This window comes from Caulobacter segnis ATCC 21756 (assembly GCF_000092285.1).
GTDB classification, from domain to species: Bacteria; Pseudomonadota; Alphaproteobacteria; order Caulobacterales; family Caulobacteraceae; genus Caulobacter; species Caulobacter segnis.
Map to the genome: position 1 here is coordinate 278,589 of NC_014100.1, position 222,284 is coordinate 500,872.

General features: G+C 67.4%; 218 protein-coding genes, 2 tRNA genes, 8 pseudogenes and 1 riboswitch (2 of these 229 cut by a window edge). Of the genes and pseudogenes, 143 read left to right on the forward strand and 85 right to left on the reverse strand.

The genetic code is table 11. The features are described from left to right. The 5 genes from CSEG_RS01330 to CSEG_RS01350 all read right to left on the reverse strand — a co-directional run. Positions 1-323: the 5' portion of a zinc/iron-chelating domain-containing protein gene (locus tag CSEG_RS01330; RefSeq protein ID WP_013077451.1), read on the reverse strand. Its footprint begins 184 nt before the window's first position; only the first 323 of its 507 coding nucleotides appear in the window; the start codon lies at positions 321-323; the stop codon falls past the left edge of the window. Positions 324-401: 78 nt separating this feature from the next. Next, on the reverse strand, positions 402-947 hold the full coding sequence (locus CSEG_RS01335; RefSeq protein ID WP_013077452.1) for a hypothetical protein: 546 nt from the start codon (positions 945-947) through the stop codon (positions 402-404). A 55-nt stretch (positions 948-1,002) separates the two neighbouring features. Next, on the reverse strand, positions 1,003-1,356 hold the full coding sequence (locus CSEG_RS01340) for a VOC family protein (protein WP_013077453.1): 354 nt from the start codon (positions 1,354-1,356) through the stop codon (positions 1,003-1,005). Between the two features lie 45 nt (positions 1,357-1,401). Then, positions 1,402-2,061 (reverse strand): class I SAM-dependent methyltransferase, encoded by a 660-nt coding sequence (locus CSEG_RS01345; RefSeq protein WP_013077454.1) that lies wholly within the window; start codon positions 2,059-2,061, stop codon positions 1,402-1,404. 25 nt (positions 2,062-2,086) lie between these two features. After that, entirely contained in the window at positions 2,087-3,031 is a 945-nt protein-coding gene (locus CSEG_RS01350) for a fatty acid desaturase family protein (RefSeq protein ID WP_013077455.1), read from the reverse strand. 70 nt (positions 3,032-3,101) lie between these two features. Between CSEG_RS01350 and CSEG_RS01355 the strand changes: the two genes are divergently transcribed. After that, entirely contained in the window at positions 3,102-3,443 is a 342-nt protein-coding gene (locus tag CSEG_RS01355; protein WP_013077456.1) for a lysozyme inhibitor LprI family protein, read from the forward strand. Here the strand turns inward: CSEG_RS01355 and ubiA are convergent. Continuing rightward, the gene (gene ubiA, locus CSEG_RS01360) at positions 3,440-4,375 is read right to left on the reverse strand and encodes a 4-hydroxybenzoate octaprenyltransferase (protein WP_013077457.1); all 936 of its coding nucleotides are present in this window, start codon (positions 4,373-4,375) and stop codon (positions 3,440-3,442) included. The genes CSEG_RS01355 and ubiA overlap by 4 nt on opposite strands. A gap of 47 nt (positions 4,376-4,422) precedes the next feature. Between ubiA and CSEG_RS22390 the strand changes: the two genes are divergently transcribed. From CSEG_RS22390 to CSEG_RS01370, 3 genes are read left to right on the forward strand one after another with little or no spacing between them, the layout of a single operon-like run. Then, complete coding sequence (locus CSEG_RS22390; RefSeq protein WP_157038958.1) at positions 4,423-4,566, forward strand: hypothetical protein; 144 nt, start codon at positions 4,423-4,425, stop codon at positions 4,564-4,566. Further along, the gene (locus CSEG_RS01365) at positions 4,563-6,023 is read left to right on the forward strand and encodes a catalase (protein WP_013077458.1); all 1,461 of its coding nucleotides are present in this window, start codon (positions 4,563-4,565) and stop codon (positions 6,021-6,023) included. The genes CSEG_RS22390 and CSEG_RS01365 overlap by 4 nt, the downstream gene beginning before the upstream one ends. Before the next feature lie 10 nt (positions 6,024-6,033). After that, on the forward strand, positions 6,034-6,279 hold the full coding sequence (locus tag CSEG_RS01370) for a hypothetical protein (protein WP_013077459.1): 246 nt from the start codon (positions 6,034-6,036) through the stop codon (positions 6,277-6,279). 43 nt (positions 6,280-6,322) lie between these two features. On the opposite strand, the gene CSEG_RS01375 is transcribed toward CSEG_RS01370, so the two are convergent. After that, on the reverse strand, positions 6,323-6,952 hold the full coding sequence (locus tag CSEG_RS01375; protein WP_227878873.1) for a cysteine hydrolase family protein: 630 nt from the start codon (positions 6,950-6,952) through the stop codon (positions 6,323-6,325). Positions 6,953-7,020: 68 nt separating this feature from the next. Here CSEG_RS01375 and CSEG_RS01380 point away from each other — a divergent pair, with 68 nt between their 5' ends. Both CSEG_RS01380 and CSEG_RS01385 read left to right on the forward strand, forming a co-directional pair. Continuing rightward, positions 7,021-7,305 carry a DUF454 family protein gene (locus tag CSEG_RS01380; protein ID WP_013077461.1) on the forward strand — a complete coding sequence of 95 codons (285 nt, stop codon included), beginning with the start codon at positions 7,021-7,023 and terminating at the stop codon, positions 7,303-7,305. A gap of 42 nt (positions 7,306-7,347) precedes the next feature. Further along, positions 7,348-9,141, forward strand: a complete 1,794-nt coding sequence (locus CSEG_RS01385; RefSeq protein WP_013077462.1) for an ABC transporter ATP-binding protein — start codon at positions 7,348-7,350, stop codon at positions 9,139-9,141. On the opposite strand, the gene CSEG_RS01390 is transcribed toward CSEG_RS01385, so the two are convergent. Next, positions 9,138-10,874 carry a DUF4153 domain-containing protein gene (locus tag CSEG_RS01390; RefSeq protein ID WP_041538140.1) on the reverse strand — a complete coding sequence of 579 codons (1,737 nt, stop codon included), beginning with the start codon at positions 10,872-10,874 and terminating at the stop codon, positions 9,138-9,140. The genes CSEG_RS01385 and CSEG_RS01390 overlap by 4 nt on opposite strands. A 141-nt stretch (positions 10,875-11,015) precedes the next feature. Here CSEG_RS01390 and CSEG_RS01395 point away from each other — a divergent pair, with 141 nt between their 5' ends. Both CSEG_RS01395 and CSEG_RS01400 read left to right on the forward strand, forming a co-directional pair. Next, a complete protein-coding gene (locus CSEG_RS01395; protein WP_013077464.1) occupies positions 11,016-12,527 on the forward strand; it encodes a S10 family peptidase in 1,512 nt (503 codons plus the stop codon). Between the two features lie 65 nt (positions 12,528-12,592). Beyond that, positions 12,593-12,976 (forward strand): iron chaperone, encoded by a 384-nt coding sequence (locus tag CSEG_RS01400; protein WP_013077465.1) that lies wholly within the window; start codon positions 12,593-12,595, stop codon positions 12,974-12,976. On the opposite strand, the pseudogene CSEG_RS23665 reads toward CSEG_RS01400, so the two are convergent. Both CSEG_RS23665 and ppk2 read right to left on the reverse strand, forming a co-directional pair. Continuing rightward, positions 12,973-13,114 (reverse strand): annotated as a pseudogene (locus CSEG_RS23665) (hypothetical protein); the annotation flags it as partial. The gene CSEG_RS01400 and the pseudogene CSEG_RS23665 overlap by 4 nt on opposite strands. Beyond that, a complete protein-coding gene (gene ppk2, locus CSEG_RS01405; protein WP_013077466.1) occupies positions 13,114-13,875 on the reverse strand; it encodes a polyphosphate kinase 2 in 762 nt (253 codons plus the stop codon). The gene ppk2 and the pseudogene CSEG_RS23665, both read right to left, overlap by 1 nt. Before the next feature lie 46 nt (positions 13,876-13,921). On the opposite strand from ppk2, the gene CSEG_RS01410 reads away from it, so the two are divergent. Both CSEG_RS01410 and CSEG_RS01415 read left to right on the forward strand, forming a co-directional pair. After that, positions 13,922-14,638 (forward strand): 16S rRNA (uracil(1498)-N(3))-methyltransferase, encoded by a 717-nt coding sequence (locus tag CSEG_RS01410; RefSeq protein WP_013077467.1) that lies wholly within the window; start codon positions 13,922-13,924, stop codon positions 14,636-14,638. Between the two features lie 137 nt (positions 14,639-14,775). After that, entirely contained in the window at positions 14,776-16,137 is a 1,362-nt protein-coding gene (locus CSEG_RS01415) for a glutamate--cysteine ligase (protein ID WP_013077468.1), read from the forward strand. 3 nt (positions 16,138-16,140) lie between these two features. Here CSEG_RS01415 and CSEG_RS22790 read toward each other — a convergent pair whose 3' ends face one another. Continuing rightward, complete coding sequence (locus CSEG_RS22790; protein WP_013077469.1) at positions 16,141-16,284, reverse strand: hypothetical protein; 144 nt, start codon at positions 16,282-16,284, stop codon at positions 16,141-16,143. Between the two features lie 88 nt (positions 16,285-16,372). Further along, the gene (locus tag CSEG_RS01425; protein ID WP_013077470.1) at positions 16,373-16,900 is read right to left on the reverse strand and encodes a DUF427 domain-containing protein; all 528 of its coding nucleotides are present in this window, start codon (positions 16,898-16,900) and stop codon (positions 16,373-16,375) included. A 91-nt stretch (positions 16,901-16,991) separates the two neighbouring features. Here CSEG_RS01425 and CSEG_RS23045 point away from each other — a divergent pair. From CSEG_RS23045 to CSEG_RS01435, 3 genes and pseudogenes are all read left to right on the forward strand, one after another. Continuing rightward, a pseudogene (locus CSEG_RS23045) lies at positions 16,992-17,086 on the forward strand (hypothetical protein); the annotation flags it as partial. A 42-nt stretch (positions 17,087-17,128) separates the two neighbouring features. Then, positions 17,129-18,997 (forward strand): peptide MFS transporter, encoded by a 1,869-nt coding sequence (locus CSEG_RS01430; RefSeq protein ID WP_013077471.1) that lies wholly within the window; start codon positions 17,129-17,131, stop codon positions 18,995-18,997. A 350-nt stretch (positions 18,998-19,347) separates the two neighbouring features. Continuing rightward, on the forward strand, positions 19,348-19,845 hold the full coding sequence (locus tag CSEG_RS01435) for a GNAT family N-acetyltransferase (RefSeq protein WP_041538141.1): 498 nt from the start codon (positions 19,348-19,350) through the stop codon (positions 19,843-19,845). Here the strand turns inward: CSEG_RS01435 and tldD are convergent. Genes tldD through CSEG_RS01455 form a run of 4 tightly spaced genes read right to left on the reverse strand, consistent with a single transcriptional unit; the run spans position 19,842 to position 23,055 of the window. Next, a complete protein-coding gene (tldD, locus tag CSEG_RS01440) occupies positions 19,842-21,278 on the reverse strand; it encodes a metalloprotease TldD (RefSeq protein WP_013077473.1) in 1,437 nt (478 codons plus the stop codon). The two genes, CSEG_RS01435 and tldD, sit on opposite strands and share 4 nt — an antisense overlap. Before the next feature lie 56 nt (positions 21,279-21,334). Further along, the gene (locus tag CSEG_RS01445; RefSeq protein ID WP_013077474.1) at positions 21,335-22,150 is read right to left on the reverse strand and encodes a GIN domain-containing protein; all 816 of its coding nucleotides are present in this window, start codon (positions 22,148-22,150) and stop codon (positions 21,335-21,337) included. A gap of 18 nt (positions 22,151-22,168) precedes the next feature. Beyond that, a complete protein-coding gene (locus CSEG_RS01450) occupies positions 22,169-22,732 on the reverse strand; it encodes a DUF1700 domain-containing protein (RefSeq protein ID WP_013077475.1) in 564 nt (187 codons plus the stop codon). Beyond that, positions 22,729-23,055 (reverse strand): PadR family transcriptional regulator, encoded by a 327-nt coding sequence (locus CSEG_RS01455; protein ID WP_013077476.1) that lies wholly within the window; start codon positions 23,053-23,055, stop codon positions 22,729-22,731. Before CSEG_RS01455 ends, CSEG_RS01450 begins: the two co-directional genes overlap by 4 nt. Positions 23,056-23,420: 365 nt before the next feature. Between CSEG_RS01455 and coxB the strand changes: the two genes are divergently transcribed. The 12 genes and pseudogenes from coxB to CSEG_RS01515 all read left to right on the forward strand — a co-directional run bounded on the left by coxB (position 23,421) and on the right by CSEG_RS01515 (position 35,187). Further along, positions 23,421-24,338 (forward strand): cytochrome c oxidase subunit II, encoded by a 918-nt coding sequence (gene coxB / locus CSEG_RS01460; protein ID WP_013077477.1) that lies wholly within the window; start codon positions 23,421-23,423, stop codon positions 24,336-24,338. 22 nt (positions 24,339-24,360) lie between these two features. Further along, entirely contained in the window at positions 24,361-26,022 is a 1,662-nt protein-coding gene (ctaD, locus tag CSEG_RS01465) for a cytochrome c oxidase subunit I (protein WP_013077478.1), read from the forward strand. A gap of 109 nt (positions 26,023-26,131) precedes the next feature. Next, the gene (locus tag CSEG_RS01470; RefSeq protein ID WP_013077479.1) at positions 26,132-27,145 is read left to right on the forward strand and encodes a heme o synthase; all 1,014 of its coding nucleotides are present in this window, start codon (positions 26,132-26,134) and stop codon (positions 27,143-27,145) included. Next, the gene (locus tag CSEG_RS22795; protein ID WP_013077480.1) at positions 27,142-27,300 is read left to right on the forward strand and encodes a hypothetical protein; all 159 of its coding nucleotides are present in this window, start codon (positions 27,142-27,144) and stop codon (positions 27,298-27,300) included. The genes CSEG_RS01470 and CSEG_RS22795 overlap by 4 nt, the downstream gene beginning before the upstream one ends. Then, on the forward strand, positions 27,281-27,955 hold the full coding sequence (locus tag CSEG_RS01480) for a cytochrome c oxidase assembly protein (RefSeq protein ID WP_013077481.1): 675 nt from the start codon (positions 27,281-27,283) through the stop codon (positions 27,953-27,955). Before CSEG_RS22795 ends, CSEG_RS01480 begins: the two co-directional genes overlap by 20 nt. Positions 27,956-28,024: 69 nt before the next feature. Continuing rightward, positions 28,025-28,897: a cytochrome c oxidase subunit 3 gene (locus CSEG_RS01485; RefSeq protein ID WP_013077482.1), complete on the forward strand. Its 873-nt coding sequence runs from the start codon at positions 28,025-28,027 to the stop codon at positions 28,895-28,897. 70 nt (positions 28,898-28,967) lie between these two features. Then, complete coding sequence (locus tag CSEG_RS01490) at positions 28,968-29,330, forward strand: DUF983 domain-containing protein (RefSeq protein ID WP_013077483.1); 363 nt, start codon at positions 28,968-28,970, stop codon at positions 29,328-29,330. Then, complete coding sequence (locus CSEG_RS01495) at positions 29,323-30,012, forward strand: SURF1 family protein (RefSeq protein WP_013077484.1); 690 nt, start codon at positions 29,323-29,325, stop codon at positions 30,010-30,012. The genes CSEG_RS01490 and CSEG_RS01495 overlap by 8 nt, the downstream gene beginning before the upstream one ends. After that, positions 30,012-31,410: pseudogene (thrC, locus tag CSEG_RS01500) on the forward strand (threonine synthase). The gene CSEG_RS01495 and the pseudogene thrC overlap by 1 nt, the downstream one beginning before the upstream one ends. A 184-nt stretch (positions 31,411-31,594) precedes the next feature. After that, positions 31,595-32,866 carry a M16 family metallopeptidase gene (locus tag CSEG_RS01505; protein WP_013077485.1) on the forward strand — a complete coding sequence of 424 codons (1,272 nt, stop codon included), beginning with the start codon at positions 31,595-31,597 and terminating at the stop codon, positions 32,864-32,866. 46 nt (positions 32,867-32,912) lie between these two features. After that, on the forward strand, positions 32,913-33,485 hold the full coding sequence (locus CSEG_RS01510; protein ID WP_013077486.1) for a GNAT family N-acetyltransferase: 573 nt from the start codon (positions 32,913-32,915) through the stop codon (positions 33,483-33,485). A gap of 34 nt (positions 33,486-33,519) precedes the next feature. Continuing rightward, the gene (locus CSEG_RS01515; RefSeq protein WP_013077487.1) at positions 33,520-35,187 is read left to right on the forward strand and encodes a putative bifunctional diguanylate cyclase/phosphodiesterase; all 1,668 of its coding nucleotides are present in this window, start codon (positions 33,520-33,522) and stop codon (positions 35,185-35,187) included. Positions 35,188-35,320: 133 nt separating this feature from the next. On the opposite strand, the gene CSEG_RS01520 is transcribed toward CSEG_RS01515, so the two are convergent. After that, complete coding sequence (locus tag CSEG_RS01520; RefSeq protein ID WP_013077488.1) at positions 35,321-35,911, reverse strand: YqgE/AlgH family protein; 591 nt, start codon at positions 35,909-35,911, stop codon at positions 35,321-35,323. 147 nt (positions 35,912-36,058) lie between these two features. Between CSEG_RS01520 and CSEG_RS01525 the strand changes: the two genes are divergently transcribed. Then, positions 36,059-36,541, forward strand: coding sequence for a peroxiredoxin (locus tag CSEG_RS01525; protein ID WP_013077489.1), 483 nt, complete (start codon positions 36,059-36,061; stop codon positions 36,539-36,541). A 50-nt stretch (positions 36,542-36,591) separates the two neighbouring features. Here the strand turns inward: CSEG_RS01525 and CSEG_RS01530 are convergent, their stop codons facing one another. Further along, a complete protein-coding gene (locus tag CSEG_RS01530; RefSeq protein WP_013077490.1) occupies positions 36,592-37,014 on the reverse strand; it encodes a MarR family winged helix-turn-helix transcriptional regulator in 423 nt (140 codons plus the stop codon). Between the two features lie 144 nt (positions 37,015-37,158). On the opposite strand from CSEG_RS01530, the gene CSEG_RS01535 reads away from it, so the two are divergent. After that, complete coding sequence (locus CSEG_RS01535) at positions 37,159-38,130, forward strand: alpha/beta fold hydrolase (RefSeq protein WP_013077491.1); 972 nt, start codon at positions 37,159-37,161, stop codon at positions 38,128-38,130. Positions 38,131-38,280: 150 nt separating this feature from the next. Here CSEG_RS01535 and CSEG_RS01540 read toward each other — a convergent pair whose 3' ends face one another. Further along, on the reverse strand, positions 38,281-40,038 hold the full coding sequence (locus CSEG_RS01540; protein ID WP_013077492.1) for an acyl-CoA dehydrogenase: 1,758 nt from the start codon (positions 40,036-40,038) through the stop codon (positions 38,281-38,283). A 183-nt stretch (positions 40,039-40,221) separates the two neighbouring features. On the opposite strand from CSEG_RS01540, the gene CSEG_RS01545 reads away from it, so the two are divergent. The 4 genes and pseudogenes from CSEG_RS01545 (at position 40,222) to CSEG_RS01560 (ending at position 44,586) form a co-directional block, all read left to right on the forward strand. Further along, complete coding sequence (locus tag CSEG_RS01545) at positions 40,222-40,854, forward strand: YceI family protein (RefSeq protein WP_013077493.1); 633 nt, start codon at positions 40,222-40,224, stop codon at positions 40,852-40,854. 83 nt (positions 40,855-40,937) lie between these two features. Further along, positions 40,938-42,242 (forward strand): YceI family protein, encoded by a 1,305-nt coding sequence (locus tag CSEG_RS01550; protein ID WP_013077494.1) that lies wholly within the window; start codon positions 40,938-40,940, stop codon positions 42,240-42,242. After that, on the forward strand, positions 42,173-43,150 hold the full coding sequence (locus CSEG_RS01555; protein ID WP_013077495.1) for an L-threonylcarbamoyladenylate synthase: 978 nt from the start codon (positions 42,173-42,175) through the stop codon (positions 43,148-43,150). Before CSEG_RS01550 ends, CSEG_RS01555 begins: the two co-directional genes overlap by 70 nt. A gap of 24 nt (positions 43,151-43,174) precedes the next feature. Then, positions 43,175-44,586 (forward strand): annotated as a pseudogene (locus tag CSEG_RS01560) (FAD-binding oxidoreductase). Here CSEG_RS01560 and CSEG_RS01565 read toward each other — a convergent pair. Genes CSEG_RS01565 through CSEG_RS01575 form a run of 3 tightly spaced genes read right to left on the reverse strand, consistent with a single transcriptional unit; the run spans position 44,561 to position 45,663 of the window. Next, positions 44,561-44,875, reverse strand: a complete 315-nt coding sequence (locus tag CSEG_RS01565) for a hypothetical protein (protein ID WP_013077496.1) — start codon at positions 44,873-44,875, stop codon at positions 44,561-44,563. The pseudogene CSEG_RS01560 and the gene CSEG_RS01565 sit on opposite strands and share 26 nt — an antisense overlap. Positions 44,876-44,917: 42 nt before the next feature. Beyond that, complete coding sequence (locus CSEG_RS01570) at positions 44,918-45,214, reverse strand: transcriptional regulator (protein WP_013077497.1); 297 nt, start codon at positions 45,212-45,214, stop codon at positions 44,918-44,920. After that, on the reverse strand, positions 45,211-45,663 hold the full coding sequence (locus tag CSEG_RS01575; protein WP_013077498.1) for a hypothetical protein: 453 nt from the start codon (positions 45,661-45,663) through the stop codon (positions 45,211-45,213). Before CSEG_RS01575 ends, CSEG_RS01570 begins: the two co-directional genes overlap by 4 nt. A gap of 132 nt (positions 45,664-45,795) precedes the next feature. Here CSEG_RS01575 and CSEG_RS01580 point away from each other — a divergent pair, with 132 nt between their 5' ends. The 5 genes from CSEG_RS01580 (at position 45,796) to CSEG_RS01600 (ending at position 49,414) form a co-directional block, all read left to right on the forward strand. Further along, a complete protein-coding gene (locus CSEG_RS01580) occupies positions 45,796-46,194 on the forward strand; it encodes a DUF1801 domain-containing protein (protein WP_041538143.1) in 399 nt (132 codons plus the stop codon). A gap of 50 nt (positions 46,195-46,244) precedes the next feature. Further along, entirely contained in the window at positions 46,245-47,012 is a 768-nt protein-coding gene (yaaA, locus tag CSEG_RS01585) for a peroxide stress protein YaaA (protein WP_013077500.1), read from the forward strand. 96 nt (positions 47,013-47,108) lie between these two features. Then, positions 47,109-47,906 carry a 3-hydroxybutyrate dehydrogenase gene (locus CSEG_RS01590; RefSeq protein ID WP_013077501.1) on the forward strand — a complete coding sequence of 266 codons (798 nt, stop codon included), beginning with the start codon at positions 47,109-47,111 and terminating at the stop codon, positions 47,904-47,906. 9 nt (positions 47,907-47,915) lie between these two features. Continuing rightward, positions 47,916-48,977: a patatin-like phospholipase family protein gene (locus tag CSEG_RS01595; RefSeq protein ID WP_013077502.1), complete on the forward strand. Its 1,062-nt coding sequence runs from the start codon at positions 47,916-47,918 to the stop codon at positions 48,975-48,977. Further along, on the forward strand, positions 48,974-49,414 hold the full coding sequence (locus tag CSEG_RS01600; RefSeq protein ID WP_013077503.1) for an NUDIX hydrolase: 441 nt from the start codon (positions 48,974-48,976) through the stop codon (positions 49,412-49,414). The genes CSEG_RS01595 and CSEG_RS01600 overlap by 4 nt, the downstream gene beginning before the upstream one ends. A gap of 16 nt (positions 49,415-49,430) precedes the next feature. Here the strand turns inward: CSEG_RS01600 and CSEG_RS01605 are convergent, their stop codons facing one another. Next, complete coding sequence (locus tag CSEG_RS01605; RefSeq protein WP_013077504.1) at positions 49,431-50,123, reverse strand: LamG domain-containing protein; 693 nt, start codon at positions 50,121-50,123, stop codon at positions 49,431-49,433. A 166-nt stretch (positions 50,124-50,289) separates the two neighbouring features. On the opposite strand from CSEG_RS01605, the gene CSEG_RS01610 reads away from it, so the two are divergent. The 3 genes and pseudogenes from CSEG_RS01610 (at position 50,290) to CSEG_RS22395 (ending at position 52,172) form a co-directional block, all read left to right on the forward strand. Beyond that, positions 50,290-51,051 carry a site-2 protease family protein gene (locus CSEG_RS01610; RefSeq protein WP_013077505.1) on the forward strand — a complete coding sequence of 254 codons (762 nt, stop codon included), beginning with the start codon at positions 50,290-50,292 and terminating at the stop codon, positions 51,049-51,051. Between the two features lie 62 nt (positions 51,052-51,113). Further along, positions 51,114-51,896 carry an SDR family NAD(P)-dependent oxidoreductase gene (locus CSEG_RS01615; protein WP_013077506.1) on the forward strand — a complete coding sequence of 261 codons (783 nt, stop codon included), beginning with the start codon at positions 51,114-51,116 and terminating at the stop codon, positions 51,894-51,896. 88 nt (positions 51,897-51,984) lie between these two features. Then, a pseudogene (locus tag CSEG_RS22395) lies at positions 51,985-52,172 on the forward strand (hypothetical protein). Here the strand turns inward: CSEG_RS22395 and CSEG_RS01620 are convergent. Continuing rightward, a complete protein-coding gene (locus CSEG_RS01620; protein WP_013077508.1) occupies positions 52,169-52,657 on the reverse strand; it encodes a winged helix-turn-helix transcriptional regulator in 489 nt (162 codons plus the stop codon). The pseudogene CSEG_RS22395 and the gene CSEG_RS01620 sit on opposite strands and share 4 nt — an antisense overlap. An 85-nt stretch (positions 52,658-52,742) precedes the next feature. On the opposite strand from CSEG_RS01620, the gene CSEG_RS01625 reads away from it, so the two are divergent. Further along, positions 52,743-53,396 (forward strand): glutathione S-transferase family protein, encoded by a 654-nt coding sequence (locus CSEG_RS01625; RefSeq protein ID WP_013077509.1) that lies wholly within the window; start codon positions 52,743-52,745, stop codon positions 53,394-53,396. Between the two features lie 66 nt (positions 53,397-53,462). Beyond that, on the forward strand, positions 53,463-54,428 hold the full coding sequence (locus CSEG_RS01630) for an NAD(P)H-dependent flavin oxidoreductase (RefSeq protein WP_013077510.1): 966 nt from the start codon (positions 53,463-53,465) through the stop codon (positions 54,426-54,428). Between the two features lie 115 nt (positions 54,429-54,543). On the opposite strand, the gene CSEG_RS01635 is transcribed toward CSEG_RS01630, so the two are convergent. Continuing rightward, a complete protein-coding gene (locus CSEG_RS01635; RefSeq protein ID WP_013077511.1) occupies positions 54,544-55,305 on the reverse strand; it encodes a Crp/Fnr family transcriptional regulator in 762 nt (253 codons plus the stop codon). 68 nt (positions 55,306-55,373) lie between these two features. Beyond that, a complete protein-coding gene (locus tag CSEG_RS01640) occupies positions 55,374-55,583 on the reverse strand; it encodes a hypothetical protein (protein WP_013077512.1) in 210 nt (69 codons plus the stop codon). A 178-nt stretch (positions 55,584-55,761) separates the two neighbouring features. Between CSEG_RS01640 and CSEG_RS01645 the strand changes: the two genes are divergently transcribed. From CSEG_RS01645 to CSEG_RS01665, 5 genes are all read left to right on the forward strand, one after another. Continuing rightward, positions 55,762-56,193: a TIGR02301 family protein gene (locus CSEG_RS01645; RefSeq protein WP_013077513.1), complete on the forward strand. Its 432-nt coding sequence runs from the start codon at positions 55,762-55,764 to the stop codon at positions 56,191-56,193. A gap of 31 nt (positions 56,194-56,224) precedes the next feature. Continuing rightward, positions 56,225-57,211: an SPFH domain-containing protein gene (locus CSEG_RS01650; RefSeq protein ID WP_013077514.1), complete on the forward strand. Its 987-nt coding sequence runs from the start codon at positions 56,225-56,227 to the stop codon at positions 57,209-57,211. 3 nt (positions 57,212-57,214) lie between these two features. Beyond that, on the forward strand, positions 57,215-57,676 hold the full coding sequence (locus CSEG_RS01655) for an NfeD family protein (protein ID WP_013077515.1): 462 nt from the start codon (positions 57,215-57,217) through the stop codon (positions 57,674-57,676). Positions 57,677-57,749: 73 nt separating this feature from the next. Then, a complete protein-coding gene (locus CSEG_RS01660; protein WP_053463794.1) occupies positions 57,750-58,718 on the forward strand; it encodes an ABC transporter ATP-binding protein in 969 nt (322 codons plus the stop codon). Beyond that, on the forward strand, positions 58,715-59,476 hold the full coding sequence (locus tag CSEG_RS01665; protein ID WP_013077517.1) for an ABC transporter permease: 762 nt from the start codon (positions 58,715-58,717) through the stop codon (positions 59,474-59,476). The genes CSEG_RS01660 and CSEG_RS01665 overlap by 4 nt, the downstream gene beginning before the upstream one ends. On the opposite strand, the gene CSEG_RS01670 is transcribed toward CSEG_RS01665, so the two are convergent. Continuing rightward, positions 59,473-59,952, reverse strand: a complete 480-nt coding sequence (locus tag CSEG_RS01670; RefSeq protein WP_013077518.1) for a recombinase family protein — start codon at positions 59,950-59,952, stop codon at positions 59,473-59,475. The two genes, CSEG_RS01665 and CSEG_RS01670, sit on opposite strands and share 4 nt — an antisense overlap. Before the next feature lie 86 nt (positions 59,953-60,038). After that, positions 60,039-60,893 carry an SDR family oxidoreductase gene (locus CSEG_RS01675; protein WP_013077519.1) on the reverse strand — a complete coding sequence of 285 codons (855 nt, stop codon included), beginning with the start codon at positions 60,891-60,893 and terminating at the stop codon, positions 60,039-60,041. Between the two features lie 78 nt (positions 60,894-60,971). Here CSEG_RS01675 and CSEG_RS01680 point away from each other — a divergent pair, with 78 nt between their 5' ends. After that, positions 60,972-61,418 carry a winged helix-turn-helix transcriptional regulator gene (locus CSEG_RS01680; protein WP_013077520.1) on the forward strand — a complete coding sequence of 149 codons (447 nt, stop codon included), beginning with the start codon at positions 60,972-60,974 and terminating at the stop codon, positions 61,416-61,418. A gap of 21 nt (positions 61,419-61,439) precedes the next feature. On the opposite strand, the gene rnhA is transcribed toward CSEG_RS01680, so the two are convergent. The 3 genes from rnhA to ispH are packed head-to-tail and all read right to left on the reverse strand — an operon-like array spanning position 61,440 to position 63,841. Continuing rightward, positions 61,440-61,889: a ribonuclease HI gene (rnhA, locus tag CSEG_RS01685; RefSeq protein WP_013077521.1), complete on the reverse strand. Its 450-nt coding sequence runs from the start codon at positions 61,887-61,889 to the stop codon at positions 61,440-61,442. After that, entirely contained in the window at positions 61,889-62,839 is a 951-nt protein-coding gene (thrB, locus tag CSEG_RS01690; RefSeq protein WP_013077522.1) for a homoserine kinase, read from the reverse strand. The genes rnhA and thrB overlap by 1 nt, the downstream gene beginning before the upstream one ends. A 42-nt stretch (positions 62,840-62,881) precedes the next feature. Next, the gene (gene ispH, locus CSEG_RS01695; protein WP_013077523.1) at positions 62,882-63,841 is read right to left on the reverse strand and encodes a 4-hydroxy-3-methylbut-2-enyl diphosphate reductase; all 960 of its coding nucleotides are present in this window, start codon (positions 63,839-63,841) and stop codon (positions 62,882-62,884) included. A gap of 143 nt (positions 63,842-63,984) precedes the next feature. Here ispH and CSEG_RS21780 point away from each other — a divergent pair, with 143 nt between their 5' ends. Together CSEG_RS21780 and argS are read left to right on the forward strand one after the other, a co-directional pair. Beyond that, positions 63,985-64,668, forward strand: coding sequence for a hypothetical protein (locus CSEG_RS21780; RefSeq protein ID WP_013077524.1), 684 nt, complete (start codon positions 63,985-63,987; stop codon positions 64,666-64,668). Then, entirely contained in the window at positions 64,665-66,467 is a 1,803-nt protein-coding gene (gene argS / locus CSEG_RS01705) for an arginine--tRNA ligase (protein WP_013077525.1), read from the forward strand. Before CSEG_RS21780 ends, argS begins: the two co-directional genes overlap by 4 nt. A 6-nt stretch (positions 66,468-66,473) precedes the next feature. Here the strand turns inward: argS and CSEG_RS01710 are convergent, their stop codons facing one another. Continuing rightward, a complete protein-coding gene (locus tag CSEG_RS01710) occupies positions 66,474-68,309 on the reverse strand; it encodes a methyl-accepting chemotaxis protein (RefSeq protein ID WP_013077526.1) in 1,836 nt (611 codons plus the stop codon). A 170-nt stretch (positions 68,310-68,479) separates the two neighbouring features. Next, positions 68,480-68,570: riboswitch (glycine riboswitch) on the forward strand. A gap of 150 nt (positions 68,571-68,720) precedes the next feature. Between CSEG_RS01710 and gcvT the strand changes: the two genes are divergently transcribed. The 7 genes from gcvT (at position 68,721) to CSEG_RS21405 (ending at position 74,902) form a co-directional block, all read left to right on the forward strand. Continuing rightward, positions 68,721-69,830 carry a glycine cleavage system aminomethyltransferase GcvT gene (gene gcvT, locus CSEG_RS01715; RefSeq protein WP_013077527.1) on the forward strand — a complete coding sequence of 370 codons (1,110 nt, stop codon included), beginning with the start codon at positions 68,721-68,723 and terminating at the stop codon, positions 69,828-69,830. A gap of 17 nt (positions 69,831-69,847) precedes the next feature. Beyond that, on the forward strand, positions 69,848-70,213 hold the full coding sequence (gene gcvH, locus CSEG_RS01720; RefSeq protein WP_013077528.1) for a glycine cleavage system protein GcvH: 366 nt from the start codon (positions 69,848-69,850) through the stop codon (positions 70,211-70,213). 112 nt (positions 70,214-70,325) lie between these two features. After that, positions 70,326-71,672 carry an aminomethyl-transferring glycine dehydrogenase subunit GcvPA gene (gene gcvPA / locus CSEG_RS01725; RefSeq protein WP_013077529.1) on the forward strand — a complete coding sequence of 449 codons (1,347 nt, stop codon included), beginning with the start codon at positions 70,326-70,328 and terminating at the stop codon, positions 71,670-71,672. Beyond that, complete coding sequence (gene gcvPB, locus CSEG_RS01730; protein WP_013077530.1) at positions 71,669-73,246, forward strand: aminomethyl-transferring glycine dehydrogenase subunit GcvPB; 1,578 nt, start codon at positions 71,669-71,671, stop codon at positions 73,244-73,246. Before gcvPA ends, gcvPB begins: the two co-directional genes overlap by 4 nt. Positions 73,247-73,376: 130 nt before the next feature. Then, complete coding sequence (locus CSEG_RS01735) at positions 73,377-73,796, forward strand: hypothetical protein (RefSeq protein WP_013077531.1); 420 nt, start codon at positions 73,377-73,379, stop codon at positions 73,794-73,796. After that, the gene (locus CSEG_RS01740) at positions 73,793-74,236 is read left to right on the forward strand and encodes a hypothetical protein (protein ID WP_013077532.1); all 444 of its coding nucleotides are present in this window, start codon (positions 73,793-73,795) and stop codon (positions 74,234-74,236) included. The genes CSEG_RS01735 and CSEG_RS01740 overlap by 4 nt, the downstream gene beginning before the upstream one ends. Before the next feature lie 45 nt (positions 74,237-74,281). Further along, complete coding sequence (locus CSEG_RS21405; protein ID WP_013077533.1) at positions 74,282-74,902, forward strand: glutathione S-transferase family protein; 621 nt, start codon at positions 74,282-74,284, stop codon at positions 74,900-74,902. A gap of 66 nt (positions 74,903-74,968) precedes the next feature. Here the strand turns inward: CSEG_RS21405 and CSEG_RS01750 are convergent, their stop codons facing one another. From CSEG_RS01750 to CSEG_RS01770, 5 genes are all read right to left on the reverse strand, one after another. Then, positions 74,969-75,478, reverse strand: a complete 510-nt coding sequence (locus CSEG_RS01750) for a F0F1 ATP synthase subunit B (RefSeq protein WP_013077534.1) — start codon at positions 75,476-75,478, stop codon at positions 74,969-74,971. 10 nt (positions 75,479-75,488) lie between these two features. Beyond that, positions 75,489-76,028 (reverse strand): F0F1 ATP synthase subunit B family protein, encoded by a 540-nt coding sequence (locus CSEG_RS01755; RefSeq protein WP_013077535.1) that lies wholly within the window; start codon positions 76,026-76,028, stop codon positions 75,489-75,491. Positions 76,029-76,163: 135 nt separating this feature from the next. Further along, positions 76,164-76,388, reverse strand: coding sequence for a F0F1 ATP synthase subunit C (locus CSEG_RS01760; protein WP_004615714.1), 225 nt, complete (start codon positions 76,386-76,388; stop codon positions 76,164-76,166). Positions 76,389-76,435: 47 nt separating this feature from the next. Next, positions 76,436-77,197, reverse strand: a complete 762-nt coding sequence (locus tag CSEG_RS01765) for a F0F1 ATP synthase subunit A (protein WP_013077536.1) — start codon at positions 77,195-77,197, stop codon at positions 76,436-76,438. Between the two features lie 5 nt (positions 77,198-77,202). Further along, a complete protein-coding gene (locus CSEG_RS01770) occupies positions 77,203-77,586 on the reverse strand; it encodes an AtpZ/AtpI family protein (protein ID WP_013077537.1) in 384 nt (127 codons plus the stop codon). A 359-nt stretch (positions 77,587-77,945) separates the two neighbouring features. Here CSEG_RS01770 and CSEG_RS01775 point away from each other — a divergent pair, with 359 nt between their 5' ends. Next, a complete protein-coding gene (locus CSEG_RS01775; protein WP_013077538.1) occupies positions 77,946-78,335 on the forward strand; it encodes a DUF6481 family protein in 390 nt (129 codons plus the stop codon). Positions 78,336-78,402: 67 nt separating this feature from the next. Then, on the forward strand, positions 78,403-79,182 hold the full coding sequence (locus tag CSEG_RS01780; RefSeq protein WP_013077539.1) for a TSUP family transporter: 780 nt from the start codon (positions 78,403-78,405) through the stop codon (positions 79,180-79,182). A gap of 140 nt (positions 79,183-79,322) precedes the next feature. On the opposite strand, the gene smc is transcribed toward CSEG_RS01780, so the two are convergent. The 4 genes from smc to CSEG_RS01800 all read right to left on the reverse strand — a co-directional run bounded on the left by smc (position 79,323) and on the right by CSEG_RS01800 (position 84,700). Then, positions 79,323-82,766 (reverse strand): chromosome segregation protein SMC, encoded by a 3,444-nt coding sequence (smc, locus tag CSEG_RS01785; protein ID WP_013077540.1) that lies wholly within the window; start codon positions 82,764-82,766, stop codon positions 79,323-79,325. A 17-nt stretch (positions 82,767-82,783) separates the two neighbouring features. After that, on the reverse strand, positions 82,784-83,404 hold the full coding sequence (locus CSEG_RS01790) for a thioredoxin domain-containing protein (RefSeq protein WP_013077541.1): 621 nt from the start codon (positions 83,402-83,404) through the stop codon (positions 82,784-82,786). Beyond that, positions 83,404-84,021: a DsbA family protein gene (locus tag CSEG_RS01795; protein ID WP_013077542.1), complete on the reverse strand. Its 618-nt coding sequence runs from the start codon at positions 84,019-84,021 to the stop codon at positions 83,404-83,406. The genes CSEG_RS01790 and CSEG_RS01795 overlap by 1 nt, the downstream gene beginning before the upstream one ends. A gap of 136 nt (positions 84,022-84,157) precedes the next feature. Beyond that, positions 84,158-84,700, reverse strand: a complete 543-nt coding sequence (locus CSEG_RS01800; RefSeq protein ID WP_013077543.1) for a DUF721 domain-containing protein — start codon at positions 84,698-84,700, stop codon at positions 84,158-84,160. A gap of 48 nt (positions 84,701-84,748) precedes the next feature. Here CSEG_RS01800 and mutY point away from each other — a divergent pair, with 48 nt between their 5' ends. Continuing rightward, entirely contained in the window at positions 84,749-85,828 is a 1,080-nt protein-coding gene (mutY, locus tag CSEG_RS01805) for an A/G-specific adenine glycosylase (protein WP_013077544.1), read from the forward strand. 161 nt (positions 85,829-85,989) lie between these two features. On the opposite strand, the gene CSEG_RS01810 is transcribed toward mutY, so the two are convergent. Together CSEG_RS01810 and CSEG_RS01815 are read right to left on the reverse strand one after the other, a co-directional pair. After that, positions 85,990-87,066: a site-specific DNA-methyltransferase gene (locus CSEG_RS01810; RefSeq protein ID WP_013077545.1), complete on the reverse strand. Its 1,077-nt coding sequence runs from the start codon at positions 87,064-87,066 to the stop codon at positions 85,990-85,992. 87 nt (positions 87,067-87,153) lie between these two features. After that, a complete protein-coding gene (locus tag CSEG_RS01815) occupies positions 87,154-87,801 on the reverse strand; it encodes a ribonuclease HII (RefSeq protein WP_041538144.1) in 648 nt (215 codons plus the stop codon). A gap of 65 nt (positions 87,802-87,866) precedes the next feature. Here CSEG_RS01815 and CSEG_RS01820 point away from each other — a divergent pair, with 65 nt between their 5' ends. From CSEG_RS01820 to CSEG_RS01840, 5 genes are all read left to right on the forward strand, one after another. Beyond that, positions 87,867-88,772 (forward strand): glycoside hydrolase family 16 protein, encoded by a 906-nt coding sequence (locus CSEG_RS01820; protein WP_013077547.1) that lies wholly within the window; start codon positions 87,867-87,869, stop codon positions 88,770-88,772. A gap of 94 nt (positions 88,773-88,866) precedes the next feature. Then, positions 88,867-89,409 carry a hypothetical protein gene (locus CSEG_RS01825; RefSeq protein WP_013077548.1) on the forward strand — a complete coding sequence of 181 codons (543 nt, stop codon included), beginning with the start codon at positions 88,867-88,869 and terminating at the stop codon, positions 89,407-89,409. 98 nt (positions 89,410-89,507) lie between these two features. After that, entirely contained in the window at positions 89,508-90,137 is a 630-nt protein-coding gene (locus tag CSEG_RS01830) for a cytochrome b/b6 domain-containing protein (protein WP_013077549.1), read from the forward strand. Between the two features lie 10 nt (positions 90,138-90,147). Next, positions 90,148-90,645 (forward strand): helix-turn-helix transcriptional regulator, encoded by a 498-nt coding sequence (locus CSEG_RS01835; protein ID WP_041538145.1) that lies wholly within the window; start codon positions 90,148-90,150, stop codon positions 90,643-90,645. Positions 90,646-90,806: 161 nt separating this feature from the next. Then, positions 90,807-92,069: an MFS transporter gene (locus tag CSEG_RS01840; RefSeq protein WP_227878911.1), complete on the forward strand. Its 1,263-nt coding sequence runs from the start codon at positions 90,807-90,809 to the stop codon at positions 92,067-92,069. A gap of 220 nt (positions 92,070-92,289) precedes the next feature. Here CSEG_RS01840 and CSEG_RS01845 read toward each other — a convergent pair whose 3' ends face one another. Then, positions 92,290-92,790 (reverse strand): cupin domain-containing protein, encoded by a 501-nt coding sequence (locus CSEG_RS01845; protein ID WP_041538146.1) that lies wholly within the window; start codon positions 92,788-92,790, stop codon positions 92,290-92,292. Positions 92,791-92,889: 99 nt separating this feature from the next. After that, a complete protein-coding gene (locus CSEG_RS01850) occupies positions 92,890-93,483 on the reverse strand; it encodes a DNA-3-methyladenine glycosylase I (RefSeq protein WP_013077553.1) in 594 nt (197 codons plus the stop codon). A 127-nt stretch (positions 93,484-93,610) separates the two neighbouring features. On the opposite strand from CSEG_RS01850, the gene CSEG_RS01855 reads away from it, so the two are divergent. After that, positions 93,611-94,033, forward strand: a complete 423-nt coding sequence (locus CSEG_RS01855; protein ID WP_013077554.1) for a hypothetical protein — start codon at positions 93,611-93,613, stop codon at positions 94,031-94,033. Here the strand turns inward: CSEG_RS01855 and ygfZ are convergent. Beyond that, complete coding sequence (gene ygfZ / locus CSEG_RS01860; RefSeq protein ID WP_013077555.1) at positions 94,030-94,824, reverse strand: CAF17-like 4Fe-4S cluster assembly/insertion protein YgfZ; 795 nt, start codon at positions 94,822-94,824, stop codon at positions 94,030-94,032. The genes CSEG_RS01855 and ygfZ overlap by 4 nt on opposite strands. A 109-nt stretch (positions 94,825-94,933) precedes the next feature. Here ygfZ and CSEG_RS01865 point away from each other — a divergent pair, with 109 nt between their 5' ends. Further along, positions 94,934-96,088 carry a glycosyltransferase family 9 protein gene (locus CSEG_RS01865; RefSeq protein ID WP_013077556.1) on the forward strand — a complete coding sequence of 385 codons (1,155 nt, stop codon included), beginning with the start codon at positions 94,934-94,936 and terminating at the stop codon, positions 96,086-96,088. A 64-nt stretch (positions 96,089-96,152) separates the two neighbouring features. Next, positions 96,153-97,487: a dihydroorotase gene (locus CSEG_RS01870; protein WP_013077557.1), complete on the forward strand. Its 1,335-nt coding sequence runs from the start codon at positions 96,153-96,155 to the stop codon at positions 97,485-97,487. Positions 97,488-97,623: 136 nt separating this feature from the next. On the opposite strand, the gene CSEG_RS01875 is transcribed toward CSEG_RS01870, so the two are convergent. Then, the gene (locus CSEG_RS01875; RefSeq protein WP_013077558.1) at positions 97,624-98,850 is read right to left on the reverse strand and encodes an RNA polymerase sigma factor; all 1,227 of its coding nucleotides are present in this window, start codon (positions 98,848-98,850) and stop codon (positions 97,624-97,626) included. 2 nt (positions 98,851-98,852) lie between these two features. Then, positions 98,853-99,203, reverse strand: a complete 351-nt coding sequence (locus CSEG_RS01880) for a YciI family protein (protein WP_013077559.1) — start codon at positions 99,201-99,203, stop codon at positions 98,853-98,855. A gap of 781 nt (positions 99,204-99,984) precedes the next feature. Here CSEG_RS01880 and CSEG_RS01885 point away from each other — a divergent pair. After that, positions 99,985-101,814, forward strand: coding sequence for a feruloyl-CoA synthase (locus CSEG_RS01885; RefSeq protein WP_013077560.1), 1,830 nt, complete (start codon positions 99,985-99,987; stop codon positions 101,812-101,814). Here the strand turns inward: CSEG_RS01885 and CSEG_RS01890 are convergent. Then, complete coding sequence (locus tag CSEG_RS01890; RefSeq protein ID WP_013077561.1) at positions 101,801-102,451, reverse strand: lysoplasmalogenase family protein; 651 nt, start codon at positions 102,449-102,451, stop codon at positions 101,801-101,803. The two genes, CSEG_RS01885 and CSEG_RS01890, sit on opposite strands and share 14 nt — an antisense overlap. Before the next feature lie 140 nt (positions 102,452-102,591). Between CSEG_RS01890 and CSEG_RS01895 the strand changes: the two genes are divergently transcribed. After that, entirely contained in the window at positions 102,592-104,133 is a 1,542-nt protein-coding gene (locus CSEG_RS01895; protein WP_013077562.1) for an acetolactate synthase large subunit, read from the forward strand. A 68-nt stretch (positions 104,134-104,201) separates the two neighbouring features. Here CSEG_RS01895 and CSEG_RS01900 read toward each other — a convergent pair whose 3' ends face one another. Continuing rightward, complete coding sequence (locus tag CSEG_RS01900) at positions 104,202-105,554, reverse strand: hypothetical protein (protein WP_083778340.1); 1,353 nt, start codon at positions 105,552-105,554, stop codon at positions 104,202-104,204. A 143-nt stretch (positions 105,555-105,697) separates the two neighbouring features. Between CSEG_RS01900 and CSEG_RS01905 the strand changes: the two genes are divergently transcribed. From CSEG_RS01905 to CSEG_RS01925, 5 genes are read left to right on the forward strand one after another with little or no spacing between them, the layout of a single operon-like run. Further along, positions 105,698-106,795 (forward strand): MBL fold metallo-hydrolase, encoded by a 1,098-nt coding sequence (locus CSEG_RS01905; RefSeq protein ID WP_013077564.1) that lies wholly within the window; start codon positions 105,698-105,700, stop codon positions 106,793-106,795. Between the two features lie 45 nt (positions 106,796-106,840). After that, on the forward strand, positions 106,841-107,284 hold the full coding sequence (locus CSEG_RS01910) for a MarR family winged helix-turn-helix transcriptional regulator (protein ID WP_013077565.1): 444 nt from the start codon (positions 106,841-106,843) through the stop codon (positions 107,282-107,284). Further along, on the forward strand, positions 107,281-108,066 hold the full coding sequence (locus CSEG_RS01915) for an enoyl-CoA hydratase-related protein (protein WP_013077566.1): 786 nt from the start codon (positions 107,281-107,283) through the stop codon (positions 108,064-108,066). Before CSEG_RS01910 ends, CSEG_RS01915 begins: the two co-directional genes overlap by 4 nt. Before the next feature lie 33 nt (positions 108,067-108,099). After that, positions 108,100-109,071, forward strand: a complete 972-nt coding sequence (locus tag CSEG_RS01920) for an SDR family NAD(P)-dependent oxidoreductase (RefSeq protein WP_013077567.1) — start codon at positions 108,100-108,102, stop codon at positions 109,069-109,071. Positions 109,072-109,085: 14 nt separating this feature from the next. Beyond that, positions 109,086-109,943, forward strand: a complete 858-nt coding sequence (locus CSEG_RS01925; protein WP_013077568.1) for an SDR family oxidoreductase — start codon at positions 109,086-109,088, stop codon at positions 109,941-109,943. On the opposite strand, the gene CSEG_RS01930 is transcribed toward CSEG_RS01925, so the two are convergent. Next, positions 109,940-110,287: a TfoX/Sxy family protein gene (locus CSEG_RS01930; RefSeq protein WP_407642818.1), complete on the reverse strand. Its 348-nt coding sequence runs from the start codon at positions 110,285-110,287 to the stop codon at positions 109,940-109,942. The genes CSEG_RS01925 and CSEG_RS01930 overlap by 4 nt on opposite strands. Here CSEG_RS01930 and CSEG_RS01935 point away from each other — a divergent pair. Continuing rightward, entirely contained in the window at positions 110,277-110,756 is a 480-nt protein-coding gene (locus CSEG_RS01935) for a GNAT family N-acetyltransferase (protein ID WP_013077570.1), read from the forward strand. The genes CSEG_RS01930 and CSEG_RS01935 overlap by 11 nt on opposite strands. Positions 110,757-110,817: 61 nt before the next feature. On the opposite strand, the gene CSEG_RS01940 is transcribed toward CSEG_RS01935, so the two are convergent. Next, positions 110,818-112,077, reverse strand: coding sequence for an MFS transporter (locus tag CSEG_RS01940; RefSeq protein ID WP_013077571.1), 1,260 nt, complete (start codon positions 112,075-112,077; stop codon positions 110,818-110,820). A gap of 242 nt (positions 112,078-112,319) precedes the next feature. Between CSEG_RS01940 and CSEG_RS01950 the strand changes: the two genes are divergently transcribed. The 5 genes from CSEG_RS01950 to CSEG_RS01970 are packed head-to-tail and all read left to right on the forward strand — an operon-like array spanning position 112,320 to position 116,095. Beyond that, the gene (locus CSEG_RS01950; RefSeq protein ID WP_013077572.1) at positions 112,320-112,865 is read left to right on the forward strand and encodes a GNAT family N-acetyltransferase; all 546 of its coding nucleotides are present in this window, start codon (positions 112,320-112,322) and stop codon (positions 112,863-112,865) included. Between the two features lie 39 nt (positions 112,866-112,904). Beyond that, a complete protein-coding gene (locus CSEG_RS01955) occupies positions 112,905-113,477 on the forward strand; it encodes a DUF1285 domain-containing protein (RefSeq protein ID WP_013077573.1) in 573 nt (190 codons plus the stop codon). Continuing rightward, positions 113,474-114,121 (forward strand): CoA pyrophosphatase, encoded by a 648-nt coding sequence (locus CSEG_RS01960; protein ID WP_013077574.1) that lies wholly within the window; start codon positions 113,474-113,476, stop codon positions 114,119-114,121. Before CSEG_RS01955 ends, CSEG_RS01960 begins: the two co-directional genes overlap by 4 nt. Positions 114,122-114,167: 46 nt before the next feature. After that, on the forward strand, positions 114,168-115,385 hold the full coding sequence (locus CSEG_RS01965) for a CCA tRNA nucleotidyltransferase (protein ID WP_041538424.1): 1,218 nt from the start codon (positions 114,168-114,170) through the stop codon (positions 115,383-115,385). A 5-nt stretch (positions 115,386-115,390) separates the two neighbouring features. Beyond that, entirely contained in the window at positions 115,391-116,095 is a 705-nt protein-coding gene (locus CSEG_RS01970) for a glutamine amidotransferase-related protein (protein ID WP_041538425.1), read from the forward strand. On the opposite strand, the gene CSEG_RS01975 is transcribed toward CSEG_RS01970, so the two are convergent. Continuing rightward, positions 116,061-116,753 (reverse strand): TetR family transcriptional regulator, encoded by a 693-nt coding sequence (locus CSEG_RS01975; protein ID WP_013077577.1) that lies wholly within the window; start codon positions 116,751-116,753, stop codon positions 116,061-116,063. The two genes, CSEG_RS01970 and CSEG_RS01975, sit on opposite strands and share 35 nt — an antisense overlap. A gap of 84 nt (positions 116,754-116,837) precedes the next feature. Between CSEG_RS01975 and CSEG_RS01980 the strand changes: the two genes are divergently transcribed. Next, complete coding sequence (locus CSEG_RS01980) at positions 116,838-117,482, forward strand: O-methyltransferase (protein WP_013077578.1); 645 nt, start codon at positions 116,838-116,840, stop codon at positions 117,480-117,482. A 4-nt stretch (positions 117,483-117,486) separates the two neighbouring features. On the opposite strand, the gene hemF is transcribed toward CSEG_RS01980, so the two are convergent. Beyond that, positions 117,487-118,359: an oxygen-dependent coproporphyrinogen oxidase gene (gene hemF / locus CSEG_RS01985; protein WP_013077579.1), complete on the reverse strand. Its 873-nt coding sequence runs from the start codon at positions 118,357-118,359 to the stop codon at positions 117,487-117,489. A gap of 136 nt (positions 118,360-118,495) precedes the next feature. Between hemF and CSEG_RS01990 the strand changes: the two genes are divergently transcribed. Next, positions 118,496-119,785, forward strand: coding sequence for an acetyl-CoA C-acyltransferase (locus CSEG_RS01990; RefSeq protein ID WP_013077580.1), 1,290 nt, complete (start codon positions 118,496-118,498; stop codon positions 119,783-119,785). Between the two features lie 31 nt (positions 119,786-119,816). On the opposite strand, the gene CSEG_RS22405 is transcribed toward CSEG_RS01990, so the two are convergent. From CSEG_RS22405 to phaR, 3 genes are all read right to left on the reverse strand, one after another. Beyond that, positions 119,817-119,882 (reverse strand): hypothetical protein, encoded by a 66-nt coding sequence (locus CSEG_RS22405; protein WP_106907273.1) that lies wholly within the window; start codon positions 119,880-119,882, stop codon positions 119,817-119,819. 89 nt (positions 119,883-119,971) lie between these two features. After that, on the reverse strand, positions 119,972-120,298 hold the full coding sequence (locus CSEG_RS01995) for a hypothetical protein (RefSeq protein ID WP_041538147.1): 327 nt from the start codon (positions 120,296-120,298) through the stop codon (positions 119,972-119,974). A 49-nt stretch (positions 120,299-120,347) separates the two neighbouring features. Beyond that, on the reverse strand, positions 120,348-120,998 hold the full coding sequence (phaR, locus tag CSEG_RS02000) for a polyhydroxyalkanoate synthesis repressor PhaR (protein WP_013077582.1): 651 nt from the start codon (positions 120,996-120,998) through the stop codon (positions 120,348-120,350). Between the two features lie 220 nt (positions 120,999-121,218). Between phaR and CSEG_RS02005 the strand changes: the two genes are divergently transcribed. The 5 genes and pseudogenes from CSEG_RS02005 to CSEG_RS02020 all read left to right on the forward strand — a co-directional run bounded on the left by CSEG_RS02005 (position 121,219) and on the right by CSEG_RS02020 (position 125,326). After that, positions 121,219-122,394 carry an acetyl-CoA C-acetyltransferase gene (locus CSEG_RS02005; protein WP_013077583.1) on the forward strand — a complete coding sequence of 392 codons (1,176 nt, stop codon included), beginning with the start codon at positions 121,219-121,221 and terminating at the stop codon, positions 122,392-122,394. 88 nt (positions 122,395-122,482) lie between these two features. Next, on the forward strand, positions 122,483-123,205 hold the full coding sequence (gene phbB, locus CSEG_RS02010; RefSeq protein WP_013077584.1) for a beta-ketoacyl-ACP reductase: 723 nt from the start codon (positions 122,483-122,485) through the stop codon (positions 123,203-123,205). A gap of 149 nt (positions 123,206-123,354) precedes the next feature. Next, positions 123,355-124,137 carry a DUF4908 domain-containing protein gene (locus CSEG_RS02015; protein ID WP_013077585.1) on the forward strand — a complete coding sequence of 261 codons (783 nt, stop codon included), beginning with the start codon at positions 123,355-123,357 and terminating at the stop codon, positions 124,135-124,137. A gap of 175 nt (positions 124,138-124,312) precedes the next feature. Next, positions 124,313-124,462, forward strand: a pseudogene (locus tag CSEG_RS23055) (LacI family DNA-binding transcriptional regulator); the annotation flags it as partial. Positions 124,463-124,495: 33 nt separating this feature from the next. After that, positions 124,496-125,326: a substrate-binding domain-containing protein gene (locus CSEG_RS02020; RefSeq protein ID WP_227878912.1), complete on the forward strand. Its 831-nt coding sequence runs from the start codon at positions 124,496-124,498 to the stop codon at positions 125,324-125,326. An 8-nt stretch (positions 125,327-125,334) separates the two neighbouring features. Here CSEG_RS02020 and CSEG_RS02025 read toward each other — a convergent pair whose 3' ends face one another. From CSEG_RS02025 to gloB, 3 genes are all read right to left on the reverse strand, one after another. Further along, complete coding sequence (locus CSEG_RS02025; RefSeq protein WP_013077587.1) at positions 125,335-125,775, reverse strand: helix-turn-helix domain-containing protein; 441 nt, start codon at positions 125,773-125,775, stop codon at positions 125,335-125,337. Positions 125,776-125,921: 146 nt separating this feature from the next. Continuing rightward, positions 125,922-126,404, reverse strand: coding sequence for a cupin domain-containing protein (locus tag CSEG_RS02030; protein WP_013077588.1), 483 nt, complete (start codon positions 126,402-126,404; stop codon positions 125,922-125,924). Further along, complete coding sequence (gene gloB, locus CSEG_RS02035) at positions 126,401-127,150, reverse strand: hydroxyacylglutathione hydrolase (protein WP_013077589.1); 750 nt, start codon at positions 127,148-127,150, stop codon at positions 126,401-126,403. Before gloB ends, CSEG_RS02030 begins: the two co-directional genes overlap by 4 nt. Before the next feature lie 66 nt (positions 127,151-127,216). Here gloB and CSEG_RS02040 point away from each other — a divergent pair, with 66 nt between their 5' ends. The 3 genes from CSEG_RS02040 to CSEG_RS02050 all read left to right on the forward strand — a co-directional run bounded on the left by CSEG_RS02040 (position 127,217) and on the right by CSEG_RS02050 (position 130,028). After that, on the forward strand, positions 127,217-127,996 hold the full coding sequence (locus tag CSEG_RS02040) for a class I SAM-dependent methyltransferase (RefSeq protein WP_013077590.1): 780 nt from the start codon (positions 127,217-127,219) through the stop codon (positions 127,994-127,996). Between the two features lie 85 nt (positions 127,997-128,081). Then, the gene (locus CSEG_RS02045; RefSeq protein WP_010918409.1) at positions 128,082-128,426 is read left to right on the forward strand and encodes a P-II family nitrogen regulator; all 345 of its coding nucleotides are present in this window, start codon (positions 128,082-128,084) and stop codon (positions 128,424-128,426) included. A 90-nt stretch (positions 128,427-128,516) separates the two neighbouring features. Further along, positions 128,517-130,028, forward strand: a complete 1,512-nt coding sequence (locus CSEG_RS02050) for a phospholipase D-like domain-containing protein (RefSeq protein WP_013077591.1) — start codon at positions 128,517-128,519, stop codon at positions 130,026-130,028. Here CSEG_RS02050 and CSEG_RS02055 read toward each other — a convergent pair. Genes CSEG_RS02055 through metX form a run of 3 tightly spaced genes read right to left on the reverse strand, consistent with a single transcriptional unit; the run spans position 129,985 to position 132,568 of the window. Further along, positions 129,985-130,764, reverse strand: a complete 780-nt coding sequence (locus tag CSEG_RS02055) for an endonuclease/exonuclease/phosphatase family protein (RefSeq protein WP_013077592.1) — start codon at positions 130,762-130,764, stop codon at positions 129,985-129,987. The two genes, CSEG_RS02050 and CSEG_RS02055, sit on opposite strands and share 44 nt — an antisense overlap. After that, entirely contained in the window at positions 130,761-131,423 is a 663-nt protein-coding gene (gene metW, locus CSEG_RS02060) for a methionine biosynthesis protein MetW (protein ID WP_013077593.1), read from the reverse strand. The genes CSEG_RS02055 and metW overlap by 4 nt, the downstream gene beginning before the upstream one ends. Then, positions 131,420-132,568 (reverse strand): homoserine O-acetyltransferase MetX, encoded by a 1,149-nt coding sequence (metX, locus tag CSEG_RS02065; protein WP_013077594.1) that lies wholly within the window; start codon positions 132,566-132,568, stop codon positions 131,420-131,422. The genes metW and metX overlap by 4 nt, the downstream gene beginning before the upstream one ends. Positions 132,569-132,646: 78 nt before the next feature. On the opposite strand from metX, the gene CSEG_RS02070 reads away from it, so the two are divergent. From CSEG_RS02070 to CSEG_RS02095, 6 genes are read left to right on the forward strand one after another with little or no spacing between them, the layout of a single operon-like run. Beyond that, positions 132,647-133,162: a SixA phosphatase family protein gene (locus CSEG_RS02070; protein WP_013077595.1), complete on the forward strand. Its 516-nt coding sequence runs from the start codon at positions 132,647-132,649 to the stop codon at positions 133,160-133,162. Further along, on the forward strand, positions 133,159-133,503 hold the full coding sequence (locus CSEG_RS02075) for a DUF952 domain-containing protein (RefSeq protein WP_013077596.1): 345 nt from the start codon (positions 133,159-133,161) through the stop codon (positions 133,501-133,503). Before CSEG_RS02070 ends, CSEG_RS02075 begins: the two co-directional genes overlap by 4 nt. Beyond that, entirely contained in the window at positions 133,500-134,558 is a 1,059-nt protein-coding gene (locus tag CSEG_RS02080) for a quinone-dependent dihydroorotate dehydrogenase (RefSeq protein WP_013077597.1), read from the forward strand. Before CSEG_RS02075 ends, CSEG_RS02080 begins: the two co-directional genes overlap by 4 nt. Then, positions 134,555-135,292: a TVP38/TMEM64 family protein gene (locus CSEG_RS02085; RefSeq protein WP_013077598.1), complete on the forward strand. Its 738-nt coding sequence runs from the start codon at positions 134,555-134,557 to the stop codon at positions 135,290-135,292. Before CSEG_RS02080 ends, CSEG_RS02085 begins: the two co-directional genes overlap by 4 nt. 9 nt (positions 135,293-135,301) lie before the next feature. After that, complete coding sequence (locus CSEG_RS02090) at positions 135,302-136,795, forward strand: sensor histidine kinase (protein ID WP_013077599.1); 1,494 nt, start codon at positions 135,302-135,304, stop codon at positions 136,793-136,795. A gap of 11 nt (positions 136,796-136,806) precedes the next feature. Continuing rightward, positions 136,807-137,037, forward strand: a complete 231-nt coding sequence (locus CSEG_RS02095; RefSeq protein WP_013077600.1) for a hypothetical protein — start codon at positions 136,807-136,809, stop codon at positions 137,035-137,037. A 10-nt stretch (positions 137,038-137,047) separates the two neighbouring features. Here CSEG_RS02095 and ggt read toward each other — a convergent pair whose 3' ends face one another. Beyond that, positions 137,048-138,790, reverse strand: a complete 1,743-nt coding sequence (gene ggt, locus CSEG_RS02100; RefSeq protein ID WP_013077601.1) for a gamma-glutamyltransferase — start codon at positions 138,788-138,790, stop codon at positions 137,048-137,050. Between the two features lie 252 nt (positions 138,791-139,042). Between ggt and CSEG_RS02105 the strand changes: the two genes are divergently transcribed. The 3 genes from CSEG_RS02105 (at position 139,043) to CSEG_RS02115 (ending at position 142,007) form a co-directional block, all read left to right on the forward strand. Continuing rightward, positions 139,043-139,119 (forward strand) — tRNA-Arg (locus CSEG_RS02105). 141 nt (positions 139,120-139,260) lie between these two features. Continuing rightward, the gene (locus CSEG_RS02110) at positions 139,261-139,986 is read left to right on the forward strand and encodes a response regulator (protein WP_013077602.1); all 726 of its coding nucleotides are present in this window, start codon (positions 139,261-139,263) and stop codon (positions 139,984-139,986) included. Further along, a complete protein-coding gene (locus CSEG_RS02115) occupies positions 139,983-142,007 on the forward strand; it encodes a sensor histidine kinase (protein ID WP_013077603.1) in 2,025 nt (674 codons plus the stop codon). The genes CSEG_RS02110 and CSEG_RS02115 overlap by 4 nt, the downstream gene beginning before the upstream one ends. A gap of 15 nt (positions 142,008-142,022) precedes the next feature. Here CSEG_RS02115 and CSEG_RS02120 read toward each other — a convergent pair whose 3' ends face one another. The 7 genes from CSEG_RS02120 to CSEG_RS02145 form a co-directional block, all read right to left on the reverse strand. Further along, a complete protein-coding gene (locus CSEG_RS02120) occupies positions 142,023-142,751 on the reverse strand; it encodes a response regulator (protein WP_013077604.1) in 729 nt (242 codons plus the stop codon). A 121-nt stretch (positions 142,752-142,872) separates the two neighbouring features. Continuing rightward, the gene (locus CSEG_RS02125) at positions 142,873-146,112 is read right to left on the reverse strand and encodes an autotransporter outer membrane beta-barrel domain-containing protein (protein ID WP_013077605.1); all 3,240 of its coding nucleotides are present in this window, start codon (positions 146,110-146,112) and stop codon (positions 142,873-142,875) included. Positions 146,113-146,235: 123 nt separating this feature from the next. Continuing rightward, positions 146,236-146,466: a hypothetical protein gene (locus CSEG_RS02130; protein WP_157038961.1), complete on the reverse strand. Its 231-nt coding sequence runs from the start codon at positions 146,464-146,466 to the stop codon at positions 146,236-146,238. Then, complete coding sequence (locus tag CSEG_RS02135) at positions 146,411-147,061, reverse strand: RNA polymerase sigma factor (RefSeq protein WP_013077607.1); 651 nt, start codon at positions 147,059-147,061, stop codon at positions 146,411-146,413. Before CSEG_RS02135 ends, CSEG_RS02130 begins: the two co-directional genes overlap by 56 nt. Positions 147,062-147,175: 114 nt before the next feature. Beyond that, complete coding sequence (locus CSEG_RS21795; RefSeq protein ID WP_083778341.1) at positions 147,176-147,544, reverse strand: flagellar protein FliS; 369 nt, start codon at positions 147,542-147,544, stop codon at positions 147,176-147,178. Beyond that, a complete protein-coding gene (gene fliD / locus CSEG_RS02140; RefSeq protein ID WP_013077608.1) occupies positions 147,537-149,228 on the reverse strand; it encodes a flagellar filament capping protein FliD in 1,692 nt (563 codons plus the stop codon). Before fliD ends, CSEG_RS21795 begins: the two co-directional genes overlap by 8 nt. Before the next feature lie 59 nt (positions 149,229-149,287). Continuing rightward, complete coding sequence (locus CSEG_RS02145; RefSeq protein ID WP_013077609.1) at positions 149,288-150,112, reverse strand: flagellin; 825 nt, start codon at positions 150,110-150,112, stop codon at positions 149,288-149,290. Positions 150,113-150,349: 237 nt separating this feature from the next. On the opposite strand from CSEG_RS02145, the gene CSEG_RS02150 reads away from it, so the two are divergent. From CSEG_RS02150 to CSEG_RS02220, 15 genes are all read left to right on the forward strand, one after another. After that, positions 150,350-150,634: a flagellar hook assembly protein FlgD gene (locus CSEG_RS02150; protein WP_013077610.1), complete on the forward strand. Its 285-nt coding sequence runs from the start codon at positions 150,350-150,352 to the stop codon at positions 150,632-150,634. A 3-nt stretch (positions 150,635-150,637) separates the two neighbouring features. After that, on the forward strand, positions 150,638-151,915 hold the full coding sequence (flgE, locus tag CSEG_RS02155) for a flagellar hook protein FlgE (protein WP_013077611.1): 1,278 nt from the start codon (positions 150,638-150,640) through the stop codon (positions 151,913-151,915). Positions 151,916-151,917: 2 nt separating this feature from the next. Continuing rightward, positions 151,918-152,229: a hypothetical protein gene (locus tag CSEG_RS02160; RefSeq protein WP_013077612.1), complete on the forward strand. Its 312-nt coding sequence runs from the start codon at positions 151,918-151,920 to the stop codon at positions 152,227-152,229. Positions 152,230-152,234: 5 nt separating this feature from the next. After that, positions 152,235-153,950, forward strand: coding sequence for a flagellar hook-associated protein FlgK (gene flgK, locus CSEG_RS02165; protein ID WP_013077613.1), 1,716 nt, complete (start codon positions 152,235-152,237; stop codon positions 153,948-153,950). 9 nt (positions 153,951-153,959) lie between these two features. Further along, positions 153,960-154,859, forward strand: a complete 900-nt coding sequence (locus CSEG_RS02170; RefSeq protein ID WP_013077614.1) for a flagellin — start codon at positions 153,960-153,962, stop codon at positions 154,857-154,859. A gap of 264 nt (positions 154,860-155,123) precedes the next feature. Then, positions 155,124-155,483 carry an STAS domain-containing protein gene (locus CSEG_RS02175; protein ID WP_083778342.1) on the forward strand — a complete coding sequence of 120 codons (360 nt, stop codon included), beginning with the start codon at positions 155,124-155,126 and terminating at the stop codon, positions 155,481-155,483. Then, complete coding sequence (locus tag CSEG_RS02180; protein ID WP_013077616.1) at positions 155,480-155,845, forward strand: response regulator; 366 nt, start codon at positions 155,480-155,482, stop codon at positions 155,843-155,845. The genes CSEG_RS02175 and CSEG_RS02180 overlap by 4 nt, the downstream gene beginning before the upstream one ends. Beyond that, on the forward strand, positions 155,842-157,809 hold the full coding sequence (locus CSEG_RS02185; protein WP_013077617.1) for a chemotaxis protein CheA: 1,968 nt from the start codon (positions 155,842-155,844) through the stop codon (positions 157,807-157,809). The genes CSEG_RS02180 and CSEG_RS02185 overlap by 4 nt, the downstream gene beginning before the upstream one ends. 12 nt (positions 157,810-157,821) lie before the next feature. Further along, positions 157,822-158,310, forward strand: a complete 489-nt coding sequence (locus CSEG_RS02190; protein WP_013077618.1) for a chemotaxis protein CheW — start codon at positions 157,822-157,824, stop codon at positions 158,308-158,310. A 17-nt stretch (positions 158,311-158,327) separates the two neighbouring features. Beyond that, positions 158,328-159,995: a methyl-accepting chemotaxis protein gene (locus tag CSEG_RS02195; RefSeq protein ID WP_013077619.1), complete on the forward strand. Its 1,668-nt coding sequence runs from the start codon at positions 158,328-158,330 to the stop codon at positions 159,993-159,995. Between the two features lie 51 nt (positions 159,996-160,046). Next, positions 160,047-162,080 carry a HAMP domain-containing methyl-accepting chemotaxis protein gene (locus CSEG_RS02200; protein WP_013077620.1) on the forward strand — a complete coding sequence of 678 codons (2,034 nt, stop codon included), beginning with the start codon at positions 160,047-160,049 and terminating at the stop codon, positions 162,078-162,080. Between the two features lie 58 nt (positions 162,081-162,138). Then, positions 162,139-163,938: a methyl-accepting chemotaxis protein gene (locus CSEG_RS02205; protein ID WP_013077621.1), complete on the forward strand. Its 1,800-nt coding sequence runs from the start codon at positions 162,139-162,141 to the stop codon at positions 163,936-163,938. After that, a complete protein-coding gene (locus tag CSEG_RS02210) occupies positions 163,935-164,411 on the forward strand; it encodes a chemotaxis protein CheW (RefSeq protein WP_013077622.1) in 477 nt (158 codons plus the stop codon). Before CSEG_RS02205 ends, CSEG_RS02210 begins: the two co-directional genes overlap by 4 nt. 55 nt (positions 164,412-164,466) lie before the next feature. Further along, positions 164,467-165,327 carry a CheR family methyltransferase gene (locus CSEG_RS02215; RefSeq protein ID WP_013077623.1) on the forward strand — a complete coding sequence of 287 codons (861 nt, stop codon included), beginning with the start codon at positions 164,467-164,469 and terminating at the stop codon, positions 165,325-165,327. A 2-nt stretch (positions 165,328-165,329) separates the two neighbouring features. Next, positions 165,330-166,442 (forward strand): protein-glutamate methylesterase/protein-glutamine glutaminase, encoded by a 1,113-nt coding sequence (locus CSEG_RS02220; protein WP_013077624.1) that lies wholly within the window; start codon positions 165,330-165,332, stop codon positions 166,440-166,442. Between the two features lie 38 nt (positions 166,443-166,480). Here CSEG_RS02220 and CSEG_RS02225 read toward each other — a convergent pair whose 3' ends face one another. Further along, positions 166,481-168,232: a hypothetical protein gene (locus tag CSEG_RS02225; protein WP_013077625.1), complete on the reverse strand. Its 1,752-nt coding sequence runs from the start codon at positions 168,230-168,232 to the stop codon at positions 166,481-166,483. A 253-nt stretch (positions 168,233-168,485) separates the two neighbouring features. On the opposite strand from CSEG_RS02225, the gene CSEG_RS02230 reads away from it, so the two are divergent. The 9 genes and pseudogenes from CSEG_RS02230 to CSEG_RS23060 form a co-directional block, all read left to right on the forward strand. Further along, positions 168,486-169,277: an ABC transporter permease gene (locus tag CSEG_RS02230; RefSeq protein ID WP_013077626.1), complete on the forward strand. Its 792-nt coding sequence runs from the start codon at positions 168,486-168,488 to the stop codon at positions 169,275-169,277. Between the two features lie 9 nt (positions 169,278-169,286). Continuing rightward, a complete protein-coding gene (locus tag CSEG_RS02235) occupies positions 169,287-170,039 on the forward strand; it encodes an ABC transporter ATP-binding protein (RefSeq protein WP_013077627.1) in 753 nt (250 codons plus the stop codon). Further along, positions 170,036-170,956, forward strand: coding sequence for a class I SAM-dependent methyltransferase (locus CSEG_RS02240; protein WP_013077628.1), 921 nt, complete (start codon positions 170,036-170,038; stop codon positions 170,954-170,956). The genes CSEG_RS02235 and CSEG_RS02240 overlap by 4 nt, the downstream gene beginning before the upstream one ends. Continuing rightward, entirely contained in the window at positions 170,953-173,409 is a 2,457-nt protein-coding gene (locus CSEG_RS02245) for a glycoside hydrolase family 99-like domain-containing protein (RefSeq protein ID WP_013077629.1), read from the forward strand. The genes CSEG_RS02240 and CSEG_RS02245 overlap by 4 nt, the downstream gene beginning before the upstream one ends. An 8-nt stretch (positions 173,410-173,417) precedes the next feature. Further along, a complete protein-coding gene (locus tag CSEG_RS02250; RefSeq protein ID WP_157952253.1) occupies positions 173,418-174,662 on the forward strand; it encodes a glycosyltransferase family 61 protein in 1,245 nt (414 codons plus the stop codon). A gap of 2 nt (positions 174,663-174,664) precedes the next feature. After that, a complete protein-coding gene (locus CSEG_RS02255; protein ID WP_013077631.1) occupies positions 174,665-175,840 on the forward strand; it encodes a glycosyltransferase family 61 protein in 1,176 nt (391 codons plus the stop codon). Beyond that, on the forward strand, positions 175,837-176,928 hold the full coding sequence (locus CSEG_RS02260) for an esterase-like activity of phytase family protein (protein WP_013077632.1): 1,092 nt from the start codon (positions 175,837-175,839) through the stop codon (positions 176,926-176,928). Before CSEG_RS02255 ends, CSEG_RS02260 begins: the two co-directional genes overlap by 4 nt. Positions 176,929-177,006: 78 nt before the next feature. Next, a tRNA-Arg gene (locus tag CSEG_RS02265) sits at positions 177,007-177,083 on the forward strand. 1,477 nt (positions 177,084-178,560) lie between these two features. Then, positions 178,561-179,013: pseudogene (locus tag CSEG_RS23060) on the forward strand (hypothetical protein); the annotation flags it as partial. A 321-nt stretch (positions 179,014-179,334) separates the two neighbouring features. Here the strand turns inward: CSEG_RS23060 and CSEG_RS23065 are convergent. The 6 genes from CSEG_RS23065 to CSEG_RS02280 form a co-directional block, all read right to left on the reverse strand. Beyond that, positions 179,335-180,390, reverse strand: a complete 1,056-nt coding sequence (locus CSEG_RS23065; protein WP_227878875.1) for a hypothetical protein — start codon at positions 180,388-180,390, stop codon at positions 179,335-179,337. A gap of 857 nt (positions 180,391-181,247) precedes the next feature. Further along, a complete protein-coding gene (locus CSEG_RS21805) occupies positions 181,248-182,195 on the reverse strand; it encodes an O-methyltransferase (RefSeq protein ID WP_013077633.1) in 948 nt (315 codons plus the stop codon). Next, positions 182,196-183,542: an ATP-binding protein gene (locus tag CSEG_RS21810; RefSeq protein ID WP_013077634.1), complete on the reverse strand. Its 1,347-nt coding sequence runs from the start codon at positions 183,540-183,542 to the stop codon at positions 182,196-182,198. A gap of 108 nt (positions 183,543-183,650) precedes the next feature. Beyond that, positions 183,651-184,568, reverse strand: a complete 918-nt coding sequence (locus CSEG_RS21415; protein ID WP_013077635.1) for an HNH endonuclease — start codon at positions 184,566-184,568, stop codon at positions 183,651-183,653. A gap of 9 nt (positions 184,569-184,577) precedes the next feature. Next, a complete protein-coding gene (locus CSEG_RS21420) occupies positions 184,578-185,006 on the reverse strand; it encodes a very short patch repair endonuclease (RefSeq protein ID WP_013077636.1) in 429 nt (142 codons plus the stop codon). A 5-nt stretch (positions 185,007-185,011) separates the two neighbouring features. After that, on the reverse strand, positions 185,012-186,223 hold the full coding sequence (locus tag CSEG_RS02280) for a DNA cytosine methyltransferase (RefSeq protein ID WP_208854794.1): 1,212 nt from the start codon (positions 186,221-186,223) through the stop codon (positions 185,012-185,014). Positions 186,224-186,490: 267 nt separating this feature from the next. Between CSEG_RS02280 and CSEG_RS22410 the strand changes: the two genes are divergently transcribed. The 6 genes from CSEG_RS22410 to CSEG_RS02300 all read left to right on the forward strand — a co-directional run bounded on the left by CSEG_RS22410 (position 186,491) and on the right by CSEG_RS02300 (position 192,726). Next, on the forward strand, positions 186,491-187,477 hold the full coding sequence (locus CSEG_RS22410; RefSeq protein ID WP_157038963.1) for a hypothetical protein: 987 nt from the start codon (positions 186,491-186,493) through the stop codon (positions 187,475-187,477). Positions 187,478-188,505: 1,028 nt separating this feature from the next. Next, on the forward strand, positions 188,506-189,027 hold the full coding sequence (locus CSEG_RS02285) for a hypothetical protein (RefSeq protein ID WP_013077640.1): 522 nt from the start codon (positions 188,506-188,508) through the stop codon (positions 189,025-189,027). A gap of 102 nt (positions 189,028-189,129) precedes the next feature. Continuing rightward, positions 189,130-189,594, forward strand: coding sequence for a helix-turn-helix domain-containing protein (locus CSEG_RS02290; RefSeq protein ID WP_041538149.1), 465 nt, complete (start codon positions 189,130-189,132; stop codon positions 189,592-189,594). A 9-nt stretch (positions 189,595-189,603) separates the two neighbouring features. Continuing rightward, positions 189,604-190,764, forward strand: a complete 1,161-nt coding sequence (locus CSEG_RS02295) for a tyrosine-type recombinase/integrase (RefSeq protein WP_013077642.1) — start codon at positions 189,604-189,606, stop codon at positions 190,762-190,764. Between the two features lie 330 nt (positions 190,765-191,094). Beyond that, positions 191,095-191,667, forward strand: coding sequence for a helix-turn-helix domain-containing protein (locus CSEG_RS21815; RefSeq protein ID WP_106907032.1), 573 nt, complete (start codon positions 191,095-191,097; stop codon positions 191,665-191,667). A 90-nt stretch (positions 191,668-191,757) separates the two neighbouring features. Next, positions 191,758-192,726 carry a proline iminopeptidase-family hydrolase gene (locus CSEG_RS02300; RefSeq protein ID WP_013077644.1) on the forward strand — a complete coding sequence of 323 codons (969 nt, stop codon included), beginning with the start codon at positions 191,758-191,760 and terminating at the stop codon, positions 192,724-192,726. A gap of 204 nt (positions 192,727-192,930) precedes the next feature. On the opposite strand, the gene CSEG_RS02305 is transcribed toward CSEG_RS02300, so the two are convergent. Further along, the gene (locus tag CSEG_RS02305; RefSeq protein ID WP_013077645.1) at positions 192,931-193,905 is read right to left on the reverse strand and encodes an alpha/beta fold hydrolase; all 975 of its coding nucleotides are present in this window, start codon (positions 193,903-193,905) and stop codon (positions 192,931-192,933) included. Positions 193,906-194,004: 99 nt separating this feature from the next. After that, entirely contained in the window at positions 194,005-194,175 is a 171-nt protein-coding gene (locus CSEG_RS22415; RefSeq protein ID WP_013077646.1) for a hypothetical protein, read from the reverse strand. A gap of 311 nt (positions 194,176-194,486) precedes the next feature. Here CSEG_RS22415 and CSEG_RS02310 point away from each other — a divergent pair, with 311 nt between their 5' ends. Continuing rightward, positions 194,487-195,167, forward strand: a complete 681-nt coding sequence (locus CSEG_RS02310; RefSeq protein ID WP_013077647.1) for an isochorismatase family protein — start codon at positions 194,487-194,489, stop codon at positions 195,165-195,167. A gap of 62 nt (positions 195,168-195,229) precedes the next feature. Beyond that, a complete protein-coding gene (locus tag CSEG_RS02315; RefSeq protein WP_013077648.1) occupies positions 195,230-196,102 on the forward strand; it encodes an alpha/beta fold hydrolase in 873 nt (290 codons plus the stop codon). Between the two features lie 18 nt (positions 196,103-196,120). On the opposite strand, the gene CSEG_RS02320 is transcribed toward CSEG_RS02315, so the two are convergent. After that, entirely contained in the window at positions 196,121-198,979 is a 2,859-nt protein-coding gene (locus CSEG_RS02320; RefSeq protein WP_013077649.1) for an ATP-binding protein, read from the reverse strand. 515 nt (positions 198,980-199,494) lie between these two features. Here CSEG_RS02320 and CSEG_RS02325 point away from each other — a divergent pair. After that, positions 199,495-201,861, forward strand: a complete 2,367-nt coding sequence (locus CSEG_RS02325; protein ID WP_013077650.1) for a TonB-dependent receptor — start codon at positions 199,495-199,497, stop codon at positions 201,859-201,861. A 138-nt stretch (positions 201,862-201,999) separates the two neighbouring features. Here the strand turns inward: CSEG_RS02325 and CSEG_RS02330 are convergent. Further along, a pseudogene (locus CSEG_RS02330) lies at positions 202,000-202,146 on the reverse strand (IS6 family transposase); the annotation flags it as partial. A gap of 386 nt (positions 202,147-202,532) precedes the next feature. Here CSEG_RS02330 and CSEG_RS02335 point away from each other — a divergent pair. The 7 genes from CSEG_RS02335 (at position 202,533) to CSEG_RS02365 (ending at position 212,394) form a co-directional block, all read left to right on the forward strand. Further along, entirely contained in the window at positions 202,533-203,687 is a 1,155-nt protein-coding gene (locus CSEG_RS02335; protein WP_013077652.1) for a glycoside hydrolase family 68 protein, read from the forward strand. A gap of 91 nt (positions 203,688-203,778) precedes the next feature. Continuing rightward, positions 203,779-205,128, forward strand: coding sequence for a neutral/alkaline non-lysosomal ceramidase N-terminal domain-containing protein (locus CSEG_RS02340; RefSeq protein ID WP_013077653.1), 1,350 nt, complete (start codon positions 203,779-203,781; stop codon positions 205,126-205,128). Between the two features lie 91 nt (positions 205,129-205,219). After that, positions 205,220-206,269: a LacI family DNA-binding transcriptional regulator gene (locus CSEG_RS02345; RefSeq protein ID WP_013077654.1), complete on the forward strand. Its 1,050-nt coding sequence runs from the start codon at positions 205,220-205,222 to the stop codon at positions 206,267-206,269. Between the two features lie 402 nt (positions 206,270-206,671). Beyond that, entirely contained in the window at positions 206,672-208,759 is a 2,088-nt protein-coding gene (locus tag CSEG_RS02350; protein ID WP_244264918.1) for a TonB-dependent receptor, read from the forward strand. A gap of 183 nt (positions 208,760-208,942) precedes the next feature. Continuing rightward, on the forward strand, positions 208,943-209,938 hold the full coding sequence (locus tag CSEG_RS02355; protein WP_013077656.1) for an alpha/beta hydrolase: 996 nt from the start codon (positions 208,943-208,945) through the stop codon (positions 209,936-209,938). Positions 209,939-209,972: 34 nt separating this feature from the next. Further along, a complete protein-coding gene (locus CSEG_RS02360) occupies positions 209,973-210,974 on the forward strand; it encodes an alpha/beta hydrolase (RefSeq protein WP_013077657.1) in 1,002 nt (333 codons plus the stop codon). 79 nt (positions 210,975-211,053) lie between these two features. Beyond that, entirely contained in the window at positions 211,054-212,394 is a 1,341-nt protein-coding gene (locus CSEG_RS02365; protein ID WP_013077658.1) for an MFS transporter, read from the forward strand. Here the strand turns inward: CSEG_RS02365 and CSEG_RS02370 are convergent. Both CSEG_RS02370 and CSEG_RS02375 read right to left on the reverse strand, forming a co-directional pair. After that, the gene (locus tag CSEG_RS02370; protein WP_013077659.1) at positions 212,391-213,314 is read right to left on the reverse strand and encodes an alpha/beta hydrolase; all 924 of its coding nucleotides are present in this window, start codon (positions 213,312-213,314) and stop codon (positions 212,391-212,393) included. The two genes, CSEG_RS02365 and CSEG_RS02370, sit on opposite strands and share 4 nt — an antisense overlap. A gap of 27 nt (positions 213,315-213,341) precedes the next feature. Continuing rightward, a complete protein-coding gene (locus tag CSEG_RS02375) occupies positions 213,342-214,451 on the reverse strand; it encodes an alpha/beta hydrolase fold domain-containing protein (protein WP_013077660.1) in 1,110 nt (369 codons plus the stop codon). 192 nt (positions 214,452-214,643) lie between these two features. Here CSEG_RS02375 and CSEG_RS02380 point away from each other — a divergent pair, with 192 nt between their 5' ends. From CSEG_RS02380 to CSEG_RS02395, 4 genes are all read left to right on the forward strand, one after another. Beyond that, positions 214,644-215,690 (forward strand): alpha/beta hydrolase, encoded by a 1,047-nt coding sequence (locus CSEG_RS02380; RefSeq protein WP_013077661.1) that lies wholly within the window; start codon positions 214,644-214,646, stop codon positions 215,688-215,690. A gap of 103 nt (positions 215,691-215,793) precedes the next feature. Then, entirely contained in the window at positions 215,794-217,962 is a 2,169-nt protein-coding gene (locus tag CSEG_RS02385; protein WP_013077662.1) for a TonB-dependent receptor, read from the forward strand. Positions 217,963-218,167: 205 nt separating this feature from the next. Further along, complete coding sequence (locus CSEG_RS02390) at positions 218,168-219,859, forward strand: carboxylesterase/lipase family protein (protein WP_106907276.1); 1,692 nt, start codon at positions 218,168-218,170, stop codon at positions 219,857-219,859. Positions 219,860-219,890: 31 nt separating this feature from the next. After that, on the forward strand, positions 219,891-220,781 hold the full coding sequence (locus CSEG_RS02395) for an ROK family protein (protein ID WP_013077664.1): 891 nt from the start codon (positions 219,891-219,893) through the stop codon (positions 220,779-220,781). Between the two features lie 147 nt (positions 220,782-220,928). Here the strand turns inward: CSEG_RS02395 and CSEG_RS02400 are convergent, their stop codons facing one another. Further along, positions 220,929-222,284: the 3' portion of a CIA30 family protein gene (locus CSEG_RS02400; RefSeq protein WP_013077665.1), read on the reverse strand. It continues 447 nt past the right edge of the window; the window shows 1,356 of its 1,803 coding nt (coding positions 448-1,803); its start codon lies off the right edge, out of view; it ends in the stop codon at positions 220,929-220,931.

Below are 222,284 nucleotides of genomic sequence, written 5' to 3' on the forward strand. Positions count from 1 at the left end.
ATCGCCTTGATGTACGAATAGTAGGGCTCGCGTCGCCAGGCGGCCGGCTTGCCCGGGTCGACCACGACGTTCAGTCGCTTGCCGTCGCGGTCGGAATACATGACGAAGCCGGCCTTGTCGGGCCGCCATTCATCGCCCAGCCGGGTCGACGTCAGCCACAGACACTCGAAGGCCCGGCAGGCCGGCGGGCGGTGCTCGTAGAAGCCGCAGCCGCCGCCTTTCCGGAAGTGGCCGCACCAGACGCCGTCGGGCTTTTCCAGCGCCTCGATCGCCAGGACCTTGCAGCACAGGCCACAGGATCCGCAGCTCTTGTCCGCCGTCATCGCCACGCCCCTGTCGGTCCCCAATCGTCAGGAGGCGGACAGTAGCGAGGCTCTGTGACGGTTTGATGCGGGCGGCGCCTAGCCCAGCTTGGCCGGGCAGGCCGCGCGGATCAGGGCGTAGGCGGCGAACGGCGCGTCCTTGCCGCCCGACTGGGCGACGATGGTCCAGGACAGCTTGCCGCCGTCCAGCCGCCAGCGGTTGACGAAGGCGGCGTCGGGATAGGGGTAGGTGACGTCGAAGCCGCCCGGGACCGCCTCGCCCTTGCCGACGGCGGTGAAGTCGCCGCCGAAGCTGTCGGCCCAGAACCCGGAGACGCCCGTCGCCGGCCCGTCCTTGGGCGCGGGACCGCGACCGGCCAGCACAAGGTGGGCGGCGTAGCGGTCGGCCGGATCGGCCTTGGCGCGGCTGTCGGCGTCGACGGTGATCAAGGTTCCGAGCCCGGCGGGCCGGACGGTCAGAACCATCTCGACCGGCTTGCCCATGACCTCGCCGGTTCCCCGCCAGCAGCCTTCCAGGGCCTTCACCGACGCGGGGATCGGCGCCGGCGGCGGATCCTCGGCGCGCGCGACGCCGCTCGTCCCGATCGAAGCCGCCCCGATCAGCGCCAAAGCCCATGCCCGCATGTCATCCCCCTCGGAAAGCAGAGGCGGCGAACCGATCGCGATTCGCCGCGCTCGCCTATTCGACGCCCGTGGCGCTCCAGACGCCCAGTTCGTTGCCGGACGGATCGGTGAAGTGGAAGCGGCGTCCGCCGGGGAACTCGAAGATCGGGGCGGTGATCGTCCCGCCGGCCTTCACGACCTTGTCCAGCATGGCCTCGAGATCGTGGGCGTACAGGACGACCAGCGGCCGGTCGCTGGAGCCCTCCTGCGGCTTGGCGAAGCCGCCGTCCGCGCCTTCGCCCTCGAAGGCGGCGTAGTCAGGGCCGTAGTCGACGAACCGCCAGCCGAACGCCTCGGAATAGAAGCTCTTGGTCGCGGGCAGGTCGCCGGCGGGCCACTCGATATAGTCGATCTTGCCGTCTTCGCGCATGGCGCACTCCGATAGTGATGTTCTGCAAATGTTCTTATCGGCCGCTCAGGGCAGAGTCCAGACGCTGGTGCGCTTGACCGCCAGGTCTTCGAGTTCGCGGGTCGTGGGAACCTGGTACTCGGCCAGCTTCTCGAGGCCGTCCTTGGGGAAGTAGGTCCGGCCGGGATCGCCGATCAGCACGCTGGCGCCCGCCTCGCGCCCCCGTTCCAGCCAGGCCATCACCGCCTCCGCCATCGGCCGCTCGTAGCAGATGTCGCCGGCCAGCAGCACGTCCGCTGGGGGCGGCGGAGCGTCCAGCAGGTTCTGGTCGGTGAAGGCGATCTCGACGTCGTTGGCGTCGGCGTTCAGGCCCACGGCCGCCTCGCAGAAGATGTCGATGTCGGCCGCAAGCACGCTTTGGGCGCCCGCCCTCATCGCGGCGACCGCGACGATGCCCGAACCGGTGGCGAAGTCGATCACCCGCTTGCCGGCGACGATCTCGGGATGGTCGAGGATGTAGCGCGCCAGGGCCTGGCCGCCCGCCCAGGCGAAGGCCCAGAACGGCGGCGGCAGGCCGATCTCTTCGAGAGCCTCCTCGGTCAGCTTCCAGATCGGCGTGATCTCGTCGGCGAGGTGCAGCCGCAGTTCGGGCGTATGCGGCGGCGCCTGGAGGCGCGTGTTCTCGCGGATGAAAGCGCGGCGGCCTTCCAGGGTCTGGACGATCATGGACGGCGTTAGAGCACGCCCAACCTCAGGCCGCGACCGCTTTGCTCGACGCGGCCTTCAACACCGACAGATAGCCTGGCGCGGTCAGCATGCGCTCGGTCATACCCTTCTGCTCCAGCAGCCGGTGCGCCAGGGGCAGGTTCCAGCACGGGGTGTGCATGAACATGTGGTGCTCGGCGTGGAAGTTGACGTGGTAAGGCGCGATCAGGGCGCGCTCGACCCAGTTGGCGCGGGTGGTGCGGGCGTGGCGGAACGGGTCCGGCTCGTCCCTGGCCACCAGGGCGTGCTCGGCGATGTTGCGCAGGCGAGTGACCAGCGGAAACCAGGTGGCCATCGGCACGATCCACAGCGCCAGCCACGCCCACCACAACCCGAGCGCCGAGAGCACGACCAGCAGCCCGAGGTTCCACAGCAGGAACGGCGCCTGCCGCGCGACTTCGCCGGCCACGATCGCGCCCCTCGGCGTATCGCCCTTGGCCTTGCCCAGCAGCGGCCCGAAGCGCTGCTTGAAGAAGGTCTGGCCGGTCAGGTCGCGGACCATCTTTCGGCGGAGCGAGACCCGGGTCGTGGGGAAGGGGGCCGACAGCACGAGGTCCGGATCCTCGGCCTGCTGGGCGTACTTGTGGTGGGTCAGGTGATAGGGGCGATATCGCTCGAGCGAAGCGCCGATCGGGGCGGCGCACAGCCACTCGCCCAGCCAATCATTGACCTTCAGATTGGGGTGCAGCCCGCCGTGGGCGGCCTCGTGCATCAGGATCGCCAGCCCTAGCTGCCGCGCGCCGATCAGCATCACGGCGAGGACGTAGGTCAGCGGGTTGGGGAACAGCACGAACAGCGCCCCGGCCGCGACGATCACCGCCCAGGCGTGGGCCACCAGGGCGATCCCGCGCCAGGACGAGCGCGCGGAGATCCGCGTCCATTCCTCGGGCGTGAACAGGTCCTGCGGTTTGACGCGGGTCGCGACGGCCATGGAACCGATCATCGCACATTCAGCTTAGGCCCGACAGGATGACCCTGCGTCATGAGTTCTGGAGGTTTCGATGCGTCGCCTGCTCACCGCCCTCGTCCTGGCGGCCGCCGCCGCGACGCCCGCCGCCGCCGCCAGCTTCGACTGCGGCAAGGCGCGGGCCGCCGACGAGCGGGCCATCTGCGCCAACCGCTCGCTGAACGACCAGGATGTCCGCGTCGATCAGCTGTACGGCATCACCCGCCACCTCGTGCCGATGGGCGGGCGCGACGCGATCATCGGCGACCAGCGCGCCTGGCTGAAGAGCCGCCACGCCTGCGGCGCGAACCGGGCCTGCCTGGCGAGAAGCTATGATCGGCGGCTGGTCGAGCTGAACCAGGTGATGGACCGGGTCTACCGCCAGGGGCCGTTCTAGAAGCTCACGCCCGGCTTCCAGAGCCCCGCCACCAGGCCCACCACCACCAGCAATCCCGCCACGGCGTTCGACTTGAACAGCTTCAGGGCGCCGGCGCCATCGTCCAGCCGCACGGCGGCGGCCTGGCGCGACAGGTGCAGGGCGAAGGCGCCGGCGAAGGGTAGGAACAGCGGACCCAGGCCGCCGACCCAGGCCGCCGCGATCACGAGGACCGTCGACACGACGTAGAAGCCGGCGACGCCCAGCTTCACGTGCCGGCCCAGGCGCCGGGTCGAGGACTTGATGCCGGCCAGGGCGTCGTCCTCGATGTCCTGGATCGCGTAGATCGTGTCGTAGCCCAGGGTCCAGAAGATCCCCGCGCCGTAGAGCAGGGCGGCCGACCAGGACAGGTGCCCGACCGCGGCGGCGTAGCCCAGCAAGGCGCCCCAATTGAAGGTCAGGCCTAGCCAAGCCTGCGGCCACCAGGTGATCCGCTTCATGAACGGATAGGCCGCGACCAGGCCCAGGGACAGCACGCCGAGCAGGATCGCGGTCCAGCCCAGGCAGACCAGGATCAGGAAGCTGACCAGGCTACAGCCGATCAGGAAACCCCAGGCCTGCTTGACGCTGATCAGTCCGGCCGGGATCGGGCGCATCGCGGTGCGGGCCACCTGGGCGTCGAAGTCGCGGTCGACGATGTCGTTGAAGGCGCAACCCGCCGCCCGCATCAGCGCCGCGCCGACGAAGACGGCCAGCAGCAGCAGCGGGTTAGGCCAACGACCCTGCTCGGCGGCGGCGAGGGCGACGCCCTGCCAGCCCGGCAGCATCAGCAGCCAGATTCCGGCCGGCCGGTCGAAGCGTCCGAGCTTCAGCCACGGCCGCAACCGTTCGGGCGCGTAGCGGTCGACCCAGTTCGTCGCCGCGGCGTCGGGCAGGATGGCGTGCGTGTTCATGCCGGCAGGCTTACCCGCGCCCGCGTAAGCGGAAAAGAGCGGCCATAATGTTCAAGCTTGGCGGCGGCCAATCGACCATGCTTGCTGATGCGGACATAGATAAATCCAATCCTGCCGAGAAAAACGATCAATTGGATTTATCTCGGCCCGGCGGCCAAGGTTCGCTCATGAAACGGCGGAGGCAGCCATGACCAAGACGACCATGACGACGACGGCCGGCGCGCCGATCGCGGACAACCAGAATTCGATCAGCGCCGGTCCGCGCGGTCCGCTGCTGATGCAGGACTACCAACTGCTGGAAAAGCTGGCCCACCAGAACCGCGAGCGCGTCCCCGAGCGCGTCGTCCACGCCAAGGGCTCGGCGGCCTACGGCACGCTGAAGATCACCCAGGACATCAGCCGCTGGACCAAGGCCAAGGCCTTGCAGCCGGGCGCCGAGAGCGAGGTCCTGCTGCGCTTCTCGACCGTGGCCGGCGAACGCGGCGCGGCCGACGCCGAGCGCGACGTGCGCGGCTTCGCCCTGAAGGTCTACACCGAGGAGGGCAACTGGGACCTGGTGGGCAACAACACGCCGGTGTTCTTCATCCGCGACCCGCTGAAGTTCCCCGACTTCATCCGCACCCAGAAGCGCCATCCGGTGACCAACCTGCGCTCGCCGACGGCGATGTGGGATTTCTGGAGCCTGAGCCCAGAGAGTCTGCACCAGGTCACGACCCTGTTCAGCGATCGCGGCCTGCCGCAGAGCTACCGGTTCATGCACGGCTTCGGCAGCCACACCTACAGCTTCATCAACGCCGCCAACGAGCGCGTCTGGGTCAAGTTCCACTTCAAGTCCCAGCAGGGGATCAAGAACTGGACCAACGCCGAGGGCAATGCGGTCATCGCCAATGACCGCGAGAGCGCCCAGCGCGACCTCTTCGAAGCCATTGAGCGTGGCGACCATCCGCGCTGGACCTTCTCGGTCCAGATCATGACGGAGGAGCAGGCCGAGCGGACGTCGTACAACCCGTTCGACCTGACCAAGGTCTGGCCGCACGGCGAGTTCCCGCTGATAGAGGTCGGCGTGCTGGAGCTGAACCGCAACCCGGACAACTACTTCGCCGAGGTCGAGCAGAGCTCGTTCTCGCCGTCGAACATCGTCCCGGGGATCGGCTTCTCGCCGGACAAGGTGCTGCAGGCGCGGATCTTCGCCTATGCCGACGCCCACCGGTACCGGATCGGCACGCACTACGAGGCCCTGCCGGTGAACCGCCCGCGCTGCCCGGTGCATCACTACCACGCCGACGGCGCGATGCGCTTCGACAGCCCGCCGCGCACCGACGCCTGGTACGAGCCCAACAGCTTCGGCGGGCCGGTCGAGGATCCGTCCGTGGCCGAGCCGCCGCTGCCGCTGCACGGCGACGCCGACCGCTTCAACCACCGGGACGGCAATGACGACTACAGCCAGCCCGGCGCCCTGTTCCGCCTGATGAGCCCCGAGCAGCAGACCCAGCTGTTCGACAACATCGCCGCGGCCATGCAGGGCGTGCCCGAGGCGATCATCAAGCGCCAGCTGGTCCACTTCCACCGGGCCGACCCGGCCTACGCCGCGGGCGTCGCCCAACGCGTGGGCGTCTCGATCGCCGACATCGCCATCGCCGCTGAATAGGAGAGTCGACATGACCACCGCCGCCATCCGCCTGTCCGGCTGGAGCCTGCTGCTCGCGGGCGTCGGGGCCGGGATCGTGCTCCCACACCCGGTCACCACCCGGCTGTGGACCATCGCCGGCAAGCTTTTCGCGCTGGCGGGCGACCACGGCATGGTCGCCCGACTAACCTCGGCGACGAAGTTCGGGCCGAGGGTGCGCCGAGGAATGAGCCGCCGCCCGCCCCGTCGCGTGGGCGGGGTCGCGGAAGCGTTCTAGCGCCCCTCGGCCCGCGTCTCCCGGCGGACTCGCCGGGAGACGGCTAGGACAGCCCTTCCAGCGCTTCGACCACCTCGGCGCTGGTCACGATCGCATGGGCGTAGGTAGGGCCATTGATGTCGTGGGCGGCGTGCATGGCTTCGTCGCTGAAGGCGGCGGTGGCGTCGCGCACCAGGGTGACGTGATAACCCAACTCCGAGGCCGAGCGGCCCGTCCCCTCGACGCAGGTGTTGGCCGCGAGGCCGATCAGGATCAGGTGGGTGGCGCCGCGCTGCTTCAGGCGCATGTCGAGATCGGTGCCGGAGAACCCGCTGGACCAGTGCTCTCCGACGATCACGTCGCCCGGCAGCGGGGCGAAGTCGGGATGCCACTCGCCGCCCCAGCCGCCCTTCTCGAACACCAGCCCCCGGGCGCTGGCCTGGATGTAGGGGTTGGGATGCTCCCAGGTGTCCAGATCACCCGGCGCGTAGCGATGGTGCGGCACGACGAACACCGTGACCCCGGCCGCGCGGGCGGCGGCGATCACCGCCTTCATGTGGCCGTGCAAACCGTCGGCGGCCTGGGTTTCGGCCACGCGACGCCAGAGCTTGCCCTCGTCCGCCAGGAAATCGTTGTAAGGATCGATCAGCAGCAGGGCGGTGCGCCCCTTGGGCAGGACAAGTTGGGCCATCATGACGCCTCCGGGGTTTGACCGATGCTCCGCCCGCGCTAGCGTTGGGTCTTGAACAACGTGACCTTCGCATGACCGCCACACCCGTCCGAAAACCGCGCCGTGACCTTACCCGCACGGAGCGCCGTCTTCTGGATGGTCTTGGCGGGTTGCTGTTCGCCACCGGCGGCGTGGGGCTTGTCGTGCCCTATATGCCGACCACCGTGTTCTGGATCGGCGCGGTCCTTTGCTTCCTCAAGACCCGCCCCCACGCTGTGCGTCCGATGCTGCGCGTCCCGATCGTGGGGCCGGCGATCATCTGGTTCCTGCGCTGGCGGCCGTTCGGGGGCGGGCGAAAGCGCAAGCGGCGCGGCTGACGGGTCGCGCGGCGCGGCGAAAGCCCCTATCTACCCGACACCATGACCGACCTATTCGAGGACGAAGACGAAATCGGCGCCAAGAAGCGCGCGCTGTCCAACCGCCAGGTGCTGGCCTTCATCGCCCGCTTCTGGAAGCGGCGGCCGCTGCTGTTCGGCCTGGGCGTCGGCCTGACGCTGGTGGCGGTCGGCTTCGATCTGGCGCTGCCCTACGCCTCGGGACACCTCGTCGACACCGTCGCCACCAAGCCGCGCGGCGACGCCGGGGCCTGGTCGGCGCTGGCGATGTTCGTCGGCGTCTATTTTGCCTTCGCGGTGGTGCGGAACATCGCCCACCGGTTCTGGATCCCGCTGGCGGCCCGGAACATGGAGGAGATGACCAACGAGAGCTTCGCCAAGGTGCAGGCCTTCTCGTCGGACTGGCACGCCGACAGCTTCGCCGGCGCGACGGTGCGCAAGCTGACCCGCGCCATGTGGGGCTATGACAGCGTCACCGACGCGGTGACGATCTGGCTGGGACCGGGCGTCATCGTGCTGGTCGGCCTGTCGATCGCCATGCTGATCCGCCAGCCGCTGGCCGGCGGGATCTCGCTGGTCGTGGTGATCGCCTACCTGTCGGTGAACCTGTGGGTCACCGAGCGCTACGTGCGGCCCAGCAACCTGAGGTCCAACGCTTTCGACTCCCAGATCGGCGGCGCCCTGGCGGACGCCGTGACCTCCAACCCCACCGTCAAGAGCTTCGGCGCCGAGCAGCGCGAGGCCCAGCGCCTCGCCGAGGTCACCGCCGCCTGGCGCGAGGCGGTGATGGTCACCTGGAACCGTTTCACCGATGTGTGGCTGGGTCAGAACCTGCTGCTCGTCGTGCTGCAGGCGGGCCTGACGGGCGCGATGGTCTGGGGCTGGACGCAGGGCACGGCCACGCCCGGCGACGTGGCCTTCGCCATCACCGCCTTCATGCTGATGAGCGGCTATCTGCGGAACCTGGGCGAGAACATCCGCATGCTGCAGAAGGGTCTCGACGACACCGAGGACGTCGCGGCCTGGACGCGTCTTGAGCCCCAGATCGCCGACGCGCCCGGTGCGCCCGACTTCAAGCCGGGCCCCGGCGCGATCGCGTTCCAGAACGTGACCTTCCGCTACAAGGCCGCGGGCGCGCCGCTGTACGACCACTTCTCCCTGAAGATCGCGCCCGGCGAGCGGGTGGCGTTGGTCGGGCCGACGGGCTCGGGCAAGTCGACGTTCGTCAAGTTGATCCAACGCCTGCACGATCTGCAGGACGGGGCGATCTTCATCGACGGCCAAGACGTGTCGCAGGTCACCCAGACCTCCCTGCGCCGCGCCATCGCGGTGGTGCCGCAGGACCCCGCCCTGTTCCACCGCTCGCTGTACGAGAACATCGCCTACGCCAAGCCCGGCGCGACCCGCGAGGAGGTCGAGGCGGCCGCCAAGAAGGCCCGCGCCCACGACTTCATCCTGAAGCTGCCCCAGGGCTATGACACCCTGGTCGGCGAGCGCGGCGTCAAGCTGTCGGGCGGCGAGCGCCAGCGCGTGGCCATCGCCCGCGCCTTCCTGGCGGACGCGCCGATCCTCGTTCTGGACGAGGCGACCTCGTCGCTGGACGTCGAGACCGAGGGCCTGGTGCAGGCCGCCGCCGAGGCGCTGATGGAGGGTCGCACGACGATCGTCATCGCCCACCGCCTGTCGACGGTGCGCGGCGCCGACCGGATCCTCGTGTTCCAAAAGGGCCGCGTCGTCGAGGAAGGCCGCCACGACCAGCTGAAGGCCAAGGGCGGCGTCTATGCGCGGCTCAACGCGATCAGTGAGGGCGTGGTTTAGGGCAGCTTGACCAAGCCGTCGCGAAGCGGGGGCGGGGGCGCCCTGCAGCCTTCGCCCGCCGGGACCACCGATAGGCGTTGGCCGCCGACGAGGATGTCGCGACGCGCCGTAGGCTCCGACATGGTCACCTGACCGGCCTCCAGAGCCGCGTCGATGTCGGCGCCGGGGCAGACGCCGCTCGCCTGGGCGACCCGGCGCCAGCCATCAGCGCTGAGCTTGAAGACGTCGAAGGTCGCGCCGCTGGCCAGAAGCACCTCGTCGGTCCCGTCGCCATCGATGTCGATCACCAGGGCCGAGCAGCGCATGCGCGTGTAGGTGCAGGTGGAATCTGCGCCGTGGAGGCTCCAGTCTTGCTGGCGGAAACTCGCCGGCAGGGTCTTACCGGCCGGGTAGACGGCCATATGCGCGAAGTCCGGGCCAGTGTTGGCCGGCGTCGCGGCCTTTTCGTTAGCCGCGTCGGCCTTGGCCGCCAAGCGCGCGATCTCTGGATCCCGGCTGACCCTCAGCCGCTCTAGAGCCAATCGTCCATATCGCCCGCTGTCGAAGCGCAGGAACTGGAAGTCGAACTTCTCGGCCGAGACCTTGCCAGACTCCAGCCGCTTGACCTGGCTGGCCACCGACAGCCGCGCCGGGTCGGCGATCGGGGTGAAGAGCGCGATCAGCAGGAGAACCGAGACGGCGGCCATGACCAGGTTGGTCCGCTCCAGCGGCTTCATCCAGGTCGCCGAGCGCAGGGCCGCCAGGGTGTAGCCGACGGTGAACCCGGTCGCGACGATCAGGTAGGTCGTGGCCATCACCCGGTCGGGCGTCAGGCCGTATTGGTGGATCCGCAGCCACAGGGCGTAGGCGGTCAGGATGACGATGGGGATCAGCAGCAGGCTCGCGGCCCGCGCGGCCCAGCGCAGGATCGCGTTGGGCGGCTCGAGGCCGTCCTGATAGGCGGCGTTGATCAGGACGATCAGGGCGGCGGCGGCCGACAGCAGCAGGGACGCGGCGGCCTTGGTGCTCCACAGCGGGGCCAGGCCCGTGAAGGGCAGGGTGGCCAGGAAGCCGCCGGCGATCGTCACCATCAGCGGCAGCAGCCAGGCCAGGAGGACGAGGCCGACCGTTCGCACGCCGCGCACCAGGCCCGCCCGCGCCTCGGTCAGCTGCACGGCCATGTGGACGGCGGCGGCGAACATCAGGCCGGTGGCGGGGAAGGCGAAGGCGGTCTCGCCGATCAGCTTCTGGATCGCCTCGACGCCGATCAGCTTGAAGAGCGCGCCGGCCAGGAACAGCAGCAGCCAGAAGGCGCCGGTGAAGGCCAGCGAGAGAAAGAGGCGGACGGCGTTGGTCCCGACGAGGTCGAAATAGTCGGCGTATGGCGCGACGGGCTTGCCCGCCGCCTCGGCCGGCTGGATCAGGTGATGGGCGATGAACAGCAGGGCGGCCACGGCGATGAACAGCGGCGGCGACAGCGGTCCGGCGCCCAGGCGGTCGGGCGTCGCGCCGACCCAGGCGGCGTGGATCGCCAGGATCGCGACCAGGGCGGCGGCCACGGCGCTCCAGCCGAGCAGGGCGGTCCGGCGCATGGCCGAGAGCGCCGACAGGGGAATCAGCGGGACGGTCAGGGCGCAGACCAGCAGCGGCGCGTAGAGCATCGGGGCCGTCGCCGGCCAGGCCTTGGACTCGTCGGCCTTCTGCAGCAGGAAAAGCGCGATCCCCTGCGCCAGCCCGATCGCCAGGCGCGTCAAGGGCGGCGATTCGTGTCGCCTTGGCGCTGATCGCATCCATACTCGGCGTCTCCCTCTTTTCCGCAAGCCACCACGCTTTGGCGCGGTTGTGAAGATTCGCCGCTTGTCCTAGCAATTTCGTCCTCAGTTGAGGGGACGAACATGAAACAGATTTTCGGCGCGGGTGTCGCGGCCGTGATGGCGTCGTTGGTGTTGACGGGCGCGGGGCTGGCCGGTCCGGCCTGGGCCCAGGAGAAGGGCGGCGACAAGCCCGCCGCCGAGAAGTCGGGTCTCGACCTGCCGGCCTTCCCGGCGGACAAGTCGGTCAAGCAGACCACCGTGATCGCCGGCAAGACCATCGCCTACACCGCCACCGTCGGCGTGCTGCCGGTGCGCGACGAGAAGGGCAAGAAGGTCGCCGAGGTGGTCTACACCTCGTACGTGCTGGATGGTCCGCGCGATCCGAACCGGCCGATCACGGTGGCCTTCAACGGCGGCCCCGGCGCGGCCAGCGTCTATCTGAACTTCGCCCTGGGCCCCAAGCGCGTGCAGTTCGGCGCAGAGGGCGACAGTCCTTCGGCCTTCACCAAGCTGGAAGACAATCCCGCCAGCTGGCTGGACTTCACCGATCTGGTGTTCATCGATCCGGTCGGCACCGGCTTCTCGCGCTCGCTCGTTGGCGAGGAGGAGACCAAGAAGCGCTTCTACGGCGTCAAGCAGGACATCGAGTACCTGTCCCGGATCGTCTTCGACTATCTGGTCAAGACCGAGCGTCTGACCTCGCCCAAGTACCTGGTGGGCGAGAGCTATGGCGGCTTCCGCGGCCCGCGACTGGCCTATGAACTGCAGACCGATCTGGGCGTCGCGGTGAAGGGCGTCGTGCTGGTCTCGCCGCTGCTGACCAGCGCCGGCCGGAGCTCACAGGAGATCTCGCCCCTGCCTTCCATGTGGACCCTGCCCTCGATCGCGGCGGCCAAGCTGGAACGGGACGGCAAGCTCACCCCCGAGACCATCAAGGCCGTCGAGGACTATACGCGCGGCGAATACATGGTCGACCTGATGAAGGGCTCGGACCCCGCCGCCCTGGACCGCCTGACCGCCAAGGTCTCGGCGATGACCGGTCTGGATCCGGCCTATGTCCGCCGCGCCGGCGGTCGTCTGGAGACCCAGTCGTTCCTGCGCGAGGTGTTCCGTGACAAGGGGCGCCTGGGCAGCCGCTACGACAGCAACGTCACCTCGCTGGATCCCTTCCCGTTCGCGCCCGAGCAGGAGGTCAACGACCCGATCCTCGACGCGATCATCGCGCCGACCACCAGCGCGATCGTCGACTTCACCACCCGGATCGTCGGCTGGAAGCCGGACGCGCGCTACGAGGCGCTGTCGGGAACCGTCAACCGTCTGTGGGATCGTGGACGCGGCCCCGACACCGAGTCGGTCACCGACCTGCGCAAGGCCGTCTCGGTCGATCCCAAGCTGAAGGTGCTGATCGTCCACGGCTACAACGACCTGTCGTGCCCGTTCTTCGCCTCGCGCCTGGTGGTCGACGCCATGCCGGCCGCCGCCAATGGCCGCGTGACCCTGTCCAACTATCCGGGCGGTCACATGTTCTACAGCCGTCCCGACAGCGGCGCGGCGTTCCGCAAGGACGTCATGGCGCTGTACGGCGCGAAATAATCGAAGGCGCTGTCGGCGGGGAGCTTCGCCAAACGTCCTAGGCCCGTTCCAGGGAGAAGCGACCGATGATGAAGCCCCCCGCCGCGTCCGTCGACGACTACCTCGCCAAGCTGCCGGCCGAGCAGCGTGGGGCGTTGGAGACCCTCCGCGCCCAGATCCGCGCGGTCGCGCCCGAGGCGGTCGAGGCCATCAGCTATGGCCTGCCGACCTTCAAGCTGAACGGCAATCTCGTGCACTTCGGCGCGGCCGCGAAGCACTGCGCCTTCTATCCGGGCGCTGTGGTCACCGCGTTCGCCGATCGCCTGAAGGGCTTCGAGACGGCCAAGGGCACGATCCGCTTCCAGCCGGACGCGCCCCTGCCGCCGGACCTGATCGCCGACATCGTCCGTCACCGCATCGCCCAGAACGCGGCCCTGGCGGCGGAACGCGCGTCGCGGAAGAAGCGCTAGGAACGCCCCCTCCGTCTCGGCGCTGCGCGCCGATCCACCTCCCCCGCAAGCGGGGCAGGAGGGAGGCGGCTTCCTCCTCACCCGCGCAACGGGGGAGGTGGCGCGGAGCGGATACGCGACGTGACGTAGGGGGCGCTCTACCGCGCCAGCCGCCCGTCCTCGAGCGCGCTGGGCTCGAACGCGAAGATCACTTCGGGATCTGGCTTGGCCACGCCCTTGACGATCTTCTTGTCGCCGGCGGCGTGCAGCAGCCAGCGGATGACGTTGAGCCGCGCGGCCTTCTTGTGGTCGGCGCGGACGCAGATCCACGGCGCGACGTCGCTGTGGGTGCGCATCAGCATCTCGTCGCGTGCGGCCGTGTAGTCGCCCCACTTCTCCTCGGCGACCTTGTCGAGGTCGCTGGTCTTGAAGGCCTTCAGCGGGTCCTCGCGGCGAGCCTTCAGGCGCTTGGCCTGTTCGTCGCGGCTGATGTCGAGCCAGAACTTCACGTAGCGAGTGTCGTTCTCGACCAGCATCCGTTCGAAGGCGGGGACATCGCGCAGGAACTGCTCCTGCTGCTTGGGCGTCGAGAAGGCCATCACGCGCTCGACCCCGGCGCGGTTGTACCAGGAGCGGTTGAACAGCACCGCCTCGCCGCAGGCAGGCAGATATTCGACATAGCGCTGGAAGTACCACTCGCTGGCTTCGCGATCGGTGGGCTTGGGCAGGGCCACGACCGTGGTGGCGCGCTTGGACAGGTGCTCGACGATGCGGGCGATCGTGCCGTCCTTGCCGGCGGCGTCGCGGCCCTCGAAGACGGCCAGGATCTTCCAGCCCTCCTTGATGGCCTTCTTCTGCATCTCGATCAGGGCCAGCTGCAGCTGGACGAGCTCGTTGTCGTAGTCGTCGGACTTGCTCATCGGGCGAGCCTACCCCTGGAAAGCTGAGTTAGGCTAGAAGGACGCCATGATCCGTCTATTCGTTCCCAACGATCTGTCGGCCGGGGCCGGCGTCGTTCCCACCGTCGACCAGTCCCGCTACCTGACCTCGGTCATGCGTCTGTCGGTCGGCGACGAGGTTTTGCTGTTCAACGGTCGCGACGGCGAGTGGCGCGCCAGCATTGTCGAGGCGACCAAGCGCGGCTGCCTCTTGAAGGCCGACGTCCAGACCCGGCCCATGGACACGGGCCCGGACCTTGATTTGATCGTCGCCATGGTCAAGCGCGGGCGCGTCGAGACCATCGTCGAGAAGGCCGCCGAGCTGGGCGCGCGGCGCGTGCGCCTGACGATCACGCGCCGCACCAATGTCGACTTCGTCAAGCTGGGGCGTCTGGACGCCATCGCCATGGAAGCGGCCGAGCAGACCGGGCGGCTCGACGTGCCCGAGATCGTCGATCCCGAGAAGCTGGACAAGATTCTCGACGGCTGGGATCCCACGCGACGTCTGGTCTTCTGCGACGAGGGCGGCGACGCCAGGCCGGCCATCGAGGCGCTCGCCGGAACCGGCGCGCCGGCCGCGATCCTGATCGGACCGGAGGGCGGTTTCGCGCCCGAGGAGCGCGAACGGCTGCGCGGGCTTTCCTTCGTCACGCCGGTGTCGCTGGGGCCTCGCATCCTGCGCGCCGACACCGCCGCGATCTCGGCCATGACGCTTTGGCAGGCGAGCGCCGGAGATTGGCGCTAAACGATTATGCTCGAGGCGCCCCTTGAGGTTCGCAAAGAAAACGCCCAACTGGGCGTGACCGAGTAGTATCGCCGTCGGCGGAGAGCATGGGCCCTCTCCTCCCTCTGCATCGCAACCCCTGGGGAGGGACGGCTTGCATGGCCGACACCGCTAGCGTCCAGGAGCGTCCGCTGACGCTCTCCGATCTGACCGAATACTTCGCCCGGGGCAGCAAGCCCAAGGAGGCGTTCCGCGTGGGCGCCGAGCACGAGAAGTTCGGCTTCTACCTGGGCTCGCACGCGCCGGTCCCCTACGAGGGCGACAAGGGCGTGCACGCCCTGTTGACCGGCCTGCAGCGCTTCGGCTGGACCCCGGTCATGGAAGGCCCGACGATCATCGGCTTGGAGCGCAACGGCGCCAATGTCAGCCTGGAGCCGGGCGGCCAGTTCGAGCTGTCGGGCGCGCCGCTGGCGACCATGCACGACATCTGCGACGAGACCGGCAAGCACCTGGACGAGGTCAAGACCGTCGCCGACGAGCTGGGTCTTGGCTTCATGGGTCTGGGCTTCTCGCCACTGTGGAAGCGCGAGGAGGTGCCGGTGATGCCCAAGGGCCGGTACGTGATCATGCGCAACTACATGCCCAAGGTCGGCAACCTCGGCCTCGACATGATGCTGCGCACCTGCACGGTGCAGGCCAATCTCGACTTCTCCAGCGAAGCCGACATGGTCGCCAAGTTCCGCATGAGCCTGGCCCTGCAGCCGATCGCCACGGCGCTGTTCGCCAATTCGCCGTTCACGGAAGGCAAGCCCAACGGCTTCCTGTCGGCGCGCGCCAACGTCTGGACCGACACCGATCCGAACCGCACGGGCCTGCTCGACTTCGTGTTCGAGGACGGGTTCGATTTCGAGCGCTACGCCCGCTATGCGCTGGACGTGCCGATGTACTTCGTCAAGCGCGGCGACAAGTACATCGACGTGGCCGGCCGATCCTTCCGCGACTTCATCGAGGGCAAGCTGCCCGAGCTGCCGGGCGAGATCGCCACGATGAAGGACTGGGCCGACCACACGACGACGGCCTTCCCCGAGGTACGCCTGAAGACCTATCTGGAGATGCGCGGCGCCGACGCCGGGCCCTGGAGCCGCCTCTGCGCTCTGCCGGCGCTGTGGACCGGCGTGTTCTACGACGACGCGGCCCTGGCGGCGGCCTGGGACCTCTGCAAGGACTGGACGATCGAAGACCGCGAGGGCCTGCGCCGCGACGTGCCGAAGCTGGGCCTGAAGGCCAAGGTCGCCGGCCGCACCGCCCAGGACGTGGCCAAGGACTTTGTCGCCATCGCCAAGTCGGGCCTGAAGAACCGCGCCCATGTGAACGGCGGCTTCCTGGATGAGACGATCTATCTGGGCGACCTGGAAGAGATCGCCGACAGCGGGATCACCCCCGCCGAGCGTCTGTTGTCGCTCTATGAGGGCGCGTGGAAGGGCGACATCAGCCGGGTGTTCACCGACTGCGCCTACTAGGACTTAGAGGATCGCTCTGACGCCGGCGATGATCGCGGCCCATGAGCCCAGCGCGAACGCCAGGGCGAACAGGCGCCCCCAGACGAGGCGAGGGCGGTCGGTCGTTGCGTGAACGGCGGCTGCCCGATCGTACGAGACAATGGCCATGGTTTCCTCCGCGCCCCTCTGACGGGAGCTAGACCTTAGGGTCACGCTCCCAGCGGTTAACGCGGGCTTAAGTCCGTTCGAGCTGCGACTAAATGGCGCCGACGCCCTTGTAGGGCGGGTCAGGATCACGCTCGTCATCGTCTAGGTCGGGCGTTTCGACATTGGCGGGCCAGCGCTCGGCCTGGCTGTTTCCCGAGCCGCTGTCGGTGTGTCGCACGACGGCGTCCACATCCAGCGCCTCGGCCTCGGCGGGAGCGTGTTCGTCCAGCTGGAACTCGACATGCTCGGGATAGAAGGCCACGCGGTTCGCGATGGACCCTACGGCGGCGTAGGGATCCTCGTACGACCACGCTCCATCCTCGATGATCTGGCCGTCGCGATAGATCGTGAAGTAGGCCGCGTCGCCCTTGTAGGGGCAATGGGTCACCGTCTGGGTGCGTCTCAGGAAGGCCATTTCGACGCCCTCGCGCGGGAAGTAGTAGACCGGAGGATAGTTGGTTTCCCTTAGAACCAGCACGTCGTCGCTGCCGGCGATGTCGTGCCCTTCGAACAGCGCGCGCACGGTTCCGGAGAAGCGGTCGATCGTAATCGGATGACTTTCGTCGGGGATCTTCATCTTCGGCTCCGGAAACGGAAAAGGTCGCCTGATCAACGCGCGAAAGCGTGGCCAAGCTCCCGCACAGGCTTTTGCCGGGGCGTTTGATCGGCAAGCCGTTGCTTGTGAAACGACCGCCCGCGTGATCTTCTCCCCGCCAATTGGGGTCGGCGAGGGCGATTTGACCCGGGTCGCGTCGGGGGGCGCGCCGGGTCGGTCCGCGCGGCTCGTCATGTTCAAGGCTTGGGTATGAACATTGTTATCGCCGCGGGCGTCCTGATCACGCTCGTGACCGGGATTCCCGTCCTCATCCAGCTTCTGCGAGGCCATCCGCGCGGCCTGATCATCTGCTTCCTGGCCGAGATGTGGGAGCGGTTCTCCTACTACGGCATGCGCGCGATCCTGATCTTCTATCTGACGCAGCACTTCCTCTTCGATCCCAAGACTGCCTCGGGCCACTACGGCTCGTACACGTCGCTGGTCTATCTGCTGCCGCTGCTGGGCGGGATGCTGGCCGACAAGTGGCTGGGCACGCGCAAGGCCGTGGCGTTCGGCGCCCTGCTGCTGGTCGCGGGCCACCTGGCGATGGCGGTCGAGGGCAAGCCGGCGGTCCAGACCCTGACCTATGGCGGCGCGACCTACGAATTCCAGTCGGAAGGCCGCGGTCAGGACCGGGTGTCGCGCCTGATCGTCGCCGACAAGCCCTACGAGGTCGCCGCCACCAAGAACGGCGAGTTCGAGATCAAGGGTTTGCCCGCGGGCGCCCCGCTGCCGGCCGTGCTGCCCAAGGCAGACTACAAGCTGGACGTGGCCGAGCGTGACCCGTTCTATCTGAACGTCTTCTGGTTCGCCCTGTCGCTGATCATCCTGGGCGTCGGCTTCCTGAAACCCAATATCTCGACGATCGTCGGGCAGCTTTACCCGCAAGGCGATCCGCGCCGCGATCCGGGCTTCACCCTGTACTACTACGGCATCAACCTGGGCTCGTTCTGGGCGTCGATCCTGTGCGGCCTGCTGGGCGTCAGCGTCGGCTGGTGGGCCGGTTTCGGCCTGGCGGGCCTGGGCATGCTGGCCGGCTTCATCGTCTTCGTGCTGGGCAGGCCCTGGCTGGAGAACAAGGCCGAGCCGCCCAACCCCGAGGTCCTCAAGAAGAAGGTGCTGGGCCCGCTCAGCCTGGAGACGACGATCTACGGCGGCTCGCTGCTGGGTCTCGTGGCGATCTTCTTCCTGGTCCAATACAACGCCGTCGTGGGCATGGCCCTGAACGTCGGCATCATCGCCTCGCTGGGCTATATCGGCTGGTTCATGATGACCAAGTGCGCGAAGGCCGAGCGCGAGCGGCTGGCGCTGGCGGTGTTCCTGATCTTCGGCGCGGTGGTGTTCTGGACCCTGTTCGAGCAGGCCGGCTCCTCGCTCAGCCTGTTCGCCGCGACCAATGTCCAGCTGGACCTGGTGCGCGAGCCGGTGCGCCTGCTGGGCGGGGCGATCACCCTGGCCACCAGCGACCAGCTGAAGGCCGCGGGCATCGATGCGGCGTCCACCTTCTGGGTCAACACCAGCTTCAACGCGCCGCAGACCCAGATGCTGAACGCAGGCTGGATCCTGATCTTCGCCCCCGTCTTCGCCGCGCTCTGGACCTTCCTGGGCGCGCGCGGGCGTGACCCCAACCCGGTGATCAAGTTCGGCCTGGCGCTGATCCAGGTCGGCGCGGGCTTCCTGCTGCTGCGGTGGGGCGCGACCTTCGCCGACGGCGCGTTCCGCCTGCCGCTGATCTTCCTGGTGCTGATGTACATGCTGCACACCACCGGCGAGATGTGCATGTCGCCGGTCGGTCTGTCTCAGATGACCAAGCTGTCGCCGCTGTCGATGGTCTCGTTCATGATGGCCGTCTGGTTCCTGGCGCTCGCCATCGCCCAGTGGGTCGGCGGCAAGATCGCGGGCCTGGCGGCGACCGAGACCGTCGGCGGACAGGTGCTGGATCCGGCCCTGGCCTTGGCCTCGTCCCTGAAGGTGTTCAACGTGATCGGGTTGGTCGCCGTCGTGATCGGCGTCGGCTTCCTGGCGCTGTCGCCGGTCCTGAAGAAGTGGTCGCACGGCGCCGACGACGTCACGGCGTGACCTGAAGACCGAAGGGCCCCGGCGACGATACCGGGGCCCTTCTCGGGACGTGGAGGGGCCACGTCCCTACCTCAGGTGGGAACGGCCCGGCGATGGCTCAAATCGCCGGACCGCTTTCCGCTCCTACCCGAAGCCCTGAGCGCGGCGTCGAGCCGCGCGATTCCTAAAACCCTGAGCGCGGCGTGGAGCCGCGCGATTCGAAAGTCCGAGGGGCGACCTAGCCGAGATCTTTGCGACTATTGTGACGCTTGCCGGACTTGAGGTGAGCGTGCCGTCGCGGGCCGCTTCGGGAAAGTTACAAGCCGGAAAGCTGGATTAAACCTTCGACAGAAAGGCTGGCCGAGATGGCCATGGACGACATGACGGCGGCGCTGAAGCGTGAAGACCTGGCGGGACCGGCCGGCGAGGCGCTGCTGGCCCTCAACAACGCCCACGCGCTGGAGCTCTCGTGGCTGGAGCCGGAGCGGTTGGCCAAGCTGGTGGGCGAGGCCTTCGTCGCGCGCCGCGTGGGCGTCGCCGACGCCCTGCTGCTGGCCTTTGATCAGGACGCTGACTACGACAGCGTCAACTTCCTGTGGTTCCGCGAGCGCTTTGACCGGTTCGTCTATGTCGACCGGGTCGTGGTGGCCGACGCCGCCCGCGGGCGGGGCCTGGCGCGGCGGCTCTACGACGACCTCTTCGCCGCCGCCCGCGCGGCTGGCCACGCGCGCATCGTCTGCGAGGTCAATTCGGACCCGCCCAATCCGGCCTCGGACGCCTTCCACGCCGCCCTGGGGTTCGTCCCGGTCGGAACGGCCCAGATCCACGGCGGCCAGAAGACGGTGACCTATCTGGAGCGGCGGCTCTAGACCGCCGTGCCGCCGACGGTCAGGCCGGTGATCTTCAGCGACGGCTGGCCGACGCCCACCGGCACGCCCTGGCCGGACTTGCCGCAGACGCCGATGCCCGGGTCGAAATCGAAGTCGTTGCCGATCATCGTCACCTTGGTCAGGGCGCTGGGGCCGTCGCCGATCAGGGTCGCGCCCTTCACGGGGGCGGTGATCTTGCCGTCCTCGACGAGGTAGGCCTCGGTGCACTGGAAGACGAACTTGCCGTTGGTGATGTCGACCTGGCCGCCGCCGAAATTGGCGCAGTAGAGACCGCGCTTCATCGAGGCGATCATCTCCTGGGGATCGTCCTTGCCGGCCAGCATGCCGGTGTTGGTCATGCGCGGCATCGGCATGTGGGCGTAGGACTGGCGGCGACCGTTGCCGGTGGCCTTCATGCCCATCAGGCGGGCGCTCATCCGGTCGTGCATGTAGCCCACGAGGATCCCGTCCTCGATCAGGATGGTGCGTTCGGTCGGCGTGCCCTCGTCGTCGACGGTCAGCGAGCCGCGGCGGCCCGCGATCGAGCCGTCGTCGAACACGGTGACGCCCGGCGCGGCGACGCGCTCGCCGATGCGGCCGGAGAAGGCGCTGATGCCCTTGCGGTTGAAGTCGCCTTCCAGCCCGTGGCCGACGGCCTCGTGCAGCAGCACGCCGTTCCAGCCGGGGCCGAGCACGACGTCCATCTCGCCGGCCGGGCAGGCGACGGCGTCCAGATTGACCAGGGCGCGGCGCAGGGATTCCTCGACCTGCTCCTGCCACTTGTCGGGGCTGATCCAGGCGGCGAAGCCGGCGCGGCCGCCGGCGCCGGAGCTGCCGGTCTCGCGGCGGCCGTCCTTCTCGACGGTGACCTGGACATTGACCCGCACCAGCGGACGCACGTCGCGGATCAGGCGGCCGTCGGCGCGCAGGATCTCGACGACCCGGCGCTCGCCGGCCATCGAGGCCATGATCTGCACGACGCGCGGGTCGCGGGCGCGGGCGAAGGCGTCGATCTCCTGCAGCAGGGCGACCTTGTCGGAGAAGTCGGGCGAGTCGACCGGATTGTCCTCGCCATAGAGCTTTTCGTTGGTGGCGCGCGGCCCTTCGGCGGCGACCCCCGCGTGGCCGCGCTTGGCCAGGCTCGCCGAATCGGCGGCGCGGCGGATGGCGGCTTCGGAAATCTCGGCGGCGTGGGCGTAGCCGGCCGTCTCGCCGGCCACCACGCGAAGACCAAAGCCTTCGCCGCTGTCGTAGGAGGCGCTCTTCAGCCGTCCGTCGTCGAACACGAAGGACTCGCTCTCGGAGCGTTCGAGGAAGAGCTCGCCGTCATCGGCGCCGGCGAGGGCCTCGCCGAGAACCTGGCGGGCGCGCTCGGGATCGACGCCGGCCGCGTCGAGCAGGGACAGGGAAGCGGCGGGGAAGGGAGCGTTCATGGTCCTACAGGTAGGCCTTCGAAGCGCATCCGTCACCCCGCCCCTTTTGTCGCGGATCAGTACTCGCGGCGGATTTCGCCCGAACCGGTGACCTCGCTGCTGACGGCCTTCGGCTCGGTGCGGAGCTCGACGTCGCCGCTGCCGGAGATGGCGATCTTGGCCTTGGCGGTGGCGAAGATCGCGCCGCCGCCGCTGCCCGAGACGTCGACCACGGCTTCCTTGGCCTTCAGGTCGCCGAGATCGACATGGCCCGAGCCGGAGTTGTCGATCGAGGCCATCTCCACGCGCCCCGCCGCCTCGACGTCGCCGCTGCCGCTGACGGTGACCCTGAAAGTCGGGTGGTCATAGCGGCGAATGTCGAGGTCGCCCGAGCCGCGCACGTCGAACTGGGTGACGTCCGGAGCGATGACCGTGATCTTCACCCGCTCGGAGTCGCTCTCGACCCGCAGGCCCATGGCGTCGATGGTCAGGCGGTCGTGATCGACGTCGTCGTTCCCTTCGAGGGTGAGACGGCCGCCATCGACGCGCAGGCGCTCGATATAGTCCTTGGGTCCGGACGCGACGATCTTGGCCTCGGGACCTTGGATGAACACCACATCGACCGGGAGGTCGATGATCAGGTCGTTCTTTCCCGTCCACGCGAATGCCCGGTCGATCATCGGCGCAGGTCGTTCGCCATACACTCGGTTGGCGCCGGTGTGGATGACCTTGCCGTTGTGCCGGACGACGATGGTTTCGTCGTAGCGGCTGAAGGGCAGCGTCCAGCCGTTTTTCATGATCTCGGGTCCGGCGATGGCCGCCACCCCGGCGAAGCAGCCGATGGCGAGCGCGAAGCTGGCCCCGGCGACGATGAGCGTGTTGCGGATCAACATAGTCCCCTCCTCTTGCGCTCAGGCTTGTTCGATGGCCGGCTTGAGCAGCCGGTAGTGAAGGCGGGCGTACCAGACGACCGCGTTGAAGACGCCGACGGTGACCAGGGTCAGCAGGGCGCCGAGGCAGGTGGCCAGGCCCATCAGGCCCAGGCCGGCCAGGAAGGCCGTGATCGGTCCGCCGGGCGGCGCCGTCAGGGGCCCCGCCGCGAAGACGAAGCCGCCCGAGACGAAGATCGCCACGACCGCGACCAGCACACCGAATAGCGCGCCCAGCACGCCCATCAGCAGCGGAAGCAGGACGATCACGTCGATCGCTCCGAGGCCAAGGAGGGCGATGACCGCCGCCATGGCGTTGGAGGGGTTCTTGCGCTCTTCCCACTGCTTGAGACCGGCCTCGGCGCGCAGTTCGCGGGCCAGACGGTCCGGATCGCCCAGGGCGGCCGCGACCTCGGCTTCGCTGCGGCCGGCGGCCACGGCGTCGGCGAAGTGGGCCTCGTGATCGGCGACGATGTCGGCGATCGTGGTGACCGGCAGGCCGGCCAGGCCTCGGCGCAGGCGGGTCATGAACTCGGCGCGGGTCATGCGGCGGCTCCCACGATGGCGTTGACGGCCTGCGAGAAGGCGACCCACTCGGTCTTCTGCTGTTCCAGGCTGCGACGGCCCTCGGCCGTCAGGCGGTAGTATTTGCGCGGCGGACCGCTCTGGCTTTCGACCAGATAGGTCTCGACCAGCCCATCCGACTGCATGCGGCGCATCAGCGGATAGATCGTCCCTTCCCCCATATCGATGTCCCTCGTGAGCCTGCTGGCGATCTCGTAGGCGTAGCTGTCGGCGTGCGAGAGCAGGGCCAGCACGCACAGCGCCAGCACGCCTTTCTTCAATTGGATTTCAATGGCTTCGGGCACGTCGTCCTCGCCTCCTTGGATGCTCCCTAGTACCGCATGGTACTGAGTATCACAAGGTACCTACTGATGAACGATACGTAATGATGCGGAAATGGCGGTGGGCGGGGCGACGGTGCTGACTTTGAGCGGGAGGAAAGGCGCGCGCGCTAAAGCCGCGCCCAGAGTGTGGTCTCTGGCGCTTGGCAACGGCTAGCGATGCGCGTATGCAGCCTCGGAACGGCCTTTTTCGGGGCGGGCTGCGTGTGACTTTGCGTCTTATTGGACGCCGTCGCTTGCACGACCGCATCGGGGGGCTGTCATAAGCAAGTCGGCGCGGCGTGACATTGATCATCGTCAAATCGCCGCCGAAACGGGCCGTGAGGGATATGAAGGCGCAATTTTCGGGGATTCGGCGGGTCTTGACGGGCGCCAGCGCGCTCGCCGCCAGTGTCGTTTTCGCGGGGCACGCCCTCGCCGAGGATCTGATGGGGCAGCCGACGCCGGGGGCGATCGATCTGCAACCCGCCGCGTCGGAGCTGAAGCACCACGCGATCTGGTTCCACAATGTGATCCTGTTGCCGATCATCACGGCCATCACCCTGCTGGTGCTGGGCCTGCTGATCTGGATCATCGTCCGCTACAACAAGAAGGCGAACCCGGTTCCGGCCAAGTTCAGCCACAACACCACCGTCGAGGTCATCTGGACCCTGGTGCCGGTGCTGATCCTGATGGTCATCGCCATCTTCTCGTTCCGGCTGCTGTTCCACTACAACGACATGCCCAAGCCCTACATGACCGTGAAGGCCACGGGCTATCAGTGGTACTGGGGCTACGAATATCCCGACCAGAAGATCAGCGAGATCGTGTCGCTGCCGCTCACCAAGGAGCAGGCCGACGCCAAGAAGGTCCCGTATCTGCTGGCCGCCGACAACGCGATGGTCGTGCCGGTGGGCAAGGTCGTCCGCGTGCAGGTCACCGGCGCCGACGTCATCCACGCCTTCGCCCTGCCGGCGTTCGGCCTGAAGACGGACGCGATTCCCGGCCGCCTGAACGAAACCTGGTTCAAGGCCGAGAAGACCGGCGTGTTCTACGGTCAGTGCTCGGAGCTGTGCGGCGTCGACCACGCCAACATGCCGATCGAGATCCAGGTGGTGACGCAGGCTCAGTTCGACGCCTGGGTGAAGTCGAAGACGGCGCCGCCGGCTCCGGCCGCCGCCCCGGCTGAAGCCGCTCCCGCCGCCGCGACCCCGGCCGCCGCTCCCGCTTCCGCTCCGGCCGCGGCGCCCGCCGCGCCGGCGGCTTAAGATACTCGCAGGATAAAGTCCGATGGCTCACGCCGCTGACATCGACCACCACGACGGCCACGACGCCGATCACAAGCCGCCCTTCTTCGCCCGCTGGTTCTTCTCGACGAACCACAAGGACATCGGCACGCTGTACATCCTGTTCGCCATCATGGCGGGCATCGTCGGCGGCGCCCTGTCGGGCCTGATTCGCTGGGAGCTGATGGAGCCGGGCATCCAGGTGTTCTCCGACACCGGTCTGCTGGCCCAGCTGGGCGTCTTCAAAGGCAAGCACGGCTACAACGCCGTGGTCACCGCCCACGCCCTGATCATGATCTTCTTCATGGTCATGCCCGCCATGATCGGCGGCTTCGGCAACTGGTTCGTGCCGATCATGATCGGCGCGCCGGACATGGCCTTCCCGCGGATGAACAACATCTCGTTCTGGCTGCTGGTCGCCGCCTGGATCCTGCTCTGCGTGTCGATGTTCGTCGACGGCGGCCCGGGCCACGGCTTCGGCGGCGGCTGGACGATCTATCCGCCGCTGTCGACGATCGGCCACAAGGGTCCGGCCATGGACCTGGCGATCCTGTCGCTCCACCTGGCCGGCGCTTCGTCGATCCTGGGCGCGATCAACTTCATCACCACGATCTTCAACATGCGCGCGCCGGGCATGACCCTGCACCGCATGCCGCTGTTCGCCTGGTCGGTGCTGATCACCGCCTTCCTGCTGTTGCTGTCGCTGCCCGTGCTGGCCGGCGCCATCACCATGCTGCTGACCGACCGTAACTTCGGCACCCACTTCTTCGACCCGGCCGCCGGCGGCGACCCCGTCATGTTCCAGCACCTGTTCTGGTTCTTCGGCCACCCGGAAGTGTACATCCTGATCCTGCCGGGCTTCGGCATCATCAGCCACATCGTCTCGACCTTCTCCAAGAAGCCGGTCTTCGGCTACCTGGCGATGGCCTACGCGATGGTCGCCATCGGCTTCGTCGGCTTCGTCGTGTGGGCGCACCACATGTACACCGTCGGCATGAGCATCAACCTGCGCGCCTACTTCGTGGCCGCGACGATGATCATCGCCGTCCCGACCGGCGTGAAGATCTTCAGCTGGATCGCCACGATGTGGGGCGGCTCGCTGGACTTCAAGACGCCGATGCTCTGGGCGATCGGCTTCATCTTCCTGTTCACGGTCGGCGGCGTCACCGGCGTCGTCCTGTCGAACGCCGGCATCGACTACAGCCTGCACGACACCTACTACGTGGTGGCGCACTTCCACTACGTGCTGTCACTGGGCGCGGTCTTCGCCATCTTCGCGGGCTTCTACTACTGGTTCGAGAAGATGTGGGGCGTGAAGTACAACGAGTTCCTCGGCGCGGCCCACTTCTGGGTGATGTTCGTCGGCGTGAACCTGGTGTTCTTCCCGCAGCACTTCCTGGGCCTGCAGGGCATGCCGCGTCGCTACATCGACTATCCGGAAGCCTTCGCGAAGTGGAACTACGTCTCGTCGGTGGGCTACATGATCACCGTCGTCGGCGTGGGCATCTTCATGCTGGTGCTGATCGAGGCGGCGATCCGTCGCCGCAAGGCCGAGGCCAACCCGTGGGGCGAAGGCGCCACCACGCTGGAATGGACCCTGTCCTCGCCGCCGCCGTTCCACCAGTTCAGCGAACCGCCGGTGATCAAGGCGGACGACCACCACTAAGGGGGACGTCCGGACTGGACCAAGCGGGGGCGCGGTCGGGATCCGAACAGGATCCGGGCCGCGCCCTTCGCCCATCGAGCGAGACAGACAAGCTCCGTACAGAACACCAATGAAGACCGCCGCCATGACCCCGGAAACCGCCTCGACCCCGACGGCGGACACCTCGCAAGCCGCGCGCTGGCAGGATTATTTCCAGCTGATGAAGCCGCGCGTCATGTCGCTGGTGGTGTTCACCGGTCTTACGGGGCTGCTGGCGGCTCGCGCGCCGATCCATCCGATCCTCGGCGCGGTGGCGGTGCTGTGCATCGCGATCGGGGCCGGCGCCTCGGGCGCCCTGAACATGTGGTACGACGCCGACATCGACCAGCAGATGCGCCGGACGCGCGGCCGCCCGGTTCCCGCCGGCAAGGTCAAGGGCGAGGAGGCCGCCTCGCTGGGCGTTGTCCTCAGCCTCCTGTCGGTGATGTTCCTGGGTTTCGCGATCAACTGGTTCGCGGCGGGCCTGCTGGCCTTCACCATTGTCTTCTACGCCGTCGTCTACACGATGTGGCTCAAGCGCTGGACGGCGCAGAACATCGTGATCGGCGGCCTGGCCGGCGCCCTGCCGCCCGCGATCGGGTGGGCCGCGGCCACGGGCCATGCGCCGCTGAACGCCTGGCTGATGGTCGCCATCATCTTCTTCTGGACGCCGCCGCACTTCTGGGCGCTGTCGCTGTACGTCACCACCGACTACGCCAAGGCTGGCGTGCCGATGCTGCCGGTGGTCAAAGGCGCGCGCGAGACCCGCAAGCAGATCCTGCTCTATAGCCTGGTCTTTGTCCCGATCTGCCTCGCCCCGGTCCTGACGGGCCTGGGCGGGCCGTTCTACCTGGCCGTGGCGGCCTTGGGCGGGGCGGTGTTCCTGCTCCTGGCCGCGCGGGTCTTCGCCAGCAAGGCCGGCGACGCGGCCGATCCGCGCGTGGCCGACCGGGCGCTCTACGAGGTCACCGAGGACGAGCGCGCCGCCGGGGCGAAAGCCGCCCGCAACCTGTTCGCCTTCTCGATTCTTTACCTGTTCGCCTTGTTCGCCGCCCTGCTGGGCGAGGCCGTGATGGGCGTGCGGGCGCTGGAGCTTCTGAAGTGAACAAGTCGATCGACACGAACGCGGAAAAGCAGGCCGCCAAGAAGGCGCGCGATGGTCGCAACATCGCCATCGGCCTGGGCCTGGCGGCGTTCGTCGTCCTGGTGTTCGTGGTCACCCTGGTGAGGCTGAGCGGCAATGTCCATCCGCACCCCTAAGGCGCCCCCAAAAGCCCCCAAGGGGCCGCTGACCCCTCAGGAGGCCATGGCCCGCCGCAACGGCCGCGTGGCGCTGATCTGCGCGGCGACCTTCTTCGGCATGGTCGGCGCCGCCTACGCGGCCGTGCCGCTCTACAAGCTATTCTGCCAGGTCACCGGTTTCGACGGCACGGTCCGCAAGGCCGAGGTCGCGCCGACCCGGATCCTCGACCGCAAGGTGACCATCCGCTTCGACGCCAACATCCGTGAGCTGCCCTGGAAGTTCCAGACCATGCAGGCCAGCCAGGACGTTCGCATCGGCGATACGGGTCTGGCCTTCTTCAAGGTCACCAATCCCACCGACAAGCCGATCACCGGCCGCGCCCTGTACAATGTGGTGCCGGAGTCGGCGGGCCCGTATTTCCAGAAGCTGGAGTGCTTCTGCTTCACCAGCCAGACGATCCAGCCCCACCAGACGGTGGAGTTCCCGGTCGTCTATTTCGTGGATCCCCAATTCGCGGACGATCCCGAGACCAAGGGCAAGAACGAGATCACGCTCAGCTACACATTCTTCCCGGCCGTCGATGACGGCAAAGGCAAGACGGGCCAAGTCGCGGCCGCGACAACGCCCCGCATCGTCGAACCCCTTGGCGGCGCGCCGTCGAGAGGGCTATAGGATTCAACGAGATCGCGGCGCGGGGGGACCAGCGACCGTGTTCAGAGGGATATAAGGGTTAGCAGCAACATGGCCGGCGCCGTCAAACACGACTACCACATCCTTCCGCCCAGCCCCTGGCCGTTCGTCGGCTCGATGGCGGCTACGGTCATGGCCATCGGCCTGATCGGCTGGATCAAGGGCGGCGTCCTGGGCATCGACAAGGGCAACTGGGCGATCTTCGCCGCGGGTCTGGCCGGCGTGCTCTACACGATGTTCGGCTGGTGGGCCGACGTGGCCAAGGAAGCCAAGGCCGGCGACCACACCCCGGTCGTCTCGATCGGCCTGCGCTACGGCATGATCCTGTTCATCGCTTCGGAAGTGATGTTCTTCGTGGCGTGGTTCTGGATGTTCTTCGAGATGGCGCTGTTCCACGAGCACCGCACGCTCTCGTCGATCGAGGAAGTCCGCACCGCATGGGCCACCTGGCCGCCCGCCGGCGTCGAGACCGTCTCGGCCTGGCACCTGCCGCTGGTCAACACCCTGACCCTGCTGCTGTCCGGCACGACCGTGACCTGGGCGCACCACGCCCTGCAGGTCGGCGACCGCAAGGGCGCCAAGTGGGGCCTGATCCTGACCATCCTGCTCGGCGCGCTGTTCACGACCATCCAGGTCTATGAATACGCCCATATCAACCACGAGCAGCTCTTCTACTCCGAAGCCGCCGCCAATTCGGGCCTCTATGGCTCGACCTTCTTCCTGGCCACGGGCTTCCACGGCTTCCACGTGTTCGTCGGCACGATCTTCCTGATCGTCTGCCTGATCCGCCTGATGAACGGCGCCTTCACGCCCAAGCAGCACTTCGGCTTCGAAGCAGCGGCCTGGTACTGGCACTTCGTGGACGTCGTCTGGCTGTTCCTGTTCGCCTTCATCTACGTGATCTTCGGGGCCTCGGCCCACTAAGGTCATAAGATCTCAAGGGGCCCGGAACGCCGACCAGCGTTCCGGGCCCTTTTCGTTTCGGGAGGTCCTCGTGACCAAGACCAACCCCTACGCCGCCGGCGCGCGCGGCCTCTGCCCCCACTGCGGCGAGGGTTATCTGTTCGACGGCTTCCTGAAGGTGGCCCCGACTTGCGAGGCCTGCGGTTTCGAACTGGGCAAGTACGAGACCGGCGACGGCGCGGCGACCTTCGTGATCCTGATCGCCGGGACGGTCTGCGCCTTCGGGGCGCTGTTCTCGATGTTCGCCTGGAACTGGCCGGTCTGGCTGCTGCTGGTCGTCTGGCTGCCGGCGGTGCTGGTCATCACGCTCGGCCTGATGCGACCGGCCAAGGGCCTGATGGTCGCCGCCCAAGTCGCTCAGAAGGCCTCCGAGGCGGGGCGTGGCGATGTCTGATGTCCGGCCCAAGAAGAAGGATGGCTTTCCCGTCGGCCTGACGATCGCCACGGCGGTCTCGTTCGCCATCCTTTGCGGCCTGGGCGCCTGGCAGCTCCAGCGCCTGCATTGGAAGGAGGGCGTTCTCGCCCGGATCGAGGCGCTGAAGACGGCGCCGGCCATGCCGCTGGTCCAGGTGCTGACCGAAAAGGCGCATCCCGAAGACCTGGCCTGGACCCGGGTCAGCGTCGATTGCGGCGACGTCGCTGGCGAGCCTCTCCCGCTGGTCTATGGCGTCCGCGACGGAGACGTCGTCTGGCGCGCCCAGGCCCCCTGCGCGGTGCTGGCGGGCCCCTACAACATGATCCTGGTGGACCGAGGGCTCGTCCCGGCCCTCAGCGGCCAGGTCGCGCCGCCCCCAAGATCCTTCGCGCCGCCGCGTCGGGTGGTCGGGGTGCTGACCCCCATCGGCCAATTGGGCGGCGATCGCGCCAACGTCTTCGCGCGTTTCCCCGGCCGCAAGCCCGCGCCCCTCGTGCTGATGGCCGAGGCCGAGACCCCCGCGCCCACCGGAATCACGCCCGCGCCGCTTCCGGCAGAAATTTCCAATCGGCACCTCGAATACGCCCTGACGTGGTTTGGTCTTGCCGTAACCCTGCTGTTTATCTATGCCGCCATGCTCTGGCGAAGAGTGAGACCCTGATGCGTTACGTGTCGACCCGCGGGCAGTCCGCGCCCATCGGCTTCCTGGATGCGGTGCTGGCCGGCCTGGCCCCCGACGGCGGCCTGTACGTGCCGTCCGAATGGCCGAGCTTCCGGTCGTCGGAAATCGCGGCCTTCGCCGGCAAGTCCTACGCCGAGGTCGCGACCGCCGTGGTCGGCAAGTTCGTCGGCGACGACATCCCCAAGGAAGACCTGGCCCAGATGTGCGAGGAGGCCTACGCCACCTTCGCCCACACCGCCGTCGTTCCCTTGAAGCAGCTGGGCCCCAACCGCTTCCTGCTGGAGCTGTTCCACGGCCCGACCCTGGCCTTCAAAGATGTCGCGATGCAGCTGCTGGGCCGCCTCTACGACTACGTGCTCGAGCGCCAGTCGCGGAAGATGACCATCATCTGCGCGACCTCGGGGCGACACCGGCGGCGCGGCCGTCGAAGCGTTCCGCGGCCGCAAGAACGCCCGCATCGTCGCGCTCTTCCCGGAAGGCCGGATCAGCGCCGTGCAGCGCCGGTTCATGACGACGGCGACCGACGCCAACGTCGCCTGCGTCTCGATCCTGGGCTCGTTCGACGACTGCCAGGCGATTGTCAAGCAGGCCTTCCAGGACGACCAGTTCCGCCACGGCGTCGACCTGTCGGGCGTCAACTCGATCAACTGGGCCCGGATCGCCGCCCAGAGCGTCTACTACTTCACCGCCGCCGTCGCTCTCGGCGCGCCCGCGCGCGAAGTGGCGTTCGTGGTGCCCACGGGGAATTTCGGCGACGCCTACGCGGCCTATGTCGCCAAGAAGCTGGGCCTGCCGATCCACTCGATCACGGCGGCGACCAACTCCAACGACATCCTGGCCCGCGCCTTCGAGACGGGCCGCTACGCGCGCGGCGCGGTGGCCGCGACCCAGAGCCCGGCCATGGACATCCAGGTCGCCAGCAATTTCGAGCGCCTCTATTTCGAAGCCGTGCGCCGCGACGCGGTCGAGACCGAGCGCGCCTTCCGCGCCTTCGCCGACACGGGCCTCCTGGACATCCCGCCGGCCGCCCACGCCTGGATGCGCGAGTTGTTCCGCGGCGCGTCGGTGAGCGAGGCCGACACCGCCAAGACCATGCTCTCGACGCTGAACGAGACCGGCGAGATCGTCGATCCGCACACCGCCGTCGGCCTGGCGGCCGCCCGCGGCGTCGACGCCAAGCCGTCGGTTCCAGTCGTGGTGCTGTCGACCGCCCATCCGGCCAAGTTCCCCGAAGCGGTCGAGGCCGCCATCGGCGTCCCGCCAGTCACGCCGCGCGCCACGCCCGACCTCTCCAAGAAGCCGGAGAAGTTCGAGCGCCTGCCCGCCGACGGTGCGGCCGTGAAGGCCTTCGTGCGCACCTTCGCGGCGACGACCTGACTTTTCTACTCTCTCGCGAAGCGGGGGAGGGGGACCGGCCCCCGGGTCGCGCTATGCGCGCCCGAGGACCGGCTCCGCTGGTGGAGGGGGCGCTTTCGGCCTATATGAACGCCCCCTCCGTCTCGCTGCGTATCCGCAGCGATCCACCTCCCCCGTTTCACGGGTGAGGAAAACAATGAGCTGAATGACCGCCACCCTCCGCACCCTGAAGAACGGCGTCCGCGTCGTCTGTGATCCGATGCCGGGCCTCGAGACCCTGGCGCTCAGCGTGGTGGCCGGCCGCGGCGCGGCCTATGAGGATCCGGGCCGGTCGGGCTGGTCGCATCTTCTCGAGCACATGGTGTTCAAGGGCGCGGGCCAGCGCTCGGCGCGCGACATCGTCGAGGTGATCGAAAGCGCCGGCGGCTCGATCAACGCCGCCACGGGTTATGAGCGCACCAGCTTCCAGGTGCGGGCGCTGAAGGGCGGCCTGGATCTGGGCATGGACGTGATCGCCGATCTCCTTCGGCGTCCGACTCTGGACCCCGCCGACCTCGCGCGTGAGAAGCAGGTCGTGGCCCAGGAGATCGCCGAAGCGGCCGACGCCCCCGACGACTACGTCTTCGACCTGATCCAGCGCGCCAGCTGGGGCGACCACCCCGTGGGGCGGCCGATCCTGGGCAGCGACGCGACGGTCGAGGCCGCGACGGTCGAGGCCCTGTCCGATTGGCGCGCGGCGCTCTACGCCGCCGACCGGCTCGTCGTCAGCGCCACCGGCGCGGTCGAGGAGGCCGAGCTGATGGCGGCCGCCGAGCGGGCCTTCGGCGACTTGCCGGCGACGCCGGGCGAGGCCGTTCCCGCGGCGGCCGCGTTCGTCGGTGGACCGCAGGCCGAGGCGCGCAAGCTGGAGCAGTCTCACCTGGTCTTCATGCTGCCGGCGTGCGGCTCGCGCGATCAGGACTATTTCGCCCTGCGCATCTTCGCCGAGGTGCTGGGCGGGGGCATGTCCTCGCGCCTGTTCCAGGAAGCGCGCGAGAAGCGGGGCCTGGCCTACAATATCGACGCCTACGCCGACACCTACGCCGACCACGGCGCGCTGGGGATCTACGCTGGCTGCGCGGCGTCAGACGCGGTCGAGACCGCCAAGGTCTGCGCCGGCGAGGTCGAGAAGCTGGTCGCCCACATCGACGACGCCGAGCTGGCCCGCGCCAAGGCGCAGTTGAAGGCTCACATGTTCATGGCCCGCGAGCAGCCGCTGTCGCGGGCGGAGCAGGGGGCGGGGCAGGTGCTGCTGTTCGATCGCCTCTACGCGCCGCGCGAGCTGGCCGCCGAGGTCGACGCGGTGACCGCCCAGGACGTCGCGCGCCTGGGCCGGCGGTTGCTGGCGGATGGTCACGCCGCGACCGCGGTGCTGGGCGCCAAGACCTCGCTGAAGGCGGGCGAGGCGTTCGACAAGACGTTGTTCTCGGCCGCCTGACGGTGGAAGGTGCGGCCGTGATCGATCCCAAGCCTCCGTCGCGCCCGTGCTCCCGTCTTTCCTGAAGCCCCGTCCAACGTCGCGCCTGCAGGGGCGGACGGTCTATCTGCGACCGCCCAAGCTGAGCGACCATCGCGCTTGGGCGAGCTTGCGGGGGCGTTCGCGATCCTTCCTCGAGCCCTGGGAGCCGATCTGGCCCGAGCACGACCTCACCCGCGCCGCCTTTCGCTCGCGCCTGGCCGCCTACGCCCGTGAGATAGAGCTGGACGAGGCCTATCCGTTCTTCATCTTCCGCCGCGCCGATGACGCCCTGGTCGGCGGCGTGAGGCTTTTCCACGTGCGACGTGGCGTCGCCCAGACCGGGACCATCGGCTACTGGATCGGCGAGCCGTTCGCGCGCCAGGGCCACGCGCGCGACGCCGTCGAGACGGTGATCCGCTTCGCCTTCAAGGGCTTAGGTCTTCATCGCCTCGAAGCCGCCTGCATGCCGGAGAACACGCCCTCGGCCGCGCTCCTGCTGAAATGTGGCTTTTCCGAGGAAGGATATGCGCGGGCTTATTTGAAAATTAACGGCGATTGGCGAGACCATCGTCTGTTCGGCCTGGTGGCGCCCGAGTGAGTTGGGGCGTCGCGGCTGACACGGCGGGACGGGAATGTCTTTTCGGACAGGCGAGCGACGAATCTGGGACACGACCGCGACGCTCGAAGCGTTGGGCGGCGCCGACGTCGCTTTGTGGATCTGGGAGCCGGAATCCGACCGCCTCCGCCTGAACGGCGCGGCCCGCGCCCTGGGCCTTGGCCCGCTCGCCCCCGAATGCTCCTCCGCCGCCTTCCGCGCCCTGGCCCTGCCGCAGGACCGCGCCCAGGCCGAGGAAGTCCTCAAAGTCCGTGAACCCGGTCAGCCGGTCGTCGCCCGCTTCCGCGTGCGGGGCGGCGAGGTCTGCCTTTGGCGCGGCGTCTGGCTGGAGGAGGGCGTTCGCGCCGCCGGCGTGGTCGCCGCCGAAACCAAGTTCTCCGCGTCCGAGCGCTGCGACCTCACGGGTCTGCTGGACCGCCGTGGCTTCATCGCCCGCGCCCGCGAGCGCCTGGCCGAGCCGGGTCCCCACGAGCTGGTCGTGGCCGACCTGGACCGCCTGCGTCGCCTGAACGAGGCCCTGGGCCACGATCGCGCCGACCTCGTCCTGGCCGCCCTGGGCTCGCGCCTCGTCGCCGCCTTCCCTTCCGACGCCGTTCTGGGTCGCATCGGCGAGGACGAGTTCGCCGTGCTGTGCAAGCCCGACGGCTACGCGCCCGCCGAGATGCTGCGCGAGGCGCTGGAGCAGCCGCTGCGCATCGCCGGCTTCGACATCCATCCCACCCTGTCCGTCGGCGCCGTTTCGGCCGAGGGCGGGCTGGAGACCCCCGATCCGACCGAGCTGCTGCGCCGCGCCGAGCTGGCCGTCGAGGCCGCCGCCGCCGCCGGTCGTGGCGGCGCGGCCGCCTATGGCCGCTCGATGGAAACCGATGGCCTATCGCGCCTGGCGCTGGAGGCCGACCTGCGCGGCGCCATCGGCCGCGGCGAGATCATCCCGTACTTCCAGCCCGTCGTGCGCCTGTCGACCGGCGCGCTGTCGGGCTTCGAGGCCCTGGCCCGCTGGATCCACCCGCGCCGAGGCATGTTGCCGCCGGACGAGTTCCTGCCGCTGATCGAAGAGATGGGGCTGATGAGCGAGCTGGGCGCGCACATGATGCACGCCGCCGCCCGCCAGCTGTCGATCTGGCGCGCCTGCCACCCGGCGATGAGCGCCATGACCGTCAGCGTCAACCTGTCGACCGGCGAGATCGATCGCGCCGGCCTCGTGGACGACGTCGCCCAGACCCTGCGTGACAACAACCTGCCGCGCGGCGCCCTGAAGCTGGAAGTCACCGAAAGCGACATCATGCGCGATCCCGAGCGCGCGGCCACGGTCCTGAAGACCCTGCGCGAGGCGGGCGCGGGCTTGGCGCTCGACGATTTCGGCACAGGCTTCTCGTCGCTGTCGTACCTGACGCGGCTGCCGTTCGACACGCTGAAGATCGACCGCTACTTCGTGCGCACCATGGGCGCCAACGCCGGCTCGGCCAAGATCGTCCGCTCGGTCGTCAAGCTGGGCCAGGACCTCGATCTCGAGGTCGTGGCCGAGGGGGTCGAGAACGCCGAGATGGCCCGCGCCCTCCAGGGCCTGGGCTGCGACTACGGCCAGGGTTTCGGCTATGCGCCGGCCCTCTCGCCGCAGGAGGCCGAGGTCTATCTGAACGAGGCCTATGTCGACGGCGCCGCGCCGGTGAAGGCGCGGGGTTAAGCCGCCAGCGCAGCAGGCCCCCACCTGACCTGCTTCGCAGGTCGTCCGCCCCCAAGGGTGGCAGAAGGGGATTCTCGGACCTTCTTCCCCCTCCGGGGGAGGAGCGCGAAGCGCGGAGGGGGCGAGTGATCGTCTACGCCCGCCCCGCCTGCGCCGACAGGTGGTCGGCGCTGATCCCGAGCTTGGCCAGCGCCCGCGTCCACTTGTGCTCGTGGTCTTCGTCGAACAGCAGGCCTTCGTCGGCGTCGCAGATCAGCCAGATGTTGTCGCGCAACTCCTGCTCCAGCTGTCCGGGCCCCCACCCCGCGTAGCCCAGCGCCAGGATCGCCTTGCGCGGCCGCCGCATCGGGCTGGCCATGGCGTCGAGCACGTCGCGCGTGGCGGTCAGGCTGAGGCCCTCGGCGATCGGCAGAGACGAGTCCGGCGAGTGGAAGTCGTCGGTGTGGAGCACGAAGCCACGCTCGCGCTCGATCGGCCCGCCCAGCAGAACCAGGTCGCTCGGCGCCTGTATGTCGGACGTCACGCCCAGCCGCTCCAGCAGTTCGTAGACGGTCAGGCCCTCCACGGGACGGTTGACCGCCAGGCCCATGGCCTGCTCCTCGTCGTGAGCGCAGAGATAGAGCACGGCCCGCTCAAAGCGCGGGTCCTCGATGCCGGGCATCGCCACCAGAAGGCGTCCGGTCAGGAACTCGCCCTCGTCCTCGTCGTCGATCACGCTCGCCATGAAGAGAGCATTGGCCGTCCGTGTGACGCTTTCAAGTCGCGGCGCTCAGAATCCGCGCCGCGGGTTTCCTAAAACAGCGCCTTGGCGGCGAGGCGGCGCGGGGATATCTCCAAGCCTCCAGAACGCAACACCAGAGGAACACGGCCCATGGCGATCAAGGTTGGCGACACGCTGCCGGCGGCGACTTTCATGACCAGCACGGCCGAAGGGCCCGCGCCGATCAGCACCGACGACATCTTCAAGGGCAAGACCGTGGCGCTGTTCGCCGTCCCGGGCGCCTTCACCCCGACCTGCTCGGCCAAGCACCTGCCTGGCTTCAAAGATCACGCGGCCGACCTGAAGGCCAAGGGCGTCGACACGATCGCGTGCGTCTCGGTCAACGACGTCTTCGTCATGAAGGCCTGGGGCAAGGACCAGGGCATCGACGGCGAAGTGCTGCTGCTGGCCGACGGCAATGGCGACTTCACCCGCGCCATCGGCCTCGATTTCGACGGCAGCAAGTTCGGCATGGGCGCGCGCTCGCAGCGCTACTCGCTGATCGCCAAGGACAGCGTCGTCACCCAGCTGAACGTCGAGGAAGCCGGCCAGTTCAAGGTCTCGTCGGCCGAGTACCTGCTGGAGCAGCTGTAAGCTCTGTCTGACTTTCCTCCCTCGCCGCGCGAGGGAGGAGATCTTCCGGCCTAGTCGGCCGTCACGGCGTCGCGCAGGGCCTGCACCTGCTTGTTGAGGGCCTCCAGCGCCGCGCCCTCCATGCCCGAGCGTTCCATCAGCAGGTCGCCGAGGCACATCGAGCGTTCCAGCAGGTCGCGGCCGGCTTTCGTCATGTTCACCTCCACGCGCCGCTCGTCCTCGGCGCTGCGTCGCCGCTCGACCAGGCCCGCGGCCTCCAGCCGCTTGACCAGCGGCGTGATCGTGCTCGATTCCAGGTCCAGCCGCGCGGCGACGCCGCCGATGGTGGAGCCGTCGGCCTCGCCCAGCGCGTTCAGCACCAGATACTGCGGATAGGTCAGGCCAAGCGCGTCCAGCAACGGCTTGTAGGCCCGGGTGATGGCCATGCTGGTGGCGTAGAGGGTGAAGCAGATCTGCTGATCCAGCGGGCGCATCGGCGGCGTCTCCTTTTTGACAAACCCTCCTTACCACAAAAAATGATATCGCGATAAAGAAACTTCTGGGCAAGCTCTCGGATCGGGCTTAGCAATCTCATTGTCGCGATAACGATTATCGCAAACAGGAAATGAGGGATCATCATGAGCCAGTCGAACCAAGCTTCTCGCCGCGGTCTGATGACCGCTGGTCTGGGCCTTGCCGCTGCGGCCGCCGCCGCGCCGCTGGCCGTCCAGGCCGCTTCGCCCAAGGCCGCCGCCACGGCCGCCAAGCCTCGCGCCCAGAGCGGCTACGTCACCACCCAGGACGGCGTGCAAATCTTCTACAAGGACTGGGGTCCCAAGGCCGCGCAGCCGATCGTGTTCCACCACGGCTGGCCCTTGTCGTCGGACGACTGGGACGCCCAGATGATGTTCTTCCTGCTGAAGGGCTATCGGGTCGTCGCCCATGACCGTCGCGGTCACGGTCGCTCGACCCAGACCGACGCCGGCAACGAGATGGACACCTACGCCGCCGACGTCATCGCTCTGACGGATCACCTGGACCTGAAGAACGCCATCCACGTCGGCCACTCGACCGGTGGCGGCGAGGCCATCCACTACGCCGCCCGCGCCAAGCCGGGCCGCGTGGCCAAGGTCGTGCTGATCGGCGCGGTGCCGCCGATCATGCTGAAGACCGCCGCCAATCCGGGCGGTTTGCCGATCGAGGTCTTCGACGGCTTCCGCTCGGCCCTGCTGGCCAACCGCGCCCAGTTCTTCCGCGACGTGCCGGAAGGCCCGTTCTACGGTTTCAACCGTCCGGGCGCGAAGGTCAGCCAAGGCCTGATCGACAACTGGTGGCGCCAGGGCATGACGGGCGGGGCCAAGGCCCACTACGACTGCATCAAGGCCTTCTCGGAGACGGACTTCACGCCGGACCTGAAGAAGGTCGACGTCCCGGTCCTGATCATGCACGGGGAGGACGACCAGATCGTCCCGATCGCCGACAGCGCCCACCTGGCCATCAAGCTGGTCAAGAAGGGCACGCTGAAGACCTATCCGGGCCTGCCCCACGGCATGGCGTCCACCCACCCGGATATCATCAACGCCGACCTGCTGGCCTTCTTCAAGGCGTAGGGGGCGAGCCCGATCCACCGTCATCCCGCGCTTCATGCGCGGGACCCATGGTTCAGCTTCCACGTGCGAGCTTGAGCTTTCGCCGCACTTGCGGCGGACAAATGGGTCCCGCGAACAAGTCGCGGGATGACGGCTATCGTTCGGGTGAGGTTACGCCCCCAGAACCTCGGGCGTCATCGCCTCGAAATCCGCCGCCCCCAGCATCACCCCCGCCGCCGCGCCCGGGACTTGCGCCAGGACGCTCTCGGCGAACACGCGAGCCAGGGCGCGCTTGCTTTCAGCCCAGGCCGTGTCGGCCTCGCCGGCCGCCGCCAGGGCGCCCTTGGCCAGCATCCAGCCGCCGACCACGTCGCCCAGCAGCTTCAGATAGGCCGTGGCGCCGGACAGGGCGTCGGGCATGGCCTTGGCGCGGCGTTCGACCAGCCAGGCGGTGGCGCCGGCGGCGGCGTCCAGGGCGGCCTCCAGGCGCAGGCCGACGGCCTTCAGGTCGGAGCTCTTCAGGTCTTCGATGGTGTCGCGGATGTCGTCCATCAGGTCGGCGACCGCCTGGCCCTCGCCCAGCGACAGCTTGCGGCCGACCAGGTCGATGGCCTGGATGCCGTTGGTGCCCTCGTAGATCGGGGCGATGCGGGCGTCGCGATAGTGCTGGGCCGCGCCGGTCTCCTCGATGAAGCCCATGCCGCCGTGGATCTGCACGCCTTGCGAGGCCACCCAGACGCCGACGTCGGTCGACCAGGCCTTGGCGATGGGCGTGAGCAGCTCCTCGCGCAGCTTGGCGCTGGTCCGGGTCGTTTCGTCGGCCGCGGCGCGAGCCAGGTCGGCGGCGACGGCGGTCGACAGACAGATGCCGCGGGCGGCCTCGATGTGAGCCTTCATCAGCACCAGCGACCGGCGCACGTCCGGATGGTCGAACAGGCGCGAGGGATAGGCGCCGGTCCAGGCCGAGCGGCCCTGGGCGCGCTCCTGGCTGAAGGCCAGCGCCTGCTGGTAGGCGCGCTCGGCGATGGCGGTCCCCTGCGTCCCGACCTGCAGGCGCGCGGCGTTCATCATCGTGAACATGTTGGGCAGGCCCTGGCCCAGGCCCCCGACCAGCTCGGCCTTGGCGCCCTCGAACAGCATCACGCAGGTGGGCGAGCCGTGGATGCCGAGCTTGTGCTCCAGCCCGCCGACCCGCAGGCCGTTGGCTTCGCCAAGCTTGCCGTCGTCGCCGACCAGCACCTTGGGCGCCAGGAACAGCGAGACGCCCTTCACGCCGGGAGGGGCGTCGGGCGTGCGGGCCAGGACAAGGTGGACGATGTTGTCGGCCGCGTCGTGGTCGCCCCAGGTGATGTAGATCTTCTGGCCGGTGATCCGCCAGCCGCCCTCGCCGTCGGGCGTCGCCATCGTCGTCAGGGCCGCCAGGTCCGAGCCCGCCTGCGGCTCGGTCAGGTTCATCGTGCCTGTCCACTCGCCCGAGACCAGCTTGGGCAGGTACAGCGCCTTCTGGCGGTCCGAGCCGTGGTGATCCAGCGCTTCGATGGCGCCCAGGCTCAGCATCGGGCAGAGGCCAAAGGCCATGTTGGCGGCCTGGATCATTTCCAGCACCGCGACTTCCAGCGTCTTGGGCAGGCCTTGGCCGCCATGCTCGGGCGCGGCCGCGAGGCCCGCCCAGCCGCCTTCGGCGAACTGCTTGTAGGCGTCGGCGAAGCCCGGAGCGCAGCGGACGACGCCGTTCTCCAGCTTGGCGCCGACCATGTCGCCTTGACGGTTCAGCGGGGCCAGCACGTCGGCCGCGAAAGCGCCGGCCGCTTCCAGCACGGCCGCCACGGTGTCGGCGTCCGCCTCGGGGAAGGCGTCGGCCAGTCGGTCGAAGCCCGCCGCATGGCGCAGCGAGAAGGCGAGGTCACGAACGGGGGCGCGGAAGGTCATGGCCGACGAAGCTCCAGGTTATCGGCGTTTCTTTAGGCGCGTGGGCTCGCCGCGCAAAGCCGGCCACAGATTTGTTCGTCAGGTAACGATCTCGTGATCCGGGAGGCCTTCAAAGCTATGCTGGAGTGACTAAGTCGGGGGAACCGTAACTAGTTCTGTTCTAGTTCGAAGGAGATACTTCCGATGTTCCGTCCTTACGCCTATGCCGCCCTCGCGGCGACCCTGTTCGCCGCCCCGGCCGCCCTGGCCGCGCCGGGCGTCAGCTCCACCAAGCCCGCCGACCTCCCGGCCGGCCACTACGTGCTCGACAAGACCCACGCTTCGGTCGTGGCCAAGATCAAGCACATGGGGTTCTCGAACTATCAGTTCCGCTTCACCAAGGTCGACGCCAGCTTCGACTATGATCCCAAGGCTCCGCAGGACGCCAAGATCAAGGTGACCATCGATCCGGGCTCGATCGACACCTCGACCGGCGCCGACGAGTTCGGCCTGAAGTTCAACAAGGAACTGGCCGGCGACGGCTGGCTGGAAGCCAACAAGTTCCCGACCGCCACCTTCGTCTCGACCAAGGTCGAGCCGGGCGCGGGCCAGACCGGCAAGGTCTATGGCGACTTCACCCTGCACGGCGTGACCAAGCCGATCGTGCTGGACGTCACCTTCAACGGCGTCGGCTCGGGCTTCGCGCCCGGCAGCGTCAAGACCGGCTTCTCGGCCTCGACCACCATCAAGCGTTCGGAATTCGGCGTCAGCAAGTACGTGCCGCTGGTCGGCGACGACGTCGCGCTGAACATCGAAGTCGAGTTCGACAAGAAGTAAGCTTTGGGCGCATCGCGCGGTCCCCCGGATCGCGCGATGCGCTTTTCCCTTCTCTGTCTGGCTTTGTCTGTCTGGAGTAACCGATGGCCGCGACCCGCACGCGCTACACGACGGTGGCGATTGTCCTTCACTGGCTGATCGCCGCGACCATCATCTTCCAGATCATAGTCGGCTGGCGCATGGGCGACGGGCCGAAGGGCTCGCCGACGACCTTCGCGCTGTTCCAGCTGCACAAGTCCATCGGCTTCACGATCCTGCTGCTCAGCCTGGCGCGCCTGGCCTGGCGGATCTTCAACCGCACGCCGGCGCCGCCCGTCCATCAGCCGCGCTGGGAGCAGATCGCCTCCAAGATCGTGCACGTCGGTTTCTACGTGATCATGATCGGCCTGCCGCTGACCGGCTGGATCCTGGTCTCGACCAGCCGCGTGGTCGTGCCGACTCTGTGGTGGGGCGTGATCCCGTGGCCGCACCTGCCGGGCTTGCCCGAGCTGGCCGCCGGTCCCAAGCACGTCTGGCACGAGATCGGCGAGATCGGTCACGGTGTGCTGGTCAAGCTGATCTATCTGCTGCTGGCCCTGCACCTGGGCGCGGTGGCCAAGCACCAGATCCTCGACAAGGACGAGGTGTTCCAGAACATGGTCCCGGGCGCCAAGCCCGGCCTGAAGGAGCCCCGCGCCTGGCTCGTCGCGGCGGTCGTCGCGGCCGTGGTCGCCGCCGGCTACCTGTTCACCCCGACGCTCAAGACCGCCAAGCCGATCACGACTCCGCCCCCGGCCGCCGAAGCCGCGGCGCCGGCCGAGCCCGCCGCGCCGGCGCCGACCGAGCAGGTCGCCCCGGCCGCCGCCGCCCAGCCTGAGGCCGTCGCCGCCGAACCCGAGTCCGCCTTGAATGACCCCGTCGCCTGGGCCGTCCAGAAGGGCGCGAGCCTGACCTTCTCGGCCGTTTGGTCGGGCAGCCCGATCGAGGGCCGCTTCAACCGCTGGACCGCCGACATCCTGTTTTCGCCCGAGGCGCTGGACCGCTCGAAGCTGAGCGTCAGCGTCGACATGGCCTCGGCCGTCACCGGCGACGATCAGCGCGACCAGAGCCTGCCCAGCGGCGACTTCTTCGACACCGCCGCCCATCCCAAGGCGACCTTCACGGCCAGCAAGTTCCGCAAGACGGGCGAGGGCCAGTACGTCGCCGACGGAACCCTGGACCTGCGCGGCGTGAAAAAGCCGCTCAGCCTGCCGTTTTCCTTGAAGATCGTCGGCGACACGGCGACCGCGCGCGGTGTAACCACCCTCGACCGGACCACGTTCGGGGTTGGACAGGGCGAATGGGCGTCAACGGATCAGATCGCGGCCAAGGTGAAGGTCAGCTTCTCGCTGACCGCCAAGCGGAAATAGAGGCCGCGGCCAGCGCCCTGCGCGCCGGCGGTCTCGTCATCCTGCCGACCGAGACCGTCTATGGCCTGGGCGCCGACGCGGCCAATCCGACGGCGGTGGCGGCGATCTTCGAGGCCAAGGGCCGGCCGCGCTTCAACCCGCTGATCGCCCATGTCGCCGACCTCGAGACCGCCGAGCGGATCGCCGACTTCGATCACCGCGCCCGCGACCTAGCCCGCGAATTCTGGCCAGGACCGCTGACCATCGTCGCCCCGATCAAGGACGCCTCGGTCGTGTGCGATTTAGCCCGCGCGGGGCTCGACACCGTGGCCATCCGCGTGCCGGGCCATCCCGTCTCCCGCGCCGTGCTGGCCGCGTTCGGTGGCGCGGTCGTCGCGCCTTCGGCCAATCGTTCCGGGCGGCCCAGCCCCACCACCTACGCCGACGCCATGGCCGAGACCGGCGACAAGGCCGCGGCCGCCCTCGACGGCGGTCCCTGCGCCGTGGGGCTGGAATCGACGGTCGTCTCGGTGCTCGACGGCCAGGCCCGGCTGCTACGGCCCGGCGCGGTGACCCGTGTCCAGCTGCAACAGATCGTCGGCCCCCTGGCCGAGGCCGACGATGACGCCAAGCGCTCGCCCGGACGCCTCGCCCTCCACTACGCTCCCGACGCGCCGGTGCGGATCAACGCCAAGGCGCCCAAGCCGGGCGAGGCCTTCCTGGCCTTCGGCGGCGGCGCCAGCGGGGAGGGGGTGTTCAACCTCAGCCCCACCGGCGATCTCGCCGAGGCGGCGTCGAACCTGTTTTCCTATCTCCGCGCCGCCGACCGCACCCATCCCTCCGCCATCGCCGTCGCCCCGATCCCCGAAGAGGGGTTGGGCGAGGCGATCAACGACCGGCTGCGCCGCGCGGCCGGCTTCATCGGCTGACCATTCCAGCGTAGGATCAGGACCATGACCAAGCCCGTTCCCGCCGATATCGTCTCCCGCCTCAAGGCCGTGCTCGGCGAGGGCGGCTGGAGCCAGGATCCGGACGTGATCGGGCCGATGCTGGTCGAATGGCGCGGTCGCTGGAAGGGCGAGACGCCGCTGCTGGTCACCCCGCGCACGACCGCCGAGGTCGCGGCCGTGATCGGCATCTGCGCGGCCGAGGGCGTGGCGATCACGCCCCAGGGCGGCAACACCGGCCTCGTCGCCGGCCAGATCCCGCATGGGGAGATCCTGCTGTCGACCCGCAAGCTGACCGCCGTCCGCGACGTCGATCCGATCGATGACGTCATGGTGCTGGAGGCGGGGGTCACGCTCTACGAAGCCCACCAGCAGGCCGCCAAGGTCGGCCGGCGCTTCACGGTTGGCGTCGCGTCCGAAGGCTCGTGCACGATCGGCGGGCTGATCTCGACCAACGCCGGCGGCACGGCCGTCCTACGCTACGGCATGATGCGCGAGCAGGTGCTGGGGATCGAGGCGGTGCTGCCCACAACGGCGAGATCTGGAATGGTCTGAAGCGCCTGCGCAAGGACAACACAGGTTACGACCTCAAGCAGCTCCTGATCGGCGCCGAGGGCACGCTGGGCGTGGTCACCGCCGCCAGCCTGAAAATTCAAGCGCCGCTGGCCTCGCGGGCCGTGGCGATCGTGGGGTTGGGCTCGCCCGCCGACGCCATTCAGCTCCTAGCGCGCGCCAAGGAGGAGACGGGCGGCTCGATCGAGGCGTTCGAGCTGATGGGCCTGCTGGGTTTCGCCCTGACCATCCGCAACGTGCCCGGCCTGCGCGATCCGCTGCCGACCGAGCATCCCTGGTATGTCCTGATCGAGATCGCCAGCGGCGAGCCCGGCGCGGCCGAGGCGGCGCTGGAGCGGCTGCTGACCGGCGCCCTGGAGAGCGGCCTGATCGCCGACGCCGCGGTCGCCCAGACCGAGACGCAAGAGAAGGCCTTCTGGCACATCCGCGAAGGCCACTCCGCCGGCCAGAAGCCGGAAGGCGCGGTGTGGAAGCATGACGTTTCGGTGCCGGTCTCGAAGATCCCCGACTTCATCGCCCGCGCCGACGCGGCGATCGAGCAGGCCTTTCCGGGCACGCGGATCATCGCCTTCGGCCATGTCGGCGACGGCAATGTCCACTACGACGTGCTCAAGCCCGTCGGCGCCGATGACGACGCTCACGACGTCCAGCGGGAGACCGGCGCCAAGATCGTCCACGACATCGCCGCCAGCTTCTCCGGTTCGATCAGCGCCGAGCACGGCCTGGGCGCGATGAAGACGGCCGAGGCGCTGACCTACAAGGACCCGATCGAGGTCGCGGCCCTGCGGGCGATCCGCCTGGCGCTGGACCCCAAGCGGATCATGAACCCGCGGGTGCTGTTCTAGCCGCGCGCTTCCTCGCCCGCAGGAACAGCACGAGCATCACCGCGAAGGCGCCCGCGGGGACCGTGGCCCTGTAGAAGCCCGGCTGCGAGCCCGGCAGCAGGTTGATCGCCCACGGGATGAAGCCCCAGCGGCCGGTCGTCTGCTCCATCCAGAACGCCCCGACCCCGACAAAGCACATCACCGCCCAAACGGGACGGAACTTCAGGCCTCGGTCGCGCAGCACGAAGAACAGCGCGACGAACATCGGGATCGGCCAGGCGAGGGCGGCGGCGAGGCCAAGGGTTTGCATGCCTGGCTGGTTAGCCTCGCCGCGCTTCCAGGTCGAGGTGTTTCACGCCTCCGGCACCCCCGCCATCATCGCCTTGAGGGCCGCGAGATGGCCTTTCAGGGCTTCGCGCCCGGGCTTCGACAGCGATAGCCAGGTGCGTTGGCGGCCCTCGGAAGCGGCCTTCCTGACCTTGACGTAGCCGGCCTCCTCCAAGGTTTTGACGTGCTTGGAGAGGACCGACTCCGAGACGTCCAGCGCCTCGCGCACCGTGGCGAAGTCGATGGTGTCCACGGCCGCCAGCATGCAGCACATCTGCAGGCGGTTGGGGGCGTGGATCACCGGATCGAGCTCGCCGCTCACAGCGGACGCCCGTCGCGCAGGTCGGCGCGGAACGCCGCTTCCCAGACGAAGCCGCCGATGGTGACTATCACGGCGATCAGCCCGGCGAACACGAAGGGCGCGAGGGCTTCCTTGCGCATGTGGAACAGCCAGGCCGACAGCAGCATCAGGCCGGTCGAGATCGTCGCCAGGCCCACGGAAATCCAGCGGGTTCTCCCGGCGCGATAGCCGCTGACCCAAAGCCCCGTCCGCTTGATGTAGGCGCGGACCAGCAGGACCAGGCCGGCGATGAACACGCCGTAGTAGACAAGCATGTACGGCACGGGCGCGGCCTGGACCGCGCAAAGCCCGCCCATCAGCAGGCCCAGCGCCGGGTGATACCAAACCGGCGCCTTGGCGCGCTGGGCCAAGTCGGCGTTGGCGGCGTCAACCTCGGCCAACATCCGCAGGGCGTCTTCATCTCGGGTCATGGCGACCTCCTCACTTTCCAATGTGGAAAGCTATAACGCCTTACTTTCCGAGCTGGCAAGTGAAAACTTTCCACCATGGAAAGTGACGGGCTTCGGACTCGACAGCCGATCCCGCCGGATCAATCTGTCCGCATGAGCCGGCTCTTCAGGTTCTCCAGCGCGATGTCACGCCACCCCGACGTCGAGGCCTGGCTCGGCGGGCCCGACCCGCTGCGCGCCGTCGTGCGGCCGTGGTTCGAAGCCATCCGCGCGTTGGGCCCCGATATTCGCGAACTGCCGCACGACGGCCATCCGACGGCCTGCGTCGAGGACGCGGCCTTCGCCTATGTCGACGCCTTCAGCGCCCACGCCAGCATTGGATTCTACGAAGGCGCGTCTCTGCCGGATCCGGCCGGTCTGCTCGAGGGCGGCGGCAAGCGGATGCGGCACGTGAAGCTGCGCTGGGGGGCGCCTGCGAACGAGGCGGCGCTGCGGGATTTGATCGGCGCGGCCTACGCCGACATGCGCGCGCGGGTCGACGCGGGGGAATAGTCGCGTGGCCTAGCTAGCGAAGCCCGGTCGAAGCCTTTATCTCCCGGGCCATGTTGATGGTCATTTCCCCCGCCAAGTCGCTGGACTTCACCGCGCCCGCCCAGGCGCTGCCCATGACGACGCCTGAGCTGAAGGCCCAGATCGGCGAGCTGGCCAAGGTCACGCGCAAGCTGACCGCCGCCGACCTCAAGCGCCTGATGCATATCTCCGACGCCCTGGCCAAGCTGAACCGCGAGCGGTTCCAGGCCTTCGACGCCGAGCTGGAAGATGGCCTGCAGGCGATCATCGCCTTCAACGGCGACGTCTATGCGGGTCTGGCCGCGCGCGAGCTGGATCGGCCGGCCCTGGAGTGGGCGCACGACCACCTGCGGATCCTGTCGGGCCTCTACGGCGTGCTGCGCCCGTTCGACGCCCTGCAGCCCTATCGCCTGGAGATGGGCACGCGGCTGAAGACCAAACGCGGCCATAACCTCTACGACTACTGGGGCGAGACGATCTCGAAGACGCTGAACGCCGCGGCCGACGGCCACGCCGATCCGACCCTGGTGAACCTAGCCAGCCAGGAATATTTCGGCGCCGTCGACGCCAAGGCCCTGAAGCTTCCGGTGGTCACCTGCCACTTCAAGGAAGAGAAGCACGGCGAGCTGCGCGTTCTGGGCTTCTTCGCCAAGAAGGCGCGCGGGCGCATGGCGCGCTACGTCATCGACAACCGTATCGACCGCGCCGAGGGCCTGAAAGGCTTCGACCTGGACGGTTACCGCTTCCAGCCGTCGCTCTCGACCGAGGCCGACTGGGTTTTCGCTCGCCCGCAGCCGTAAATTCATCTATCGATGAATTTATAAGCGCTCGCCCTTCGCGGGAGCGAGCGATATGTTGCGCCGCAACATCGTTGGGCGTCATCCAGGAGCGCGTGAATGGCCGTCGATTTCGGTTTGCAGGGGCAGGTCGCCATCGTCACCGGCTCGACCAGCGGCATCGGGCACGCCCTGGCCGCCGCGCTCGCCGCCCAGGGCTGCAACATCGTCATGAACGGCCTGGGCGAAATGAACGCCATCGAGCGGGCCCGTTCGGAGATGGCCGAGAAGCACGGCGTCGAGGTGCTGTATCACGGCGCCGACATGACCAAGCCGATCGAGATCGCCGACATGGTCAAGGCCGCCAAGGCCGAGTTCGGCGAGCTGGACATCCTGGTCAACAATGCCGGCGTCCAGCACGTGGCGCCGATCGAGGACTTTCCGGACGACAAGTGGGACCTGATCATCGCGATCAACCTGTCCTCGGCCTTCCACGCCACCAAGGCGGCGGTGCCGATCATGAAGGAGCAGGGGCGCGGGCGGATCGTCAACATCGCCTCGGCCCACGCGCTGGTCGCCTCGCCGTTCAAGTCGGCCTATGTCGCGGCCAAGCACGGGATCATGGGCCTGACCAAGACGGTCGCCCTCGAGGTCGCCACCCACGGCATCACCTGCAACGCCATCTGCCCGGGCTTTGTGAAGACCCCGCTGGTCGAGGCCCAGATCACCGACCAGGCCAAGGCCCGCGGCATTTCCGAGGATGCGGTGATGAAGGACGTGATCCTGGCCGCCCAGCCGACCAAGCAGTTCGTCACCTTCGAGCAACTGGCCGGCATGCTGCTGTACCTGGTGTCGGACGCCGGGGCCTCGGCCAACGGCGCGGCTTTCCAGGTCGACGGCGGCTGGGTGGCGCAATAGGGTCGGCGGGTGCCCATCCCGCCCTTCACCCGCAAGAAGCCGACCGGCCGCGCGCTGAGCCTGGCGCTGCAGGGCGGCGGCGCGCATGGGGCCTTCGAGTGGGGCGTGCTGGATCGCCTGCTCGAGGAAGAGGATCTCGAGATCCGGGCCGTCACCGCCGCGTCGGCCGGCGCCATGAACGCGGTCTGTCTGGCCCAGGGCATGATCGACGACGGCAAGGCCGGGGCCAAGGCGCGGCTCGACTCCTTCTGGCGCCAGGTCAACCGCTCGGGCGGCCGCAACGTCTTCGGCGACACCTCGATCTGGACCAGCGCCTTTTCCGGCGGCGTCGATTGGTGGAAGAACACGCCGGGCTGGCGGATGGCCGAGACCCTGGCCCTGTCGTTCAGCCCCTACGAGTTCAACCCCTTCAATCTCAATCCCCTGCACGACCTGCTGGAGGCCGAGGTCCAGTTCGATCAGCTGCGCGAGCGCTCGCCGATCAAGCTCTACATCTCGGCCACGGCGATCCGCACCAGCAAGTCCAAGATCTTCCGCGAGACTGAGCTGACCTCGCGCCACATCATGGCCAGCGCCTGTCTGCCCCAGCTGTTCCAGGCGGTGGAGATCGACGGCGAGCCCTACTGGGATGGCGGCTTCCTGGCCAATCCGCCGCTGTGGCCGCTGTTCTACGACGACACGCCCGACGACATCCTGATCATCACGCTCAACCCTTTCGTCCGGGACGAGACGCCCAAGTCGCCGGGCGAGATCATGGACCGACTGAACGAGATCACCTTCAACGCCTCGCTGGCCTCGGAGCTGCGGGCCATCGGGTTTGTCCAGAAGCTGCTGGACGAGGGCCTTCTCAAGGACACCGCCCGAGGCCGCTACCGGCGGATGCTGGTTCACGCCATCACCGCCGACAAGCCGCTGGCGGATCTCTCGCTCTCGACCAAGTTCAATACCGAATGGAGCTTTCTGTCCGACCTGAAGGAACGCGGGCGGGCCGCCGCGGACGCCTGGCTGACCGACTGCGGGACCTGCATCGGCGTGAAGTCCAGCATCGACCTGAAGGTTGGCTTCCCGTGACCCCCCATCCGGTGCCCACGGTCGGGGTTGTCTGTCTGCGCGGCGACGAGGTGCTGTTGATCAAGCGCGGCACGCCGCCGCGTCTGAACCAGTGGAGTCTGCCGGGCGGGCGGCTGGAGTGGGGCGAGACCACGGCCGTCGCGGCCCTGCGTGAACTGAAGGAGGAGACCGGTGTCGAGGCCGAACTCCTCGGACTGGTCGACGTGATCGACGGGGTGTTCCCCGCGCGCCCCTCTGTCGATGGAAAAGGGGGCGGCGAGATCACCCGCCACTACGTCCTGATCGACTACGCCGCCCGTTGGAGCGCCGGCGAGCCCTTGGCCGGCGACGACGCGGCCGATGCGCGCTTCGTGTCTCGCGACGAAGCCATGGCCTTGGTGGAGTGGGATGAGACGCGGCGGGTGATCACCGAGGCTTACGAGCGTTTCGGGGTCTAGCGCCTCTCCGCCCCGTCTAGGACGTGACCCGCGCGCCGCTGAAATGGGCCAGCGTGCCGGGGCCGATCCAGAGCGCCACGGCGCCCTTGGCGTCGGCGCCGTGCTTGAGGTCGCCGACGATCAGGGTCGGCTGCTCGGCGCCGTCGACATGGAGTTGGGCCTTGGAGCCCTTGACCACGATCCGCACGTGCGTCCATCGGCCAGGCACGAGATCGACATAGGTCTCGTACTTGGCCGGCGCCTCGGCGCGCAGCCGCTCCCAGGTATGGTCGGGGTGAGAGATATATTGGACGGCGTGGTTGCGGCGTAGCTGGTCGTCGGCGCGGCCGTTGGTCGGGCGTAGATAGATGGCCTCCAACCTGTCCTCGTCTCGCACCCGGAAGGCCACGCCCACGAAGCCCCGCGCCGTGGCGCTGGCCGTGGCGCTCGGGGCTCCGCTGATCCACGCTTCGATGACGCCATCGCCGAAGGCGGGCGTGTCCAGAACCACCAGTCGGTCGAGCCCGGGGGCGTTCTCCAGCGCCAGGGCGCGCAGGGCGGGACGGCCCTCGTACGCCGTCCGCGCCGTCTCGACGCCAATGGCCCGGATCGCTTCGGCCTCCAGTCCCGTCCCAACGGCGCTCCGCGGCGCGGCCAGGGCGCTGGCCGAGACCATCGTCAACGCGGCGCCGCCCATCACGGATCGACGAGTTTGAGCATTGTCGGACATTGGAGACCCTTCATGGCGGAAGGGCATCAACTTCACAGTGGCATGGCCGGATCAAGGCCGAGCTTCGCCGGTTCTGGATGCCCCAGACACATGGTCTTCGAGGTGGAATCGCGCCGGGTTCGTCGCGGCGCTTGCGCTGGCGCTTCAATCCCCCGACATCTCTTCCATGACCCTGATCGAAGCCCCGGCGCCCCGATTCTCCATCAGCCCCAACGCGCTGATCCTGCTGGCCGCCTGTGTCGGCCTCGGCTGGGCCGTCGCCGCCGCGATACCGCCCGTGGGCGTCATCACCTTCGCCTTCGTCGCGGCCGCCTGGGTGTTCAGCGTCGGCGTCCATGAGTTCGGCCACGCGCTGACGGCCTACAAGGCCGGCGACACGACGATCATCGAGAAGGGCTACCTGACCCTCGATCCGCTGAAATATTCCGACCTCGCGACAACCGTCGTCATCCCGCTGATCGCGTTGGCGCTGGGCGGAATCGGTTTTCCGGGCGGGGCGGTCTATCTGCGCGAGGACCTGATGCGCTCGCGGGGCTGGCGCTCGCTGGCGTCGCTGGCTGGGCCGCTGGGGACGCTGGTCGTCCTGGTCGTGCTGGCCCTGGCCCTGCCGATCGTGACGTCGCCGCCGCTGCGCCACGCGCTGGCTCTGCTGGCCTTCCTGCAGGCCACGGCCTTCGTGCTGAACCTGCTGCCGGTCCCGGGGCTCGACGGCTACGGCGTGATCCGGCCGTTCCTGCCCGACGGCGTCCGCGCGAAGATGATCAAGGTCGAGCGGGTCGGGTTCCTGGTGCTGTTCGCCCTGATCTTCTTCGTGCCCGGCGTCAGCGACCTGATCTTCAAGGCCGCCCTGACGATCACCGACCTGTTGGGCGTGCCGAGGACGGCGATTGGCGACGGCTGGCGCACCTTCCACTTTTGGGGGTCTTGACCTTCGGCGCCTGATCGCCTCCCCTTCAAACAAGCGTTCAAGATAACAAGGGGAGGGCCGCCATGGCCTACGCGCCGTTCAACCTGTCGGGCAAGGTCGCCCTCGTCACCGGCGGCAATCGCGGCATCGGCCTCGGCATGGCCAAGGCGATGGCGCAGGCCGGCGCGGACATCGTCATCTGGGGCTCCAATCCCGAGCGCAACCTCGCCGCCGAGCAGCAGCTGACCTCGCTGGGCGTGCGCGTGAAGGCCCAGACCGTCGACGTCTCCGACGAGGTCCAGGTCGCCGAGGGCATGGAAGAGGCCGTGGCCGCCATGGGCCGGGTCGACTCCGTCTTCGCCAACGCCGGCATCGGCTACGGTTCGCCCTCGTTCGTCGAGATGAAGACCGAGGTCTATCGCAAGGTGCTGTCGGTCAATCTGGACGGCGTCTTCTTCACCCTGCGCGAGGCCTGCCGCCATATGGTCGAGCGGGCCAAGGCCGGGGATCCGGGCGGCTCGCTGGTCGGCATCGCCTCGCTGGCCGCCATCGAGGGCGCGGCTCGCAACGAGGCCTACGCCGCCACCAAGGGCGCGGTGATCTCGATGATCAAGTCGGTGGCCGTCGAGCACGCCCGCTACGGCGTCCGCGCCAACGCCATCCTGCCGGGCTGGATCGCCACCGACATGACGGCGGGCGCCCAGGGCAACTCGGCCTTCGCCGAGAAGGTCATCCCGCGCGTGCCGGCCCGTCGCTGGGGCGAGCCAGAGGACTTCGGCGGCATGGCCGTTTACCTGGCCTCGGACGCGTCGAGCTATCACTCGGGCACGACCATCGTCATCGACGGCGGATACTCGATCTTCTAAGGTCTCGTTTCTTGGACTCTTGAGTCCAATAAAACCCTATTGAAAACAGGGCCTTGCGGAACGCGCGCGACGGTGGGAAGCTTCGCGCGTGGCAGCCCGGACATCAGATCTGGGCGCCGACGAGGAAACGAGAGAACGATGACGCCCCAAGACGTTGTCAGCCTGGCGCCGCCGCGCGGCTTCTTGATGATGTTGGCCCTGGCCTTCACGGGCATGATGGCCTGCTTCTGGACGCATCACGCGGACGTCGAGACCGAGCTGGCTCGCCGCGACTAAGCCTTGGCCAAGGCCTTCTCGAAAGCCGCCTGAAGTTCGGCGCTCACCGCGCGCGCGGGCTGAGGCGCGCCAAGATGGATGGCGCGCAGCTCGTCCATGAAGGCTTCCCACATCACGGGACCCCCGGCCTCCAGAAGTTCCGCGCGGATCGCCAGCTCCGGCGTGGTCGGCGTATGGCGTCGGCCCCAGGCGCCCATCTGGGCCAGCAGGGGCACCAGCTGGATCGAAGGCTCGGTCAGGCTGTAGACGCCCTTCTGCTTGTGGCTGGGGTCGTCGACGCGCGACAGCAGGCCGTTGGCCAGCAGCCGCTTCAGCCGATCGGCCAGCACGTTCGAGGCGATGCCTTCCTCCGACTGGTTCAGCAGCTCGCGGTAGTGCCGGCGCCCGCCGAACATCACATCGCGCAGGACGATCAGGCTCCAGCGATCGCCCAGCAGTTCGAGCGTCAGATTGATCGGGCAGCCGGATCTGTGGGGGTGGGACATCGTCGCTCCGACAAACTGGTTGCGATGTAGGAGCAGTGTGGCTAATCATCAACCACTTGCAAACTGCAACCAGATTGAGGCGACCGTGGCCCTGATCCTCTACGCGCATCCCTTCTCGTCCTACTGCCAGAAGGTGCAGATCGCGTTCTATGAGAACGCCGTACCCTTCACCTACCGGCTGCTCGGTCCGGAAGACCCCGCCGCGATGGAGGAGCGCCAGGCCCTGTGGCCGCTGGGGCGCTTTCCGGTCGTCGTGGATGACGGCGTCACGGTGGTGGAGTCGAGCATCATCATCGAGCACCTGCAGCTGTTTCACCCCGGGCCGGTGAAGCTGCTGCCGGAGGATCCCAGGGCGGCGCTGAAGGTGCGCTTCCTGGATCGCTTCTTCGACAACTACGTGATGACGCCCATGCAGGTCCCGGTGTTCGAGTCCCTCCGACCCGACGGCGGGCGTCCGGAGGCGATGGCCGAGGCGGCTGTCGCCCTCGACACCGCCTACCAGTGGCTGGAAGACCATCTGACCGGCCCGTGGGCGGCGGGCGATGATTTCACCCTGGCCGACTGCGCCGCCGCAGCGTCGCTGTTCTACGCCGACTGGGTGCGGCCGATCGGCGAGGCCTTCCCGAAGGTCCGGGCCTACCGCGCCCGTCTGCTGGCCAGGCCCTCGATCAGCCGCTGCGTGGAGGAGGGGAGACCCTATCGGCATTTCTTCCCCCTGGGCGCGCCCGACCGCGACTGACCTCGCGGCACGCTTGCGGCGGGTTCGACGCCCTCCGATCCTGCCGCGAACACGGGAGGACGGGTCATGGGTCTGCGCACGCCGCTCTGCGATCTTCTGCATATCGAGCATCCGATCCTGCTGGCCGGCATGGGCGGGGTGTCCTACGCGCCGCTGGCGGCCGCCGTGTCCAGCGCAGGCGGCTATGGCGTGCTGGGCATGGCCGGAACCTCGCCGGACTTCATCCGCGACCAGATGCGCCAAGTCAAAAGCCTGACCGACAAGCCGTTCGGCGTCGACCTGTTGGCCGCCACGCCCGACGCCCTGACCGCCAGCGTCGAGGTGATCATCGAGGAAGGCGCCAGTTCCTTCGTCGCGGGCCTGGGCGTCCCGACCCCGATCATCGAGAAGCTCAAGGCCGCCGGCCTGAAGGTCATGGTCGTCTGCGGGGCCGTGAAGCACGCCGTGAAGGCCGAGGGCGCCGGTTGCGACGCCGTGATCTGCCAGGGCGGGGAGGGCGGTGGTCACACGGGCCTGGTCGGCACGCTGCCCTTGGTCGCCCAGGCCGTCGAGGCGGTGAAGATCCCGGTCGTCGCGGCCGGCGGGCTGCATGACGGGCGGGGTCTGGCGGCGGCGCTGGCCCTGGGCGCCCAGGGCGTTTGGATGGGCACGCGGTTCATCGCCTCGGCCGAGGCCCACGCCGGCGACCTCTATCGCCAGGCCGTGATCGCGGCGACCGACGAGGACACGGTCCGCACTCGCTGCTATTCCGGCAAGCCGATGCGGGTGAAGAAGAACGCTTACGTCGATGACTGGGAGGCGCGGCCGGCCGACATCCAGCCGTTCCCGCAGCAGGCCATGGTCTCGATCCGCGAGGGCGCGATGGGCGGCATCGGCGGCCAGATCGAGGGGCTGGACCTCGACAAGTCCTGCTTCGCCATGGGCCAGAGCGCGGGCGGGATCCACGATGCGCCGCCGGCGGGCGAGATCGTCGCGCGGCTGATGACCGAGGCCGAGGCGGCGCTGGCGCGGGCCAACGCCTTCCGGACCTGAAATCCTCCCCTATGGGGGAGGCGGCCGAAGGCCGGAGAGGGGGAGTCATGCTCACCTTGCCGCTTCCCCCTCCGCCGTCTCTTCGAGCCGACACCTCCCCGCTCGGGGAGGATTTCTAGTCGATATCCACCTTCGGCAGCACCTTCCTGAAGTGCCCCTCGATGGCGTCGTGGCACTCGCAGGCGCGCTTCTCGAGGGCGGAACGGTCGAGGATCTCGATGCGGCCCCGGCCGATATGGATCACGCCCGCGTCCTGCAGCGTTCTGGCCACCGCGCTGATCGTCGTCCGCTGCACGCCCAGCATGTGGGCCAGGGTCTCCTGGGTCAGGCGGATCGGCGCGTCGCCCGCGCGGTCATGGGCGGCCAGAAGCCAGCGACAGACTCGCTGCTCGATCGGATGCACGGCGTTGCAGGCGACGGTCTGCATCATTTGAGCGATCAGGACGTCGGCATAGCGTGAGAAGAGGTCGGCCACCGCCGGAACGCGCGCCTTGATCTCCTCCAGGCGCTGCACCGGCAGGGTGAAGGCGCGGCCCGCCGTACGGACCACCGTCCGGCCATAGGCGGGCTTGAAGCCGGCGCTGACCACGCCGCCGATCGCGCCTTCGCGGCCGACGTTGGCGGCCTCGATCTCCTGGCCGTCGGCGGTGACGACCAGCAGCGAGCACAGGGTCGTGTCGCACGGCAGGTAGGTGTGTTCGACGTCCTCACCGGCGTCGAGCAGCACGGCGTCCTGCGGGAGGTCGACCAGCATCAGATAGGGCGAAAGCTCCGCCAAGGCCTCCGGCCTCAGGGCGGCCAGCAGACGATTGGAAGAGAACGGCGGAGCGTCGTCGCTCGCGCCGCCCCCGTGAGAAAGACGGGCGGCAGCTGACATGGAAACCTCCGTGACGATGCTTAAGCGCACAGCTAACGGCTTAGTTTCCGAAGAGGCTTGATAACGCTCTAGCTAAGCACCGTCGGACGCCGAAGCATCCAGTCGTCTTCCTGCTCGTGCATGACGACGGGCAAGCCCAATCCCGCGGGATGCTCGGCCAGGCGAAGCGCGGCGGCGCGGGCCGCGTCGCGCGTCTCGTAAGCGCCAAAGCGCAGGTTGTCGCCGATGATCGACCAGCGATCGCCGACGCGAACAACGCCGTAATGCACCTCAGTCATGGCTAGACCTCCTTGCAATATCCACAGGGAACGCCTGATTAACGGCGACCGCAAGTCCTTTATCGCTCAAGGTTTTCTGACACCGGTGGACTCTTTATCCCCAGGGTGGCGAAGTTTTGTCCGCGTGCGGGCGAGGGGCGGGTGACAAGTCGGCCGTTTGTTGGCCATAACCTTCGCCATGTTCCGCTTGTTCATTTACGGGATCATCGCCGCCGCCGCCCTGGCCGGAGGCCCCGCCTCGGCGCAGGATCGCCCGGCCGACCAGCGCCAGCGCCTGCTGGAGCTGGCCTACGCCTTGGGCGAGAGCCACGCCCTGCGCCAGGCCTGCGAAGGCGAGGGCGACCAGTACTGGCGCGCGCGGATGATGCGCCTTGTCCAGGTCGAGCGGCCTGGCCCGACCCTGGAGACCCAGCTGCGCGAGCGGTTCAACGCCGGCTTCGTCGCCCTGCGCGGCCAGTATCCCGCTTGCGACGAGGCCAGCCGCAAGGCCGAGGCGCAGGCCGCCCGCCACGGCCAGGCGCTGGCGTTGAAGCTCTCGCAATCGACGATCCAGGTCCGTCGGGAGGCCCCGGCGCCGGATTCCGTGGCGGAGGGCGAAGCGGCGCGCTAACCTCAACCAGAAGGTTGTGGAGGAGAGCGTCTTGGGCGTCTCGATAGTTGTTCTGATCCTGCTGGTCCTGGCGTTCGTCCTGGTGGCCAGCGTGATCAAGATCGTGCCCCAGGGGCGCGAATTCACCGTGGAGCGGTTCGGCCGCTACACCCGGACCCTGAAGCCCGGCATCAGCATCCTCACCCCCTTCGTCGAGACGATCGGGCGCAAGGTCAACATGATGGAGCAGGTGCTCGACGTCCCGCAGCAGGAGGTCATCACCAAGGACAACGTGTCGGTGAAGGTCGACGCGATCGTCTTCATCCAGGTCATGGACGCCGCCGCGGCCGCCTATCGCGTCGACAACCTGATCTACGCCATCACCCAGCTGGCCCAGACCAACCTGCGCACGGTCGTCGGCTCGATGGAGCTGGACGAGGTGCTGTCGCAGCGCGACGCGATCAACACCCGCCTGCTGTCGACCATCGACCACGCCACGGGCCCGTGGGGCGTCAAGGTCGCGCGGATCGAGATCAAGGACCTGACCCCGCCGCCGGACATCACCAACGCCATGGCCCGCCAGATGAAGGCCGAGCGCGAGAAGCGCGCGGTGATCACCGAGGCGGAAGGCGAAAAGCAGTCCCAGATCGCCCGCGCCGAGGGTCAGAAGCAATCGGCCATCCTGCAGGCCGAGGGCCGCCGCGAGGCCGCCTTCCGCGACGCCGAGGCTCGCGAGCGCGAGGCCGAGGCCGAGGCCAAGGCGACGGCCTTCGTGTCCGAGGCGATTTCGAAGGGCGACGTCAACGCGATCAACTACTTCATCGCCCAGAAGTACGTCGAAGCCTTCGGCGAGCTGGCGCGCAGCCCGCAGCAGAAGACGGTGATCGTGCCCGCGGACTTCGCGGGCCTGACCGGGACCGTCGCGGGGGTGAGCGAGCTGATCAAGAGCCTGGGCGCCGACGCGCCGCGGCCCGGCCCGGCGCCGCGCCCGACGCCGGGCGCCACCAGCACGCCGACCGGCGGCAAACGGGGAGCCTGAGCCATGGTCGCCTTGCAAGGCCTCTATGCGACGCATCCCTTCTGGCCCTGGCTGGCCCTGGCGGCGCTGTTCCTGGCGATCGAGGTGGCGACCGGCACGGGCTGGCTGCTGTGGCCCGCCGCCAGCGCCTTCGTCGTCGGCCTCCTGGCCGAGGCGCTGCATCCGGGCCTCGCACTCGAGCTCGGCTTGTTCGCCGTGCTGACCATAGCCTCGACCTATCTGGCGCGGCGCTTCCTGCGTCCGGTGCTGGAGTCGACCAGTCCGGACCTGAACGACCCGCTCCAGCGCCTTGTCGGCCAGCACGGCCAGGTGATGGCGGCGTTCGAACAGGGGCGGGGCCGGGTCTTCGTCGACGGCAAGGACTGGGCGGCTGAAACCGACGATCCCGCGCCGCTCGTCGACCAGACCGTGGTCGTCACCGGCGTTGATGGCGCGGTTCTCAAGGTGCGCGCCTTGCCCGCCTGACACGGGCCGCTGACAAAAGGGCGGCGGTCCCCCTGTTATTGACGAAAGATCGCACCATTTGAGGCCGCGCGAGCTGCGCCTTGAAGGCGCGGATCATCACGCAGAGGGAGACGGCGTGACCTCCATCATTTCGGTAAAGGGTCTGAACAAGACCTATGCGTCTGGCCACCAGGCGCTGAAGACGATCGATCTCGACATTCGTAGAGGCGAGATTTTCGCGCTGCTGGGGCCCAACGGCGCGGGCAAGACCACGCTGATCAGCATCATCTGCGGCATCGTCAATCCCAGCCAGGGGACGGTGACCGCCGACGGCCACGACGTGGTGCGCGACTACCGCGCCGCGCGGACCAAGATCGGCCTGGTGCCCCAGGAGCTGCACACCGACGCCTTCGAGAGCGTCTGGGCCACGGTCAGCTTCTCGCGCGGCCTGTTCGGCAAGCCGCGCAACGACGCCCTGATCGAGAAGATCCTTCGCGAGCTCTCATTGTGGGACAAGAAGGACAGCAAGATCATGGCGCTGTCGGGCGGCATGAAGCGCCGGGTGATGATCGCCAAGGCGCTGAGCCACGAGCCGACCATCCTGTTCCTGGACGAGCCCACCGCCGGCGTCGATGTCGAGCTGCGCCGCGACATGTGGGAGATGGTCCGCAAGCTTCGCGAGAGCGGCGTCACCATCATTCTGACCACCCACTACATCGAGGAGGCCGAGGAGATGGCCGACCGGATCGGGGTGATCAACAAGGGCGAGATCATCCTGGTCGAGGACAAGACCGTCCTGATGCGCAAGCTGGGCAAGAAGCAGCTGACCGTCCACCTGAAGGAGCCGCTGACGGCGCTGCCCGCGGGCCTGGTCGATCCACACCTGACCCTGGCCAACGACGGCGGGGACCTCGTCTACACCTTCGACGCCCAGGCCGAGGACACCGGCATCGCCGAGCTGCTGGGGCGCCTGTCCCAGCACGGGATCGAGTTCAAGGATCTGAAGACCGACCAGAGCTCGCTGGAAGACATCTTCGTCAGCCTGGTGAGGGCCCCGCAATGAACCTCTTCGCGATCAAGGCCATCTACCGCTTCGAGATGGCGCGGTGGTTCCGCACCCTGGCCCAGAGCGTCATCTCGCCGGTCCTGTCGACCAGCCTCTATTTTGTGGTGTTCGGCTCGGCGATCGGTTCGCGCATGCAGGCCATCGACGGGATCAGCTACGGCGCCTTCATCGTGCCGGGCCTGATCATGCTGTCGCTGCTCAGCGAGAGCATCTCCAACGCCTCGTTCGGCATCTACATGCCCAAGTGGGCGGGCACGATCTATGAGCTGCTGTCGGCGCCCGTCGCCTGGTACGAGGCCGTGGCCGGCTATGTCGGGGCGGCGGCGACCAAGTCGATCTGCCTGGGCCTGCTGATCCTGGCGACGGCGCGGATCTTCGTGCCGTTCGAGATCGCCCACCCGTTCGTGATGCTGCTGTTCCTGGTCCTGACCTCGGTGACCTTCAGCCTGTTCGGCTTCATCATCGGGGTCTGGGCCGACGACTTCCAGAAGCTGCAGATCGTGCCGCTGCTGATCGTGACGCCGCTGACCTTCCTGGGCGGCAGCTTCTACTCGATCAAGATGCTGCCGGAGATCTGGCAGAAGATCACCCTGTTCAACCCGGTGGTCTATCTGATCAGCGGCTTCCGCTGGGCCTTCTACGGCCAGTCGGACGTGGGCGTGGGGGTCAGCCTGGGGATGACCGCCGTGTTCCTGGTCGTGTGCCTGACGGCGGTCGCCTGGATCTTCAAGACCGGCTACCGGCTGAAGGTCTAGTCTTCGTCTTCGTCTTCGGCGTCCTCCGCCTCGGTCGGGACCGCCGCCTTCAGTCCCTTCAGCCCGCCCGCCTTGGCGCCCTTGGCGACCAGGGCGGTCTCGGCCCGGCGGACCATGGCGCGCTCGCCGTTGAAGGCGGCCAGCGCGGCGCAGGCCTCGAAGAAGCCCGCGTTCTCGCGGGTGTCGATTTCGGGCTGCTGGATGATCAGATGCAGGTCGCGGGCGCGCAGCTTCAGCACGACGTCCATCACCGCGACGAGATCGCCGCCCAGGGCGTGCAGACTGGGCGCGGCCAGGACGCCGCCGGGCTCGAGGGCTTCCACGGCGCGCTCCAGACCCGGCCGCACGACGCCCGAGGCCAGGCAGCGGTCGCTGAACACCTGCTCGCAGCCCACCAGCAGCAGGCGCTCCTCCTGGGCGGGACTGAAGAACACCCCCGGCGCGGGCGGGACGCGGTAATAGCCGACGAATTTCATGGTCCGCCCATCGCAAACCCGTAGCGCCCTGGCGAGGGGAAAACCGCGACCGCCCACAGACTTCGTCAGCGGCCGCGAGACGAATGCTAGAGCGACTTCAGCACACCGGCCACGAAGGCCGCCAATGGCGTGGTCGGATGCCCGATCAGGCTCGAAAGCTGGCGGCCTTCTTCCAACAATCCGCCCTTCGAGACGCCGACATCGGACTGCGCCAGCATCGCGGCCACCGGCGCGGGAAGCCCAATGCTTTCCAGGACCTTGGCGTAGTCGGCTTCCGGAAGATCGTTGTAGGGCAGCGAGCGGCCGGTCTGGCGGGAGACCTCGGCGGCCAGATCGGCCATCGAGAAGCTCTCGTCGCCGCCCAGCTCGTAGATCTTGCCCGCGTGGTCCTCGCTGGTCAGCACGACGGCGGCGGCTTCGGCGTATTCGGCCCGAAGCGCCGCGGAAATCCGCCCCTCGCCAGCGCTGCCGGCGAAGGCTCCGGCGTGAAGCGCGCCCGCGATCGCGCCGGCGTAGTTCTCGAGGTACCAGCCGTTGCGCAGCAGGGTGTAGTCGAGGCCCGACTCCTGGATCAGGGCTTCGGTGGCTCGGTGCTCGACGCCCAGGCCGATCGGCGTGTCATCGGCGCGCAGGATGCTGGTGTAGGCGATCCGCTTCACGCTGGCGGCCTTGGCGGCTTCGATCACGTTGTGATGCTGGGACACGCGCTGGCCGATCGCGTCGCTGGAGATCAGCAGCAGCACGTCGACCCCCGCGAGGGCGGCGGCCAGGGTCTCGGGCTTGTCGTAGTCGGCGGCGCGGGCCTCGACACCGAGGTCGGCGGCCTTGGCCGGATCGCGGACCAGGGCGACGAGGGACTCGGCCGGCGCGCGGGCCTTTAGCTTCTCGATGACCAGACGGCCTAGTTGGCCGGTGGCGCCGGTGACGGCGATGATCGTCATGTTCCTGCTCCTGTTTAGCGGACGATCGTCATCTAGGACCCTTGCTTACTTTTCGTAAGTACGTACATGAAGGTAAGCATGGAAAAGTCCGAACCTTCCGAAATGGCGTCGCGCCGGCCGCTCTCCGAGATCGTCGTCAATGGCGGCATGCGGGGGAACCTGATGGCCGCCGCCTGCCCCTCGCGCGAGGTGCTCAACCACGTCACGAGCCGCTGGGGCGTCCTGGTCCTTATGGCCCTGGAGACCCGCACCCTGCGCTTCAGCCAGCTGAAGCGGCAGATCGGCGGTGTCAGCGAGCGCATGCTGGCCCAGACCCTCAAGCATCTGGAGAGCGACGGCTTCGTGCGCCGCCAGGCCTTCGAGGTCGTGCCGCCGCACGTCGAGTACAGCCTGACGCCGCTGGGCCTGGAGGTCGCCGAGCGGGTGCGCGGCCTGGCCGATTGGATCCAGGTGAACCTTGGCCGCATCCTGCCGAACTGGGATCCGGAGGTTCTGGCCAACTACGCGCCGGAGACGGTCGCCTAGGTCCGGGCGCGCCGGGCGTCGCTACCCGAAACGCGGATTGGCCTGGCGCAGGCCTTCGTTGGCCAGGGCGTCCGCGCGCTCGTTCAGCGGATGGCCGGCGTGGCCCTTGACCCAGCGCCAGTCGACGTCGTGGCGCGCGCGCGCGGCGTCGAGCCGCTTCCAGAGGTCGTCGTTCTTGACCGGGCTCTTGTCGGCCGTCTTCCAGCCGCGCGCCTTCCAGCCGCGGATCCACTCCTGGATGCCCTTCATCACGTACTGGCTGTCGGTGTGAAGCTCGACCTTGCAGGGGCGGTTCAGCAGTTCCAGCGCCTGGATGGCGGCCATCAGCTCCATGCGGTTGTTGGTCGTCCCCGGCTCGCCGCCGCAGATTTCCTTCTTCTTGTCGCCGTAGAACAGGATGGCGCCCCAGCCGCCGGGGCCCGGATTCCCCTTGCAGGCGCCGTCGGTGTAGATCGTGACCTTGGGCGTCATCAGAAGAGCACGAGGCCTTCGCGGTGGACGGCCAGCTTGCGCTCGTACTCCAGCGGGTCCTTGGGCCTCACAAGCGCGCCGGCGGGCGTCGCGCCCCAGTCGGCGAGGCGCGTCAGGAAGAAGCGCATGGCCGCGCCGCGCGCCAGGATCGGCAGGGCTTCCTTCTCGGCCGGGCTCAGCGGGCGGCGGCGCTCATAGCCGTTCAGCAGCGCCTTGGCCGCGGTGATGTTGAAGCTGCCGTCCGCCTCGAAGCACCAGGCGTTCAGGGTCACCGCCAGGTCGTAGGCGTAGGCGTCGTCGCAGGCGAAATAGAAGTCGATCGTCGCGGCGAACTTGCCGTCGGTGCGGAAGAAGACGTTGTCGGGGAAATAGTCGGCGTGGACCGTGCCCGAGGGCAGGTTGCGCGGCCACATCAGGGACAGCTGCGCCAGGTCCTGGTCGATGGTGGCGGAAAGGCCTGGTTTCAGGTCTTCGGCGGCCTTGCGGTGCTTGGCGAACAGCGGCGCCCAGGCGGCCTGGCCGAGGTCGTTGGCGCGGCGGCCGGGATAGCCCTCGCCGGCCAGGTGCAGCCAGGCCAGACCTTCGCCCGCTTCGCGGCAGTGGGCGACGGTGGGTTTGCGCGCCGACAGGCCCGACATGAACTCGACGATGGCGGCCGGCTTGCCGCGCAGGGTCGACAGCGTGCGGCCGTTGCGGTCCGGCACCGGCCGGGCGCTGGGATAGCCCTTGTCGGCCAGCCAGGTCAGCAGGTTCAGGAAGTAAGGCAGGTCCTCGGCCTTCACCCGGCGCTCGTAGACGGTCAGGATGTAGCGACCCTTCTCCGTCTCCAGCAGGAAGTTGGAGTTCTCCACGCCCTCGGCGATGCCCTTGAACGCCAGTGGCGCCCCCAGGTCGTAGCCCTGGAGGAAGGCGGCGAGTTCGTCGTCGGTGATGTCGGTATAGACGGCCATGACGCGGGGATGCGCGACGCGGCGCGTCCGGTCAAGCCGCCCTTACGCCGTCAGCAGCCGCGGCAGCTTGAACGTGATCGTCTCGCGCGCCTCGACCAGTTCCTCGACGGTGGTGTCGAACCGCGCCGAGATCGCGTCGATGACGCCTTGCACCAGGTCCTCTGGGGCCGAGGCGCCGGCGGTCAGGCCGATACGCGAGACGCCGTCGAACCAGGCCCAGTCGATGCCGGAGGCGTCGTCGATCAGGTGGGCCTCGCGGGCGCCGGCCTTGAGGCCGACTTCCTTCAGGCGCACCGAGTTCGACGAGTTCTTCGAGCCGACCACCAGGACGAGCTCGGCCTGTTCGGCCAGGCGCCGCACTGCGTCCTGGCGGTTGGTCGTGGCGTAGCAGATGTCTTCCTTGTGCGGCGCGGCGATGCCGGGGAAACGCTCGCGCAGCAGGGCGACCATCTCGGCGGTGTCGTCGACCGACAGGGTGGTCTGGGTCAGGAAGGCGACGTTGCTGGCGTCTTTCGGGATCCAGGCGGCCGCGTCGGCGATGTCCTCGATCAGGGTGACCGCGCCCTCGGGCAGCTGGCCCATGGTGCCGATCACCTCGGGGTGGCCGGCGTGGCCGATCAGCACGATCTCGCGGCCGGCGTCATAGTGCTTCTGGGCCTCGACATGGACCTTGGACACCAGCGGGCAGGTGGCGTCGAGATAGATCATCTCGCGCGACTTGGCTTCGGCCGGCACCGACTTGGGCACGCCATGGGCCGAGAACACGACCGGGCGGTCGTCGGGCGCTTCGGAGAGCTCCTCGATGAACACCGCGCCCATCGCCTTCAGGCGATCGACGACGTGGCGGTTGTGGACGATCTCGTGACGCACATAGACCGGGGCGCCGAACTTCTCGACCGCGCGCTCGACGATCTGGATGGCGCGATCGACGCCGGCGCAGAACCCGCGCGGGCTGGCCAGCAGCAGCGAGATCGGGCGACGGATCGGGGTCTGGGCGTTCATGGCGCGGAAACTAGTGGTTCTGACCGCCGGGCGCCAGGAGTCTGCGTCGTTGCGACGTCACGCATATGCCTTTATCAGGCTGCATGACGCCGAAGGGGCTTTGTGGCTCCGCTTGGCTCTGTCTTCTTTGCACCGGACGTTTCATGCGCCGCACCTTCACGCTCGCCCTCAGCGCCCTGATGGCCGTCTCGATCGCCGCGACCACGGCGACGGCCGCTTACGCTCAATCGCGCGGCGATCAGGGCGGGGGCGAAGACGACGGCGCCAAGAAGAGGAAGCGCGACGAAGAGTGGAACCAGCCCAAGGCGCCGCTGCAGCAGCTGCGCAACGCCGGTCCGTGTCCCTTCGTGAAGGTCCTCTACGACGCCAGCCGCTATGTCGAGTTCAAGGACGGCAAGGAGTCGGCCGGTCAGGCGGGCTTCACCGGCGAGATCCAGAGCCTGGCCTCGGGCTGCGCCTACAAGGGCGACGAGCCGATCAAGATCCGCGTCGAGGCGCTGTTCCAATTGGGCAAGGGCCCGCAGGCCGTGGGCGACAAGCACGTCTACCGCTACTGGGTGGCGGTGACCGAGCGGAACCAGGCCGTGATCGCCAAGGAATATTTCGACCTGCCCGTGACGTTCCCGTCCGGCCAGGATCGCGTCTACACCACCGAGACTCTCGAGCAGATCACGATCCCGCGCGCCGACGCCAAGGTCAGCGGCGGCAATTTCGAGGTCCTGATCGGCTTCGATGTGACGCCGGAAATGGCGGCCTTCAACCGTGACGGCAAGCGCTTCCGCGTCCAGGCCGGTCAGGTTCAACCAGGGACTTCCACCAAGCAATGAACGATTTGAAGCGGTCCCTGAGCGAGGCGGCTTCGGCCGCGTTCCAGGCCGCCGGACTTCCTCCCGAGTTCGGACGCGTCACCGCCTCCGACCGTCCCGACCTGGCTGATTTCCAGTGCAACGGCGCCCTCGCGGCGGCCAAGAGCGCCAAGCGCAATCCGCGCGAGATCGCCACCCAGGTGGTCGAGATCCTGAAGGCCGATCCGCGCCTCTCCTCGGTCGAGATCGCCGGCGCCGGCTTCATCAACCTGCGGGTCAGCGACGAGGCGCTCTCGGTCCGCGCGCGAGAGATCGCCGCCGACGCCCGGACCGGCGCCCAGGTGCTGGACGCCCCGCGCCGCGTGCTGATCGACTACGCCGGCCCCAACGTCGCCAAGCCGATGCACGTGGGCCACCTGCGCGCCTCGATCATCGGCGAGTCGATCAAGCGTCTGTACCGCTTCCGCGGCGACGAGGTGCTGGGCGACGCCCACTTCGGCGACTGGGGCTTCCAGATGGGCCTGCTGATCAGCGCGATCCTGGACGAGGACGCCGCGATCCGGGCCCTGGTCGAAAAGCTGCCCGACACCGCCGCTGGCGCTGATCCGGCCGACGAGGCCGCGCTGAACGCCGAGCTCGACACCCGCATCGCCCTGGCCGACCTCGACCGGATCTATCCGGCCGCGTCGCTGCGCCAGAAGGAAGACGCCGCGTTCAAGGAGCGGGCCCGCAAGGCCACCGCCGAACTGCAGAACGGCCGCTACGGCTACCGCGTGCTGTGGAGCCACTTCGTCAAGGTCAGCCGCGTGGCCCTGGAGCGAGAGTTCCACGCCCTGGGCGTCGACTTCGATCTCTGGAAGGGCGAGAGCGACGTCAACGACCTGATCGAGCCGATGGTCGGCCAACTGGAGGCCAAGGGCCTGCTGGTCGAAGACCAAGGCGCCCGCATCGTCCGCGTCGCCCGCGAGGACGACAAGCAGGACGTGCCGCCGCTGCTGGTGGTGTCGTCCGAAGGCTCGGCGATGTACGGCACGACCGACCTGGCCACGATCCTGGATCGCCGCCAGTCGTTCGACCCGCACCTGATCCTCTACTGTGTCGACCAGCGCCAGGCGCTGCACTTCGAGACGGTGTTCCGCGCCGCCTACCTGGCCGGCTACGCCGATGAAGGCTCGCTGGAGCACATCGGCTTTGGCACCATGAACGGGACGGACGGCAAGCCGTTCAAGACCCGCGCCGGCGGCGTCCTGAAGCTGCACGACCTGATCGAGATGGCCCGCGAAAAGGCGCGCGAGCGCCTGCGCGAAGCCGGCCTCGGCGCCGAGCTGTCCGAAGAACAGTTCGAAGACACGGCCCACAAGGTCGGCGTCGCGGCCCTGAAGTTCGCCGACCTGCAGAACTTCCGCGGCACGTCCTACGTCTTCGACCTCGACCGCTTCACCAGCTTCGAGGGCAAGACCGGGCCGTACCTGCTGTACCAGTCGGTGCGCATCAAGAGCGTGTTGCGCAAGGCCGCCGAGGCCGGCGCGACGGCGGGCGAGATCGTGATCGGCGAGCAGGCCGAGCGGGATCTGGCCATGCTGCTGGACGCCTTCGAGGGCGCCCTGCAGGAAGCCTATGACAAGAAGGCTCCGAACTTTGTCGCCGAGCACGCCTACAGGCTGGCCCAGTCGTTCTCGAAGTTCTACGCCGCCTGCCCAATCATGAGCGCGGACACCGACGCCCTGCGGGCTTCGCGTCTGGCGTTGGCGGAGACGACCCTGCGCCAGCTGGAGCTCGCCCTGGATCTGCTGGGCGTTGAAGCGCCGGAGCGCATGTAATCGGCGTTACGCCGCCTGGGCTTCCTGACCCGGGCGGCTGCGCTGGATCGTCTTGGCCGGGCCCGCCTCCTCCCCGACCTGAAAGCGCTTGAGCAGGGCGCCCAGCTCCCCAGCCTCGCGGGTCAGGGTGTGGCTGGCGGCGGTGGTCTCCTCGACCATGGCCGCGTTCTGCTGGGTGACCTGATCCATCTGGCCGACGGCGCTGTTGACCTCGGCCAGGCCGGTCGCCTGCTGGCGAGCCGCCGAGGCGATGTCGTTGATCAGGTCCTCGATGCGGCCGAAGTGATCGACGACATTGCCGAGCTCCTCGCCGACCCGCACCACCAGGCCCACGCCGCTCTGCACGCTGTCGGACGCGTCGGTGACCAGGGTCTTGATCTCCTTGGCGGCGTCGGCCGAGCGCTGGGCCAGCGCCCGCACTTCCTGAGCCACGACCGCGAAGCCGCGACCCGCCTCGCCGGCGCGGGCGGCCTCGACCCCGGCGTTCAGCGCCAGGAGGTTGGTCTGGAAGGCGATCTCGTCGATCACGGTGATGATCTGGCCGATCTTCTGGGACGAAACGTCGATCCGCTCCATGGCCGTCATCGCCTCGTTCGCCACGGCGCTGGACTGGCCGACGAGCTTGCGGCTCACCGACGCCGCTTCCTGAGCCTGGGCGGCGTTCTCGGCGGTCTTGCGGATGGTGGCGGTCACCTGGTCGAGCGCCGCGGCGGTCTCTTCCAGGCTGGCGGCCTGCTGCTCGGTGCGGTGCGCCAGGTCGTCGGACGCGGTCGAGATCTCGCGCGATCCGCTGTCGACCGCGCCGGTGGTCACCAGCACCTGGCGGATGGCGTGCTCCAGCGTCTCCATCGAGCTGTTGAAGTCGCGCCGCAGGCCCTCGAAATCCTCGGGGAAGGGCGTCGCCAGACGCGCCGACAGGTCGCCGGCGGCCAAGCGGCGCAGGCCTTCGCCCAGGCTGTCGGCCACACGTTGGCGCAGGGCGCGCTCCTCGGCGCGGGCTTCCTCGGCGCTTTGGGCGCGGGCCTCCTCCTCATGCTCCAGCTGCGCCTTCGTCGCGGCTTGGCGTTCCAGAGCGGCGGTCCGGAAGCTCGCGATCGACCGCGCCATGTCGCCGATCTCGTCCGGACGCGCCTGTAGCGGCACCTCCTGGCTGTAGTCGCCCGTCGCCAGGCGGCCCATGTAGTCGGTGATCTTCGACAGCGGCGAGGCCACGAACCGGCGCAGCGCCCCGGCGCCGACCACGACGATGGCCAGCATCGCCAGGCTGACCGCGGCCAGCAGGGCCATGACGAACCAGGTGGCCTTCTCGACTTTACGCGCTTGGGCCTCCGCGCCCTCGTGGGCCAGCAGGGCCAACTGATCGACGATCTTGCGGTGGCGGGCGTAGATCGGTTCGACCTTGGCGATCGTCGTGTTGACCCCGATGACGTCGCCGGATTTCAAAGCCGGAGCGTATTCGTCGTCGACCACTTTCCAGAACGCCTGCACTTCCGCGTCCGAAGCGTCGAGCGCCGCGCGCATGTCTTCCGGCAGATCGAGCCCTTTCCAGTAGGCGCGCCGCGCATTGTAATCCCGGTGAAGGCTGCCGAGCGCCTTCAGCGTGGCGTCGGCCTGGCCCGTGTCCTCGGCGCCGTGGTGGACGATCAGCATCGACTCCACGAGGTACAGCGGCGGCGGGAAGATGTCGGCCAGCAGCTCGTAGGCTTCGGATTGCTTCTTCGACAGCGGCCCGCCGACGCGCAGCTCCATCAGCGAGAACACCGCCGTCGCCGTGGCCAGGACAAAGCCCAGCAGCAGGCAGCCGGCAAAGATGTTGAGGGCGTCGCGGATGCGGATCGTCATGGAAAGTCCTGCTGTGAAAGCGCGGCAAGCTTGGCTGTCGATCGTTAACGCGTGGAAAGTTTTGGCTGCGGCCTGATGTCCCAGTCGCCTGAGACGAGGAAAACGCACGCTGCGTCCGGCGGGCGAGCGGGGCGCGCTTGACTCCGGCCGACCCCTCCCGCATTGAGCCGATGACCCTCGCGGGAGACATCGGGATTCGCTCCCGAGGCCGAAGGCGCAACCGCCCCGGAAACGCTCAGGCAAAAGGACCGCGCGAGTTTAGGAACGCTGGAAAGAGGCTTCCCGAAAGGGCGGCTCGCCGAAGGAGCAAGGGACCGCGCGTCCCGGAATCTCTCAGGTCCAAGGGACAGCGGGGGCGCGACCAACCGGCGAGAGCCGGTCCTGTCGCCGACCTCGTTAGGAGCCCAGCGCGTGTCCGAAGATCTCAAGAAGACCCCTCTGTACGAGGCTCACGTCGCCGCTGGCGCGCGCATGGTGCCGTTCGCGGGCTATTCCATGCCGGTGCAGTACAAGGACGGGGTGCTGAAAGAGCACCTCTGGACCCGCGAGCACGCCGGCTTGTTCGACGTCTCGCACATGGGCCAGGCCCGCATTCGCGGCGAGAACCCGGCCAAGAGCTTCGAGAAGGTCGTCTCGGCCGACTACCAGGGCCTCAAGCCCGGCAAGCAGCGCTACGGCGTGCTGCTGAACGCCGACGGCGGCGTCATCGACGACCTGATGACCGCGCGGCCGGACGAGGACGGCCTGTTCGTCGTCGTCAACGGCGCCTGCAAGGACAACGATTACGCCATCATCGCCCGCGAGCTGGCCGGCGAGGCCACGGTGACGCGCCTCGAGGACCGCGCGCTGCTGGCGCTGCAAGGTCCGGAAGCCGCGGCGGTCCTGGCCGCCCACGTCCCCGAATCCGCCCAGATGGTGTTCATGGACGCCAAGGCCGTCACCGCCTTCGGCGTCGACGCGATCGTCTCGCGCTCGGGCTACACCGGCGAGGACGGCTACGAGATCTCGGTCCCGGCCGATGCGGCCGAACGCGTCTGGAACACGCTTCTGGCCGACGAGCGGGTCAAGCCGATCGGCCTGGGCGCCCGCGACAGCCTGCGCCTGGAAGCGGGCCTGCCGCTCTATGGCCACGACCTGGACGAGACCGTCTCGCCGATCGAGGCCGGCCTGAACTTCGCCGTCGGCAAGTCGCGCCGCGAGGCCGGCGACTATCTGGGCGCCGACCGTATCGCCAGGGAGCTGGCCGGCGACCTCACGCGCGTCCGGGTGAACCTGAAGGTGCTGGAAGGCGCTCCGGCCCGCGAAGGCGCCGAGATCGCCGACGAGGCCGGCGCCGTGATCGGCAAGGTCACCAGCGGCGGCTTCGCCCCCAGCCTGGGCTACCCCATCGCCATCGGCTTCGCTCCGCCGGCCTACGCCGCGATCGGGACGAAGTTGAAGGTCATCGTTCGCGGCAAGGCCGCCGCCGCCGAGGTGGTCGCCAGCCCGTTCGTTCCCAACCGTTACGTCCGCAAACTTTAATCCAAGGGCCGATTGAGATGCGCTTCACCAAAGATCACGAATGGGTCGTCGTTCAGGGCGACGTCGCCACCGTCGGCATCACCGCCTACGCCGCCGAGCAGCTGGGCGACGTGGTGTTCGTCGAGGTTCCCGAAGCCGGCAAGACCGTGAAGCAGGGCGATGGCCTGGCCGTCGTCGAGAGCGTCAAGGCCGCCTCGGACGTCTACGCCCCGGTGTCGGGCGAGGTGATCGAGGGCAACACCGAGCTCTCGGACGCGCCGGAAACCGTCAACGCCCTGCCGGAAAGCGGCGGCTGGTTCGCCAAGATCAAGCTCGCCAACCCGGCCGAGGTCGACGCCCTGATGGACCGCGACGCGTACGAAGCGTTCCTGGCCACGCTGTAACCAAGACCCCTTCCCCCTTGATGGGGGAAGGGCAGGGTTGGGGGCGACCCCACCGCCCTAACCACCCCATCCCCACCCTTCCCCATCAAGGGGAAGGGAGCAGGACAGAAACATGCGCTATCTCCCCCTGACCCCCGAAGACCGCGTCGAGATGCTCGGCGTGATCGGCGTGAAGTCGATCGACGACCTGTTCGTGGACGTGCCGGCCTCGGCCCGCCGCGATAAGCCGGTCGACCTGCCGCACCATGTCGGCGAACTGGAAGTCGAGCGGGAGATGGCCGCCTTGGCCAAGCGCAACCGCGCGGCGGGCGAAGGGCCGTTCTTCTGCGGCGCCGGCGCCTATCGCCACCACGTGCCGGCCACCGTCGACCACATCATCCAGCGGTCGGAGTTCCTGACCAGCTACACGCCCTACCAGCCGGAAATCGCCCAAGGCACGCTGCAGGTGCTGTTCGAGTTCCAGACCCAGGTCGCGGCCCTGACCGGCATGGAGGTGGCCAACGCCTCGCTCTACGACGGTTCGACCGGCGCGGCCGAGGCCGTGATGATGGCCCAGCGCGTCACCCGCCGGAACAAGGCGGTGATGTCGGGCGGCGTGCACCCGCACTACGTCGAGACCATCGAGACCCTGGCCCACGCCGCCGGCGTCGCGACGCAGAAGATGGCGCCGGCGATCGACGCCGAGGACGCGGTGATCGCCGCGATCGACGCCGACACCGCCTGCGTCGTCGTCCAGACCCCGAACGTGTTCGGCACGGTCACCGACGTGACCAAGATCGCCGAGGCGGCCCACGCCGCCGGCGCGCTGCTGATCGTGGTCACGACCGAGGCGGTGTCGTACGGCCTGCTGAAGTCGCCTGGCGAGATGGGCGCCGACATCGCCGTGGCCGAGGGCCAGTCGATCGGCAACGGCCTGAACTTCGGCGGCCCCTATGTCGGCCTCTTCGCCTGCAAGGAAAAGTTCGTCCGCCAGATGCCGGGCCGCCTGTGCGGCGAGACCGTCGACGCCGACGGCAAGCGCGGCTTCGTGCTGACGCTCTCGACCCGCGAGCAGCATATCCGCCGCGACAAGGCCACCTCGAACATCTGCACCAACAGCGGCCTGTGCGCCCTGGCCTTCTCGATCCACATGAGCCTGCTGGGCGAGACGGGCCTGCGCAAGCTGGCGGCGCTGAACCACCAGAAGGCCCGCGCCCTGCGCGACGCCCTGGCGGCCGTGCCGGGCTTTGAGATCCTCACCCCCCGCTTCTTCAACGAGTTCGCCGTCCGCGTGCCGGGCAAGGCGGCCGAGCTGGTCGAGACCCTCGCCAGCCACGGCGTGCTGGCCGGCGTGCCGTTCTCGCGCCTCGACGCCGAGGCGGGCCTGGACGATGTCCTGCTGGTCGCCGCGACCGAGACGACGCTGGATATCGACATCACTTTCCTGACCAAGCTTCTGACCAAGGTGGTGGGCCAATGAGCATGAACAACGTCGGCCGCCCCACGCGCCCCGAAGCCGCGAATGACGCCCCCGCCGGCCATGAGACCCTGACGGGAGGCCGCGGCCTGCTGCAGGACGAGGCCCTGATCTTTGAACTGGACGGCTGGAACAAGACCGGCGTCGACCTGCCGGAAGCCGCCGCGCCGTCGGACGACCTGGCGGGCCTGCTGCGGTCGGAGCCGATCGGCCTGCCGGGCCTGTCGGAGCCGGAAACCGTCCGCCACTACGTGCGCCTGTCCCAGAAGAACCACGCCATCGACCTGGCGCTGTATCCGCTGGGCTCGTGCACGATGAAGCACAACCCGCGCCTGAACGAGAAGATGGCGCGCCTGCCGGGCTTCTCGGACATCCACCCGCTGCAGCCGACCTCGACCGTGCAGGGCGCCCTGCAGCTGATGGACCGCCTGGCCCACTGGCTGAAGACCCTGACCGGCATGCCCGCCGTAGCCCTGTCGCCCAAGGCCGGCGCCCATGGCGAGCTGTGCGGCCTCCTGGCCATCCGCGCCGCCCACGAGGCGGCCGGCAACGGCCACCGCAAGACGGTCCTGGCCCCGACCAGCGCCCACGGCACCAACCCGGCCACGGCGGCCTTCGTCGGCTACACCGTCGTCGAGATCGCCCAGACCGAGGACGGCCGCGTCGATCTGGCGGACCTGGAGTCCAAGCTCGGCGACCACGTGGCCGCCATCATGGTCACCAACCCCAACACCTGCGGCCTGTTCGAGCGCGACGTCGTCGAGATCGCCCGCCTGACCCACGCGGCCGGGGCCTACTTCTACTGCGACGGCGCCAACTTCAACGCCATCGTCGGCCGGGTTCGGCCGGGCGATCTGGGCGTCGACGCCATGCACATCAACCTGCACAAGACCTTCTCGACGCCGCACGGCGGCGGTGGTCCGGGCGCGGGTCCGGTGGTGCTGAGCGAGGCCCTGGCCCCGTTCGCGCCGACGCCCTGGCTGGTCCACGACGGCGACGGCTTCGACCTGGTCGAGCACGCCGGCGAGGAGGGGGCCAAGACCGCCTTCGGCCGCATGAGCGCCTTCCATGGCCAGATGGGCATGTATGTCCGCGCCTACGCCTACATGCTCAGCCATGGCGCTGATGGGCTGAAGCAAGCGGCCGAGGACGCGGTGCTGAACGCCAACTATATCAAGGCGCGTCTGAAGGACGTGATGAGCCCGGCCTTCCCGGACGGCCCGTGCATGCACGAGGCCTTGTTCGACGACAGCTGGCTGGAAGGCACCGGGGTGACCACGCTCGACTTCGCCAAGGCGATGATCGACGAGGGCTTCCACCCGATGACCATGTACTTCCCGCTGGTCGTCCACGGCGCGATGCTGATCGAGCCGACCGAGACCGAGAGCCGCCAGGAGCTGGATCGCTTCATCGGCGCCCTCCGGGCTCTGGCCGGCGCGGCCAAGGCGGGCGACGCCGAACGCTTCAAGGGGGCGCCGTTCCATGCGCCGCTGCGGCGCCTGGATGAGACCCAGGCGGCCCGCAAGCCCCGGTTGAGGTGGAAACCTGTGGCCGCGGCGCCACTAGCGGCTGAATAGCATTTTCCATACCCCCTTGCGACCAGAGGGCGCCTTTACGGCGCCCTCATCGCTCCACATATCGGAGGGGCACGTCGGGGTTGGCTGGGTTTTCCAGGGAGCATGCGGCGCGCAAGCTCGTTGTCCTCCCATGACTGTCCTCGCCCTCGCCATGCCGCGCGCCCGACGCACCGCCGATGATCTCGCCCGTGAGCTCATCTCGCGATTCCTGCGCGTCATTCTCGTCAGCCTGGGCGTGTTGCTGGTTATCGGCGGTATCGTCATCGCGCCGCTGCCGGGGCCCATGGGCCTGCCGCTGACGGTCGTCGGCCTGATGCTGGTCCTGCGCAACTCGTTCAAGGCGCGCAAGCAGTTCGTCCGCTTCCAGCACGCCCACCCCAAGCTGATCTTCCCGCTGCGTCGCCTGCTGCGCCGCGAGCCCGAGGTCGTGCTGGTGGCCTGGCAGCAGGCCCTGCGCGTCGAACGCCTGATCGTGCCGCGCAAGTGGCGGATCGCCATGCGCTGGCGCAAGTCGTTGAAGCGTAGGGCCGCGAGGCGCAACGGCCGGTGATCCCTACCGCCGCGACGATTGACATCAAGCATCGTGTCCGCCGCCGCGCGCGGTTGGCCTTGCTGTTGCGTGAGTCGGCCGCACGCGCCTTCCGGTGGATCGCCATCGGTTTCGGCGCCCTGGTGATCCTGGCCGGCGCCGTGCTCACGCCGCTGCCTGGGCACGTCGGCCTGCCGCTGCTGGTCATCGGCCTGATGATCGTTCTGCGCTACTCGTTCGCGGCGCGGAAGACCTTCATCCGCTGGCAGCGCCGCCACCCCAAGCTGGTCTTCCCGATCCGCCGCCTGATGCGCCGGGAGCCCGAGGTGCTGCTGGTCGTCTGGCAGCAGATGCTCCGCACCGAGAAGCTGGTTCTCCGCAAGGCCCGCTGGCGCCTGCTGAAGAAGACCCGCAAGCGCGTGAGGCGCTATGTCGAGCGGAAGATGGCGAAGGCGGCGTAGCGGCGATTTACGTCCTGTTGGGCGTGGCCCATCATTGCGCTCGCCATGCAGTTGATAAGTCTTCCTGTCTCGCCGTTCGCCGCGCGTGTCCGTATCGCGATCCGCGCCAAGGACCTGGATGTCGAGATCGTCGCGCCGCCTGAGGGTTGGTCGACCGATCGACGGTTTCGAGGGATCAGTCCGACCGGACGCTTACCCGTTCTGATCCTTGACGATGGAGAGGCCGTCGGCGAGTCCGCCGTCATCCTGGAGCTCCTGGAGGAGATGTTCCCTCGGAAGCCGTTGCTGCCGCGCGAGCCTCTCGCGCGCGCCAAGGTCCGTATCCTGGCTCGCCATGCCGACCTCTATCTTATGCCGCCGATGAGCGCCTTAGGCGGGCCGCACGAGGCCCGCGAGGGGCGGACGGTGGTTCAGCAGCTACTCGATGGACTTGAGGTGCTGGAAGGGCTTCTCGACGATGAAGGCCGGGAACTGACCTTGGCCGACTGCACCCTGGCGCCAGTGTTGTTCGCCGCTGAGGTCACAGGCCAGAGACTGGGCGTCGATCTGATCGACAGCTTTCCGAATGTGACAGCCTACCAGCGGTGGATTGGCGAAGACCCGAGCGTCGCGGCCGTGCTTGTGGAGATGCGGGAGGGCTTGAGGTCGTTGGTCAGAAAGACTTGAAGGTAAAAAAAGGCGCGGACCTTGCGATCCGCGCCCTTCTTTTTGTCTACCCGATGTCGCGCGCCGCTATTGCAGCTTGGCGCCCATCTGGCCGATGGCGGCGTCCGCCAGCGGGTCGGTCTTGGCGCCGGCGAGGCGGGCGGCCAGCACGGTCTCGGCGGCCTGGGCGGCGAGATCCACCGCGGCGGCCTTCACGTCGGCGGCGGCTTGCGCCTCGGCCTGGGCGATCTTGCGCTCGGCCATCTCGGCGCGGCGCTTGATCTGCTCTTCGAGCTTTTCCTTGGCTTCCTCGGCCATCCGCTTGGCGTCGGCCTTGGCGGCCTCCATCATCGCGGCGGCCTGGCGCTCGGCTTCCTCGCGCTGGGCCTTCACATCGGCGAGCAGGGCCTGGGCCTCTTCCCGCAGTTGCTGGGCTTCGTCGAGCTCGGCCTTGATCTTGGCCGAGTAGTTGTCGAGCGCGCCGAACAGCGCGCCCGGCAGGACCTTCAGCGCGAACAGCAGGCCGAAGAAGACGACCAGAGCGACCAGAACCCAGAATTCCGGGTTCGAGAGGCTGAACAGGGATTCGTGTTCCATCTTCAGTCCCTTAGGCCAGGGCCGACTTCAGCTCGGCGGCGGTGGCCGCCTTGCCGGTCAGCTTTTCGACGATCGCGCCGGCGGTGTCCTGAGCCACCACGCGGACCTGGCTCATGGCCTGGTCGCGAGCGGTCTGGATCGAAGCCTCGGCCGCGGCCAGCTTCTCGGCCAGGACGGCCTCTTCCTTGGCCTGACGCTCGGCGGCTTCGGCCGAAGCCTTGGCCTTGGCGTCCGCCGCGGTCTTCTGGGCCTTGGCGCGCGCCTCGGCGACCTCGGCGGCGGCCGCGCGAGCTTGAGCCTCGGCCTCGTCCTTCAGGCGACGGGCGTCGGCGATGTCGCCGGCGATCTTGGCGCCGCGTTCCTCGATCGCGCCGCTGACGCGGGGCAGGAGGCCCTTGGACAGCACCGCGTAGAGCACGGCGAAGATGAGCAGGAGCCAGACGATCTGGCCGCCCCAGTGCTCGAATTGCAGCTGCGGAAGACCGCCGCCGCCTTCGTGGCCCTGAGGGGCTTCCGTCGTCTCGGTCGTGCCGTGATGTTCCGTCGCCATGGGCGAAGGCGCCTCTCAGCTAGAGCGTCTTCCGGGGCGGGCCAGGATCGGCGCCGCGTGCGGGAGAACGCGAGATCACAAAAGACAAGGAGCGCGTGCGTTTCCGATGAAACGCCGCGCTCCCGGATGGCTTGATTACGAGAACAGGATCAGGAAGGCGATGACCAGGGCGAAGATGCCCAGGGCTTCCGTCAGGGCCATGCCCAGGAACAGCATCGGGCGCTCTTGAGCGGCGGCCGTCGGGTTGCGCAGGGCGCCTTGGAAGTAGTTGCCGAACATCACGCCCAGGCCCACGCCCGCGCCGATCATGCCGAGCATGGCCAGACCAGCGCCGATGTACTTAGCAGCAGCAGCGTCCATGATTGAGACTCCTTGAGAAGGGTATTGGTTGAAAGACTAAAGGTTGATCAGTGGCTGTCGAGGTGCACGACGTCGTTGATGTAGACGCATGCGAGCACCGCGAACACGAAGGCCTGGAGGAAGGCCACCATGAACTCGAGGGCCGTCAGGGCGACGACCGAGGTCAGGGCCAGGGCCGAACCGGCCCAGCCCAGCACGCCGAGACCGCCCAGGGCGATCACGAAGCCGGCGAAAATCTTCAGCACCACGTGGCCGCCCAGCATGTTGCCGAACAGACGAAGGCCCAGGGTGATCGGACGGATCAGGAACGACAGGATCTCGATCGGCACCAGCAGGAAGTACAGCGGCCACGGCACGCCCGACGGGGCGAACAGCTTGAAGAACTTGATGCCGTTCTTGGCGAAGCCGACGGCGACCACGGTCAGGATGACCATCATACCCAGGGTCAGGGTCACGGCCAGCTGCGAGGTCGCGGTGAAGACCAGGAACATGCCCTGCATGTTCATGAACAGCACGAACGCGAACAGCGTGAAGATAAACGGCAGGAACTTCTTGCCGTCGTGGCCGATGATCGATTCCGCCAGCCCGTCGACCAGGCCGTAGAGCATCTCGCCCACCGCCTGCAGGCGGCCCGGCACCACGGCCTTGCGTGCGGCCAGGCTGTAGAAGCCGATGATCAGCAGGGCGGCCGACATCATCGCGGCCACGGAATTGGTGATCGAAAGATCGATCGCGCCCAGGCCCGGAACGGTCACGGTGGGCAGTTCCACGATCTTCTGGATCTGGAACTGGTGCATCGGATCGGCCATCGGCCCTAGTCTCTCTTCTGCTTGGGGACGGTAGGCCCGTCTCCCGTGTCTCCGTCGACCTTCCCCGGAACCGGAGACGGGGCCGACGCCTGCGCGCTCAGTTTCATCGCCTTGCGGACGATGGAGAAAATCGCGATCCCCAGGCCGATCAGCAGACCGCCGACCATGCCCCAGGGGCTCGTGTGGACGTAGTGGTCGAGCAGCCAGCCGAAGCCGAGACCCACCAAAACACCCCCGATCAGATCCGCCAGCAGACGGTAGCCGTCTTGCTGTGCTCTTTCGGACTGGGCCTTCACCGGCTTTTCCGCCGCCCTCCGCGCCTCAAATGCGGCGAGCCGAGCGTCGAGGCTCTGCGGAGCCTTGTCGTTCGGTTCGTCGGCCTTGGGCATGGGAAGCGGCAGGTCCGAAAGCGCCGAGGACGCGCCATAAAAAAGCGCTTTTCCGGCCGGCTTGATCGGCGCGGAACCTATAGACCTCGCTGCGGTGCGTCAAGGTGACCGCTTCGCAAGGCAAGTGACCGAAATTCTTGAAGATTTCGCCTTCCCCTCCGTCAGGGAGGCAAAACCTTGCGCATTCTTGTCGTGGATGACGTAGCGAGGGTCTTCAAGAACGGGGACGCGTTCCTATCTAATCGGCGTTCTTTCACCGCCGCTCCCCCTAGGCACGGAGCGCCGGAGCCTCGATGACGCATTGATTTTTTCGTCGATCTGGGCTTTAGAGCCGCCGCCTCCAAATAACACGAAGATTCATGTCGCACCTGAAGAACACCGGATTCGCCGATCGTATTTCCGCCCAGCAGGAAGCCAAGAAGGCCATGCTGGCTAAGTTCAAGGCCAAGCCGACCGTCCAGGACCCCGATTTCGACAAGCGCGAGGAACAACGCGCCGCCGAACTCGAAGCCGTCCGCGCCGCCCGGGCCGAAGCTAAGGAAAAGGCCCGCCTCGAAGCCCTGGCCCGCCAGGAAGAGCTGATGGCCGCCAAGCGCGCCGAGCGGAAGGAGCGCAAGGCTCTGGAAGCCGCCGAGATGCGCGTGCGGAAGGAAGAGAAGGCCAAGGAGCGCGACGAACTGCGCGCCCTGGGCAAGACGACCAACAGCAAGCAGTCGCGCGCTCACCAGTGGGCGCACCTGCTGGGCTAATGATCAAGGGGTCCTTCGGGGCTCCTTTTTCTTTGCCTGATGCGTCGAACGGGACCATGAGCCGCTCATGGTTTCCATAGACGTCATCGCCACCCTGTTCGTGGTCGCCACGCTCGCCGGGGCGCTGGACGCCATCGCCGGCGGCGGCGGGCTCGTGACCCTGCCGGCCCTGCTGCTGGCGGGCCTCTCGCCCGTGCAGGCGCTGGGCACCAACAAGCTTCAAGGCGCGGTCAGCGCGATCTCGTCGACCAGCGCCTTCGCCCGGCGCGGCCTGATCGACTGGAAGACCGCCTGGCCGGTCGCGGCCGCGGCGGCCGTCGCGGGGCTCTGCGGCGCGCTTTGCGCCAGCTTGCTGTCGCCGCAGGTGCTGCGGGCGATCGTGCCGGTGCTGCTGATCGCCATCGCCCTCTATTTCGGCTTCTCGCGCGCCCTCAAGAGCGAGGACGTCACGCCGCGCATGGCGCTGGTCCCGTTCGCCTGCTTCGTCACGCCGCTGGTCGGCTTCTACGACGGCATCTTCGGGCCGGGCGCGGGGGCCTTCTACATGGTCGCGATCGTCACCTTGCTGGGCTACGGCGTGCTGAAGGCGACCGCCCACACCAAGCTCGCCAACGCCGCCAGCAACCTCGGCAGCCTGACCCTGTTCGCGCTGAAGGGCGTGGTCGTCTGGCCGGTGGGCCTGGCCATGGCCGCCGGCGCCTTCATCGGCGCGCAGGTCGGGTCGCGCCTGGCGATGCGGTTTGGTCCGAAGCTGATCCGGCCGCTGCTGGTGGTGATCTCGTGCGCGATGGCGGTGAAGCTGCTGGCCGATCCGGCCAATCCCATTCGCCAAGCGATCGGACTCTAGAGAGCGCCCCCTCCGTCACGATGCTTCGCATCGCGCCACCTCCCCCGTTCCACGGGTGAGGAGGAAGTTTCATCCTCCCTCGCGTAGCGGGGGAGGTGGATCGGCGCGGATACGCGACGAGACGGAGGGGGCGCTCGGCCCTAAGCCGCCACCAGCTTCTCGGCGGTGCTGAGGTCCACGCTGACCAGCTGGCTGACGCCGCGCTCGGCCATGGTGACGCCGAACAGGCGGTCCATCCGGCTCATGGTCACCGGGTTGTGGGTGATGGCGATGAAGCGCGTCTGGGTGCGGCGGCGCATCTCGTCGAGCATGTTGCAGTAGCGGTCGACATTGGCGTCATCCAGCGGCGCGTCCACTTCGTCCAGCACGCAGATCGGAGCCGGATTGGCCAGGAACACGCCGAAGATCAGGGCGCTGGCGGTAAGCGCCTGCTCGCCGCCGCTCATCAGGCTCATGCTGGCCAGGCGCTTGCCGGGCGGGCAGGCGTAGATCTCGAGACCGGCTTCCAGGGGATCGTCGCTCTCGATCAGCTTCAGCTCGGCCTGGCCGCCGCCGAACAGGGCCTGGAAGAGGGTCTGGAAGTTGGCGTTGATCACGTCGAAGGCGGCCAGCAGGCGCTCGCGGCCCTCGGCGTTCAGCTCCTCGATGCCGGCCCGCAGCTTGGTCACCGCGCCCGAAAGGTCGGCGCGCTCGGTGCGCATGATCTCCAGGCGACCGGCGTACTCCTGGGCCTCTTCCTCGGCGCGCAGGTTCACAGGCCCGATCGCGTCGCGTTCGCGCTCCAGGGCGAAGAGGTGGGCCTCGACGCCGGCGGCGTCCTTGGGCACGGCCACGGCCTCGCCGGCGACGTGGCGGCCCAGCTCCTCGGGCTCCATGCGGGCCTGCTCGCGGATCGCGGTGGCGACCTCGGCGTAGCGCTGCCGGGCGCCGTCCAGGTGGGCGACCAGCGCCGCCCGCTTCTCACGGGCCTCGCTGGCGGCCTGCTCGGCGGCCCGCGCGGCGCGGTCGGCGTTGATGCGGTTGGTCTCGGCCGTCTCCAAGGCGTCGCTGGCCTTGGCGCGGCGGGCCTCGGCGGCCGCGAACTCGTCCAGCAAAGCGAGCAGCCTTTCCTGCAAGGCGTCCGGCGCCTCGCGCGCGGCCTCCAGGGCGGCGGCGGCCTTCACGCGGTCGCCTTCCAGCGACTCCGTCCGCTTGGCGGCGGTCTCGGCGCGCTTGGCCCAGTCGGTGCGATCGCGCTCCAGGCTCTCCAGCCGGCGCTGGCGGCCGGCGCGCTCGCGGGTCTCGACGTCGAGGGCGGTGCGGGCGGCGCTGGCGGCCTCGCGGGCCTTGGCGGCGTCCTGGCGAGCCTGAGCGAGCCGAGGCTGCAGGTCGCCCGAGGTCTGGGCGGCGGCGTGCGCCTCGCGCGCCTGCGCCAAGGCCGCGTCGGCCTCGGCCTTCTCTGCCTCGAAGCGAGCGATGGTGTCGTCCAGCGACTGGGCGCGGGCGGCGCGCAGCGCCTGCTCACGCTCGAACTTGGCGACCTGCTCGCGGGCGCCGTTCAGCAGCCGTTCGGCGTCGGGCGGCCCGCGCCGCTTGTCGCGCAGCAGCTCCTCGACCGCCCGCATCCGGTCGGCGGCGGTCTTGAGGGCGGCGGCGGTGGCCTCGGCGCGCGGGGTCAGGATGTCGATCTCGGCCTCGACCTCGGCCAGGCGCGTGCGCTGCTCCAGCCGCACGGCGGCGGGCTTGGGCGCATCCGCCCGGGCGACAAAGCCGTCCCAGCGCCAGAGATCGCCTTCCATCGACACCAGACGCATCCCGGGCTTGAGCTCCTTCTGCAGCCGGTCGCCGTCAGCGCGGGCGACCACGGCCACGTGCGAGAGGCGGGCGATCAGTTCGGGCGGCGCCTTGACCAGCGGGACCAGGGGCTGAGCGCCCTCGGGCCACAGCGGCGACGAGACCTGGGCTCCGCCCCAATAGGACGGCGCCTTGGAATCGAGCGCGGCGTCGAGATCCTCGCCCAGCGCCGCCGCCAGCGCCGCGCCATAGCCCTTGTCGGGCGAGACGCTGTCGAGCGCGGGGGCGTGGCCGCTCTTGGCGCGCGGGGCGGTCAGCTGGGCCAGGCCCCGGGCCTCGGTGCGCAGGCGGCCCAGTTGGTCCTCGACGCTGCGGGCCAGTTGGCGGGCCTGGGCCTCCTGCTCGGCGGCCTTGACGCGCTCGGCCTCGGCCTCTTCCAGCGCCGCGCGGGCGGCGGCGAGGGCGGCCTCGGCGTTGGCGAAGCGCTGGCGGGCGTCGGCGGCGGCCGGATCGACCTCGGGACCGATGGCGGCGCGCTCGGCCTTGGCCTGGTCGAGGGCGCGATTGGTGCGGCTGGCGCGGGCGTCGGCCTCGGAGAGTCGCGCGGCGGCGGCGCGGAACTGCGCCTCCTCGGCGGCCACCCGGGCGGCGATCTGCTCGACCTCAGTCTCGGCGGCGGCGCGCGCCGCCTCGGCGGCCTTGGCGGCGGCCTCCAGCTCGGGGCCTCGCTCGGGCGCGGCGGCGACCAGAGCGCGGACCTCTTCGAGCTCGGCGTCGATGCGCGCGAGGGCGGCGGCGGCGTCTTCCTTGGCCTGCTGTTCACGGGCGCGGTCGGCCTCGATGCGGGCCAGGTCGCTCTTCAGGCGCTCGAACTCGGCGGCGGCGGCCTCGGCCTCACGCTCGGCGCGGTCCTTCTGGATGGCTAGCTGGCCGAGGATCGCCTGGGCGATGGTCGCCTCTTCCCGCAGCGGCGGCATGGCGGCCTCGGCCTCGGTGATCGCCACCTGGGCGGCGGCGCTGGCGCGGGCGGTCTCCTCGACCAGGCGCGCGGCCTCGGTCGCCTCGCGCTGGGTGCGCTCCAGCGTGTCGCGCGCCTCGGTCCAGCGGGTGTAGAGCACCGCGCCCTGCACGGCGCGGATCTCGGCCGACAGGCGCTTGTACTTCTCGGCCTGACGGGCCTCGCGCTTGAGGCGGTTCAGGGCCGTCTCCAGCTCCCGGGCCACGTCGTCCAGACGTGCGAGGTTGCTCTCGGCCGCGCGCAGGCGCAGCTCGGCCTCGTGCCGGCGGGTGTGCAGGCCCGAGACCCCGGCGGCCTCTTCCAGGATGCGGCGGCGGTTCTGCGGCTTGGCGCCGATCAGCTCGCTGATCTGGCCCTGGCGGACCAGGGCGGGCGAGTTGGCGCCGGTCGAGGCGTCGGCGAACAGGAGCTGGACGTCGCGCGCCCGCACCTCACGGCCGTTGATCTTGTAGGTCGAGCCCGAGCCGCGATCGATGCGGCGCACGACCTCCAGCACCGGGTCGTCGTTGAACTGGGCCGGCGCCGTGCGGTCGGCGTTGTCGATGGTCAGGGCGACGTCGGCGTGGTTGCGTGGCGGGCGCGCGCCGCTGCCGGCGAAGATCACGTCGTCCATGCCGCCGGCGCGCATGGCCTTGGCCGAGTTGGCGCCCATCACCCAGCGCAGGGCTTCCAGCAGGTTCGACTTGCCGCAGCCGTTGGGGCCGACGATGCCGGTCAGGCCCGGCTCGATCCGGAACTCGGTCGGCTCGACGAAGGACTTGAAGCCCGAAAGGCGAAGGCGCTGGAACTGCACGAGGCGGTCCCCGGATCTCAGCCCTTCGCCGCGACGGCGAAGGCCTTCGCCAGGGCGTCGAAGCCCGTGTCGCCCTCGATCGGCGCGCCGTTGACGAAGAAGGTCGGGGTCACCTCGATGTTCTCCTGGTTCAGCGCCCGGAAGAAGCGGTCATTGACGCCTTTCAGCGCGGCCGGGTCGTTCATCGCGGCGGCGAACTGGGCGTCGGTCAGCCCGTACTGCTTGCCGATCGCCTGCAGGCCCTCCCACAGCTTTTCGCTGCGATAGATCTCCTCCTGGCGTTGGAAGACGGTGCTCAGGACCTCGAAGTACTTGCCCGGAATCCGGCGCGCCAGGATGAACCCGGCGGCGGCGAACTCGGTCGGCGGGGTCAGGAACTCGCGGAACACGAACCGCACCTTGCCAGTGTCGACGAAGCTCTTGCGGACCTGCGGCAACACCTCCGTCCACCAGTGGGCGCAGTGCGGGCAGCTGGCCGAGGCGTAGGCCACCAGCTGCACCGGCGCGGTGGGCGAGCCCAGCACCATCTCGCCGGGAACGGGGGGCAGGGGCGCGGCGCGCGCGACGGCGGGGGCCGCCCAGGCCGATCCCGAGGCCGCCAGCCCTGCAGCAATCAGCGCGCGCCGGTCCAGCGTCATTACTTCGAGGCTTCCGCGATGGCCGCGTCCAGCTCGGCCAGGGTGCGCGCACCGCCCTCTTCCGGGCCGACCTTCTTGCCGTTGACGACGAAGGTGGGCGTGCCCTGGATCTTGGCTTCCTTGCTGTACTTCTGGACCCGATCGTTCAGCGCTTTCAGGCCCTTTTCGTCGGTCACGCAGGCGTTGAACTGCTCTTCGCTCATGCCGGCCGACTGGGCGACGGTCAGCAGGCCCTCGCGGAACTGGCCCGTCTGGAACATCTGGTGCTGGGCGCGATAGACCGAGTCCACCACCTGGAAGTATTTGTCCTTGCCGGCGCAGCGCGCCATCAGGAAGGCGGCCGCGGCCACCTCGTTGGGCGGGGTCAGGATCTCGCGATAGACGTAGTTGACCTTGCCGGTGTCGATATATTTGGCCTTGAAGGCCGGATAGACCTCTTCGTTCCACTGTGCGCAGTGGCTGCACGAGGCCGAGGCGTACTCGACGACCGTGACCTTGGCGTTCGGGTTGCCCTGGGTCATGTCGTCGGCGGTGACGGTCTCGCTCTTGGGACCGCAGCTGGCGAGGCCGGCGGCGAGCGCGGCGACAAGGGTGACTCGGCTGATCAGCGAACGCATCAAATGGCCCTTCGGCGGTCGATTGGAAACTTAAGCCCGATTCTCGCCCGGGAGGGAAAAGGGCTCAACGCTGACTAGGGCAAGAGCGCGACGACGCGGGTCTTGTCAATGGCCCGGACCGCTCGCGCGGAGGGGCTCAGCGGTTCGAGGACAGGACCCCGCGGCCCAGCTTCAGCAGCGCCTGCTTCAGGCCGCCGTCCGGCTGTTCGGCCAAGCTGTCGGCCAGCTCTTTCTCCAAGGCCGCGTCCAGCGGCGGCTTGCGGCGCGGGCGCTGGCCGACGGGCGCGGCGGCGGCTTTCACCGGACCCTGGACGATGCGCAGACGGGTGACCACGCCCTTGCCCAGCAGCATGTCGAGCCGGGCGGTGATCTGCGGCGCCTGGTGCTGGATCAGCGAGGCCACGGGGCCATCGACGCGAAGCTCCAGCGCGCCGCCTTCGCCGTTGCGGCCCTTGATGATCCGGACGGGCTCGGTGCGGCGGGCCAGGGTGTCGCCGACGATCTCGCGCCAACGGGACTGCAGGGCGGCCGGGCCCTGGCCAAAGCGGTTCTCGAGATCCTTGAGCAGCGGCGCCAGGCTTTTGCCGGCGGGCGGGGGCGGGCGGCGCTGCGGCTTCGTCCGCTTGGCGCGCAGGATCGCGATCGCTTCTTCCGGAGAGGGCAGGGGGCGGCGGGCCATGACGGAAGACTAGCACGCCCACCGTTCTTCGCGGTAGGCGAGGAGACGATGAAAGCCAGCGTCTCTCTTGACCGCGCCGCCCTCCGCTCAAGCCTGCTGGCTTGGTACGACCGTCAGGCTCGAACCCTGGCCTGGCGCGTCTCGCCCGACGAGCGTCGGGCGGGCGTCCGCTCCGATCCCTACCGGGTGTGGCTGTCGGAGGTGATGCTGCAGCAGACCACCGTGCCGCACGCGACGCCGTACTTCCTGAGCTTCACCCAGCGCTGGCCGACGGTGTCGGATTTGGCGGCCGTGGAGGACGGCGACCTGATGGCCGCCTGGGCGGGGCTCGGTTACTACGCCCGCGCCCGCAACCTGCTGGCCTGCGCTCGCGCCGTGGCCGACCAGCACGGCGGCGTCTTCCCGGACACCGAAGAGGGCCTGCGCGCCCTGCCGGGCGTCGGCGCCTATACGGCCGCGGCCGTGGCGGCGATCGCCTTCGATCGCGCCGCCAACGTCGTCGACGGCAATGTCGAGCGGGTGATGTCTAGGCTCTTCGCGGTCGAGACGCCGTTGCCCGACGCCAAGCCGGAGCTGAAGGCGCTGGCCGGCGACCTCGTCACCGACGAGCGCCCCGGCGACTGGGCCCAGGCGCTGATGGATCTGGGCGCGACCGTCTGCAAGCCGAAGGGGCCGCTGTGCGACCGCTGCCCTGTCTCGGCCTGGTGCGAGGCCTTCAAGGGCGGCGCGCCGGAGACCTATCCGCGCAAGACCAAGAAGGGCGATCGTCCCCGCCGCCACGGCGTCGCCTATGTGCTGACGCGCGGAGACGCCGTGGCGCTGGTCCGCCGGCCGCCGAAGGGGCTGCTGGGCGGGATGCTGGGCCTGCCGACCTCCGAGTGGCGGGCGACGCCGTATGACGACGCCGAAGCCGTCGCCGCCGCGCCGATCGCCGGCGCCTGGCGCGACTTCGGCGCGGTCGAGCACGTCTTCACGCACTTCTCGCTGACGCTGCGGGTTTTCGCGGCTGACAAGGCGGGAAACGGGGGCGCGAACGGCGGCGACTTTGTCTGGACCCCGCGCGAGGGCCTCTCGGCCCTGCCCAGCGTGTTCCTGAAGGCCGCGCGGGCGGCCGAGCGGCTGCTTTAAGAGCTGGCGGGGAGGCGATCCGCAGGGCGGATCAGTCGAACAGCCTTCCCGGGCCGCCCGACCGTCGAATTACGCCGACGCCCTTCCCCACAAAGCGTGCTGTTTTCCGGTTTGACGCATTTTCTGACGACGAACCGGTATCCACTTCGTCTGAAAATGCTTCAGTTCATCCCCGCCCGGACCTGGGCGCGCAGGACGTCGATCGGCGCCAGGCCCGCGTCGGTCTTGAAGTGCCAGTAGGTCCAGCCGTTGCAGGCCGGCGCGCTCTGGACCAGGGCGCCGATCTTGTGGATCGAGCCGGAGAGGTCGCCGACCGTGATCGAGCCGTCCGGACGCACCTTGGCGACCCGTTCGCCCTTGGCGCAGTAGAGGGTGTCGCCGGGCGACAGCAGGCCGGCCTCGACGATCGTGCCGAACGGCACGCGCGGCTCGGCGCGCTTGGAGCCCATGACCTCAAGGTCATGGGGGTTGATTGGAACGACCTTGGCGATGCGCTCCTTGGCGTGGCCCAGATACTCGGCCTCGCGCTCGATGCCGATGAACTTGCGGCCCAGGCGCTTGGCGGCCGCGCCCGTGGTGCCGACGCCGAAGAACGGATCCAGGATCACATCGCCCGGCTTGGTGGTCGACAGGATCACCCGATAGAGCAGGGCTTCGGGCTTCTGGGTCGGGTGGGCCTTCTGGCCGTCGGCCCCTTTGATGCGCTCCTCGCCGGTGCACAGCGGGATGGTCCAGTCCGAGCGCATCTGCACCTCGTCATTGGCCATCTTCAGGGCGTCGTAGTTGAAGGTGTAGCGCTTGGCGTTCTGGCTCTTGGAGGCCCAGATCAGGGTCTCGTGGGCGTTGGCGAAGCGGGTGCCCTTGAAGTTGGGCATCGGGTTGGACTTGCGCCAGACGATGTCGTTGAGGATCCAGAAGCCCAGGTCCTGCACCGCCACGCCGACGCGGAAGATGTTGTGGTAGCTGCCGATCACCCAGATCGCCCCATCATCCTTAAGAACACGGCGGGCGGCCTTCAGCCACTCGCGGGTGAACTTGTCGTAGGCGGCGAAGCTCTCGAACTGGTCCCAATGGTCGTCGACCGCGTCGACCTTGGAGTTGTCGGGACGCAGCAGGTCGCCGCCCAGCTGAAGATTGTAGGGCGGATCCGCGAAGATCAGGTCGACCGACTTCTCCGGCAGGGCGTTCATCTGCTCGATGCAGTCGCCCAGGATGATGGTTTCCGGCCCGAAGGTCATGTCCGCGTCCTCAAGAAAGAGAACGGAATCATGAGTCTTTCTAGTAAACGCGGTGTGTATGGACGTGGTTAGCGAGACGTAAACGGGCTACTCGGCCGCGTCCTCGAACGGCAGCTGCAGGTTCAGTTCGCCCGCCAGCGCGGCCTTGACCGGGGCCCAGCCCAGGCGGTGGATCGGCGAGGGGCCCAGCTTGACCAGCCCTTCGACGTGGATCCGCGCGTGATAGCCCTTGTGGCTGGCGAAGCCGTAGCCGGGATAGACCGCGTCCATCTCGATCATCAGCCGGTCGCGCGCCTCCTTGGCCAGGATCGAGGCGGCGGCGATCGAGCAGGACAGCGAGTCGCCCTTGACCACCGTCTTGATCTCGCACGGCAGCGGGAAGCGGTAGTTGCCGTCGACCAGGGCGATGGCCGGGGTCACCGACAGGCCCTCGATCGCCCGGCACATGGCGCGGCCGGTGGCGTGCAGGATGTTGTACTCGGCGATCTCCTCGATCGAGGCCATGTCGACGCACCAGGCGATGGCGACGGCCTTGATCTCCTCCTCCAGGGCCGCGCGGGCCTTGGCGGTCAGCTTCTTGGAGTCGTTGAGGCCCTTGGGCACCCGATCGGGATCCAGGATCACCGCCGCGGCGCTGACCGGACCGGCCCAGGGCCCGCGCCCAGCCTCGTCCACCCCGCAGACAGGCCCCTGTCCGCAGGCCATCTCCAGCATCATGTCGGGTCCGGGCCGCATGATCCGGTCTTTAGGCCGGTTCGCGCGGGATGGGAATGTCCGGCGGGCCGGACTAGGCTGGCCGCATGCGCGCCTTCCGATCGACCGCCGCCGCCATCCTGGCCCTCCTCGTCGTCCTCGCGCCGACCGCCGTCCTCGCCCAGACGGACGGCTGGCGACAGGTCTGGGCCGACGAGTTCGACGGCGACAGGCTGGACGAGACCCGCTGGACCCCGGCCGCCGACTGCGGCGGCGGGGGCAACAACGAGCGCCAGTGCTACGCCGCCAGTCCCGAGACCATCTCGGTCAAGGACGGCGTGCTGCGCCTGACGGTGGTCAAGCGCAAGACCAAGGGGTTGGCCAACCCCTGGGCGGGCCCGACGGGGCCCATGAAGACCGGCGACTACGCCTCGGGAAAGATCCTCACCCAGGGCAAGGCCAGCTGGCTGTACGGGCGGATCGAGGCGCGAGCGCGGGTTCCCGGCGGCCAGGGCGTGTGGCCCGCGATCTGGATGATGCCGGAGCTGTCGACCTACGGCGGCTGGCCGAGGTCGGGCGAGATCGACATCCTGGAGACGGTGAACCTGGGGGCGCCCTGCGAGCCGGTCGGCGACGCGTGCAAGGGCGGCCGCGAGAACCGCGTGTTCGGGACCATCCATTTCGCCGGCGACGGGACCGGCGCGCACCGGCAGGCGGGCGGGAGCACGGTCATGCCGCCCTCGGCGGACGGCTTCCACGTCTATGCCGTCGAATGGACGCCCGAGGCGATCGCCTGGTTCGTCGACGGCCAGGAGTACGCGCGGGTCACGCCCCAGGACTGGAAGCGCGACGACGCCGAGGCCGGCCCGGCCCCGTTCGACCGGCCCTTCCACCTGATCCTCAACCTGGCGTTCGGCGGGAACTGGCCCGAAGGCGCCAACGCCAAGGGCGTCGACGAGGCGGCCTTGCCGGCGACGATGGAAGTCGACTGGGTGCGGGTCAGCCAGCGCTAGAATAGGCTTAGGCGAGCGCTCGGGCTTGCAAAAGACGCGGAGCCTCGCTCTCCATGCCAGACCCGGCCAAGCGCGGCCTGAAGGGACTTTGTTGATGCGGTTCGTGACCAGCGCCCTGCCCATTGTTTGGCTTTTGGCCTCCGTCGCGGCTTTCTTCTTCGTGTTTCGCCCCCAGGCCCGCTGGGCGGTGGTCGCGACCTCCGGGCGCGCCCTGGCGGTGTTCCTGGTGGTCTTCCTGGGCGGCGGCGCCTTGATCGCGGTGTCGCGTCCCAAGGCGGAGGCCCCGCCGCCGCGGCCCAGGCTCGCGCCCGCCGTGCGCGCCTTGCCGGACCCCGTCCAGGTCCGCGCGCATCCCGAAAAGTTCTTGATCCTGGATGGCGTTCAGGCCTTCCGGAACAAGGCCGGCGATGTGCTGCTGACCGGCGGCGCCACCAATGTCTCAGGCCTGCCGATCTCAGACCCGCGCCTCTCATGCCGGATGACCAAAGGCCGCGCGAAGGCCGGAACGGTCTCGGCCGTCGCGCCCGGGACCATCCCGCCCGGCGGCAAGATGATCTTCGCCGCGATCAATCTCGGCCAGGCGTCCGGCGCCTGGGATAGCTGGACCTGCCAGGTCTCCGAGGCGCGGGCGTCGTAAGCAGCGGCTTATGGCGGGCCGCGTAAGCCGCCCGCCGATGGTCGTGTCGTCGGACCCGCCGCAGGTCTTCTCCCGTCATCAGCACGGGAGACCCCGACATGACCACGCCGACCGCCACCGCCTCGCCCCGTCGCTGGGATCCGGTGGTCAAGCTGACCCACTGGACCATCGTGGCGGCGATCCTCGCCAACGCCCTGATCACCGAGGAAGGATCCTCCGCGCACGTCTGGGTCGGCTACGCCCTGGCCGGGACGCTGGCCTTGCGCCTGATCTGGGGCGTCATCGGACCGGCCGAGGCGCGCTTCTCGGCCTTTCCGCCCAGCCCCGGCCGCGCTCTGGCGCATATCCGCGAGATCGCGGCGGGCAAGCGTAGCGAGCACGCCTCGCACAATCCGCTGGGCGCGCTGATGGTCTATGCGATCTGGAGCGTGCTGGCGGTCATCATCGTCACCGGCGTGCTGATGGCCAGCGCGCCGGCCGAGCCGAGGGGCGAGCCAGGCGCCGCGCCGCCCGCCGCGACCGCCGAGCGCCTCGAGCGCGAGGAGCACGAGGAGGGGGAGGGCCGCGAGGGCGGCGAAGAGCACGAGGAAGGGCCGCTGACCGAGGTCCACGAGACCGCCGTCAACCTGCTCTATGTCCTGATCCTGCTGCACATCGCCGGCGTGGTGTTCGAGGCGCGGCGCAGCGGCCGGCGGATTGTCTTGGCGATGCTTCCCGGGCGGCGCTAAGTCAGGGCCCATGATCAAGCGGCGGCGCGCTCTGGAACGCAGGATCACGATGATCGCGGTCGTCGTGATCCTTCAACTCGCCGCCACCCTGTTCTTCCTGGTCGATTTCACCGGCGACGTGCGCGCCGCCGGGATGGGCTCGCACCTCGTGGCCGAGGGCGGCGTGGCGTTGGCCTTGCTGGCCGGCGTGCTGTTCGGCGCGGCCCAGGTCCGCTGGCTGGTTCTGCGCGCCCGCCAGGACGAGGCGGCCGTGGCCGCCGCCAAGGGCGCGCTCGCCGACCTCGCCCGCCTGCGCTTTTCGGACTGGCGGCTAACGGCGGCCGAGGCGGACGTCGCCCTGTTCGCGCTGAAGGGCTGCGACGTCGCCGAGATCGCCGCCCTGCGCGGCGCGGCCCCCGGCACCGTCCGCGCCCAGTTGGCCCGCGTCTACGCCAAGGCCGGCGTCCGCTCGCAATCGGCCCTGATGGCGCTGTTCATGGAAGAGCTGGTGGAGACGGCGGCGGACTAGGGGCCAGCCGGCGTCAGCCGATGTCAGCAGCGTCTCGGGCGGCGATTGCGCTCGTCGATGGCCGCTGGCAGGGTCCCGATCCGTTCCAGAGAGGCGCCGTCTTGACCCCGTTCCACCGCCTGCTGGCCAACAACCTGGTCGCCAACATCACGAACTTCACGATGTGGTTCGCCGTGACCTTCTACGTCTATCTGGAGACGAAGTCGGTCTTCGCCACGGGCATGATCGCGGGCCTCTATCTGGTGCTGACCGCCGCCTGCGGCATCTGGTTTGGAAGCCTGGTCGACCATCATCGCAAGAAGACGGCGATGCTGGGATCCAGTCTTGTTTCGCTGGTCTTCTACGCGCTGGCGTTCGTGATCGAGCGCACCGCGCCTGACGGGGCCTTCGCCCGGGTGGACAGCCCGTGGCTATGGGGTCTGATCGGCTTGACCATGCTGGGCGTGATCGCCGGCAACGTGCGGACGATCGCCCTGCCCACGCTGGTCACCCTTCTGATCCCGGAGGATCGTCGCGACCGCGCCAACGGCCTGGTGGGCATGGTCAGCGGGATCGGCTTCCTGGTGACGTCGGTGATCAGCGGGTTCCTGGTCGCCTGGGGCGGCATGCTGTACGCTCTGATCTTCGCCCTGGCCTTCACCGCCCTCGCGCTGGCGGACCTTGTGACCGTGCCCGTGGACGAGCCGCGCGCCGCGCCCGCCCATGATGCGCCCGCCGCCCCCCGGACCGTCGATCTGGCCGGGACGATCCGCGTGATCGCCGCCGTGCCGGGGCTGTTCGCCCTGATCTTCTTCGCCTGCTTCAACAATTTCCTGGGCGGCGTGTTCATGGCGCTGCTGGACGCTTATGGCCTGTCGCTGGTCTCGGTTCAGACCTGGGGGCTGCTGTTCGGAGCTCTATCGGTGGCCTTCATCGCCAGCGGGATCGCCATCAGCCGCACGGGGCTGGGGGCGAACCCTCTGCGGACCCTGCTGCTGGTCAATCTGGGGGCCTGGGCGGCTTGCTGCGTCTTTACGCTGAAGCCGTCCATCGTGCTGCTGGTGCTCGGCTGTCTTGTGTGGATGGCGCTGGGCCCCTACGCCGAGGCGGCCGAGCAGACGACGCTGCAGAAGGTGGTGCCTTTGGAGCGCCAGGGCCGGGTGTTCGGCTTCGCCCAGTCCGTCGAGCAGGCCGCCTCGCCGCTCACGGCCTTTCTGATCGGGCCGCTGACCCAGTTCATCGTGATCCCGTTCATGACGAATGGCGCCGGCGCGATGGCCATCGGCGACTGGTTCGGGCGCGGCCCCGACCGTGGCATCGCCCTGGTCTTCACCGTGGCGGGGGTGATCGGCGTGATCGTGACGCTGCTGGCGTTCGGCTCCAGCGCCTATCGACGCCTGTCGGCGGCCTACGCCCAGGGCCAGGCCGCTGAGGCGGCGGCCTAGAGCCGGTCTCTGTTTGCGAGGCGCGCACCTGCCGGCCGAGGGACGGACGTCGCCCTCCTGGCGCTGCTGTTCATCGAGGCTGGCGTCGCGGGCGGCGTCGACCCTGGTCGGAAGCGCGCGAAACCCTCTCTCCATGAGAGAGGGGTTTTGAGCGCCCACAATCCACCCTCAACAATCCCTGAAGGCGGCGCGCCGCGAAACGAACGCCCGCCCCGATCCGTCACTTGCCGGCGGGCAGCTTGATCCCCAGCAGGACCAGTCGCTCGCCGGTGATCCCGAACCAGTGGGGCACGCCCGCCGGGACCAGGATGACGTCGCCGGCGGCCAGGGGCCGGGTCACGCCCCCTTCGATCCGGCTGCCCTCGACCAGGGTGGGGTTGGTGACCTTCGGATCGGCCATGGTCCCGCCCGAGAGCAGCGTGCCCGCGCCTTCCAGCACGATCGCATATTCCGCCTGGTCGGGGTGAACCGCCGGGCGGCCCGGCTTCTTCCAGATCTCGATCGCCGCCACATTGGCGCCGTCGCGGACCAGGGGGCGCCACATGAACCCCTGCTCGGGCTTCATCTCGGCGAGCATCTGACGCAGCTGCGCCTGGACGTCGGCCGCGCTGGCGAAGTCCTTCTGAGCGGGCGCCGGCGCGGGGCTCGTCTGAGCCGATGCGGCGCCTGAAGCCGCGGCCAGCATCAAGGCCGCCGCGCCGATCATGAAGGCTCTAGCCATGGTCCTCACCGTTTCTCTCCCCTAGGGCCTGTTTAGGCTTGGGGCGCACCATAGACGCGAATGTCCGCGCGCGCCTACGGCGGTGTCGCGGCCTTCGGCTCAGGGACGGTGTCCCAGCGCCTTGCACGCGTCATGGCGGAAGCACGTCACGTAGTGATCGTTGACCATGCCCGTGGCCTGCATGAAGGCGTAGACGATCACCGGCCCGCAGAACTTGAAGCCCTTGGCCTTCAGCGCCTTGGCCATGTCGACGGCCAGGGGCGTCTGGGCGGGGACCTGCGAGCCGTCGGGCCAGGCGTTCTGGATTGGCGCGCCGCCGACGATGTCCCACAGGAAGTCCGAGAAGTCCTCGCCGCGCTCGCGCATGTCGAGATAGATCCGCGCGCCCGAGATGGCCGCGTCGATCTTGCCGTTCGAGCGGATGATGCCGGCGTCGGCCATCAGCCGCGCCCGGTCGGTCTCGTCGAAGCGGGCGACCTTGTCCGGATCAAAGCCGGCGAAGGCGGCGCGGAAGGCCTCGCGCTTGCGCAGGATGGTGATCCACGACAGGCCGGCCTGGAAACCGTCCAGCACCAGCTTCTCCCACAGGGCGCGGCTGTCCCACTCGGGCACGCCCCATTCCTTGTCGTGATAGGCCTCGTAGAACGGGTCGCCGTTCATGCCGCGCCAGGTGCATCGGGTCGGTTCGGTCATGCGGTGACGCTAGCATAAAGACGGCGGCTGGCTAGAACTTTTCAGGAACATTCAACCGCTCGCGACGGATTGGCCGCACCGCCGCGTTCACTCGTCCGAGGGACTAGACCATCTGAAGGAGACGCCGATGAAGCGCCTCAAGACCTTGGCCGTGCTCGCGATGGCGGGCGCCGTGACCGTGGCGACGCCGGTGCTGGCCCAGCGCCACGACCATGACGGCAATCCGCCTGGACCGCGCGGCGGCCCCGGCACGAACTGGGAGAACCCGCCCGGCTGGCGCGGCGGTCCGGGCGCCTCGCCGGACCGGCGCTACTACCACTGGCGTGGCCAGCGGATCGAGTTCGTCTACCGCAGCGGCTACTACTACCACCCGGCCTACGGCTACTATCACCCGCGCTATGGCTGGTGGAACCAGGCCGCCCGGTGCTGGCTGGACAATGACAACAACCCGCCAGGGCCGCGCGGCGGACCCGGCACGAACTGGGAGAACCCCCCCGGTTGGCGCGGCGGCCCCGGCGCGTCGCCGGACCGCTACCGCCGCTGCCGCTAAAGGAGCGTCCAGGCCGGCCGGTCCACGGCGACCGGTCGGCCATCGACCGTCAGGTCGGCGCCGTCGATGCGGTCCAGGCGCAGCAAGGCCAGCGCCCGGCCGTCGCGGCCGCCCAGCACCTCGCCCGCCCGCAGCTCGCCCGCCAGCACCTCGGCCCCGAAGGCCGGCGGGGGCCCGTCGAAGGTGATCGGCAGCATGCGGTTCTTGATCGTCCCGCGCCGCTTCATGCGGCTGGTGGTCTCCTGGCCGACGAAGCAGCCCTTCTTGAAGTCGATCCCGGCCAGCAGGTCGAAATTGGCCTCGATCGGATAGGTCTTCTCCTCGCCCCAGTCGGCCGGGCCGGGGACGCCGAGCGCCAGGCGATGGGCGTCATAAGCGTCTTCATCGGCGTTGGCGGCGCGATCGTCATAGGCGCGCGCGCCCAGCGCCGGCAGGCGGGGATCGGCGTAGAGGCCTTGGCCGGCGACCGCGCCGCCGAACACCGCCGAGACGGGACGGTCGCTGGCCTCCAGCGTCACCTTGGCCCGCAGGCGATACATGGAGAGGCGCTGCAGCAGCGCGTCCCGATGGGCGGCCTGGACGTCCAGCAGGGCGCCGTCCTCGGTTCCCGCCACGAACAGGTCGTAGAGCAGCTTGCCCTGCGGCGTCAGCAGACCCGAAAAGCGCAGCTCGCCCGGGGCCAGGGTCTCGACGTCCTGGGTCAGCAGGCCCTGCAGGAAGCTTCGCCAGTCGGGGCCGGAGACGGCGATGACGGCGCGGGAGGTCAGGCGGGCGACAACGGGACTGCTCATGCCGCAGATGTGGCGCCGAGGCGACGCTCGCGCCAGTCCCGAACATCGTGGAAAGCTGAAGTGTTAACGTGGGATGCGCCGACTCGCCGACCGGCCTATAGATGGACCGATGACACAGCGGGCCTTCCCGATTCTCTTCATCACGGCGACGCGCATCGGTGACGCGGTGCTTTCGTCCGGCCTGATCAAGCTTCTCTCTGATCAAATCCCCAACGCGCGCTTCACGATCGTCGCCGGCCCTCTCGCCGCGCCGCTCTTCGCGCACGTGCCCGGTCTCGACCGGGTGATCGTGATGGAGAAGGGCAAGGGCAAGGGCCACTGGTTCAAGCTCTGGAACCAGGTGCGCCACAAGAAGTGGGGCCTGGTCGTCGACCTGCGCGGCAGCGCCACCGCCCTCTTCCTGCGCCGCGACAAGCGGGCGATCTGGAAGAAGACGCCCGGCGAGCCGGTGCACAAGGTGGTCGACGCCGCCCGCGTGCTGAAGCTCGAGGGCGAGCCGCCCGCGCCCTATCTCTACATCACGCCCGAGGTCGAGGCCCTCGCCGATGAGCTGCTCGGGCGGAATGGCGGGCAGGGCGGCGGACCGATCCTGGCTGTCGGCCCCGCCGCAAACTGGATCGGCAAGGTCTGGCCGATCGAGCGCTTCGCCCAGACCGCCGCCAAACTGCTCGACAAGGACGGACCGCTGGCGGGCGGCCGGCTGCTGATCCTGGGCGGGCCGGAAGACACTCGCATGGTCGAGGAGCTGCGGATGGCCTCGGCCCGCGGCCGCACCATCGACCTGACCGGCAAGGTCGATCTGCTGACCGCCTATGCCTGCCTGAAGCGGGCCAGCCTGTTCATCGGCAACGACTCGGGGCTGATGCACATCGCCGCCGCGGCCGGCTGCCCGACCGTCGGGCTGTTCGGCCCGTCGGACGAGCGTCGATACGGGCCCTGGGGCGACAAGACCGTCGCCGTGCGCGGCCCGCGCACCTTCCAGCAGTTCCTGGCCGTCGATCCGGATCTGTCCCAGGCCATCCGCCACATGAGCGACCTGCCGGTGACCACCGTGGTCCGGGCGGCCAAAGAGCTTCTGACGCGTGTGGCGACGCCCGCCGAGGTCTCGCCGCCGGAGCCGCTAGTCGAGGCGGTGGTCGAGACGGCCGAGCCGGAGACTTCCCCCTGGGGCGAACCCATCGAGGACGTCGCCGTCGACAGCCCGCCCGCGGCGCCGGCCGTGAAGACCGCCAAGAAGCGGACCGTCAAGCGCGACGCCGGCTAGTTCCGGGTTGCCTCGGGCGCGGGGCGGTCCTAGATCGCCGCAAACCTTCGCGAGGAGCCGCCCCATGACCCAGACCTTCGACCTGATCGTGCGTGGCGGCGAGGTGGTGAACCACGCCGGCCGGGGCTTTACCGACATCGGCGTGCGCGGCGGCAAGATCGTCGCGATCGGCGACCTCTCCCAGGCCAGCGCCGGCGAGGTGTTCGACGCGACGGGCCTGACGGTCCTGCCGGGCGTCATCGACAGCCAGGTCCACTTCCGCGAGCCGGGGCTGGAATGGAAGGAAGACCTGGAAAGCGGCTCGCGCGGCGCGGCCCTGGGCGGCGTCACCGCCGTCTTCGAGATGCCCAACACCGAGCCGACCACGACCGATCCGGACGCCCTGGCCGACAAGCTCTCGCGCGCCAAGGGCCGGATGCACACCGACCACGCCTTCTATGTCGGCGGCACGCACGAGAACGCCGCCTTCCTGGGTGAGCTGGAGCGCCTGCCGGGCTGCTGCGGCATCAAGGTGTTCATGGGCGCCTCGACCGGCAGCCTCTTGGTGCAGGACGACGAGGGCGTCGAGAACGTGCTGCGCCACGTCAACCGCCGCGCGGCCTTCCACTCCGAGGACGAGTACCGCCTGGCCGAGCGCCGCAGCCTGGCCCGCCCCGGCGACTGGACCAGCCACCCGGAGGTGCGCGACGCCCAGGCCGCCCTGCAGTCGACCCACCGCCTGGTCCGCATCGCCAAGAGCCTCGGCAAGCGCATCCACGTGCTGCACGTGACGACCAAGGAAGAGATCGACTTCCTGGCGCAGAACAAGGACGTCGCCTCGGTAGAGGTCACGCCCCAGCACCTGACCCTGGTCGCGCCCGAGGCCTATGAGCGCCTGAAGGGCTTCGCCCAGATGAACCCGCCGATCCGCTCCGCCGACCACGTGGCCGGCATCTGGCGCGGGGTCGACACCGGCGTCGCCGACGTCCTGGGCAGCGACCACGCCCCGCACACCCGCGAGGAGAAGGCGCGTCCCTATCCGGCCTCGCCGTCGGGCATGCCGGGCGTCCAGACCCTGGTCCCGATCATGCTGACCCACGTGGTCGACGGAAAGCTCTCGCTGGAGCGCTTCGTCGATCTCACCAGCCACGGCGTGAACCGCATCTTCGGCCTGGCCGACAAGGGCCGCATTGCCGAGGGCTTCGACGCCGACTTCACCATCGTCGACATGAAGGCCAAGCGAACGATCACCCACGACTGGATGGCCACCCGCTCGGGCTGGACCCCGTTCGACGGCTTCGAGGCCAAGGCCTGGCCCAAGGCGACGATCGTGCGCGGGATCGTGGTCATGCGCGACGACGAGGTGATCGCCGAAGGCCGCGGCGAGCCGGTGCGGTTCCTGGAGACGCTGGCGGGGTAGGGACGCCCCCTCCGTCTCGCCGCCTATCGGCGCCGATCCACCTCCCCCGTTTCACGGGTGAGGAGGCGACGTCTTCCTCCCTCGCGAAGCGGGGGAGGTGTCGCGATGCGGATACGCATCGTGACGGAGGGGGCGCTCACCCCTCTAGCGCGGTTTCCATCCGCCTACGGATCAACCAGCGCCGTTCGGCTTCGGCCGGACCCAGCGCCAGGGCCTGATCATAGGCCTCCAGCGCTTCCTCTCGCCGTCCCAACCGCGCCAACAGGTCCGCGCGCACGGCGTGAAGGGGCTGGAACCCCGCCAGGCGCGCCGCATCCAGCGCCTCCAGCTCGGCCAGCGCCGCCGCCGGACCGCAGACCTCGGCGAGCGCCACCACGCGATTGACCCGCACGAAGGGGTCATCGCCGAAACTCAGCAGGGCGTCGTACAGCGACAGGATCGCCGGCCAGGGCGGCGGCTCATCCAGCGTTCGCCGCGCGCACCAGGCGCTATGCAGGGCGGCGCGCAACGGGATCGGGCCGGGCGGTCCCAGGCTTCCCGCGCGGCGCAGCAAGGCCTCGCCCTCGGCGATCAGGTCGTCGCGCCACTTCGCCGGATCCTGTCGGTCCAGCGGGACCATCGTCCCCTCGGGATCGAGCCGCGCGGGGCGGCGGGCCTCGGCGTAGCGCACCAGCGCCGCGAAGGCCAAGGCGTCCTGCTCCCGCGGCAAGAGCTCGACCAGCACGGTGGTCAGGCCCAGCATCTCCTGGGCGAACCCGGCGTGCGGCCCTGCGCCGGCCGCGTCCTCGTGGGCGCGGGCGTAGGCGACCTCCAGGGTCGTGAGCACGGCGGCCAAGCGCTCGGGCCAGGCCTCGGGGCCGGGAACCTCGAACGATACGCCGGCCTCGGCGATCTTGCGCTTGGCCCGCGTCAGGCGCTGCAGCATGGCCGGCTCGGAGACCAGGAACGCCCGCGCGATCTCCTGCGCCGACAGCCCGCAGACCAGACGCAGGGTGAGAGCCGCGCGGGCTTCCGGCGCGACGGCCGGGTGACAGCAGACGAAGATCAGGCGCAGGCGCTCGTCGGGGATCAGGCGGGCGTCGGACGCCAGTTGGGCCTCGATCGAAGGCTCCGGCTCGGGCGCGTCCGGAGCCAGTCTGTGTCGAACACTCCGTCTGCGGATCATATCCAGAGCGCGCCGCCGCGCGGCGGCGTAAAGCCAGGCGGCGGGATCCAGCGGCGGGGCCGTCGGCCAGACCTCCGCGGCCTTGGCGCAGGCGTCGGCGAAGGCCTCTTCGGCGATGTCGAGGTCGCGGAACGCGGCCGCCAGGGCGGCGACGATCCGGCCCCCGGTCTCCCGAAAGGTCTGGTCCAGCGGGGCCAGGCCTAGTCCTCGTCGATCAGCGGCCGCACCTCGACCGAGCCGTCGCCGGCCAGCGGCACGCGCTTGGCCAAGGCCAGGGCCTCGTCCAGGCTGGCCGCCTCGACGATGTAGAAGCCGCCCAGTTGCTCGCGCGCTTCGGCGTAGGGGCCGTCGTGCAGGGCGTACTGGCCTCCCGTCTTGCGGGCGGTGGTGGCGGTGTCGCTGGTCTTGAGGCCGGCGCCGCCCTTCAGAATTCCCTTGGCCGCCAGCTCGCCGGCGAAGGCCCCATGGGCGGCCAGGATATCCTCCCAGGCGCGGCCATGGGTGTCGCGGAAGGCGTTTTCGTCTTCGAAGATCAGCAGGGCGTATTGCATTGTCATCTCCCGTCGAGCCCGCGACCATCGCGGCGCTTCGACCCCAGAGACGCGCCGGCTCGGACGGATTCGACAGCGGACGCCGAAAAATGTCGAGTGGGAGAAAGGCTTCTCCTCCCCCTGTGGGGGAGGGGGGCGAAGGACCGGAGGGGGAGAGGCAAGTTCAACAGAACTTCCCCCTCCGTCGGCTTCGCCGACACCTCCCCCGCTAGGGGGAGGATTTTAAGAGCGTTCGCGGCGCTCTATGATCCGCGTATCCGGAATCGAACCGAACGATTTCAATCACTTCTCACTTTTACACGCCGCTGGATCATCCGCGTTGAAACCCATTCCATACTGATCTCACCCGATGGCTTGGAAGGGACGTCCGGCCGGCGATCGTGACGGCTGTCGGGGGTGGTCGAGCGGGAAGCGCTCGCCGGTCTTCTTTCGGGAAGGCGTCTTCGCGGCGGATCCAGGAGCAGGCTCCCTGAAATATCGGGACGAAGCCCTGGCGGCGAAGGCATAGGCGACGCGGCAGGTCCGGGCTGAAATCGCCCGGGCGTTCCGGGACCGGGGTCGTCGCCCCGGCCCGCCCGTCGGGGGCTTCTTTCGGAAGCGGGTTAAAACCCCGCGGGTCGAGGGCTCACCGGATAACGGCCGCGCGGAGCGTCTGGCTTCGTCGAAACGGTACACACACTTCAAACCTCCGGACGGATGTCCGGCGCTCCGCGTCCCTTCTATCCCTTCAGCGAGCGATCGCGTGAAGCGGCGAAGTCGTGCGCGCCAATTGAACGCCCGTATGACCCGCGACATAACTGACGGCATGACCGCGCCCGACACCGCCCCCTTCCGCGACGCCCGCTACGCGCCCCGCGCGCTGGACGTGGAGCGGCGGGACGAGACGCTGATCCTGCGCAACCCCACGCCCTATTCAGATGCGGTGCGGACCACGACCGAGCCGCTCGCGCGGTGGGCCGCCGAGGCGCCGGACCGGGTCTGGCTGGCCGAGCGGATCTCCGGCGCCGACGGCTGGCGAACGATCACCTATGCCGAGGCGAAGGACCGGATCGAGGCCCTGACCGGGGGCCTGGCGGGTCTTGGCCTTCAGCGTGGCCAGCCGCTGCTGATCCTGGCCCGCAACGGAATCGACCACGCCCTGATCGCCTACGCCGCCATGAGCCTGGGCGCGCCGGCCGCGCCGGTCTCGCCGCAGTACGGTCTGAAGGGCGCGGACCTGACGCGCCTGGCGCACGCGGTCGAGCGGCTGAAGCCCGCCGCCGTCTACGCCGACGACGCCGAGGCGTTCAACGAGGCCCTGGCCGCGCCGTTTCTGGCCGGCCTGCCCGTGATCGTCAGCCGTAACGCCCGCCCCGGCGACGTCGCCTTCGAGGCCTTGCTCAAGAGCGCGCCCCGCGCCCCGGTCGCCCAGCCGGACGATGTGGCCAAGCTGCTGCTGACCTCAGGCTCGACTGGCAAGCCCAAGGCGGTGGTCTGCACCCACGCCAACATCGCCCTGAACGCCGCCCAGATCGAGGCTTGCTACGCCGATCCCGAGCCGCCGGTGCTGGTCAATTCCGCGCCCTGGAGCCACAGCCTGGGCGCCAACGCCATCCTGCACATGGTGCTGCACCGGGGCGGGACGCTCTATATCGACGGCGGCCAGCCAGTCCCGGGCCGCTTTGACGAGACGGTGCGGAACCTGCGCGAAGTGGCCACGACCTATCACAACATGGTCCCGGCCGGCTGGGGCATGCTGATCGGCGAGCTGGAGCGCGACGAGGCCCTGGCGGCGAAGTTCTTCGAGAAGGTCCGCGTGCTGCAGTACGGCGGCGCGTCCATGGCCCAGTCGATCCTCGACCGCGTCCAGGCCGTGGCGGTGAACACGGTCGGCGAGCGGGTCACCTTCGCGGCCGGCTATGGCGCGACCGAGACCGGGCCGACCGCCTGCAACATCCACTGGCTGAACGCCCGCTCGGGCATGGTCGGCCTGCCGACGCCGGGGACGGCCGTGAAGCTGGTCCCGGCCCCAGGAACGAAAGATGGCGAGGGCGGCAAGTTCGAAATCCGCGTGAAGGGGCCGCAGGTCTCGCCGGGCTATCTCGATCAGCCCGAGGCCACGGCCCAGGCCTTCGACGAGGACGGCTTCTACCGCCTGGGCGACGCGGCGCGGCTGGCCGATCCGCAGGAGCCCTCGGCGGGCCTGGTCTTCGACGGGCGCCTCGTGGAGAACTTCAAGCTGGCCAGCGGCGCCTTCGTCGCGGCCGGGGCGCTGCGGGTGGCGGCGGTCTCGGCGCTGGGCGGCCTCGTCACCGACGCCATAGTCTGCGGCGAAGGCCGCGAGGGGATCGGGCTGATGCTGTTCCTCGACGCCAAGGCCTGCGGGCGGCTGGGCGACGAAGCGGCGGTGCGGGCGGCGATCGCCGAGCGGCTGGCGGCCTATAACCAGCAGGCCAAGGGCGGCACGGGCCGGATCACGAGGGCTCTGATCCTGGACGGCGCGCCCGACGCGGCCAGCGGCGAGCTGACCGACAAGGGCTACATCAACCAGGCCCTGGCCCGCGAACGCCGTCCGACCGAGCTGGAGCGGCTGTTCGCGGAGGCGCCGGATGCGGGGGTCATGCGCTTCTAGGTTCGAGGGCGCGGGAGACGCTTACGCAGATCATGAGCTGCCCCGCGTAATACAGCCCCCAGACCGCCAGCCCGGTCGCGAAGCTTTCCGGCAGCAGGCCGCCGCGGGCGAAGATCAGGAGGTCGGAGACCACGAACATCAGCGCCCCCAGCGCCGCCCGTTCGCGCGGAAAACGGCTCAGCCAGGCCGAGACGGCCATCGCGGAAAGACCCGTCGCGTACAGCGCCACGCCCGGCGCGCCGGCCCGGTCGGCGGGCAGGTGGAAGGCGATCCCGACCACCACGGGGATGAAAACGACGGCCGCCAGCAGGGCCGGGGTCGAGGCCTTCCGCCGGTTGCGGGCGTAGAGCGCGATCGCCGTCACGTGGCCGGCCAGGAAGGCCAGGGCCCCGATCGTGAGACCCGAGGTCACCAGCAGCACGTCACCCAGCGCGCCCAGCGCCATGACCGCCGTCAGCAGCCAGCCGTCGGTCGAGCGCGCCTTCAGCGCGGCGTGGACGGCCAGCAGGCCGACGCCCGCGCCCTTCCAGACGACCTCGGCCGGGAGCGAGAGTTTCAGGCTCCAGCTGGCGATATAGCTGACGCCCGCGATGATCGACGCGATCAGCGCCCAACGGGCCAATGCGGCCTTCGACATGCTCCATTCCCCCCAAGCACGGCTCGCCCTGTCGGCGATGCTCGCGGGAACCACGATGCCCCGGCGCGGCTTGGTCGCGCAATGCTGTTGCGTGACTTGGCGGAAATGTCGGAAGGATGGGCGACGGTACGGAGAAGACCATGAACGGCGCGGACGCCCTGATCACCACCCTGGCCGACAACGGCGTCACCGCCTGCTTCGCCAATCCCGGGACCAGCGAGATGCAGTTCGTCTCGGCCCTGGACCGCGAGCCGCGCATGCGCTCGGTGCTGTGCCTGTTCGAAGGCGTGGCGACCGGCGCCGCCGACGGCTATGGCCGCATGGCCGGCAAGCCCGCCTGCACCCTGCTGCACCTGGGGCCCGGCTACGCCAACGGCGCGGCCAACCTGCACAACGCCCGCCGCGCCTTCACCCCGGTGGTCAACGTCATCGGCGACCACGCCACCTATCACCGGGGCTTCGACGCGCCGCTGAACAGCGACATCGCCGCCCTGGCCGCGCCCAACTCGGTCTGGGTCAAGTCGGCCGAGAGCGCCGATAGCGTCGGGCCCCTGGCCGCCGAGGCGATCGTCGCCAGCTATGGGACGCCGGGCGGGAACGCCTGCCTGATCCTGCCCGCCGACGCGGCCTGGAACGAAGCGACCGTGAAGGGGCCGGTGGTGACGCCGCCCGCCTTCGCCGCGCCCGATCCGACAGCCGTCGCGACGGTGGCCAAGGCGCTGGGCTTCGCCAAGACGCCCGTGCTGCTGCTGGGCTCGGGCGCCTGCGGCGAGGCCGCGCTGGCGGCCGCGGGACGGCTGGCCGCCCATGGCGTCCGGGTGCTGACGGACACCTTCACCGCCCGCCAGGCGCGGGGCGAAGGACGCTTCCGTCCCGACAAGCTTCCCTATTTCGCCGAGCAGGCGCTCAAGGATCTCGAGGGCGTCGACCTGATGGTCCTCGTCTCGACCCAGCGACCCGTCGCCTTCTTCGCCTACCCGGATCGGCCCAGCGTGCTGACCCCCGAGGGCTGCTCGGTCGAGACCCTGTGCGGCCGCGAGGTCGATGCGGCGGCGGCGATGACGGCTTTGGCCGACGCTCTGGACGCCCCGGCGGCGGGGCCGGTCGAGGCCTACGCCCCGCCCGCCGCGCCGGCGGGACGGCTGGACGCCTGGGCGATCGGGGCCTCGGTGGCGCGCCACATGCCGGTCAACACGGCGATTTCGGACGACGCGGTGACGGCCGGCCTGCCGATCTTCACCCAGACCCGGTCCGCCCGAGCTCACGACTGGCTGTCCCTGACCGGCGGCGCGATCGGCCAGGGCATCCCGCTGGCGATCGGCGCGGCGGTGGCCTGTCCCGACCGCAAGGTGCTGGCCCTCACCGGCGACGGCGCGGGCATGTACACGGTCCAGGGGCTCTGGACGATCGTGCGCGAGAAGCTGGACGTGACCGTCGTGGTCTTCGCCAACCACGCCTACCGGATCCTCGGCATCGAGCTGGGCCGGACGGGGGCGGGCAATGCGGGACCGGCGGCCGCGAAGCTGCTGGACCTCGGCGATCCGCGCATCGACTGGGTATCGCTGGCGCATGGCCTGGGCATGGGCGCCGAGCGCGCCGAGACCGCCGAAGCCTTCGACGACGCCTTCGCCCGGGCGATGGCCGCGCCGGGACCCAGGCTGATCGAAGCGGCGATGGGCTAGTCGAAAAAGAAAAGGCCCGCCCGGATCGCTCCGGGCGGGCCTCCTTCATTCAAGCCTGGAAGCTGGGATCAGCTCTTGGTCTTGTTGGTCGGCAGCTTGCAGCCGCCGCCGATGCCTTTGGCCTGGACGCAGGACAGGAACTCCTTGGCGGCCGGCTTGGCGACGCCGAGCGGATAGCCCAGCACCCAGCCCGGCAGGCCGTCCGAGCAGGCCACTTCGACGAAGCCCTCGCTATCGGTCGCGCCGATGATGCGGGCGTCCGAAACGGTGCACGAGGTCTTGTTGAAGCCGACCAGGTCCTTGGTCAGGCGAGCGTACTGATTGTCCTTCTTGGTGAAGGAGCAGCGGTAGCCGTTCAGCTCGGCCGTGACGCAGTCAAAGACCTTGCCGTCGGTCGCGGTGAACACGGCGATGCCGCCCACGTCGCTGTTCTTGCACTTCAGCTCGACGATTTCCTTCTTCGGGTCGTTGGTCGGCAGCATGCCGTACTTCTCGACGTCGCAGGGGAAGCCCGCCTTGGTCGCGAGCTTGCTGTAGAAACCGGCTTGCTCGGTTTGCGCAGCGACCGCGTCGGTCATGGTGCAGCCGCCGCCGACGAAGCCGGCCTGGGCGCAGGGGATCGCGCGGGCGAAGGCGCCGGTGGCCGCCGTCTGCTGGTAGACGTAGCCCTTGCCGTCCTGACAGGCGACTTCGAAGTAGTTGTCGCTCTTGGTGCTGAGGATGTAACGCTTGTCCTTGATCGCGCAGTTCACGCCCGCCGCGCCGTTCAGCGTGTCGACGACGTTCAGCTGGGTCTGGCGATTGGTCAGCTTGCAGCTGACATTGCCGCCTTCCTCGTAGAGCAGGCAGCTGTTCACCGCGACTTCGCCGTTGATGTTCATCGGCGAGACGGTTTGGACGATGTAGCCCGAGCCGCCCTTACAAGCGACTTCGAAGTACGAGTTCTTGGCGCCCGAGCCGATGGCGCGGGTGTTCTCGATGTCGCAGTTCACGCCGCCCTTCTTGACGTAGGGGGCCAGGCCAGCGCCCGAGTTGGCGTTGCCCGGCAGCAGGCAGGCCAGGCCGCCGACCTTGCCGTCAGGGCCGGGCTGGCTGGACTCGAGACAGGGGTAGACCTGCGGCGCGGCGTCCTTCTTGGCGATGGCCGCGAAGCCCATGCCCTCGTTACAGGCGACTTCGTAGTACTTGGCGCCGGCCTTCTTGTCCTCGCCGATGAAGCGAGCGTCCGAAACCGTGCAGCCTGCGCCGCTGGCCTGGATAATGGCCGGGGCTTCCTTCATGCCGGTTTCACGCGCCTTGGCGTCGATGGCGGCGGGCTTGCCCTTCTCTTCCTTCGGCGCCGAAATGACGGCGGCCGGCACAAGAATGGCGACCGCGAGGGCGGCCGACAGGCCGATCGCGAAAGGCCTCATGGGAAACATCTCCTGGGTGGATTCCTCGCGCGGACATAAGCGCGTGCTTGCATCGGGGGTCAAGATACCGTCCGACATAGGCATGATCTTGACGGCCCCGGCGGGCAAAAAATGGGTTGGCGGACGAACGAGCGCCGCGGGAAGGGGACGGAATGCGCGACGGGTTCGAGGATGAAACGAGGGACGAGGCCGATGCGCCGAAGAAGGCGGCGCGCCTGGTCTATCCGTTCGAGACCGCTCCCGAGCAGGGTTCGGGTGAGGCGGTCGAGGTCGCGCCGGGCGTCCTGTGGCTGCGCATGCCGCTGGGCGGCTCGCTGCAGTTCATCAATGTCTGGGCGATCGAGGATGGCGACGGCTGGGCCGTCGTCGACACCGGCGTGCAGACGCGCGAGACCAGCCAGGCTTGGCGCTCGGCCTTCGCCGGGGCGCTGGGCGGGCGGCCCATCACCCGGGTCATCGTCACCCACCTGCACCCCGACCACATCGGCCTGGCCGGCTGGATCACCCGCAAGTTCGACTGCCGCCTCTGGATGACCCGGCTGGAGTACTTCCAGTGCCGGATGCTGGTGGCCGATACGGGCCGCGAGGCGCCCGAGGACGGCGTGAAGTTCTTCCGCGCCGCCGGCTGGGACGAGGACGCGATCGAGAACTACAAGGCCCGCTTCGGCGGCTTCGGTAAGGCGATCTACGCCCTGCCCGACAGCTATCGCCGCCTGAGCGACAGCGAGGACTTCACGATCGGCGGACGGACCTGGACCGTCGTGACCGGGCAAGGCCACTCGCCTGACCATGCCTGTCTCTGGTGTCCCGAGCTGAACCTGCTGATCTCGGGCGACCAGGTGCTGCCGCGGATTTCGTCCAACGTCTCGGTGTTCCCCACCGAACCGGACGCCGATCCGCTGAGCGACTGGCTACGCTCGCTGGCCAAGGTCAAGGCGACGGTGCCGGACGACGTGATCGTGCTGCCGGCTCACAATGATCCCTTCGAGGGGCTGCATACGCGGATCGACGGCCTGATCTCGGGGCACGAGCGGGGTCTTGCCCGGTTGGAGAAGAAGCTCGCCGAGCCCAAGCGCGTTGTCGACACCTTCGGCGCGCTGTTCGCGCGTCCGATCGGGCCGGATCTGCTGGGCATGGCCACCGGCGAGGCCCTGGCGCACCTCAACTGCCTGATCCGCCGAGGGCGTATCGGACGCGAGACGGATAGCGAGGGCGTCGCCTGGTATGCGGCGCTTTCTAGCGACGACTAGAAACGCGCGTTTGACATTTCGCGTGCGAAACATGACGCTAGGCGCATGCCCGTCGCGCCAGACCGCCGCCTGATCTTTCTGCTGAACGCCGGCCATCGGCGCGTGCAACGCTGGCTGGAGGTCAAGATGGCCGCCAAGGGCGGGCTGACGGCGGCGCAGTCGGGAGTCCTGTTCTACCTCAGCGAACACGACGGCGCCCTGATCGGCGAGGCGGCGGACGCCCTCGATCTGGCCCCCTCCGCTATGACCGGGCTGATCGATCGCATGACCAAGGTCGAGCTGGTCGAGCGGCGCGCCGATCCGAAGGACGGCCGCGCCATGCGCCTGCACCTGACCGACAAGGGGCGCGCCGCCCGGGAAGAGGCCAAGGCGGGCCTTCAGGGAATCAAGGCTCAGCTGACCGAGGGTTTCTCGGACGACGAAATCGATGTGGTCGCGCGCTGGCTGGCCAGCCTGCAGACCAAGTTCCCCAAGGGAGATGCTCTATGACCGACCCTGTAAAAAGCGATTGGGTGAAGGTCGAGATCGACGCCGGCGTGATGACCCTCACCCTGGCGCGACCCGAGAAGAAGAACGCGCTTTCCAACGACATGTACGGCGCCTTGGCCGACGGCCTGGAGCGCGCCGAGAAGGACCCGGCGATCTGCGTCGTGGTCTTCCAGGCCGACGGCGACAGCTTCACGGCCGGCAACGACCTGCAGGACTTCGCCGCCCAGGCGACCGGCGCCTTCACCGGCGAGCGGCACGTACTGCGGTTCCTCAAAGCGCTGGCCCACGCGACGCGCCCCCTGGTCGCCGCCGTGCAAGGGCAGGCGGTCGGCGTCGGCACGACCATGCTGCTGCACTGCGACCTCGTCTATGTGACGCCGGACGCCCGGCTGACCGTGCCGTTCGTCAACCTGGCCCTGGTGCCCGAAGCCGCTTCAAGCTGGCTGCTGCCCGCGCGCATCGGCCACGCCCGCGCCTACGCCATGTTCGCCCTGGGCGAGGCGGTGGATGGCGCGACGGCGGTCGCCTGGGGCATAGCCAACGCCGCCGTCGAGGCCGGCGACCTTCGGGCCCGGGCGCGCGCCGCCGCCGACCAGCTGGCCAAGCGTCCCTTGGGCGCCCTGACCACCACCAAGCGCCTGATGCGCGACGCCGAGAAGATCGCCGCCCTGATGGACGTCGAGGGCGCCGAGTTCGCCGCTCGCCTGCAGACCGCCGAGGCCCGCGAAGCCTTCATGGCCTTCATGGAACGCAGACCCGCGGACTTCTCCAAAGTGGGCTAAGCTTGCCCAACACATAAGATCTGGGAGGATCGCATGGCGGATCGGATCACCTCGCCCTTCGGGGCCAAGTCGACGGCGCGTGAAGTGGTCGCGGGCCACGACCTCTCCGGCAAGGTGGCGATCGTCACCGGCGCGGCGACCGGCATCGGCGTCGAGACGGCCCGGGCCCTGGCCGACGCGGGCGCCGAGGTGATCATCGCCGCCCGCAAGCCGGAGCTGGGCGAAGAGGTCGCCAACCAGATCAACGAGGAGGTCGGCATGAAGCGGGTCAGCTTCGGCATGCTGGACCTCTCCAGCCTGGAGGCGATCCGCCACTTCGCCCATCGCTGGGGCGACCGCCGTCTGAACCTGCTGATCAACAACGCCGGCGTCATGGCCTGCCCGCTGTCGCGCACGGTCGACGGGCTGGAGATGCAGATCGGCACCAACCACTTCGGCCACTTCCTGCTGTCGGTGCTGCTGGCGCCGAACCTGGTCGACGGCGCCGCGCATTCGGGCCATCGCTCGCGCCTGGTGTCGCTGTCCTCGATCGGCCATCGCCGCTCGCCGGTGAACTTCGAGGACCCGAACTACAACACGCGCCCCTACGACAAGTGGGAGGCCTACGGTCAGGCCAAGACGGCCAACAGCCTGTTCGCGCTCGGCTTCGACAAGCGGTTCAAGGACAAGGGCGTCAACGCCAACGCCGTGATGCCGGGCGGCATCATGACCCCGCTGCAGCGCCACCTGCCGATCGAGGAGCAACGCGCCCTCGGCTGGCTGGACGAGAACGACCAGCCGCGCGAAGGCTTCAAGACGACTGAGCAGGGCGCCGCCACCAGTGTCTGGGCCGCCGTCGGCGACGAGCTGGAAGGGATCGGCGGGCTCTATCTCGAGGATTGCAATCAGGCCGTCCCGTGGAGCAAGGAGGCGCCGTGGGTCGGCGTCATGCCCCACGCCCTCGATCCAGAGGCGGCCGAGCGCCTGTGGGCCTTGTCGGTCGAGACCACCGGCGCCGGCGCCTGAAGCGGAGACAAGCCATGAGCCTCAAGGGCAAGACCCTGTTCATCACCGGCGCCTCGCGCGGCATCGGCCTCGCCATTGCCCTGCGCGCCGCGCGCGACGGGGCCAATGTCGTGGTCGCGGCCAAGACCGCCGAGGCCCATCCCAAGCTGCCGGGCACCATCTACAGCGCCGCGGCCGAGATCGAGGCGGCGGGCGGCAAGGCCTTGCCGCTGGTCGTCGACGTCCGCGACGAGGCCAATGTCCAGGAGGCGGTCGAGAAGGCCGTCGCCACGTTCGGCGGGATCGACATCTGCGTGAACAACGCCTCGGCCATCTCGCTGACGAGCACCCTGTCGACCGACATGAAGCGCTACGACCTGATGCACCAGATCAATACGCGCGGCACGTTCCTGACCACGAAGACCTGCATTCCGTACCTGAAGAAATCCGAGAACCCGCACGTCCTGATGCTGTCGCCGCCGCTGGACATGTCGCCGCGCTGGTTCGGGCCGCACGTGGCCTACACCATGGCCAAGTTCGGCATGTCGATGTGCGTGCTGGGCATGGCAGAGGAGTTCAAAAGCGACGGGATCGCCTTCAACGCCCTGTGGCCGCGCACTGGCATCGCCACCGCCGCCATCCAGTTCGCCCTGGCCGGCGAGGAAGGCCTGCGCCACTGCCGCACGCCGGAGATCATGGCCGACGCGGCTTATGCGATCTTCAACAAGCCTTCGCGCGAGTTCTCGGGTCAGTTCCTGATCGACGACACCTTCCTCTACGGCGAGGGCGTGCGCGAGTTCGATCATTACAAGGTCGACCCGACCGCCGCCCTGATGCCGGACTTCTTCGTGCCCGAGGACAGCGTCCCGCCGCCGGGCGTGAAGATCGGCTAGCGCTTCTTGGCGGCGGCCTTGCGACCGGCAACGATCAGGGACTTGCGCGCCCAGTCCAGCAAGATGTCCTGGTCGTCCAGGGCCTCGGTGGGCGCGGTCCAATAGCTCATCGGCTTGTCGGCGCCGAACGGGGCGAAGGCCTGGCAGCCGGCGGCTTCGAATTCGGGCCTCAGCGACTCGTCGGTCTTCAGGTAGAGGACGTCGTCGTCGATCAGGGCGAAGAACAGGCCGTTGGCGTAGATCCCCACGCCGCCGAACATCCGGCGGGCGGTGACCTGACCCAGCGGCGCCAGTTGCTCCAGAACGAAGTCCCGATAGTCCGAAGAGACCGCCATGCCCGTCACCGTCCGCCCCGCCAAGCCCGCCGACGCGGCCCTGATCCATCAATTCATCCTCGATCTGGCGGACTATGAAAAGCTGCTCGACACCGTCGAGGCGAGCCAGGCCGACACCGAGGCGGCCCTGTTCGGCGCCCAGCCGCGCGCCTTCGCTGACATCGCCGAACTGGACGGCGAGCCGGTCGGCTTCGCCCTGTGGTTCTACAACTACTCGACCTTCGTCGGCCGCCACGGGATCTATCTGGAGGACCTGTTCGTGCGGCCGGCCGCGCGGGGCGCCGGCGCGGGCAAGGCGTTGCTGGCCAACCTGGCCAAGCGCTGCGTCGACGAGGGGCTGGGGCGCCTGGAGTGGTCGGTGCTCGACTGGAACGCGCCGTCGATCGCCTTCTACGACAGCCTCGGCGCGAGCTCGATGGACGAGTGGATCATCCGCCGGATGACCGGCGAGGCGCTGCGGAAGCTGGCGGAAGCCTGAGCGCGTTAGGTTTAAGTGTGAGCGGTTAAACCGCCCGAACGCGCGCTAGCGAACGAGACCGCTATTCCAGTCGATCGGCCTTGCGCAGGTCGGGGAACAGGAAGGCCCAGATCCCGGTGACGGCCATGGCGCCGACGCCGCCGAACACGGCCGCGCCGACGGGGCCGAGCAACCAGGCCGCCGCGCCGCTCTCGACCTCGCCCAACTCGTTGGAGGCGCTGATGAAGACGCCCGAGACGGCGGCGACGCGGCCGCGCATGGCGTCGGGCGTCACGATCTGCACCAGGGTCTGGCGGACATAGACCGACAGCATGTCAGCGCCGCCCAGCACGGCGAGGGCCGCCACCGACAGCCATTCGAGCTTGGAGAGGCCAAAGATGACGGTCGACAGGCCGAACACGGCGACGCCCGCGAACATGATCTTGCCGGCGTTGCGCCGGATCGGGTTGGCCGCGAGATAGAGACCGACCAGGGTCGCGCCGATCGCCGGCGAGGCGCGCAGGAGGCCAAAGCCGCCGGGGCCGATGTGCAGCACGTCCTTGGCGAACACTGGCAAGAGGGCGGTCGCGCCGCCCAGGATCACCGCGAACAGGTCCAGCGAGATCGAACCGAACACGATCTTGTTGTTCCAGACGTAGGACAGGCCTTCCTTGATCAGCTCCATGCGCGACCCGGGCTGTTGTTCGGGCTTGGTGGACTTGCGGATCATCAGGGCCAGCAGGGCGGCGAACAGATAGAGTCCGAAGGACGCGCCGAAGGCCAGGGCCGGCGAGTGGATCAGCAGCAGGCCGCCGAGGGCGGGACCGACGATCGAGCCCGACTGCCACGACAGCGAGTTCCAGGCGATGGCGCGCGGCAGCAGCGGTCGCGGCACCAGCATCGGGCCCATGGCGCTGCTGGCGGGCGAGAGGAAGGCGCGGCTGGCGCCGAACATCACCGAGATGGCGAAGATCGGCCATAGCTGATGTGAACCCATCAAGGCCAGAACCAGAAGGACGCCGGCGCTGACGGCGTCCAAGGCCAGGGTCGCGGCGACGATCAGCTTGCGGGTCCGTCGGTCCGCCGTCTCGCCGGCGACCAGGGTCAGCAGGAACAGCGGCAGGAACTGCGCCAGGCCGATCATGCTGACCATGAACGCCGACTCGCCCACGGACTTGGTCATGCGGGCGATGGCGTAGACCTGCCAGCCCAGCGCCACCGACTGGATTTGCACCCCCAAGGTCGAGCTGAACCGCGCCACCCAGAACAGGAGGAAGTCACGCTCCCGCAACAAGGCGCGGGTAGAGGTGTCGGGGGCGGCGGCTGAGGCGGGGTCGGACATCGGGTCGCAACATAGGGGCAAGCTCCCGCGCCGCAACGTTATTGACCTGAGAAACGCTTGGCCCTACAGCGCGCGCATCTTTTGGAGCCTTCGGAGCGTGGCGAAGCCTCGATCCGGACCACTAGGGAATGCTGGGCATGGGCCTGCGACGAATGCCGCGCGAACGCGCCACGATCTGAGCCTCTCCCCTCGCGCCTTCGCGTCGGGAGCCCCCGACGTTCTTCCGCATTTCCCGAAGGCCGATGACCTCCGTTCCCCAGACCCTTCCCGCTTCGCCCGCCTATCCGCCCCTGGTCCTCGAGACCCCGGCGATGGAGGCGTCCGTCACCGCCCTGATCGACCGGGTGTTCGGCCCCGGCCGTTTTGCCAAGTCCTCCGAGCGCCTGCGCGAGGGCAACGCGCTGTTGCCCGACTGTTCGTTCGTCGCCTTGCGCGATGGCCGTCCGGTGGGCTGCTGCCGGATGTGGCCGGTGACGATCGGCGGCGAGCCGGTCGCCTTCCTGGGCCCCTTGGCGGTTGATCCGGACGAGCGCAGCGCGGGTTTGGGCCAGGCCCTGGTCGAGAGCGCTTGCGAGGCCGCCCGCGCCGCCGGCTGGCGCGCGGTGCTGCTCGTCGGCGACGGCCCCTATTTCGGCCGGATCGGCTTCACCAACGCCCATACGGCCGACGTAGCCATGCCCGGCCCCGTGGACCAGCGCCGCGTTCTGCTGCTGCCGCTGCGGCAAGGCGGCGACGAGGGGCTCTCCGGCCCCGTCGCGATCGCGCCTGGAGCCCGCGCGACGTCATGATCGCTTGAGCCGGACGGCGGGACGGCCTAACTGATCGGTATGACCGACGCGCCCGCCAAGACTGGCCTGGAAGGCGTCGCCCAGGCCGCCAAGGACGCGGGGGCCTCCGGCGAACGCGGCCTGCCGCCGGTATGGCTGTGGAATCCGCCCCACTGCGGCGAGATCGACATCCGCATCCGCAAGGACGGCGTCTGGTTCCACGAAGGAACGCCCATCGGCCGGGAGGCGCTGGTGCGCCTGTTCTCGACGGTGCTGCGGCTCGACCCCGACGGCTACCACCTGGTCACGCCCGTCGAGAAGATGAAGATCACGGTCGAGGACGCGCCGTTCATCGCCACCCGCGTCGACCGGGACGGCGAGGCGCTCGTCTTCCAGACCAATGTCGGCGACACGGTCGTCGCCGGACCCGACAACGCCATCCGCGTCGAGATCGACCCCGAGACCGGCGAGCCGCGCCCCTATGTGCATGTCCGTCGGGGCCTCGAAGCCCTGATCGTCCGCCCGGTCTTCTATGAGCTGGTCGAGCTGGCGACGCCGAAGGACGGCGTCTGGGGCGTGACGTCGAACGGCGCCTTCTTCCCCGTCGCGCCTCCGGGATCGGCCCCGGCATGACGCGAGACGAACGCCGCGCCTGGATCGCCAGTCGCCTCGACCCGATCGACAGCTACGACCCCAGCCTCGCCAACCCGCTGCGGTCGGACTTCGACCTCAATCCCGGCCTGAAGTTCGACAATCCCCACGCCCTGCGTCCGGCCGCGGTGCTGGTCGGGCTGATCGAGCATGAGGAGGGGCTGACCGTCCTCCTGACCCGCCGCTCGGACACCCTGCGCAGCCACACGGGCCAGATCGCCTTCCCGGGCGGTCGCTGCGATCCGGGCGAGACGCCCTGGACCACCGCCCTGCGCGAGGCCAACGAGGAGGTGGGCCTGGATCCGGCCTGCGTGACCCTGGCCGGCCTGCTGCACGGCTACCAGACCGTGACGGGCTTCCACGTGACGCCGGTGGTCGGCTTCATCGATCCGCGCGCCCAGTTCACGCCGAGCCCCGAAGAGGTGGCGGACGTCTTCGAGACGCCGTTCGACTTCCTGATGGACCCCGCCAATCACCAGCGCCAGTATCGCGAGGCTCCCGGCGGTCGGCGGCACTTCTACGCCATGCCGTGGAACGACCGGTTCATCTGGGGCGCGACGGCGGGCATGCTGCGGTCGCTGTACGAGCGGCTCCATGACGACGCGCCCGAGGCGCTGACGGGCTGAAGGAGAACAAGGCTTGAGCGGCGTATCGATCGGCGCGCCCCCCTGGATGGCGGCGTCCCAGACGCGGGCGGTGATCGCGGCCCTGGAGGCCAAGGGCGGCGTCGGCTGCGCGCGCTTCGTCGGCGGCTGCGTCCGCAACACGCTGATGGGCAAGCCCGTCGACGACATCGACATCGCCACCACCCTGACGCCGGACCAGACGATCGAGGCGATCGAGCAGGCGGGGCTGCGCGCCGTGCCCACGGGCGTCGAGCACGGCACGGTCACCGCGCTGTCGGGTGGCCGCCCCTTCGAGGTCACGACCTTGCGCCGCGACGTCGCCACCGACGGTCGCCGGGCGGTGGTGGCCTTCACGCACGATTGGGGCGAGGACGCCCAGCGCCGCGACTTCCGCTTCAACGCCCTCTACGCCGACGCCGAAGGGACGGTCTACGACCCGGTGGGCCAAGGCGTGGAGGACGCGCGCGCCGGCCGGGTGGTGTTCGTCGGCGATCCGATGACCCGCATCCGCGAGGACTATCTGCGGATCCTGCGCTTCTTCCGCTTCCAGGCCTGGTACGGCCGGCTCGAGCCGGACGCCGAGGCGCTGGCCGCCTGCGCGGCGCTGAAGGACATGCTGCTGGGAGGCACGGCCGAGCGGATCCAGAAGGAACTGATGAAGACGCTGGCCGCCGACGATCCGCGGCCGGCCTTCCGCCTGATGGCCGCCACCGGCGTCCTGGCCGCGATCCTGCCGACGGTGGAGTCGCTGGCCCGTTTCGACGCCCTGGTCGCCATCGAGACCGAGCAACTGTTCGAGACCGATCCCGTGCTGCGCCTGGCCGCCCTGACGCCCGACGACAACGGCGCCAAGGCTCTGGCCGAGCGCCTGCGCCTGTCCAACGCCGACCGCGACCGCATCGTCGAGGCCAAGACCCCGGGCCCGACGATCGTCTCCTGGATGAGCCCGCGCGAGGCGCGTCGGGCGATCTACGCCCTGGGCTCCAGCGCCTTCCGCGACCAGGTCAAGCTGGCCTGGGCCGGGGCCGAGCGCGCCTCGACCGCGTCGCAGTGGCGGGCGCTGCTGGCGCTCGCCGAGACCTGGACGCCCCCGACCCTGCCGCTGACCGGCGAGGAGATCATGAAGGCCGGCGTGCCCAAGGGGCCCATGGTTGGCAAGGTGCTGCGCGAGGTCGAGCTCTGGTGGATCGACCAGGACTTCATCGAGGACAAGTTCAGCGTCATCGAACGCCTGAAGGCCGTCGCCCAGGGGATGGTCTATTGAACCGCTTGAGGATCGGCCTGCTCGAGACCGGCGAGCCGCCGGGCGACCTGCTGGAGACGTTCGGCGGCTATGGCGCGATGTTCGAGGCGCTGCTGGGACCGGCCTATGTCTATCGCGCCTACGACGTCCAGCGGGGCGAGCTGCCGGAGCGCCCCGCCGAGAACGACGCCTATGTCGTCACCGGCTCGGCGGCGGGCGTCTACGACCCGCTGCCGTGGATCGAGCCGCTGAAGGCCTTCCTGCGCCAGGCCAAGGGCGAAGCGCCGCTGGTCGGCGTGTGCTTTGGCCACCAGATCATGGCCGAGGCGTTCGGCGGGAAGGTGGTGAAGTCCGACAAGGGCTGGGGCGTAGGCCTGCATGCCTATGAGGTTTCGGGTGCCGCGCCGTGGATGGACGAGGTCACCGCCGTCGCCGTGCCGGCCTCCCATCAGGACCAGGTGATCGAGCCGCCGCCCGGCGCCCGCGTGCTGGCCGGCAGCGCCTTCACCCCGTACGGCATCCTCTCGTACGACGACGCCAAGGCGATCTCGATGCAGTTCCACCCGGAGTTCGATCCGGCCTACGCCAAGGCCCTGATCGAGGCGCGGCGCGGGACGCGGTTCACCGACGAACAGGCCGACGCGGCGATCGCCAGCCTCGACGCGGCGAACGATCGCGCTCGCATGGCCGAGTGGATCAATCGGTTCCTGGCTCGGGCGGTTCGCCCCTGAGGTTCGTGGTGACCGCCCCGCCGGCGGGGCCATGGCCTAGCCGTTCCAGATAGGCCGTGAACATGTCGGCCAAGCCGTCGGCGTAGGCGGTGATCTCGGCGTCCGTGCGAGGGGTCTCCGAGAAGCGCTTGCCGACCTCCTTGAGCGTCGTGGTGATCAGGTCGGCGGCCAGCGCGCGCGTGGGCTCCGTGGCCTCGGACAGCGCTTCCCGCATGAAGTCCGCCACGACCTGGGTCCCGGACACCCTCGCCACGCGCGCTTCTGGCGCGTCGCGATAGAGTGGGGCGGCGTCGTTCAGCGCCGTGCGCATCTGGGCCTCCTCGCACTCCGATCGAACGAAGGCGTGGACGACCACGCGTAGCCGCTCAAGCGGCGGACGGCCGGTGTCGGAAAGGATATTCGTCAGCAGCCCAGCCGTCTGGCGCCATTCGTCGCTCTGCAAGCGGAACAGGATCGCGGCCTTGTTTGGAAAGTACTGGTACACCGAGCCGACGCTCACCCCGGCCTTTTCGGCCACCCGAGCGGTGGTGAACCGCGTCGCGCCCTCCTTCGCCAAAACCTGAACAGCCGCTTCCAGGATCGCCGCGACCAGGTCGGCCGAGCGAGCCTGCTTGGGCAGCTTTCGCGAAGAAATCCTGGGGCTTGGGCGATCGGACATCGGGCTTCCGGCAATGCGAATAGGAAACCTGACGAATTAGTCGCATTTCTGGGTCGGGCGCAACGACGCGCCTTGGAGACCCTGATGAACACCCTGACCAAGATGGCGCCGATGCTGGAGCGCCTGTTCACACTGAGCGACGCGGCCCGGCCGGTCTTTTCCGACGTTCCCGGGAGCGAGCGCGAGCGGCTGATGCGAAGCAAAACCGAATATCTCGAGCTCTACGGCGCCCTGAAGGAATTTCCCCTGGCCGTCTCGCGCGAGGCCGGCGCTCTGCTCTACATGCTGTCCCGCGCGATCGGCGCCCAAACGATCGTCGAGTTCGGGACCTCGTTCGGAGTCTCGACCCTGCACCTCGCGGCGGCTGTACGCGACAACGGCGGCGGCCGCGTGATCACCACCGAGTTCGAGCCCTCGAAGGCTGAGCGCGCGCTGGAGCACTTCGTGGCTGGCGGCGTGACCGACCTGATCGAAATTCGCCTGGGCGACGCGATGCAGACCCTGGCCTCGGACCTGCCCGAGACCATCGACCTTGTTCTGCTGGACGGCGCCAAGGCGCTCTATCCGGAGATCCTGGCGATGCTGGAAAGCCGCCTGCGTCCTGGGGCGCTGATCATCGCCGACAACGCTGACTACGCGCCGGACTATCTCGCTCGCGTCCGCTCGGCCGAGGCCGGCTACCTGTCGGTCCCGTTTGGCGACGACGTCGAACTGTCGATGAAGCTGTAGAGCCTCAGGGCCACTTCACCGTCGGCGGCATCGAGCTGAGGATCGACTCGACATTGCCGCCCGTCTTCAGGCCGAAAGTCGTGCCGCGGTCGTAGAGCAGGTTGAACTCGACGTAGCGGCCGCGCTGAATGAGCTGCTGCTGGCGCTCATCGGCGGTCCAGGCTTCGCCCATCCGGCGCCGCACCAGGGTCGGATAGATCTCGAGGAAGGCGCGGCCGACGTCCTGGGTGAAGGCGAAGTCGCGCTCCCAGTCGCCGCTGTCGTGGTGGTCGTAGAAGATGCCGCCAATGCCGCGCGGCTCGTTGCGATGTGGCAGGAAGAAGTATTCGTCGCACCAGGCCTTGTACTTCGCATGCCAGGTCGGATCGTACTTGTCGCAGGCGCGCTGGTAGGCCGCGTGGAAGTCGATGGCGTCGGGGAAGTCCTGCTGGCGCTGGTAGCCGAGCAGGGGGGTCAGGTCGCCGCCGCCGCCAAACCACGTCTTGGTCGTGGCGATGAAGCGGGTGTTCATGTGCACGGCCGGCACGCGCGGATTGGTCATGTGCGCGATCAGGCTGACGCCCGTGGCGAAGAAGCGCGGGTCCTCGTCGGCGCCCGGCATGTTCTTGGCCATCTCGGGCGTGAAGGTCCCGTGCACTGTCGAGACATGGACGCCGACCTTCTCGAACAGGCGACCATGCATCATGCCCATGACGCCGCCACCGCCGGCCTCCCGGCTCCACGGCTTCTTCTCGAAGCGGCCAGGGGCTCCGGGATAGAGGTCCGCCGGCGCCTCGTCCTCCAGGCGCTCGAACTCGGCGCAGATCTGGTCTCGCAGACTTTCAAACCACGCCCGGGCGCGGGCCTTTTTGGCGTCGAGGTCTTGTTCGGTGCTCATGCTCGCCGATTAAGCCGCTCGGCGCGCGCGTGCAAAGGGGTTGTGCGCGCTTGGATGTCTAGCGCGGCGAAATTCGACAAGAGCCGGAAGGCGATCCCATATAGGCGAGGTCCTTTCCTCGCTCTGGAGTTTCGCCATGGCCACCGCCTCTTCGTCCGCCGCGAGCTCGTCCGGCGTGTGGCTCGCCGCAGGGGTCCGCAGCCCCTTTGCCAAGGTGGACGGCGCCCTGGCCGGCCATGATGCGATCGGCCTGTCGGTCCCCGTGGTCAAGGCGATGCTGGCGCGGGCAAAGCCGGACTTCGCCGTCTGGGGCACGGTCATTCCGAACCTGACCTGGAGCAATCTGGCCCGCGAGGTGCTGCTGGACGCTGGCGGCGATCCGACCATTCCAGCCTTCTCGACGGTGATGGCCTGCTCGACCAGCATGATCGGCGCGATCGAGGCGGCCGGCATGGTCGACGGGCGCGGCCGCGACCTGGCCCTGGTCGGCGGCGTCGAGAGCATGAGCCGCGTGCAGCTGGGCCTGTCCGTCGCCCTCTCGGACTGGATCCGCAAGTTCCAGAACGCCAAGACCGGCCAGCAGCGCCTGGCGGCCCTGGGCGCGCTGAACCTGAAGGACGTGCGCCTGTTCATCCCCAAGGTGGTCAACCGGGTCACCGGCCTGTCGATGGGCGAGCACACGGAGATCACCGCGAAGGAATGGAACCTGTCCCGCGCCGATCAGGACGCCATCGCCCTGGCCAGCCACCAGGGCGCGGTGAAGGGCTGGGAGAGCGGCTTCTTCGACGATCTCGTCATCCCGGTGGGCGAGGTCAAGCGCGACGGCATTCCGCGCAAGGACACCTCGCTCGAGAAGCTGGCCAAGCTGGGCCCCGCCTTCGACAAGACCAGCGGCAAGGGCACGCTGACGGCCGGCAACTCCTCGCCCCTGACGGACGGCGCGGCGGCGGTCTGGGTGGGCTCGGCGGCCGGCATGGCCCGCCTGCCGGGAGAAACCCCGAAGGTGCGTCTGGTCGACTACGAGGTCACTTCGATCGACCTGCGTCACGAGGGGCTCCTGATGGCCCCGGCCTATGGCGTGCCGCGCATGCTCGCCCGCAACGGCCTGACCTATGCGGACGTCGGTCTCTGGGAAATCCACGAGGCGTTCGCCGCCCAGGTGCTGTCGCACATCGCCGCGTGGGAAAGCGCCAAGTTCCTGAGCGAAAAGGCCGGCGTGACCACGCCGATGGGCGCTTTCCCGCGAGAGCGAATGAACCCCAATGGCGGCAGCCTCGCGCTGGGCCACCCCTTCGGAGCCACGGGCGCCCGGATCATCAGCCAGACGGTGAAGGAGTTGGCCGCCCGTCCGAAGGGCGAGCGCGCCATCGTCAGCATCTGCGCCGACGGCGGCCAGGGCACCATGATGCTGCTGGAGAGCGCGTAAGCGTGGCGTCCGCCCCGTGACAACAAAAGGCCTAGGTCAGGGCCGTGAAGATCAGGGCCACGACGGCGACGTCGAAGATGCGGATGGCGAGGGACAGCATGAAGGGCTCGCGGCGATGAGTGCGCGAGAGGTCAAGCAAGTTCCACGCCAGGGCGGCCGCTCGTCAGCGCTATGCGCCGAACGGGCCTAGATGTTGGTTTTCTTGATCAGGCCGGCCTTCGGGCGGCGGTCCGCCGGACCCGAATATTCCGTGCCGAGATAGGTCGATCTGGCCGCGTTGAGCACTTCCTGCCCACCGCGCAGGCCCCGCTTCTGGCCGACCTGACCCATCAGATGGGCGGCGAAGGCGGCGAAGCCCTCGCGGCGCGGCGGCGGAGGGGCGGGTTGCTCGTCCTCGTCCCCGGCCGTCAGAGCGACGTCCTCTTCCTCCCCATGACGCATGTCATCACGCGGCCCGGGCAGGGCGCGGCGCGTGAGACCTAGGCGTCGAATAGGATCGATCGGGCCGTTCATATCAGGGACGGTAGGGACGAGACGGTTAAGAAGGCCTCGCCAGGCGTGGTTAAGACTTGGTGGCCAACTTGGCGATCTGCTCCTGCATCGCCGCCAGCTGACGCTTGAGGTCCGCCAGCGAGTCGTCGCTCGGCGCGGGCGGCGGCGGAGCCGGCGCGGGGTCGGGCTGCGGGGCCGGCGCGTCTTCGGGGCGGACATAGGCGAAGGGCGAGAACATCTTCATGGCGCGGTCGAACAGCGCCATGTTCTGGCGGATCTGTTCTTCATAGACGCCGATGCCCGGCATCTTGCCCGGCGCCATGTTGGCCAGCTGGCCGCGCAGGCGTTCCTGCTGCTTGGTGAAGCTCTCCAGCGACATCTCCAGGTACGAGGGCAGGAAGGCCTGCATGGAGTTGCCGTAGAAGCCGATCAGCTGACGGAGGAACTGGATCGGCAGCAGGTTCTGGCCGCCGCCGCGGTTTTCCTCTTCGAAGATGATCTGGGTCAGCACCGAGCGGGTGATGTCGTCGTTGGTCTTGGCGTCATAGACCACGAAGTCGACGCCTTCCTTCACCATCTCGGAAAGGTGTTCCAGGGTGACGTACGAGGAAGACGCTGTGTTGTAGAGGCGACGGTTGGCGTATTTCTTGATGATCACGCGCTGGCCGGCCGTTTTTTCGGTCCCGGCGGCCGTTTCGCCTTTTTCAGGGTTCTCGGACATTTCGTTCCCTAGACAGCGGTTTCCGCCCGCCTTTCGCATCGCACTATCGCGAATGCAAAGGCATGGCGCCAGTGGTCTGATGACTTGGAGTCGTCATGATGCCGTGAAAATGTGCTGATGACGAACGCCACCGGCGTGTGCAAGGTGGTGTTGCACTGCAAAAAACCGTGGCGCCGCAATAGCTAAGGCGACGCCGCCAGATCGTTACGGGAGCTATCGCATGAGCGACGTCGTCATCGTTTCCGCCGCCCGCACGCCGGTGGGTTCGTTCAACGGGGCGCTGTCCAGCCTGCCCGCTTCGGAATTGGGCAGGGTCGCCATCGAGGCCGCCATCTCCCGCGCCGGCCTCCAGCCCAGCGACGTCGACGAGGTGATCCTCGGCCAGGTCCTGCAGGCGGGCGCGGGCCAGGGGCCTGCGCGTCAGGCCTCGGTCAAGGCGGGGATCCCGGTCGAGAGCCCGGCCTGGAGCCTCAACCAACTCTGCGGCTCGGGCCTGCGCGCCGTGGCGCTGGCGGCCCAGCAGATCGCGGCCGGCGACGCCGCCGTCGTCGTGGCGGGCGGTCAGGAAAGCATGAGCCAGGCGCCGCACGCTCAGAACCTGCGCGGCGGTCAGAAGATGGGCGACCTGTCGTTCGTCGACACGATGATCAAGGACGGCCTGTGGGACGCCTTCCACGGTTATCACATGGGCCAGACGGCCGAGAACATCGCCTCGCGCTGGCAGATCACCCGCGCCGACCAGGACGCCTTCGCCGTCGCCAGCCAGAACAAGGCCGAGGCCGCCCAGAAAGCCGGTAAGTTCGACGCCGAGATCGCGCCGGTCACGATCAAGGGCCGCAAGGGCGACACGGTCGTCGACAAGGACGAGTACATCCGTCACGGCGTGACGCTGGAGAGCATCTCGGGCCTGAAGCCCGCCTTCACCAAGGAGGGCTCGGTCACCGCGGCGAACGCGTCCGGTCTCAATGACGGCGCGGCCGCCCTGGTGCTGATGAGCGCCGAGGAAGCTCAGAAACGCGGCCTGAAGCCGCTGGCCCGCATCGCTTCCTGGGCCAACGCCGGCGTCGAGCCCGAGATCATGGGCACCGGTCCGATCCCGGCCAGCAAGAAGGCCTTGGAGAAGGCAGGCTGGACCGTCGCGGATCTCGACCTCGTGGAAAGCAACGAGGCCTTCGCCGCGCAATCGCTGTGCGTCGTCCGCGAGCTGGGCCTCGATCCGGCCAAGGTCAACGTCAACGGCGGCGCCATCGCCATCGGGCATCCGATCGGCGCCTCGGGCGCGCGCGTCCTGACCACCCTGCTGCACGAAATGAAGCGTTCGGGCGCCCAGAAGGGCCTCGCCACGTTGTGCATCGGTGGGGGTATGGGCGTGGCCATGTGCGTCGAGGCGGTCTGACCGCCTGAAGTCACCGGGGACGCGCGTCCGGCTCAAAGAGTCGGGCGCGTGGTGACGACGAACGAAAAACAATAATCGGGAGAGAGAAATGACGAGAGTTGCGTTCGTGACGGGGGGGACCCGCGGTATCGGGCGGGCGATCTGCGAGCGGCTGATCGCCGATGGCCACAAGGTGGCGGCCGGCTACTCCGGCAATGAGGCCGCCGCCGAGGCCTGCGCCAAGGCGCTGGGCGTGATGGTGGTGAAAGGCAATGTCGGCTCGTTCGACGACTGCCAGGCCGCGGTGAAGACGGTCGAGGCTGAGCTCGGGCCGATCGACATCCTGGTCAACAACGCCGGCATCACCCGCGACGGCATGCTGCACAAGATGACCTACGAGCAGTGGTCCGAGGTGATCCGCGTCAACATGGACTCGGCCTTCAACATGACCCGCCCGGTGATCGAGGGCATGCGAGAGCGCAGCTGGGGGCGGATCATCAACATCAGCTCGATCAACGGCCAGAAAGGCCAGATGGGCCAGACCAACTATTCGGCCGCCAAGGCCGGATTGATCGGCTTCACCAAGGCCTTGGCCCTCGAGAACGCCAAGAAGGGCGTGACGGTGAACGTGATCTGCCCCGGCTATATCGACACCGAGATGGTGGCCGCGGTGCCCGAGAACGTGCTGGCCCAGATCGTCGCCGGCATCCCGGTGGGGCGCTTGGGCAAGGGCGAGGAGATCGCCGACATGGTCTCGTTCCTGGCCGGAGAGCGGGCGGGTTTCGTGACCGGCGCGACGCTCAGCCTCAACGGCGGCCAATACATGGCCTGACCGTCCTGTACGGTCCGCTCTGTACGGACCACATCCCCCGAAGTCGGGCTTGACGGCGACTGTGTCGTTTTGGCCTCATGCGGCCGTCTTCGGGGGAACGACGCTTTGACGTCCAAGATTCGCCCCAGTCGGCGGGCAGTACGGATCGCATGAAATTCTGTAAGGCGGAGTTGGGCGTGAGGGGGGCGAAAGCGACCCTGTCGATCCTCGCTCTGATGCTGATGGCGGGGGCGGCCGACGCTCAACAACTGCCGCATTCGCTGCGGGACGCCCTGCTGGGACATCGGGGCGCCGGCGAGGCGCGCCGCGTAGCCGCCCCGCCGGTCGCGCGCTACGTTTCCGAGACTGGCGGGACCTTCGTCTTCGACAAGGCCGCGCCGCAGCCCCTGATCAAGTTCGACAACAGCACCGAGGTCTGGGTCCTGTCTCCCCAGCCGGCCTCGCGGGGCGATGTCATCTACCGCAACGATCTGGGCGAGCCCGTTCTGCGGGTCACCAAGCTGGGTGGCGTTATCCTGTTCACGGACGACGCCCCGATGGGCGCGGCGGTGGCGCTGTCGGGCCGCGCGTCGTCGATCCAGCCGCCGGCGGTTCTCTCGGTCGCGGCCCTGTTCCAACGCCTGGTCATCGCGGCCAACCGCGCCAGCCGCGCCGCGCAGCGCCAGATCGAGTTCGCCACCCTGGAGGACGCGCGACCGGAGACCTCGGTGCTGATCGCCGACTCCGCCATCGTGACGGCCGAGGCCTTCGAGCAAGCCGCGCGCAAGGGCGATCGGTCGATCCTGTCCAAGGTCGGGCGCGTGCTCCTGACCGAGGGGCGTAAGCCGAGCGCCCAGGTCAAGGACGGTTCGCTGATCGTCACCTACGCGCCGGGGCAGGGTTTGGCGGGGCGGCCGTCATCCAAGCGCATCATCAAGGTGATGGACCGGTAAGGCCTAAGATAGTGCGGGCGTAACCATAAAGCCTTAGGTGGCGTTTACTCCCCGCCCGATACCAATGTTCTTCAAATTAGAACCCGCGTGCGTCCCGCCTTGTCGGCGGCGGCGTTCCGCGGGTGATGTTCGTTGGCAAGGTCTCTCGGTCGTCATGGATAGCCCCGATCTGGTTATGGCTCCCGAGCGCGGTCGCCTGAAGATGGCCGACATCGCCCGCATGGCCGGGGTGTCGATCTCGACGGTGTCGCGCGCGCTCGCCGGCAATCCGCTGATCCCCAAGGCGCTGCGTGACCAGATCGTCGAGATCGCCCAGACCCACGGCTATGTCGTCAACCAGTCGGCGCGCAGTCTGCGCTTGCGCAAGACCGACACGATCGGCGTCATCATTCCGCTGGCGCACGAGGCCGGTCAGACGATCTCGGACCCGTTCTTCCTGGAGATCGTGGGGCGGCTGGCCGACGAGATCACCCGGCGCGACTACCTGGTGCTGCTGAACAAGGTGATCACCACCGAGCCGGGCTGGTTGGACAGGATCATCCAGTCGCACCGCGCCGACGGCCTTCTGATCATAGGCCAAAGCACTCAGCACGAGGCGCTCAACAGCGTGGCCGACACCTATCGGCCGATGGTGGTGTGGGGCGCGACCATGCCGGGACACCGCTACTGCCTGGCGGGCAGCGACAATCGCGAGGGCGGGCGCCTAGCCGTGTCGCATCTGATCGCGCGGGGGCGGCGTCGGATCGCCTTCCTGGGCGAAGTCGACGCTCCCGAGGCGGTCCAGCGGTTCGAGGGCTATCGCAAGGGTCTCGATGAGGCGGGAGTCGCGTTCGATCCGGCGCTGGTCATCCCTTCGCACTACACCCGCGGAGACGCGCAGCGGGCGGTGGAGGGGCTCCTGGCTTCGGGCGTCCAGTTCGACGCGGTGTTCGCCTTTTCCGATGTCCTGGCCCTGACCGCGTTGACGACGCTGCAGCGGGCGGGCAAGCGCGTGCCTGAAGACGTCGCGGTGGTCGGGTTCGACGACATCCTGCTGGCTCAGCACAGCACCCCGCCGCTCACCACCATTCGGGTGGACCTGGAGGCGGGCGCTCGGACCATGGTCGATCTGCTTTTCCGCCGCATGGCGGGGGCCAGTTCTCCATCGACCATCTCGCCGGTGGAGTTGGTGGTCCGCGAAAGCGCCTAGCGGTTCGGTCAGGCGGCGTCGACGCCGACCGACTTCAATTCCTTGAGGAAGCGCATCAGGCTCTGATGCGACCGGCGTATGCCGTTCATGAACTCGGGCTTGGCGAAGACCGACTGCGGCACGATGAAGCCCTCGCGGCCGACGCGCTTGGCGACGCCCCGATCCTGCATCTCGACGAAGCGGCGACGGACGGTCTCGTACGGCAGGCCGAGGGAGTCGGCGACTTGGCGAACGGTCAGTGGGCGACGCTCATGGTCGGGAGGGACGTCGTCAATTGCGGCATAGGCCGAGCCCTTGAGGTGCGAGGTGTTGCCAGACCAAAGTGTCGTGAAGACAAGGCTATACAGAAGATCCGCATGGTGGACTTCGTTGGCGATTTCCACCCACCTCAAAAGGTAATCCGTTGCATATCGGTGGGCGGCGCGAACGTTCGTGAACTCTTCAGACATTTATAGAGTAACTCCCCCTCAGTCAGCTTTTCGGCTGACTTAAAAAGGATTGCACGCCTACAACGCCGAAGCCATGCGACCAAGTTGCCCAGTTTGGGTATTCGCCGGAAGCTCTGCGGCGAAAGGTCGCGCTCACCCCCGAGGATTTAGATGCGGGAGGGAGTCCAGTCCGACGGGGCCATCTCGAAGCCCTCAAACCGGAAGCCGGGCGCGACGGTGCACCCGACCAGGGTCCACGCGCCGAGGCTGACGGCGGTCTGCCACCAGGACGTCGGCACGACGACCTGGGGCCTGCAGCCCGCACGAAGATCGGGACCCAGGACGTAGGCGGTCGCGCCCTTGCCGTCTGGCGGAGACAGGGTGATCGAGATCGGCGCTCCGGCGTACCAGTGCCAGGTCTCGACGGCGTCGACGCGGTGCCAGACCGAGACCTGATCGGCCTCGAGCAGGAAGTAGATGCAGGTCGATTTCGCCCGGCCGTCGGGGCCCGGCTCGTCCCGGAAGGTCTGGCGGTACCAGCCGCCCTCCGGATGCGGCTGGAGGTCCAGCATCCGGATGATCTCCTTGGCGCCCAGGTCGCCGGCGATAGCCCCTCCGGCCCGATTTGACTCGATCACGCGTTCACTCATCCCTTGAAGCTGTCCTTGGTCGCGCGGATCTCGGCGAAGGCCTCGGCGGGCGAGGCCGCGTTCGGCCGCAGCAGAGGCGCGCGCAGGAACGGATTGGTCGCCTTCTCGGCGGCGATGGTGGTGGGCACGGTCGGCTCACCCCGCTCGCGCGCGGCGAACACCGCGTCAGCGCGCGCCTTCAGCGCGGGAGCGTCGTCGACCGACAGCGCGAAGCGCGCGTTCGAGGCGGTGTATTCGTGGGCGCAGTAGACCGTGGTCTGGTCCGGCAGGGCGGTAAGGCGTGACAGCGAGGCCCACATCTGCTCGGGCGTCCCTTCGAACAGGCGACCGCAGCCCAAGGCGAAAAGCGTGTCGCCGACGAAAGCGATCCCGTCGGCGGGAGCGTGGTAGCTGACGTGGCCCAGCGTGTGGCCGCCCGTGTCGAGGACCTCGAAGCGGGTCTCGCCCAACATCACCGTGTCGCCGTCCGTGAGCGCGCGATCCACCGGCGCGATCCGTGTGACTTCCGAAGGCCCGGCGATCATCGCGCCCGTGGCCGCCTTCAGGGCCTCATTGCCGCCGGCGTGGTCTGGGTGCCAGTGCGTGTTGAGGATCAGGTCGAGTTTCCAGCCCAGTGCGTCGAGCGCCGTCAGGATCGTCTCGGAGTCGGGCGTATCGATCGTCGCGACCTGGCCGCTGGCCTCGTCACGGACGAGGAAGCCGTAGTTGTCGGACAGGCACGGGAACTGATGGATGGTGACGGGCATGGCGCAAGCTCTATCGCCACGACGCGGGCGCGAATACAAGGATGGCCTCCAAGTTCGGGAGACTCAATGCGCCGCGACGTGCTCGATCTCAGGGCTTTCTACGCCGCCCCCCTAGGCCGCGCCGCCCGGACCATGCTCACGCGCAAGGTCGAGGAGGCCTGGGGCGATACGCGAGGCCTGGACGTGCTGGGTCTCGGCTACGCCACGCCCTTCCTGGACGCGGCCCGGGCCAACGCCCGCCGCGTGGTCGCCGCCATGCCGGCTCAGCAGGGCGTGGAGGTCTGGCCTCATGGCGGCCGCAACCAGGCCTGCCTGGTCGAGGAAACCGCGCTCCCCCTGCCGAACGCCCTCTTCGACCGCGTTCTGGCCGTCCACGCCCTGGAAGAGGCCGACGATCCCGCGGCGCTGCTGGCCGAGATCGGGCGGGTCATGGCGCCGACCGGCCGCCTGATCGTCGCGGTCTCGTCGCGCGACGGCGTCTGGGCGGGCGCGGAGGGAACGCCTTTCGGCCATGGCCGCCCTTACAGCCGAAGCCAGCTGGAAAGCCTGATCCGGGAAGCCGGCCTCGAACCCGCCGGCTGGACGCGGGCGCTCTATGTCCCGCCCTTCGCCGCGATGTCGGGCTGGGCCGAGGGCTTCGAGCAGGTCGGGGCGCGCCTTTGGCCGCGGTTCGCCGGGGTGATTCTGATGGAAGCGATCAAGCAGACCTTCGCCGTGAAGCCCCAGGGCCGGAAGGCGCGCGCGCGGGTGTTCGCGCCTGGCGTCCTGCTGCCCAGCCCCGCCGGTCCGACCCCGGTGCGCCATGGCAAGGGGCGCCCGGCGCCCGTTCATAAGGCGCCAAGCTAGCCCTGAGCGCGAACGGGCTTGGAGCCTGGCCTCGGGACGCCTAGCTTGGAGTCGTAACCACCGTCCGTTCGCGGGAGCCGCGCCAATGAAAATGATCGTCGCCGTGATTAAGCCGAGCCGCCTGGACGCGGTGCTCGAAGCGGTCACCGAGGCGGGAGCGTCGGGCCTGACCGTGACCGAGGTTCGCGGCTACGGTCGCCAGAAGGGCAAGACCGAGGTCTATCGCGGCGCCGAGTACGAGGTGAAGCTGCTGCCCAAGGTGAAGCTGGAGATCGCCGTCCCGACGGACGTGCTCGAACCGGTGATCGAGGCCCTGCAACGCACCGCCAACACGGGCAAGATCGGCGACGGCAAGGTCTTCGTCATGGACCTGGAGCAAGCCTTGCGCATTCGCACCGGTGAGCGCGACGCGGCCGCGATCGCGGGTTAGCCTCGCGGTCGGTTTTGACACGACCTCGCCTTGAAGCGGAGCCATAGCTGGGCTCCGCGCGTTGTCCAGGTTCACGGCGTTCAGGGCGACATGGATTCTGCTTCTTCCGTTTTTGAGCTGGGCCAGACCTGCTGGCGGGTCGAGGCCGCCGATCGCGTGGCCCTGCTGATCGACAACGACGAGGCGTTCGACGCGCTGAAGCCCCTGCTTCTGTCGGCGCGCAAGTCGATCTGGATCCTCGCCTGGGTGTTTGACCCCCTGACGCGCCTGGATCCCGATCGCGTGCGCAAGAGCCGTGATCCGACCCAAGCCGACCGGATCGGCCTGATCTTGCGTCGGCAGGCGGCGCTGAACCCGGCGCTGGACGTGCGGGTGCTGACCTGGGACATGCCGTTTCCGATCGCCGCCTCTCAGCTGTTCGGACCCCATCGCGGGGCGGCCTTTTTCGCGGGCTCGCGCGTCAAGTACCGGCTGGACGCCACCCTGCCCGCCAGCGCCTGCCATCACCAGAAGGCGGTGATCATCGACGGCGTCACCGCCCTGGTGAGCGGCGGCGACATCGGTGTGGATCGCTGGGACGACTGCCAACACCTGGACAACAACCCGCTGCGACGCCTGCCGACCGGCCGCCACTATCCGCCGCGGCACGAGGTCTCGATGCTGGTCGACGGCCGCGCCGGCGAGGCGATGGCGGACCTCTTCATCGACCGCTGGCGCGCCTCTGGCGGCGACGCGATCGAGCGGCCGCCCCGGCCCGACGTGACGCCTTGGCCGGATCATTTGTCTCCGGACCTTCGCCGGCTACCCGTCGCGGTGGCCCGCACCTCGGCCGAGTGGCGCGGGCGTCCGGAGATCACCGAGTGCCTGCTGCTGCACCTGGCGGCGATCCGCAGCGCTCGGCGGCTGATCTATCTGGAAAACCAGTACCTGACCTCGCCGATCATCGTCGAAGCCCTGGCCGAGCGTCTCTTCGAACCGGACGGGCCCGAGGTCGTCACGATCGGCCCCGCGCGCAGTCCCAGCTATTTCGACCAGATGACCATGGACAGCGCCCGGACGGCGGCGATCAACCGCCTGCGCGAGGTCGATATCCACCAACGCTTCTCGGCCTTCTCGGCGCACACGCCGAACGGCGGACCGATCATCGTCCATTCCAAGGTCACGATCATCGACGATCGGCTGTTGCGGATTGGCTCGGCCAATCTGAACAATCGCTCGATCGGTCTCGACAGCGAATGCGATGTGGCGTTCGAAGCGCGCACCGATCTTGAGCGGGAGACGGTGCGAGGGTTCCTGGGACGGTTGGTCGGGCACTTTATCGACCGCTCGGCGATGGACGTGCTCGACGCCATGGAGCGGGAAGGCGGCCTTGGGGCCGCGATCAACGCGCTGGACGTGCGGGGTGGGCCGCCGCGCCGCTTGCGGCCCGCCCCGGCTCGCAAACTGGGCCGCATCCAGAAGTTCATCGCCGACTGGAGCTTGGGCGACGCCATCGCGCCCGACGACGCCTGGCGGCCGTGGGGGCGTCGCGCGCGGCTGCGGCGCGACATCGCCCGTCTTACCGCTCCGCCGCCGGAGCCGCCTGAGCGTCTGCAGCCGTGACCTCGAGGTCGACCACCAGCGGCAGGTGGTCCGAGGCGATCCGGGCTCTGGCGTCGTAGGGCGAGCGCACGCCCCGCGTCTCCAGGCCCTTCGTCAAGAAGACGTGGTCGATGCGCATGAACGGGAAGCTCGACGGGAAGGTCGCGGTCGCCGGGCGTGGCCAGGCGGGCGAGGGCGCCTGGGCGTCGCGAAGAGCCGTGCGCAGCATCCGGTAGGTCGCCGAATAGGGCGTGGCGTTGAAGTCGCCCAGCACGACGCCGGGCGCGACCCAGCGATCGTCACCCATCCAGTCCGGTCCCAGAAGGGCCGCCGCCTGCCGCTTCTGCTCCTGCGGCACGAGGCCCAGGTGCGTGTTGATGATCTGGACCTTGGTTCCGCCGACCTCGACCTCGATCCAAAGCGCGCCGCGCGGCTCGAGGCCCGGCACGCGGCGATAGAGCGGCAGGCCCTTGGCCTTGATCCGACGTTCGGGCAGGGCGGTGAGAATGGCGTCCCCGTAGAGCTCTTCCTCCACGGCCATGGCCGGGTGGAAATGGAAGCTCATCTTCAGGAGTTCGGCCAGGCGATGGGCCTGATCCACGCCGCGCGTGCGGGCGCGACGGACGTCCAGCTCTTGCAGGGCGACCACGTCGGGGCGTTCGGCGGCGATCACCTCGGCCACACGCTCGACATCGAGCTTGCGGTCGGCGCCCACGCAGCGGTGGACGTTGTACGTCATGAGACGAAGGGTCTTCATCCGTCGAAGAGATCGCCCGAGCCGGGCGAAGGTTCCCGCACCGCGGGCCCGCCGTTGCGGCTGAGCATGAAGAGGCAGCTTTCGGCCCGCCAGTTCTCGACCGCCTTCGTCGGATCGATCGGCCGCGCCGGACCCTTTCCGGCGAAGGCCGCGCAGGCGTCGACGCGCAGGTTCAGGTCCTCGGTCAGGGCCATGAAGTCGGCAAGGGTGCAGAGATGGATGTTCGGCGTCGACCACCAGGGCAGGGGCAGGGCCTTGGTCTCGGGCATGCGGCCCCGGCTCAGCAGCGACCAGCGCACTCGCCAGTGGCCGAAGTTCGGGAACGAGACGATGGCCCGCTCGGCGATGCGCAGCAGTTCATTGAGGACGTGGCGCGGGTTGCGCGTGGCCTGCAGGGTCTGGGACAGCACCGCGTAGTCGAAACTGCGGTCGGGGAAGTGGTCCAGGTCCAGGTCGGCGTCACCCTGCACCACCGAAAGCCCTCTCGCCATGCAGGCGGCGACGCCGCTGGCGCTGAGCTCCAGGCCCCGGCCGTCGATCTGCTTTTCATGGGCCAGCAGGTCCAGCAACGCGCCCTCGCCGCAGCCGACGTCCAGCACGCGCGAGCCCGGGCGCACCAGGCGCAGGATTTCGCGGAAGTCTTCGCGGATGAATGTCACGCCAGCCCCCGATCGCGTTCCGCCGAGCTCAGGAACCCGGCCAGCGCCGAGTCCATCACCGGCTCGTCCAGCAGGAAGGCGTCGTGGCCCTTGTCGCTCTCGATCTCGACGAAGGCCGCCTTGGCGCCCGCGGCGGTCAGGGCGCGCACGAGGTGCCGGCTCTCGGCGGTCGGATAGAGCCAGTCGCTGGTGAAGCTCAGCACGCAGAACCGCACGTTCCGCGCCCCGGTGAAGGCCTTGGCCAGCACCCCGCCATGGGCGGCGGCGATGTCGAAATAGTCGGTGGCCCGCGTGATGTAGAGGTAGCTGTTGGCGTCGAAGCGATCCACGAAGCTGGCCCCCTGGTGGCGCAGGTAGCTCTCGACCTGGAAGTCGGCGTCGAAGCCCCAGGACAGCCCATCGCGCTTCAGTTCGCGGCCGAACTTCCGCTGCAGGGCGGGCTCGGACAGATAGGTGATGTGCGCGGCCATCCGCGCCACGGCCAGGCCCTTGCCGGGCTGCACGCCGTGCTCGGCATAGGCGCCGCCGCGCCAGTCGGGGTCGGCCATGATCGCCTGGCGGCCCACCTCGTGGAAGGCGATGTTCTGGGCCGAGTGACGCGAGGCCGAGGCCAGGATCACGGCGCTGAACAGGCGCTCGGGATGGTCGACGGCCCACTGCTGGGCCTGCATGCCGCCCATCGAGCCGCCGATCACGGCGAACAGGGTCTCGATGCCCAGCGCCTTCACCAGCATGGCCTGCGCACGAACCATGTCGGCGATGGTGATCACCGGGAACGACAGGCCATAGGCCTTGCCGGTCGCCGGGTTGATCGAGGCTGGGCCGGTCGAGCCCATGCAGCCGCCGATCACGTTCGAGCAGATGATGAAGTGCTTCTGCGGGTCCAGCGGCTTGCCGGGGCCTATCATCCGCAGCCACCAGCCGGGCTTGCCCGTCGTCGGGTGCGGCGAGGCCACGAACTGGTCGCCGGTCAGGGCGTGACAGATCAGGATGGCGTTGGACTTGTCGGCGTTGAGCTGGCCATAGGTCTGGTAGCCGATCTCGAGCCCTTCGAGCACGGCGCCGGAATCCAGTCGTAGCGGTTCGTTCTCAGGAAACCGCCAGGTTCCTCCGCCGGCGGGCGTGATCAGATCGAGCGCAGCCATGCCGCCTTGGAGCGCTTGACGAAGAAGGTGTCAACCGCCCGCTTCCTGCCAGGCCAAGGTGCGGCTATGGAGGACGCCATGGACCGACTGATCCTGATGCGTCACGGCAAGGCCGAACGGCATGCCCAGAACGGGGGCGACTTCGAGCGCGCGCTGGTCGACAGCGGCCGCGTCGACGCCGCCGTCATGGGCCGTGTGCTGGCCGACACCGGTGTCGCGCCCGACCTTATGCTGGTGTCTTCCGCGCGTCGGACGCGCGAGACCGCCGAGCAGGTGCTGACGGCGCACGATCAGAGGGCGCGCGTGGAGCATCTGCGCGATCTCTATCACGCCGATCCGGAAGACATCCTTCAGGCCCTGGACGATCATGGCGACGGCGCCGGGACGGTCATGGTTGTGGGGCATAACCCCGGCCTGCACGAGTTGGCGCTGCGCCTCGCCGTGCAAGGCGGCGCCTCGCCGATCCAGACCAATCGGCTGCGGGGCCGCTTCCCGACGGCCACGGTGGTGGTCTTCGGTTGGAATGGCCAGGGCGCGCCGGTGTTGGAGCACCTTTTCTACGCTCACGAGAACGGCGGGGCCGGCGGCGAATGACCCTGATCTACAAGATCCTGTCCCGGGCGGAGTGGGCGAGCGCCCAGGCCGCCGGGCGCTTCGACGGCTCGGCGGTCGATCTGGCCGACGGCTTCATCCACCTCTCCGCCGCCGACCAGGCCCAGGAGACCGCCGCCAAGTGGTTCAGCGGACAGGCCGATCTCGTCCTGCTGGGCGTCGAGGCCGAGGGGCTGGGCGAGGCGCTGAAGTGGGAGGCTTCGCGCGGCGGAGCCTTGTTTCCGCACCTCTATCGCCCGCTGCTGACCCACGAGGTCGTCAGCCAGCGAGAGCTTGAATTGGACGCCGACGGCGTGCCGCAACTGGGCGTTCTATCCGCATGAGCCTTCACGACGTCGCCGCCCGCGCCCTGCACGCCTTCGACCCCGAGGACGCGCACGGCCTGGCCATCCGAGGGCTGAAGCTGGGGCTGGGACCGCGCGACGTGGGTCCTGACGATCCGATCCTCGCCTTCCAGCTGGCGGGTCTGTCGCTGCCCAACTGCGTCGGCTTGGCGGCCGGCTTCGACAAGAACGCCGAGGTTCCCGACGCCATGCTGGCCGCCGGCTTCGGCTTCGTCGAGGCGGGCACCGTCACGCCGCTGGCCCAAGCCGGCAATCCGCGCCCGCGCCTGTTCCGCCTGACCGAGGACCAGGCGGTGATCAACCGCATGGGCTTCAACAACGGCGGCCTGGAGCCGTTCGCGCGCCGCCTGTCCGCCCGCAAGGGGCGGGGCGGCCTGGTGGGCGCCAATATCGGGGCGAACAAGGACGCGACCGACCGCATCCAGGACTACGTCACGGGCCTCACGCGCCTGTGGGGTCTCTCGGACTATTTCACCGCCAACATCTCCTCGCCCAACACCCCGGGCCTGCGCGCCCTGCAGACCAAGGCGGCTTTGGAGGAGTTGCTAGGCCGTCTCGCCGAGGCCCGCGCGACCCTGAAGGCGCAGTCCGGCCGCGACTACCCGATCTTCCTGAAGGTCGCGCCGGATCTCGAGGACGGCGAGGTCGAGGCGATCGTCGAGACCGTGGTCGGCGCGAGCCTCGATGCGATCATCGTCAGCAACACCACCATCGCCCGGCCGGACACCCTGAAATCGCCGCTGGCCGGAGAGAGCGGCGGCCTGTCGGGGGCGCCTTTGCTTGAGGCCTCGACGGCGGTGCTTAAGCGCTTCCACGCCGCCGCCGGGGGGCGCGTGGCGCTGATCGGCGCGGGCGGGATCGCCAGCGGCGCCGACGCCTACGCCAAGATCCGCGCGGGCGCCCAGGCCGTGCAGCTCTATTCGGCGCTCGTCTACGGCGGACCTGGCCTCGTCGTCCGGATCAAGCGCGAGCTGGCCGCACGCCTGCGGGCCGACGGTTTCGCGGCCGTTCAGGACGCGGTCGGCGCGGCATGACGCGCGAGCGGGTCCTGACGCTTCTGCGCCGTTTCGGGCCCTTGGCGCTGATCGTCGTCTTGTTCGTCGCGGCCTTCGCCACGGGTCTGGCGGACCACATCTCGCTGGAGGAGTTGCGGGCGCGCGGTTCGGCGCTGCAGGCCTTCGCCCGCGAAAAGCCCCTTCTGTGCGTGGCGATCTACCTGGCGATCTATGTCAGCTCGGTGGCCATTTCGTTGCCGGGCGCGTTGATCCTGTCGCTGACCGGCGGCTTCCTGTTTGGTCCGATCGGCGGCGGTTTCGCGGCCGTGACCGGCGCCACGGGCGGCTCGACCATCACCTATCTCGTCTTCCGCACCGCGTTCGGCGCCATGCTGCGCAAGAAGCCGACCGCGTTCCTGGCCAGGGTCGAGGCGGGCTTCAAAGGCGATGCGTTCAACTATCTGCTGACCCTGCGGCTGATCCCCGCGTTTCCTCTTCTGGTGGTCAATGTCGCGGCAGGCGTGATGGGCATTCGGGCCCGTATCTTCATTCTGGCTTCGGTGTTGGGCATGATTCCCAGCTCTTTCGTTTACGCCGGGATCGGGGCGGGGTTGGGCCACATCTTCGCCAAGGGCGGGCCGGTGACGCTGGAGACCCTGTTCTCGCCGCGCATCTATCTGCCCATCATCGGCATGGGCGTGCTGGCCTTTCTCCCGCCGTTGTGGCGCCATTGGCGCAACGGGCGCGACGTCGCGCCGTTGGACGAGAAGTAGTCGCCCCGGATGGTCGAAACGGGTTCGCCGTCAGAGACTGAGACCTCCCCGCCCCGGAAACGTTTTCCGTGGCCCGGCGGCCTGTCGGCGCGCCTGCTGCTGTTCACCTTGGTGGTCGTCGCGTTCGGCGGCCTGCTGATCCTGCCGCCCGCTCTGGCGTCCTATGAGGAACAGTGGCTGCTGGACCGCGTCCGGGCGGGAGAACTGGCCTCGACCATCGCCGAGTCCGATCCGGAGCTTCGGGTCAGCGACGCCGTCGCCAACCAGATGTTCGACCAAGCAGGCGCGGTGACCGTCGCCGTGCAGGTCGACGGCGCCCGCCGCCTCGTGCTGCCGCCCAAGCAACCGTTCGAGAACACCCCCTATCTCGTCGACCTGCGTCGCCAGAACCCCGGCTCCTGGCTGGCAGCGCCGTTCTTCACCCTGACCAGCCCCAAGGGCAGCATGGTCCGCGTGATGGCCGAGCCGCGCTATCGCAAGGCCGAGTTCGTCGAGGTGGTGTTGCCCGACGCGCCGCTCAAGGCCAAGCTGGTGGGCCAGCTGTGGCAACTGGCCGGCGTGACCCTGTTCGTCGCCAGCCTGGCGGGGCTGCTGGTCTACGCCTTCCTGAACATCTTTCTGGTCCGTCCGATGCAGCGCATCACCCGCGCGATGGAGGCCTTCCGGGGCGATCCGGACGACCCGGCCGCGCGCCTTGTTCCCTCCAACCGCCGCGACGAGATCGGTCGCGCCGAGCTGGAGCTGGATCGGATGCAGGCCGATCTCTTGGCCGCCCTGGCGTCGAAGGCGCGTCTCGCCGCGTTGGGCGAAGCGGTGGCCAAGATCAATCACGACCTGCGCAACATGCTGACCAGCGCCCAGATGGCCTCCGACCGCCTGGCCGCTCTGGGCGATCCCAAGGTGGCCCAGGCCCTGCCGCGCCTGGAGCGCGCGCTGGACCGCGCCATCACCCTGGCCTCGGACGTCATGGCCTACGGCAAGTCCAAGGAGCCCGCGCCGGTGGTGCGGCCGACGGCTCTGCGGCCCGCGCTGGACATGGCCGCCGAGGACGCGGGCCTGACGGCCAAGGGCGTGGCGCTTGAGACCGTCATCGATCCGCGCGAGCAGGTTTTGGCCGACCCGGATCAGCTGCATCGCATCCTCACGAACCTGCTGCGCAACGCCCGCGAGGCGATCGAGGGCGCGCCAGATCGCGGCGGCAAGGGCAAGGTCTTCGTGGAGTTGCGCCGTGTCGACGGCGCCAGTGTGCTGCGCCTTTCCGACGACGGTCCCGGCGTCCCCGAACGCGCGCGCGCGAACCTATTCCAGCCGTTCGTGGGCTCGGCGCGGCGCGGGGGGACCGGCCTGGGCCTGGCCATCGCGCGCGAGCTGGCCCAGGGCCATGGCGGTGACCTTGTGCTCATTGAAACCGGACCGGGCGGTTCGGTGTTCGATCTTACGCTGGCCGGCGTTCCCGACCCGCTGCCCGAACCGGGCGGCCGCGCCGACGCCTCGGCCGACTAGGAGATCTTGCGATGACGACCACCTGGACCATCGCCGTGAAGCTGGGCGCCTCTCCGGCCCTGGCGCCGATGCACGAGATCACCGTCGAGGCGCCGGACGCCCCAACCGCCTTGCGACGCGTGGCGGCCATGGTCGCCGTGCAGGAGGCCGGCGACGCCGAGCTGTTGATCGACGGTCAGGAGGAGGTCTTCTCCCGCGCCGAGGTGGAGGCGGGCCTGGAAGAGCACCAAGCCCGCTCCTGAACGGCGGTGCTCAGAGGCCCTTGGCCACGCCTTCGCGGCGGGGATCCGCGCCGCCTTCCAGCATGGCGCCCGGGCGCACGATCACGCCTTGCAGGCCCGAGCCCTCGATCTGGCCCACCTTGATGTTGACCCCGCGCGCGTTGAGCGCCGCCAGCATCTCCGGACCGAACAGGTCGGCGTCACCCGAATAGGTCTCGCCCCGCGCCACGACGTTCGGAAGCGATACGGCCTGCTGCATGTTCAGCCCCCAGTAGAACACGCCGACCATGGCCTTGAGGTTGTAGGACAGGATGGCGTTGCCGCCCGGCGAGCCGACGGCGGCCAGGAACTTGCCCTTCTTGTCCAGCACGATGATCGGCGCCATCGACGAGCGCGGCCGCTTACCCGCGGCGATGGCGTTCGCCGCCGGGGCGCCGTCCTTCTCCTTCGGGGAGAAGGAGAAGTCGGTCAGCTGGTTGTTGAGGAAGAAGCCGCCGACCATCCGGCCATTGCCGAAGAGGCTCTCGACCGTCGTGGTCATCGACACCACGTTGCCCTGCGGATCCACGACAACGAAGTGGGTGGTGCCGCCCGGCTCTTGCGTCTTGTCGACGCCAACCTTGGGCGCGCCCTTGGGGAGGCCGAACGGCGGGGGCGCCCCGGCTGTCGTCGTGATCAGCTTGGCGCGCTCGGCGACGTATTGGGGATCGAGCAGGCCGTCGACGGGCACCGTTACGAAGTCGGGGTCGCCGACATAGCGGTCGCGGTCGGCGTACATCACGCGCTCGGCCTGGGCCAGCAGCGTCCAGGCGACCGGATCGGTCGGTCCGCGCTTGCCGATGTCGGTATGCTCCAGCATCCGCAGCGCCTGGATGACCGCCAGCCCGCTGGACTGAGGGTTGGGAACGCAGACGGTGTAGACCTTCCACGGCCGGCACAGGGCGTCGCCCGAGCGGGGCTTGTAGGTCTTCAGGTCCTCCAGGGTGATGCTGCTGGGCAGATCGCCCTCATGCAAGCGGTCGACGATCGCCTGGGCGATCGGCCCTTCCAGCAACGCCGACGGACCTTCGGCCGCGATCTTGCGGACGGTCTCGGCGTAGGCCGGGTTCTTCAGCACGTCGCCGGCTTGGTAGCGGGTTCCATCCGGCTTGGTGAAGTACTTCACCGCATCCGGCTGCGAGGGCTGAGGGGCCCGGGTGCTGTTGATCATCCCCGCCAGGCGCGGACTGACCACGAAGCCGTCGTCGGCCAGCTTCTCGGCGTCCTTGAACAGCGTGTTCCAGGCGACCTTGCCGTGTTCTTTCTGCGCCATCGACAGCATGGCCACTGCGCCGGGCACCCCGGTCGAGCGGCCCGACAGCAGCGCCGTCACGAAGGACAGCGGCTTGCCATCGGCGCCCAGGAACATGTCCGGGCCAGCGCCGCTAGGGGCTTTCTCCCGGCCGTCATAGGCCGTCACCTTGCCCGTCTTGGCGTCGTAGAAGACCAGGAACGCGCCGCCGCCCAGGCCCGAGCTCTGCGGCTCGACAAGGCCCAGCACCGCTTGGATCGCCACCGCCGCGTCGACGGCGCTCCCGCCGTCGCGCAGCACCCGCAGGCCCGCCTCGACCGCCAGAGGGTTGGCCGCCGCCACCATCCCTTTCGAGGCGGGTGACGTCACCGCCGGCCTCGGCGTCGGCATGCCCAGCGCGATCGTCTCGGCCTGGGCGGCCAGCGGCGCGAAGGTCAGCTGAAGGGCGGCGGAAATAGCGAGCAGGGAAGCGAGACGACGCATACGGATCCTCAGGCAGACGAAGAGGGACGACCTGCCCGGCGTCCCGGAAGACCCCATGGACACCAAGCGCGGGACGCTGTCACGCCCAGATAAGCTGCGAGAGGCTTCATCGATCGTGCTTTGAGCGTCGGGCGGGCAGGCCGCGCGCGATACCGAACGTCGTTGCGCCAACTTTTCGAGATTATCCGTCAAACCGGGCTTGCGTCCCCGGAACGGCTGGGCTATCTCCCCCGCCTCGCCGCAAGGCAGTGCGCGCCCGTAGCTCAGCTGGATAGAGCATCAGACTACGAATCTGAGGGTCGGACGTTCGAATCGTTCCGGGCGCGCCATTTTCTCCCAAGCCTTAAATCGCTTCCGCCGCGCCTCGCTCGGCGGCTTTGTCGCGTAGGCGGGCGTTCGCGCGACGTCGCGACGCGGGCGTGGGATTCCCTTTAACGCCGGGTCCGCGCTCATGGTTTAATGTCAGGGCCATGAACCCGCTCGCCGCGCCGACGCCGATCCCCGAAATCCTCCTGGTCGAGGACGACGTCGAGCTTCGCCGAGAAATGGCCGCTTATCTGCGCGACAACGACCATCTGGTGCACGAGGCCGGTGACGCGGCCAGCGCGCGAAAGATCATGGCCGAGCGGGCGATTCAGGTGGCGGTGCTGGATATCAATCTTCCCGGAGAGGACGGATTGTCGCTCTGTCGCTCGCTGGCGGGCGACGGTGGCCCGGCGATCCTGATGCTCACCGCCTTGGGCGATCCCATCGATCGCATCCTGGGACTGGAGCTCGGCGCGGACGATTACGTCGTCAAGCCGATCATGCCGCGCGAGCTGCTGGCGCGGGTGAAGGCGATGTTGCGACGCCGCCCGCCGGGGCCCGCCGCGCGCAAGACCAACATCTACCGGTTCGCCGACTTTCGCCTCGACCTAGCCGCCCGCCAGTTGCGCGCGCCCAACGGCGCCGTGCTGCTGCTGACCCGTAGCGAACTCGCCATCCTCTCCGCCCTGCTCGATCGCGACCGCCAGGTCGTGCCCCGCGACGAGCTGATCGCCCTGCTGCGCGGAGACGAAACCGAGGAGGTCGGCAGGGCCGTGGACCTGCATATCAGTCGGCTTCGGCGCAAGATCCAGGACCAGACCGATCGGGAGCTGATCCGCACCTATCGGGGGGTGGGCTACATGCTCGACGCCAGGGTGTTGGCCGAATGAGTTTCGCGAAGGCTTTTCGTCGTCTGAGCCCGCCGTTGTGGGTCCAAATGCTGGCGGTCGTCGTCGTCGCCATCGTGGCGGCCCATATCGTGACCCTGGTCCTGACGGTGTTCTTCCCGCCGGCGCCGCCGCGTCAGTACAGCCTGTCCGACATCGGGGCGGCGTTGCGCGGTCAGTCGACGCGTCACGATCAGGAGCGGCCGCTGGTCCTGACCCTGGAAGCTGCGCCGCCCAGCGTGGAGAGCCCGGGCTGGGTCGTCGCGCCCTCCGCCACGCGCGACCTCGCCAAGCTGCTGGACGCTCCGGAGACGGACGTGCGTCTGCTCTTCTACGCGCCGCCGCCGCTGGCGGGCCCTCCGATCCCGCCGCCGCCGCGCCACGAGGCCAGCCGGAGCTACGTGTTAGCCGGAATGGCGCCGCCCGGGCCGCGCCTCATGCGGCCAGGATCGGGCAGGCCGTTCCCCGCGCCGGGCGCGTTTCCGGGCGCGGCGCGCGCTGGGGCGTTCCCGCCCGCGGCCATGCGGGACAGCCGCTTCGGTGGCGGGCCCCTGGGCGGAGGCGCTCCGGCGGGCGGGTTTGCGTCCCGGCCCGGCGGTTTTGGTTCGTCGAGGCCGACGCCTCCGACGGATAGGAGCCGCCCCCCCGCGGCCTTGGCCTCCGGGGCGCGCCTCCTGGCCGGGGCCATGGCGCCGGGGGTGAATGGTCCTCCCCGCATCGGCCCCACGCCGGACGGGGGGCTTCGCCCGCCGCGCGGACCGATCATCCGCACGCCGCTGGACGCGGCTGTTTTCGGTGTCCGTTTCCAGGTCCAGGCGCCGACGCCTGCCGAGACGCCAAGGCCCGTTCAGAGCCAGCCTGAGCCGGTCGCCCCCGTCGTCGCCACGCCCGTGCGCACCGGCCCCCCTGCGTCCGTTCCGGCGCCCGTCGAGCGTGTCGCCGCTCCGGATGTCGAGCGCGTCTCGCCCGCGCCGCGTCTTCAGATCGCGAAGCCGGCTCCCGCCGCGCCTCCGGACGCCCAGTCGGGGCGGACGCTGACCGCGCCGGTCACCAGCTTCGGCTTCGCGCGATCGTCCTATGTCGAGGGCGAGTTCGTCGCGGCCGTGAAACGGGCCGATGGGCGCTGGGCGACCGTCCGTCCGCAGCCGGAGGGTTTCCCCAATTCGTGGCAGCGCCGGATTTTCCTCTGGTTCGGGCTGTCGGTGGCCCTGATCACGCCGATCGCCCTGCTGGTGGCGTGGCGCCTGGCCGCGCCCCTCAAGGCGTTCGCCGAATCCGCGGACCGCCTGGGCCGTGAGCCCTCGGCGGATCTGCCGCCGCTGACCGGTCCGGCCGAGATCGGCGTCGCGGCCGAGGCCTTCAACCAGATGCAGCGGCGGATCAAGCGCTATGTGGAGGATCGGACGGGCATGGTCCGGGCCATCTCCCACGACTTGCGCACGCCGCTCGCGCGGATGCGGTTCAAGCTGGAGCGCGCCCCGCCGTCCCTGAGGGCGGCGATCGGACGCGACATGGACCAGATGGAGCAGATGATCGCCTCGGTGCTCAGCTTCATGCGCGACGAGATGGAGGGCGACGCGCGTCAAGTCGTCGATCTGCGCTCGTTGCTGGAGGTCGTGGTCGACGACGCCACCGGTCCGGCCAAGCTGGAGCCGGGCCCGGCCGTGCTGGTCGAAATCGACGTGGTCGCCATCCAGCGCGTAATGGAGAACCTGATCGACAACGCCGTGAAGTACGGGTTCGAGGCGCGCCTCAAGTTGGAGACCATCGCCGGAGAGGCCTGCGTCACCGTCAGCGACTCCGGGCCGGGCATCCCGCCGGAGGAGCTGGAGGACGTGTTCAAGGCCTATCATCGTGGCGCGCAGGCCCGCGCCTCCGGCAAGTCGGGCGTCGGATTGGGTCTGGTGGTGTCACGGTCCACCGTGCGAGCGCATGGCGGCGAGCTGACCTTGCGCCCGGGCTCGCCAGGGCTGGTCGCGGAGGTTCGGCTGCCGGGCGCGCGGACGGTTGAGGCCGCGGCCTAGCGGCTCGGTTCGAGCTTAGTCGTTCGCCAGGCTCTCGACCGCCACCGTCAGCAGGTAGCCCTGGCCGCGCACCGTCCGGATCAGGTCGCCGCCGCCTTGCACGCGGGCGAGCTTGGCGCGGAGGCGACTGACGATCACGTTGATCTGGGGGGAGCCATCGCGACGTTCGCCCGTGCGCGGATCCTGGGCGAGGCGGGCGCGGGGCACGATCTGCTGGGGGCTGGCGAGCAGCGTCTTCAGCAGGTTGAACTCGCCCGACGACAGTTCGACCGCCCGGCTATAGGGATCGAATAGTTGCCGCGTCACGACGTTCAGCCGCCAGCCGTCGAAGCGATAGACGTTGGCGCGGTCCTCGTCGGGATTGGGGCGCATGGCGGCCTGGCGGCGCCGCAGGACGGCGCGAATCCGCGCCAGAAGCTCCCTAGAGCGATAGGGCTTGGCGACATAGTCGTCCGCCCCGATCTCGAGTCCCACGACCACGTCGCTTTCCTCGGCCATGGCGCTGACCACGATGACGCCCGGCGAGTGGTTCTGGCTGCGCAGGCGGTTGCAGACGGAAAAGCCGCCTTCGCCGGGCAGCATGATGTCGAGAACCACGGCGTCGACGGCCGTCGTCGTCAAGATGCGGTCCATCTGTTGGCCGGACGAGGCCGTGACGACCTCGTATTCATGGCGGGAGAGCAGATCGCACATCTGCGCCCGCGCTTCGACATCGGCATCGAGGAGAAGGATTCTTTGCTGCACGCCACAAGCTCCTGGGTCCGAGAACCCTTGAAGCTCTACTGGCCTGTGGAGGCGAAAATACCCTCGCAGTGTATTGAAACAATCGCGATTAAGGCGGCTTTGTGGCCAACTTTTGCAGGGCCTAGAACATCGCCCGACCCGAGAGCCGCAGGTAGTATCGGTTCTGTTTCTTCGCCGCCTCTGCGCCGCCTTCCAGCGCCACGTACGACATGGTCGACCCCGCGCGGATAGCGAGGCCCAAAGTCGCCGCGCCCTGCTTGTCGGCGGTGGAGGTCAGGGTGAACGATTGGCCGCCGCGGAAACGCGCGACCGTATCGCCGATGTCGCCGGCCAGGGTCTGGCGGTAGCCGATACGGACTTCCGGACGCCACCAGACCGCTTTGCCGAACTGGGCTCCAAACACGATCCCGGCGTCGCCGCTGAGATTGCTGAAGCTTCGGGCGTCGCGGATCAGATCGAACCCGTCCCCGCCGCCCGTCTCGCTCCGCTTGCCTTCGCTGAAATAGACATAGTCGAGGCGCGCTTCCGGCCTGACGAAGTAGCGGCCCACGGCCTGCTCGTAGGCCATGCCAGCGAAGGCGTTGGCCGTCACGCCGTTCCAATGGGCGACGCTGGTGGCCGAGGAGTCCGCCTCGCCGTCCGAGTCGACGTCCTCGCTATAGAAGCTGCGATCGCCCGTCAGCCAGCCGTATCCCGCGCCGCCGCCGAGGTTGAAGCGCCAGCCGCCGATCGACCGGCGCCAATAGACCCCGGCCTGGATCAGGGCGTTGGTCGTATGCTCGCCGACCTTGGCGGTGGTGTCGTGCTCCTCGATGCTGACGGCGGCCAAGGTCACGCCCAGAGCGCCGCCCGCATCGCCCATGGCCTCGTAGCCGGCCACAAAGCCCAGGGCCTGGGTGTCTGAGCCCTGATCCTCGCCGTCCTCGCGGCGGACCAGGGTGCTGATCTGCTGCACCCAGACGCTGTCGGGGCCGTAGCGGTCGCCGAGATCCGGCCGAATCATCGTCGCCGCCGAGATCTGCTGGTTCACCGCCTGCAACGCCGAGAACATGCCAAGGCCCTGGTCGGGCAGCATCTGGTTGTAGAGGTTGTAGAAGCCGTCCTTCGTGTTCTGGTTCAGGAAGGCGCTGGCGATGTCGTCGTCCTTCGACAGGGCCGCGAACACCGCGTCATAGGCCGAGGCCTGGTTGCGGGTCATGCCCGCCTCGTCGGCGGTTCGGCGACGCACGTCGATGTCGATGCTGTTCCCCGACTGATACGCCTTGGCGACGTAGATATAGGGCGCGTCGCCCAGCAGATCCTGGCCGATATCGCCGGCCGTCAGGGTTCCGGCCTGGATCACCTCGAAGGTCGAGGCCGTCGTCAGCAGGTTGTTGAACACCAGGCCGAGATTGGCGCCGGAGGCGATGGTGGCGGTGTCGGCGACAAGGCGGGTCGCCGTCCCCGCGGCCGGATCGACGCTGAAGATCAGCTTGCTGTCGGCGCTCAGGGTCAGGTTGCTGACCTTGAGGTCATCGGTGTTGAGCAAGCCCAGCGTGCCCGAGCCGATGTTGATGTCCAGCCGGCCATCGGAGTCCGCCAGGGTGGTCAGCACATAGCCGCCGCCATCGATCGTCAGGCTGTCGGCGCCGTCGCCGAACGAAATGGCGCCGATCACCGTGCCGTTCAGGATGTTCAGCTTGTCGTCGCCGGAGCCCAGCAGGATCTTGCCGATGATCGCCGGCTCGTCGGCGTCGTCAACGCCGTCGCCGTCCGTGTCGGTGTCGGCCACGTCGTCGTCGCCGTCGTCGCCGTCATCGACGCCGGTCTGGGTGATCGTCACGCCCGTCGTGTTCTTCGAGACGTCGATGGCGATCGCCTTGCCGGTGACCGTCTCGTCGCTGGCGTCGTCATTGTCGTCGTCGGTGTCGTAGTCGTCGTCCGTGGCGGTGACGTAGGCGGCGATGGTGCGGGTGTTATTGATGGTGCTCAGCGTTCCGGCGTTGTCGAGGATCGCGTACGCGGTTCCCTTCTCGCCCAGAACCGAGGCGCTGATCACCCCGTCGTTGTTGAGGGTGCTGACCTGGGCTCCGGCGTCGATCACCAGGGCGCGCGTGGAGAAGTCGCCTTCCGAGGTGGTCGAGGCGCTGATCGTGCCCGCGTTCCAGATTTTGTCGGCGATCGCGCCGGACTTCAGATGCAGGCCGTTGGTCTGGGCCTCGTAGCCCGAGGCCGAGACCGTGCCCGTGACGCGTATGCCGCCGGTGATCAGGGTCTCGTAACCCGCGTCGCCGCCGATCTGGACGCCGGTCGTCTCGACGCCGTCATAAGGGCTGGAAGCGCTGACCGAGCCCTTGATGATCAGCCCATAGGCGTCGTCGCCCGTCCCGACCGCTCCGAGGGTCACCGTATTGCTGTCGGAGCCGATCTTCAGCGCCGGCGCGCCGCCGTAGACATAGATCGAGGCCGAGCCTTCCGAGCTGTCGGTGACGCCGTCGCCATCCTCGTCGTCGCTTGTGTCATCGTTCGTGTCGGTCGGCGGGACATCGAGCAGGACGCCGCCGGAGACGTTGGCGGCGATGTTCACCCCGCCGCCGCCTTCCAGCATGTCGTCCGCGTCGAGCAGCGCGCGGTCGTCGGGGTCGCTGTAGCGCGACGTGATGCGGTAGCCGGTTGAAGAGACCGAGCCCTGCAGGACGAAGGCGCCGTCGATCGCCGAGTCCACCGCCACGCCGACCGAGCCTTCGCCCAACACGCTGGTCGAGCCTTCGATCGTGACGTTCCCGGTGACGGAGCCGGCGATGCGGATCCCATAGCCGCGATCACCCGTGACGCTGATCGATCCCGAGTGGACGAGGTTCCCGACCAGCGGCGCTTCGACGCTGATGCCGGAAGAGTCCATGCCCTCGATGGTGATCGAGCCGGAGTTGGTGATGTCGCCGTTGAAGGCGTCGCTTCCCGTCACCCGGATTCCGTAGCGTCGGTACCCCTTCGCAAAGAGGCCATCGTAGTCACCGTCGTCGTCGCTGTCCTCGTAGTCGTAGTCCTCGGTCAGGCTGATCGATCCGGCGCTGGTCACCGAGCCGGTCTTGCCGCCGATGACCAGCACGCCGACGGAATCATCCACGCCGACGCTGGCCAGGCCGCCGTTGATGGTGACGGTGTTGTCGCTGTCGAGCGTGACGATCGGGCCCGAGGCGCTCAAGGTGATGACGCCGTCCTCGGTGACCTTCACGTCGTCGGCCGCTCCGCCATTCGGGCTGGCGGTGGTGATCGCGGTCGTCCGCGAACTGCTGGTGACTTGCACTTCGGCCAGGGCGTCGCCGGCGGCGAGCAGCATCGGCGCGGCGGCCGCCGTGACGATCAGAAACTTGTGCGGCATGAGGACCTTCGAGGGACTATCCCCGCGAGCCCTAGCCGTTGGCCTTGACCGCTCCGTGGCCGGGTTGTTTCCGCCCCGCCGCGCCTCGTAATCTGGCGTAGCTGGGCGTCATCTCGCGCAACCTTAGTCCGCGCCGCGTCCCAGCGCGGCGTCCAGCACAGCCTCCGTCAGAGCGGTGTCGAGCGGCTCGGAGGTGGCCTCCGGGGTCTCGCGAAGGGCGTTGGCCAACAAGGCCACCGCTTCGTCGGACTCGGCAAGCAAGGCGACCGCTTCATCGTTGTCGGGCCAGCGCCCGATATCAGCGCCCAGCGTCGACAGCCGCTGACGAAAAACCGAAAGATCCATGATGGCCAAGGCTCTTCTGCCTTTGAATGAGGAGGCGCAGCGCTTGCTTACCCCGCTTGAGGAGCGAGCGCACGGCCTGTTCGGTGGTGTCGAGGACGCCAGCGATTCTGCCCACGTCCAGGTCTTCGAAATAGTAGAGCGTCAGAGCCTGGCGTTGGCTGTCCGGCAGGCGCTGCAGGCAGTCTCGTAGCGAACGGGCGCTTTCGCGGCGCTCCAGGGCCTGCTGTTGGTCTTCGACCGGAGCGGAGGGCGCCGCGTCGGCTAGGCGGGTGATGACGTCGTTCGGCTCGGGCGTGGCGCGCCGGCGGCGATAGCGGTCGATCGCCTTATTGACCGCGATCCGATGCAGCCAGGTCGTGAAGCGGGCGTCGGGCGTCCAGTTGTCCTTGGCGCGCCAGGCGGCGACGAAGGCTTCTTGCGCGATGTCCTCCGCCTCATGGGCGTCGCTCAGGATACTGAGCGCCAGCCGCCGCACGACTCGGGCGTGACGGTCCACCAGAACGCGAAAGGCCTGCTCGTCGCCGCCTCGAGCCGCCTCGAACAGCGTCTCGTCGGCCCAGCTTTGGCGGGCGTCCTTGCTCATGTTCTCGGGTTGATTGCGCATATTCGTGGACCGTTCCGCGATTTCCGTCGGATTTGGTCAAGCAATGTGCATGCCAGTCACAAACATTCATAAGTGAAGCTGAATGATATTTTTCGTTATTGAATTATGTTGTTCTTATTCAATCTTTCGAAATTCGCGGCACAGCGGCTGCAACATATCTATGGCTTGCTGATACGAACTTGCTCTGTTCGCGATCTTTTCATTCCTGTTGAGTAAATTCAGCAACCTTAGGTAATATTGCCTCAACCGTTCTCCATCTCCGCCCACTGCGGAAAAATTCAAGGTTGTTGCAAGAACGGTGAGTATCCGTACGCCCTTGGCCAGGTGCGCGCACATCTGGTCGAGCGCATTTTGCTCGTGGGCATATTTTGCCGACGATATCGATCGATAAAGTTCCTCGTGCACGGCCGTAAGGACGTCGCGCGGATTTTGATTGAGCTGCTGAGAGGCCTTGTAGGCCTGGATCGCTTGATTGCTATTCATCGCTGTCGCTTGAGCTGCCTAGAATGGATTTGATCTGTTCTTGTAGGACCTGCGCGGCGTAGAGCTCCTGCTCCATGGCGGAGTACTTCGCGATCAGCCTGTCGCGGTAGATCTCGGCGTCATCGCGGATCCGGGTCGACTTTTCGGACAGATCGCTGCTGGCGTCGTTCAGGCGCTCGATCTCGCCTTGAATCAGGCCCGTCGAGGCGTTGGCGTAAGCGTCGAGCTGGGTCGTGACGAGGTCCGCGAAGCCCTGGGTCAGCTTCACGCCGATCGAGACGCTTTGACCGGCCACGAGCGCGAACGAGAGACCTTCGTAGAGGGTGCCCGCCGCGCCCACGAGCCGGCTGCCGGACACCGTGAACAGGCCGCTTTCGCCGCCCGCCGTGACATCGCTGATCGCGCCGTCGGTAACCGTCACGTCCAGCGTAAAGTCGAGCGAGGCGGCGCTGCTGTTCTTCAGCAGCTTCAACGCGCTGTCGGTGGTCGTGAAGCCGCTTTCGAAAAAGCTGCGCAGGCCGTCGAGGTCGGTCAGCAGCAGGTTGTCCAGCGTCGTCTCGTCGGACAGCTCCAGCTTGTTGTCGGCGGTCAGCGTGACACCCAACGCGGCGAGGCTGTTGGCGTCGGCGTCCGACCCCGCCTTGGTGCTCAGGGTGGCGGACAGTTGCTTGGTCACGCCGCGGAGCAGCGAGTCCGCGAACAGCACCGCGTCCTCGGCGACCGTGCCGTCGGCGGAAACCGCGGAGTTGGTGTCGAGGAAATCCCGCAAGGCGTTGTACGCGTCGATGAAGTCGGTGATCGCCGTCTTGATGTCGGCGTAGTCGGCCTCGACATCGAGGGTCACGGTCTGATCGGTGGTCGTGATCTGCAGCAGCGAGATGGCCAGGCCCGGAATTGTGTCGGTGAGTTGGTTGCTGTCGCTGGTGATCGTGACGCCGTCGATGGTGGCGATGGCGGGCTGGGCGGCCTGAAGGACGTTGGTGAAATCGCCGCTGTCGTCCACCAGGCCGATCGCGGCGGCCACGCCGCTCGTATCGGAAAGCGCGATGTCGACATTGGTGTCGGCCGCCGACAGGACCAGTTTGTAGGCGCCGGCGGAGACCTTCAGGAGCGTGGCGCTGACGCCGGTCGTGTCGCTCTGCTCGTTGATCGCCTCGGCCAGGTCCGAGAGCGTCATGTCCGAGGTCACGGCGATGGTGGCGGGCGTTCCGCCGGCCACGCCGATCGTGAAGTCGCCGCCCTGTCCGAGCGCGGTCGAGGAATCCAGGCTGTCGGAGGCGACCTTCATCGCCTTGGCCAGTTGGCTGACCGTCACCGTGTAGCTGGCGGCGACCGCGTCGGACTCGGCGCTGACGGCGATGATGTCGGTGGCGTCCGAGCCGTCGGAGGCGGTGAGGTAGGCGGTCTTGTCGTCGAAGGCGTTGCCTGTGCTGGTCGACAGGCTGCTGTAGGTCGTCGACTTCAGCGACGACATGGAGCTGGTGATGTCGTCCAGCAGCGACTGCAGGGTCTGATAAGAACTGATCTTGGTCGTGTTTGCCGTGACCTTGGCGTCAAGCGTGTCGGCGCGCGCGGTCTTCTGCGCCACCGCCGCTTCGATCAGGGAGTCGGTGTCCAGGCCCGAGATCGTGCCGGTCAGATAGCTGGTCGACCCGGTGGTCGAAACCGTGCTGGTGCTGGTCATGGGATCGCCAAAGGTGCGGCGGGAGGACCGTCAGGCCCCCCCGCCAGTTTCCGAGCCGACTACTGCAGCAGCTTCAGAAGCGACTGGCTCATCGAGTTGGCCTGCGAGAGGGCCGAAATCGCGGCGCTGGTCAGCGTCTGATAGTTGGTGAAGTTCGTCTGCTCGCTCGCGATGTCGACGCCCGAGATCGACGACTCGGCCGATTTCAGGTTTTCCAGCGAGGTGCTGATCACGTCGCCCCGGAACTCGAACCGCGACAGGCTGGCGCCGACATTGGCTCGCATTTCGGAAACGGTCGTGATCGCCGCGTCGATCTCCTCCATCGCCGATTGGGCGGTGGCGGAGTCGGTGATCGCGGTCGTGGTCAGCCCCAGAGTGGTGGTGTCGGCGCCGTCCAGGGTCACCGTGATGATATCGGTGCTGGACGTGCCGACCATGAAATCGACGCCGGTCGAATAGGCGCTCGTCCCATCGAGCAGAGCCACGCCGTTGAAGGTCGTGGTCGTGGCGATGTCGTCGATTTCTTCCATCAGCTGCGAGTACTCGGCGGTGATGTAGGAGAGGTCATCATCGCTGGAGCTGCCCGACTGCGCCTGGGCCGTCAGCGCGTTCATCCGGGTAAGGATGTCGGCGATGTTGGACAGGGCGCCGTCGGCGGTGTTCAGCACCGAAGTGCCGCTGGTGACGTTGGTGGCGGCTTGGTTCAGCGCGGAGATGTCAGCGTTCATGGACGTCGCGATGGCCAGGCCAGACGCATCGTCCTTGGCGCTCACGATCCGCGAGCCGCTCGACAGCTTGGCCAGGGATTCGCTCTGCGCCGCTGAGTTGTTGTTCAGGTAGCGCAGGGCGGTGTTGGCCGCCGTATTGGTCGAGATAACAGGCATTTTCTAATCCGCTTCTCTTCGGAAGCCGGGCGGGGAAAGTCCCGACCGGGAAGCGTCGACCGCGGTTCTTCGCGAACGGGCTTCACGGATTGAACGGCGCGTGTCGTCCGGATGGGGCGGTGTTTTTCGCCTGCGAATTTTCCGAAAATTTCTGCGCCCCATCCGACGGGGAGCCTCCGTTCAAAAGGTCATCGGCGCCGGCAGGGCGTCGCACCTCTGGAACCCTCGAGGCCTCCGATGACCGCCGTCACCTCCACGACCAGCGCCGCGACGACGACCAGCACGACGTCGTCCTCGTCGAGCTCGCTGAAGCTGGGCACGACCGACTTCCTGAAGCTGCTGATGACCCAGCTGGAGAACCAGAACCCGTTGGATCCCAGCGATCCCACCGAGTTCACCAGCCAGCTGGCGACCTATTCCCAGCTCGAGCAGCAGATCAGCATGAACGACACGCTGACGACCATGTCGGACACGATGTCGAACGTGCTGACCCAGGTGTCGCTGCTGGCTTCGGAGAGCTGATCCATGTCGCTCTCAGCCGCTCTTTCGACCGCCGTCTCGGGTCTCACCGCCCAGAGCCGCGCCCTCTCGGCCATCTCCGAGAATATCGCCAATTCGTCGACCACGGCCTACAAGACCACCGACGTCTACTTCCAGGCCCTGGTCAGCGGCGGGAAGGGCTCGTCCACCTCGACCAGCGCGGTCACCGCCAAGTCGAGCCAGGCCATGTCGGTCCAGGGGACGGTGACCTCGACCAGCGTCGCCACCAACGTGGCCATCCAGGACGCCGGTTTCTTCGTCGTCACCAGTGATCCGGCCGGCGCCGCGTCGGAGGACATGTACACCCGTAACGGCAGCTTCGAGACCAACGCCGACGGCTATCTGATCAACACCGAAGGCTTCTACCTGATGGGGTGGCCGACGGACGCCGAAGGCAATGTGCTGGCGTCGAACACCAATGACCTGACCGGGCTTTCGGCCATCAACCTGTCCTCGATCGGCGGCACCGCCAAGGCGACCACCGAGATCGAGATGAGCGCCAACGTTCCCGCCGACGCGGCGGTGGGCGCGGCGCTGACGACCAGCATGCAGATGATCGACTCGCTGGGCGTCAGCCACACGGTCGGCCAGACCTGGACCAAGACGGCCGACAACACCTGGGAACTGACACTGTCCGATCCCGTGCTGACCTCCGACGGAACGACCCAGTCCGGGACGATCAACGGCGGCCCGTACACCGTCGTCTTCAACACCGACGGCTCGCTGGGCTCGGTGACGCCGGCGCTCGACTTCACCGTCACCGGCTTCAGCAGCGGCGCGGCCGACAGCGCGGTCAGCTTGGATATTGGCGAGGTCGGCGGCACGGACGGGGTCACGCAGTACGCCTCGACCTCGTCGACCATCGGGCTGGAGGACGTCCAGACCGAGCAGGACGGCGCGCTCTACGGCGAGCTTTCCGGGATCAGCATCGACTCCGACGGTCTGGTCACCGCCAATTTCGACAACGGCATCAGCCTGGCGATCTACCAGATCCCGATCGCCACCTTCAGCAACCCCAACGGCCTGACCCTCGTCTCCGGCACGACCTACGACGAGAACAGCGCCGCGGGCCAGGTCCACCTGAACCTGCCGGGCGAAGGCGGTGCGGGCTCGCTGGTGGCGAGCGCCCTGGAAGGCTCGACCACCGACATCGCCACTGAGTTCAACAAGATGATCATCGCCCAGCAGGCCTATTCCGCCGCCTCGCAGGTGGTCAGCAGCGCCAGCGACATGTTCGACTCCCTGATCCAAGCCGTGCGCTAGCCATGGAGATGTTCGAGAAACTGGCCGCCAAGGCGCAGGCCTCGCGCGAGAGCGGTGGGGGCGCGCCGGTCGTGGAAACCGTCGAGGACGCCATCGCCCTGGCCCGCGCCGTCGCGCACAGGCTGGACGGTCTGACGGGCGATGCGCGCCTTCTGATGCTGTCGAACCTCGACGATGTGCGGCGCGCTCTGGACGGGCGGATGGCGCGCGTGGCGAGCGAGATGGAGGCGCAGCGCGCCCAGCTCACGGCGATGAACCGCAGCCTCCGGGCCATCGACGGCTACGGCGGTCGCGCCCCGCGCGGGGAGCGCTAGCGGCCATGTCGCTGACGTCGATCCTGTCCTCGGCAGGCGCGGCCCTGACGACGGCCCAGTACCAGATCGCCGTCTCGCAGACGAACGTCGCCAACGCCGACAACGCCAGCTACAGCCGCAAGACCGTCACGACGACCGCGACGACCCAGACCCTGGCGGTCTCGACCGCGACGGTCACCCGCGCGGCGGACGCCTATCTGGCCAAGACCGTCGACAAGACCGCCGCCGCCGACGGTCGCGACGCGGTGATCGACACCTATCTGCAGTCGTACGACGCCAGTCTCGGCTCGGTGGACGGCGGCGACGACGTCTCCAGCCTGCTGACCGCGTTCCAGACCGCCTTGAGCAGCCTGGCCTCGTCCAGCACCAGCGCGACCAAGGCCTCCGCCGTCTCGGCGGCCAGCAGCCTGGCGTCTTCGATCCAGTCGCTATCGGGCGATATCCAATCCCTGCGCAGCCAGGCCAATCTCGAGATCGGCGAGACCGTCGACACGATCAACAGCACGCTCGAGACCATAAAGACGCTGAACGATCAGATCGTCAGCACGACCGCGTCCGGCGGGGACGTCAGCGACCTGGAGGACCGCCGCGCCGCCGCGGTGACCACCCTGTCCTCGCTGATGGGCGTGTCGACCTACAAGACGTCCGACAATCGGGTGATGGTCTATGCCCCCGGTGGCGAGCAGCTGCTGGGCGCCTCGGTGGCCAAGCTGTCCTACAACCCTTCGAGCAGCCTGTCGGCGGACACGGTCTATCCCGGTTCGATCTCCGGCGTGACGGTCAACGGCAAGGACATCACCACCTCGCTGACCTCCGGCAAGCTGGGCGGGTTGATTTCCCTACGCGACGATGTGCTGGTCGGCGAGCAGGACGCCTTGGACCAGCTGGCCTCGACCTTGATCAGCCAGGTCAACGCGGCCGCCAACAGCGGCTCGGCGAGCCCGCCGCCCAACAGCCTGACCAGCGCCATAGCGGTGTCGGGATCCGACGCCTTCAACGCGACCGGATCGGTGCGCGTGGCGGTGACCAATTCCAGCGGGGCGGTGGTTTCGACCCAGGATATCGACCTGTCCGCCTACGCCACGGTCGATGATCTGATCGCCGGGCTCAATTCCATCAGTGGGCTGAACGCCTCGATCTCGAATGGCAAGCTGACCATCGCCGCCGCGTCGTCGACCCATGGCGTGGCCCTGGCCGATGTCGGCGCGTCGATCGGCGGCGAGGGGGTCTCCGGCTACTTCGGCTTCAACGACGTCTTCTCCGGCGACACGGCGGTCGATATCGCGGTGTCCTCCACGCTGACGAGCGACGCCTCGAAGTTTCCCGCCGCAACAATGGACGCCACGAGCGCCCTGGCCGTCGGCCAGATCGCCATCGCGTCCGGCGGAACGGGCGCCGCCAACGCGATCGCGTCCGCGCTCTCGACGTCGACCAGTTTCACGGCGGCGGGAAATCTGACGGCGGGCCAGTCCAGCCTGCTGACCTACGCCGCCGGGTTCGTCTCGACGGCGGCGACCACGATCGCCGGCGCGGCGAGCCAGGCCGAGACCTCGAGCGACGCCTACGCCGCCGCCGTTGATCGCCTGGCCAACCTCACCACCGTCAATCTCGATGAGGAGCTGGCGATGCTCGAGACCTACCAGCAGGTCTATCAGGCCAACGCCCAACTGACCTCGATGGTCCAGGACCTGTTCGACGTTCTGATGAACATGGTCAATTGAGGCGTCGCGATGATCACCCGCATAGGCACCTTCGCACATTCGAACGCGTTGATCGCCGCCAGCCTGCGCACCCAGGCCAAGCTGGCGGACCAGCAGACCCAGGAGTCCACCGGGCTGAAGTCGACCTCGTTCGGGGGACTCGGCACGGACGTGGCCTCGCTGCTGAGGATGTCCAGCCAGTCGACGCGGCTGACGGCCGACAACGGCGCCGCTCAGACCGCATCGGCCTATGTGCAGTCGGCCTATGCGGCGGTGGGCGACATCGCCGACCTCGCCAATACGATCAAGTCTCAACTCGCCGCGCAGATCAGCGGGACCAGCCTGGACGGCGACAGCCTGGCCGCCTACGCGCGAGGCTGGCTCGACGATCTGCAGACGCAGCTCAATAGTCAGGTCGGCGGGGTCTATCTGTTCGGCGGCGAAGCTGTCGACGCCGCGCCCGTCGACTTTTCATCCGCCGACTATGATCCCACCGCCGTCGGAAACACCGGCTACTATCAAGGCGCGTCGACAACCCGGACGTTCGCCAGCGTGGACGGCTCGAAGATCTCTCTGTCCATCACCGCGCAGGCCGGCGGTTTCGAGCAACTCGCTCGAGCGCTGTCGATGGTCATCGCCGATCCTGGCGACTCCGACACGCTGTCGGCCGCCTTCGACCTGGTCGGCGAAGCCGTGTCGGGTGTGGGCGCCGTGCAGGAAGGACTGGGCGTCCAGGCCAGCCAGCTCTCCAGCCTGATCAGCCGCAACGAGACCAAGATCGATACGCTGGACGACCTGGCTTCGCAGCTTAAGGGGGCCGACTTGGCGCAGGCCGCTGTTCTGGTCACCAACTACCAGACCCAGCTGGAGGCGCTCTATTCCACGATCGGAACGCTCTCGTCCTCGAGCCTGCTCAAGTACCTGGGCTAGCGCCATCCCCGTTACGGGTATGCCCGGATGGGTTGTCATCGCGTCGTGGGGCGAAGCCGAAGCGCCTGCGCTGGCCCAAAATCCGGCCTCTCCCCAGTATTTTGGGGGATTTCTGCGGCTACAAGCCAACTTTGAATATCGTTGTTATTTGAGTCGCGTGGCGTCTAGCCACATGCGACGGAATGTCGCCGCGAGGTGGCAAGCATATTTACCTCGATTTAAGATTGAGGATCCCAAAATACAGACACGATTATCTCCGTCCAGATGGCGGAGGTATATTTATACGCGAGAGGGGGCGTGGTGCCGGAAGTTTCGGAACACTTGGTCAGCTTCTCGGGAAATTTGACGATCGGAAATATATCCGACGCTCACTTGGCCCTGGTCGACGCCATGGGCCAAGATGCGCCCGTCGTGGTGAGCCTCGACGATGTCAGCGAAGTCGACCTCACGTTCGCTCAACTTCTGGAGGCGGCCCGGCGCACGGCGACCGCGCGCGGCCAGATCATCCGCCTGGAGAAGCCGGCCGAGGGCGCGCTGCTTCAGGTTCTTCAACGCGGCGGTTTCCTGGATCCGGACGACGCCGATCGCGCGAATTTCTGGTTTGGGGGAAAGACACACTCATGAGCGCTATTCTCACCGTCGATGACTCGGCGAGCATTCGCGCGGCGATCAAGATCGCCCTGAGCAGCGAAGGCTACAATGTCACCGAGGCGGCCAACGGCGCCGAAGGCTTGGACAAGGCTTCCGCCGGCGGCTTCGACCTGATCGTCACCGACCTAAACATGCCGGTGATGGATGGTCTGACGATGATCCGCCAGCTGCGGGCCAGGCCCGCCGGCGCCGGGGTGCCGATCATCTTCCTCACCACCGAGTCCGACGCGGACGTGAAGGCCGAAGCCAAGGCGGCCGGCGCCACTGGGTGGCTGACCAAGCCCTTCGAGCCCGACCAACTGGTCCGGGTCGTCAAGAAGGTCCTCGCCAAATGAGCGGCCTCGATCCCATCGAGACATTCCGTCAGGAGGCGCAGGAGCTTCTTGAGCAGGTCGAACAGGGCCTGCTCGATTTGGCGCATCGTCCGGGGGATCGAGACCTGATCGACGCGGTCTTTCGAGGACTGCACACGCTAAAGGGCTCGGGCGCGATGTTCGGCTTCGACGCCCTCGCCGCCTTCACCCATCACTGCGAGACGGCCTTCGATCGCGTGCGCAAGGGCGAGGTCCCGGCCACGCCCCGTCTGGTGGCCTGCGTCCTGTCCGCCCAGGATCACATGCGCGCGCTGGCCGAAGGGCGTCCGGTCGAGCCCGGCGCCGGCGAGGCGCTGCTGGCCGATCTGCACGCCGCCGTCGAGGGCGGCGACGCGCCCGTGGGAGCCGCCGAACCGGCGGCGCCTGACGCGCGTAAATGGAAGATCCGCTTCAGCCTGCCCGCCGACGCGCTCGTCAACGGCGCACGCCCCCTCCCGTTGCTCGATGAACTGCGTGACCTGGGCGACTGCCACGTCCGGGTCGTCACCGACGACGTGCCGATGCTGGAGGACCTGGTCCCCACAGAGTGCCATCTGGCCTGGGAAGTCCTGCTGACCACGCCGCACGGCCGCGACGCCATCGACGACGTCTTCATCTTCGTCATCGACGAGATGACGCTCGAGGTCGAGGAGCTGACCGCTTCTCGTGACCTCGACAATCCCATGGCCGAGGCCGCCGGATCCCCTTCGGCGGTCAAGGCCGAAAAGTCCACCGAGACGGCGGCCGCCCAAGACACCCGCGCCGCCAAGAGCGGTGAGACCGTCCGCGTCCCCGCCGAGCGGCTGGACGAGATGATGGATCGGGTTGGCGAGCTGGTCATAGCCCAGTCGCGCCTGAAGCAATTGGCCTCCTCCAGCCTCGACACCGCCCTCCGCGCCGTCGCCGAAGAGATCGAGCGCCTGGCCGCTGAGATGCGCGACACCATGATGGTGGTGCGGATGGTGCCGGTGATCCAGCTCTTCGGACGCTTCCGCCGCCTGATCCACGACCTGCAGAACGACACCGGCAAGAAGATCGATCTTCACATCGAGGGCGAGACGACCGAACTCGACAAGACCGTGATCGAGCGTCTGGCCGACCCGCTGGTCCACCTTGTCCGGAACGCCGCCGATCACGGCCTCGAGACGCCCGAACAGCGCCTGGCCGCCGGCAAGCCCGAAGCGGGCGTGATCCGTCTTTCCGCCGTCCAGTCCGGCGCGGAGGTGTTGATCACCATCACCGACGACGGTCGTGGCGTGGATCGCGACCGGGTGCGCGCCAAGGCCGAGGAGAACGGCCTGATCACGCCCGGCCAGGTCCTGACCGACAATGAGCTGTTGAACCTGATCTTCGCGCCCGGCTTCTCGACGGCCGCGACGATCACCAACCTGTCCGGCCGCGGCGTCGGCATGGACGTGGTCAAGAAGACCATCGAGGGTCTCCGCGGTTCGCTCGACATCACCAGCAACCCCGGCCAGGGTTCGGTGGTCTCGCTGCGCATCCCGCTGACCCTGGCGATTATCGACGGTCTCCTGATCCGCGTCGGCGCCAGCCGCTTCGTTATTCCGCTGGCGAATGTCGAGGAATGCGTCGAGCTATCGCCGGCCCAGGACTTGCGCTCGACGGGTCGCAGCCTGATCACGCTTCGTGATGAGCTCGTGCCGTTCATCCGCCTGCGCGAGCAGTTCAAGACCGGCAGCGCGCCGGACCCGCACCAGAAGATCGTCGTGGTTTCGACCGGGCAGGATCGGGTCGGCCTCGTCGTCGATCAGATCCTGGGCGACCACCAGACCGTCATCAAGCCGCTGTCCGGCTTCCACGCGGACATCGGCGCCTTCTCGGGCGCGACGATCCTGGGCGACGGCGGCGTGGCCCTGATCCTCGACATCCCGACCCTGGTCCACCTGGGCCAGCGCCATGACGCGCAGATGCGCGTGGCGGGCTAGGCGGAGCGCGACATGACCCAACACGCCATCGAGGCTTTGACCTTTGATCTCCAAGGCGAGACCTTCGCCCTGGAAGCCGGCCTGGTCCGCGAGGTCCTGGACCTGCTGCCCGAGACCGAGGTGCCCGGCGCGCCGCCGTTCGTCGGCGCTGTCATAAACTTCCGTGGACGGATTATTCCGCTCGTCGACCTGCGCGTCGCCTTCGAAATGGAGCGCGGGGACCCGACCATCGACACCCGGATCGTCGTGATCGAGCATCCGCTGGACGGAGAGCCCGCCCTGATCGGTCTGCGCGCCGACAAGGTGCACGAGGTCACCACGATCACCCACGAAACCACGGAGGACGTTCCGCGGATCGGCCTTCGGTGGCGCACCGATTTCATCCGCCGGCTGGCCCGGCGCGACGGGGACCTGATCGTCATCCCCGACCTTGACCAGATTTTCGCCGCTCGGGGCCAAACGGCTTCGGTCACTTCCCTCCATCCGACCCAAGCCCGTTGAGCGACTGGAGTAATCCCATGCGTCTGACCATCAAACTGCAACTCGCCCTGGCCTTCGGGTTCGTCATCGTCCTGCTTCTGGTCGGAAATCTCTTCGGCCTGAACGGGCTGTCGAAAGCTAACCGCGAAATGGACGCCATGATCAACGGGCCGGCCACGCGCTTGGAGGCCGCGCAGCAGCTGGAAATCCATCTGCTGAACATGGTGCGCGCCGAGAAGAACATGATCCTGGTCGGATCGCCCGAAGAGGTGCGCAAGCTGGAGGCGTCATTCGACAAGGAGCGGCAAGCTTTCGACGCCCTGCTGGCCAAGGCCGAAGGCTTGGCGACGGCGGAGGGCAAGCCGAAGTGGGAAGCGCTCGGCTCAGCCTTCGAGCAACTGACCGACGTGCATGCCAAGGTGTTCCAGTTGAGCCTTGCGGGTGACGATGCGGCCGCTTCGGCGTTGTCGATGGGCGAGGGCCGCAAGGCCGTGACCGAGGCCGGCGCGCGCGCGGATGAGTTGGTCGAACTCTCGCAGGCCCAGCTGGAAGCCGCTTCGGCCAAGTCCGACGAGGACTTCGCGGCGACGCGCAACCTTCTGATCGGCGTCTCGATCGTCTCGCTGCTCGCCGCCATCGGCGCTGCTGTCTACATCGGCGCCGTAGTGAGCAAGGGGCTGGCCCGCGCCGGCGAGGCCGTCCGCACCGTCGCCGACGGCGATCTGACCAAGACGGTCGAGATCACCACGCGGGACGAGATCGGCGATCTGCTCGGCAACGTCAACGTGATGATCGAGCGCCTGCGCGGCATCGTGGGGGACGCCCTCTCGGCTTCGGAGAATGTCTCGTCGGGCAGCCAGGAGCTGTCGGCGACCGCCGAGCAGATGAGCCAGGGCGTGACCGAACAGGCCGCCGCGGCCGAGCAGGTCTCGGCCTCGATGGAAGAGATGGCGGCCAACATCAAGCAGAACGCCGACAACGCCAACCAGACCGAAAAGATCGCCCGTCAATCGGCGTTGGACGCCGAGACCTCGGGTCAGGCGGTCAACAAGGCCGTCGACGCCATGCAGACCATCGCCGAGAAGATCACCATCGTGCAGGAGATCGCGCGTCAGACCGACCTGCTGGCCCTGAACGCCGCCGTCGAGGCTGCTCGAGCGGGCGAACACGGTCGCGGCTTCGCGGTGGTCGCTTCGGAAGTGCGCAAGCTGGCCGAACGCAGCCAGAGCGCCGCAGCCGAGATCAGCGCGGTGTCCAGCGATACCGTCAAGGCGGCTCAGACCGCCGGCGAGATGCTGACGACGCTGGTGCCGAATATCCGCAAGACCGCCGAGCTGGTCTCGGAGATCAGCGCCGCGTGCCGCGAGCAGGACATCGGCTCCAGCCAGATCAATGAAGCCATTCAACAGCTGGACAAGGTCACCCAGCAGAACGCCGCCGCCTCGGAAGAGATGTCGGCGACGTCGGAGGAGCTGGCGGCTCAGGCCGAGGAGCTTCAGACCTCGATTTCCTACTTCCGGACCGAAAGCGCTGGCGCCGCCCGTCGCGCCACGCCTCGTCCGCCGGTCAAGCGCGCCGCTCCGGCCGCCAAAGGGGCGGTCCGCACCCCGGTCGCCGCCCAGCAGGCGCGCGCCGCAGGCTTCGCCCTCGATCTGACCCAAGGCGGCCCTGACTCCGACGACGCCGATTTCCGTCAGTACGCGTAAGGCAGGCGCGCCAACCGATAGCGCCGATCATTCGCCCAAAGGAATTCTGAGATGCGTGCGACGATCAAACTGAAGCTGGCCTGCGCCTTCGCCGCTGTTCTTCTGCTGGCGGCCATTCTTGGCGTCGTGGGCGTCGCGAAGATGGCGACGGTGAATGACCAGTCCACCATCATCACCGAAAACTGGATGCCCAGCATCGACGCGGTGCATCGCATCAACACGGCGACCTCCGATCTGCGGGCGCAGCATTACGCTCACGTCGCGTCGACCGACCCGGCCGACATGGCGGCGGTGGAGAAGCAGATCAAGCAAACGACGGATCTCATCGCCCAGGAGCGAACGAAATACGAGAAGCTGATTTCGTCCGATGGGGAGCGAAACATCTACAACGCGTTCTCGCGAAAGTATGAGAGCTATCTTCAAGACGCCGACAAGGCGCTTGCCTTCTCCCGTCAAAACCAGAACCAGGCCGCCGCCCAGATCCTGAAGGATAGCAAGCCGCTCTACGACGACATGTCGAGCGATACTCTGCGCCTGGTCGACCTCAACGTCGCGGGCGGCAAGGCGGCGAGCGAGACGGGCGACAAGGTGTTCGCCAACTCGCGGGCCTTGTTCATCGGGGTCGTGGTCGTGGCGCTGGTCATTGGCGCGGGCGCGGCGGTGTGGATCTCCCGGACTGTCACGAGCGGATTGCGCAAGGTGGGGACCGCCATTCAGGCGGTCGCGATTGGCGATCTCAATCAAGAGGTGGCGGTTCACACCGACGACGAAGTCAAGGATCTCGTCACGACGGTGAACCAGATGACCGCCAATCTCCGCGCGACGGCCGCGGTGGCCGACAAGGTCGCCGATGGCGACTTGAGCGCGCAGCCCAAGCCGCTGTCCGACAAGGATACGCTGGGCATGGCGCTGGAGCGCATGACCGCCAATCTGCGCGAGACGGCTGGCGTGGCGGACAAGGTTGCGGACGGCGATCTGACCGTCCAGCCCCAGCCCCGGTCGGACCGGGATATGCTGGGCCTGGCGCTGGAGCGCATGGTCGCCAATCTGCGAGACACCGCTTCGATCGCGGACAAGATCGCCGACGGCGACTTGACCGTGCAGCCCCAGCCCCGGTCGGACCGGGACATGCTGGGCGTGGCGCTGGAGCGCATGGTCGATCGTTTGCGCGGCATCGTGGCCGACGCTGTCGCGGCCTCGGAAAACGTCTCGTCGGGCAGCCAGGAGCTGTCGGCCACATCCGAACAGATGAGCCAAGGCGCGACCGAACAGGCCGCCGCGGCCGAGCAGGCTTCGGCCTCGATGGAAGAGATGGCGGCCAACATCAAGCAGAACGCCGACAACGCCTCCCAGACCGAGAAGATCGCCCGTCAATCGGCGTTGGACGCCGAGACCTCGGGTCAGGCGGTCAACAAGGCCGTCGACGCCATGCAGACCATCGCCGAGAAGATCACCATCGTGCAGGAGATCGCGCGTCAGACCGACCTGCTGGCCCTGAACGCCGCCGTCGAGGCTGCTCGAGCGGGCGAACACGGTCGCGGCTTCGCGGTGGTCGCTTCGGAAGTGCGCAAGCTGGCCGAACGCAGCCAGAGCGCCGCGGCCGAGATCAGCGCGGTGTCCAGCGATACCGTCAAGGCGGCTCAGACCGCCGGCGAGATGCTGACGACGCTGGTGCCGAATATCCGCAAGACCGCCGAGTTGGTTTCGGAGATCAGCGCCGCCTGCCGCGAGCAGGATGTCGGCGCCGGCCAGATCAACGAGGCGATCCAGCAATTGGACAAGGTGACTCAGCAGAACGCCTCGGCCTCGGAAGAGATGTCGGCGACGTCGGAGGAGCTGGCGGCCCAGGCCGAGGAGCTTCAGGCCTCGATTTCCTACTTCCGCACCGACAGCGCCGGCGCCGCCCGTCGCGCCCCGGCCCGCCCGGTGGCGAAACGCGCGGCTCCGTCCGCCGCCAAGGCGTCGGCCAAGGCTCCCGCCCGGGCCCAGGTCGCCGCTCAGCAGGCCCGCGCCGCGGGCTTCGCGCTGGACCTGACCAAGGGCGGCCCCGACTCCGATGACGCCGATTTTCGTGAGTACGCCTGAGACCTAGCGAAAAGGCGGGGACCGTTGGCCCTCGCCGCCCCAACCAAGAGGCCCAACCATGCGGTTGACCATCAAGCTCAAACTGGCCCTGGCCTTCGGATTCATGATCCTCTTGCTGATCGGGACTTCGCTGTTCAGCCTGAACGGACTATCGGGCGCCAACCGAGAAATGGACGCCATGGTCGCGGGCCCGGCGGCGCATCTCAAGGCCGCCCAGCAGTTGAATATCCGCGCGCTGGATGTGACGCGCGCGGAGAAGAACATGCTGACGAGTGACAGCGCTCAGGAGATCGCCGCCCTCTCGCGACGGATCGACGAGGATCGGCAGGTGTTCGATGAGCTGATCGCTAAGACCATTGAGCAGGTTCCGGTCGATTCCCGCGCGAGATGGGAAGACCTCGATCACGCCTGGAAGCGTTTTGAGACCGTGGATGATCGCCTTCGGGAGTTTATCCAGCAGGGCCGCCGCGACGAGGCCATCGCCCTTTCGAACGGTGAGTCGCACCGCTTGGCCGGCGAGATCGGCGAGCAAGTTGAAGCGCTGGTGGCGCTCTCCGACAAGCAACTGGAAGCGGCCGTCGCCAAGGTGGACGTCGACTTCGCTCATCTGAGGAACATCCTTGTCAGCTTGGTCGTGGTCGCGACCGTTGCGGCCGCGGCCGCCGCCGCCTGGATCGCGTACAACATCAGCAAGGGCCTGAAGGCGATCTCGGTGCTTGCCGACGCCGTGGCTCAGGGCGACCTGACCCAGAAGGTGAAGGCGACCAGCAACGACGAGATCAAGGACCTGGTCGATACGATCAACCACATGGCCTCCAACCTGCAGGCCACCGCCGCTGTGGCCGACCGCATCGCCGACGGCGATCTGACGGTCCAGGTCAAGCCGATCTCCGAGAAGGACGTCCTGGGCCTGGCGCTGGAGCGCATGGTCGACCGTCTTCGCGGCATCGTGGCCGACGCCATCTCGGCCTCCGAGAACGTCTCGGCGGGCAGCCAGGAACTGTCGGCGACCGCCGAGCAGATGAGCCAGGGTGTGACCGAACAGGCCTCGGCCTTCGAACAGGTCTCGGCCTCGATGGAAGAGATGGCGGCCAATATCAAGCAGAACGCCGACAACGCCTCGCAGACCGAGAAGATCGCTCGCCAGTCGGCGATCGGGGCGGAAACGTCCGGCCAGGCGGTCACCAAGGCGGTCAGCGCCATGCAGACCATCGCCGAGAAGATCACGATCGTTCAGGAGATCGCGCGTCAGACCGACCTGCTGGCCCTGAACGCCGCCGTCGAGGCCGCGCGGGCCGGCGAACACGGTCGCGGCTTCGCGGTGGTCGCTTCGGAAGTGCGCAAGCTGGCCGAACGCAGCCAGACGGCCGCCGCCGAGATCAGCGCCGTGTCCACCGACACGGTGAAGGCCGCGCAGACCGCCGGCGAGATGCTGACGACCCTGGTTCCCGACATCCGCAAGACCGCTGAGTTGGTCTCGGAGATCAGCGCCGCCTGCCGCGAGCAGGATATCGGCGCCAGCCAGATCAACGAGGCGATCCAGCAACTCGATCGCGTCACCCAGCAGAACGCCTCGGCCTCGGAAGAGATGTCGGCGACGTCGGAGGAACTGGCGGCCCAGGCCGAGGAAATGCAGGCGTCGATCGCCTACTTCCGGACCGACAGCGTCGGACAGACGCGCCGTCCGGCGCGTCCGCCGGTCAAGGCGCCCGCCGTCCCCAGGGCGCTGGCGAAGGCCAAGTCGCCCGCTCGCGCACCGGTCGCCGCCCAGCAGGCGCGCGCCGCGGGCTTCGCCCTCGACCTCACCACTGGCGGCCCCGACGCCGACGACGGCGAATTCAAGGAGTATGTCGCATGAGCGAAGCCTTCCTCGAGCGGCAGTGCGTGACACTCGGCCTGGGCGCCGAGGTCTTCGCCGTGCCGGTCGCCTTCGTCCGCGAGATCCTGGACTACAGCGCCCCGTCCGCCCTGCCGGAAGGTCCCAACTATCTGCTGGGGCTGACCGACGTCCGGGGCAGGGGCACGCCGACCTTGGACCTGCGCGCCAAGCTGGGCCTGCCGCGCGTATCGCCGGACCTGGCGACCCGGATCCTGGTGCTGGACGTGCCGGTCGATGATCGCATCCTGGCCTTGGGCCTCGTCGCCGATCGCGTCATCGAGGTGGCGACGTTCGAACCCAGCGAGATCGAGGCCGCGCCCGATATCGGCGTGCCGTGGCGGTCGGACTACATCAAGGGCGTGGTCCGTCGCGACCACGGCTTCGTCGTGATCTTCGACCTCCCCAGGCTGCTGACCAGCCAGGACGCCGCGCTCATCGCCCAGGCCGCCTGACGCGCGAGCGTCGGACAAAAGCAGAGCGCGCTGGCGCCCGACGAAAGTAGAATCCGTGTCGCAAGTCCCCCTCGCGCAGACCATTGATCCGCAGTTGGACGAACTGTCCGCCAAGAACTTCGCGCGGCTGTCGGCCTTCATCCACGCGTACAGCGGCATCAAGATGCCGGCCAACAAGAAGACGATGCTCGAGGGCCGCCTGCGTCGCCGGATGCGCACCTATGGGCATACCAATCTGAATGACTACTGCCGGTTCCTGTTCGAGGACGATGGACTGGAGGCCGAGACGGTCCACCTGATCGACGTGGTCACAACCAACAAGACCGAGTTCTTCCGAGAACCCACGCACTTCGACTTCCTGGAGGCGACGGGCTTGCCAACGCTGGCCCAGGGCCGGCGAAAGCCGATCCGGATCTGGAGCGCGGCCGCCTCGATCGGCGCCGAAGCCTACACCCTGGCCATGGTCCTGGAGGACTTCGTGACCGACCGGCCGGGTCTCGACTACACCATCCTGGCGACCGACATCTGCACCGATGTCCTGGCCAAGGGCGTTGCCGGCCGTTACCCGGAAACGATGATCGACCCCGTGCCCATGGCCCGCCGTCGCCAGTACCTGATGCAGTCAAAGGACCGTTCGTCGGGCGAGGTCCGGATCCGGCCCCAACTTCGCGCCAAGGTCGCGTTCGGACGGTTGAACCTGATGGACGACGTCTATCCGGTCGACCGCGACATCGACATCATCTTCTGCCGCAACATCCTGATCTATTTTGACAAGCCGACGCAGGCGAAGGTGCTGGGCCGGCTCTGCGACCATCTGGTCTCTGGCGGCTATCTGTTTCTGGGCCATTCTGAGTCGATCGTCGGACTGGATCTCCCTGTCCGACAGGTGGCCAACACCGTGTTCCAGAAGCCCTAGCCGTGCCAGTCGATCGAAAAATCCGGGTCCTGATCGTCGATGACTCCGCGACCGTGCGGCAGACCTTGGCGTCCGTATTGGAATCCGATCCGCAGATCGAAGTGATCGGGGTCGCTTCCGACCCCTTCGTCGCCGCCCGCCGCATACGAGACGAGATCCCAGACGTCATCACCTTGGACGTCGAGATGCCGCGGATGGATGGCATCACCTTCCTGCGTAAGCTGATGGCGCAGCACCCCGTACCGGTTGTGATGTGCTCGTCGCTGGTGGAGGACGGCACCGAGACGCTGATGCAGGCCTTGGAGGCCGGGGCGGTCGATATTGTTCTGAAGCCGAAGGTCGGGGTCGCCGAGCACCTGATGGAATCGCGGATCCGGATCTGCGATGCGGTCAAGGCCGCGGCCAGCGCCCGGGTCTCGGGCGCGCGGCGGCCCCCCGTGGCGGTCGGTCGGACGCTGTACGAGCCCGAGCGCAAGCTGACCGCCGACGCCATGCTGCCCCCGCCGCCCAAGGCGGCGCTCGGAAGCAAGGCGATGGCCCGCACGACGGAAACGATCATCTGCATGGGCGCCTCCACCGGCGGCACGGAGGCGCTACGCGCCGTTCTGGAGACCCTGCCGCCGGATTCGCCCGGCATCGTCATCGTCCAACATATGCCTGAGCGCTTCACCGCCTCCTTCGCCCAGAGGCTCGACAGCATCTGCGCCGTGTCGGTCAAAGAGGCGGAGGACGGCGATACGGTGCTGCGCGGACGGGTGCTGATCGCGCCCGGCAACAAGCACACGCTGCTGGAGCGGAGCGGCGCCCGCTACTACGTCTCGGTCAAGGACGGTCCGCTCGTGACGCGACACCGCCCGTCGGTGGATGTCCTCTTCCGGTCGGCCGCTCGGTCCGCCGGCTCCAACGCCGTCGGCGTGATCATGACCGGCATGGGCGACGACGGCGCCCGCGGTCTCGAGGAGATGAAGCAGTCCGGCGCCTTCACGATCGCCCAGGACGAGGCGTCCTCGATCGTGTTCGGCATGCCCAAGGAAGCGATCGCGCGCGGCTGCGTCGATCGCGTGGTTCCCCTGCAGCAGATCGCCGCTGAAATCCAGAAAGCTTCGAAGCGCTAGAGCGGAAGGCGCGGCCGAGGGCGCGCGCCCGCTCGAGGCTAGAACAGCACGTCGTCGTCGCTTTGGGCGGCGGGCGGCTGGGCGTGCGGGTTCAGCTCCGGAACCTCGCCGACCGCATCGGCGAACGGCGCATGGACCTCGCGCTCCTGCGCCATGGTGTAGGTGCGAGACAGCTTGGCCATCAGCGGCGCCAGCACCGCCGCGAGATCGTCTATGGGGCCATCCTGCCCGAGATCCCGGTTCAAAAGGCCCAGGGCTTCGTCGAGATAACCACCGACCTGACGGTCGAAGTCGAAACGCGTGGCCGCCTGCCTCAGCATATCCACGACCGCGCCGCCCTGTTGAGCCGCGCTGGCGAGGTCGCCCTCCACTTCGTCCCCGGTCTTGCGGATTCGTTCGACGGCGTCGCGAAGCGCCTCGGCCGCCGCCGAGGCCGCGCTGGCCTGGCGCTCCAGGAGCTCGCTGTCGTCGACCGCCTCGTCCGTCGTGGATCCGAACAGCGATTCCAGCGCGGCCAGGGTGTGCCCCGCGGAGGTCTCCAGGTGGGTGGCGTGCTGGCGAAGCTCGATGGCGATGACGCCCAGAGGTTTGCCTGTCTCGCCGATGCGCGAGCACTTCAGCGTCGTGTTCATCGCCATCATCTGCACGTCGGCGCGCATGTTCTGGATCGCGGCGATCTGGGCGGCGAGGTCCCGAGCTGAGCGCGCCGCCGAGCGGCTGACCGTTTCGGCGGACCGTTCGCCGGCCTCGATGTCGTCAACCAGGGCGAAGGCCTTGCCCACATTGGCTTCCAGGCCGCGCAGGAAGTTGCCTTCGCCGCCTTTGCCCTCGGCGTGATCGCGCAAGCGTAGGATCTCATTGGCGTCGGCCGCCATGGCCCCGACGTTGAGGCCGATGCGCGAGACGTCGCGGCGGAAATCCCGCGTGGTGGCGTCCAATTGCGCGATCAGCACGCGGCGCAGAAAGGTCGTCAGCCGCGCGCGCGCCTCGGGAGGCAGGGCGTGCACCTCCGGGGCCTCCATCAGGGCGAGGCCGAACTGCACGTGCTCGATCCGCTGGCGGGTGATGTCGCCGATCTGGAGGGCGGCGAGCGCGGAGGCGACTTTCTTGCGCACCTCGCGCGCCAGGCCGGCGACCTGCTGGCTGATCTCGCCGATCCGCGCCTGGTGGGCGGTGATCGCCGTGACCTGGGCGACCAGGGAGTCCGGCACGGCCGGCAGCAACTCGTCGCAGCGGCGCGCGAGATCGGCTTCCTGGCCCAGGGCTTGACGCAGGTCGCCGTCCAGCCCGGCCAGATCGGCGCGGAAGGTGTCCAGCTGGTTGCGGCCTAGCTCGATGCAGTCGCAGATCTCCTGGGCGAAGATCGCGAACTCCGGACCCGCGGCGGCGATGCCGCCCGAGGTGATCTTGATGTTGACGCCAAACACCCGGAGGTAGGCCAGGTGCTTGTGCATGTCCTCGATGCACTTGTTCAGCTCGGCCCCGACCTTCACCAGGCCGCTCAGCTTTTCGAGACGTCCCTCCAGGCTCTGCGGCAATTGGCGCAGGGTGTCGGAGGCTTGGCCTAGTTCACGCGCCGCGGTCGCGACGCTGTCGCCGTCGAGGCTTTCCTTCATGCGATCTAGCGCGGTGATCAGCGCGTTCATGCCGTCGACGGCGCGCGACAACACCTCGCCGACGTCGAGGAAACGACCCTCGATCGCGCTGCGCGCGGCCTCAAGGCAGGCGCCCGTCCGGTCGTCGGCCGAGATCGCGGAAGAGGCGGAGACCGCCAAAGAAGAAGAGACCATGAAATCGCCACAGAGGGTTACGCGCCACCATGACCCGAATGTGCGAATTTGCCGTAAAGGCGGCGCGCTATTCTCGGAGACCGGCGATTGACGACGCGCCGAACCATTGTCGCGGCGCGCGGCGCTCTGTAAGCAGGCGCCTTGCCGGCGCCGAGAGGCGTCGCGACGCGATGATCGGGCGCTTATATCCGCCCTGATTTCGTCGCGATGATGTTGAATTCCGGCCCGTCCACGGCCCCAAGGAAGGATCCGCATGCCGAGCCCAGTGATGGCGGCCATCAAGGACGTTACGGACGGTGTTCGTCTGGCGCCCCTGTGGTGGCGGCTCGGCCTGGACCAGACGGCCTCCCGTTTCCAGCGCTCGGTGCTCGGCCCGTTCTGGATGGCCTGCAACCTGCTGGTCGTCGCGTTCGCTCTGGCCTTCCTGGTCAGCACCCTGATGGGCGTGGACATGTCCAAGAGCTACCCGCAGGTGGTGGCGGGACTTCTAGCCTGGTCGCTGGTGGGAACGACGATCGCCGAGGCCCAGGCGATCTTCCTCTACAACGCCGGGCTGATGCAGAGCCAACGTCTGCCGCTGAGCTTCTACGTCTTCCTGCACGCTCAGAAGGCCGCGACCAACTTCCTGACCCAGATGATCGCCTTCTGGGCCGTGATGCTGGTGCTGCATAAGTTCGTCATTCCCCATTGGACGCTGATCCCGGCGTTCGCGCTCATGTTGCTGATCGTCTGCCTCCAGGGCTTCATCATCGCGATCCCCTCGACCCGGTTCCGCGACGTGGCCTACATGATGAGCTACATCGTGCAGCTGCTGTTCTACGTCACGCCGGTGTTCTGGATGGCCGACAACATCAGCGCCCAGCGTCGCTGGGTGGTCGAGCTGAACCCGTTCGCGCACCAGGTCGATCTGCTGCGCGCGCCGCTGCTGGGACATGCTCCCGCCGTCAACGACTGGATCTGGGTGCTCGGGACGACCGGCGTCCTGGCCCTGGTCGCCTTCGCGCTGCTGGCCATGTTCCGCAAGCGCGTGGTCTTCTGGCTGTAGGAGACGGCGATGACCCACCAGATCAAGCTGACCGACGTCGATCTCGACTACTTCGTCTACAGCCTGCGCTCGCAGTCGCTGCGCAGCGCCGTGTTCAATCTCGCGGTCGGCGGCAAGATGTACAAGGCCGCCGGTGACGTGGCCGCGGTCAAGGCGCTGTCGGAGATCAACCTCGAGATCAACGAAGGCGACCGCATCGCCCTCGTGGGTCACAACGGGTCGGGCAAGACGACCCTGCTGAAGGTCATCGCGGGCATCTACCACCCGACCCGGGGCGAGCTGCATATCGACGGCGACATCACCTCCATGATCGCCATCAACGCCGGCATCGACATGGAGGCCACCGGCCTTCGCAACATCCACAAGCTGGGCCTGATGCGGCGCTTGCCGCGCAAGGTGATCGACAGTCGGGTGGACACGATCGCCGAGTTCTCGGGCCTCGGCGATTTCCTGCACCTGCCGGTGCGCACCTATTCGGCGGGCATGCTGGCGCGCCTGATGTTCTCGGTCGCGACCGAGTTCGAGGCCGACATCCTGGTGCTGGATGAATGGCTCAGCGCTGGCGACGCCGATTTCGTCAAGAAGGCCGGCCTGCGCATGCAGAAGATGGTCGAGGACGCCAAGATCGTCGTCCTGGCGACCCACGACCACGACCTGGTCCGCCGCGTCTGCAACCGCGTTTGCGAGCTGAAGGCCGGCCGCATCGCTTTCCTTGGGTCCACCGAGGACTGGCTGGCCTATCGGGAAACCCAAGCCGCATGACCGACGCCGTCCGCCCCCTCGCCCATGAGGACATCAGGGGCGTCGAGCTCGACGCCTGGATCGCGCGTCTGAAGCGTTCGGTCGCCGAGCGCGTCCAGGATGGCCGGGTTTTCCCCGACTTCCCTTCCGCCGAGGTCCAGCGCCAGTTCGTGGGTTCGGCCTATGAGGACGCGCTGGACGAAGCCGGCAAGTTCTACGCCTTCGCCCAGGAGAGCATGGTCGACAAGGCCTACAAGCGTTCCCCCGGCAAGGGCTATCTCGACTTCGGCTGCGGTTGGGGGCGGATCGCCCGTTTCTTCCTGCGCGACTTCTCGTCCGAGAACATGGTCGGCGTCGACATCGACCCGGACATGGTCGCCTTCTGCGCCGGCGCCAATCTGCCAGGCCAGTTCGAGACGATCGCCAATGGCCAGCCTCTGGCGTTCGATGATGGATCGTTCCGCCTGATCACCGCCTATTCGGTGTTCACCCACCTGCCGCCGCACCTGTTCCGGGCCTGGCTGGCGGAGTTGCTGCGCGTCCTGGCGCCCGGCGGCCTCCTGGTGTTCACCGTGGAGCCTCCGCGCTTCCTGGATTTCCTCGAGGCGACGGACGTCAACTCGCCGAACGCCTGGCTGGCGGCGCTGTCGGTCTACAAGGACCTTCTGCCGGGACTGCGCGAGGATCTGTCGCGCGAGGGGATCGCCTATCTCCCTTCCGGCGGCGGCGCCTATCGCGAGCGGGACGTCTATGGCGAGACGGTCGTAACGGCCAAGTTCGTCGCCAAGGAAGCCGCGCCGCACGACGGCGAGGTCGTGCGCTATGTCGACGATCCCGCCCAGTTCTGGCAGGCCGCGGTAGTGATCCGCAAGCGCCCGCCCGCGGGTCGGGGCGGTCTCCTGTCGCGTCTGCTGGCCGGGCTCACGGGCAAGGCATGACGACGCTTCCCTCCAGTCTCAAGCCCGGCCGCGACGTCTCCATCGAGGGCGTCGACGCCGAGGGACGCGTCGTGCTGGTCGGAACCGGCGACGATCCGCAGATGATCTGGACACCGACCAAGGCCGAACGTGCGGCCCTGCGCGCCGCCCGCACGGTGCGGGTCGACGTCAAGCTGGAAGCGCTCGAGGGCGAGCTGGTCGGTCCAGCGCTGTTCGCCGACTGGGGCGACGGCTTCTCCGAGGACTCCTATGCGCGGCTGAAGGCGGGGCCCGACGGCTGGTTCGCGTCGCTGCCCGCCCGCAGCCGGCAACTGCTGCGCCTTCGCCTCGATCCCTCCGAGGGCGTATGCCGCTTCACGGTGCTTGATATCGCGGTCAAGCCCGCGGGCCATCTGGGCAAGGATCCCCGTGGCTGGAAGGGCGTGGCGATCCAGGCGATCAAGCCGGCCCTGGGCCCGCTGCGCCAGCCTGTCGGCGCCGCCTGGCGAACGGGGCGCGCGGTCGTAGAACAGGTTCGCGCCCGCCGCGCCAAGAGCGCCGACGCTGGGCCGGTCCGCGCGGCCTATGCCCACGCCATCCAGGTTTCCAAGAACCTGCGCAGCCCGCACTTCGCCGCGCCGATCGCCACCCCCTTCACGCTGCCGGCCGACGCGCCGAAGGTCGTGGCCTTCTACCTGCCGCAGTTTCATCCGTTCCCGGAAAATGACGCCTGGTGGGGCAAGGGCTTCACCGAGTGGACCAACGTCTCCAAGGCCCAGCCGCAGTTCCTGGGCCACTATCAGCCGCGTCTGCCGGGCGACCTCGGCTTCTATGACCTGCGCCAGCGCGAGGTGATCGGCCAGCAGGTCGAACTGGCCAAGGGGGCAGGCGTCCACGCCTTCTGCTTCCACTACTACTGGTTCGCCGGCAAGCGGCTGCTGGAGAAGCCGATCGAGCTCTATCTGGCCGATCCGACGCTGGACCTGCCGTTCGCGCTGTGCTGGGCCAACGAGAACTGGACGCGCCGCTGGGACGGCGACGAGACCGACGTCCTGATGGCGCAGAAGCACTCGCCCGAGGACGACGAGGCCGTCTTTGAGGACATGGCCCGCTACATCCGCGATCCGCGCTACCTGCGGGTGGGCGGCAAGCCGATCCTGGTGCTCTATCGCCCCGAGATCCTGCCGGAAGCCAAGGCCACCACCGAGCGCTGGCGGGCCAAGGCGCGGGCCATGGGGCTGGGTGAGCTTCACCTGCTCTGCACGACGGCCTTCGGTTTCCAGGACTACGCCGGGCATGGCTTCGACGGGATCATCGACTTCCCGCCGCACGCGATCGTCGAGGGCGAGATCACCAAGGCGGTGACTCCGCTGCACGAGAACTTCACGGGCAAGGTCTACGACTACCCGGCGGTGGTCCGGCACAAGCTGTCGGAGCTTTCGCGGGTCGACGCGGCCTACGTGCCCGGCGTCATGCCCGGCTGGGACAACCAGGCGCGCAAGCCCTGGGCCGGCCACGCCTTCCACAACGCCGATCCCGAAAGCTATCTGACCTGGTTGTCGGGCGCGCTGACGCACGCGGTCGCTCGTCATCCGAAAGGCGAGGCGATGGTGTTCGTCAACGCCTGGAACGAGTGGGGGGAGGGCGCCTATCTGGAGCCGGATCGCTGGTTCGGTCACGGCTATCTGCACGCCACCCGCGCCGCGCTCAGCGCCTATCAGCCGCGCCTCACCGACGCCCATCCGCTGGTGGCGCAGGCCCAAGCCGCGTTCGTCAAGCGCGCCGACGCGGTGACGTTGCTGCATCTCTTCTACCCGGAACTGATCGACTGGTTCGCGGAGCGGCTGGCCGCCACGGCTGACGTTCTGGACCTGATGATCACCGTGCCGGAAACCTGGAGCGAGGCCGATCTCGCCCGCGCCCGCGCGACCTTCCCGATGGCGCACTTGGCGATCGCCGAGAACCGCGGTCGCGACATCCGGCCGTTCGTAGAGACCCTGCGCCGAGCGCGGACCCTGGGCTACTCGGTGTTCTGCAAGCTACACTCCAAGCGCTCGCCGCACCGGGCCAAAGGCGATGAATGGCGCGCCGAGCTGGTCGACGGCCTGCTGGGCGGTGAGGCGGCCGCCCTAGCGCTGCGCGCCTTCGCCCAGGACGCGAAGCTGGGTCTGCTCGCCGCGGCCGGTTCACGGTTGCGGATCGGCGATCCGGACGTGATGAACAACAATCGTCAGGACGCCGACCGCCTTGCGCGGCGGATGGGCCTGAAGCTGGCGCCCGAGACGCCCTTCTCCGCTGGCTCGATGTTCTGGGGACGGACGGAAGCTTTCGCGCCGCTCTCCGACCTGACCGACGCCGAGATCGATTTCGGGCCGGAGCTGGGCCGCGTCGACGGCACGACCGCCCATGCGATCGAGCGCCTGACCGCCGCCATCGTCGCCCGGGCCGGCTATCGCGCGAGCTTCGAACTATGAGGCGGGCCGTGAACCTCGCCCGCCGGGCCGCGCGTCGCCTGAAGGCGATGCTGCCCGATCGCCCACCGCCCGCCGGAACGCCGCTCGCGCTCGTGTTCGAGGAGGATGTGCTGCCGCGCGTTGAGAACGTGCTGATCGGGCCGTCGCCAACGAGGCCGGGCGCGATCTCCCAGGCCGTCGCCCAGGTTATTTTGGACGAGCCCGAGACCCGGGCGCTTCTGGGCGGCCGCAGCGGCGGCGTCGACGTTCCGCCCTGGGCCCATGGCGCCAACGGCGTGCTGCGTTCGCGCGTGGACCTCGTGCGTGCGCCCGATGTCTGGCACGCCCCGGCCTATGGCGCGCTGTTCAACGACCAGGGCCAGGTCTTCCACAAGGCGATCCACGAAGCCCTCTATCTGACGCCGACCCTGGGTCTGCTGCCCGGCGTGACGGTCGAGGGGGAGGGGAGCGACGCCAAGGCGATCTTCCGGCCGCCCGAGGACGTCCCGACGCTGGACCGCGCGACCGTCTTCATGGCGTGGGGCGGCCTGCATAACTACGGCCATTTCCTGATCGATTGCCTTCCGGCCTTGGCGACCGCCATCCAGGCGGGAGCGACCGAGCGGTTCCCGGCGATCGCCCCGCCGATGCTGCCCTGGCACCGGGAGCTGCTCTCGCTGATGCTGGGTCCCCAGTCCATCCCGCAGGTGATCGAAGCGCCGCTGGTGCGCATCAAGGACGCCATCTTCGCGACGGCGATGGATCACTTCCTGCACGCGCCCAACGCGCCGCTCGATTTTGTGCGCGACCGGGTCCTGTCCGCCGCGGCCGTCGACCCCGGCGCGGGCGCCAAGAAGATCTATGTCAGTCGCCTGGGATCGCTAAAGCGGATCCTGGTCAACGAGGCCGAGCTTGAGGCGGCGCTCGCTGCGCGAGGCTTCGCCATCGTCAAGCCCGAGGCCTTGTCGGTGCGCGAGCAGGTCGCGCTGTTCCATCAAGCGGACGTCATCGTCGCTCCCGCCGGCGCGGCCCTGGCCAATGTGCTGTTCTGCCGTCCCGGCGCGAAGATCATCGAGCTGCAGCCCAGCAACTTCACGGGCGTTTGGGTGCGCAACATCGCCCTGCTCGCCGGCGTCGACTGGCGCGCCTTCTTCGCGCCCTCGCCGCTCAGCGAGACCGAGGTCTATCTGGAAGGTCACCATCGGCCGAACGCCGAGTTCAGCTGGCGACTGGATCTGGAGGCGTTCCTGACCTTCCTGGACGACAGCCTCTAGCGATGGTTGCTTCGGTCGACATTTCCGACTGCGACCGGGTTTCGATGTCGGAGGCGCTGGCCGGCGCGCATCGCGCCGCGCGCGTGCCGCTCATGGCCTCCAGCGGCCGCATTCCGCCGCGACCCATGCTCTGGCCCTGCGACGGCGACCTGCTGAACGCCTTGCACGACCAGGATTCCGTGGTGGCGCCCGACATCGACCTGATGGTCGCGCATCGCGTCGTCGTCGGCGGCGGCGGCGCGCACGTCAAGCTCGACGACGTGCTGGTCTACGCCGAGGGCCCTTATCCGGCCTACATCAAGTACTGGTACGACAACGACATCACGCCGCAGGCCTGGGACTTTCGCGCGCCGGCGCGCCTCAGTCTGCCCAAGGCCTTCGTGATCACCCATTTCAACTACGTCTGGGGTCACTGGCTGACCGAGATGTACCCGAAGCTCTTCCTGATCCGGGCCCTCGTCCAGGCCGGGGTGGTCGCGCCGCTGCTGCTGCCCGCCTCGGCGCCCGCCTACATGACCCGGATCGCCCGCAGTCTCATCCCCGACCTTGAGATCGTCACCTACAACTCCCTCCACCAGGCGGTTGAGGTTGGGACGGTTCTGCTGCCGCACATGCTGCATCGGGACTACCATTTCCACGACTTCCTGCGGTGGGAGCTGGAGCGCGAAGCCCTGGCCTGGCCGCGCGCCGGCGGCTTCGACAAGCTGTTCGTCAGTCGCGGCGGCGTGCGCACGCCCGAGTCCTTCCGGGAGATGGAGAACGAGGCCGAGATCGAGGGGATCGCCCAGGAGCTGGGCCTGACGTTGCTGCGTCCCGAGACCTTGTCCTGGAGCGAGCAGGCGCGGATCTTTTCGAGAGCCGCCGTCGTCGCCGGCGAGTTCGGGTCCGGCCTGCACAACGCCCTGCTGTCGCCGCCCGGCTGTCAGGTCGTCTCCCTGAACTGGCTGGTCGAGGTGCAGTCCCGTATCGGCAACTTCCGGGGGCACGACGTCGGCTACATCCTCCCGGACGACGGCCGCGCGCGTCTGCACACGATCGAGCCCCAGAAGCAGCCGTTCAGGATCGATCCCGAGGATTTCCGCCGCAAGCTGGGCTTTGCGGTCGAGCGGGCCGAGGCGAGGGCGCCGATGGCGGGTTGGGATGACGGGCCCATCGTGGGTCCGGGGCTTCGGCTATGAAGACGCGCCTGCTCCCGCTGCTCCTGGCCCTGCTGGCCGGCGCCCCGGCCGAGGCCGCGCCCCGCGTCTCGCTGCTCAAGGCCTGCGCGACGCCCAAGGGGATCGTCTTTCAGGGCGGCGGCTATGGCGGAATCTCGGGGATCGACCACGACCCCCGCTCTGGCCTTTGGGCGTTCATCAGCGACGACAAGTCCGAGCGCGGTCCATCCCACGCCTTCCTCGGGCGGCTCGATGTCCGGCCCGGCGCGCCCTGCGGACCGATGCTGCAGACGATGATCCCCCTACGCCGTGAGGACGGGGTGACCTTCCCGGATCGCAAGGCGGGGACCGAGGCGGCCGACGGCGAGGCGATCCGCTTCGATCCCAAAAGCGAGGACCTGCTCTGGGCCACGGAAGGTGATTTCGAGCACGGCGATCCGCCGGCCATTCGGCGAATGGGCCGGGACGGGCGGCCCACCGCCCGCCTCGTTGCGCCCGACGGCCTCCGCTTTGAGCCCGGCGGCCGCACGGGCGCTCGCAAGAACGCCACCTTCGAGGGGATGTCATGGTCCGCTGACGGACAATCCCTGTGGGTCTCCATGGAAGGGCCCCTGGTCCAGGACGGTCCGATCCCTTCGGTCGCCGAGGGCGGCCTCGTCCGCCTCAGCCGTCTGGACGGTTCCGGGCGTCTCTTGGCCCAATACGCCTACCGCATCGACCCTGTGCAGGCCGGTTCGCCGGTGGGCGTGGGGGATAATGGCGTCAGCGAGATCCTCGTGCTGGACGCCCAGCGGCTGCTGGTTCTGGAACGCTCGGGGATCAAGGGCGGCGATGGCCGATACGCCTATCATGTCCGCCTCTATCTGGCGGACCTGTCGCGGGCCGAGGATGTTTCGCGGCGTCCCAGCCTGGCGGAGGGGCCCGTCCGCGCCGTCCATAAGCGGCTTCTGCTGAACTTCGACCGTCTGGGAATCCGGATCGACAACCTGGAGGCCATGGCGTGGGGGCCGCGTCAGAAGGACGGCGCGCGGACCCTGGTGCTGGCCTCGGACGACAACCATGACGCCAGCCAGATCAACCAGATCCTGGTTCTTAGCGTCAGGCCCTAGGACGTGAGCGGCTTCACACCCGCCTGGGGTTCGCACGCCCGCCAACTTGCGCTATGCACCCTGACCCGCGCGCGCCGCGGCCCGGTAGCTCAGCAGGATAGAGCAGCGCTTTCCTAAAGCGAAGGTCGGGGGTTCGAGTCCCTCCCGGGCCGCCAGCGAATGGCCTTTAAAAACAGATACTTATGCGCCATCTTCTCTGCGAAATGGCCCAGGTGATCTCGGAACAAAGCCGATCAAATCGGACGGTTCGGGACTCGAATCCCCGGAATAGTCCCGAATATTGTTCCCCTTTCATTCGTGTCGCTGGGGTGCTTCCGCCCGAGCATGGTTGATCGGGTCGCATGGCGTCTTCAACGAAAAGCGGGCCCACTGCTGGTTCAGAGTCTGAGCGGCGCGGTCGGAAGCCGGAGCCGATAGAAGACCGCCCCGCGCCGTTATGGTCGGAGTGGATCGACCCGGCAGGCTTTTCAGAAGCTCTCGACCTGCATATGCGCCGTCACGGCGACACCGGCTACAGATTGCAGAAGGCCCTTTCTGCGCTGGGGCCAACAGTGAACGTGACGACATTGAGATTGTGGGCGGCGGGGCTCGAAGACGCCCGGTGACGCTTCGAGCTTGCGAACCTTGGAGCGGATAGAGGCTCGATACGGTCTTCCTCCAGGTTACTTTCGGGTCAAGCTCCCGTCGACTGGTAAGGCAGTCGCTGGTCATCACTTACCGAACCTCAGCGCACCCGAGCGTCGTCGTCTCGCCTGGCACCTTCCTCGCGACTTTGATCGGCTGCCACGGGCTAAACAGCAAGAAATCGTCAGTTGGGTCCGTAGCGTCATAATCTCGGGATCTACAGATTATCGCCGCTATCAAGCCGGCGCAGCGCGACAACGATTTTCGGTTCGGTTCTCTAGTGCGCCTGGGCGAGTCCGAGAGAAGCCGATATCACGAGAAGATCGCGCGGAAGACCCGTTGGGCATCGTCGCCGCGCCCTATCCGCTCAATGAAGAAATGGCCGGACTGTTGGCCTTTAAAACCGCGACCCTGAGCGCTCGTGGAGTGCAGCGTTCCGGAGTTTGGGGACCTGAGACTGCATCGCTGAAGGCTGAACATCTGGGCTTGCTATTTGGGGCTCTAGTAGCGGCGCCGGCCAGCGAAATCCGCGGTGCAGGTGTTGCCCCTCACCAACTCACATTCGCGCTGCTCGCCTTCCCCTCGATCTGGGATTGGTACCTTGAGTGGCGCCGCGCCAAGCGCGGCTTCTATACAGGGTGGGAAATCGAGATGCTTATGCTCTGCGCGGCTCTCACCCGAGAGGGCGTGGGCTGGCTGAGGCAGAACCCTCAATTGGCCGAGCGGCTGACACCGATCAGCGGCTTGATATCTGAGACAGAAATCGGCGAGGCGCGCGACAATTGGAGCGCCGCGTGTGATCGGGCCCGTCGCCATGCGTTGCATCGTGCAAAGGAGCTCTCTCGAATAGCCACGGTGCATCGGGATCCTTTCGAACCCATCCTCGCAATTCTGGAATCCGACAGCCCGCTAAACGGATATCGCTTGATCACCGAAGAGATACTCCGTCGTGCGCCCAACCCGCGCCGATACCCCGTCCCGGCGGCTGAGTCCTGTCGGGCCTTCCTGATGCTTCGGTTTGGACTACACTTGGGCGTTCGACAGAAGAACTTGCGTCAGTTGCTCGTCTGTCCACGCGGCTCGATGCACTCCTCGGAACGCCGTCTCGAGACGTCAAAATGCGGCGAGCTACGATGGAACGACCGGGGGAAAGTATGGGAAGTTTTCATACCAGCCTCCGCATTCAAAAACTCAGGCTCTTCCTACTTCGGTCGGCAACCATTCTGCTTAGCCCTAAGGGACTTGGGCGGGCTGTATGAACAAATCGATATCTACTTGAATAAGCACCGGCCGCGCCTTCTCGGTGCGATGCCGGACCCCGGGACCTTCTTCGTAAAGACGGTGAAGGCGAACAGCAAAAGCGCGGCCTACGATCAGAACACGTTCTATGAAGCGTGGCGCCTCGCCATACAAAGATACGGCATTTTCAATCCATACACCGGTCGCGGAGCGGTGAAAGGTTTATTGCCTCATGGCCCTCACAACGTGCGCGATGTACTCGCCACGCACGTGCTCAAACAGACCGGCTCATACGAGCAGGCGAGTTACGCAATCCAAGATACGCCCGAGACTGTGGCCAAGCACTACGGCCGGTTTTTACCTAAGGACAAGGCCGCTCTGGCGGCTCAGATCCTCAATAAGGCTTGGGAGAACGTGTGAAAGCTACTGTCGCCCTATGGCAAGGCTAGGTGCGTGACGAGGGCCGAGATTCTGAGATTGGTTAGTCAGCCTAGGTCGGCTCTCGAATTGAGACGTGGCACCTGAGCGCAGAGCGCTGAATTCTCACGAGCCCCGCGGCGGATTCAGAAGTAAGAACCTCAAAAGCGGTAAAGTGTCATTTCTAATAATTTTCAACTTACCGCTATCGATTAAATCCCCCTCATGAACGACGCCATTAAGTTCCTTTAGGTGTTTTCCGAACTTCGTTCGAGCGGTAACGCATTCCCTCCTTGCCTCAACAGGGAAGTAGTCATCATTTTTGTTGAGCCAGTCTAGCGTTTGGCGAAATGTGGGGCGGAAGGCCTTCTTCTGCACTTCATCGAATGGGCGGCCTGCGGCGGCCTGCTCGTCAAACACGGCTTGCCTAACGCTCGCGTATTTTCCTGCCTTCTTGATATTCTCGAAGAGCGCAGCTTCGATCAGGGCGCGAAAGAGCATCGCTCCGGAGTAGCAGCGTTCGATGTCCAGATAGCGAGCCTCATACATTAGTGCGCGCACTTTCGGGTGAGTGAGCTCAACTTCGCACTCCGGGAGAAGCGTCAGCCAATTTTCGTTGTGATCGCTCGCGTTCGGCACCTCAGAACCAGTCGAGGAAGAAGCTCCGGTGCCCGCAGTTGCTCCGTCCTCTCCGGACGCACGGTCCTTCCCGGACTTGGCCTTTCCTCGAGGCTGATTGCCACCACTCTTCGCTCCAGCCTTTGAACCTGATTTACCGGCTCGATCCTTTCGGGCCTTGCGACCCTCAGTTTTGTAGGTCTCTGCGAAAGCCTGAAGCTTGTCCCGAACCTCCCGGAAAGCGGAGGAGCTTACGTCGATGGTCGACTTCTTCGTGTCCCAGGGGAGCTTGCCCGCATCTTCGGCGACGAATCTAACCCAACCGACAAATCCATAGTATTCTTGGTGCCAGCTAGCCGTCCAACCAAGTTCCGGCTCGCGAACCGCGATGCGGATGATGCGATCATTACAGACGAAATACCAACCGTACTGATCCGTCAGATCTCCGATCACATCGCGATCATAACCGCTTTCGTCTGTGAGCCTGTAGGCCTCGTGCATTCCGGCGTCTACGAAAGCCTCACCTCCATCGGGCAACTGAAAATGCGATGCCTGAATGGCCACGGGTCCAGTCCGGCGGAGGCGCGGCCCGAACCCCTTGACGGGTTCCCCCTGAACGCTAATGCGCAGCCCCTTGGCGATGTACAGTCCGTAACGCCGGGAAAGAGAGTTTAGGACTGCTTCTTTCCAACCCCCATCCGCCAGCTCCTGCCGGACGCTGCTGCTAAGATCACTGATGCAAACCAACATCTTGCGGCGGCCCGAGGTGGGAACTCGATCCGCTTGGAGTTGTCGGCTATCGTTTCCGAAGTCCTCCTCCGAAAACCGAAACTTTGCAGCAAAAGAGCCTGTGTCAGTTGAAATTGCATACGATGCGCCAAGTCTAAGCAGGGCGCGCTTGAGTCCAATACCGAAATGGCCAATCCCATATCGATGGGAAGACAGAGACCCAGTCACGAATACGCGGCTTGTTAGGGCGGCTTCTTCGACGCCGGAGCAATTGTCTAGGAGGGAAATCGAATTGGAGCCAAACCTCAATGCAATTGAGTATCCTGCGTAGCTAGACACCAAGCCGTACTTATCGAGCGATGCGCCCGCCATTGAGAGAATTCGGTCTCTGGCCGCGTCAATCGCGTTGTCGATAAGGTCGTAGAGGCTCTCAAGCGTAGTGATGTCTTTTGTCAGTACGCTTTGCAGATAGCTCGCGTCGACACCTCGATTGATGAGAATGGTCGATGCCGCAGCGCCGTTCGGATCGTCGATGTTCTTCTCTCCAGTCGATCTCAGCCACTAGCGGCAATTGCCCAATGCACAGCCGCAACCTCAACGTTGGCTCGAATGCGATAGTCGGCAGCGGAAGAGATGCTGAAAAGAAAGCCACCAACTGACCTACGCAACATAGCCTGACGGTCCGGGTACTCTTAAGTCACGACCTGCAAAAAGGCCGGATACCTCTTGTAGTGTTCACAATAGGCAGCAAGTTGCTCCTCCTCCAAGTCGAAGCCTAAACGGCGCAACGCAGCCCGTGAAGGTGGCCGCGCGGCGGGAAGGAGTCTCTGTAGGGCCCCGACTTCCTTCAGCGTTAGAGGTGGTGCCTGAATGGGTATGGTCGGAGAGCCCGGCCATGTCGGCTCATTGACCGTCGCGCGAATAGCAGGGCGCGCTCCGAGGGCGGGAAGTACACCGCCGACGGTCAGCATTGGAGCGCCATCTCGGTACGACATGTTGAATGCCGGGACGTATCCGCCCGGACGGCCTAGCTGCACCGCCTTATCGATGATGTACGCCCTAAGGGAAGTTGAGAGGGTTTCTACGATGCTCTCGGCCTCGAAATTCGACGCGCCGTAATCTTGCGAAACGGAGTCCCCCAGTAGTCCTCGGATATACGCTTCACGCACGCGTGGGCTTTTGCCCAAACTTCCAGGTGATGCATTTATCGTTATGAGCAATATCGAGTTCTCTGACGCGTGCGTCATGACTGTCACGATGTCGTTGAGCACTTCCTGGGAAAGGGATCTATCGTAGTCTAGCCATACGATCCATTGCTTGGAGCAAAGTACTTCGTTGTTTGCCAGGTTCCCCAGGACGGCGTTCGAATCGCCTTCCTCGACCTTCACACTCTTAAAGGGGGCATTGAATCGAGCTCGAGCAGCTCCTATCGCCTTATTTTCAATCGATATCATATCGGTAATGCCCAACCGCCGGTGGGCAAGAATAAAGTCAGTGAACCAGACAGAGCCGAAGCCTATGTACAGGCTTGTGCGAAGAGGTACGACGCGATCAATTTGATCCAGGCCATCAAATACGATCTGTCTTTGAATAGCTTTATTGGGCCTGAGGCTGTAATTCACAGTGTCGAAAGACGCCATCTATTCGACCTCACCCACAAGTTCACGATAGGCGTAGTCGAATGAGCGGTTTCCAACCTCTCGAGCGGATAGGCCGGGATCGCCAAAGCCTTGGGCTAGGTCACGAACGAGCCGCTGGAGCTTCGGATATTGGATCGTGATTTCTTTTACGCGGGGCGCGCTTGTTAGCGTAGGATAGCTGAGCGTCTTATTGATGGGCAGATCAAACGCGGGGACATACTTTGCCCCACCCTCCAACGACTTTGCCTCTTCGAGGGCCGATTTGCGCTTGTTCGTGTAATCGATCCAAGCCCTTGTCAGCTCGATCATTCGCCCGATCGCGCCCTTATAGACCTGCCTATCGGGGTCTATGCTTCTCTTCGTGGTAGTCAATGGCAGGTCTTCGGTCGACTTTGCAGAGAAGTGAACAATACCTATGAAGCCGCGGTACTGAGGGTGCCAACGATTTTTGCCTTCGTAGCCCCAGCCAGTGATGATCGACTTGTCGGCAGCGAGCACCAGGCGATCGTTACAAAGGACATACCATCCCGAGCGATCTTCCTTCTCCGCGTCTTCATCGGGATCGTCCGACTCAGATGGTTGCGCCGCCATGCCGGAGATCAACTCCACCCGCACGTCTCTAAAGGTAAAATCAGCTCGGAAGGGCTTAATCGTATCGCTCTGCAATATTCCAAACTCGAATGGCCTAATCGCTTTTCCGTTTACCTTAATGGTGAGGCCATGAGATATAAATCGAGAGTAATCTCGCCCAAGAAGTCTGCGCATATTATTTTCAAAACCGGGGGTGGCAAATACAGCCGCCACCTCGTCGTTTAGATCCTTAACCACGATTTCTACGCCGGGTTTCGATAGCGGATCGGATGGACCTAGATCGAAATCCCAGGTTGGTGACTTCAGCCACTCCGGGACATCGATAGTCACTTCGAATGGCTCAGGCGCTGCCCCTTTCTTTGGAGGGCGGTTCGTGCTCCGAACGGATACCTGATTCCCGAGCTTGAAAACTGCTCGCTTCATACCGATACCGTAAACGCCGATGGTATAATCCTCGGGATCGTCATCCTCACGCCGGCCGAACGTAAATGCATAGTTGATCGCATCGTCTAGCGATATGCCGCCGCAGTTATCGACAATGCTGAAGCCATCTTCGGAGAAGTGGATCTCGACCAAAAATTTAGAGAAATCTATCTTTCCGTCGATGGTAGACGCAGGAGCGCCGAGCATCGAGCGTGCGCCATCTAGCGAATTGTCTACCAGGTCTAGAATGCAGTCTTCGAGCCGAATGTCTCGCGTAATGGTACGAACGAAAAATGCCTTAGTGGGATCGGCTTTTACGCGCGTGGCTTCCATATCGATGCCCCCTACAACTTAAGCGGACAATGGCTCAGCTAGCCTCGTCGCCGCAAGCCTTCTCATTTTAATGGTACCCAAATCGGCCGTGACGAACCTCCAGGCCGCTTAACCGATGCGATGAATTTCCCGGAATCTAGATCGGTGGCGGCTCAAGAACTGCTCCGCCGGCCAATGCTGTTGGTTAGCCGGGAGAGACAAGCGATCACCGCTTGAGCGAATTAGTGCGAGGAGACCAGTTGGTAGTCCCTGCGTGCCGATGAGTATGCCGTGATCTTCGCCGATCGAGATCAAGTGACGATCGAATAGCCAGTGAAGGGTGCCTGATAGCGCGATGCCGTTTGGCACGATGTCAGGTCCACCCTCCGCTACGGAAACGATGTGGGCGCCTTGAACTTCATAGTTTCCTCCGCGGTCCTTCAGGCTAAGGCCGCTGATCGCGCACCTCCAATGATATGCCGCGCCCACAGCACGTCTGAAATTTCGATCTCTGAGCTTCTTGTTGACCAGCAGCGATATGATCGCTCTTTCCCGTTGTGCCGCTGATGAAGCGGCCAGGCGTGAAGCAAGCAGGTCGAGCTCCGCGCGGTCCAAGTCGCCCTCGCCCGGAGAATCCCATAGATTTGAGAATCCTGCCTCAACTATACTTAGGAAATCCCCATCTTCCAAAGGCCGGACGGATTTTCCGCGGAGGTATAGGCCGAGTTGTGAGACGTTTTCCAAATCTCTCAGCGCGCGCTCGGAATATCTACCTTCTCTTAACCATGGAACGGGTTTCTCGAAGGGCGAATATCGCTCAATAATCGCGTAGTAATGCTTATCCAACATTGGGTCCGGCACAATAGCCGCAATTTTAGCTGTGGCGAAATACGCGAGATTTCCACCCGCTGCGCGCGGCTGACGGAAAACAATCCAATCATCGACGCAGGCTTCCATCACAGGAAGGTATCTGGATGGAAAATGGTATCGGGAGGATATGTCGTCGTCATATGCAGACGATACTTTTGCATCTAGAACCGCCTTCACGGTACCCCCCTATTTATCTCTCCGCTTCAGAAGACCGAATACGCGACTTAACCGCTCCGATATCGTCTTGAGGTCGCGCGTCTCGCACTCCCAAATCGTCTCAACGTTCCAGCCAAGAGCTCGAAGTTGACTTGTTACGCGGCGGTCCCGCTCGATGTTAGCTTCGAATTTTGCGCCCCAGAATTCCTGCCGGGACTTGGGCATGGAGGCCTTACGACACCCCTCGTGCCTATGCCAAAAGCACCCATGAACAAAGATAGCCACCTTGTGTCGGGGGAACACCAAGTCAGGCTTTCCAGGCAGGTCGGATCGATGCAAACGAAATCGCAAGCCCATCGAGTGGGCGATTGATCTGACGCGAAGCTCCGGGGTTGTATTCTCGCTTCTGACCCGCGACATCAACCAAGATCTTCGGTCTTCAGTCAGGCGATCAACCACCGATTCTACTCCGCCGCGATATCGATGTCGGGACCAGAGGACGTGGGAGTATGATTTTCGGCGGTACTTGAACTATTATCAGTTACAATTTTCAGGCAGCTTTTTATGGCATTGAATACCGCCTCCGCCATTATTGGCGAAACGCTGTTCCCTATCATCCGGAAGCTATGCCATATTGTCGGGTGAAAGACGTGATCGTCTGGGAAGCCTTGCAGTCGCGCAGCCTCCCGTACCGTTATGACGCGGTTGAATTTCGGGTGAATGGGACGCACCGCTTGATATGATCCGCGGTCGCTACCAGTTCCGGCGCGCAGTGTTGGACATTGCCCATCTGGCTTCAATCGCGGGTGCCGCCCAACCAGATCGAACGCTCCGGGTGCGACTTCAGAGAAGCGTCGCACCACGGCAGGTGTGTGGGCGGTGGCCATGTGGCCGGTGAAGACGCAATCTTTCGCTCGCAACTTTGATGCGTAGCTGGAAGGCTCAGCTTTGCCCTCGATCTTCCAGCGATCGAAGCCCTGCAGGCTTTCAGAGGGAGTCATTTCGACAGCACTCTCTAGATCTTCAATGGCCTGCTGAACTGTCGCAGCGGGGCGGCGTAGTTTCAGCAGCTCCGCCCTGTCGAAGGTCGCTCCAATATCCTTGCGTATTCCAACTACAAATATTCTATTCCGAACCGTAGCTGCACCAAAATCAGCGGCGTTGAATACCTCCGGCTCGGAGACCTTATAGTCCTCTTGGACGCTCGCGATCGCGTCCGTGAGCAGGGGGAGGGAGTCTGAATACTTAAGGCCTCTAACATTCTCCATGATGAAGAATGCGGGTTTTACTTCCTTCACCAGGCGGAAAAAGTGACCGAGAAGGAGGCGTCGCGGATCTGACACATCGCGACGACCGATGTCGCTAAACCCCTGACAGGGGGGGCCTCCGAAAAGGCCGAACACCTCGTCACCGACTTCCGCGCGAATCTTATCGCCGGTCAGCTCTCCGACGTCCTCATGCCGCAGTTTCGTTTGGGGAAAGTTGATCTCGTACGAAGACGTCAATGTCTTATCGAGATCGTAGGCCACGGCAACTTCGAAACCAGCGGCGTGAGCACCCCGGGAAAACCCCCCTGTGCCACAAAACAGCTCAACCAGCTTCATCGCATCGTTATCCACCACCCTGGCGAGCAGTCGTCCGTCATGTTGCCGCGATTCGATAGCCTCCAGCCGCAATTTTGCGACTTCAGTCCGGGAACCGCCAAAAAGGTTCCTCTGCACCGGGAATTGGCGGAGGTCCAGAGGTATGTTTCTGAACGTCAGGCCGCTCAAAGCCAAAGTAGGCACAGATAGCCGGCGAGAGCGAAATGGAGTTGGTTAGATTGTTTGGCTAGGGGAGCGCTCTGGAGGAATCTCTCGCGGAGCGTAGCCCTAAGGTGACCGGTGGTTGATCAGCCGGACGTCGCGGGCTCCGACGGAAGCTACGATAACTTAGGGTCTACCGTGATCGTTTCGAGTCATCCGATTCAGCGCCATGGGCGCGAGCTCGGGAACATCTTTGAACTTTTGGGCAGCGACGAAAATGCCATGACGTCTGCCTTCGGCTGGTGCCTGGCACGTGCTCCCGCCTTTCTAGACGCCGTTGCACGTCGGCTGGGCGGGGGCGTTCCGGGACCGACCGCTACTATTCTGCTGCAAGAGCGGGAGCCGGGGCTTGGCATAACCGACGTCGAAATTCGCGCTCCGGGCCGTGTCGCGTGGATTTTCGAAGCCAAAGCCGGCTTTAATCTGCCGAGCGAGGCTCAGCTCATGCTCTACGCCGCGCGACTAGCTGCAAAAGATCCACAGGCGGAGCGAAAACTTGTGGTGCTCGCTCGCGCTGACCGGCGCGAACTGATCCTCAGGGCAAGAGCTCCACGGTCAGTGGCAGGCGTCCCAGTTCAGGTCTTCTCGTGGGGCGAGGTCATAGCTTGCGCACGTGAAGCCTTATCGAAAGAAGGCGCTGAAGGTCGGCGACTCCTGCGCGATCTAATCGAATATTTGGGGAAGATCCTTGGGATGCAGATTGCTAGTTCGAACGAGGTTTACGTTGTCGCTTTGAACCGAGAAACCTTCGGCGGCGGACAGACGACCTTCCTGGACGTCGTAGAAAAGTACGGACGCTACTTCCACCCTGTTGGGGATGGATGGCCGCTAAATCCGCCGAACTACCTAGGTTTTCGCTACGATGGTCGCCTGCAGTCTGTCCATCATGTTGACGGCTATGAGGTCATAACCACTTTCACGGATCACTTCCCTGGGATCACGGAGGGTGAGATCCGACCCCACTTCCTGTATACGCTCGGACCACCCATTCGCCCCTCAAGCGATGTTAGAGCCGGACCGAGCGTTCTCCGTGCCGCACGCGTACGTGCTCACATCGACCTGCTACTTACCTGCGCCACTATTACCGACGCAGTTAAGCTCAGCAAAGAGCGCGCTTCCAACTGACCATGCCGATAGCCACCGCGGCGATGTGATGGCCTAGCGAGGCTTGGTTTTGGCCTCCAACGCAAAGCAAGTTCGATCCGGATTTAGATCCAGAATCGTATGGCAAGATAAAAGCACAGGGACTTTCACTCCCTAAGTGCATCATGGTTCTGAGAAATTTTAGGGACCTACTGCTTAACGCCGGTCCCTAACTCCCCGACTTATCGAAGCCGCTGAGTGACTTAGTCGGGACCAAATGCTGTCAGCACCTGGCCAGGTCCCGGATAAGTCTCTGTTTTCACATCAGAAGCTTTTGAAACCGGGACCTTCTGTCGAAACGAGGTCCCTGAAAAACCCCAACATGATCAGCGTCATAGACCAGAAAGGTCCCGGCGCTTTTATCTCGCCGTCTGGTTTTTAGGGAGAATTCCCCTGCTCCTGCCCCCCTCCCTAGCCACCTAAACAGGCCCGCTGAGGTCGGAAGACAAGCCAGTCGCCTCGGAGGGAAAGCGCCCTGAAGCGCTTGGTGGAACGAAAGGCCGGACGGGCTGCTGAGCGTCAAGGGTGGCGCCTTTGGCGCCATCGCGGAGCGACGGCGAAGCCGCCCTTGACCCTCAGCATCCCGCCCGGCAGAGGCTCGGCAAGCGCTTCAGGGCGAGCACCGACCTTTCAGGTCCGGGCTCTTACGAGCGCAGCCGAACACCAGGGCCGCCGTTGGCGTCGGCGCTGATGAAAATGACTCCACCATCTTCCAGGACACGCTGAACTCTATCCAGGGTGCGCGAATGCATGTCGCCCTTGCCGGACTCAAACCGCTGCACGGTCGAGGGAGCTACCTCGGCTGCGGCAGCAAGGTCTCGTACCCCTAACCCCAGTGCGGTTCGAGCTAACTTCACCTGTATGGGCGTGATAATCGACACGGAAATCGCATCCTCGCGCACAGTGTGTTGACTTAGTCGGTGCTCTGTGCGCATCCTTAAGCACTCAGAACTCGATTCCGCCCGATCTTAGCATGGATCGGACCGAGCGCTCGCGCCGGGAGCCCCAGCATGTTCAAACGTGAGGACGATCCGACCTCAGTTTCCCGCCGCACCCTCCTTGGCGCCGCGGCGGCGACGCCGTTGGTCTGCACTGGCGCCGAGGCCGCTTTGCCGCCGGCTCCCGAGAGCTTGGTCGGCCTATGCGCGGGGTGGCTTAAAGCTGACTTCGAGTCCGACGCTCTGTCCCGCCGTTGGGGAGCCTTGGAGATCCTCGCGGCCTCTGGATACGACTACTTCCGTCTCGACGATAACCAGCGTCGCCGGCTCCCGATGGGGCCAGAGATGGACGCGATCGAGGTCCAGCTCGACGTGCTGTCGAAGGAACGCGACCGGCGCTTCAAGGCGATCACGGCGCTGGAGCCGCGCAACCTCCACGAGGTGGCGAGCCTCCTGGTGATCGCCGCGCGCATGGACCTCTACATGCCGGGCGACACCGCGCCGCTGATCCATCAGGCGATCATGTTCCTGTCTTCGGCTGTGTGCCCGCGCTGCGGAGAGCCCTATGTGCCGCCCAGCCTGCCGAAGACCTGACACGACGAGCGCAAACCCGCCGATCGCCTGTCTTTGTGCGCCAGCGTACGACGTGCCGCTAACGTCGGTTGATCGCTCCCGCGACACGGCCATCGTGGCGAAATGGCACGTCGATCTCAGGCGACCCCGCCGCATCCGGACCTCTTCGACCACGGCCCCGTTCTGCCACCGCAAGCCGACGCGGCCGATCGTGGGTCGCCAACCTGCACCTGCGGCGGCTTCCAAGCCTGGCGAGCAGGTGAGGGGGCATCAACGGCCGCGAAGACCCTTGGTCCAATCACCGAGCATCGCTTCGCCGAGGCCTTCAAAGATCGCGCGCTTGCTTCGGCCAAGGTCGCAGCGAAGCTGGTCGGGCTCGACGTCGATACGCTCTCGGCCATGGCCGACGCCGGCATCATCCGGGCCGTCCGCAAAGGCCGCTTGCGCAGCTACACCGAGCACGCTCTGCGCGCTTACCTGCTCGATGGCCCCGATGCGCCATCGCACGCGCCAAGCGACCGGCGCCCCAGTGAGAAGCGCCGGGTTCGCGCGATCCCGTTTTCCAAGCGCCGCGCCGCTCCCCTGTAGGGCCGCGCCATGAGCGTCTACAAGCCCGCCAAGAGCCGCTTCTACCAGTACGACTTCCAGTACAAGGGAAAGCGCTACACGGGGTCGACCAGTGTCGCGACCATGCGCAAGGCCGAGGAGGTCGAGCGCAAGGTTCGGGCCGACGTCGCACTCGGCCTCTACGACGACCAGGCCGGCATGACGCTCGACGAGGCCGCCGGACAATGGTGGGAGGAGGTCGGCAAGCACCTGCGCACGGCCCGCGACGTCGAGCGACGGCTCGAGATCCTGCTGCGCCTGATGGGACCCGAAACCCGCCTCGTCGACATCACTACCCGCAAGGTGTCGACGGCGATCGAGAAGCGCCGCAGCGAGACCTTCCAGAAGGCGCCCGACCGACCGGGCAAGCCCGCCAAGCGCTACCCCATCAAGAACGCGACAGTGAACGGCGACATCATCGGCATGCTGCGGCGGATCCTGCGGCGGGCCGAGACCATCTGGGAGGTGAAGCCCATCCCCAAGATCAGCTGGCGCGCGCTCACCCTCAAGGAGCCGGAACCGGAGGTGCGGCTCTACACCGAGGCCCAGCAACAGGCCTGGCTCGACCAATGCGACCCTGTCACCCGCACCGCGCTCAGCCTGCTGCTGACCTACGGTCTGCGGCTTGGCGAACTCTTCTTCCCCCCCTCGGCCTTCGACCCCTCAGGGCCGCGCCTGGTGATCAATAAGCGGAAGCGCGGGGCCTTGCTGCTGCCGCTGCGCCAGGACCACGCCGACGATATCGCCGCCCGGGTCGCAGTGGCGATTAATGAGGGTCTGGAGACGGTCTGGTTCGAGGAGCTGGTAATCCCGGCCGCCGGCAAGCGGGAGCGGCGGGTGATGTATATCCCGCTGACCTATGGCGGCATCCAGGCGCGCATGCGCACCGCCGCCAAGCGGGCAGGGCTCAACATGCCGCGCCTGATCCACGGCACGCGTCATCACGCCGGGACGATGATGCTGGCCAAGAGCGGAAACCTGAAGCTGGCCCAGCAGTTGCTGGGCCATGCGGACATCAAGTCGACGATGCGCTATGCTCACGCCATGGACGGGGCGCTGCGCAATGTCCTCGAGAATTTGGACCCCGTCCGCAAGTCCCCTGATAGTCCCGAACCGGTCGTTCGGCGCAGGTCCCGGAGCATTAAGTCCTGAGGGAAATATAGGGGTCTGTCTTCCCCTTCCTAAAGCTTCTGACGTTGGCGTCGGAGCTTCGCACCTCGGTGGAAAACTTCTTGGAAAACTGCCTCGACGCTGATCACCGGCCTTTCGCGCCGTGGGCACGTCAGTCGCGTCGAGTTGGATTAGCGTCACCTGCGGCGGACGCCTCAGGTCCCCAGCCATCCTCGCTCAAGGGTCGCAGTGCAGCGATTTGAGACCAACGCCAGCCACCTCACGGTTGACCCGTCTTTACTGCGCTTAACATTACCGACGCGCCCCTCCCACCTAGTCTGCCGGTCGACAACTCGATGACGGAGATGGCGCATGCACCAGTCAGATACGCGATCGCCCACGGCCCCTAACCGTTTCCTCCCGATCCCGTGCGATGTGTCTTTCGCGGCTCCCAGGGCGGCGCAACCCATCGTTGGCCCTAGCGCGATCGTCCACCCTGGTCGACAACCCAGCGAAAGATCCCCTGGACACCTTCACGATAGACGCCCGGAAGGACTGCTTCCGTGGCAGGTCAGTCGGGTGAGGGCGTACATCGACGCGGGACTTCAGGGGCGCGTGTCATTGAGCGTTGCGGCCGGCCACGCGCGTCTCAGTTCCGGCTATTTCTCGCGCTGTTTTCGTAGGTTCTTTGGCGTCACCTTCTCGCGCTATGTCGCCAGACGACGCGTCGAGCGAGCGCAAGGCCTCATGCTGGAAGACGGCCGGAAGCTCTGTCAGATCGCTCTGGCGTGCGGCTTTGCCGATCAGGCGCATTTCACGCGCACCTTCGGCAGCCTGACAGGCTGCAGTCCGGCGCGATGGCGCCGCCGGACCCTGTCGGACCGGCCAGCCGCAAGGATCTCGATGGATGTATGCGCGGGTGAGGCGGCTTCCTGGAAACCTTGAGTTTCGTTCCGCTGGCTCGTGACGCGCTCAAGCGCGGGCTAAACCACTCTGGGCGCGGGCGGCCTCTCATCGTTGCTTGGAGTATCGACCATGAATAATCGCCGCTGGACCCGCCGCCGCGCGTTGCAAGCCGCCACCGGTGCCGTGGGCGCGTTAGTCGCCACGGGGGCTGGCGGGGCGTTGGCCGCCGCGCCGCGAGCCGAGGGTTACGCCAGAGTTCCGGGTGGCAAGATCTATTGGCGAAAGTTCGGATCAGGCCGCAAGCCGCCGCTCCTGACGTTGCATGGCGGGCCAGGTTCGTCGCACCAGTACCTGCTGCCGCTGCGGAGTCTTGCTGACGATCGTCCCGTGATTTTCTACGATCAGCTCGGCTGCGGTCGGTCGGAGGCGCCCGAAGACGACGACGTCTATTCGATCCAGCGTTCGGTGGATGAGGTAGACGCCGTCCGCGCCGCCTTGGGTCTGGACCGGGTCGTGCTGCTTGGGCACTCCTGGGGGGCTCTACTGGCCGTCGAGTACCTGTGCCAAGGACGCGGCGCTGGCGTCGATCGCCTGATCCTGAGCGGCGCCATGGCCAGCATCCCCCAAGTCGTGGCTGGCTTCGAGCGCCTGTTCGCGACGATGCCGGACGGCTGGGGCGAGAAGATCCACGCCCTTGAGAAGGCCGGCAAGACGGGCGCGCCGGAGTACGCCGCGCTTGTTCAGGAGTTTTACGACACCTTCGTGCTCCGAGTTCCGCCCAGCCCGGAGGTTCTGGCCACCTTGGAGTCCTTGAGTAAGTCGCCAGCCTATCGCGTCCTCAATGGCCCCAACGAGTTCACGATCATAGGGAAGATTCGGGACTGGGATCGCCGCGCGGAACTGAAGACGATCACCCAGAGGACCTTGATCACAACCGGCGAGTTCGACGAGATCACCCTCGACTGTCATGAGACCCTTCGTGACGGCATCGCTGGCGAGACGCGTATGGCGGTCATGGCAGGGTGCTCGCACCTGACCATGAACGAGCAGCCGGCGCTATATAACGCGCTGTTGCGCGGTTTCCTGAACGAAGCCTAGACATAGCCTGGCCCGCCGTCCTCGACGCGGCGTCGGCTCGTCTCCCCGCCTCCGGCGGATCATGTTCGCGCGAGGGCTCGCCTATTGAGACCGACGCGCCACGCCCTGGTCGAGGACTGGATCGAGGCCTGTTCGCGCGGCGTTCGCGCACGATATCCGCGGCCCTGTTGAGGGCCGCGGATATCTTCGGGTCTCGTGATGAGCCTACTTGTTGAGCTTGCGATCGAGGAAGTCGTGGATCAAAGGCGCCATATCGCTCAGGCGATCTTCCAGCGCGAAGTGGCCTGAATCGAGGATGTGGATCTCGGCGTTGGGCAGGTCGCGAAGATACGGATGCGCCCCTTCCTCGGGGAAGATCTTGTCGTTTTTGCCCCAGACGATCAGCGTCGGCGGCTGGCGATCGCGGAAGAACTTCTGGAAGTCGGGATAGAACGGCACGTTGGAGCCATAGTCGCCCAGCATGTCCAATTGGATGTCGCGGTTGCCTGGCCGGTCCAGCAGAGCTTGGTCATGCACCCAGTTGTCGGGGCTGATCCGCGCGACGTCGCCCATGCCGTCGGTGTATTGGAACTTGGTGATGTCCAGCGTGACGAGGCTGTTCAGGGCGTCGCGGTTCTTCCGCGTACGATCCTTCCAGTAGACTTTGATCGGATCCCAGAATGGCGACTGCAGGCCTTCATTGTAGGCGTTGCCGTTCTGAACGATCAGACCGCTGACACGCTCGGGATGCTTCAGGGCGAGGCGGTAGCCTATCGGGGCGCCGTAATCCATGACGTACATGGCGTAGCGCTTGAGGCCTAGCTGGTTCACCAGCTTATCGATGACGTCGGCTTGATTGGCGAAAGTGTAGGAGAACTGGGTGTGGTCCGGCGCGTCGCTTTGGCCATAGCCTGGATAGTCTGGGGCGATGACCCGGTACTTGTCGGCGAGAAGCGGGATCAGGTTGCGGAACATGTGCGAAGAGGTGGGAAAGCCGTGCAGCAGCAGCACGACAGGGCCATTGGCCGGGCCGGCCTCGCGATAGAACACCTTCACGCCATCGACCATGGCGGTGCGGTAGTGGATGACAGGCGGCGCCAGTCGGCTGGAGGCGGCGTTCGGGGCCGGCGCGGCGTAGGCGTTAGGCGCGACGGCCAGGGTGGCGGCGGCGAGCGCCAGGGATGTCAGCAGGCGGGTCATGGGAGTCTCCTGAAGAATTTCGGGGAAGGGGAAGGCCGCGCCACGGCCCCGATGCGTGGCGGGGTGGCTGGCGGCGCGATGACTTGGACGGGGCGGCCGTCATGGCGATAAGTCGGCGACGTACGCGGGCATGGAGAGCATCGCCGCGCGGCTGCTCGTCGTTTCCACCGGCGTGGCCTTGAGGCGCGCGGCCTTCTCGGCGGCCAAGGCCGCGCTTGTAGGCGTGGCGGCGACCAAGGCCGCGATCATTCCAACGACGGCGTGCTTCATTGCCTTCTCCGCGGACAACCGAGCCCAAGGGTGGGCGTTGGCTAATAGCAATAGTCCGTTGGAGCCGGTCTCGGGGTTAGCCGTGGTAAAGGGCGGTCAAGGTTGGATTGGCGTGAGAATGTGAGCGGAAAAATAGATCAATATTCGCAACGTCGTAGATGAGGGTGCGGGTTTCATATTTTGGGGTCATTTGACCGGCGCGACGCTTTACCGGGATTTACTGGATCATTCGCATGCGTGGGGGAATGGTTCGGTTGCGCCGGTCGTCCTCAAGGATGCCCATCCTAGCGCGGGCCTTTCGAGGAAATTCCATGACCACGTCGCCGAAGCAAAAGTCGAGCGTCCTGCCCACCGGCGGTGGCGCGGCTCTTCTGGATCCTGAAGATGCGGTGATCCTGCTGCTGGATCACCAGTCGGGCTTGTTCCAGACCGTCAAGGACATCCCGGTGGCGGACCTCCGACGCAACGTCGAGGTGGTCGCTCGCCTCGCGACGCTGCTGAACATTCCGGTGATCACGTCCGCGTCCGAGCCGTCCGGCTCGAACGGCCCGCTGATGCCCGAGATTCACGAGATCGCGACCCATGCCGTCTACGTGCCGCGCAAGGGCGAGGTGAACGCCTGGGACAACGGCGACTTTGTCGACCAGGTCAGGGCAACGGGCCGTAGGACCTTGATCATGGCTGGCGTCTGGACCAGCGTCTGCGTGATGTTCCCGGCCCTGGACGCCGTCGCGGCCGGCTATGACGTTTACGCCGTCATCGACGCCTCCGGCGATCCCAGCGAGATGGCTTCGCGGACCAGCCTCGCCCGCTTCGTCCAGGGCGGGGTCAAGCCGACCTCGGCCAACGCCCTGCTTAGCGAGTTGCACCGCACCTGGGCGCGTCCCGAAGCTGCTGAACTGGCCAAGCTCTACGGCCTAGCGGCTCCCAACTACGCCGCGGTGATGGAGAGTTTTCAGAAGGCTCAAGCGGTGGCTAGGGCCAGCGCCTAAGGTTCAACATCATCCCTGGCGGAGGGGGAAACCCAACACCGCCGGGGCCCGGGGAATCCTCGATGTCGAAACACATTCCCTTCGAGACAGCCTTGAGGCGCGCCGAAGTCGGCGACGTCTCGATCTTCTACCGCGAGGCTGGAAGCCGTGAGCATCCGACGGTTCTTCTGCTGCATGGGTTTCCAGCTTCGTCTCACCAGTTTCGCCACCTGATCCCAGCTCTTGCGGATTGCTGTCACATGATTGCTCCGGACCTCCCGGGCTTTGGCTTCTCGACCGCTCCGGAGGATTTCAACTACAGCTTCGACAGCCTGGCCAAGACCATCGAAGCCTTCACCGATGCGATCGGGCTTACCCGCTATGCCATCTATGTTTTCGATTACGGCGCGCCGGTGGGGCTTCGCCTGGCCTTGGCGCGACCGGGCGCCATTACGGCGATCGTTTCGCAGAACGGCAACGCCTACGAGGAGGGGCTCAGCGATGGATGGGCCCAGACCAAGGCCTATTGGGCCAACCCGTCGCCGACCAATCGCGAGGTCATGCGCGGGATGCTCACTCTGGAGGCGACGCGTTGGCAATACACCCACGGCGCGCGGGATGAGACCCAAGTGGCTCCGGAAGCCTACTGGCTGGACTACGCTCTTATGTCGCGGCCGGGCAACGCGGACATCCAGCTAGACCTGATCGCGAGCTATGCGAGTAATATCGGGCTCTATCCGCGCATCCATCAGTATTTCCGCGAACGTCAGCCCCCGCTCCTGGCGGTTTGGGGCGCAAACGATCCCTTTTTCCTACCAGCTGGCGCGGAGGCCTTCAGGCGGGACCTGCCCAAGGCGGAGGTGCATTTTTTGGATGCGGGGCATTTTGCTCTGGAAACCCATGGGCGCGAGATCGCGGACCTCATGCGCGCTTTCCTGGGGCGTCACCTGGCCTAGGCGGCGCCAACCATCGGACTACCGCGCGTCCAGCAGGGCCTTGGCCCGAACCAGGTCTCCGGATCCGAATCCTTCACTGAAGCGCCCGTAGGCGCTGTCGAGCGCGTCTTCCGCTTCAGTGTCGCCGCCCTGAGCGCGCGTCAGCTTGACCAGAGATATCGCCGCGCGAATCTCCCAGGCCAGCGTCCCGTCGCGGCGAGCGAGGTCAATGGACCGCCGGTAGCAGTCGGCGGCCTGTCGCCAACGAGGCGGATCTTGCCAGCGTATGACATTGCCCTTGATGCGGATCACCTCGGGGATGACCACGATCTGTCCGGTGGCTTCGCAGAGCGCGATGGCTTCATCGATCGCCGCCAGACCCTCCCTCAAGTCGCTCTGGCGCGCGACAGCCTCGCCGTAGTTGGTCAGCAGATGTGGATAATACATGCGCGAGCCGCGCTCGCGCATGGTCAATAGCACCAGGCGCATTTCGGCCAGATCCACGAGCTGGCCCATGTAGAGCTTCCATCGCGCATGCTGGCCCGCGAGGACCGTCCCGCGCCAGAAAGTGATGCCATGCTTGGCCGCGTGATCCATGCCCTCGGTCATCTGGCGCCGCGCCGTTGCATAGTCGCGCAGGTGTAGAGAGAGCGTGGCCGATTGAAATCGGGCGAAACAGTAGGACCAGGCATAGTGGGAGGCTTCCGCCTCCTCCATCATGCGGTGCGCGGTCGTCTTGGCCTGGTCCGCTAGCCCCTGCAGCCACAGCACATGGATCATGCTGACCTGCGCCAGCAGGCGCTGGTTAAACGCGAAGCGTTCATCGTCGAAACGGGTGTAGTCGCGCCGTTCTCGGTTCAGGGCCTTGTCCAGATGACGCCGCGCGCCGTCGAGATCGCCGAGCCATTCCAGCGCCGCCCCCGCGCCGACATCGGCGCTGACGTCGGCGGCCTCGGCGTTCTCGCCCGCGATGGCGCGCATTCTGTCGGCGAGCGCCAGCACGGCGTTGGAGTCTCCTGTCCAAAGCTCGTACTCGGAAAGACCTCGGAGACACTCCAGCTGCCGCGCCGTATCCCCCAGCGACACGGCGATCGCCAAGGCTGACTCCAGGGCGACCTTCGCCTCCGGCAGGGTTCCTTGGATATCGAGGAGGGTGGAGGCCAAGGTCTGCTGAAGAACCATCTCCTGCGATGGCGTGCGATGTATGGCGAAGCGATCGTCCAAGGCCCGGGCGACGGCGGCGCGACATTCTTCCGCCAGGGAAAGTCGCTTCCAGAGCGGGATCGCCGCGATCGTCAGCTTGACGCCCAACTCCGCGGAAAAGGGCGCGGTGAACGCCCATCTCGACGCCGTGCGGATCTCGTCCAGCGCATGCGCATGACGGGCTATCCATTCCATCTGCGCAAGCCGGCGTCCTTCCAGCATCGCGTGCTCGGCCATGGCCAATGCCCGCTCGGCGTGACGACGCCTGACGACATCGACCTCGCCGCTAGCGGCCAGCTTGTTTAGCGCGTGGCTCCTCGTGGCGTCCCAGAGGCGATATTCGACGCCATCATCGCGGATGTCGGCGCTGATCAGCGACTTGTCCACGAGACTGGCCAGCCCCTCGAGAACCTCGGTTCGCCCGATGGTCTCGTCCTCGGCGACGGCGCAGCCGGACTCCAAGTCGAACCCGCCCGCGAACGTCGACAATCGCCGCATGACGGCGCGCTCTTTCTCGGACAAGAGCCGGTAGCTCCACTCGATCGTCGCCAGCAAGGTCTGGTGGCGGGGTGGGCCTCCGCGCCGCGCCAGGTCCAGGCCGAGATGGTCGTCCAGTTGCCGCAGGACGCCTCGAATTCCGAATGTGGCGACCCGTGTCGCGACCAGTTCAATGGCCAACGCGTGGCCATCGAGCTTTCGGCAGATCTCCGCCACCGCTCGCGCGTCATCGTCGCGCAGGCTGAAGGTTTCGAGCTGATCCGTCGCCCGCTGGGTAAAGAGCTGAACCGACGCGAAGGTTAGGGCGTGTCTCGCGTCCAAGTCGGGCCAAGCCGGCGGCGCCTCCAGCCCGCCGAGGCGCCGAACCCGCTCGCCCTCGAGCCGCAGTTGCTCGCGCGTGGTGACCAGGATGCGGACTCCGGACGCGGCCGCGAGGATCGTCCCTGCGCAATGGGCGACCTGGCCGATCAGATGCTCACAGCTGTCCAGCACGATCAGCATCCGGCGTTCGCGAAGGTGCTCGCAGAGTGTCGCCAGCACATTGGGAGAATCCGCCATCATGCCAACGACGGTGGCGATAGCGCTGGCGACCAATTCAGCGTCTTCAAGGGGCGAAAGATCAACGAGCCAGACGCCGTCCCGATAGGCGTCGATCATGCTCTCGGCGACAGCGATCGCAACGGTCGTCTTGCCAATGCCGCCTGGACCAACGATCGAGACGAGCCGGGAAGTATCCAGATCGCGGCCAATCATCTCGATCGCGCCCGCCCTTCCAAAAATGCGCGAGACGCCCAGCGGGAGGTTGTGGAGCCGGGGCGGCGAGGGCGCTGGCGGTGTCGTCGGCGCCGCCGAGGTTGAAGCGCTGACCGGGGCGATGAAACGGTACCCGCGGCCGATGACCGTGGCGATGTACCGCGCCGCGCCAACATCGTCGCCGAGCGCTTTTCTCAAGCCACCCATGTTGACCTTGAGATTGCACTCTTCAACGAAGACATTGGGCCACGCGCGCTGCATCAACTGACGCTTGCTGACAACTTCGCCAGGACGTTCAACAAGCGCCGCCAGCAAGTCCAGCGCGCGCCCGCCGATGCGCACCGCCACCCCGTCCTTCAGCAGCAGCTGACGGTCCGGAAGGAATAGGAAGCCGTCGAACGCGAACGACTGCGAAACTCGCGCCGACAGGGTCGTCTCGGTCATTGGTGTTCGCCGTTGGAAGCTGGCGCCTTCGTTCGAGTGGGTCGACGAATGATGGTGCTTGAGGCGCCTGGCCGCTGTCCACCGCCCGGGTTTTTCCAGCGTGCTCAGGTCCGGACCGCTAAGAACCTTCATTCTTTGGCGTCGGGGGCGGCCAGTCGCGGTCGCTCGCGCCGGAACGCTGTTCTCAGCTTCGAGCGCCTGGAACCGTTCGTGAACCGGTTGAACGGCGCGGGAGGCTTCGGCCTCGGTGAGGCGAGGCATGATATGCCGTGGGCAGGTCCAATAGAACGCCGCCGCTCAAGGCGGCCGATCCGGTTCTGACGATCTTCATCGTGTTGTCCCATCGGTTAAAGGCCGCCCCTACGGCGCTACAATGAGCGTCCGCTGGCTTGAACGAAAGCGATGTTCTGCGACTATGGGCTGAGCGCCCGCCCGGATTGGGATATCCGCACAGCCGTCTCGCGGCTGGCTAGGCAGGGCCCCGTCTCGATGAATGGCTGTCGAAGAGGGGATTGATGGCGGGGATCGTGATGCTGTGTCGTCTTGGGCCTATCGCGCTCCTGGCGGTTCAGGCGTTCGTATCGTCGGCGCTGGCCCAGCACGCCGTACCAATCGCGACGGAGCCATCTCCGTCGCGACCATCAGATTACGATGAAATCCTAGTGCTCGCTCAAGGACGTCTGCAGCGCCTGCGGGACGTTCCGATTTCAGCCTCGGTTGTGGGCGGCGTCGATATCCAGAGCTGGAACCTCAACGACCTGACGGCGATCACCGCATCGGTTCCAGGCGTGCGCGTTTCGCCGGGGCCGGGCGCGGACCATGTCCATATTCGTGGGGTCGGTTCGGGCGAGAACGCGGGGTTCGAACAGTCCGTCTCCACCTTCGTCGACGGTGCTTATCGTGGCCGGGGCAGGGCCATTCGCGCCTCGCTCTTCGACGTCGAGCGGGTAGAGGTGCTCAAGGGGCCGCAAACCACATTCTTCGGCAACAACGCGATCGCCGGGGCCTTCAATATCGTGACCCGGAAGCCGGCTCGCGAAGCCCAATATGATGCAACCGCGCTCTATGCGCCCACCGATGGCGAATATGCGCTCGAAGCGGCGATCAGCACCCCCGTCAGTCCCACGCTCTCGGTCCGGCTTGCGGGAAAATTGTCCGGCATGGACGGTTACACCCGGAACGCGGTGAACGGCGAACTCGGCCCCCATCTGCGCGATTTCGTGGGCCGCGTATCGGTTCGCCGGGAACCAAGCCCGATCTGGGAACTCGACGCCCGGGTCGACTATGGCCGCAACCGCGATACCGAGCAGAGCCAGTACCAGCTGGTCAACTGTCCGCCGCCAGCCGCGTTCGGAAATCCGATCGGCGTATGCGCCAATCAACAGGCCGCAAGCGGCGGCGCGCTCGACGACCGGCTGGACTACGACGCCAGCGTCTTGCCGAGCTTCTTCGACTACGACTTTGTCGAAGCGTCGATGACCAATCGATGGAGGATCGGGGGCGCGAACCTCAAGTGGATCTCAAGCTACTTTCGCCACGATTTCTCGCAGATGAACACGGTGTTTCCCGTCGACTATCCTGGGATCGCCAACACCCCATTCGTTCACAACGTGTTCAACGGAGAGGTGGCCCGCTCCGTTTCGAATGAAGTCCGCCTGGAATCCGAAGGTGGCGGTGTTTTGAAATGGATGATCGGCGCCTACTACGCGCACGGCGAGTTAAGCGCCGATTTGCTTTCCGGCAGCTATTTCGCGCCGCTCGGATTGCTTGGCGCGCCTTATTTCGACGCGGAAACGCCGTTCGCAAACCTAGGGGCGCTCGAGGAGTCCGCGGAGACGAAGTCGGCCTTCGCGTCCGCATCGGTCCGGCTGTCCGACGCTGTTCGGCTCAATCTCGGCGCTCGATACACCCGGGTCAGCAAGCAAACCGAGCGCAGTCTCGTGTTTGGCTCCGCGTTTCCCACGGCGACGTTCGATACGTTCGTTCCGGCGCCCGACGCCGTGCAGCTTCAGATCGCGGACGGTCTCGACGCGGAGATCGGGCCTTTCGACAAGCCCAGCCGCGTCGACGACAAATTCATGCCGTCCGCCAGCGTGCAATATGACGTGACCCCGCGGGTCATGGCCTACGTGTCCTACGCGAATGGCTTTAAGGCGGGCGGCTATGCGCTCAACAGCGTCGGGAACATGTTCGACGCCGAAACAGTCAATGCCTATGAGATCGGAATCAAGGGGACAGCCCGCGACCGGACCGTCTCGTTCAATCTCGCGGCCTATCGCAGCGACTACGACAATCTGCAGGAATCCACGGCCGACTTCCGCGTGGACGGCTCGATCATCTTCCTGGTGAAGAACGTCGCGACCTCGCGCTCGCAAGGCGTCGATCTCAGTGCGAGCGCGCGCGCGAGCCGGTGGTTCACCCTGCGCGCCGACATCGGCTATCTCGACGCGGTCTATCGCTCTTTCACCGACGGTCCATGCACGTCCTACCAGCAACTGACTCGGCCGGCCCCGTGCATCCAGGACCTGTCGGGCAAGCGAAAAGCGTTCGCTCCGACATGGAGTGGCGGCATCGGCGCGACGCTCACCGCACCCGTCGGCAATATCAAGCTCCGGGCCGATCCGTTGGTTTACTTCACGTCGAGCTACTACGGCCAGGCAACCGCGGACCGTGAACTGCTGCAGAAGGCGTATGCGAAATTCGATCTGCGCATCGCCGCCGCCCCCGTCGATGGGAGATGGGAAATCGCGCTGATCGGCCGGAACCTGACCGACAAGGCGACCGCCAGCTATCGCAATTCGCTCCCCACCTCGCCCGGCTCCAGCTTCGCGCTCGTCGAGCGTCCTCGCTCGTTCGCGATCCAGGTCCTGGCAAGGCGTTGACGCCCAGCCCGCGATGTTCGCGACCGCCACAAAAAGGGGCTGTCACGTTAATCGCGGCAGGTCAGAGAGGCTGAATACTTAACCGCCTCAGGCGGTAGCCGCCGCCCAAGCGGCGTTGGCATCGGCGCGTAAGCGCCGAAGCGTCGGGCGGCTGGCTTCGACGCCGCGTTCAGCCAGCAGATCCTCCACGTCTCGCAGGCTCAGGCTGAAGCGGAAATAGAGCCATATCGCGTGCCGAATGATCTCGGGCGGAAAGCGATGACGCTTGAACGAAAGGCGCTTCATGACGGGGCTCCGGGTTCGAGGACAGCGTTAGCTTGTCGAGTGGGGCTTCCGGGCCAGCGTTAAGTGGTGGCCCCAAGTTGGCGAATTTGCCGCTTCGTTCCATTTCAATGGGTTAGCCGGACGGTGTTAAGCGGTCCCAACAGTTGCAACCTAACGCTGGGATTGGCCAAGTTGCAGCGACAGCCGATGAGGAAGTCGCCCGGGACGTAGGCGCTGGCGCACCTGGCTCGTCTTCTCCCGCTGATAGAAAACGGGCGCGCCCACGATGGGATCTGGCCTGATCAATGACGGCTCGAAAGCTTACGGCAATCGTTTGCCAACGTGATCTCTTTCTTCTACACCGACCGTGCTGGAGCGCGCCGTCCTCCAGCCGGCCAGGAGAGCGCATGTCCAGTGTCATTCCTTCAGCGGTCAGTTCGGAGTGGGCTGCGCCAGATCGCTGGGCGACGGCCGACGTGGCGCGAATTGGCCTTCAAGACGTCAGCGCGGCGCCGCTGATCGTCGAGAAGGACATCGTCCGCGTCGCGGCCGACCTCGACATCTGGGACGCCTGGCCTGTTCAGATTCAATCCGGCGCGCCCATGGCGTTTGAAGGCGGAATGACGCTTTGGATGGCCCTGGCGTCGCCGCGCTTCGAGGATCCCGACGCTCGCCATGGCCACGCGAGGATCCATCTACTTCGGCGCGACGCCATGGGCTGGTCGGACCTCGGTCCGGCGATGCCGGACGGCTTCTCTCCGGGCAGTCGAGAATGGTCCGGTTCGGCCGTGCTGGACGCCGACGAGCGCTCTCTGACCCTGTATTTCACCGCCACGGGCCGGCGCGGCGAGGCGACCCTGACGTTCGAGCAGAGGCTGTTCAGCGCGCGCGCCACCCTCGAGATCGCCGCTGATCGTCCGAGGTTCTCCGGCTGGCGGGACTTGCGCGAGATCGTCGAGCGCGACCCCGCCCATTACATGGCCAGCGACGGCGGCGTGGGCGTTGTCGGGACCATCAAGGCTTTCCGCGATCCGGCCTATTTCCATGATCCCCGCCACGGCGGCCACTACCTGTTCTTCGCCGGGTCGGCGGCCAATGGCGCCGAGTTCAATGGAGTGATCGGCGCGGCGGTGTCTTCTTCGGGCGTCGCGGACGATTGGCGTCTCGCGCCGCCGCTGATCGATGCGACCGAGGTCAACAACGAGTTGGAGCGGCCCCATGTCGTCGTGGCGGACGGCCTCTACTACATGTTCTGGTCGACCCAGACCCACGTCTTCGCGCCCGGCCTTCGCCAAGCGCCGACGGGGCTCTACGGCATGGTCTCCGATCGTCTGAGCCACGGTTGGCGGCCCCTGAACGGCACGGGCCTGGTCTTCGCCAACCCTAAAGCCGCGCCGCGCCAGGCCTATAGCTGGCTGGTGCTGCCGGACCTGTCGGTGATCAGCTTCATCGACGACTGGGGGCGCGCCGCCGAGGCGACCGGCTCGCGGCGCTTTGGCGCCACCTTCGCGCCGACGCTGCGTCTAAGCCTGCGGGGCGACCAGGCCAAGCTGCAGGGCTAGGGCGCGACCGGCTCCGGTTTGGCGAGGCCAGGTCGTCGCCGCAATCGATTGTCCAAAGACGCGCTCAAGCGCGCTGCACCGGGAGGAAAACGTGAAGTACGCCATTCTGGCCCTGGCCGTGGGGATGACCACGCTGCAGGCGACCGCCGCGCTCTGCGCCCCAGCGTCCGCGTCCTTGCGAGCGGGCGCGGCCCGTATCGACATAACGCCGGCCAAGACCCAGCTTCCGAAGGGGTATGACGGGATCAATGATCCGATCTACGCGCGCGCCGCGGTGCTCGAGCATGACGGCCGGAAGGCGGCCCTGGTCACGGTGGATATCGGCGCCATGTCCGACGCCACCTGGATGGCGGTGGCGCGGGGCGCGCAGAGCCTGGGCATCCCATCGGCCAACCTGATGTTGACCGCCACCCATTCCCACAGCGTTCCGCGCGCCATCCCGCAACTCGATGAGAAGATCATCGAGGCCCTGCGTCAGGCCGAGGCCAAGCTGCGGCCGGCGACGATCGCCTACGGCCAGGGTGTCTCTCACATCAATATTAACCGGAACATCATCGATCCGAAGACCCGTCGGTGGTGGGAGGGGCCCAACTACGAGGGGCCATCGGACAAGACGGTGGCGGTGATCAGTATCGCCTCGGCTTCTGGCGAGCCGATCGCCGTGTACTACAACTACGCGGTCCACGCGGTGGTGAACGGCCAGTTGGACCAGGTCAGCGGGGATATCCCCGGCGCGGCCTCCCGCTACATCGAAGACTCGCTCGGTGACGGCGCGGTGGCGATCTGGAGCGAAGGCGCTGCGGGCGACCAGAATCCGATTTTCTTCCAGCAGACCTACGACCTGCGGAACATCCGCATCGCCGAATACGCCAAGCGGGGCGAGGACATCAGCAACGCCATGCCGCCGGGTGGCGTGGGGCTCGACAGGAACGATCCGCGGGTCGCTCGGCTGATGGCGCAGCAGCGGCAGATGGTCCAGTCGATGGGGCAACTCCTGGGGGAGGAGGTCTTGCGCGTCGGACGCGACGAGCTCGACCGCCCGGAGGTCGTTCCGCGGATCTTTGGCGCGACCAAGACGGTGGTCTGTCCGGGGCGCGTGCGGACCGACACAGGCCGGGCCGGCTATCCGGGGACCTATGTCGATGGGCCAGAGGCTCCGATCCGTCTGAGCTTGCTCAGGATCGGCGGGATCGAGATCGCCGGGGTGAACGCCGAGGTGTTCAACCCGATCGCCCTGCGTTTCAAGGCTCGGAGCGGCTCAAGCCGGACGATGATGGCGACCCTGACCAACGGCTTAGCGCCGACGGGCTATATTCCTCATGACGAGGCCTTTGGGCAGCACACCTTCGAAGTCGTGTCGTCCCGGCTCAAGCCGGGGTGCGCGGAGACCGCGATCATTGAGGGGCTGCTGGACCTCGAACAGGCGTCGGAATCGAACTAACTCAACCGGTAAGGGCTTTGGCGCGGCGGCCTTGACGAACAAGCGGCCTTGCCGTCCGCTGAGCCGCTTACCGTCTTTCATCGAGGTTGCCTTGCCCCCGAAGACTAGGCCCGGCTCCAAGACAGCCGGCGCCAGACCTCAGAATATCCAGGAACTGGCCAAGATCGCCGGCGTGTCGACGGCGACTGTGTCGCGCGCCCTGACGGGCGCCGGCCATCTGTCGTCGGCGACGCGCGAGCGCATTCAAAAGCTGGCCGCCGAACTGCAGTTCAAGCCCAGCATGACCGCCCGTAATCTGAGGATCGGGCGGACGGGCGCCATCGGCGTGGTGGTGCCGCTCGGCCACGAGCGCACTCAGCACCTATCCGACCCCTTCTTCATGACCCTGATCAGTCACGTCGCCGACCGGCTCGCCGACCATGGTTATGACGTGCTCCTCAGCCGCGTCGTCCCCACGGACGGTAACTGGCTGGACCGCATCGCCCAATCAGGCCGCGTCGACGGCATCATCGTCATCGGTCAGTCCGATCAGGCGCTGGTTCTCGACGAGGCGGCCAAGTCCTACAGGCCGATGGTCGTCTGGGGCTCGCGGATCGAGGGGCACGCCTATCACACCGTCGGCAGCGACAACCGTCTCGGCGGGCGGCTGGCGACGGAACACCTGCTGGCCCAGGGCTGTCGAAAACTGGCCTTCTTTGGCGATTCCAACGTGCCCGAGGTTGAAGAGCGCCTGACCGGCTTCCGGGAAGCGATCAAGGCCGCGGGCGAGGGGGTGGCGGGCGCCCTGCTGCCGGTGCATTTCGTGCCGGACATGGCCCTGGCGACCATCTCCGAATATCTCGGCGTCGCCGACGGCGTCGACGGCATTTTCGCCGCGTCCGACACCATCGCCATGATGACGATTCAAGCCTTGGCGGAGCGCGGTCGCGCGGTGCCCTCGGACGTCAAGGTTGTCGGCTTCGACGATCTGGAGATCGCGCGTCACACCCTGCCGCCCCTGACGTCGATCCGCCAGGATCTGGGCAAGGGCGCCGAGGCGCTGGTCGACACGCTTCTGGCGCTTATGCGTGATGAAGACGCGCCGTCGGTGCTTCTGACGCCGACCCTGACCCCACGGGCCTCCTCGGCTCCAGGCGCGTAGGCTCTTCGAACGGAGAAGCGAGGTCCCGGTCTCGCCCGCAAGCTTTCGCGTCGCGGACTTGTCGGAGGCGTTCGTCGACAGACAGATCGGCAATCGATTGTCGATCCGTCGTGGCTTTGTGCCGCCCTGCTAGGCCCGCGCGGCGTAGGTCGAGCCTAATTCGAGATTTATGGGGATGTAGCCGAGGTTTTGCCTCGCCTTCGGTAGTGGGGCACGAGTCTGGTTGACCGGCAATCGTTTGCGGGCCACTGTGCTTTCAGTCGCCAAGCAGCGCCTTCAACGGGGCTCGGGCGTAACTCCCGCCAACGACGAGCGGGGGAAGAGCGAAGCAACGCGCTAGGCGTTGGGGAGGTTGAGGGAATGCAAAATCTGAAGTGGCTCGCGGTCAGCGCGGCGGCCTTAATGACGTGCGCGCCTTTGGGCGTCGCGCAGGCGCAACAATCCTCGAGCGCGGAGGAGGGCGGTCAAAAGACCTCCCCGGAGGCGACTGACGCCGTCCAGGAGGTGGTCGTCACCGCGTCCAAGACCGGCGGGCAGGCGCTCCAGACGGTGCCCATGGCGATCCAGGCCTTTTCGGGCGAGGAGCTGAAAGCGCGCAACATCGCCACCGTCGGCGACCTGGTTTCGACGATCCCTGGGGCCTTCGAAGGCTTTCGGCAGTCGGTCGGCTCTCGCTTCTACAATCTTCGGGGCAGCGTCACGCAGAACGGCGACTCGCCGCTGGGCTACTATCTCGACGACGTTCCCTTCATCGTCACGAACTTCGGCATCGCGCCGCCCGTGCGGTTCATCGACATGGATCGCGTGGAGGTGCTGCGCGGACCACAAGGCACGCTTTACGGCCAAGGGTCCTCGGGCGGGGTATTCATCTTCCACACCCGCGACCCCAACCTCAGCGACATCGAATACGCCGCCGAAAGCGAGGGGTCGCGCACGGTCGGGGCCGAAGGGTTCAACTACGGCGTTTCCGGCGCGGTCTCGGTTCCCATCGTTAAGGACCGCCTGGCGATCCGCATTAGCGGCGGCACGTCGCGCGATGCGGGGTGGGCTGACGCGTACTACGGTCCCTATGACGGCACGCCCGACCAGAAGGGCGTCAACAAGGCGAAGAACGACGACCTGCGTCTGGTCGCCTTGCTGCGTCCCAGCGACAACGTCGAGATCCGCGCTCAGTACTGGCATTTCCAGCCCCGCCAGGACTTCACGGGCTTCACGGCTTCGGTCAAGCCGCCCTATTTCGAGAACACCGCGGGTCAGCAAGGCTTCTCGAATGGGGATTTCAAGCTCTGGAGCCTTGCGGCCAAGGTCGACTTCGACGGGTTCTCGCTGACCAGCGCGACCAGCAATCTGGAGGGTGATTTCGGGATCAAAATCCCGCTGTCCCCGTCCGGATCGTTCTCAAGCCGCTTCCTGCCCAAGATGTTCGCCCAGGAGCTCCGCGTGAACTCCACGACCTCCGGGCCCTTGCACTGGGTCGCCGGGGCTTCCTACCAAGACGGCGAAGGTCCGCAGATCAACGCGCTGGTTCTACCCACCGCCAACATCAACGCCAGCAACAATACGCTGACCAAGAACTACGCGTTCTTTGGAGAGGTGAGCTACGATCTGATGGGCGGCAAGCTGGTGCCCCTGGTCGGGCTCCGGACCTATCATGACGATCGCTCGTTCGCGGACGGGACCGCCAAGGTCCCCACCAAGGCCAGCGTCAACACCTGGCGCCTGAACCTGGCCTATCTGCCCAACGACAATCTGACGATGTTCGTCTCGGCCGCCACGGGGTTCCGCCCGGGCATCGTGCAGTCCCGCGTCCAGGTCGAATCCCTAACCCTGGCCGGGGTGCCGGTCTCGGTGGCCCTCGATCCCGAAGAGTCCAAGAACTACGAGTTTGGCCTCAAGTGGCGTAGCGACGATCGGGCCTGGACCGTCGGGGTCAATCTCTATCAGCTACAGTACACCAACCTTCAGACCTCGGTGACCGGCGGCATCAACGGCGTGAACGGCTTCGCCAACTTCGGCGACGCGACCACGAAGGGCGTCGATCTGGAGCTGCACTGGCGCACGCCGATCAGGGGGCTGGCTCTGGGTTTCGTGGGCAACTTCAACGACAGCAAGTACGACAGCGTCAATCCCGTCGTCGCCGCCGCCCAGCCCTTGCTTCGCCCCGGCGCGCGCTTGATCAATACGCTGGATCAAAACTATCGCATCGACATCAACTACAGCCGCGACCTGGCGAACGATCTGGAAGGGTTCGGCAATCTGGCGCTGAGCCACAGCGGCGACCGCCTGCAGACCAACGGGTTTCCGACCCGCCCCTACGACCAGCTCAGCGCGACGATCGGGGTGCGGCGCGGAGCGTGGGAGTTCGCGTTCGTCGGCAACAATCTGGCTGATGAGCGGGGCCCGACCTTCGTTGGCACCAATGGGCCGTTGTCGGGCTCCGGCCCAACGCCGCGAACCCTCGGCTTCCGCCTCCGTGTGGCGTCACGCTAGCGCGACAGGCGGTGAAGGGGATGGGCGCGAAGTCAAGGCGCTCATCCCCTTCAGCCGGGTTCAGCCTACGTCAGGCCGCGTTGCGTGGCCTGGGACAATCCCTTATCAAAAAGACGGGCAAACGATTGCCGCGAGCCGACCGCCCGAAGACGGTGGCGGCGCGCCCTGGGAGGAGTTCTGGATATGCCGCGATCCATCCTGGGGGCGGAGTTGATCGCCGAGCCAAGCGGGCCCGCCGACCTTTCGCACGTCGATCCCGAATTGCGCGCCGCGGCGCTTCAGGTGCTGAGCGAGCCCTCCGCGCCCATGACCCGCGCCAACCTGGCTGCGATCCGCGCGCTGTGGGTTCCGCCCCCGCTGCTCCAGGCGCCCGAGGTTCGGCTCCTGACGGTCCCAGGACGGCGTGGCGATCCGGGCGTGCCCGTCGAGCTGATCGGCGCCGCGCCGAAGGGCCAGCTCCGCCCGGCGATCCTGCATATCCACGGTGGCGGCTTCGTCTCGGGGAGGGCGCGGAACCTGACCGCCTTCTGCCAGCAGTTGGCTTCCGAGTTCGACTGCGTCGTGGTCAATGTCGACTATCGTCTGGCGCCCGAGACGCCCTATCCGGGGCCGGTCGAGGACAACTACGCCGCGCTGGCCTGGCTTCACCGCGAGGCTCCGCGCCTGGGCGTAGATCCCGCTCGGATCGTCGTGATGGGCGAGAGCGCCGGCGGAGGGCACGCGGCCATCCTGACCCTTCTGGCGCGCGATCGCGGCGAGATTCCGGTGCGCGGCCAGATCCTGCTCTATCCGATGCTGGATGATCGCACCGGCGCGACACGCATGCCGCCGCCGCACGTGGGAACCATCGGCTGGAACGCCGCCGCCAATCGCTTCGGCTGGGAGAGCTTCCTGGGTGGCGAGGCGGGCGGCGCTCGCGCGCCGGCCGGCGCCTCGCCCGCGCGCGTGGCCGATCTCTCGAGACTGCCGCCGACCTTCATCGGCGTGGGCGACATCGATCTGTTCGTCGAGGAGAACTTCGATTTCGCCCGGCGATTGGTGCTGGCCGGCGTGCCGACAGAGCTGGTGGTCGTTCCCGGCGCCTTCCACGCCTTCGATTTCGTCGCGCCCGAAGCCCGCGTCTCGCGCGACTTCACGCGGGCCTGGAAGGCCGCCCTCAAGACCGCCTTCACGGCCTGACGGGGACTTGGACTTGAACACCTCGAGAGCCTTCATGAGCATGATGACGCAAGGCCGTCTGGCGATGTCGCGGCGCTTCGTTCTGGGCGCGGGTTTGGCCGTTGTCGGCGCGGGCCCGGCGCTCGCTGATCGCAAGCCCCTCGTCCCGCCGCCCGCGCTGGGCCCTTTGCCCGCCAGCTGGCTGAGCGCCGAGGTCATCCCGCTCTGGCCGGGGGCGCCGCCGAACGGCCCGTTCAAGGCCCAGCCGGTTCCCGCCGGCTTTCCCCCCGGCTTCTTCCGCAATGTCGCCAAGCCGTCGCTGCATGTGTTCCGGCCGGCCCAGAGCAACGGCAAGGCGATCCTGGTCGCTCCCGGCGGCGCCTATAGCTTCGTCGTCGGCACCCATGAGGGCGCGGCGGTCGCCGAGGCGCTCGCCGCGCGGGGTTACACCGTCTTTGTCCTGATCTACCGACTTCCGGCCGAGGGCTGGAGCGGCTTCTCGGACGTTCCTCTTCAGGACGCTCAGCGCGCCATGCGGCTCATCCGCGCCCAGGCGGCCCGGTTCGGCTTCGAGCCTGAGCAGGTCGCGGCTCTAGGTTTCTCGGCGGGGGGGCACCTGATCGCCTCGCTGGCGACCGATCACGCCGAGACCCTCTATCCCGCGAGCGATGCGGCGGACGCGCTCAGCGCCCGGCCTGCGGCGGTCGGGCTGATCTACCCGGTGATCACGTTGGAGCTCCCCGACACCAACCCTCAGACGCGCCTGTCGCTGCTGGGGGCTTCGCCCAGCGCCGATCAGGTCGCGCGCCGCTCACCCCAGCGACATGTCTCGGCCCGGACGCCGCCGTGTTTCCTGACCCATGCCTTGGACGACACCGCCGTTCCTCCAGAAAACAGCCTGATGATGCTGGACGCCCTCCGTAAGGCCGGGGTCCGCGCCGAGGCGCATTTGCTGGAGGAGGGCGGACACGGCTTTGGCCTGGGATCGCCCAACGCGCCCGACGGCCTGTGGCTGGACCTGTTCGACCGCTGGCTCCAGCGCACCCTCGCCGGGTGAGGTCCGCCTCCTGCCGCGAGCCCTCGCCCGCAAAACAAGATGATCGAGACGCGGTGGTCGCGTCCACGGAGAGACCAGGATGCAAGACGCGCTGAAGCCCAGGCTGCCTTGGCTTCGTATCGTGGAGATGAACCTCGGCTTCCTGGGGCTGCAGTTCAGCTTTGGCCTGCAGCAGTCCAACATGGCGCCGATCTACTCCTACCTGGGAGCCCGCGAGGCCGATATTCCGCTTCTGCAGCTGGCCGGTCCGGTGACGGGTCTGCTGGTCCAGCCGATCATCGGCGCGATGAGCGACCGCACCGCCTCGCGCTGGGGACGGCGGACGCCCTACTTCGTGTTCGGGGCGGTGCTGTGCGCCATCGGCCTGTTTTTCATGCCGCTTTCGCCGACCATCCTGGCGGCGGTCAGCCTGCTGTGGATCCTCGACGCCGGCAACAACATCACCATGGAGCCCTATCGGGCCTATGTCAGCGACCGACTGTCGACCGAGCAGCGGCGCTTCGGCTTTCTGTCGCAGAGCGCCTTCACCGGGCTTGGCCAGATGCTGGCCTATCTGGCGCCGACCTTCATGGTCAACATCATCGGCTTCGACATCAACGCCGTCGACGCCCACAATATTCCGGTGATCACGCGACTGGCGTTCACCGTCGGAGCGGTGCTCTCGCTGACGACGATCCTCTGGTCGATCTTCCGTGTGCCGGAGCTGCCCTTGAGCGAGGACCAGAGGGAGAGGCTTAAGGCTCTGCCGCTGACGGTCACCGCGACCCTGCGCGAAATCTGGGACGCCATCGTCACCATGCCGACGACGATGCGCAGGCTGGCCTGGATGAGCCTTTTCCAGTGGTACGCGATGTTCGGCTACTGGAATTACGTGATCTATTCGATCAGCCGGTCGGTGTACGACGAGGCCAATCCGCTGTCGGAGAACTTCCGTCGGGCCGTTCTGGACAACGGCCAGGTGGGCGGCTTCTACAACGGCGTGGCCTTCGTCGCCGCCTTCGCCATGGTGCCGTTCACGCGGCGGTACGGCGCGCCCGTGATGCACGCCTTCTGCCTGCTGGCGGCCGGCCTTGGCATGTTCGCCATTCCACATGTCGCCGACAAGGCCTGGCTGTTCCTCCCGGCGATCGGGGTCGGATTGGGCTGGGCCAGCATCATGGGCAACCCCTACATCATCCTGTCCGAGAGCATCCCGCCCGAGCGAACCGGGGTCTATATGGGCATCTTCAACATGATGATCGTCACGCCGATGCTGCTCAACGCCGTGACCATGCCCCTGTACTTCGACAGCCTGCTGGGCGGCGATCCGCGCCGTGTTCTGATGCTGTGCGGCGTGCTGATGGGAGCCGCGGCGCTCTGCGTGCTGTGGGCGGGGCGCTCGACGGGGCCGACCGCGAGCGCGAAGCAGGCCGCCGTCTAGCCCCGCGGGCGGAGCAGGAACGCGAGCGCCTCGTCCAGGCGCTCGCGCCAGGCGCCCTCGTCATGGCTGGCGCCGCCGTAGGCGCGGACGCTCAGGTCCACGCCTTCCACATAGCCCAGCGCGAGGAGCGCGCTGACCAGGGCCGCGTGCGCCTGCGGATAGAACCGATCGATACTCAGCGTGCCGCGATCCAGCCAGAGGCGGTGCGAGCCCGCGCGCGGCATATGGCGCTGGGCGAAGAGGCCGACAGCCTTCGCGACGTCCTTGGAGAAACCTTCCGGCAGGCGCTCGGTCTCGGTCACGGGCAACAGGCTGAAGTGGGCCGACAGCAGGGCCGCGCCGGCGAAGATGTCCGGATGGCGCGCGAGCAGTTCGCTGGCCACGACAGCGCCCATCGACGAGCCGGCGATGAAGGTGGTTTCGCGCTGAGGTCGGGTCGGGAAGGTCGCGTCGATGAGCGGCTTGATTTCCTCGACCAGCATCCGGGCGTAGGCCGCCGATTTCGGCGCCCCGGGCCACGCGTCGAGGACGGCTTGACGAGCCGGAGAGGAAAGTTGGTCGAGGAGCAGCGCCGGGGCGTATTCGGCGAACCGGTCCTTGGTGCAGGCCACGCCCACGACGAGGGTCGGCGCGACCTGACCGGCGTCGATCAGCCGTGACAGGCTGGCGTCGGCCTCCCAGGCCACGCCGAACGGCACCAGCCGGGCTTCGAACAGGTTCTGGCCGTCCTGCATGTAGAGCACGGGCAGGGGGCCGTCCTCGTCCGCCCCATCAGGCCTCCACACATAGAGATCGCGCGCCGCAAGGTGGCGGGAGGCGAAGTCGCGAAGGACGTAAAGCTGACCGCGCCCCGACGGCGCGGTCAGTTGGATCCAACCCTTCGGCGCGCCTTTCAGCGCGCCTGGCTTGGCCTTAGACATCGGTGGGCTCCTGTCCTGGAAACCCGCTCAGCGGCCCAGGTGCTTGTCGAAGAACTTCAGCATCACGTCGTAGGCCTGCCGCGATTCTGGAACGTCCGCGTTGTAGAAGAAGCCATGGAAGAGGCCCTCCCAGACATGCAGGTCGGCCTCGACGCCCAGGCGGACGAGCTGGGTGTGAGTGTAGACCGTCGAGCTCAGCTCGAAGCCACGCGTGGCGGTGATCAGGAGCGTCGGCGGGAACTGGCTCAGCACGGCGTCCGACGCGGTCGGCGACACCAGCGGGTCCTTGATGCTCGCGCCGGCCAGATAGGGCATGCCCGAACTATCGGAGGCCGGGCGCACGGGCGGCCAGGGCGCGGGCGGACGCGCGTCGCCCAACGGGCCGGTGAAGAAGTCCGCGTCGCCGCCAAAGCCCGAGGACGACAAGGTCGCGCCCGCGCAGAAGATGCCGATCGCGCCGGGCTTTGGCAGGCCGTGCGCCTGGAACCATGCGACCGACATGCCTGTCAGCATGCCGCCGGCGGAACAGCCATAGATGCCGATGTTCTGGGCCGGATAGGTCTTCAGAAGCTCGCGATAGACCGCGGCCACGTCTTCGCTGGCGGCGGGGAAGCGGTGCTCCGGGCCTTGGCGGTAGTCGACCGCGACAACGCGAACGCGTCCCAGACTGGTCAGGGGCAGCGACTCAAGCTCGCCGCAGCCCTGGAAGCATCCCATGAACCCGCCACCGTGCAGATTGATCAGGACGCGGTTGCGGTTCTCGGGCGCTACGCCTGCCTTGGGGGTGTAGTCGTAGACGTGCACGCCCCCGATCTTGGTGTCGACCCTCTCGTGGGGAAACAGCACACGCTGCCGGGCCAGGTACGGCTCCATGAAGACTGGAACCCCGTCCTTCTGCACCAGCAGTTCCGGCTGCTGCATCTGGCGCAGGTGCTCGGCCATGTAGGCCTTTCCCTCGGGCGAAAGCAGACTTGAGACCGGAACGCTCATGGCCGGGGCGTGGACCGTGCCGTCGGGATCGACCTTCACCGGCGACGGCTTGCGATCCTGGGCCGAGGCGGCGCCGGCCGCCAGAGCGCAGAGAGCGATCATCATCGCCTTGGCCACACCGCGTCCGCGCGCGTTTCGCGTTTCCATCTCGTTTTCTCCCTATGGCTGGCTGTTAGCCGCCTAGCCCTGTTTTGCTGCGCGCCGCAGCCTTGGCTGGGGCGAACTAGAGCGTCTTGGGTAATCGATTGCAAGTTCCTTCTCTAGAGGGGTTGCAATCGATTGCTTTTTCAGGGATCACTTGGTGCAAGAACCGAAGTGTTCGGAGTCGGGGAGGCCGGTTTGACTGTATCGAGACGCGATCTGCACGCGATGATGCTGGGCGCGGCGTTCGCCGCGGGCGCCGGCCAGTCCTTGGCGGCCGCCGTGGGCGAGGGCGGCGAGGATATCCTGGCCCGCGTCGACCCGGAATTGCGCGAGGGCGCTCGCGCCCTGCTGGCTAGGCCCTCTCCGGAGTGGACCCTGCCCGAGCTCAAGGCCTTGAGGGCGCGGATTCCGCCGCCCCCCGCGCCCTTGGCGAGTCCTCCAGTGGAGCGCCGCGTCATTCCGGGCGCTCCCGGCGGGCCGGACGTATCGGTCCAGGTGATCGGCGCCGGCCCTCGCGGCAAGGCGCGGCCGGCGCTGCTGCACATCCATGGCGGTGGCTTCATCCTGGGACGCGCCGAGGACTCCACGCCTCTGTGCCAGACGATCGCCGCGGAGATGGATTGTCTCGTGGTCAATGTGGAATACCGGCTTTGCCCGGAGACGCCTTTCCCGGGACCGGTCGAGGACTGCTACGCGGCCCTGGCGTGGGTGCATCGCAACGCAGATGCCCTGGGCGTCGATCGCGATCGCATCGCGGTGATGGGCGAGAGCGCCGGCGGCGGCCTGGCGGCGATGGTCGCCATCGCCGCGCGCGACCGCCGCGAAGTCCAGCTGCGCTATCAAGTCCTGATCTATCCCATGCTCGACGATCGGACCGGTAGCACGCGCCGCGTCCCGCCGTTCATCGGCAGTATCGGCTGGGACGAGGCTGGCAACCGGTTTGGATGGACGAGCTTCCTGGGGGCGCCCGCCGGCCAGGGGCAGCCGCCCCACGGCGCCGTGCCGGCCCGGCTCTCCGACCTTCGCGGCCTGGCGCCGGCCTTCATCGGCGTCGGCGCCATCGACCTCTTCGTCGAAGAGGATCTGGAGTACGCCCGGCGCCTGGTCCTCGCGGGCGTGCCGACCCAGTTTCACCTCACGCCGGGCGCGTATCACGGCTTTGATTTCATCGCGCCACAGTCGCGCCCGTCCAAGGCGTTCACCGCCGCCTGGATGAGCGGGTTGCGCGCCGCCTTCGCCTGACGCGGACGCGGCGGGCGAAGCAGTTCACGCGGAAATCTACGCCACTGAAAGTGGCAATCGATTGCGGTTTTGACGCTAAACAATAAGAAGGGGAGGTATCGTCGTGAGAAAAACTTCATTCCACGCGGGTTCGCGTTCGGCGCTTTGGCGCGGCGTGAGCCTGGCGGCGTTGGCGGGTCTGTCTTTCGCCGCCAGCGGGCCGGCCCTGGCCCAACAGGCGCAGGGCGAGACGACCGAGTCAGAAAAGCTCGACGAGGTGGTCGTCACCGCGCTCAAGGGCGGGTCCCAGGTCATCGCGCGCGCGCCCGTCGCCATTCAGGCCTTCTCGGACAAGGTCCTGACCGAGCGCGGCGTTCGAGACGGCGCGGACCTGATCCAGATGATCCCCGGCGCGTCGCAGGCGCAGGAGATCGGCGCGGGCTATCGAATCTTTTCGTTCCGGGGCTCCGGCGCCGGCGGTCCGGTCGGCGACGGCATGATCGGCTACTATCTGGACGACACCCCCTTTGGTGTCCCCAACAACCAGGCCGCCCCGCCCCTCCAGTATTTCGACATCGAGCGGGTGGAAGTTCTGCGCGGGCCGCAGGGCACGCTGTACGGCTCGGGCTCGATGGGCGGCGCCATCATCTATCGCACCAAGAGCCCCAGTCTCAGCCGCATGGGCTTCACCGCCGAAAGCGAACTGTCGGGCACGCGCGACGCGGGCGATCCCAACTATCGCGTGGCGGGAGCGGTCTCGATCCCGATCATCGAAGACAAGTTGGGCCTGCGCGTCAGCGGCGGCTACGACAAGCGGGCGGGCTATAACGACATCTACCAGGGCGCCCCCACGGGCACGCCCTACAAGACCGACGCCAACGGCGTGGTCGCCAAGAACCTTCAGGCGGTGCTGCTGTGGAAGCCCACCGACCGCTCGACCGTGCGGCTGCGGGCCTGGCGGTTCAGCACCGATCAGGACTATCTGAACGTCATGAACTCGGTGGATCCGCCCTATGCGGCCTACCAGGGCACGGTCAGCGGCTATGATCGCCGGCGCGCGAACTACTATTCCGGGACGATCACCCACGAGTTCGACGGTCTGACCCTGACGAACGCCACCTCCTATCAGAAGTCGCTGCCGGGCGGCTTTGGCGTGGCCCTGAATCTCGGCGCGCCGCTGGGTATTGGCACGCTGATCAACGGCGGTGACGCCCACAGTTTCGTCAACGAGTTCCGGCTCGCGACCTCGGGCGACGGCCCGCTGCACTGGGTGGGCGGCGCCTTCTACCAGAAGGCCCGGGGCCTCTATACCTTCTCCCTGGACTTCCCCAGCCTGAAGCTCGGCGGCAGCACCATCACCCGCACCGAGAACGCCTCGGTGTTCTCGGAAATCAGCTACGACCTGATGGACGGCAAGCTGGTGCCGCTGTTTGGCCTTCGCTACTTCAAGGACGATCGTTCGTCGGAATCGGTGACGAACGGCGAGCTGATCACCAGCCAAGCCAAACCGGACGCCCTGACCTGGCGGGCGAACCTGGCCTATTACCCGACCGACAAGTGGATGCTGTTCTTCAACGCGGGCACCGGGTTCCGGAGCGGGATCCTGCAGTCGCAGGCCCAAGCCAACGCGGTGATCGCCGACGGCGTGCCGACCAGTATCTCGTTGACGCCCGACAAGCTGCGGAACATCGAAATCGGAGCCAAGGGCAAGCTGTTCGACGACAGGCTGCATCTGTCGATCAGCGCCTACGACATCAAGTACACGAACCTTCAGAGCGCCTTCAACACGTCGATCGGGCTCTCGGCCTTCGCCAATCTTGGCGACGCCAAGACCAAAGGCATCGATATCGAGGCGTCGTGGGACACCCCCGTCAAGGGGCTCAACTTGACCCTGATCGGCAACGTCAACACCTCGGAGTTCACCAACGTCATCCCCGCCTTCGCCGCCGCCAATCCGCGTAACGGCGACGGTGAGGACCTGTTCAACACGCCGCCCTACAACTGGCGTCTGGACGTGAACTATCAGAAGAGCGTCGGGCTCTACGACGTGTTCGCCAACGCCTCCGCCACCGCTGTCGGCCGGGCGCGCAACAGCGACGCCACCGTCAATACGCTCGATCCCTATCAGCTCTATCGCGCCAGCGTCGGGGTTCGAAAGGGCGCCTACGAGGTCAAGCTGTTCGGCGAGAACCTCTCGGACGAGCGTGGCCCCACCGCCGCGAACGGCCCAACCTTGCTGGCGGGGCCGCGCCCGCGAACCATCGGCGTGAACCTCAGCCTCGACTTCAACTAGGCCCGACCGAGCGGGCGGCGGGGCGAAGGTCCCGCCGCCTGACGATTCCCCGAACTGAGGGGGCCGCGCGCCGCTCGTGGGATCGAGAGGCCGACGCGGTTCATTCCCCGCGCGGGGGGAGCCCCTGCTGCTTCCCCCGCGACTTCTTTTCTCCAAACCGAACGCGCCGCCCTGTGGCGTCGCGATGGCCTGGGAGGGTTTGACCGTGAGCGGCTTGTTCGATGATCGTCGCGCCTTCGGCGTGGGCCGCCGGTCCGTTCTCGCGTGCGCGGGCCTGATCGCGGGCGTCCAAGGCGCGGCGGCGGGCTCGGCCGCGGCCGCCACCAAGTCCGCGCCATTCAGCCTGGCCGCCGGCGGCGCCCTGGCCCAGGCTTCGACCGCCGCCGGCCGCGTGGCGGGCTATGTTCGCGGCGGGATTTTCACCTTCAAGGGCGTGCCCTACGCCGGTCCGACCGGCGGGGAAAACCGTTTTCTGCCGCCGCGCGCGCCGGAGCCCTGGAAGGGCGTCCGCAGCGCTCGCCACTATGGCCCAATCTGCCCCCAGGATCAGGGAACAGGCCGCCTCAACGATGAGGAAGCCTTCGTCTTTCAATGGAACGACGCCGTCCAGAGCGAAGACTGCCTGAGGCTCAATGTCTGGACGCCGGGCCTTGAGGGCTCCGGACGACGGCCGGTCATGGTGTGGCTCCACGGGGGCGGCTTCGCGGCCGGCTCCGGCCATGATCTGCCGGCGTTCGATGGCGAGAACCTCGCGCGCCGGGGGGACGTGGTGGTCGTGACGCTCAATCACCGCCTGAACGTTCTGGGCTATCTGGACCTGTCCCACTGCGATGAGCGGTTCGCCCAGTCTGGCAACGTCGGCATGCTCGACATCGTCGCCGCCTTGGCGTGGGTTCGCGACAACATCGCCCAGTTCGGTGGGGATCCCGACCGGGTTCTGATCTTCGGTCAGTCCGGGGGAGGGGCTAAGGTCTCGACTCTGATGGGCATGCCCGCCGCCCGCGGTCTCTTTCACCGCGCCATCGTCATGAGCGGCTCCTTCAGCCGCGCCGTCTCCCAGGAGAAGGCGCGCCGCCTGACCGATCTGACCCTGGCTGAACTGGGCCTCTCGACTTCGGACGTCGCTCGTCTCCAGACCCTGCCGCACGCGCGCCTTCTGGAGGCGGGGCAACGGGTCCGGGCGCGGGTCAACAAGCCGTTCGACGGCTTCGTCGACGCCCGCCTTATCCCCGATCACCTCGACTTCGCGCCCGTGGTCGACGGGGCCATCCTGCCGACCTGTCCCTTCCATCCGGACGCGCCGGCGATTTCCGCCGACGTGCCGCTGATGGTCGGCACGACGCTCAACGAGTTTGTCCACGGGATCAACCACCCCGAGGTCGAGGCGATGAGCTTGGCGGAGCTGACGGCGCGGGCTGAGCGCTTCCTGCCCGGAAAGGGCGCGAGCCTCGTGGCGGCCTTCCGCCAGCGGACGCCTGACGCCAGCCCCTTCGATCTGTGGTCTCGCATCGCCACCGCGCCGATCCGTAAGGCCGCGGTCGATCAGGCGGCGACCAAGGCCCGTCAGGGCGGAGCGCCGGCCTATCTGTACGGGTTCAACTGGCGCTCGCCGGTGCTGGATGGCCGGCCACGGGCGTTCCACTGCCTGGATATTCCGTTCGCCTTCGCCAACACCGACCGCTGTGACTCCATGACCGGCGGGGGGCAGGACGCCCGCGCGTTGAGCGCCCAGGTGGCCGACGCCTTCGTGGCCTTCGCCCGGAGCGGCGATCCCAACCACGCCGGCCTGCCGCGTTGGCGTCCGGTGACGCGGGAAGGGGCCGCCACGCTCATCTTCGACGCTAAGACCCGGTTCGATCCGGATCCCGACGCCATCGAGCGCGCGGCGATCGCGTGAGGGGCTGCGACGTTTTCTTGAGGGAGAGGCAATGACCTACGGGGGCGTGGAAATCGGCGGAACGAAGGTCGTGATCGCCTTCGGCTCGGGGCCGGAAGACCTCGGCGAGCGCGTACGCATCCCGACCACGACGCCGGAAGAGACGATCGACGCCATCGTCGGCGTGCTGGAGGCCCGGCGCGGGAGTCTCGGCCTCGACGCCGTCGGCGTGGCGACGTTCGGGCCGGTGCGGCTGGATCCGAAGGCCCCCGACTATGGCCACATTCTCCCGACGCCGAAGCCGGGCTGGTCGGGCGCCGACATCCTGGGCCCCTTGAGGCGGCTGGGGGTCCCGATCGGCCTGGACACCGACGTCAATGGCGCGGCTCTTGGCGAGGGGCGCTGGGGCGCCTGCGCGGGCCTCGACGACTACGCCTATGTGACGGTGGGGACGGGGGTTGGCGTCGGCGTGGTCGTCAATGGCGCGCCGGTGCACGGAGCGTTGCACCCCGAGCTCGGCCATCTGCCCGTGCGTCGCGATCCGGCCCTGGATCCGTTCGCGGGGTCTTGTCCCTTTCACGGCGACTGTCTGGAAGGTTTGGTCAGCGGGCCTGCGCTCGCCGCCCGCGCCGGGCGTCCCGGGGAGGCGCTTGCGGCCGACGATCCCGTCTGGGGCCTGGTCGGAGACTATCTGGCGCAGATGGCCGCCACGCTCACCTATACTGTCGCTCCCCGTCGGATCGTGCTGGGAGGCGGTGTCGGTCAGACTCCTCGCGTCCTGTCCCGCGTCCGCGAGCGCTTGGTGTTCTGGCTTGGCGGTTATCTGCCGGCGCTTCAGAACTCCCAAGCCATTGAGGCCTATCTTGTAGCCCCGGCGCTCCGCGAGAATTCTGGTGTTCTGGGCGCGATCGTCCTGGCGCGCGAAGCTCTGCGGGCGTCTTGACCGCACGCGGCGCGGGTGGGCCCTCAAGGCGGAACGGGCTGTCACGTTGATCGCGCCCGGCGGCAAGCCGGTTGGAGCACCTTGCGCCACTCGAGCGCAAGGTGCTGGTTCGCCGTCGGCGGAACGGCCGAGCTTGGGCGGTCTAGCCTAGTTGAAGGTCACGTCGTCCAGCTCGAACCATAGCTTCCGGCCAGCCGGGCGCGAGCCGCCGACCCCTACCTCGAGCAGGTCTGCGCCCGTCCAGGCGCCGTCACCCTTGCCCGCGCGGGCGAAGGCCGAGAACGGCACGGTGACCTTGGTCCAGGTCGGTTGGCCCGTCACCTTGGCGGTCCAGGGACCCGAGACGGTGTTGATGGTCACCACATAGGGACCGCCGTCGCCGCGGATCTCGAAGCTGACGCCCTTGAAGGCGCTGGCGTCGACGGGCCGCACCGAGCCCCGGCTGAGCGGCAGCAGGACGCCCGCGTCCGGCTCGGCCTTGATCGCCATCTTGGCCGCGACGCTGAGCACCAAGTCGCCATCGCCCTTGTCGATGACCTGGGCGACTTCCATGCTGCGGTCGCGGCCGCCATCGAAGTCGTTGAGGCGCAGGGTGTCGAGACTGGTGCGGCCGTCGGCGCGTTGGAAGTCGTCGATCAGCGCCGTGGCCTTCCGCGCGGGCAGGGTCGGCTTGTCGTTGGCGGGCGAGCGGACCGCGCCCTGACCGAAGGCGACCTGGCCGTCGATGAACACGCGATCGACCTTGCGGACGTCCTCGATGCGGGTCCAGGGCGTCCCGGCGATCAGGACCAGATCGGCGCGCTTGCCCTTCTCCAGGGTGCCGCGGTCGGCCAGCAGGTTCATGGCGCGCGCGCTGGTGGCCGTGCCGGCGATCAGCGCCTCGGCGGGCGTCAGCCCGGCCTGCACCAGCAGTTCCATCTCGCGCAGGGTCGAGGCGCCATGGACCGTGCCCGGCATGCCCGCGTCCGTGCCGAGCGCGATCGGGACGCCGGCGTCCTTCAGGGTCTTCACGTTGGCTAGGGCGTAGCCGAACTTGCGTGCGGACTGCTTGGCGCGAGGGCTATCCGGATCGGCGGGCGGCTTCTGGCCTGGCTTGACCGGCTCGTAGACCGCCAGGGTCGGCGCATAGAAGGTGCCGTTGGCCTTCAGCTTGGCGACGGTCTCGGCGTCGATCGGCCTGTCCTGCAGGCTGTGGGCGATGATGTCCACGCCGGCGTCCGCGGCCACGGCGCCACGGTCCGTCGTCACCGTGTGCGACAGGACCTTGAGGTTTTGCTTATGGGCCGCCTCGGTCAGGGCCTTCAGCGTCCAGCCGTCCATGCTGGTGTTGTCGGGCGCCGAGCCATAGCGCCAGCCGTCGGTGAAGGCCTTGATGGCGTCGGGGCGGTAGGGGGCCAGGCCTTCGACGGCGGCTCGGGCGCCTTCGGGCGTGTCGACCCAGCGGGTCGTCGCCTCGTCGGCCCAGTCGGCGCCATGGCCGCCGGGCGTGCTGATCCGGGCGAT

Excerpts from the sequence above, each read along its gene's own strand:
- CSEG_RS01335 (WP_013077452.1), bottom strand. The coding sequence starts at position 947 with ATGCGGGCATGGGCTTTGGCGCTGATCGGGGCGGCTTCGATCGGGACG.
- CSEG_RS01340 (WP_013077453.1), bottom strand. The coding sequence starts at position 1,356 with ATGCGCGAAGACGGCAAGATCGACTATATCGAGTGGCCCGCCGGCGAC.
- CSEG_RS01345 (WP_013077454.1), bottom strand. The coding sequence starts at position 2,061 with ATGATCGTCCAGACCCTGGAAGGCCGCCGCGCTTTCATCCGCGAGAAC.
- CSEG_RS01350 (WP_013077455.1), bottom strand. The coding sequence starts at position 3,031 with ATGGCCGTCGCGACCCGCGTCAAACCGCAGGACCTGTTCACGCCCGAG.
- CSEG_RS01355 (WP_013077456.1), top strand. The coding sequence starts at position 3,102 with ATGCGTCGCCTGCTCACCGCCCTCGTCCTGGCGGCCGCCGCCGCGACG.
- ubiA (WP_013077457.1), bottom strand. The coding sequence starts at position 4,375 with ATGAACACGCACGCCATCCTGCCCGACGCCGCGGCGACGAACTGGGTC.
- CSEG_RS22390 (WP_157038958.1), top strand. The coding sequence starts at position 4,423 with ATGTTCAAGCTTGGCGGCGGCCAATCGACCATGCTTGCTGATGCGGAC.
- CSEG_RS01365 (WP_013077458.1), top strand. The coding sequence starts at position 4,563 with ATGACCAAGACGACCATGACGACGACGGCCGGCGCGCCGATCGCGGAC.
- CSEG_RS01370 (WP_013077459.1), top strand. The coding sequence starts at position 6,034 with ATGACCACCGCCGCCATCCGCCTGTCCGGCTGGAGCCTGCTGCTCGCG.
- CSEG_RS01375 (WP_227878873.1), bottom strand. The coding sequence starts at position 6,952 with ATGATGGCCCAACTTGTCCTGCCCAAGGGGCGCACCGCCCTGCTGCTG.
- CSEG_RS01380 (WP_013077461.1), top strand. The coding sequence starts at position 7,021 with ATGACCGCCACACCCGTCCGAAAACCGCGCCGTGACCTTACCCGCACG.
- CSEG_RS01385 (WP_013077462.1), top strand. The coding sequence starts at position 7,348 with ATGACCGACCTATTCGAGGACGAAGACGAAATCGGCGCCAAGAAGCGC.
- CSEG_RS01395 (WP_013077464.1), top strand. The coding sequence starts at position 11,016 with ATGAAACAGATTTTCGGCGCGGGTGTCGCGGCCGTGATGGCGTCGTTG.
- CSEG_RS01400 (WP_013077465.1), top strand. The coding sequence starts at position 12,593 with ATGATGAAGCCCCCCGCCGCGTCCGTCGACGACTACCTCGCCAAGCTG.
- ppk2 (WP_013077466.1), bottom strand. The coding sequence starts at position 13,875 with ATGAGCAAGTCCGACGACTACGACAACGAGCTCGTCCAGCTGCAGCTG.
- CSEG_RS01410 (WP_013077467.1), top strand. The coding sequence starts at position 13,922 with ATGATCCGTCTATTCGTTCCCAACGATCTGTCGGCCGGGGCCGGCGTC.
- CSEG_RS01415 (WP_013077468.1), top strand. The coding sequence starts at position 14,776 with ATGGCCGACACCGCTAGCGTCCAGGAGCGTCCGCTGACGCTCTCCGAT.
- CSEG_RS22790 (WP_013077469.1), bottom strand. The coding sequence starts at position 16,284 with ATGGCCATTGTCTCGTACGATCGGGCAGCCGCCGTTCACGCAACGACC.
- CSEG_RS01425 (WP_013077470.1), bottom strand. The coding sequence starts at position 16,900 with ATGAAGATCCCCGACGAAAGTCATCCGATTACGATCGACCGCTTCTCC.
- CSEG_RS01430 (WP_013077471.1), top strand. The coding sequence starts at position 17,129 with ATGAACATTGTTATCGCCGCGGGCGTCCTGATCACGCTCGTGACCGGG.
- CSEG_RS01435 (WP_041538141.1), top strand. The coding sequence starts at position 19,348 with ATGGACGACATGACGGCGGCGCTGAAGCGTGAAGACCTGGCGGGACCG.
- tldD (WP_013077473.1), bottom strand. The coding sequence starts at position 21,278 with ATGAACGCTCCCTTCCCCGCCGCTTCCCTGTCCCTGCTCGACGCGGCC.
- CSEG_RS01445 (WP_013077474.1), bottom strand. The coding sequence starts at position 22,150 with ATGTTGATCCGCAACACGCTCATCGTCGCCGGGGCCAGCTTCGCGCTC.
- CSEG_RS01450 (WP_013077475.1), bottom strand. The coding sequence starts at position 22,732 with ATGACCCGCGCCGAGTTCATGACCCGCCTGCGCCGAGGCCTGGCCGGC.
- coxB (WP_013077477.1), top strand. The coding sequence starts at position 23,421 with ATGAAGGCGCAATTTTCGGGGATTCGGCGGGTCTTGACGGGCGCCAGC.
- ctaD (WP_013077478.1), top strand. The coding sequence starts at position 24,361 with ATGGCTCACGCCGCTGACATCGACCACCACGACGGCCACGACGCCGAT.
- CSEG_RS01470 (WP_013077479.1), top strand. The coding sequence starts at position 26,132 with ATGAAGACCGCCGCCATGACCCCGGAAACCGCCTCGACCCCGACGGCG.
- CSEG_RS01480 (WP_013077481.1), top strand. The coding sequence starts at position 27,281 with ATGTCCATCCGCACCCCTAAGGCGCCCCCAAAAGCCCCCAAGGGGCCG.
- CSEG_RS01485 (WP_013077482.1), top strand. The coding sequence starts at position 28,025 with ATGGCCGGCGCCGTCAAACACGACTACCACATCCTTCCGCCCAGCCCC.
- CSEG_RS01495 (WP_013077484.1), top strand. The coding sequence starts at position 29,323 with ATGTCTGATGTCCGGCCCAAGAAGAAGGATGGCTTTCCCGTCGGCCTG.
- CSEG_RS01505 (WP_013077485.1), top strand. The coding sequence starts at position 31,595 with ATGACCGCCACCCTCCGCACCCTGAAGAACGGCGTCCGCGTCGTCTGT.
- CSEG_RS01515 (WP_013077487.1), top strand. The coding sequence starts at position 33,520 with ATGTCTTTTCGGACAGGCGAGCGACGAATCTGGGACACGACCGCGACG.
- CSEG_RS01520 (WP_013077488.1), bottom strand. The coding sequence starts at position 35,911 with ATGGCGAGCGTGATCGACGACGAGGACGAGGGCGAGTTCCTGACCGGA.
- CSEG_RS01525 (WP_013077489.1), top strand. The coding sequence starts at position 36,059 with ATGGCGATCAAGGTTGGCGACACGCTGCCGGCGGCGACTTTCATGACC.
- CSEG_RS01530 (WP_013077490.1), bottom strand. The coding sequence starts at position 37,014 with ATGCGCCCGCTGGATCAGCAGATCTGCTTCACCCTCTACGCCACCAGC.
- CSEG_RS01535 (WP_013077491.1), top strand. The coding sequence starts at position 37,159 with ATGAGCCAGTCGAACCAAGCTTCTCGCCGCGGTCTGATGACCGCTGGT.
- CSEG_RS01540 (WP_013077492.1), bottom strand. The coding sequence starts at position 40,038 with ATGACCTTCCGCGCCCCCGTTCGTGACCTCGCCTTCTCGCTGCGCCAT.
- CSEG_RS01545 (WP_013077493.1), top strand. The coding sequence starts at position 40,222 with ATGTTCCGTCCTTACGCCTATGCCGCCCTCGCGGCGACCCTGTTCGCC.
- CSEG_RS01550 (WP_013077494.1), top strand. The coding sequence starts at position 40,938 with ATGGCCGCGACCCGCACGCGCTACACGACGGTGGCGATTGTCCTTCAC.
- CSEG_RS01555 (WP_013077495.1), top strand. The coding sequence starts at position 42,173 with ATGGGCGTCAACGGATCAGATCGCGGCCAAGGTGAAGGTCAGCTTCTC.
- CSEG_RS01565 (WP_013077496.1), bottom strand. The coding sequence starts at position 44,875 with ATGCAAACCCTTGGCCTCGCCGCCGCCCTCGCCTGGCCGATCCCGATG.
- CSEG_RS01575 (WP_013077498.1), bottom strand. The coding sequence starts at position 45,663 with ATGACCCGAGATGAAGACGCCCTGCGGATGTTGGCCGAGGTTGACGCC.
- CSEG_RS01580 (WP_041538143.1), top strand. The coding sequence starts at position 45,796 with ATGAGCCGGCTCTTCAGGTTCTCCAGCGCGATGTCACGCCACCCCGAC.
- yaaA (WP_013077500.1), top strand. The coding sequence starts at position 46,245 with ATGTTGATGGTCATTTCCCCCGCCAAGTCGCTGGACTTCACCGCGCCC.
- CSEG_RS01590 (WP_013077501.1), top strand. The coding sequence starts at position 47,109 with ATGGCCGTCGATTTCGGTTTGCAGGGGCAGGTCGCCATCGTCACCGGC.
- CSEG_RS01605 (WP_013077504.1), bottom strand. The coding sequence starts at position 50,123 with ATGTCCGACAATGCTCAAACTCGTCGATCCGTGATGGGCGGCGCCGCG.
- CSEG_RS01610 (WP_013077505.1), top strand. The coding sequence starts at position 50,290 with ATGACCCTGATCGAAGCCCCGGCGCCCCGATTCTCCATCAGCCCCAAC.
- CSEG_RS01615 (WP_013077506.1), top strand. The coding sequence starts at position 51,114 with ATGGCCTACGCGCCGTTCAACCTGTCGGGCAAGGTCGCCCTCGTCACC.
- CSEG_RS01620 (WP_013077508.1), bottom strand. The coding sequence starts at position 52,657 with ATGTCCCACCCCCACAGATCCGGCTGCCCGATCAATCTGACGCTCGAA.
- CSEG_RS01630 (WP_013077510.1), top strand. The coding sequence starts at position 53,463 with ATGGGTCTGCGCACGCCGCTCTGCGATCTTCTGCATATCGAGCATCCG.
- CSEG_RS01635 (WP_013077511.1), bottom strand. The coding sequence starts at position 55,305 with ATGTCAGCTGCCGCCCGTCTTTCTCACGGGGGCGGCGCGAGCGACGAC.
- CSEG_RS01640 (WP_013077512.1), bottom strand. The coding sequence starts at position 55,583 with ATGACTGAGGTGCATTACGGCGTTGTTCGCGTCGGCGATCGCTGGTCG.
- CSEG_RS01645 (WP_013077513.1), top strand. The coding sequence starts at position 55,762 with ATGTTCCGCTTGTTCATTTACGGGATCATCGCCGCCGCCGCCCTGGCC.
- CSEG_RS01655 (WP_013077515.1), top strand. The coding sequence starts at position 57,215 with ATGGTCGCCTTGCAAGGCCTCTATGCGACGCATCCCTTCTGGCCCTGG.
- CSEG_RS01665 (WP_013077517.1), top strand. The coding sequence starts at position 58,715 with ATGAACCTCTTCGCGATCAAGGCCATCTACCGCTTCGAGATGGCGCGG.
- CSEG_RS01670 (WP_013077518.1), bottom strand. The coding sequence starts at position 59,952 with ATGAAATTCGTCGGCTATTACCGCGTCCCGCCCGCGCCGGGGGTGTTC.
- CSEG_RS01675 (WP_013077519.1), bottom strand. The coding sequence starts at position 60,893 with ATGACGATCATCGCCGTCACCGGCGCCACCGGCCAACTAGGCCGTCTG.
- CSEG_RS01680 (WP_013077520.1), top strand. The coding sequence starts at position 60,972 with ATGGAAAAGTCCGAACCTTCCGAAATGGCGTCGCGCCGGCCGCTCTCC.
- rnhA (WP_013077521.1), bottom strand. The coding sequence starts at position 61,889 with ATGACGCCCAAGGTCACGATCTACACCGACGGCGCCTGCAAGGGGAAT.
- thrB (WP_013077522.1), bottom strand. The coding sequence starts at position 62,839 with ATGGCCGTCTATACCGACATCACCGACGACGAACTCGCCGCCTTCCTC.
- ispH (WP_013077523.1), bottom strand. The coding sequence starts at position 63,841 with ATGAACGCCCAGACCCCGATCCGTCGCCCGATCTCGCTGCTGCTGGCC.
- CSEG_RS21780 (WP_013077524.1), top strand. The coding sequence starts at position 63,985 with ATGCGCCGCACCTTCACGCTCGCCCTCAGCGCCCTGATGGCCGTCTCG.
- argS (WP_013077525.1), top strand. The coding sequence starts at position 64,665 with ATGAACGATTTGAAGCGGTCCCTGAGCGAGGCGGCTTCGGCCGCGTTC.
- CSEG_RS01710 (WP_013077526.1), bottom strand. The coding sequence starts at position 68,309 with ATGACGATCCGCATCCGCGACGCCCTCAACATCTTTGCCGGCTGCCTG.
- gcvH (WP_013077528.1), top strand. The coding sequence starts at position 69,848 with ATGCGCTTCACCAAAGATCACGAATGGGTCGTCGTTCAGGGCGACGTC.
- gcvPA (WP_013077529.1), top strand. The coding sequence starts at position 70,326 with ATGCGCTATCTCCCCCTGACCCCCGAAGACCGCGTCGAGATGCTCGGC.
- gcvPB (WP_013077530.1), top strand. The coding sequence starts at position 71,669 with ATGAGCATGAACAACGTCGGCCGCCCCACGCGCCCCGAAGCCGCGAAT.
- CSEG_RS01735 (WP_013077531.1), top strand. The coding sequence starts at position 73,377 with ATGACTGTCCTCGCCCTCGCCATGCCGCGCGCCCGACGCACCGCCGAT.
- CSEG_RS21405 (WP_013077533.1), top strand. The coding sequence starts at position 74,282 with ATGCAGTTGATAAGTCTTCCTGTCTCGCCGTTCGCCGCGCGTGTCCGT.
- CSEG_RS01750 (WP_013077534.1), bottom strand. The coding sequence starts at position 75,478 with ATGGAACACGAATCCCTGTTCAGCCTCTCGAACCCGGAATTCTGGGTT.
- CSEG_RS01755 (WP_013077535.1), bottom strand. The coding sequence starts at position 76,028 with ATGGCGACGGAACATCACGGCACGACCGAGACGACGGAAGCCCCTCAG.
- CSEG_RS01760 (WP_004615714.1), bottom strand. The coding sequence starts at position 76,388 with ATGGACGCTGCTGCTGCTAAGTACATCGGCGCTGGTCTGGCCATGCTC.
- CSEG_RS01765 (WP_013077536.1), bottom strand. The coding sequence starts at position 77,197 with ATGGCCGATCCGATGCACCAGTTCCAGATCCAGAAGATCGTGGAACTG.
- CSEG_RS01770 (WP_013077537.1), bottom strand. The coding sequence starts at position 77,586 with ATGCCCAAGGCCGACGAACCGAACGACAAGGCTCCGCAGAGCCTCGAC.
- CSEG_RS01775 (WP_013077538.1), top strand. The coding sequence starts at position 77,946 with ATGTCGCACCTGAAGAACACCGGATTCGCCGATCGTATTTCCGCCCAG.
- CSEG_RS01780 (WP_013077539.1), top strand. The coding sequence starts at position 78,403 with ATGGTTTCCATAGACGTCATCGCCACCCTGTTCGTGGTCGCCACGCTC.
- CSEG_RS01790 (WP_013077541.1), bottom strand. The coding sequence starts at position 83,404 with ATGACGCTGGACCGGCGCGCGCTGATTGCTGCAGGGCTGGCGGCCTCG.
- CSEG_RS01795 (WP_013077542.1), bottom strand. The coding sequence starts at position 84,021 with ATGCGTTCGCTGATCAGCCGAGTCACCCTTGTCGCCGCGCTCGCCGCC.
- CSEG_RS01800 (WP_013077543.1), bottom strand. The coding sequence starts at position 84,700 with ATGGCCCGCCGCCCCCTGCCCTCTCCGGAAGAAGCGATCGCGATCCTG.
- mutY (WP_013077544.1), top strand. The coding sequence starts at position 84,749 with ATGAAAGCCAGCGTCTCTCTTGACCGCGCCGCCCTCCGCTCAAGCCTG.
- CSEG_RS01810 (WP_013077545.1), bottom strand. The coding sequence starts at position 87,066 with ATGACCTTCGGGCCGGAAACCATCATCCTGGGCGACTGCATCGAGCAG.
- CSEG_RS01815 (WP_041538144.1), bottom strand. The coding sequence starts at position 87,801 with ATGCGGCCCGGACCCGACATGATGCTGGAGATGGCCTGCGGACAGGGG.
- CSEG_RS01820 (WP_013077547.1), top strand. The coding sequence starts at position 87,867 with ATGCGCGCCTTCCGATCGACCGCCGCCGCCATCCTGGCCCTCCTCGTC.
- CSEG_RS01825 (WP_013077548.1), top strand. The coding sequence starts at position 88,867 with ATGCGGTTCGTGACCAGCGCCCTGCCCATTGTTTGGCTTTTGGCCTCC.
- CSEG_RS01830 (WP_013077549.1), top strand. The coding sequence starts at position 89,508 with ATGACCACGCCGACCGCCACCGCCTCGCCCCGTCGCTGGGATCCGGTG.
- CSEG_RS01835 (WP_041538145.1), top strand. The coding sequence starts at position 90,148 with ATGATCAAGCGGCGGCGCGCTCTGGAACGCAGGATCACGATGATCGCG.
- CSEG_RS01840 (WP_227878911.1), top strand. The coding sequence starts at position 90,807 with ATGTGGTTCGCCGTGACCTTCTACGTCTATCTGGAGACGAAGTCGGTC.
- CSEG_RS01845 (WP_041538146.1), bottom strand. The coding sequence starts at position 92,790 with ATGGCTAGAGCCTTCATGATCGGCGCGGCGGCCTTGATGCTGGCCGCG.
- CSEG_RS01850 (WP_013077553.1), bottom strand. The coding sequence starts at position 93,483 with ATGACCGAACCGACCCGATGCACCTGGCGCGGCATGAACGGCGACCCG.
- CSEG_RS01855 (WP_013077554.1), top strand. The coding sequence starts at position 93,611 with ATGAAGCGCCTCAAGACCTTGGCCGTGCTCGCGATGGCGGGCGCCGTG.
- ygfZ (WP_013077555.1), bottom strand. The coding sequence starts at position 94,824 with ATGAGCAGTCCCGTTGTCGCCCGCCTGACCTCCCGCGCCGTCATCGCC.
- CSEG_RS01865 (WP_013077556.1), top strand. The coding sequence starts at position 94,934 with ATGACACAGCGGGCCTTCCCGATTCTCTTCATCACGGCGACGCGCATC.
- CSEG_RS01870 (WP_013077557.1), top strand. The coding sequence starts at position 96,153 with ATGACCCAGACCTTCGACCTGATCGTGCGTGGCGGCGAGGTGGTGAAC.
- CSEG_RS01880 (WP_013077559.1), bottom strand. The coding sequence starts at position 99,203 with ATGCAATACGCCCTGCTGATCTTCGAAGACGAAAACGCCTTCCGCGAC.
- CSEG_RS01885 (WP_013077560.1), top strand. The coding sequence starts at position 99,985 with ATGACCCGCGACATAACTGACGGCATGACCGCGCCCGACACCGCCCCC.
- CSEG_RS01890 (WP_013077561.1), bottom strand. The coding sequence starts at position 102,451 with ATGTCGAAGGCCGCATTGGCCCGTTGGGCGCTGATCGCGTCGATCATC.
- CSEG_RS01895 (WP_013077562.1), top strand. The coding sequence starts at position 102,592 with ATGAACGGCGCGGACGCCCTGATCACCACCCTGGCCGACAACGGCGTC.
- CSEG_RS01900 (WP_083778340.1), bottom strand. The coding sequence starts at position 105,554 with ATGTTTCCCATGAGGCCTTTCGCGATCGGCCTGTCGGCCGCCCTCGCG.
- CSEG_RS01905 (WP_013077564.1), top strand. The coding sequence starts at position 105,698 with ATGCGCGACGGGTTCGAGGATGAAACGAGGGACGAGGCCGATGCGCCG.
- CSEG_RS01910 (WP_013077565.1), top strand. The coding sequence starts at position 106,841 with ATGCCCGTCGCGCCAGACCGCCGCCTGATCTTTCTGCTGAACGCCGGC.
- CSEG_RS01915 (WP_013077566.1), top strand. The coding sequence starts at position 107,281 with ATGACCGACCCTGTAAAAAGCGATTGGGTGAAGGTCGAGATCGACGCC.
- CSEG_RS01920 (WP_013077567.1), top strand. The coding sequence starts at position 108,100 with ATGGCGGATCGGATCACCTCGCCCTTCGGGGCCAAGTCGACGGCGCGT.
- CSEG_RS01925 (WP_013077568.1), top strand. The coding sequence starts at position 109,086 with ATGAGCCTCAAGGGCAAGACCCTGTTCATCACCGGCGCCTCGCGCGGC.
- CSEG_RS01935 (WP_013077570.1), top strand. The coding sequence starts at position 110,277 with ATGCCCGTCACCGTCCGCCCCGCCAAGCCCGCCGACGCGGCCCTGATC.
- CSEG_RS01940 (WP_013077571.1), bottom strand. The coding sequence starts at position 112,077 with ATGTCCGACCCCGCCTCAGCCGCCGCCCCCGACACCTCTACCCGCGCC.
- CSEG_RS01950 (WP_013077572.1), top strand. The coding sequence starts at position 112,320 with ATGACCTCCGTTCCCCAGACCCTTCCCGCTTCGCCCGCCTATCCGCCC.
- CSEG_RS01955 (WP_013077573.1), top strand. The coding sequence starts at position 112,905 with ATGACCGACGCGCCCGCCAAGACTGGCCTGGAAGGCGTCGCCCAGGCC.
- CSEG_RS01960 (WP_013077574.1), top strand. The coding sequence starts at position 113,474 with ATGACGCGAGACGAACGCCGCGCCTGGATCGCCAGTCGCCTCGACCCG.
- CSEG_RS01965 (WP_041538424.1), top strand. The coding sequence starts at position 114,168 with ATGGCGGCGTCCCAGACGCGGGCGGTGATCGCGGCCCTGGAGGCCAAG.
- CSEG_RS01975 (WP_013077577.1), bottom strand. The coding sequence starts at position 116,753 with ATGTCCGATCGCCCAAGCCCCAGGATTTCTTCGCGAAAGCTGCCCAAG.
- CSEG_RS01980 (WP_013077578.1), top strand. The coding sequence starts at position 116,838 with ATGAACACCCTGACCAAGATGGCGCCGATGCTGGAGCGCCTGTTCACA.
- hemF (WP_013077579.1), bottom strand. The coding sequence starts at position 118,359 with ATGAGCACCGAACAAGACCTCGACGCCAAAAAGGCCCGCGCCCGGGCG.
- CSEG_RS01990 (WP_013077580.1), top strand. The coding sequence starts at position 118,496 with ATGGCCACCGCCTCTTCGTCCGCCGCGAGCTCGTCCGGCGTGTGGCTC.
- CSEG_RS01995 (WP_041538147.1), bottom strand. The coding sequence starts at position 120,298 with ATGAACGGCCCGATCGATCCTATTCGACGCCTAGGTCTCACGCGCCGC.
- phaR (WP_013077582.1), bottom strand. The coding sequence starts at position 120,998 with ATGTCCGAGAACCCTGAAAAAGGCGAAACGGCCGCCGGGACCGAAAAA.
- CSEG_RS02005 (WP_013077583.1), top strand. The coding sequence starts at position 121,219 with ATGAGCGACGTCGTCATCGTTTCCGCCGCCCGCACGCCGGTGGGTTCG.
- phbB (WP_013077584.1), top strand. The coding sequence starts at position 122,483 with ATGACGAGAGTTGCGTTCGTGACGGGGGGGACCCGCGGTATCGGGCGG.
- CSEG_RS02015 (WP_013077585.1), top strand. The coding sequence starts at position 123,355 with ATGAAATTCTGTAAGGCGGAGTTGGGCGTGAGGGGGGCGAAAGCGACC.
- CSEG_RS02025 (WP_013077587.1), bottom strand. The coding sequence starts at position 125,775 with ATGTCTGAAGAGTTCACGAACGTTCGCGCCGCCCACCGATATGCAACG.
- CSEG_RS02030 (WP_013077588.1), bottom strand. The coding sequence starts at position 126,404 with ATGAGTGAACGCGTGATCGAGTCAAATCGGGCCGGAGGGGCTATCGCC.
- gloB (WP_013077589.1), bottom strand. The coding sequence starts at position 127,150 with ATGCCCGTCACCATCCATCAGTTCCCGTGCCTGTCCGACAACTACGGC.
- CSEG_RS02040 (WP_013077590.1), top strand. The coding sequence starts at position 127,217 with ATGCGCCGCGACGTGCTCGATCTCAGGGCTTTCTACGCCGCCCCCCTA.
- CSEG_RS02045 (WP_010918409.1), top strand. The coding sequence starts at position 128,082 with ATGAAAATGATCGTCGCCGTGATTAAGCCGAGCCGCCTGGACGCGGTG.
- CSEG_RS02050 (WP_013077591.1), top strand. The coding sequence starts at position 128,517 with ATGGATTCTGCTTCTTCCGTTTTTGAGCTGGGCCAGACCTGCTGGCGG.
- CSEG_RS02055 (WP_013077592.1), bottom strand. The coding sequence starts at position 130,764 with ATGAAGACCCTTCGTCTCATGACGTACAACGTCCACCGCTGCGTGGGC.
- metX (WP_013077594.1), bottom strand. The coding sequence starts at position 132,568 with ATGGCTGCGCTCGATCTGATCACGCCCGCCGGCGGAGGAACCTGGCGG.
- CSEG_RS02070 (WP_013077595.1), top strand. The coding sequence starts at position 132,647 with ATGGACCGACTGATCCTGATGCGTCACGGCAAGGCCGAACGGCATGCC.
- CSEG_RS02075 (WP_013077596.1), top strand. The coding sequence starts at position 133,159 with ATGACCCTGATCTACAAGATCCTGTCCCGGGCGGAGTGGGCGAGCGCC.
- CSEG_RS02080 (WP_013077597.1), top strand. The coding sequence starts at position 133,500 with ATGAGCCTTCACGACGTCGCCGCCCGCGCCCTGCACGCCTTCGACCCC.
- CSEG_RS02085 (WP_013077598.1), top strand. The coding sequence starts at position 134,555 with ATGACGCGCGAGCGGGTCCTGACGCTTCTGCGCCGTTTCGGGCCCTTG.
- CSEG_RS02090 (WP_013077599.1), top strand. The coding sequence starts at position 135,302 with ATGGTCGAAACGGGTTCGCCGTCAGAGACTGAGACCTCCCCGCCCCGG.
- CSEG_RS02095 (WP_013077600.1), top strand. The coding sequence starts at position 136,807 with ATGACGACCACCTGGACCATCGCCGTGAAGCTGGGCGCCTCTCCGGCC.
- ggt (WP_013077601.1), bottom strand. The coding sequence starts at position 138,790 with ATGCGTCGTCTCGCTTCCCTGCTCGCTATTTCCGCCGCCCTTCAGCTG.
- CSEG_RS02110 (WP_013077602.1), top strand. The coding sequence starts at position 139,261 with ATGAACCCGCTCGCCGCGCCGACGCCGATCCCCGAAATCCTCCTGGTC.
- CSEG_RS02115 (WP_013077603.1), top strand. The coding sequence starts at position 139,983 with ATGAGTTTCGCGAAGGCTTTTCGTCGTCTGAGCCCGCCGTTGTGGGTC.
- CSEG_RS02125 (WP_013077605.1), bottom strand. The coding sequence starts at position 146,112 with ATGCCGCACAAGTTTCTGATCGTCACGGCGGCCGCCGCGCCGATGCTG.
- CSEG_RS02135 (WP_013077607.1), bottom strand. The coding sequence starts at position 147,061 with ATGCGCAATCAACCCGAGAACATGAGCAAGGACGCCCGCCAAAGCTGG.
- CSEG_RS21795 (WP_083778341.1), bottom strand. The coding sequence starts at position 147,544 with ATGAATAGCAATCAAGCGATCCAGGCCTACAAGGCCTCTCAGCAGCTC.
- fliD (WP_013077608.1), bottom strand. The coding sequence starts at position 149,228 with ATGACCAGCACCAGCACGGTTTCGACCACCGGGTCGACCAGCTATCTG.
- CSEG_RS02145 (WP_013077609.1), bottom strand. The coding sequence starts at position 150,112 with ATGCCTGTTATCTCGACCAATACGGCGGCCAACACCGCCCTGCGCTAC.
- CSEG_RS02150 (WP_013077610.1), top strand. The coding sequence starts at position 150,350 with ATGACCGCCGTCACCTCCACGACCAGCGCCGCGACGACGACCAGCACG.
- flgE (WP_013077611.1), top strand. The coding sequence starts at position 150,638 with ATGTCGCTCTCAGCCGCTCTTTCGACCGCCGTCTCGGGTCTCACCGCC.
- CSEG_RS02160 (WP_013077612.1), top strand. The coding sequence starts at position 151,918 with ATGGAGATGTTCGAGAAACTGGCCGCCAAGGCGCAGGCCTCGCGCGAG.
- flgK (WP_013077613.1), top strand. The coding sequence starts at position 152,235 with ATGTCGCTGACGTCGATCCTGTCCTCGGCAGGCGCGGCCCTGACGACG.
- CSEG_RS02170 (WP_013077614.1), top strand. The coding sequence starts at position 153,960 with ATGATCACCCGCATAGGCACCTTCGCACATTCGAACGCGTTGATCGCC.
- CSEG_RS02175 (WP_083778342.1), top strand. The coding sequence starts at position 155,124 with ATGGCGGAGGTATATTTATACGCGAGAGGGGGCGTGGTGCCGGAAGTT.
- CSEG_RS02180 (WP_013077616.1), top strand. The coding sequence starts at position 155,480 with ATGAGCGCTATTCTCACCGTCGATGACTCGGCGAGCATTCGCGCGGCG.
- CSEG_RS02185 (WP_013077617.1), top strand. The coding sequence starts at position 155,842 with ATGAGCGGCCTCGATCCCATCGAGACATTCCGTCAGGAGGCGCAGGAG.
- CSEG_RS02190 (WP_013077618.1), top strand. The coding sequence starts at position 157,822 with ATGACCCAACACGCCATCGAGGCTTTGACCTTTGATCTCCAAGGCGAG.
- CSEG_RS02195 (WP_013077619.1), top strand. The coding sequence starts at position 158,328 with ATGCGTCTGACCATCAAACTGCAACTCGCCCTGGCCTTCGGGTTCGTC.
- CSEG_RS02200 (WP_013077620.1), top strand. The coding sequence starts at position 160,047 with ATGCGTGCGACGATCAAACTGAAGCTGGCCTGCGCCTTCGCCGCTGTT.
- CSEG_RS02205 (WP_013077621.1), top strand. The coding sequence starts at position 162,139 with ATGCGGTTGACCATCAAGCTCAAACTGGCCCTGGCCTTCGGATTCATG.
- CSEG_RS02210 (WP_013077622.1), top strand. The coding sequence starts at position 163,935 with ATGAGCGAAGCCTTCCTCGAGCGGCAGTGCGTGACACTCGGCCTGGGC.
- CSEG_RS02225 (WP_013077625.1), bottom strand. The coding sequence starts at position 168,232 with ATGGTCTCTTCTTCTTTGGCGGTCTCCGCCTCTTCCGCGATCTCGGCC.
- CSEG_RS02230 (WP_013077626.1), top strand. The coding sequence starts at position 168,486 with ATGCCGAGCCCAGTGATGGCGGCCATCAAGGACGTTACGGACGGTGTT.
- CSEG_RS02235 (WP_013077627.1), top strand. The coding sequence starts at position 169,287 with ATGACCCACCAGATCAAGCTGACCGACGTCGATCTCGACTACTTCGTC.
- CSEG_RS02240 (WP_013077628.1), top strand. The coding sequence starts at position 170,036 with ATGACCGACGCCGTCCGCCCCCTCGCCCATGAGGACATCAGGGGCGTC.
- CSEG_RS02245 (WP_013077629.1), top strand. The coding sequence starts at position 170,953 with ATGACGACGCTTCCCTCCAGTCTCAAGCCCGGCCGCGACGTCTCCATC.
- CSEG_RS02255 (WP_013077631.1), top strand. The coding sequence starts at position 174,665 with ATGGTTGCTTCGGTCGACATTTCCGACTGCGACCGGGTTTCGATGTCG.
- CSEG_RS02260 (WP_013077632.1), top strand. The coding sequence starts at position 175,837 with ATGAAGACGCGCCTGCTCCCGCTGCTCCTGGCCCTGCTGGCCGGCGCC.
- CSEG_RS21805 (WP_013077633.1), bottom strand. The coding sequence starts at position 182,195 with ATGGCGTCTTTCGACACTGTGAATTACAGCCTCAGGCCCAATAAAGCT.
- CSEG_RS21810 (WP_013077634.1), bottom strand. The coding sequence starts at position 183,542 with ATGGAAGCCACGCGCGTAAAAGCCGATCCCACTAAGGCATTTTTCGTT.
- CSEG_RS02285 (WP_013077640.1), top strand. The coding sequence starts at position 188,506 with ATGTTCAAACGTGAGGACGATCCGACCTCAGTTTCCCGCCGCACCCTC.
- CSEG_RS02290 (WP_041538149.1), top strand. The coding sequence starts at position 189,130 with ATGGCACGTCGATCTCAGGCGACCCCGCCGCATCCGGACCTCTTCGAC.
- CSEG_RS02295 (WP_013077642.1), top strand. The coding sequence starts at position 189,604 with ATGAGCGTCTACAAGCCCGCCAAGAGCCGCTTCTACCAGTACGACTTC.
- CSEG_RS21815 (WP_106907032.1), top strand. The coding sequence starts at position 191,095 with ATGCACCAGTCAGATACGCGATCGCCCACGGCCCCTAACCGTTTCCTC.
- CSEG_RS02300 (WP_013077644.1), top strand. The coding sequence starts at position 191,758 with ATGAATAATCGCCGCTGGACCCGCCGCCGCGCGTTGCAAGCCGCCACC.
- CSEG_RS02305 (WP_013077645.1), bottom strand. The coding sequence starts at position 193,905 with ATGACCCGCCTGCTGACATCCCTGGCGCTCGCCGCCGCCACCCTGGCC.
- CSEG_RS22415 (WP_013077646.1), bottom strand. The coding sequence starts at position 194,175 with ATGAAGCACGCCGTCGTTGGAATGATCGCGGCCTTGGTCGCCGCCACG.
- CSEG_RS02310 (WP_013077647.1), top strand. The coding sequence starts at position 194,487 with ATGACCACGTCGCCGAAGCAAAAGTCGAGCGTCCTGCCCACCGGCGGT.
- CSEG_RS02315 (WP_013077648.1), top strand. The coding sequence starts at position 195,230 with ATGTCGAAACACATTCCCTTCGAGACAGCCTTGAGGCGCGCCGAAGTC.
- CSEG_RS02320 (WP_013077649.1), bottom strand. The coding sequence starts at position 198,979 with ATGACCGAGACGACCCTGTCGGCGCGAGTTTCGCAGTCGTTCGCGTTC.
- CSEG_RS02325 (WP_013077650.1), top strand. The coding sequence starts at position 199,495 with ATGGCGGGGATCGTGATGCTGTGTCGTCTTGGGCCTATCGCGCTCCTG.
- CSEG_RS02335 (WP_013077652.1), top strand. The coding sequence starts at position 202,533 with ATGTCCAGTGTCATTCCTTCAGCGGTCAGTTCGGAGTGGGCTGCGCCA.
- CSEG_RS02350 (WP_244264918.1), top strand. The coding sequence starts at position 206,672 with ATGACGTGCGCGCCTTTGGGCGTCGCGCAGGCGCAACAATCCTCGAGC.
- CSEG_RS02355 (WP_013077656.1), top strand. The coding sequence starts at position 208,943 with ATGCCGCGATCCATCCTGGGGGCGGAGTTGATCGCCGAGCCAAGCGGG.
- CSEG_RS02360 (WP_013077657.1), top strand. The coding sequence starts at position 209,973 with ATGAGCATGATGACGCAAGGCCGTCTGGCGATGTCGCGGCGCTTCGTT.
- CSEG_RS02365 (WP_013077658.1), top strand. The coding sequence starts at position 211,054 with ATGCAAGACGCGCTGAAGCCCAGGCTGCCTTGGCTTCGTATCGTGGAG.
- CSEG_RS02370 (WP_013077659.1), bottom strand. The coding sequence starts at position 213,314 with ATGTCTAAGGCCAAGCCAGGCGCGCTGAAAGGCGCGCCGAAGGGTTGG.
- CSEG_RS02375 (WP_013077660.1), bottom strand. The coding sequence starts at position 214,451 with ATGGAAACGCGAAACGCGCGCGGACGCGGTGTGGCCAAGGCGATGATG.
- CSEG_RS02395 (WP_013077664.1), top strand. The coding sequence starts at position 219,891 with ATGACCTACGGGGGCGTGGAAATCGGCGGAACGAAGGTCGTGATCGCC.